The sequence below is a fragment of the Kribbella sp. C-35 genome (assembly GCF_046549195.1).
Taxonomy (GTDB): domain Bacteria; phylum Actinomycetota; class Actinomycetes; order Propionibacteriales; family Kribbellaceae; genus Kribbella.
Window position 1 is genome coordinate 1165459 of the sequence record NZ_JAJPWG010000001.1, and the last position, 225100, is coordinate 1390558.

Annotated in this window: 218 protein-coding genes, 4 tRNA genes and 1 pseudogene (2 of these 223 running past the window's edge); 86 read left to right on the forward strand and 137 right to left on the reverse strand. The window is 68.4% G+C overall.

The window, feature by feature from the left end; translation table 11 throughout:
* The 4 genes from rplK to ACLJOO_RS06015 all read right to left on the reverse strand — a co-directional run.
* Positions 1-52, reverse strand: the start of a protein-coding gene (gene rplK / locus ACLJOO_RS06000; protein WP_410785797.1) for a 50S ribosomal protein L11. 380 nt of this gene lie to the left of the window's left edge; only the first 52 of its 432 coding nucleotides appear in the window; the start codon lies at positions 50-52; its stop codon lies beyond the left edge, outside the window.
* Between the two features lie 12 nt (positions 53-64).
* Positions 65-922, reverse strand: coding sequence for a transcription termination/antitermination protein NusG (gene nusG, locus ACLJOO_RS06005; RefSeq protein WP_410787122.1), 858 nt, complete (start codon positions 920-922; stop codon positions 65-67).
* Positions 923-1319: 397 nt separating this feature from the next.
* A complete protein-coding gene (secE, locus tag ACLJOO_RS06010) occupies positions 1320-1562 on the reverse strand; it encodes a preprotein translocase subunit SecE (protein ID WP_130384685.1) in 243 nt (80 codons plus the stop codon).
* A gap of 55 nt (positions 1563-1617) precedes the next feature.
* Positions 1618-1690: transfer RNA gene (locus ACLJOO_RS06015), tRNA-Trp, on the reverse strand.
* A gap of 276 nt (positions 1691-1966) precedes the next feature.
* Between ACLJOO_RS06015 and ACLJOO_RS06020 the strand changes: the two genes are divergently transcribed.
* The 4 genes from ACLJOO_RS06020 to ACLJOO_RS06035 all read left to right on the forward strand — a co-directional run bounded on the left by ACLJOO_RS06020 (position 1967) and on the right by ACLJOO_RS06035 (position 6232).
* Complete coding sequence (locus ACLJOO_RS06020; protein ID WP_410785798.1) at positions 1967-3160, forward strand: pyridoxal phosphate-dependent aminotransferase; 1194 nt, start codon at positions 1967-1969, stop codon at positions 3158-3160.
* 37 nt (positions 3161-3197) lie between these two features.
* A complete protein-coding gene (locus ACLJOO_RS06025) occupies positions 3198-4232 on the forward strand; it encodes an adenosine deaminase (RefSeq protein WP_410785799.1) in 1035 nt (344 codons plus the stop codon).
* The gene (locus tag ACLJOO_RS06030) at positions 4199-4798 is read left to right on the forward strand and encodes a histidine phosphatase family protein (RefSeq protein WP_410785800.1); all 600 of its coding nucleotides are present in this window, start codon (positions 4199-4201) and stop codon (positions 4796-4798) included. Before ACLJOO_RS06025 ends, ACLJOO_RS06030 begins: the two co-directional genes overlap by 34 nt.
* A gap of 63 nt (positions 4799-4861) precedes the next feature.
* Positions 4862-6232, forward strand: a complete 1371-nt coding sequence (locus tag ACLJOO_RS06035) for a TrpB-like pyridoxal phosphate-dependent enzyme (RefSeq protein WP_410785801.1) — start codon at positions 4862-4864, stop codon at positions 6230-6232.
* Positions 6233-6236: 4 nt separating this feature from the next.
* Here the strand turns inward: ACLJOO_RS06035 and ACLJOO_RS06040 are convergent, their stop codons facing one another.
* On the reverse strand, positions 6237-6740 hold the full coding sequence (locus ACLJOO_RS06040) for a hypothetical protein (protein WP_410785802.1): 504 nt from the start codon (positions 6738-6740) through the stop codon (positions 6237-6239).
* Positions 6741-6991: 251 nt separating this feature from the next.
* Here ACLJOO_RS06040 and ACLJOO_RS06045 point away from each other — a divergent pair, with 251 nt between their 5' ends.
* The 3 genes from ACLJOO_RS06045 to ACLJOO_RS06055 are packed head-to-tail and all read left to right on the forward strand — an operon-like array spanning position 6992 to position 9611.
* Positions 6992-8338 (forward strand): hypothetical protein, encoded by a 1347-nt coding sequence (locus ACLJOO_RS06045; RefSeq protein ID WP_410785803.1) that lies wholly within the window; start codon positions 6992-6994, stop codon positions 8336-8338.
* On the forward strand, positions 8335-8973 hold the full coding sequence (locus ACLJOO_RS06050) for a 2'-5' RNA ligase family protein (RefSeq protein ID WP_410785804.1): 639 nt from the start codon (positions 8335-8337) through the stop codon (positions 8971-8973). The genes ACLJOO_RS06045 and ACLJOO_RS06050 overlap by 4 nt, the downstream gene beginning before the upstream one ends.
* Positions 8970-9611, forward strand: coding sequence for a MarR family transcriptional regulator (locus ACLJOO_RS06055; protein ID WP_410785805.1), 642 nt, complete (start codon positions 8970-8972; stop codon positions 9609-9611). The genes ACLJOO_RS06050 and ACLJOO_RS06055 overlap by 4 nt, the downstream gene beginning before the upstream one ends.
* Here ACLJOO_RS06055 and ACLJOO_RS06060 read toward each other — a convergent pair.
* From ACLJOO_RS06060 to ACLJOO_RS06105, 10 genes are all read right to left on the reverse strand, one after another.
* A complete protein-coding gene (locus tag ACLJOO_RS06060; RefSeq protein ID WP_410785806.1) occupies positions 9605-11827 on the reverse strand; it encodes an FAD-dependent oxidoreductase in 2223 nt (740 codons plus the stop codon). The genes ACLJOO_RS06055 and ACLJOO_RS06060 overlap by 7 nt on opposite strands.
* Positions 11828-11838: 11 nt before the next feature.
* Positions 11839-12723, reverse strand: a complete 885-nt coding sequence (locus tag ACLJOO_RS06065) for a MurR/RpiR family transcriptional regulator (RefSeq protein WP_410785807.1) — start codon at positions 12721-12723, stop codon at positions 11839-11841.
* Between the two features lie 10 nt (positions 12724-12733).
* Positions 12734-14107 carry a hypothetical protein gene (locus ACLJOO_RS06070; RefSeq protein WP_410785808.1) on the reverse strand — a complete coding sequence of 458 codons (1374 nt, stop codon included), beginning with the start codon at positions 14105-14107 and terminating at the stop codon, positions 12734-12736.
* Complete coding sequence (locus ACLJOO_RS06075; protein WP_410785809.1) at positions 14104-14928, reverse strand: carbohydrate ABC transporter permease; 825 nt, start codon at positions 14926-14928, stop codon at positions 14104-14106. The genes ACLJOO_RS06070 and ACLJOO_RS06075 overlap by 4 nt, the downstream gene beginning before the upstream one ends.
* Positions 14921-15850: a carbohydrate ABC transporter permease gene (locus ACLJOO_RS06080; RefSeq protein WP_410785810.1), complete on the reverse strand. Its 930-nt coding sequence runs from the start codon at positions 15848-15850 to the stop codon at positions 14921-14923. The genes ACLJOO_RS06075 and ACLJOO_RS06080 overlap by 8 nt, the downstream gene beginning before the upstream one ends.
* Positions 15850-17022, reverse strand: a complete 1173-nt coding sequence (locus ACLJOO_RS06085) for an ABC transporter substrate-binding protein (protein WP_410785811.1) — start codon at positions 17020-17022, stop codon at positions 15850-15852. The genes ACLJOO_RS06080 and ACLJOO_RS06085 overlap by 1 nt, the downstream gene beginning before the upstream one ends.
* A 301-nt stretch (positions 17023-17323) precedes the next feature.
* Positions 17324-18175, reverse strand: coding sequence for a type IV toxin-antitoxin system AbiEi family antitoxin domain-containing protein (locus tag ACLJOO_RS06090; protein ID WP_410785812.1), 852 nt, complete (start codon positions 18173-18175; stop codon positions 17324-17326).
* Positions 18176-18306: 131 nt separating this feature from the next.
* Positions 18307-19332 (reverse strand): UDP-N-acetylmuramate dehydrogenase, encoded by a 1026-nt coding sequence (locus ACLJOO_RS06095; protein ID WP_410785813.1) that lies wholly within the window; start codon positions 19330-19332, stop codon positions 18307-18309.
* Complete coding sequence (locus ACLJOO_RS06100; RefSeq protein WP_410785814.1) at positions 19329-19730, reverse strand: MaoC family dehydratase; 402 nt, start codon at positions 19728-19730, stop codon at positions 19329-19331. The genes ACLJOO_RS06095 and ACLJOO_RS06100 overlap by 4 nt, the downstream gene beginning before the upstream one ends.
* Entirely contained in the window at positions 19727-20149 is a 423-nt protein-coding gene (locus ACLJOO_RS06105) for a MaoC family dehydratase N-terminal domain-containing protein (RefSeq protein ID WP_410785815.1), read from the reverse strand. The genes ACLJOO_RS06100 and ACLJOO_RS06105 overlap by 4 nt, the downstream gene beginning before the upstream one ends.
* Positions 20150-20221: 72 nt before the next feature.
* Here ACLJOO_RS06105 and ACLJOO_RS06110 point away from each other — a divergent pair, with 72 nt between their 5' ends.
* The gene (locus ACLJOO_RS06110) at positions 20222-20968 is read left to right on the forward strand and encodes a hypothetical protein (protein ID WP_410785816.1); all 747 of its coding nucleotides are present in this window, start codon (positions 20222-20224) and stop codon (positions 20966-20968) included.
* Positions 20969-21025: 57 nt separating this feature from the next.
* On the opposite strand, the gene rpmG is transcribed toward ACLJOO_RS06110, so the two are convergent.
* The 3 genes from rpmG to ACLJOO_RS06125 all read right to left on the reverse strand — a co-directional run bounded on the left by rpmG (position 21026) and on the right by ACLJOO_RS06125 (position 21450).
* Positions 21026-21193, reverse strand: a complete 168-nt coding sequence (rpmG, locus tag ACLJOO_RS06115) for a 50S ribosomal protein L33 (protein WP_130384703.1) — start codon at positions 21191-21193, stop codon at positions 21026-21028.
* A 66-nt stretch (positions 21194-21259) separates the two neighbouring features.
* A tRNA-Met gene (locus ACLJOO_RS06120) sits at positions 21260-21333 on the reverse strand.
* Positions 21334-21377: 44 nt separating this feature from the next.
* Positions 21378-21450 (reverse strand) — tRNA-Thr (locus tag ACLJOO_RS06125).
* A gap of 185 nt (positions 21451-21635) precedes the next feature.
* On the opposite strand from ACLJOO_RS06125, the gene ACLJOO_RS06130 reads away from it, so the two are divergent.
* The gene (locus tag ACLJOO_RS06130) at positions 21636-22268 is read left to right on the forward strand and encodes a DUF899 family protein (RefSeq protein WP_410785817.1); all 633 of its coding nucleotides are present in this window, start codon (positions 21636-21638) and stop codon (positions 22266-22268) included.
* 56 nt (positions 22269-22324) lie between these two features.
* Here the strand turns inward: ACLJOO_RS06130 and ACLJOO_RS06135 are convergent, their stop codons facing one another.
* The 12 genes from ACLJOO_RS06135 to ACLJOO_RS06190 all read right to left on the reverse strand — a co-directional run bounded on the left by ACLJOO_RS06135 (position 22325) and on the right by ACLJOO_RS06190 (position 34326).
* Entirely contained in the window at positions 22325-23368 is a 1044-nt protein-coding gene (locus tag ACLJOO_RS06135; protein WP_410785818.1) for an LLM class flavin-dependent oxidoreductase, read from the reverse strand.
* 7 nt (positions 23369-23375) lie between these two features.
* Positions 23376-24152, reverse strand: a complete 777-nt coding sequence (locus ACLJOO_RS06140) for a DUF1684 domain-containing protein (RefSeq protein ID WP_410785819.1) — start codon at positions 24150-24152, stop codon at positions 23376-23378.
* Positions 24149-25249: an LLM class flavin-dependent oxidoreductase gene (locus tag ACLJOO_RS06145; protein WP_410785820.1), complete on the reverse strand. Its 1101-nt coding sequence runs from the start codon at positions 25247-25249 to the stop codon at positions 24149-24151. The genes ACLJOO_RS06140 and ACLJOO_RS06145 overlap by 4 nt, the downstream gene beginning before the upstream one ends.
* Positions 25239-27134: an FAD/NAD(P)-binding protein gene (locus ACLJOO_RS06150; protein WP_410785821.1), complete on the reverse strand. Its 1896-nt coding sequence runs from the start codon at positions 27132-27134 to the stop codon at positions 25239-25241. Before ACLJOO_RS06150 ends, ACLJOO_RS06145 begins: the two co-directional genes overlap by 11 nt.
* The gene (locus ACLJOO_RS06155) at positions 27131-28447 is read right to left on the reverse strand and encodes an NtaA/DmoA family FMN-dependent monooxygenase (protein WP_410785822.1); all 1317 of its coding nucleotides are present in this window, start codon (positions 28445-28447) and stop codon (positions 27131-27133) included. Before ACLJOO_RS06155 ends, ACLJOO_RS06150 begins: the two co-directional genes overlap by 4 nt.
* The gene (locus tag ACLJOO_RS06160; RefSeq protein WP_410785823.1) at positions 28444-29535 is read right to left on the reverse strand and encodes an LLM class flavin-dependent oxidoreductase; all 1092 of its coding nucleotides are present in this window, start codon (positions 29533-29535) and stop codon (positions 28444-28446) included. Before ACLJOO_RS06160 ends, ACLJOO_RS06155 begins: the two co-directional genes overlap by 4 nt.
* On the reverse strand, positions 29532-30587 hold the full coding sequence (gene ssuE / locus ACLJOO_RS06165; RefSeq protein ID WP_410785824.1) for an NADPH-dependent FMN reductase: 1056 nt from the start codon (positions 30585-30587) through the stop codon (positions 29532-29534). The genes ACLJOO_RS06160 and ssuE overlap by 4 nt, the downstream gene beginning before the upstream one ends.
* Before the next feature lie 9 nt (positions 30588-30596).
* A complete protein-coding gene (locus tag ACLJOO_RS06170) occupies positions 30597-31550 on the reverse strand; it encodes an ABC transporter substrate-binding protein (protein WP_410785825.1) in 954 nt (317 codons plus the stop codon).
* 9 nt (positions 31551-31559) lie between these two features.
* Entirely contained in the window at positions 31560-32492 is a 933-nt protein-coding gene (locus tag ACLJOO_RS06175; RefSeq protein WP_410785826.1) for an ABC transporter substrate-binding protein, read from the reverse strand.
* Positions 32493-32495: 3 nt separating this feature from the next.
* Positions 32496-33248, reverse strand: a complete 753-nt coding sequence (locus tag ACLJOO_RS06180) for an amino acid ABC transporter ATP-binding protein (RefSeq protein ID WP_410785827.1) — start codon at positions 33246-33248, stop codon at positions 32496-32498.
* On the reverse strand, positions 33245-34138 hold the full coding sequence (locus ACLJOO_RS06185; protein ID WP_410785828.1) for an amino acid ABC transporter permease: 894 nt from the start codon (positions 34136-34138) through the stop codon (positions 33245-33247). The genes ACLJOO_RS06180 and ACLJOO_RS06185 overlap by 4 nt, the downstream gene beginning before the upstream one ends.
* A gap of 113 nt (positions 34139-34251) precedes the next feature.
* Entirely contained in the window at positions 34252-34326 is a 75-nt protein-coding gene (locus tag ACLJOO_RS06190; protein ID WP_355483003.1) for a putative leader peptide, read from the reverse strand.
* A gap of 409 nt (positions 34327-34735) precedes the next feature.
* Here ACLJOO_RS06190 and ACLJOO_RS06195 point away from each other — a divergent pair, with 409 nt between their 5' ends.
* Together ACLJOO_RS06195 and ACLJOO_RS06200 are read left to right on the forward strand one after the other, a co-directional pair.
* Positions 34736-35587, forward strand: a complete 852-nt coding sequence (locus ACLJOO_RS06195) for a M23 family metallopeptidase (protein ID WP_410785829.1) — start codon at positions 34736-34738, stop codon at positions 35585-35587.
* Positions 35588-35629: 42 nt separating this feature from the next.
* Complete coding sequence (locus ACLJOO_RS06200; protein WP_410785830.1) at positions 35630-36322, forward strand: hypothetical protein; 693 nt, start codon at positions 35630-35632, stop codon at positions 36320-36322.
* Here ACLJOO_RS06200 and ACLJOO_RS06205 read toward each other — a convergent pair.
* Positions 36319-36828, reverse strand: a complete 510-nt coding sequence (locus tag ACLJOO_RS06205) for a GNAT family N-acetyltransferase (RefSeq protein WP_410785831.1) — start codon at positions 36826-36828, stop codon at positions 36319-36321. The two genes, ACLJOO_RS06200 and ACLJOO_RS06205, sit on opposite strands and share 4 nt — an antisense overlap.
* 121 nt (positions 36829-36949) lie before the next feature.
* Between ACLJOO_RS06205 and ACLJOO_RS06210 the strand changes: the two genes are divergently transcribed.
* Positions 36950-37591, forward strand: coding sequence for a M15 family metallopeptidase (locus tag ACLJOO_RS06210; protein WP_410785832.1), 642 nt, complete (start codon positions 36950-36952; stop codon positions 37589-37591).
* Here the strand turns inward: ACLJOO_RS06210 and ACLJOO_RS06215 are convergent.
* Positions 37588-38109, reverse strand: coding sequence for a GNAT family N-acetyltransferase (locus ACLJOO_RS06215; protein ID WP_410785833.1), 522 nt, complete (start codon positions 38107-38109; stop codon positions 37588-37590). The two genes, ACLJOO_RS06210 and ACLJOO_RS06215, sit on opposite strands and share 4 nt — an antisense overlap.
* A 42-nt stretch (positions 38110-38151) precedes the next feature.
* Here ACLJOO_RS06215 and ACLJOO_RS06220 point away from each other — a divergent pair, with 42 nt between their 5' ends.
* Positions 38152-38712, forward strand: coding sequence for a helix-turn-helix domain-containing protein (locus ACLJOO_RS06220; protein WP_410787123.1), 561 nt, complete (start codon positions 38152-38154; stop codon positions 38710-38712).
* Here the strand turns inward: ACLJOO_RS06220 and ACLJOO_RS06225 are convergent.
* Together ACLJOO_RS06225 and ACLJOO_RS06230 are read right to left on the reverse strand one after the other, a co-directional pair.
* Positions 38679-40190: an FAD-dependent monooxygenase gene (locus tag ACLJOO_RS06225; protein WP_410785834.1), complete on the reverse strand. Its 1512-nt coding sequence runs from the start codon at positions 40188-40190 to the stop codon at positions 38679-38681. The two genes, ACLJOO_RS06220 and ACLJOO_RS06225, sit on opposite strands and share 34 nt — an antisense overlap.
* Positions 40191-40270: 80 nt before the next feature.
* Positions 40271-40879: a TetR/AcrR family transcriptional regulator gene (locus tag ACLJOO_RS06230; RefSeq protein ID WP_410785835.1), complete on the reverse strand. Its 609-nt coding sequence runs from the start codon at positions 40877-40879 to the stop codon at positions 40271-40273.
* A 101-nt stretch (positions 40880-40980) separates the two neighbouring features.
* On the opposite strand from ACLJOO_RS06230, the gene ACLJOO_RS06235 reads away from it, so the two are divergent.
* Positions 40981-42189 carry a TerC family protein gene (locus ACLJOO_RS06235; protein WP_410785836.1) on the forward strand — a complete coding sequence of 403 codons (1209 nt, stop codon included), beginning with the start codon at positions 40981-40983 and terminating at the stop codon, positions 42187-42189.
* Here ACLJOO_RS06235 and ACLJOO_RS06240 read toward each other — a convergent pair.
* The 4 genes from ACLJOO_RS06240 to ACLJOO_RS06255 are packed head-to-tail and all read right to left on the reverse strand — an operon-like array spanning position 42179 to position 47059.
* Positions 42179-43009, reverse strand: coding sequence for a carbohydrate ABC transporter permease (locus tag ACLJOO_RS06240; RefSeq protein WP_410785837.1), 831 nt, complete (start codon positions 43007-43009; stop codon positions 42179-42181). The two genes, ACLJOO_RS06235 and ACLJOO_RS06240, sit on opposite strands and share 11 nt — an antisense overlap.
* A 2-nt stretch (positions 43010-43011) precedes the next feature.
* The gene (locus tag ACLJOO_RS06245; RefSeq protein WP_410785838.1) at positions 43012-43893 is read right to left on the reverse strand and encodes a carbohydrate ABC transporter permease; all 882 of its coding nucleotides are present in this window, start codon (positions 43891-43893) and stop codon (positions 43012-43014) included.
* A complete protein-coding gene (locus ACLJOO_RS06250; RefSeq protein ID WP_410785839.1) occupies positions 43890-45254 on the reverse strand; it encodes an extracellular solute-binding protein in 1365 nt (454 codons plus the stop codon). The genes ACLJOO_RS06245 and ACLJOO_RS06250 overlap by 4 nt, the downstream gene beginning before the upstream one ends.
* Positions 45203-47059 (reverse strand): glycoside hydrolase family 127 protein, encoded by a 1857-nt coding sequence (locus ACLJOO_RS06255; RefSeq protein WP_410785840.1) that lies wholly within the window; start codon positions 47057-47059, stop codon positions 45203-45205. The genes ACLJOO_RS06250 and ACLJOO_RS06255 overlap by 52 nt, the downstream gene beginning before the upstream one ends.
* 172 nt (positions 47060-47231) lie before the next feature.
* Here ACLJOO_RS06255 and ACLJOO_RS06260 point away from each other — a divergent pair, with 172 nt between their 5' ends.
* Positions 47232-48230 (forward strand): LacI family DNA-binding transcriptional regulator, encoded by a 999-nt coding sequence (locus tag ACLJOO_RS06260; RefSeq protein ID WP_410785841.1) that lies wholly within the window; start codon positions 47232-47234, stop codon positions 48228-48230.
* Between the two features lie 81 nt (positions 48231-48311).
* On the forward strand, positions 48312-49544 hold the full coding sequence (locus tag ACLJOO_RS06265) for a hypothetical protein (RefSeq protein ID WP_410785842.1): 1233 nt from the start codon (positions 48312-48314) through the stop codon (positions 49542-49544).
* On the opposite strand, the gene ACLJOO_RS06270 is transcribed toward ACLJOO_RS06265, so the two are convergent.
* From ACLJOO_RS06270 to ACLJOO_RS06320, 11 genes are all read right to left on the reverse strand, one after another.
* Positions 49507-50487 carry an acetylxylan esterase gene (locus ACLJOO_RS06270; protein WP_410785843.1) on the reverse strand — a complete coding sequence of 327 codons (981 nt, stop codon included), beginning with the start codon at positions 50485-50487 and terminating at the stop codon, positions 49507-49509. The genes ACLJOO_RS06265 and ACLJOO_RS06270 overlap by 38 nt on opposite strands.
* Positions 50488-50497: 10 nt before the next feature.
* A complete protein-coding gene (locus ACLJOO_RS06275) occupies positions 50498-52807 on the reverse strand; it encodes a polysaccharide lyase 8 family protein (RefSeq protein WP_410785844.1) in 2310 nt (769 codons plus the stop codon).
* 10 nt (positions 52808-52817) lie between these two features.
* Positions 52818-53654 (reverse strand): GDSL-type esterase/lipase family protein, encoded by an 837-nt coding sequence (locus tag ACLJOO_RS06280; RefSeq protein WP_410785845.1) that lies wholly within the window; start codon positions 53652-53654, stop codon positions 52818-52820.
* 302 nt (positions 53655-53956) lie between these two features.
* On the reverse strand, positions 53957-55009 hold the full coding sequence (locus ACLJOO_RS06285; protein ID WP_410785846.1) for a DUF1565 domain-containing protein: 1053 nt from the start codon (positions 55007-55009) through the stop codon (positions 53957-53959).
* Positions 55010-55039: 30 nt separating this feature from the next.
* Positions 55040-55627, reverse strand: a complete 588-nt coding sequence (locus ACLJOO_RS06290; protein ID WP_410785847.1) for a DUF624 domain-containing protein — start codon at positions 55625-55627, stop codon at positions 55040-55042.
* The gene (locus ACLJOO_RS06295) at positions 55624-57603 is read right to left on the reverse strand and encodes a hypothetical protein (RefSeq protein ID WP_410785848.1); all 1980 of its coding nucleotides are present in this window, start codon (positions 57601-57603) and stop codon (positions 55624-55626) included. Before ACLJOO_RS06295 ends, ACLJOO_RS06290 begins: the two co-directional genes overlap by 4 nt.
* The gene (locus tag ACLJOO_RS06300; RefSeq protein WP_410785849.1) at positions 57603-59309 is read right to left on the reverse strand and encodes a heparinase II/III family protein; all 1707 of its coding nucleotides are present in this window, start codon (positions 59307-59309) and stop codon (positions 57603-57605) included. Before ACLJOO_RS06300 ends, ACLJOO_RS06295 begins: the two co-directional genes overlap by 1 nt.
* Complete coding sequence (locus ACLJOO_RS06305; RefSeq protein ID WP_410785850.1) at positions 59306-60070, reverse strand: SDR family NAD(P)-dependent oxidoreductase; 765 nt, start codon at positions 60068-60070, stop codon at positions 59306-59308. Before ACLJOO_RS06305 ends, ACLJOO_RS06300 begins: the two co-directional genes overlap by 4 nt.
* A 23-nt stretch (positions 60071-60093) precedes the next feature.
* Positions 60094-60975 (reverse strand): carbohydrate ABC transporter permease, encoded by an 882-nt coding sequence (locus tag ACLJOO_RS06310; protein WP_410785851.1) that lies wholly within the window; start codon positions 60973-60975, stop codon positions 60094-60096.
* The gene (locus ACLJOO_RS06315; RefSeq protein ID WP_410785852.1) at positions 60962-61915 is read right to left on the reverse strand and encodes a carbohydrate ABC transporter permease; all 954 of its coding nucleotides are present in this window, start codon (positions 61913-61915) and stop codon (positions 60962-60964) included. The genes ACLJOO_RS06310 and ACLJOO_RS06315 overlap by 14 nt, the downstream gene beginning before the upstream one ends.
* Positions 61912-63198, reverse strand: a complete 1287-nt coding sequence (locus tag ACLJOO_RS06320) for an extracellular solute-binding protein (protein WP_410785853.1) — start codon at positions 63196-63198, stop codon at positions 61912-61914. The genes ACLJOO_RS06315 and ACLJOO_RS06320 overlap by 4 nt, the downstream gene beginning before the upstream one ends.
* A 250-nt stretch (positions 63199-63448) precedes the next feature.
* Here ACLJOO_RS06320 and ACLJOO_RS06325 point away from each other — a divergent pair, with 250 nt between their 5' ends.
* Both ACLJOO_RS06325 and ACLJOO_RS06330 read left to right on the forward strand, forming a co-directional pair.
* A complete protein-coding gene (locus ACLJOO_RS06325; protein WP_410785854.1) occupies positions 63449-64489 on the forward strand; it encodes a LacI family DNA-binding transcriptional regulator in 1041 nt (346 codons plus the stop codon).
* A 9-nt stretch (positions 64490-64498) separates the two neighbouring features.
* Positions 64499-65305, forward strand: a complete 807-nt coding sequence (locus ACLJOO_RS06330; protein ID WP_410785855.1) for a TrmH family RNA methyltransferase — start codon at positions 64499-64501, stop codon at positions 65303-65305.
* Here ACLJOO_RS06330 and ACLJOO_RS06335 read toward each other — a convergent pair.
* Complete coding sequence (locus ACLJOO_RS06335; RefSeq protein WP_410785856.1) at positions 65288-66082, reverse strand: methyltransferase domain-containing protein; 795 nt, start codon at positions 66080-66082, stop codon at positions 65288-65290. The two genes, ACLJOO_RS06330 and ACLJOO_RS06335, sit on opposite strands and share 18 nt — an antisense overlap.
* A 169-nt stretch (positions 66083-66251) precedes the next feature.
* On the opposite strand from ACLJOO_RS06335, the gene ACLJOO_RS06340 reads away from it, so the two are divergent.
* Entirely contained in the window at positions 66252-66548 is a 297-nt protein-coding gene (locus ACLJOO_RS06340) for a putative quinol monooxygenase (protein WP_410785857.1), read from the forward strand.
* Complete coding sequence (locus ACLJOO_RS06345) at positions 66545-67288, forward strand: isocitrate lyase/phosphoenolpyruvate mutase family protein (protein ID WP_410785858.1); 744 nt, start codon at positions 66545-66547, stop codon at positions 67286-67288. The genes ACLJOO_RS06340 and ACLJOO_RS06345 overlap by 4 nt, the downstream gene beginning before the upstream one ends.
* A 4-nt stretch (positions 67289-67292) precedes the next feature.
* Here ACLJOO_RS06345 and ACLJOO_RS06350 read toward each other — a convergent pair whose 3' ends face one another.
* Positions 67293-68552: an AlkA N-terminal domain-containing protein gene (locus ACLJOO_RS06350; RefSeq protein ID WP_410785859.1), complete on the reverse strand. Its 1260-nt coding sequence runs from the start codon at positions 68550-68552 to the stop codon at positions 67293-67295.
* 82 nt (positions 68553-68634) lie between these two features.
* Here ACLJOO_RS06350 and ACLJOO_RS06355 point away from each other — a divergent pair, with 82 nt between their 5' ends.
* The 3 genes from ACLJOO_RS06355 to ACLJOO_RS06365 all read left to right on the forward strand — a co-directional run bounded on the left by ACLJOO_RS06355 (position 68635) and on the right by ACLJOO_RS06365 (position 70760).
* Entirely contained in the window at positions 68635-69174 is a 540-nt protein-coding gene (locus tag ACLJOO_RS06355) for an AAA family ATPase (protein ID WP_410785860.1), read from the forward strand.
* A gap of 108 nt (positions 69175-69282) precedes the next feature.
* Positions 69283-69966 carry an RraA family protein gene (locus ACLJOO_RS06360; RefSeq protein ID WP_410785861.1) on the forward strand — a complete coding sequence of 228 codons (684 nt, stop codon included), beginning with the start codon at positions 69283-69285 and terminating at the stop codon, positions 69964-69966.
* Positions 69963-70760, forward strand: a complete 798-nt coding sequence (locus ACLJOO_RS06365) for an aldo/keto reductase (protein ID WP_410785862.1) — start codon at positions 69963-69965, stop codon at positions 70758-70760. Before ACLJOO_RS06360 ends, ACLJOO_RS06365 begins: the two co-directional genes overlap by 4 nt.
* On the opposite strand, the gene ACLJOO_RS06370 is transcribed toward ACLJOO_RS06365, so the two are convergent.
* Positions 70757-71641, reverse strand: a complete 885-nt coding sequence (locus tag ACLJOO_RS06370; RefSeq protein ID WP_410785863.1) for an LLM class flavin-dependent oxidoreductase — start codon at positions 71639-71641, stop codon at positions 70757-70759. The genes ACLJOO_RS06365 and ACLJOO_RS06370 overlap by 4 nt on opposite strands.
* A 91-nt stretch (positions 71642-71732) precedes the next feature.
* Between ACLJOO_RS06370 and ACLJOO_RS06375 the strand changes: the two genes are divergently transcribed.
* The gene (locus ACLJOO_RS06375; protein ID WP_410785864.1) at positions 71733-72158 is read left to right on the forward strand and encodes a MarR family winged helix-turn-helix transcriptional regulator; all 426 of its coding nucleotides are present in this window, start codon (positions 71733-71735) and stop codon (positions 72156-72158) included.
* Positions 72155-72850 carry an alpha/beta fold hydrolase gene (locus tag ACLJOO_RS06380; protein WP_410785865.1) on the forward strand — a complete coding sequence of 232 codons (696 nt, stop codon included), beginning with the start codon at positions 72155-72157 and terminating at the stop codon, positions 72848-72850. Before ACLJOO_RS06375 ends, ACLJOO_RS06380 begins: the two co-directional genes overlap by 4 nt.
* Here ACLJOO_RS06380 and ACLJOO_RS06385 read toward each other — a convergent pair.
* From ACLJOO_RS06385 to ACLJOO_RS06400, 4 genes are all read right to left on the reverse strand, one after another.
* Positions 72822-74414: a purple acid phosphatase family protein gene (locus tag ACLJOO_RS06385; RefSeq protein ID WP_410785866.1), complete on the reverse strand. Its 1593-nt coding sequence runs from the start codon at positions 74412-74414 to the stop codon at positions 72822-72824. The genes ACLJOO_RS06380 and ACLJOO_RS06385 overlap by 29 nt on opposite strands.
* A gap of 53 nt (positions 74415-74467) precedes the next feature.
* On the reverse strand, positions 74468-74986 hold the full coding sequence (locus ACLJOO_RS06390; RefSeq protein WP_410785867.1) for a YciI family protein: 519 nt from the start codon (positions 74984-74986) through the stop codon (positions 74468-74470).
* A 78-nt stretch (positions 74987-75064) separates the two neighbouring features.
* Complete coding sequence (locus tag ACLJOO_RS06395; protein ID WP_410785868.1) at positions 75065-76156, reverse strand: hypothetical protein; 1092 nt, start codon at positions 76154-76156, stop codon at positions 75065-75067.
* A 65-nt stretch (positions 76157-76221) separates the two neighbouring features.
* Positions 76222-78501: a PQQ-binding-like beta-propeller repeat protein gene (locus tag ACLJOO_RS06400; protein ID WP_410785869.1), complete on the reverse strand. Its 2280-nt coding sequence runs from the start codon at positions 78499-78501 to the stop codon at positions 76222-76224.
* Between the two features lie 66 nt (positions 78502-78567).
* On the opposite strand from ACLJOO_RS06400, the gene ACLJOO_RS06405 reads away from it, so the two are divergent.
* Positions 78568-80976, forward strand: coding sequence for a hypothetical protein (locus ACLJOO_RS06405; protein ID WP_410785870.1), 2409 nt, complete (start codon positions 78568-78570; stop codon positions 80974-80976).
* Positions 80977-81027: 51 nt separating this feature from the next.
* On the opposite strand, the gene ACLJOO_RS06410 is transcribed toward ACLJOO_RS06405, so the two are convergent.
* Both ACLJOO_RS06410 and ACLJOO_RS06415 read right to left on the reverse strand, forming a co-directional pair.
* Positions 81028-84813 (reverse strand): phosphodiester glycosidase family protein, encoded by a 3786-nt coding sequence (locus ACLJOO_RS06410; RefSeq protein WP_410785871.1) that lies wholly within the window; start codon positions 84811-84813, stop codon positions 81028-81030.
* A 171-nt stretch (positions 84814-84984) separates the two neighbouring features.
* Entirely contained in the window at positions 84985-86217 is a 1233-nt protein-coding gene (locus ACLJOO_RS06415; RefSeq protein WP_410785872.1) for an endonuclease/exonuclease/phosphatase family protein, read from the reverse strand.
* A gap of 540 nt (positions 86218-86757) precedes the next feature.
* Here ACLJOO_RS06415 and ACLJOO_RS06420 point away from each other — a divergent pair.
* Positions 86758-87063 (forward strand): hypothetical protein, encoded by a 306-nt coding sequence (locus tag ACLJOO_RS06420; protein ID WP_410785873.1) that lies wholly within the window; start codon positions 86758-86760, stop codon positions 87061-87063.
* Here the strand turns inward: ACLJOO_RS06420 and ACLJOO_RS06425 are convergent.
* The gene (locus ACLJOO_RS06425) at positions 87047-87964 is read right to left on the reverse strand and encodes an aminoglycoside phosphotransferase family protein (RefSeq protein ID WP_166679805.1); all 918 of its coding nucleotides are present in this window, start codon (positions 87962-87964) and stop codon (positions 87047-87049) included. The genes ACLJOO_RS06420 and ACLJOO_RS06425 overlap by 17 nt on opposite strands.
* Before the next feature lie 735 nt (positions 87965-88699).
* On the opposite strand from ACLJOO_RS06425, the gene ACLJOO_RS06430 reads away from it, so the two are divergent.
* Positions 88700-88987, forward strand: a complete 288-nt coding sequence (locus ACLJOO_RS06430) for a hypothetical protein (RefSeq protein WP_410785874.1) — start codon at positions 88700-88702, stop codon at positions 88985-88987.
* 127 nt (positions 88988-89114) lie between these two features.
* Here ACLJOO_RS06430 and ACLJOO_RS06435 read toward each other — a convergent pair.
* Positions 89115-89197 (reverse strand) — tRNA-Tyr (locus ACLJOO_RS06435).
* Positions 89198-89279: 82 nt separating this feature from the next.
* Between ACLJOO_RS06435 and ACLJOO_RS06440 the strand changes: the two genes are divergently transcribed.
* Positions 89280-89771 (forward strand): YajQ family cyclic di-GMP-binding protein, encoded by a 492-nt coding sequence (locus ACLJOO_RS06440; RefSeq protein WP_131286545.1) that lies wholly within the window; start codon positions 89280-89282, stop codon positions 89769-89771.
* On the opposite strand, the gene ACLJOO_RS06445 is transcribed toward ACLJOO_RS06440, so the two are convergent.
* A complete protein-coding gene (locus ACLJOO_RS06445) occupies positions 89762-90235 on the reverse strand; it encodes a DUF6882 domain-containing protein (RefSeq protein ID WP_410785875.1) in 474 nt (157 codons plus the stop codon). The two genes, ACLJOO_RS06440 and ACLJOO_RS06445, sit on opposite strands and share 10 nt — an antisense overlap.
* An 80-nt stretch (positions 90236-90315) precedes the next feature.
* Here ACLJOO_RS06445 and ACLJOO_RS06450 point away from each other — a divergent pair, with 80 nt between their 5' ends.
* Together ACLJOO_RS06450 and ACLJOO_RS06455 are read left to right on the forward strand one after the other, a co-directional pair.
* The gene (locus ACLJOO_RS06450; RefSeq protein WP_410785876.1) at positions 90316-91257 is read left to right on the forward strand and encodes a phosphotransferase enzyme family protein; all 942 of its coding nucleotides are present in this window, start codon (positions 90316-90318) and stop codon (positions 91255-91257) included.
* A 2-nt stretch (positions 91258-91259) separates the two neighbouring features.
* Positions 91260-91820, forward strand: coding sequence for a GNAT family N-acetyltransferase (locus ACLJOO_RS06455; protein ID WP_410785877.1), 561 nt, complete (start codon positions 91260-91262; stop codon positions 91818-91820).
* A gap of 4 nt (positions 91821-91824) precedes the next feature.
* Here ACLJOO_RS06455 and ACLJOO_RS06460 read toward each other — a convergent pair whose 3' ends face one another.
* Together ACLJOO_RS06460 and ACLJOO_RS06465 are read right to left on the reverse strand one after the other, a co-directional pair.
* Positions 91825-92556, reverse strand: a complete 732-nt coding sequence (locus ACLJOO_RS06460; RefSeq protein ID WP_410785878.1) for a hypothetical protein — start codon at positions 92554-92556, stop codon at positions 91825-91827.
* A gap of 10 nt (positions 92557-92566) precedes the next feature.
* Positions 92567-93382 (reverse strand): helix-turn-helix domain-containing protein, encoded by an 816-nt coding sequence (locus ACLJOO_RS06465; protein ID WP_410785879.1) that lies wholly within the window; start codon positions 93380-93382, stop codon positions 92567-92569.
* A gap of 101 nt (positions 93383-93483) precedes the next feature.
* On the opposite strand from ACLJOO_RS06465, the gene ACLJOO_RS06470 reads away from it, so the two are divergent.
* Both ACLJOO_RS06470 and ACLJOO_RS06475 read left to right on the forward strand, forming a co-directional pair.
* Positions 93484-94350, forward strand: a complete 867-nt coding sequence (locus tag ACLJOO_RS06470; protein ID WP_410785880.1) for a phytanoyl-CoA dioxygenase family protein — start codon at positions 93484-93486, stop codon at positions 94348-94350.
* Positions 94347-94643 (forward strand): hypothetical protein, encoded by a 297-nt coding sequence (locus ACLJOO_RS06475; RefSeq protein ID WP_410785881.1) that lies wholly within the window; start codon positions 94347-94349, stop codon positions 94641-94643. Before ACLJOO_RS06470 ends, ACLJOO_RS06475 begins: the two co-directional genes overlap by 4 nt.
* Before the next feature lie 9 nt (positions 94644-94652).
* Here ACLJOO_RS06475 and ACLJOO_RS06480 read toward each other — a convergent pair whose 3' ends face one another.
* Together ACLJOO_RS06480 and ACLJOO_RS06485 are read right to left on the reverse strand one after the other, a co-directional pair.
* Entirely contained in the window at positions 94653-95666 is a 1014-nt protein-coding gene (locus ACLJOO_RS06480) for a lactonase family protein (protein WP_410785882.1), read from the reverse strand.
* Between the two features lie 18 nt (positions 95667-95684).
* Positions 95685-96200 (reverse strand): GNAT family N-acetyltransferase, encoded by a 516-nt coding sequence (locus ACLJOO_RS06485; protein ID WP_410785883.1) that lies wholly within the window; start codon positions 96198-96200, stop codon positions 95685-95687.
* Between the two features lie 19 nt (positions 96201-96219).
* Here ACLJOO_RS06485 and ACLJOO_RS06490 point away from each other — a divergent pair, with 19 nt between their 5' ends.
* Positions 96220-97071 (forward strand): arylamine N-acetyltransferase family protein, encoded by an 852-nt coding sequence (locus ACLJOO_RS06490; RefSeq protein ID WP_410785884.1) that lies wholly within the window; start codon positions 96220-96222, stop codon positions 97069-97071.
* Here ACLJOO_RS06490 and ACLJOO_RS06495 read toward each other — a convergent pair.
* The 15 genes and pseudogenes from ACLJOO_RS06495 to ACLJOO_RS06565 all read right to left on the reverse strand — a co-directional run bounded on the left by ACLJOO_RS06495 (position 97058) and on the right by ACLJOO_RS06565 (position 113704).
* Entirely contained in the window at positions 97058-97498 is a 441-nt protein-coding gene (locus tag ACLJOO_RS06495) for a hypothetical protein (RefSeq protein ID WP_410785885.1), read from the reverse strand. The genes ACLJOO_RS06490 and ACLJOO_RS06495 overlap by 14 nt on opposite strands.
* Before the next feature lie 55 nt (positions 97499-97553).
* Positions 97554-99005, reverse strand: coding sequence for an NADH-quinone oxidoreductase subunit N (locus tag ACLJOO_RS06500; protein WP_410785886.1), 1452 nt, complete (start codon positions 99003-99005; stop codon positions 97554-97556).
* Positions 99002-100504: a complex I subunit 4 family protein gene (locus ACLJOO_RS06505; RefSeq protein WP_410785887.1), complete on the reverse strand. Its 1503-nt coding sequence runs from the start codon at positions 100502-100504 to the stop codon at positions 99002-99004. The genes ACLJOO_RS06500 and ACLJOO_RS06505 overlap by 4 nt, the downstream gene beginning before the upstream one ends.
* Positions 100501-102264, reverse strand: a complete 1764-nt coding sequence (locus ACLJOO_RS06510; protein ID WP_410785888.1) for an NADH-quinone oxidoreductase subunit L — start codon at positions 102262-102264, stop codon at positions 100501-100503. The genes ACLJOO_RS06505 and ACLJOO_RS06510 overlap by 4 nt, the downstream gene beginning before the upstream one ends.
* Complete coding sequence (nuoK, locus tag ACLJOO_RS06515) at positions 102261-102578, reverse strand: NADH-quinone oxidoreductase subunit NuoK (protein WP_410785889.1); 318 nt, start codon at positions 102576-102578, stop codon at positions 102261-102263. Before nuoK (ACLJOO_RS06515) ends, ACLJOO_RS06510 begins: the two co-directional genes overlap by 4 nt.
* Positions 102579-102581: 3 nt before the next feature.
* A complete protein-coding gene (locus tag ACLJOO_RS06520; RefSeq protein ID WP_410785890.1) occupies positions 102582-103094 on the reverse strand; it encodes an NADH-quinone oxidoreductase subunit J in 513 nt (170 codons plus the stop codon).
* A 161-nt stretch (positions 103095-103255) separates the two neighbouring features.
* Positions 103256-103471 (reverse strand): annotated as a pseudogene (locus ACLJOO_RS06525) (4Fe-4S binding protein); the annotation flags it as partial.
* A 180-nt stretch (positions 103472-103651) separates the two neighbouring features.
* Complete coding sequence (locus ACLJOO_RS06530; protein ID WP_410785891.1) at positions 103652-103810, reverse strand: hypothetical protein; 159 nt, start codon at positions 103808-103810, stop codon at positions 103652-103654.
* Between the two features lie 8 nt (positions 103811-103818).
* On the reverse strand, positions 103819-104418 hold the full coding sequence (locus ACLJOO_RS06535) for a methylenetetrahydrofolate reductase (protein WP_410785892.1): 600 nt from the start codon (positions 104416-104418) through the stop codon (positions 103819-103821).
* A 38-nt stretch (positions 104419-104456) separates the two neighbouring features.
* Positions 104457-105653 (reverse strand): RNA polymerase sigma factor, encoded by a 1197-nt coding sequence (locus tag ACLJOO_RS06540; protein WP_410785893.1) that lies wholly within the window; start codon positions 105651-105653, stop codon positions 104457-104459.
* Positions 105650-105991, reverse strand: coding sequence for a YciI family protein (locus tag ACLJOO_RS06545; RefSeq protein ID WP_410785894.1), 342 nt, complete (start codon positions 105989-105991; stop codon positions 105650-105652). Before ACLJOO_RS06545 ends, ACLJOO_RS06540 begins: the two co-directional genes overlap by 4 nt.
* A gap of 35 nt (positions 105992-106026) precedes the next feature.
* The gene (locus tag ACLJOO_RS06550; RefSeq protein ID WP_410785895.1) at positions 106027-106983 is read right to left on the reverse strand and encodes a hypothetical protein; all 957 of its coding nucleotides are present in this window, start codon (positions 106981-106983) and stop codon (positions 106027-106029) included.
* Positions 106980-111623 (reverse strand): hypothetical protein, encoded by a 4644-nt coding sequence (locus ACLJOO_RS06555; protein WP_410785896.1) that lies wholly within the window; start codon positions 111621-111623, stop codon positions 106980-106982. The genes ACLJOO_RS06550 and ACLJOO_RS06555 overlap by 4 nt, the downstream gene beginning before the upstream one ends.
* Positions 111624-111836: 213 nt before the next feature.
* Positions 111837-113051 carry a sensor histidine kinase gene (locus tag ACLJOO_RS06560; protein WP_410785897.1) on the reverse strand — a complete coding sequence of 405 codons (1215 nt, stop codon included), beginning with the start codon at positions 113049-113051 and terminating at the stop codon, positions 111837-111839.
* A complete protein-coding gene (locus ACLJOO_RS06565; protein ID WP_130384769.1) occupies positions 113048-113704 on the reverse strand; it encodes a response regulator transcription factor in 657 nt (218 codons plus the stop codon). Before ACLJOO_RS06565 ends, ACLJOO_RS06560 begins: the two co-directional genes overlap by 4 nt.
* 105 nt (positions 113705-113809) lie before the next feature.
* Here ACLJOO_RS06565 and ACLJOO_RS06570 point away from each other — a divergent pair, with 105 nt between their 5' ends.
* The 4 genes from ACLJOO_RS06570 (at position 113810) to ACLJOO_RS06585 (ending at position 117244) form a co-directional block, all read left to right on the forward strand.
* Positions 113810-114319: a hypothetical protein gene (locus ACLJOO_RS06570; protein WP_410785898.1), complete on the forward strand. Its 510-nt coding sequence runs from the start codon at positions 113810-113812 to the stop codon at positions 114317-114319.
* Complete coding sequence (locus ACLJOO_RS06575; RefSeq protein WP_410785899.1) at positions 114319-115371, forward strand: peptidoglycan-binding protein; 1053 nt, start codon at positions 114319-114321, stop codon at positions 115369-115371. Before ACLJOO_RS06570 ends, ACLJOO_RS06575 begins: the two co-directional genes overlap by 1 nt.
* Positions 115368-116033, forward strand: a complete 666-nt coding sequence (locus ACLJOO_RS06580; RefSeq protein ID WP_410785900.1) for an ABC transporter ATP-binding protein — start codon at positions 115368-115370, stop codon at positions 116031-116033. Before ACLJOO_RS06575 ends, ACLJOO_RS06580 begins: the two co-directional genes overlap by 4 nt.
* Before the next feature lie 92 nt (positions 116034-116125).
* A complete protein-coding gene (locus ACLJOO_RS06585) occupies positions 116126-117244 on the forward strand; it encodes an ABC transporter permease (protein ID WP_410785901.1) in 1119 nt (372 codons plus the stop codon).
* Here ACLJOO_RS06585 and ACLJOO_RS06590 read toward each other — a convergent pair.
* Positions 117241-118188 (reverse strand): complex I subunit 1/NuoH family protein, encoded by a 948-nt coding sequence (locus tag ACLJOO_RS06590; protein WP_410785902.1) that lies wholly within the window; start codon positions 118186-118188, stop codon positions 117241-117243. The two genes, ACLJOO_RS06585 and ACLJOO_RS06590, sit on opposite strands and share 4 nt — an antisense overlap.
* A 62-nt stretch (positions 118189-118250) precedes the next feature.
* Here ACLJOO_RS06590 and ACLJOO_RS06595 point away from each other — a divergent pair, with 62 nt between their 5' ends.
* The 4 genes from ACLJOO_RS06595 to ACLJOO_RS06610 all read left to right on the forward strand — a co-directional run bounded on the left by ACLJOO_RS06595 (position 118251) and on the right by ACLJOO_RS06610 (position 120379).
* Positions 118251-119435: an NAD(P)H-binding protein gene (locus tag ACLJOO_RS06595; protein ID WP_410785903.1), complete on the forward strand. Its 1185-nt coding sequence runs from the start codon at positions 118251-118253 to the stop codon at positions 119433-119435.
* 31 nt (positions 119436-119466) lie between these two features.
* Positions 119467-119688, forward strand: a complete 222-nt coding sequence (locus ACLJOO_RS06600; RefSeq protein ID WP_410785904.1) for an antitoxin — start codon at positions 119467-119469, stop codon at positions 119686-119688.
* Complete coding sequence (locus tag ACLJOO_RS06605; protein ID WP_410785905.1) at positions 119685-120041, forward strand: hypothetical protein; 357 nt, start codon at positions 119685-119687, stop codon at positions 120039-120041. The genes ACLJOO_RS06600 and ACLJOO_RS06605 overlap by 4 nt, the downstream gene beginning before the upstream one ends.
* A 68-nt stretch (positions 120042-120109) precedes the next feature.
* Positions 120110-120379 (forward strand): Imm1 family immunity protein, encoded by a 270-nt coding sequence (locus ACLJOO_RS06610; RefSeq protein ID WP_410787124.1) that lies wholly within the window; start codon positions 120110-120112, stop codon positions 120377-120379.
* A 110-nt stretch (positions 120380-120489) separates the two neighbouring features.
* Here ACLJOO_RS06610 and ACLJOO_RS06615 read toward each other — a convergent pair whose 3' ends face one another.
* Positions 120490-120690, reverse strand: a complete 201-nt coding sequence (locus ACLJOO_RS06615; RefSeq protein WP_410785906.1) for a DUF2188 domain-containing protein — start codon at positions 120688-120690, stop codon at positions 120490-120492.
* A gap of 65 nt (positions 120691-120755) precedes the next feature.
* A complete protein-coding gene (locus tag ACLJOO_RS06620; RefSeq protein WP_410785907.1) occupies positions 120756-120896 on the reverse strand; it encodes a hypothetical protein in 141 nt (46 codons plus the stop codon).
* 141 nt (positions 120897-121037) lie between these two features.
* Between ACLJOO_RS06620 and ACLJOO_RS06625 the strand changes: the two genes are divergently transcribed.
* Together ACLJOO_RS06625 and ACLJOO_RS06630 are read left to right on the forward strand one after the other, a co-directional pair.
* Entirely contained in the window at positions 121038-121415 is a 378-nt protein-coding gene (locus tag ACLJOO_RS06625; RefSeq protein WP_410785908.1) for a helix-turn-helix domain-containing protein, read from the forward strand.
* Positions 121416-121430: 15 nt separating this feature from the next.
* Complete coding sequence (locus tag ACLJOO_RS06630) at positions 121431-122003, forward strand: ImmA/IrrE family metallo-endopeptidase (RefSeq protein WP_410785909.1); 573 nt, start codon at positions 121431-121433, stop codon at positions 122001-122003.
* A gap of 368 nt (positions 122004-122371) precedes the next feature.
* On the opposite strand, the gene ACLJOO_RS06635 is transcribed toward ACLJOO_RS06630, so the two are convergent.
* From ACLJOO_RS06635 to ACLJOO_RS06650, 4 genes are read right to left on the reverse strand one after another with little or no spacing between them, the layout of a single operon-like run.
* The gene (locus tag ACLJOO_RS06635) at positions 122372-123304 is read right to left on the reverse strand and encodes a GNAT family N-acetyltransferase (RefSeq protein WP_410785910.1); all 933 of its coding nucleotides are present in this window, start codon (positions 123302-123304) and stop codon (positions 122372-122374) included.
* Entirely contained in the window at positions 123301-124053 is a 753-nt protein-coding gene (locus ACLJOO_RS06640; RefSeq protein ID WP_410785911.1) for an NADH-quinone oxidoreductase subunit C, read from the reverse strand. Before ACLJOO_RS06640 ends, ACLJOO_RS06635 begins: the two co-directional genes overlap by 4 nt.
* Positions 124050-124607, reverse strand: coding sequence for an NADH-quinone oxidoreductase subunit B (locus ACLJOO_RS06645; RefSeq protein ID WP_410785912.1), 558 nt, complete (start codon positions 124605-124607; stop codon positions 124050-124052). Before ACLJOO_RS06645 ends, ACLJOO_RS06640 begins: the two co-directional genes overlap by 4 nt.
* Positions 124608-124611: 4 nt before the next feature.
* Positions 124612-125460, reverse strand: coding sequence for an alpha/beta fold hydrolase (locus ACLJOO_RS06650; RefSeq protein WP_410785913.1), 849 nt, complete (start codon positions 125458-125460; stop codon positions 124612-124614).
* Between the two features lie 79 nt (positions 125461-125539).
* Here ACLJOO_RS06650 and ACLJOO_RS06655 point away from each other — a divergent pair, with 79 nt between their 5' ends.
* From ACLJOO_RS06655 to ACLJOO_RS06680, 6 genes are all read left to right on the forward strand, one after another.
* Positions 125540-126991, forward strand: coding sequence for a purine-cytosine permease family protein (locus ACLJOO_RS06655; protein WP_410785914.1), 1452 nt, complete (start codon positions 125540-125542; stop codon positions 126989-126991).
* On the forward strand, positions 126991-127506 hold the full coding sequence (locus ACLJOO_RS06660) for a cysteine hydrolase family protein (RefSeq protein ID WP_410785915.1): 516 nt from the start codon (positions 126991-126993) through the stop codon (positions 127504-127506). The genes ACLJOO_RS06655 and ACLJOO_RS06660 overlap by 1 nt, the downstream gene beginning before the upstream one ends.
* Entirely contained in the window at positions 127503-128213 is a 711-nt protein-coding gene (locus ACLJOO_RS06665) for a GntR family transcriptional regulator (protein WP_410785916.1), read from the forward strand. The genes ACLJOO_RS06660 and ACLJOO_RS06665 overlap by 4 nt, the downstream gene beginning before the upstream one ends.
* 481 nt (positions 128214-128694) lie before the next feature.
* Positions 128695-128823 (forward strand): hypothetical protein, encoded by a 129-nt coding sequence (locus ACLJOO_RS06670; RefSeq protein ID WP_410785917.1) that lies wholly within the window; start codon positions 128695-128697, stop codon positions 128821-128823.
* A 14-nt stretch (positions 128824-128837) separates the two neighbouring features.
* Positions 128838-129002, forward strand: coding sequence for a hypothetical protein (locus ACLJOO_RS06675; RefSeq protein ID WP_410785918.1), 165 nt, complete (start codon positions 128838-128840; stop codon positions 129000-129002).
* Positions 129003-129106: 104 nt separating this feature from the next.
* Complete coding sequence (locus ACLJOO_RS06680) at positions 129107-132046, forward strand: helix-turn-helix transcriptional regulator (protein WP_410785919.1); 2940 nt, start codon at positions 129107-129109, stop codon at positions 132044-132046.
* 4 nt (positions 132047-132050) lie between these two features.
* Here the strand turns inward: ACLJOO_RS06680 and ACLJOO_RS06685 are convergent, their stop codons facing one another.
* From ACLJOO_RS06685 to ACLJOO_RS06705, 5 genes are all read right to left on the reverse strand, one after another.
* Positions 132051-132278 (reverse strand): hypothetical protein, encoded by a 228-nt coding sequence (locus ACLJOO_RS06685; RefSeq protein ID WP_410785920.1) that lies wholly within the window; start codon positions 132276-132278, stop codon positions 132051-132053.
* Positions 132279-132459: 181 nt separating this feature from the next.
* On the reverse strand, positions 132460-133809 hold the full coding sequence (locus ACLJOO_RS06690) for a serine hydrolase domain-containing protein (RefSeq protein ID WP_410785921.1): 1350 nt from the start codon (positions 133807-133809) through the stop codon (positions 132460-132462).
* A 4-nt stretch (positions 133810-133813) separates the two neighbouring features.
* A complete protein-coding gene (locus ACLJOO_RS06695; RefSeq protein ID WP_410785922.1) occupies positions 133814-134830 on the reverse strand; it encodes a dipeptidase in 1017 nt (338 codons plus the stop codon).
* 23 nt (positions 134831-134853) lie between these two features.
* Positions 134854-135210, reverse strand: coding sequence for an NADH-quinone oxidoreductase subunit A (locus tag ACLJOO_RS06700; protein WP_131286606.1), 357 nt, complete (start codon positions 135208-135210; stop codon positions 134854-134856).
* 10 nt (positions 135211-135220) lie between these two features.
* The gene (locus tag ACLJOO_RS06705) at positions 135221-135976 is read right to left on the reverse strand and encodes a hypothetical protein (protein WP_410785923.1); all 756 of its coding nucleotides are present in this window, start codon (positions 135974-135976) and stop codon (positions 135221-135223) included.
* Positions 135977-136250: 274 nt separating this feature from the next.
* Here ACLJOO_RS06705 and ACLJOO_RS06710 point away from each other — a divergent pair, with 274 nt between their 5' ends.
* Genes ACLJOO_RS06710 through ACLJOO_RS06720 form a run of 3 tightly spaced genes read left to right on the forward strand, consistent with a single transcriptional unit; the run spans position 136251 to position 139856 of the window.
* Positions 136251-138227 carry a 2-oxoacid:acceptor oxidoreductase subunit alpha gene (locus ACLJOO_RS06710; protein ID WP_410785924.1) on the forward strand — a complete coding sequence of 659 codons (1977 nt, stop codon included), beginning with the start codon at positions 136251-136253 and terminating at the stop codon, positions 138225-138227.
* Positions 138224-139303 (forward strand): 2-oxoacid:ferredoxin oxidoreductase subunit beta, encoded by a 1080-nt coding sequence (locus tag ACLJOO_RS06715; protein ID WP_410785925.1) that lies wholly within the window; start codon positions 138224-138226, stop codon positions 139301-139303. Before ACLJOO_RS06710 ends, ACLJOO_RS06715 begins: the two co-directional genes overlap by 4 nt.
* A gap of 25 nt (positions 139304-139328) precedes the next feature.
* Complete coding sequence (locus tag ACLJOO_RS06720) at positions 139329-139856, forward strand: hypothetical protein (RefSeq protein ID WP_410785926.1); 528 nt, start codon at positions 139329-139331, stop codon at positions 139854-139856.
* Here ACLJOO_RS06720 and ACLJOO_RS06725 read toward each other — a convergent pair.
* Positions 139850-140506 (reverse strand): HAD family hydrolase, encoded by a 657-nt coding sequence (locus tag ACLJOO_RS06725; RefSeq protein ID WP_410785927.1) that lies wholly within the window; start codon positions 140504-140506, stop codon positions 139850-139852. The two genes, ACLJOO_RS06720 and ACLJOO_RS06725, sit on opposite strands and share 7 nt — an antisense overlap.
* A complete protein-coding gene (locus ACLJOO_RS06730) occupies positions 140503-141654 on the reverse strand; it encodes an alpha-hydroxy-acid oxidizing protein (protein WP_410785928.1) in 1152 nt (383 codons plus the stop codon). The genes ACLJOO_RS06725 and ACLJOO_RS06730 overlap by 4 nt, the downstream gene beginning before the upstream one ends.
* 125 nt (positions 141655-141779) lie before the next feature.
* Here ACLJOO_RS06730 and ACLJOO_RS06735 point away from each other — a divergent pair, with 125 nt between their 5' ends.
* The 3 genes from ACLJOO_RS06735 to ACLJOO_RS06745 are packed head-to-tail and all read left to right on the forward strand — an operon-like array spanning position 141780 to position 144825.
* Positions 141780-142988 (forward strand): MFS transporter, encoded by a 1209-nt coding sequence (locus tag ACLJOO_RS06735; protein ID WP_410785929.1) that lies wholly within the window; start codon positions 141780-141782, stop codon positions 142986-142988.
* A 35-nt stretch (positions 142989-143023) separates the two neighbouring features.
* Positions 143024-144271 carry a DUF445 domain-containing protein gene (locus ACLJOO_RS06740; protein WP_410785930.1) on the forward strand — a complete coding sequence of 416 codons (1248 nt, stop codon included), beginning with the start codon at positions 143024-143026 and terminating at the stop codon, positions 144269-144271.
* Positions 144268-144825, forward strand: coding sequence for a DUF402 domain-containing protein (locus tag ACLJOO_RS06745; RefSeq protein ID WP_410785931.1), 558 nt, complete (start codon positions 144268-144270; stop codon positions 144823-144825). The genes ACLJOO_RS06740 and ACLJOO_RS06745 overlap by 4 nt, the downstream gene beginning before the upstream one ends.
* Here the strand turns inward: ACLJOO_RS06745 and ACLJOO_RS06750 are convergent.
* The gene (locus ACLJOO_RS06750; protein ID WP_410785932.1) at positions 144822-145568 is read right to left on the reverse strand and encodes a D-Ala-D-Ala carboxypeptidase family metallohydrolase; all 747 of its coding nucleotides are present in this window, start codon (positions 145566-145568) and stop codon (positions 144822-144824) included. The genes ACLJOO_RS06745 and ACLJOO_RS06750 overlap by 4 nt on opposite strands.
* Positions 145569-145706: 138 nt before the next feature.
* Here ACLJOO_RS06750 and ACLJOO_RS06755 point away from each other — a divergent pair, with 138 nt between their 5' ends.
* From ACLJOO_RS06755 to ACLJOO_RS06770, 4 genes are all read left to right on the forward strand, one after another.
* A complete protein-coding gene (locus tag ACLJOO_RS06755) occupies positions 145707-146357 on the forward strand; it encodes a hypothetical protein (RefSeq protein ID WP_410785933.1) in 651 nt (216 codons plus the stop codon).
* Between the two features lie 4 nt (positions 146358-146361).
* On the forward strand, positions 146362-148212 hold the full coding sequence (locus ACLJOO_RS06760; RefSeq protein ID WP_410785934.1) for an HAD-IB family phosphatase: 1851 nt from the start codon (positions 146362-146364) through the stop codon (positions 148210-148212).
* 76 nt (positions 148213-148288) lie between these two features.
* Positions 148289-148825: a SigE family RNA polymerase sigma factor gene (locus ACLJOO_RS06765; RefSeq protein ID WP_410785935.1), complete on the forward strand. Its 537-nt coding sequence runs from the start codon at positions 148289-148291 to the stop codon at positions 148823-148825.
* Positions 148822-150246: a hypothetical protein gene (locus tag ACLJOO_RS06770; RefSeq protein ID WP_410785936.1), complete on the forward strand. Its 1425-nt coding sequence runs from the start codon at positions 148822-148824 to the stop codon at positions 150244-150246. The genes ACLJOO_RS06765 and ACLJOO_RS06770 overlap by 4 nt, the downstream gene beginning before the upstream one ends.
* A 42-nt stretch (positions 150247-150288) precedes the next feature.
* Here the strand turns inward: ACLJOO_RS06770 and ACLJOO_RS06775 are convergent, their stop codons facing one another.
* Complete coding sequence (locus ACLJOO_RS06775) at positions 150289-151041, reverse strand: sugar phosphate isomerase/epimerase family protein (protein ID WP_410785937.1); 753 nt, start codon at positions 151039-151041, stop codon at positions 150289-150291.
* 108 nt (positions 151042-151149) lie between these two features.
* Between ACLJOO_RS06775 and rarD the strand changes: the two genes are divergently transcribed.
* The 6 genes from rarD (at position 151150) to ACLJOO_RS06805 (ending at position 158448) form a co-directional block, all read left to right on the forward strand.
* Positions 151150-152067 (forward strand): EamA family transporter RarD, encoded by a 918-nt coding sequence (gene rarD / locus ACLJOO_RS06780; RefSeq protein ID WP_410785938.1) that lies wholly within the window; start codon positions 151150-151152, stop codon positions 152065-152067.
* 99 nt (positions 152068-152166) lie between these two features.
* Entirely contained in the window at positions 152167-154233 is a 2067-nt protein-coding gene (locus ACLJOO_RS06785) for a PhoX family protein (protein ID WP_410785939.1), read from the forward strand.
* Between the two features lie 122 nt (positions 154234-154355).
* On the forward strand, positions 154356-156458 hold the full coding sequence (locus ACLJOO_RS06790) for a hypothetical protein (RefSeq protein WP_410785940.1): 2103 nt from the start codon (positions 154356-154358) through the stop codon (positions 156456-156458).
* A gap of 61 nt (positions 156459-156519) precedes the next feature.
* Positions 156520-156669 (forward strand): hypothetical protein, encoded by a 150-nt coding sequence (locus tag ACLJOO_RS06795; protein ID WP_410785941.1) that lies wholly within the window; start codon positions 156520-156522, stop codon positions 156667-156669.
* Positions 156666-156983 carry a hypothetical protein gene (locus ACLJOO_RS06800; RefSeq protein ID WP_410785942.1) on the forward strand — a complete coding sequence of 106 codons (318 nt, stop codon included), beginning with the start codon at positions 156666-156668 and terminating at the stop codon, positions 156981-156983. The genes ACLJOO_RS06795 and ACLJOO_RS06800 overlap by 4 nt, the downstream gene beginning before the upstream one ends.
* A gap of 163 nt (positions 156984-157146) precedes the next feature.
* Positions 157147-158448 carry a cytochrome b gene (locus ACLJOO_RS06805; protein WP_410785943.1) on the forward strand — a complete coding sequence of 434 codons (1302 nt, stop codon included), beginning with the start codon at positions 157147-157149 and terminating at the stop codon, positions 158446-158448.
* Here the strand turns inward: ACLJOO_RS06805 and ACLJOO_RS06810 are convergent.
* From ACLJOO_RS06810 to ACLJOO_RS06825, 4 genes are all read right to left on the reverse strand, one after another.
* Positions 158422-159600, reverse strand: a complete 1179-nt coding sequence (locus ACLJOO_RS06810) for an XdhC family protein (protein ID WP_410785944.1) — start codon at positions 159598-159600, stop codon at positions 158422-158424. The two genes, ACLJOO_RS06805 and ACLJOO_RS06810, sit on opposite strands and share 27 nt — an antisense overlap.
* Positions 159593-160075, reverse strand: coding sequence for a (2Fe-2S)-binding protein (locus tag ACLJOO_RS06815; protein ID WP_410785945.1), 483 nt, complete (start codon positions 160073-160075; stop codon positions 159593-159595). Before ACLJOO_RS06815 ends, ACLJOO_RS06810 begins: the two co-directional genes overlap by 8 nt.
* A gap of 7 nt (positions 160076-160082) precedes the next feature.
* The gene (locus ACLJOO_RS06820; RefSeq protein ID WP_410785946.1) at positions 160083-162413 is read right to left on the reverse strand and encodes a molybdopterin cofactor-binding domain-containing protein; all 2331 of its coding nucleotides are present in this window, start codon (positions 162411-162413) and stop codon (positions 160083-160085) included.
* A gap of 148 nt (positions 162414-162561) precedes the next feature.
* On the reverse strand, positions 162562-163737 hold the full coding sequence (locus tag ACLJOO_RS06825) for a PucR family transcriptional regulator (protein WP_410785947.1): 1176 nt from the start codon (positions 163735-163737) through the stop codon (positions 162562-162564).
* A 168-nt stretch (positions 163738-163905) separates the two neighbouring features.
* Between ACLJOO_RS06825 and ACLJOO_RS06830 the strand changes: the two genes are divergently transcribed.
* The gene (locus ACLJOO_RS06830; RefSeq protein ID WP_410785948.1) at positions 163906-164454 is read left to right on the forward strand and encodes a peptidoglycan-binding domain-containing protein; all 549 of its coding nucleotides are present in this window, start codon (positions 163906-163908) and stop codon (positions 164452-164454) included.
* 3 nt (positions 164455-164457) lie between these two features.
* Complete coding sequence (locus ACLJOO_RS06835) at positions 164458-165222, forward strand: hypothetical protein (protein ID WP_410785949.1); 765 nt, start codon at positions 164458-164460, stop codon at positions 165220-165222.
* Positions 165223-165624: 402 nt separating this feature from the next.
* Here the strand turns inward: ACLJOO_RS06835 and ACLJOO_RS06840 are convergent, their stop codons facing one another.
* The 18 genes from ACLJOO_RS06840 to ACLJOO_RS06925 all read right to left on the reverse strand — a co-directional run bounded on the left by ACLJOO_RS06840 (position 165625) and on the right by ACLJOO_RS06925 (position 184573).
* Positions 165625-165915 (reverse strand): hypothetical protein, encoded by a 291-nt coding sequence (locus tag ACLJOO_RS06840; protein WP_410785950.1) that lies wholly within the window; start codon positions 165913-165915, stop codon positions 165625-165627.
* 52 nt (positions 165916-165967) lie between these two features.
* Entirely contained in the window at positions 165968-166990 is a 1023-nt protein-coding gene (locus tag ACLJOO_RS06845) for a polyprenyl synthetase family protein (RefSeq protein ID WP_410785951.1), read from the reverse strand.
* Positions 166987-168567: an NADH-quinone oxidoreductase subunit NuoN gene (nuoN, locus tag ACLJOO_RS06850; protein WP_410787126.1), complete on the reverse strand. Its 1581-nt coding sequence runs from the start codon at positions 168565-168567 to the stop codon at positions 166987-166989. The genes ACLJOO_RS06845 and nuoN overlap by 4 nt, the downstream gene beginning before the upstream one ends.
* A 5-nt stretch (positions 168568-168572) precedes the next feature.
* Positions 168573-170096, reverse strand: a complete 1524-nt coding sequence (locus tag ACLJOO_RS06855) for an NADH-quinone oxidoreductase subunit M (protein ID WP_410785952.1) — start codon at positions 170094-170096, stop codon at positions 168573-168575.
* Positions 170093-171961 (reverse strand): NADH-quinone oxidoreductase subunit L, encoded by a 1869-nt coding sequence (gene nuoL / locus ACLJOO_RS06860; protein ID WP_410785953.1) that lies wholly within the window; start codon positions 171959-171961, stop codon positions 170093-170095. The genes ACLJOO_RS06855 and nuoL overlap by 4 nt, the downstream gene beginning before the upstream one ends.
* 11 nt (positions 171962-171972) lie before the next feature.
* Positions 171973-172272 (reverse strand): NADH-quinone oxidoreductase subunit NuoK, encoded by a 300-nt coding sequence (nuoK, locus tag ACLJOO_RS06865; protein WP_130384807.1) that lies wholly within the window; start codon positions 172270-172272, stop codon positions 171973-171975.
* Complete coding sequence (locus ACLJOO_RS06870) at positions 172269-173072, reverse strand: NADH-quinone oxidoreductase subunit J (RefSeq protein ID WP_410785954.1); 804 nt, start codon at positions 173070-173072, stop codon at positions 172269-172271. The genes nuoK (ACLJOO_RS06865) and ACLJOO_RS06870 overlap by 4 nt, the downstream gene beginning before the upstream one ends.
* Complete coding sequence (nuoI, locus tag ACLJOO_RS06875; protein WP_410785955.1) at positions 173069-173617, reverse strand: NADH-quinone oxidoreductase subunit NuoI; 549 nt, start codon at positions 173615-173617, stop codon at positions 173069-173071. The genes ACLJOO_RS06870 and nuoI overlap by 4 nt, the downstream gene beginning before the upstream one ends.
* Positions 173610-174920: an NADH-quinone oxidoreductase subunit NuoH gene (gene nuoH / locus ACLJOO_RS06880; protein WP_410785956.1), complete on the reverse strand. Its 1311-nt coding sequence runs from the start codon at positions 174918-174920 to the stop codon at positions 173610-173612. The genes nuoI and nuoH overlap by 8 nt, the downstream gene beginning before the upstream one ends.
* Entirely contained in the window at positions 174917-177355 is a 2439-nt protein-coding gene (locus ACLJOO_RS06885) for an NADH-quinone oxidoreductase subunit G (protein WP_410785957.1), read from the reverse strand. Before ACLJOO_RS06885 ends, nuoH begins: the two co-directional genes overlap by 4 nt.
* A complete protein-coding gene (nuoF, locus tag ACLJOO_RS06890) occupies positions 177352-178662 on the reverse strand; it encodes an NADH-quinone oxidoreductase subunit NuoF (protein WP_410785958.1) in 1311 nt (436 codons plus the stop codon). The genes ACLJOO_RS06885 and nuoF overlap by 4 nt, the downstream gene beginning before the upstream one ends.
* Positions 178663-178664: 2 nt before the next feature.
* Positions 178665-179384 (reverse strand): NADH-quinone oxidoreductase subunit NuoE, encoded by a 720-nt coding sequence (nuoE, locus tag ACLJOO_RS06895; RefSeq protein ID WP_410785959.1) that lies wholly within the window; start codon positions 179382-179384, stop codon positions 178665-178667.
* Complete coding sequence (locus ACLJOO_RS06900) at positions 179385-180722, reverse strand: NADH-quinone oxidoreductase subunit D (RefSeq protein ID WP_410785960.1); 1338 nt, start codon at positions 180720-180722, stop codon at positions 179385-179387.
* Complete coding sequence (locus ACLJOO_RS06905) at positions 180722-181408, reverse strand: NADH-quinone oxidoreductase subunit C (RefSeq protein WP_410785961.1); 687 nt, start codon at positions 181406-181408, stop codon at positions 180722-180724. The genes ACLJOO_RS06900 and ACLJOO_RS06905 overlap by 1 nt, the downstream gene beginning before the upstream one ends.
* Positions 181405-181959: a NuoB/complex I 20 kDa subunit family protein gene (locus tag ACLJOO_RS06910; RefSeq protein WP_130384815.1), complete on the reverse strand. Its 555-nt coding sequence runs from the start codon at positions 181957-181959 to the stop codon at positions 181405-181407. Before ACLJOO_RS06910 ends, ACLJOO_RS06905 begins: the two co-directional genes overlap by 4 nt.
* Before the next feature lies 1 nt (position 181960).
* The gene (locus tag ACLJOO_RS06915) at positions 181961-182320 is read right to left on the reverse strand and encodes an NADH-quinone oxidoreductase subunit A (RefSeq protein ID WP_130384816.1); all 360 of its coding nucleotides are present in this window, start codon (positions 182318-182320) and stop codon (positions 181961-181963) included.
* Positions 182321-182406: 86 nt separating this feature from the next.
* Positions 182407-183720: a geranylgeranyl reductase family protein gene (locus ACLJOO_RS06920; RefSeq protein ID WP_410785962.1), complete on the reverse strand. Its 1314-nt coding sequence runs from the start codon at positions 183718-183720 to the stop codon at positions 182407-182409.
* A gap of 154 nt (positions 183721-183874) precedes the next feature.
* Positions 183875-184573, reverse strand: coding sequence for a demethylmenaquinone methyltransferase (locus tag ACLJOO_RS06925; RefSeq protein ID WP_410785963.1), 699 nt, complete (start codon positions 184571-184573; stop codon positions 183875-183877).
* Between the two features lie 59 nt (positions 184574-184632).
* Between ACLJOO_RS06925 and ACLJOO_RS06930 the strand changes: the two genes are divergently transcribed.
* The 6 genes from ACLJOO_RS06930 (at position 184633) to ACLJOO_RS06955 (ending at position 190105) form a co-directional block, all read left to right on the forward strand.
* The gene (locus tag ACLJOO_RS06930) at positions 184633-185913 is read left to right on the forward strand and encodes an isochorismate synthase MenF (RefSeq protein WP_410785964.1); all 1281 of its coding nucleotides are present in this window, start codon (positions 184633-184635) and stop codon (positions 185911-185913) included.
* Between the two features lies 1 nt (position 185914).
* Positions 185915-186529 carry an MBL fold metallo-hydrolase gene (locus tag ACLJOO_RS06935; protein ID WP_410785965.1) on the forward strand — a complete coding sequence of 205 codons (615 nt, stop codon included), beginning with the start codon at positions 185915-185917 and terminating at the stop codon, positions 186527-186529.
* 67 nt (positions 186530-186596) lie between these two features.
* Positions 186597-187517 carry an ABC transporter ATP-binding protein gene (locus ACLJOO_RS06940; protein ID WP_410785966.1) on the forward strand — a complete coding sequence of 307 codons (921 nt, stop codon included), beginning with the start codon at positions 186597-186599 and terminating at the stop codon, positions 187515-187517.
* Positions 187514-188281 carry an ABC transporter permease gene (locus ACLJOO_RS06945; protein ID WP_410785967.1) on the forward strand — a complete coding sequence of 256 codons (768 nt, stop codon included), beginning with the start codon at positions 187514-187516 and terminating at the stop codon, positions 188279-188281. Before ACLJOO_RS06940 ends, ACLJOO_RS06945 begins: the two co-directional genes overlap by 4 nt.
* A 22-nt stretch (positions 188282-188303) precedes the next feature.
* Positions 188304-189479: a sensor histidine kinase gene (locus ACLJOO_RS06950; RefSeq protein WP_410785968.1), complete on the forward strand. Its 1176-nt coding sequence runs from the start codon at positions 188304-188306 to the stop codon at positions 189477-189479.
* Positions 189458-190105 (forward strand): DNA-binding response regulator, encoded by a 648-nt coding sequence (locus ACLJOO_RS06955; RefSeq protein ID WP_410785969.1) that lies wholly within the window; start codon positions 189458-189460, stop codon positions 190103-190105. Before ACLJOO_RS06950 ends, ACLJOO_RS06955 begins: the two co-directional genes overlap by 22 nt.
* Here ACLJOO_RS06955 and ACLJOO_RS06960 read toward each other — a convergent pair.
* Entirely contained in the window at positions 190098-190223 is a 126-nt protein-coding gene (locus ACLJOO_RS06960) for a hypothetical protein (RefSeq protein WP_410785970.1), read from the reverse strand. The two genes, ACLJOO_RS06955 and ACLJOO_RS06960, sit on opposite strands and share 8 nt — an antisense overlap.
* On the reverse strand, positions 190220-191047 hold the full coding sequence (locus tag ACLJOO_RS06965; RefSeq protein WP_410785971.1) for a GNAT family N-acetyltransferase: 828 nt from the start codon (positions 191045-191047) through the stop codon (positions 190220-190222). Before ACLJOO_RS06965 ends, ACLJOO_RS06960 begins: the two co-directional genes overlap by 4 nt.
* Before the next feature lie 56 nt (positions 191048-191103).
* Between ACLJOO_RS06965 and ACLJOO_RS06970 the strand changes: the two genes are divergently transcribed.
* A complete protein-coding gene (locus ACLJOO_RS06970) occupies positions 191104-191733 on the forward strand; it encodes a PadR family transcriptional regulator (RefSeq protein ID WP_410785972.1) in 630 nt (209 codons plus the stop codon).
* A gap of 35 nt (positions 191734-191768) precedes the next feature.
* On the opposite strand, the gene ACLJOO_RS06975 is transcribed toward ACLJOO_RS06970, so the two are convergent.
* Positions 191769-196037, reverse strand: a complete 4269-nt coding sequence (locus ACLJOO_RS06975) for a BTAD domain-containing putative transcriptional regulator (protein WP_410785973.1) — start codon at positions 196035-196037, stop codon at positions 191769-191771.
* A 172-nt stretch (positions 196038-196209) separates the two neighbouring features.
* Between ACLJOO_RS06975 and ACLJOO_RS06980 the strand changes: the two genes are divergently transcribed.
* The 4 genes from ACLJOO_RS06980 (at position 196210) to mptB (ending at position 199811) form a co-directional block, all read left to right on the forward strand.
* The gene (locus tag ACLJOO_RS06980; RefSeq protein WP_410785974.1) at positions 196210-196554 is read left to right on the forward strand and encodes a hypothetical protein; all 345 of its coding nucleotides are present in this window, start codon (positions 196210-196212) and stop codon (positions 196552-196554) included.
* A 62-nt stretch (positions 196555-196616) separates the two neighbouring features.
* Positions 196617-197606, forward strand: coding sequence for an ATP-binding cassette domain-containing protein (locus tag ACLJOO_RS06985; RefSeq protein WP_410785975.1), 990 nt, complete (start codon positions 196617-196619; stop codon positions 197604-197606).
* Entirely contained in the window at positions 197603-198367 is a 765-nt protein-coding gene (locus ACLJOO_RS06990; protein WP_410785976.1) for an ABC transporter permease, read from the forward strand. Before ACLJOO_RS06985 ends, ACLJOO_RS06990 begins: the two co-directional genes overlap by 4 nt.
* Before the next feature lie 40 nt (positions 198368-198407).
* Complete coding sequence (gene mptB, locus ACLJOO_RS06995) at positions 198408-199811, forward strand: polyprenol phosphomannose-dependent alpha 1,6 mannosyltransferase MptB (protein ID WP_410785977.1); 1404 nt, start codon at positions 198408-198410, stop codon at positions 199809-199811.
* On the opposite strand, the gene menD is transcribed toward mptB, so the two are convergent.
* Genes menD through menE form a run of 3 tightly spaced genes read right to left on the reverse strand, consistent with a single transcriptional unit; the run spans position 199798 to position 203449 of the window.
* Positions 199798-201438 carry a 2-succinyl-5-enolpyruvyl-6-hydroxy-3-cyclohexene-1-carboxylic-acid synthase gene (gene menD / locus ACLJOO_RS07000; RefSeq protein ID WP_410785978.1) on the reverse strand — a complete coding sequence of 547 codons (1641 nt, stop codon included), beginning with the start codon at positions 201436-201438 and terminating at the stop codon, positions 199798-199800. The genes mptB and menD overlap by 14 nt on opposite strands.
* Positions 201435-202361 carry an o-succinylbenzoate synthase gene (locus tag ACLJOO_RS07005; RefSeq protein WP_410785979.1) on the reverse strand — a complete coding sequence of 309 codons (927 nt, stop codon included), beginning with the start codon at positions 202359-202361 and terminating at the stop codon, positions 201435-201437. Before ACLJOO_RS07005 ends, menD begins: the two co-directional genes overlap by 4 nt.
* On the reverse strand, positions 202358-203449 hold the full coding sequence (menE, locus tag ACLJOO_RS07010; RefSeq protein WP_410785980.1) for an o-succinylbenzoate--CoA ligase: 1092 nt from the start codon (positions 203447-203449) through the stop codon (positions 202358-202360). The genes ACLJOO_RS07005 and menE overlap by 4 nt, the downstream gene beginning before the upstream one ends.
* Positions 203450-203542: 93 nt before the next feature.
* Here menE and ACLJOO_RS07015 point away from each other — a divergent pair, with 93 nt between their 5' ends.
* Positions 203543-204415: a 1,4-dihydroxy-2-naphthoate polyprenyltransferase gene (locus ACLJOO_RS07015; RefSeq protein WP_410785981.1), complete on the forward strand. Its 873-nt coding sequence runs from the start codon at positions 203543-203545 to the stop codon at positions 204413-204415.
* 4 nt (positions 204416-204419) lie between these two features.
* Here the strand turns inward: ACLJOO_RS07015 and ACLJOO_RS07020 are convergent, their stop codons facing one another.
* Positions 204420-205529 (reverse strand): PLP-dependent cysteine synthase family protein, encoded by a 1110-nt coding sequence (locus tag ACLJOO_RS07020; protein WP_410785982.1) that lies wholly within the window; start codon positions 205527-205529, stop codon positions 204420-204422.
* 81 nt (positions 205530-205610) lie between these two features.
* Between ACLJOO_RS07020 and ACLJOO_RS07025 the strand changes: the two genes are divergently transcribed.
* The 4 genes from ACLJOO_RS07025 to ACLJOO_RS07040 are packed head-to-tail and all read left to right on the forward strand — an operon-like array spanning position 205611 to position 207831.
* Positions 205611-205952, forward strand: a complete 342-nt coding sequence (locus ACLJOO_RS07025; RefSeq protein WP_410785983.1) for a hypothetical protein — start codon at positions 205611-205613, stop codon at positions 205950-205952.
* On the forward strand, positions 205949-206257 hold the full coding sequence (locus ACLJOO_RS07030; protein WP_410785984.1) for a hypothetical protein: 309 nt from the start codon (positions 205949-205951) through the stop codon (positions 206255-206257). The genes ACLJOO_RS07025 and ACLJOO_RS07030 overlap by 4 nt, the downstream gene beginning before the upstream one ends.
* 34 nt (positions 206258-206291) lie before the next feature.
* Entirely contained in the window at positions 206292-207311 is a 1020-nt protein-coding gene (locus tag ACLJOO_RS07035) for a M48 family metallopeptidase (RefSeq protein ID WP_410785985.1), read from the forward strand.
* A gap of 37 nt (positions 207312-207348) precedes the next feature.
* Positions 207349-207831, forward strand: coding sequence for a GNAT family N-acetyltransferase (locus ACLJOO_RS07040; protein WP_410785986.1), 483 nt, complete (start codon positions 207349-207351; stop codon positions 207829-207831).
* A gap of 60 nt (positions 207832-207891) precedes the next feature.
* On the opposite strand, the gene ACLJOO_RS07045 is transcribed toward ACLJOO_RS07040, so the two are convergent.
* The 9 genes from ACLJOO_RS07045 to hemL form a co-directional block, all read right to left on the reverse strand.
* Entirely contained in the window at positions 207892-209451 is a 1560-nt protein-coding gene (locus ACLJOO_RS07045) for an MFS transporter (protein ID WP_410785987.1), read from the reverse strand.
* Positions 209452-209511: 60 nt separating this feature from the next.
* Positions 209512-210114 carry a TetR-like C-terminal domain-containing protein gene (locus tag ACLJOO_RS07050; RefSeq protein ID WP_410785988.1) on the reverse strand — a complete coding sequence of 201 codons (603 nt, stop codon included), beginning with the start codon at positions 210112-210114 and terminating at the stop codon, positions 209512-209514.
* 179 nt (positions 210115-210293) lie between these two features.
* Positions 210294-210545, reverse strand: coding sequence for a DUF4229 domain-containing protein (locus ACLJOO_RS07055; RefSeq protein ID WP_131286723.1), 252 nt, complete (start codon positions 210543-210545; stop codon positions 210294-210296).
* 1 nt (position 210546) lies between these two features.
* A complete protein-coding gene (gene ccsB / locus ACLJOO_RS07060; RefSeq protein WP_410785989.1) occupies positions 210547-211542 on the reverse strand; it encodes a c-type cytochrome biogenesis protein CcsB in 996 nt (331 codons plus the stop codon).
* Positions 211539-213125, reverse strand: a complete 1587-nt coding sequence (locus tag ACLJOO_RS07065; protein WP_410785990.1) for a cytochrome c biogenesis protein ResB — start codon at positions 213123-213125, stop codon at positions 211539-211541. The genes ccsB and ACLJOO_RS07065 overlap by 4 nt, the downstream gene beginning before the upstream one ends.
* 1 nt (position 213126) lies before the next feature.
* A complete protein-coding gene (locus tag ACLJOO_RS07070; protein WP_410785991.1) occupies positions 213127-213870 on the reverse strand; it encodes a cytochrome c biogenesis CcdA family protein in 744 nt (247 codons plus the stop codon).
* Entirely contained in the window at positions 213870-214433 is a 564-nt protein-coding gene (locus tag ACLJOO_RS07075; protein ID WP_410785992.1) for a TlpA family protein disulfide reductase, read from the reverse strand. The genes ACLJOO_RS07070 and ACLJOO_RS07075 overlap by 1 nt, the downstream gene beginning before the upstream one ends.
* Positions 214433-215056 (reverse strand): histidine phosphatase family protein, encoded by a 624-nt coding sequence (locus tag ACLJOO_RS07080; protein WP_410787127.1) that lies wholly within the window; start codon positions 215054-215056, stop codon positions 214433-214435. The genes ACLJOO_RS07075 and ACLJOO_RS07080 overlap by 1 nt, the downstream gene beginning before the upstream one ends.
* 37 nt (positions 215057-215093) lie before the next feature.
* Positions 215094-216419, reverse strand: coding sequence for a glutamate-1-semialdehyde 2,1-aminomutase (gene hemL, locus ACLJOO_RS07085; RefSeq protein WP_410785993.1), 1326 nt, complete (start codon positions 216417-216419; stop codon positions 215094-215096).
* Positions 216420-216687: 268 nt separating this feature from the next.
* On the opposite strand from hemL, the gene ACLJOO_RS07090 reads away from it, so the two are divergent.
* Positions 216688-218058: a lytic transglycosylase domain-containing protein gene (locus ACLJOO_RS07090; protein WP_410785994.1), complete on the forward strand. Its 1371-nt coding sequence runs from the start codon at positions 216688-216690 to the stop codon at positions 218056-218058.
* Between the two features lie 102 nt (positions 218059-218160).
* On the opposite strand, the gene ACLJOO_RS07095 is transcribed toward ACLJOO_RS07090, so the two are convergent.
* The 3 genes from ACLJOO_RS07095 to ACLJOO_RS07105 form a co-directional block, all read right to left on the reverse strand.
* The gene (locus ACLJOO_RS07095; protein WP_410785995.1) at positions 218161-221790 is read right to left on the reverse strand and encodes a S8 family peptidase; all 3630 of its coding nucleotides are present in this window, start codon (positions 221788-221790) and stop codon (positions 218161-218163) included.
* Positions 221791-221918: 128 nt separating this feature from the next.
* Positions 221919-222881, reverse strand: coding sequence for an LLM class F420-dependent oxidoreductase (locus tag ACLJOO_RS07100; protein ID WP_410785996.1), 963 nt, complete (start codon positions 222879-222881; stop codon positions 221919-221921).
* A gap of 87 nt (positions 222882-222968) precedes the next feature.
* Positions 222969-224816: a hypothetical protein gene (locus tag ACLJOO_RS07105; protein ID WP_410785997.1), complete on the reverse strand. Its 1848-nt coding sequence runs from the start codon at positions 224814-224816 to the stop codon at positions 222969-222971.
* 252 nt (positions 224817-225068) lie between these two features.
* On the opposite strand from ACLJOO_RS07105, the gene ACLJOO_RS07110 reads away from it, so the two are divergent.
* Positions 225069-225100, forward strand: the beginning of a protein-coding gene (locus ACLJOO_RS07110) for a hypothetical protein (RefSeq protein WP_410785999.1). The gene runs 493 nt beyond the window's last position; 32 of the gene's 525 nt are visible here — the first part of the coding sequence; its start codon is at positions 225069-225071; its stop codon lies beyond the right edge, outside the window.

The following is a 225100-nucleotide window of genomic DNA, read 5'->3' on the forward strand; positions in this document are numbered from 1 at the left end:
CGGCCTGGAGCTGCACCTTGACCAGGGCAGCGATCTTCTTCTTGGGAGGCATTCTGTCGGGTCCTTAGACTTTCTGGATCTGGTTGAAGCTGAGTTCCACCGGGGTCTCCCGGCCGAAGATCTCCACCAGGGCCTTGATCCGCTGGGCCTCGGCATTGATCTCCGTGACTGTGGCGTGCAGGGTCGCGAACGGCCCGTCGACCACCATGACCGAGTCGCCGACACCGAAGTCGGCGACCTCGACCTTCTTCTTGGCCGCGGTCTTGGCGGGTGCGGCGCCGGCTTCGGCGGCCGCCGCCTCGGCTGCCGCCACGACAGCCGGAGCGAGCATCTTCTCGACCTCTTCGAGGCTGAGCGGGACCGGCTTCTGGCTGTTCCCGACGAAGCCGGTCACCGACGGCGTGTGCCGCACGGTCGACCAGGACTCGTCGGTCAGGTCCATCCGGACCAGCACATAGCCGGGGAGGACGGTGCGCTTGACCATCCGGCGCTGACCGTTCTTGATCTCGGCGACCTCTTCGGTCGGCACGATGATCTCGAAGATGTAGTCCTCCATGTTCAGGGAGTTGATCCGGTTCTCCAGGTTGCCCTTGACCCGGTTCTCCATCCCTGAGTACGTGTGCACGACGTACCAGTCACCGATCTGCGAACGCAGCCGGCTGCGCAGCTCCTCGAGCGGGTCACCCGGCTCTTCGGGCTCCGCCTCCTCGGCCTCCGCGTCGTCGTCGTCCGTCGCGGCGGCGGCCACGGCCAGCGCTTCCACGTCGGCGTCGTCGTCGGACTCGTCGTCACCGGACTCGTCGCCGCTGGAGAAGACCACCTCGTCGGCCGCGGCAGGCGCCTCGGCGGTGGTCAGCGGAGCGGTCTCGGCGGTTTCCTCGGCCAGTTCCTCGGCAGCGTCCTCGACGTCGTCCTCGGTCACGACCTCGGCGTCCTCGGCCTCGTCGGCCGCCGGGACCACCACGACCGGCTCGTCGTCGGAGGTGTCGGCGTCCGCCCGCGGCGTCTCCGCCTCGTCGTCGGCGGAGTACTCGTCGTCGTCCACATCGTCCTCGTCCTCGCCGGCGTCGTCGTCGTCGAGTCCCGCGAACGGGTCGTCGTCGTCATCGTCGTCGTCAGCGAACAGATCGTCATCGGTGGCGTTCTCGTCGAAGTCGAGATCGAGGTCGGCGTCGGATACGTCGAACTCGTCCTCGTGGTCGAGGACCTCGTCGTCGCGCTCGGACACGTCGTACTCCGTCATCTGTGGATCGGGTCTTGTTCTGCTTCGGGTCGGGTCAGGAGCCCGGGACCTACGGCGGGGATCGTGGTGGGCGGCCTCAGCCGAAGATCTTGAACATCGCCCAGCCGAAGGCGAGGTCGAGGACCGAGACGATCGCGATGACGAACACCACGAAGGTCAGGACGACCACGAAGTAGGTGGAGAGCTGCTTGCGGGTCGGCCAGACGACCTTGCGGAGCTCGGCGACCACCTGGCGGTAGAAGCGCAGCAGGCCCCTGCCCTGCTTGCCTTCCGCAGGCTTGCCGGCGCCGGACGGTGCCGGGGTGCGCGTCTCCGTCACGACCTACCTCTTTCGCTAGCGGCGGCCTGACCGGCCCTGCGCCGGTCAGGATTTGCAGGGCACGAGGGACTTGAACCCCCAACCTTCGGTTTTGGAGACCGATGCTCTGCCAGTTGAGCTAGTGCCCTCTGCAATCCATCCGGACGCCGCGTAGGACCTGATCTCGGGCATGCCGGATCAGGGCCACCAACGCCCGGACCTAGAGAAGTGTACGGGGTCTGAGCCACGTGGTCGAACTCAGCCTCCCGCACGACCCCTGCACTGACTTTCGGCCGGGCGTCGCACCGCGGACAGAACCATACAGCCTCCAGATGGTCCCAACGGACAGTGCCCCCGGCGCGTTCCCCGCCCACCCCGTGAAACCCGCGAGCACCGCCGTACGGCGTGGTGCCAGGATGGGCCGTATGGGTTCCAGGATCTCGGCGCGGATCGGCGCCATCAGTGAATCGGCGACGCTGGCGGTCGACGCCAAGGCGAAGGCGCTCAAGGCGGCCGGGCGCCCGGTGATCGGGTTCGGCGCAGGTGAGCCGGACTTCCCGACGCCGGACTACATCGTCGAGGCCGCGGTCGCGGCCGCGCGGGATCCGAAGAACCACCGGTACAGCCCCGCGGGCGGCCTGCCGGAGCTCAAGCAGGCGATCGCGGACAAGACCAAGCGGGACTCCGGCTACGAGATCGAGGCGTCCCAGGTCCTGGTCACGAACGGCGGCAAGCACGCGGTCTACAACGCGTTCGCGACGCTGCTCGACCCAGGTGACGAGGTGCTCCTGCCGGCGCCGTACTGGACCACGTACCCCGAGACGATCCGGCTGGCCGGCGGCGTACCGGTCGAGGTGCTCGCCGACGAGTCGCAGAACTACTGCGTCACCGTCGAGCAACTCGAGGCGGCCCGGACCTCGAAGACCAAGGCTCTCCTGTTCTGTTCACCGTCGAACCCGACCGGCGCGGTCGACAGCCCGGAGGCGATCGAGGCGATCGGCCGGTGGGCGCTCGAGCACGACCTGTGGGTGATCACGGACGAGATCTACGAGCACCTGACGTACGGCGACGTACGGGCGACGTCGATCCCGGTCGCCGTACCGGAGCTGGCCGACAAGACCGTCGTACTGAACGGTGTCGCCAAGACGTACGCGATGACCGGCTGGCGGGTCGGCTGGATGATCGGGCCGAAGGACGTCATCAAGGCCGCGACGAACCTGCAGTCGCACCAGACCTCGAACGTCTGCAACATCGCCCAGCGGGCCGCGCTCGCCGCGGTGTCCGGCGACCTGAGCGCGGTCGACGAGATGAAGGTCGCGTTCGACCGGCGCCGGCGGACCATGGTCCGGATGCTGAACGAGATCCCCGGTGTCGAATGCCCGGAGCCGACCGGCGCGTTCTACGCGTACCCGTCGGTCAAGGGTGTGTTCGGCAACGAGATCAACGGGCGTACGCCGGCATCGTCGGCCGAGCTGGCCGATCTGATCCTGGACGAGGTCGAGGTGGCGGTGGTGCCGGGTGAGGCGTTCGGCGCGCCCGGGTACCTGCGGCTGTCCTACGCGCTCGGCGACGACGACCTGGCCGAGGGCCTCGGCCGGATTGCCAAGTTGCTGAGCTGATTTCGCGGGGCGGGTAGGGGATCGGTAACCTTCGGTAATGACGCAGCGGGATCTGCGGGTGCTGCCGAAAACACACCTGCATCTGCACTTCTCCGGGTCGATGCGGCACCTGACGCTGGTCGAGCTGGCGGACAAGCACGGCGTACGGCTGCCGGACGCGCTGCGGACCGATTGGCCGCCGGAGCTGTCGGCGGCGGACGAGCGCGGCTGGTTCCGGTTCCAGCGGCTGTACGACATCGCGCGCTCGGTGCTGCGGACGGAGGACGACGTACGGCGTCTGGTCCGCGAGGCGGCCGAGGACGACCGGGCGGACGGCTCGCGCTGGCTGGAGATCCAGGTGGACCCGTCCGGGTACGCGAACCGGTTCCACGGGATCACCGAGTTCACCGACCTGGTCCTCGACGCCGCCCGCGACGCGTCGGCCTCGACGGGCATCGCCGTCCAGGTCATCATCGCCGCGAACCGGACCCGGCATCCGCTCGACGCTCGCACCCTGGCACGGCTGGCATCGCAGTACGTCGGACGTGGGGTGGTCGGGTTCGGCCTGTCGAACGACGAGCGTCGCGGTACGACGTCCGAGTTCGAACCGGCCTTCCGGATCGCCCGCCACGCCGGGCTGCTCGCTGCGCCGCACGGCGGCGAACTGTGCGGACCGGCGACTGTGCGGACGTGCCTGGACGAGCTGGGCGCGGGCCGCATCGGCCATGGCGTCCGTTCCGTCGAGGACCCTGACCTCCTGAAGCGCATCGTCGACGCACAGATCGCGCTGGAGGTCTGCCCCGCGTCCAACGTCTCGCTAGGCGTCTACCGCCGCGCCGAAGACGTCCCCCTGCGCGAGCTCTACGAGGCAGGCGCCCGCATCGCCCTAGGCGCCGACGACCCGTTGTTGTTCGGCTCCCGCCTGGCCGAACAGTACGAAACCGCCCGCACAGTCCACGGCTTCACCGACCCCGAACTGGCCGACCTCGCCCGCAGCTCAGTCCTGGCCTCCACTGCCCCACCCGAGACCCAAAAAGCCCTCCTCACCGAAATCGACGAATGGCTCGGAACCCCCGCCAGAGTCTCGGCCTGACCTATCTGGCCCGCCACGGCCAAACCGAGTGGAACGTCGCAGGCCGCCGACAAGGCCGTCTCGACTCACCACTCACCCAACTCGGCCTCGAACAGGCCCGCCGGAACGCTCGCTTGCTGACTGGCGAAGGCATCGACGCGATCTTCGCCAGCCCACTCGGGCGAGCACGGCGTACGGCCTCGATCATCGCTGCGGAGCTCGGTCTGACCGTCCAGGTTGTCGACGACCTGGCTGAGATCGACCACGGGTCGTGGTCGGGGCTCGGGTCGATCGAGATCGATGCGCAGTGGCCGGGGCAGCGGGATGTGCGGGAGCGGGAGAAGTACACCTTTCGGTTTCCGGAGGGTGAGAGCTACGCGGACGGCGAGGTGCGCGCCGGGCGGGTGCTGGAGGAGATCGGGCGGAGCGGCGTACGGCGGCCGTTGCTCGTGTCCCACGAGATGATCGGACGGATGTTGTTGCGACGGCTCGGCGTACCGGATGCGCTCGGTACGCGGCAGCCGTCGTATGTGGTCTACCGCGTGCGCGCGGGTGGTGTTGTGGAGCGGCTGGCGAGTTCCGGATAAGTGCTGGTTGCGTTCCGGTTCAGGTCATTGTCCGGGGGTCGGTGCGGGCCTAACTTTGCGTGCATGACGCCGACGAAGATCCTGCTGCCAGAGGACGAGCTGCCGACCCGTTGGTACAACGTGCTGCACGACCTGCCGACGCCTCCGCCGCCGGTGCTGCATCCGGGGACAGGGCAACCGATCGGGCCGGACGATCTCACGCCGCTGTTCCCGATGGACCTGATCCTGCAGGAGGTCTCACAGGAGCAGTACGTCGACATTCCGGGCGAGGTGCTCGACGTCTACCGGCTGTGGCGACCCAGCCCGTTGTATCGCGCGCACCGGCTGGAGAAGGCGCTCGATACACCAGCCCGGATCTACTACAAGTACGAAGGCGTCTCACCGGCGGGATCGCACAAGCCGAACACCGCCGTCCCCCAGGCGTACTACAACGCGAAGTCCGGCGTCCGGAAGCTCACCACCGAGACCGGCGCCGGCCAGTGGGGTACGGCGCTCGCGTTCGCCTGCGCGCAGTACGGCCTGGAGTGCGAGGTCTGGCAGGTGCGGGCGTCGTACGACCAGAAACCGTACCGGCGGACGATGATGCAGGTGTTCGGCGCGACCGTGCACCCGAGCCCGTCCGACCTCACCGAGGCCGGACGGAAGATCCTCGCCGGCGACCCGGACTCCACCGGCTCGCTCGGGATCGCGATCAGCGAGGCGGTCGAGGCCGCCGTGCAGGATCCCGAGGTGCACTACGCGCTCGGGTCGGTGCTCAACCACGTGCTGCTGCACCAGACCATCATCGGCGAGGAGGCGCTGATGCAGCTCGCAATGGTGGGCGAGACGCCCGACCTGATCGTCGGCTGCACCGGCGGCGGGTCGAACTTCGGCGGCCTGGCGTTCCCGTTCCTGCGGGAGAAATGGGCCGGCCGGATGTCCCCGGTCGTGCGCGCGGTCGAGCCGGCCGCCTGTCCGTCACTCACCCAGGGCACGTACGCGTACGACTTCGGCGACACCCTCGGGATGACGCCGCTGATGAAGATGCACACGCTGGGCCACGACTTCATCCCCGACCCGATCCACGCGGGCGGCCTGCGGTACCACGGGATGAGCCCGCTGATCAGCCACCTCTACGAGACCGGCGAGATCGAAGCCGTCGCCAAACCGCAGTCCGAGTGCTTCGCCGCCGGAGTCCAGTTCGCGCGGACCGAAGGCATCGTCCCCGCGCCCGAGCCCACCCATGCTCTGGCGGCCACCGTCGAAGAAGCCCAACGCTGCAAGGAGTCCGGCGAGGAGAAGGTCATCCTCACCGCCCTCTGCGGCCACGGTCACCTCGACCTCGCCGCATACGACGCCTACCTGTCCAACGCCATCGTCGACCGCAGCTGGGAGGACGCCGACATCCAGTCAGCAGTAGCCGAAGCCCTGACCCACCTGCCCGCGATCGGCTGACAGGTCAGCGGCCACCGCGCCTCCACCAAGGCTTGGGCCGCTTCGCCACCGCGGTGAGCCAGTCCTCCGGGATGGCCCACCCGCGGGAGGCCAGCGCGTCGAAGTACTGCACCTTCAGGCTGTCCGGCAGCCAGTACGTCGCTTTGTGGCCGCCGGACGCCTCGAAGTACGTCGTGCGGTGGCGACGGCTCCATACTGTCGCCTGCTTCGAGCTGTAGGCGAGGCGCACGTAGTCCCAGCGCGCCTGCTCGTCGTCCATGTCGAAGGGGCGCTCGAGCACGCGCCCCTTTCCCTGCGGCTCCTGCTCGATCTCGTCGATCAGCTTCTGTACGACGACACGATCGTCGGTGAGCTCCGCCGGCAGCTGTAGTCCCACCGGATCCAGCACCACCGCACCCAACCGCGGCCGCGCCACCTCCAGGAACACCTCGAGCAGCGCGAACCCTTCCTCCACCCGCCCGAACCGCTCCAGTTCGGCAGGCAACGTCGTCACGGCTTCCTCGGGCATCCCACAACTCTAGGGGTCCAACCTCGAGGGGCTGCCCCTATCTGCCCCGGGATGCCCCGCCGTCCTCACGCTCAGCAACCGTCTCCCCGCACCGAAATCACCGTCGATTCAACCGCCGCACACCCTCGACGGCGGCCGAGAACCCCTTTTTCCACAGGGATTCGGGGCAGATCGGGGCAGCCTGGGGCAGATCGTCCACAAGGCCCGATTTACCCGTCGCAGAGGGTGTTCAGCGTCTTACAGTTACCGCCATGTCAGGGCCGAACGAGTTTCTCCGCGAGGCGCGAGAACGCACCCCATCACGGCGCGCGCCGGGTGAACACATGTCCCGGAGCGAGCTCGCCGACACCATCTGCGCGTGGCTCTGGGACACGACCGAGATCAAGTACGAGCTCGACGGCCACTACATCGCCAAGCTGGAACGCGGCGCGGTCCGCTGGCCGGGCGCGGCGTACCGCTCCGGTCTGCGGCACGTGCTCGGCGTTGCCTCCGACAACGACCTCGGATTCTTCCCGCCCTCCGGCCTCGCTCTGACCGAGCCGGACCTGACGCCGCCGGCGTCGATGGCCGGTCACGACGACGACCTGGTGACCGCGGGCGACGAGTCCATCGGGCTGCTGTCGTTCGCCGAAGAGTCGAACGTCGGCGAGCTCACCGTCGAACAGTCGCTCGCCGACATCGAGCGGATCGCGCAGTCGTACCTGCGGACGCCGATTCGGCCGCTGTTCGCGAAGAGCCGCGCGATCCGGGACCGCGCCTTCGGACTGCTGGCCGGCAATCAGTCGCCGCGCCAGTCACGCGACCTGTACGCGGCCGCCGGCTGGGCGATCACCCTGCTCGCCTGGATGTCGGTCGATCTCGGTCGCCCGGATATCGCCGAGGGTCATACCCGTACGGCGTGGGCCTGCGCCGAGGCCGCGGATCACGACGTACTGCGAGGCTGGATCCGCGCCACCCAGCACACCGCCGCGTTCTGGCAGGAGGACTTCGCCCGCGCGGCGGCGTACGCCGAGGACGGCCTGCGGTACAACGCCGGCACGGCAAGACTCTTCCTCGCCAGCGCGGCCTCCGTCGACCTCGCCCGCGCGGGACGTACGGACAGGGCCCGTGACCTCCTCGAGGTCGCCCGAACCCTCGCCGTCCACCCGGCCGATTCCGAACCAGGCGGAGTCCTGCTCTGTACGCCGGAACGCGCCGAAGGACTGTGGGCGGACACGCACCTGGCGTTCGGCGACGCACAACGCACCGCGGATCACGCCGACCACAGCATCGCGCTGTTCGAGGCCGTCCCGTACGCGCTCCGGAACGCCGGTTCCGAACGGATGGCCCGCCTGCAGCAGGCGAAGGCGCGGCTGCTCCTCGGACACCTAGACGGCGCGATCGAGGCGGTCGACCCGGTGCTGGAGCTCCAGCCGGAGTACCGCGTGCGCCCGTTGATCCACCGCCTCGCGGAGGTCGCGGCCCTGACAGCGCCGTACGCGCGGAGCCCGAAGGGCCGGATGCTGCGGGACCGGATCGCCGAGTTCACCCAGCAACCAGGACTACCCGCGCGCCTCACGACCCCGAACCGACGACGCGTGATCGAGGAGCACACATGATCAGGGAAGTCCGCGATCACTGGTACTGGCGCCCCAACTGGCGGCCCGGGCGATCGTTCTACACGTGGCACGTCATCTTCCCGAACGACGCCGTGCTGACCGACATGCACGCGGCGTACCAGCGGCTGGTCGGTTCGCTGCCCGGGATCACGCCGGTGCCGGTCCAGTGGCTGCATCTCACGCTGCAGGGGATCGGGTTCGCCGACAAGGTCCCGCAGGCGGACCTCGACCCGATCATCGACGCGGCGCAACGCCGGCTCGAGTACTTCCGGCCGTTCGAGATCAAGCTCGGCCCCGCGGTCGTCGACGTCGAGAGCCTGCAGCTCCCGGTCTCCCCCGTCGACCGCATGCGCCGTCTGCGCGCGCAGCTCCGCGCCGCGATCACCGACGTCTGGGGCAGCGACTCCGTGCCCGCGCTGCCCGAACTCGACCCGCACATCTCACTCGGCTACTGGAACCAGCCCGCGCCCGCTGAGCCGCTCCGCCAACGCGTGAACGCGCTGGCCGGCGGCGCCGCCAGAACCGAGATCAGCCGAGTCAGCCTCATCAACCTGAACCGCGATCACAACCAGTACGAGTGGACCACCTACGCCAGCCTCCGGCTCGGGGCCCGGCCGAGCGGAGCGAGTTCATGAGCGCCGTCAGCCCTCTGGCCGGTGACGCGGCGTCGCTGATCATTCGCGCGCTCCTGGACTTCCGCAGCCTCTGGACCACGCATGACCTTGTGACGACCACCGGTGTCCCCGCGCAGACCATCCGGCGGGTGGTCAACCGGCTCGAGCGCGAAGAACTCATAGAGCGTCAGGCGCCCGGAGTCGTCGCCGTACCGAGCTGGCTCACCCTGCTCCGCCGCTGGAACGAGGAGGTCCGCTTCAGCCGCGACGTCCGTCAGACGTACTGGCGCAGCAAACACGGCGCCCAGCCGCTCCTGGACCGTGTCGCGACCTCACCGGTCCGTCACGCAGTCAGCGGCACGTATGCAGCGCACGTGTGGGCACCAGAGACACCGGCCGGCCCGACCGTGATCTACACCCCGGACGCGCGGGCTGCGGCCGCGGTGTGGGAGCTCGTGCCGGCCAGGGGCAGGGCGCTCATCTTGGCCGAGCCTTCCGGGGATGTCGTCTACACCCGCTCCCGGAAGACCGACAGCGGTCTCCGGCTCGCTGCACCCGCACAGGTCCTCGCAGACCTTCTGACGGGTGCAGCGTCGGCCGACGCGGCTGAACCTCTGACGCACTGGATGCTGCAGCACGAACTCGAGTGGCGTTACTGAGCCGACCTGTAGGCGCGGACGGAGACCACGTGGGCTCGTGGGGCGCCATTGGTACGTCGGGTCGTGAGGCGGAGGTGGGTGGCTCGGGTGGGGTTGTCCAGGTGGTGGTGCTGGGTGCGGTGGTGGTTGTCGGTGACCCGAGCGACGGACTGCCACTGGCCGTCGCCGTCTCGGATCTCCACGTCGTAGTCAGCGACGAGAGTGGGGAGGGACTCGAATGGGGTGCGGTGGTGGTGGAGGTTGATGAGGTCCTCTTGGACGTCCGCGTCCAGGACGACGACGATCTCGGAGAGTTCCACCGGCTCGGACCAGGTGAGTTCGAGCCAAGGTTCGGAGTCCCAGGCCAGGTCTTCGGACGACCAGAGGTTCGGGCCGCCGTACGGGCGGGAGTAGCCACCGATCACCTTTTCCGGTGCGTACGCCGCGGTCTCGCCGAGGCGGATGCACAGGCCGCCGCGGGGCAGAATGTGTTTCCAGGCGCGGAACTGCTCGGTCCACTGCTCATCGGGCGCCGGGTCGCGATGGGCGAAATGAACCGTGCCGGGGAGACCCGTCGCAGCGGTGTGCACGGAGATGTCCGGCGTGCTTCGCAGTACGACGAACGCGTTGCACGGACCGGACGGACGCCAGGCCAACGGGACGTGGATCCAGCGCTTCTCGCCGGCCGGAACCTCGACGGTGCAGGAGTCGATGAGCTTGGCCGGGAGGTAGTTCTGCGCCTTGACCGGGTCGTGGAGCTCGACGGTCAGAGCACCGCCGGTCGAGTCGACGAGTAGCTCGAACCCATCGAGAGCAGGGTCGACCGGGATGACCATTCCGAGATCAGTGGTCAGCGGCAACGTTCCGGACGAGACCTCGAGCGCCGGCCGGGTCAGCGTGGAGGACGCCGTGACAGTCGCCGAAAGTGCAGCGTTTTCCGGGTCGTCGTCGAGGACGCCGAGGACCGACGAGTCGGCGCGGGTCAACGCGTGCTTCATCAGCCCGAACCGGTCATGCGCGAGCTCACGTGGCGTCAATCCGTTGCGCAGGGCAACAGCTGCGCCGACGCCGGCCGCTTCACCGAGCAGCGCACAGGTCGCCATCACGCGCGTCGTACCGAAGGCGACGTGGCTCGCGCTGATGTTCCGTCCGGCCATCCACAGATTCCGGACGTTCCGTGAGTACAGGGAACGCAGCGGAATGTGGTAATTGCCGTCCGGATGCCAGTGCTTCGATCCGCGTTCGGCCGCGTACACGCCGCCGGGCGGGTGCAGGTCGATCGACCAGCCGCCGAAGGCCACGCGGTCGTCGAAGTCCGTCTGGTCGAGCACGTCGTGCTGGGTCAGCACGTGATCGCCGAGGAAACGCCGGTACTCACGTTTTCCGGGGACCGACCCGATCCACTCCAGGGTCAGGTTGTCGGCGTCGAACCGCCCGGAGTTCTTGATGTGGTCCCAGATCCCGTACACCACGGCCTGCAGCTCGTCGCGGATCGCCTCGTTGTCGTCGACGACGTCCAGCTCACCGCCCCACTCGATCCACCAGAACGCGCACCCGTTCATGTCGGTCCGGATCACGCGGCGTTCCGGAATCGCGGTTTCCGTGACGTCCCGGGCGAAGGACGGCGGCACGAACCGCACCGGTTCCCCGGCGTCCTTGCTGTAGAAGAGGATCGTGCTGCCGAGCGTGTTCGAGTCCGGTACGTCAGGTGCCCACGACTCGTCGTACTCCGAGCGCGGCTCCCGCCCGGTCCGGTACTCCGCCCCCGCGAGGAGGCCGACCAGGCCGTCGCCCGAGCAGTCCACGAACACCGGGCTGACGAACCGGATCTCCTTCTCGGACCCCATCTGCCACCCGGTCACCGACCGGATCTCGCCGTCCGCGGCCTCTATGGACCGGACGTCGGTGTTCAAGTACAGCGTTATCCGCGGCTCGGCGCGGACCGCCTCCAGCAGCACGAGATCCCAGTAGTACGGGTTTCCGAGCGGATTCCGGAACTGGTTCTCGACGAACAGCTCACCCATGATGCCGGTCTCGCGGGCGAAGCTCTGGACGCCGTGCGCGGTCGCCCCGCACACCCACACCCGCACTTCACTGGACGAGTTGCCGCCGAGCACCGGCCGGTTCTGCACCAGCGCCACGGTGCTCCCCTGCCGCGCGGCGCCGATCGCCGCGCAGATCCCGGCGAGCCCGCCGCCGACGACGGTCAGATCGGACTGGACCTCGAACTGCTGCATGCACGAACCCTTCAGGTATCTCGCTGGACGACGGGCTGCCCGGGCCCGTTCGGATGATGTGCGGTCAGGTGATCGGGCACCCGCTGTGCGACCAGGACGAACAACAGGCCGGCCGTCAGTACGTCGCTCGCGCGGCCGGCGAAGAACTCGGTCCAGTTCGCGCCGTTCGGCGTACCGGTGTCGAGCGTGACGTCGGCGATCCGGCCGATCGGCGCGTCCGGCATCCCGGTGATCGCGACGGTGAGCGCGCCCTGCTCGCCGGCGCGCTTGATGAAGTCGAGCGTGGTCGGATCGGTGCCGGACCGCGTGACGGTCAGCGCCACATCACCCTCGCCCAGCAGGCCGGCGCCGATCTGCGAGGACTGCGGACCGTCGAAGAAGCCCACCGGGATGCCGATCCGCAGCAGCCGGATGTACAGCTCGCGGGCCGGGATCGCGTCGCCCCACTCGCCGTAGATGTGGGTTCGCCGGGCGCCGGCGATCGCGTCCGCGACCCGGGTGGCCGCGGTCAGGTCGATCGCGGCCAACGCGTTCCGCAACGCGTTCGCCTGCGTCGACGCGAGCACGTTCAGCACCTGCTCGGGCGGATCCGCCGGGCCGATCGCCATACCGATGTCGCTCGCCCAGCCGGCCTCCAGACCGCGGCCGACCTCCATCGCCAGCGCGGCCCGCAGCGCGGGATACCCGGCGTACCCGAGGTGGGTCGACAGCCGGGTGACCGTCGCGGCCGAGGTCTGCGCGGCCTCGGCGAGCTTGGTGATCGAACCGCGCGCGACCTCGTCCGGGTTCGCCAGGATGTGTTCGGCGACCCGCTGCATCGCACCGTTCAGCTCGGGCAAGGCCCGCTTGACCAGCTGCAACGGGCTCGGGCTGTCCGCTCTCTCCATCTCTGTCATCCCGTCATCGTCACGTATAGACGAACTGGGCACTCGCCACACCGTCGGTGTCACTGACCACACGCACCCAGTGCGCACTGAACCCGGGCGGGAAAACGTGTGACCGGATCTGCCCCGGGTCGACCGTCAACGTCTCCACCGCGCCGAACCGGCCGTGCCCGTGGAAGTCGATCTCGACCGTGATCGTCAGCGGAGTTTCGGAGAAGTTCTCCAGGTGCAGACACTTTCCGTCGAAGCCCGTCATCAGGTACGGATCGGACGGAACGCCGGCGGAAACCGCTGTCTCCCACCACGGCCCGCCCCACCCGGCCGGCTTTCCGAAGCTCCACAGGTCGTCGGTCTTCCCGAACCACAATCCGGACTGCGGCTCGGCCGTCGTCGGATTGAGCCCGTGACTCGGTGACGCGTTGTCCGCACCCGCCACGAGCATCCCGCGCCACGAGCAGAAGTCGCCCAGGACCCACAGGTGCGTCGAGATCGGGCGGACACCCCAGATCCGGCCGCCGTACGCCCACGGCGACACCTCGTAGAACATCCCGTGGTGGTCCATCAGCAGCCGCTCGTGCTCGACCTCGCGGATCCGCGGCCACTCGGTCTGCCACTTGTGGTCGAAACAGTGCGACGCCTTCGGCAGCCGGTACCGCGTCCACCGCTGATCGGCCTCGGTGAACACCTCGAGGATCGCCGACGCCCGGTCCCACCCGGTCGCGAAGATCGTCCCGCCGAACTCGTGCCGCCCGCCGATCGCGGTGAACGGATCGTCCCGCAGGATCTTCCACGACGTACCGTCGTACTCGGCCAGCCGGCCGCGAGACCGCTCGCCGGCCCACTCCGGCTCGGCGTACTCGTTGGAGCACACCACGAGCCGGCCGAAACTCGTGTAGCAGTCCTTGTAGTGGACCTTCATCTCGCCGTCGGTCCCGAGCTCGTCGTTCAGGTCGAAGAGCTGCGTGCACTCGTACGTCGTGACGTCGAGCTCGAACAGCTCGCCTTCCATCGCGAGCACGTAGACGTGCGTGTCCGGTTTCGTCAGGTGCCGCGACGTACCGCAGACCCGCAGCGGCTCGAGTTCGGGGACCGTCACGATCTTGTGGTCCGCGGAAATCACGTGCGGCCCGAGGACCAGCTTCGACGTCGGAAAATGCACGAAACGGTTGGTGTACGTTCCGTCCACGCCGAGAGTTTCCGGAACGATTTCCATCGACAGGTCGGCGTCGACCCGGCGCAGACTGACGCCCGCGCCGGACGGCGCCTTGTGGGAGTTGTAGTTCTGGACGTAGAGCTTCCCGTTCCACGGCATCAGCGAACCGATACCGAGCTCGCTGCGCGGCGGGCCGAAGTCACCGATCTGCGCGAGATGCGGAAAGATTCCGGAAACGTTCATTTGATTCCCGTATGAGTCATGGCGGCGATGAACCGGCGTTGCAGGACGACGAACACGATCAGCACCGGCACGATCGAGATCACCGAGGCGGCCATCGTCAGGCCGGGCGCGATCTGGCCCTGCTCGTCGACGAAGTTGGTCAGGCTGAGCGGCAGCGTGTAGCGGTCCGGGTTGCTGATCAGCACCAGCGGCGTCTCGTAGTCGTTCCAGGACCAGACGAACGCGAGGATGCCGAGCGCGCTCATCACCGGCGTTGCCAACGGCAAGTAGATCCGGGTGAACACCCGCCACTCGTTCGCGCCGTCCATCCGGGCCGCCTCGGCGAACTCGGCCGGCTGGCTGACGAAGAACTGCCGCATCAGGAACGTTCCGAGCACGGTGAACATCCCCGGCAGGATCAGCGCCCAGAGGGTGTCGTACAGCCCGAGTTTCTGGAAGTAGATGAACCGCGGAACAAGCAGCAGCTGCGCCGGAATGATCGCCGTCGCCAGGTACAGCAGGAACAGTTTGTCCCGGCCCTTGAACGACATCCGGGCGAACGCGTAGCCGGCCATCGTCGCGGTGATCAGCTCCCCCGCGACCCGCAGCAGCGCCACGAACACCGAGCGGCCGAACGCCGGAAGGACCGAGGTCGCCCCACTCAGGACCGTGCTGAAGTTGTCCCACTGGAACGGGTCCGGGATCCACTGCATCGGGATCTTGTAGGCGTCCACGTCCGGCTTCAGCGCGGTCGAGATCATCCACGCGAACGGCGCCAGGAAACCGATGGCGAGGATCCACAGCGGGACACCCCAGATCCACTTGCTGTATTTCTTAGTCATTGAGGGCCCTCCCTCGCTGCGCCCGCCAGGTGACCAGGGTCAGGACGAGTACGCCGACGAAGGTCACCAGGCCGATCGCCGACGCGTAACCGAACCGGTAGAACTGGAAGCCGGTCTGGTACATGTAGTACGAGATCGTGGTGGTTGCGTCGCCCGGACCGCCGGCGGTGATCAGCGCGATCAAGCCGAAGCCCTGCGACGCCCCGATGATCAGCGTGACCAGCAGGAAGATCGTTGTCGGCAGCAACGACGGCCAGGTGATCACGCGGAACTTCGACCACGCGGAGGCGCCGTCGATATCAGCCGCCTCGTACAGCTGTCGCGGCGCGTCCTGCAGTGCGGACAGGTAGATCAGCGAGCAGTACCCGACGCCGCCCCACACCGCCATCACGATCAGCGCCGGCAGCGCCCAGTGCGAGGAAGCGAACCACCCCGGCTGGATCCCGAACGCGTCGAGGACCTGGTTCACCAGACCGGCCTTCGGGTTCATCAACATCAACCAGGTCATGCCGATCGCGACCACGTTGACGATGTACGGCAGGAAGAAGATCGCCCGGAGTACGGCGCGACCCGGGAGCGGGCGGTTGAGCGCGATCCCGAGGGCGAGTCCGAGGACGACGGTGAGCGGGACCGACACCACCACGTACACCATCGTCAGGCCGATCGCGTGCCAGAACCCGGGGTCCCGGGCGATCGCGACGAAGTTGTCGATGCCGTTGAAGGTGATGCCGCCGAGGCCGGACACCAGGTTCCAGTCCGTGAAGGCGAGTACCACCACGCTGATCAGCGGGATCAGCGTGAACGCGACCACGCCGAGCAGGTTGGGCGCGATGAACAGGAACCCGATCCAGCCGCGCGGCTTGATTCCGGGCGCCTTCTCGGTCCGGACCTTCGAGGCGGTGGCGACTGCGGCGGTGGCCATCAGGGCCTCCTCTCGTTACGGGCGATCGCGGCGTCGGCGAGCCGCCGTACCTCACGAATCGCGACCCCCGGGTCCTTCTCGCCGAGCCAGCACAGGTCGCGCTGCTGCTTCACCGCGAGGGAAATCTCCGGAAATCCGGTCAGCCGGGTATCGGTCGCGAGCTTCGGATCGGACGCCAGGACGACGCGCCGGAACGAGTCGAGATCGAAGTACTTCTCCGGTTCTTTTCCGAGCATTCCGGAAACGATCTGCTCGTCGGTGACGTTGCCGAGCGCCGGCATCTTGCCACCCTTGAGCATCGGCGTCGCGCCCTCGGTGAGCCAGAACTTCACGAACGCCCAGGCCGCCTCGAACTTCGGCGACTTCGGGTTGACCATGATGAAGTTGCTGAACGAGCCGCCGTTCCAGTTCTGGCCGTCGACGGTCGGCGACGGAGCGAACGCGACCTTGAAGTCGTGCGGGTACTTCTTCGCGTCGTACAAGTAGCGCAGGTTGAACGGGGCCGTCGACCAGAGGTGGAACTCCTCGCCGAGGAACGAGTTCTGCTGGTACGCGTCGAGGTGCCGGGACAGCACCTCGGTCCACGGGAACGCCGTACCCTCGGCGATCATCTCGCGGCCGAGGCGGAAACCCTGCTCGAAGTGCGGATCGCCGAAGTTCGAGCGGTTTCCGTCGTACCAGTAGTTCGGCCCGAGGGCGATCCGGGCGACGTCGGGCAGCGTGTACGCGCCGACCGTCTTGTCCGTCGTCAGCTTCTTCGCCGTCGCGCGGAACTCGTCGATCGTCCACGCCTGCGGGAGCTCCACGCCGGCCTGCTGCCGGAGCTTCTCGTTGAACAGCACGAAGAACGGCTCCCGCGCGGTGGCGAGCGCCTTGACCTTGCCGTTGTCGATGTACGACCGCGGCTGCTCGGTGTCGAGGAACACCTGCAGCTCCGGATCCGCCTTGACCCGATCGGTCAGGTCCGCCGCCAGTCCGGACCCGGCCCGCAACGCCATCGCGCCCTGCGAGTACGTGAAGTACACGTCGATGTCGACGCCGCCCTGGAGGGCGGTGTCGAGCTTGAGGTTGCCGCGGTCGTCGTTCACGAACCGCGTGTAGTTCACCTTGTACTGCGGAAACTTCTCCTGGAACGCCTTCACCACATCAGCCGGCCCGGATGCCGCCGGCACCCCGCCCCACACCTGCAGAGCCCCCGACCGCCCACCGTCCCCACCGGAACACCCCGGGACCACAGCAGCAGCCAGCCCCGCCCCCACCCCGGCCAACACCTCCCGCCGAGAAAATCTTTTACGCCTCACAACCCACCTCCCACCAGATTGCGCAAAAGATTAGCGAAACCTATCCCTCCTGCCTACCCCCAACGCAAATCTTTTTCAGACCCGCTAACGACAGGAGGTGGTACCTCCCGCCGGCCGTCGACGCCTGATCGCCAGCGCATCTCGGGCGGGTCGACGGGCGTACCTCCTGTCGTTAGCGCACCGCGAGCGCGCTGCGAACGGTCTCAACCACCCAGGCCGGATCCCCGATCACCTGCTGATAGGTGAACCGCAGCACCAACCAGCCGGCAGCGACCAGGTCGTCGTACCGCCTGCAATCCGCAGCGAACGCACCAGGCGAGCCGTGGAACTCATAGCCCTCCGCCTCCAGCGCGATCCGCGCCGCCCGATGCCCGAGGTCGACCCGAACTCGGATGCCGCCGGCGTACACGACGACCTGCGGCTCGAAGTCATCGATCCCGGCGTCGATCAACAGGCTCCGCAACGTCGACTCCAGGAAGCTCTCCGACCGCGTGGTGGCCGCGGCGGCGACCCGGATCGCGTTCGGGCGACCCGGCCCACGCATCGCCTCGGCCGCAGCTTCCAACTCGTCCTTCGCCAGCCTGCCAGACCCCAACGCCGCATCGGCCACCGCGAGTGCCTCGCCGAACGGCAGGAGCCGCGAACAATCCAGGACTGTTCGCAGCAGGCCCGTCAGCCGAGCATCACGCTCCGCCCGCGAGACCGCTGCCCAGTGCAGCTCAACCGGGCGTCCCGGCCGGGGCCTGCGCTTCGCAGGGACCGTGACATGCGGCTTCTCCGGCTGTACAAGTAGCGGCAGCCCCCAGGCCTTTGCAGCGCTGGTGTAGGAAACGACACCGTCGTAGGCGACCGCAGCAAGTCGGTCCGGGCCGAGATTGGGCAGACCGTAGACACCCCGCGCGAGCCGCTCGACCTCGCCTCGCTGTACCGCCGCCTTCAAGGCTGCGGGCGAGACCAGTCCGACCAGCTGCGCGGCTGTGGCACAGCCACCGAGCCGGGCCAGGATCTCGGCGACAACGGTCACCCACCGATACTGCGGGATTGGCAGCAACCGGGGCGGAAGTTGTCCACAGGCCCGCTAACGACAGGAGGTAGTCGCCCCGGCGAAGACTCGGAACGCTCAGCCGGTTACTCAGGAACAGGTACGTCCTGTCCTTACAACGTGCAGTTCACCAGGACAGGTTCGTTGATCAGGGAGATGTTGAAGGATTGTTGGACCTGGGTGCGGACGTGGGTGGCCAGGGTCAGGAGTTCCTTGGCGGTGGCTTGGCCTCGGTTGGTCAGGGCGAGGGTGTGTTTGGTGGAGACGGCGGCGTTGCCGATGGTGAAGCCCTTGGAGACGCCGGCGTGTTCGATGAGCCAGGCGGCGCTGGTTTTGACGCGGCCGTCGGGTTGCGGCCACTGGGGAGCGCCGGCGGGGACCTCGGCGGGGGTGTCGAGGATGGGGTTGGTGAAGAAGGAGCCTGCGCTCCACGTGTCGTGGTCGGCGGGGTCGAGGACCATGCCTTTGCTGCGGCGCAGGGCGAGGACGGCGTCCCGGACCTCGGTCATCGGCGCGCGCGAACCCGGTTCGACGTCGAGCACCCGGGCCAGTTCGGCATACCCGACCGGCGCGGAAAGATCGCCCAGCGTCAACTGGAAGGCGACCTCGAGTACGACGTACCGCGACGGGTCGGCCTTGAATCGCGAGTTGCGGTAACTGAATCCGCAGTCGGCCGCGAAGATCGTCTCGACCTTGCCGGCGACCCGGTCCCAGACCCGCACGGACGCGACCGTCTCCGCGACCTCGTGACCGTACGCCCCGACGTTCTGCACCGGCGTCGACCCGGCGAGCCCGGGGATGCCGGACATCGACTCGAGCCCGCTCCACTCCTCCGCGATCGCGCGCTGTACGACGCCGTCCCAGTCCTCCCCGGCCGCGATGTGCACCATCGCCCCCGCGCACGCGGAAGCGTCGACGCGGATCCCGGAGGTCGCGATCTTCACCACGGTCCCGCGGAACCCGTCGTCCCCGATCACCACGTTGCTGCCGCCCGAGAGCAGAAGCACCGGCTCCCCGGCCGCGTCGGCGTCCCGGACCGCCGTGATCAGGTCCTCCTCGGTGCTGACCTCGACGAACTTGTCCGCCGAACCACCGATCCGCAGCGTGGTGTAGTCGGCCAGCGACACGTGCGTACTCACCGGACCCGCACGACCGCCCTGGCCCGGCCGAGCACCTTCTCCTCGCCTGCCACCGCCGTGATGTCGATCTCGGCCAGCCCCTCCACGACCTTGTCGACCTTCGCGGAGAACGTCACGCTCGCACCCTTGTCGTCATCCGGTACGACGACCGGCTTGGTGAACCGTACGCCGTACTCCACCAAGTCGGCCGGATCGTCGAGCCAGTCCGTGACGACGCGCACCGCGGACGCCATCGTGAGCATCCCGTGCGCGATCACGCCGGGCAGGCCGAGCGCCGCGGCCATCCGGTCGTTCCAGTGGATCGGGTTGAAGTCCCCGCTGGCCCCGGCGTACCGGACCAAGTCCTCGCGCTTGACGGTGACGGTCAGCGGCGGGAGCTCGGTACCTACCTCGATCATGCGTCCGCCCGGTTGTGCGAGAGGGTCGACGTCGCCGTGGCGATCGGTTCGCCGTCGACGGTGGTCAGAGTGGTCTCGTACATGATCACCTCGACGGGACCGGCCTTGCGCACAGTGGTGATGGTGGCGGTCGCGGCGATGTCGTCACCGGCCTTGATCGGGCGCGTGTAGTTGAACTTCTGCGCGCCGTGCACGATCCGGTCCAGCCGCAGGCCGAGCTCCTCGTCGTTCAGCAGCTCCTCGAGCGCGCGGCTGCCGACCATGAACGCGAACGTCGGCGGCGCGATCGCGTCATCGCCCCGGTACGCCGGGTTACGGTCGCCGATCGCTTCGGCGAACTCCCGGATCTTCTCCCGGCCGACCTGGTAGGACTCGGCGGCCGCGTAACTCCGGCCGACCATCGTGGCGTCGATCGTCATATCCGCTAACCCTACTGGCAGACTATCGCAGGGGTTTCCGCCGCCCATGATTCCGGACGGAGAAGGTTGAACGTGACGGCAGTGGCGGCGCTGGCGAAGTACGCGCCTCGGTACCGGCTGGAGATCGGCGAGCCGGAGGGCTCCGAGTGGCTGCGGGTGGACCGGATCCTGGAGCCCGGCAGTCCAGAGCTCACCGAGCTGCTCAAGCGGGACGACGAGGCCAGTTGTCACCGTACGGCGCACGCGAACGCGCTCAGCATGATGTCGTTCTACGCCGGCCGGGCGCCCGCGACCGCGCTCCTGCTCTGGGCGCTGGAGGGTCACGTCCTCGACATCCGCCCGCAGAACCTGTGGGTCCGGCCGCACGACGGGCACGGCATCGCGGCGGTCGCGGTACGTTCCGCGGATTTCCTGCCCGGCGGGCTGAAAACGCTGTACGACGTCGTACTGCGGAAACATCTGCTTCCACTTTCCGAGGAGCTGCACCGGCGGACGCGGGCCGGGCTGCGGCAGGTGTACGGCGGTGTTGCGGCGGGCGTCGCGATGGGATTCTGTGCCGCAACGCGCGAGGACATCACGGTAGAACCGGCGTACCTGCTCGAGCGGTGGCGGACGTTCACGGCGAAGGCGCCGGGCGGGCTCGCGCGGCTCGGCGAGGTGGAGGTGGCGGCTGGGAAGCTCGTCTACCTGCGGAACACCTGCTGTCTGTATTACACGAGCGAGGTCGGCAACGGGACCCTCTGCGGCTCGTGCTGTCTCACTCCCCGTGACGAGCGTCTCACGGCGTACGAGGGCGGCCGGCCGATTCTGACCGTCTGAGGGAACGCGCAAGGGCCGCTTCGGTAGTCCGAAGCGGCCCTTGCGAAAGACCTGAGGTCAGCGGGTCTCGCGGTGGTCCGTGTGGTCGTTGCACCGGTGGCAGTACTTCTTCAGCTCAAGACGATCCGGGTCGTTGCGCCGGTTCTTCTTGGTGATGTAGTTCCGCTCCTTGCACACCGTGCATGCCAGCGTGATCTTCGGGCGAATGTCGGTCGACTTGGCCACTGCTGCCTCTTCTGTCAGGAGTGCGCAACTGAGGTGATCGCACTCTCGAGATACTGCCTTGCCAGGTAGCGGGGGCGGGAGTCGAACCCGCGACACCACGATTATGAGCCGTGTGCTCTAACCACCTGAGCTACCCCGCCGGGTGAGTTCGTCATCCCACCCGGAGGTGGGATGCCGTTCTCAGAGCCCCTTTACGGAATCGAACCGTAGACCTTCTCCTTACCATGGAGACGCTCTGCCGACTGAGCTAAAGGGGCGGGCCGAGGAGAGAGATTACACGGTCCGCCGCCCCGATGTGAAATCGAGCCGACCGCACCTTGCAGGCCCCTCAGTCCGTCCGGGAAAGCATACCGTCTCCGCGGCGTGCTCCCGACCAGATTTTCGATGTCGAGAAGCGTCGATCGGCTCCGTCCTACGGACAGAACCTACGAGAGGAGCACGGATGTCCGAGACAGCAATGCCGCCGGTGGTGCCGGCCGAGGAATGGGCCGCTGCCCGCGCCGAACTGCTGGTCGCCGAGAAGGAGGCAACGCGCAGCCTGGACCGGATCGCGGCCCAGCGGCGGAGGCTACCGATGGTGCGATTCGGCGAGTACACGTTCACGTCGGCGGACGGGCCGGTCACGCTGCTGGAGCTCTTCGGTGAGCACCGCCAGCTCGCGCTGTACCAGTTCATGAACGTCGGGCCGGACGCGTTCTGCGGCGGCTGCACGTACTTCACCAAGAACGTCGTCAACCTTTCCGGTCTGGCCGGCAACGACGTCGCCTGGGCGACCGTTTCCGACATGCCGATCGAGCAGATGGCCGGGTATTGGAAGGAGATGGGCTGGGAGCAGATCCCGTTCGCGTCCTCGGCAGGTACGACGTTTTCCGCCGACTGCGGCGTCGGCGGCGGCTTCCTGCTGAGCATGTTCCTGCGCGACGGCGACAACGTTTTCCGCACTTACACAACCGGCCAGCGCGGCGTCGACCGGCTGCTGTTCAGCACCAACGTTTCCGACCTCGCCGTGTACGGCCGCCAAGAGGACTGGGAGGACTCCCCAGCCGGTTGGCCGCAGGCGCCGACGTACGGCTAGGTCCTGTCTGGTGATCCAGCACCTCCTCGCTACGGCGCTGGATTGCCAGACAGGACCTAGGTCCAGACGCGGCTGGGGTACGACGTACGCAGTACCGGCATGACCTCTGTGACGAAGGTCTCAACGGACTCCCGGTTCTCCTCCTCCGGGAGTCCCGCGACCTCCAGCGAGATGCCGGAAAGCTCGTGCCCGAACGCTTCCTGGTATCGGCCGAACTTGTCGATCACCTGTTCCGGCGACCCGACCAGCACCGATCCGCCGTCGAGGAACTCCTCCAGCGTCCGGAACGGCAGCTGGTTGTGCCGGGCGCCCGGTGAGTCCATGAACGCGTCGAAGATCGGCCGGTACCCCTCGACCGCCTCCTGCGACGTTTTCTTCACGTACAGCCCGTTGAACCCGGCGCCCACCACAGCCGCCGCCGGGTCCCGCCCGTACGCCTCCCAACGCTCCCGGTAGTGCCGGATCAGCCCGGCGTACTTCTCCAGCGGATGGAACCCGTTCGCCGAGAACAACGGGTCACCCCAGCGCGCCGCCAGCTCGGTGGACTCCGTCGACGACGCCGATCCGTGCCACAGCGGGATGCCCTCCGGTCGGTACGGCCGCGGCTGCGTGGTCGCGTCCGTCAACGCCGGCCGATAACGCCCCGACCAGGAAACTCCGGTTTCCGTCAGCAGTCGCCGGAGCAGCTCGTATTTCTCGCGGTTCCGATCCCACTGCCCGTCCAGCTCGTACCCGAACAGCCCGTTCTGGTCCGGGTCGTTTCCCTTCCCGATGATGATGTCGAGCCGTCCGCCCGACAGCTGGTCGAGCGTCGCGTAGTCCTCCGCCACCCGCACCGGGTCCAGCAGCGACAGCACGGTCACCGTGGTCAGCAGCCGGATCCGCGACGTCACCGCCGCGATGTAGGACAGTACGACCGGCGGCGACGACGAGATGAACCGCTGCGCGTGCCGCTCCCCCACGCCGTACGCGTCGAAGCCCAGCTCCTCCGCCCACTGGGCCTGCTGGACGACGCGCCGGAACCGCTCGGACGGCGTGAGCTGCACGCCGCTGATCGGGTCCGGCGAGTTGTCGATCAGCGTGTAGGTGCAGAACTTCACCTGAGTGTCACCGCACCTTCTTCTCGCCCGCGGTCACCGGCAGACCGAGCCGGTTGCCGGGCACCGGCGCCGGGCAGGTTCCGTACGCCGTGAACGCGAACGGCAGGTTGACGGTCCGGTTGAAGTCGATCCGCACCGACCCGTCCCGCTCCACCGGCCCGGTCGTCACCGTCCGCCAGGGCGCCGTCTCCTCACCGTTCGTCTTGTCATGGAACGAGAGGTTGAGCCGGCTGTCACTCGCAGCGGTCGCGACCAGCTCGTACGCCGTACTGCCCAACGCCACATGCACCGTGCCGACCGCGGTGATGTGCTGACGCAGGTCGTCGCGCGCGGTCGACACCTCCACCCGCTGCGCCTTCGGGTACGGGCTGAAGTACCCGGTGACCGCCCAGGCATCGTCGATCGGGTACGTCGGTACGCCTTTGAAGCCCTTCCGCGTCGCGGCGCCCGGGTCCCGTTGCCGGACGGCGTACCGGCCACCGCGGAGAACGAGTTCCGCCAACCGGTTTCCGTACAGCAGCCAGCTGAGCGAGCCGGCTTCCGGAACGCTGGCGGAAACCGTTCCGTGTACTGGTTCTCCGCCGGCCGTGAGTTCACCGGAGGCCGTGACGTGAGCCTGCTCGTCCGCCCACCACTTTCCGGCCAGACCGTCGATCGCGGTGGGCGTGGCCGTCAGCCAGTTGAAGGCGACGACGGACAGCCAGCCGTAGTCGGTGTCGAGGTCGCGCTCCCGCGCCGCGTGCCAGGTCTGCCAATCCTGCTCCAGGTCGGAAACAACAGTCATGACGCTTTCCTTTGTTCGCGCTGGGCTACCTCTGAGCGGACGAGCGGGATTACATACCGGCCGAAGTCGATCGCGTCGTCGTAGATGTCGTAGCCGCGGGCGGAAAAGATCCGGATCCCGAGGTCGTAGTAGTCGAGCAGCGCGGCGGCCACTGTTTCCGGCGTTCCGACCAGTGCCGTGGAGTTTCCGCCGCCGCCGGTCAGACCGGTCGGCGCGGTCCACAGCGCGCGATCGTGCCGCTCACCGGCCGCGACCGCCTTCAGCAACCGCTGCGATCCAGCGTTTTCCGGCGTCTTCGACCGCAGCCGGGTGCTCGCCGGAACGCCGCCGGCCTGCACGTCCTTGATCCGGCCGAGAATGCGTTCCGCCTTCTCCCAGGCGAGTTCCTCGGTGGGCGCGAGGATCGGCCGGAACGCGATCTGGATCGCCGGCCGGTCCGTGCGTCCCGCGCGCGCCGCCGCAGCGTCGATGGTCGCGAGCTGCTCCCGGGTCCCGGCCAGCGGCTCACCCCAGAGCGCGAAGATGTCCGCCTCGGCCGCACCGACCGCGTACGCCGCAGCGGACGATCCGCCGAAGGAGATCCGCGGCCGCGGCTGCTGGACCGGCTTGATGTCGGCGAGGAACTGCTCGAACCGGTAGTGCTTTCCGTCGAAGTCGAACCGGGTGTCCGACGTCCAGGCCTGCTTGAGGATCTGGATGAACTCGGCCGTCCGCCCGTACCGGTCGTCCTTCGCCAGGAAGTCGCCCTCCGCGGCCTGGTCCGCGGTCGACCCGCCGGTGATCACGTGCACCTCGAACCGGCCGCCGCTCAGGTGGTCCAGGGTCGCAAACGTTTTCGCGGCCAGTGTCGGGTAGGCGACGTTCGGCCGGTGGGCGACGACGAGGTTGATCCGCTCGGTGCGGCCGGCGACGTACGCCGCGACCTGGGCCGGGTCGGGAGAGCCGGAGTGGTAGGCGAACAGGATCCGGTCCCATCCGTTGTCCTCGTGGGCACGCGCGAGTTTGCTGGTGTATTCCAGGTCCAGCGGGCCGCCGGTTCGCGGCGTCACCTCGCTGGCCGGGTTGGTTCCGGCGATGCCGAGGAACTCAACTGGCATGGCGTTCTTCCTTCCGTACGGTGGGTGCGAGCTGCTTGAGCAGGTCCCGGGCGACGGCGTCGTTCTGCCGGAAGCCGGGACCGTTGAAGTGCGGCCGGGAGAAACCTGACGAGCCGGCCGATCCGGAAACGGACGGACCGAGCAGAAACAGCGTTTCCTGCGTGGAGCCGTCGGAACGGATCGCGCGGCACCGCGAGTCCGCCTTGAGCTGTCCGCCGCCGAGACTCGTTCCGTCGGCCGCGAACAACTCGTCCGCCGCCAGCGCGCCCGAGTCCAGCAGACCGCGCAGCAACGGATCGGCGGTCGCGAGTACGTCGGGACGCGGCAACCGGGCCTCGACGAAGGCCCGCGCCCGGATCTCACCCGCGACAGCAGGGCTCGTGGCAACGAACTGATCGTTGTCGATAGCAACCTCGAGATCCGGTCCGGCGAACCGGACGATGCCGGCCCGGTGCAGTGCGAGCAATTCCTCCAGCCGCCGCGGCGGCGGTCCGCTCGCCACGAACGAGAAGAACCCGTGCCACTCGCTCTCCACCCGCCGCACCCGGTCCTCGTCCGACAACTGCCCGTCGGTGATCGCCCGCGACAACACGCTGTAGATACTCAGCAGCGCGTTGAACACCGCCAGATCCGCCGAGTACGCCGGATCCGCGCGCCGGAGCAGATCGTTCTCGATCAACTCGGTGAGAAACCGCTCGAACCCCTCCCGATCCCCGAAGAACCGCCCGGCCAACGGCCGATCCACCTCACCCCGAACGAACCGGTCCGCCGCGTCGGGAACAGCGGCCGCAACCGCGGCCGCGAACTCCCGATCGGACGCGGCGCCGGGCGTCCAGTCGTCCAGGGCATTCGCAAAGCTCTCCCACGGGCATCGGACGCGTTCCGGGTGCGCGGTGAACAGCTGCTTGTAGTGGGCGTAGGCCAGCTCTTTCTCGATCAACGGCGCGACGTCACGATCGAAGTCGAGCAGACCCTCGCCCAACGCCTCCTTCGTCAGGTAGCGCGTCGGGACCGGCTTCGTTCCCGGAACGGTGTAGCCGAGCTTCGAGTGGTACGGGACGCCGCGGCGCGAACCGACGTACAGGATCGGCTCGTCGCCGGAGGGGTGGTAGCTGAGCAGGCCGTCGCACTCGTCGTACCAGCCGCCGCGGCCCTCGGTGAGCAGCACCATCAGGTCGACGAACGCCTGTCCGAAGCCGCGGACGATCACCGGCGCCTGCGGCCACAGCCCGTCCAGGTCGACGTCGGCGGTGTACCCCGGCGGGATGTAGGTCAGCCCGGCGTCCGCGGCCTGCGCCGCCCACGCCGATTCCGATGCCGTGGGCAACCGATCCAGGTAGCCGAGCGCGAGGACCACCGCGTCGGCCGCGATCTCCCGTCCGGACCCGAGGATCACCCGCTGGTCCGCAGTGAGCTCGACGGCCCGCTCCGGATGGGTGACGACGGTCGCGGGGAGATCGCGGACGACGCGCTCCCACACCCACGCGAGGTACTCCGCCTGCACCAGACGCGGTGGGAAGTCCATCGGGCCAGGCGGTTCGAGCCCGGCCTTCTCGAGGATCACGGCGCCCTCGCCGGCGACCCAGGTGGCGAGGTCCGGCCCCGGCACGATCGGCCCCTCGCACTCCACCGACTCGTCGGTGAAGATCGTGACGTCGGACGTCATCGAGTTCATCCACAGCAGCCGCGACTGCTCGCGCCGCCAGATCCGCCCGCCACCGGCCGGAAACGGATCCACCACGTGGATCTCGACCCGTCGGCCACCGAGCAATTCCTCGGCGTTGGCCGCGAACCGCTCCAGCAACCCGACGGTCCGCGGCCCACCGCCCACGAACACCACCGTCGCCGGCGGCTCCTTCCACGGACGCAGATCGGCCACGGTCATAGGGCCAGGCCGAGGTGGTCGCGAAGGGTCGTGCCGGCGTACTCCGTGCGGAAAACGCCGCGTTCGCGGAGCAGTGGGACAACTCGGTCGACGAAGTCGTCGAGGCCGGACGGGGTGAGGTGCGGAACGAGTACGAAACCGTCCGCGGCGTTTTCCTGGACGTGCCGGTTGACCGCCTCCGCGACCGTGGTGGGCGAACCGACGAACGTTTGCCGGTTCTGCTGGTTGATGACGGTCTGCCGCAGCGACCAGCCGTGCGCCTCCGCCTGCGCCCGCCATTCGGAAACGATCGGAAACGGATCGTTGTACCCGACCCGCCCCTGCGTGACCGACGACCCGACGACCGGGTCTTCGGCCGGCAGCGGACCGTCCGGGTCGTACGCCGAGAGGTCGCGTCCCCAGAGCAGTTCGGCGAGCACCAACGCGGTCGGACCGGAAACCTGCTGCTCCCGGATGTACGCCGCTTTCTCGATCGCGTCGGCGTCCGTGTCCGCGACCACGACCGTCACGGCGGGCATGATCTTCAGCGACTCGTCGGTCCGCCCGTACTTCGCCAGCCGGGCCTTCACGTCCTTGTAGAAGGTCTGCCCGGCCTCGAACGTCCCGTGCCGGCTGAAGATCACGTCCGCGCTCGCCGCCGCGAACTCGCGCCCCTCGTCGCTGTCGCCGGCCTGGATGATCACCGGCCGGCCCTGCGGCGACGGCGGCAGACCGAACCGCCCGCGGATGGTGAAATGCGCGCCGTCGTCCGCGAAGGCCCCAGCGCCCTCGCGGGCGAACGCACCCGCCGCCTGGTCAAGGACGAGTTCGTCACCGTTCCAGGAGTCCCAGAGTTTCCGCACGATCCGGAGCGATTCCTGCGCGCGGACGTACCGGTCGCCCTTGTCGAGGTACCCGCCGCGGCGGAAGTTCTCGCCGGTGAACGCGTCCCAGGACGTCACGACGTTCCAGGCCGCGCGGCCGTTGGAGACGTGGTCGAGGGTCGACAGCCGCTTCGCCAGTTCGTACGGCTCGTTGAAGGTCGAGTTGACGGTCGCGGCCAGGCCGAGGTGCGTCGTGACCGCGGCCAGGGCGCTGAGCACGGTCAGCGACTCGGGCCGGCCGACGACATCGAGGTCGTGGATCCGTCCCTTCACCTCGCGGAGCCGCAGACCCTCGGCCAGGAAGAAGAAGTCGAAGGTCCCGCGTTCCGCCGTTTCCGCAAGTTTCCGGAACGATCCGAAATCGATCTGCGACCCGGCCGCGGGATCCGACCAGACGGTCGTGTTGTTCACGCCCGGAAAGTGCGCGGCAAGGTGGATCTGCTTGGTCATCGCGCACTCCTCGCGTACCTGTTCACCGGCCGCCGCAGCCCGAGCCGCCCGCGCAAACTCCCGCCCCGCTTCCCGGAGCCGACCAAGCCGCGGTCCCGCAGCACCGGCAGCAACTGCTCCGCGATCACCGGCACGTCGAGCTCGAGCGACGCCGGCCGCAGCTGTACGCCGTCAACGCCCGCCGCCGCCCATCCCTCGATCAACGAGGCGAGCTGCTCGACACCGTCGGCGTGCGGTTGCACCACGGCCGACACGAGAACGAGCGGCCCGGCCGCCTGGTCCGCCGTCAAGGTCACACTCCGACCGGCGTCTCCACCCGTCAGCGTCACACTGCGACCAGCGTTTTCCCGCAGCTCCAGCACCTGAGCGGAAAGATCGCCGGACTCCGGCAGAAACACCAGTTCCGCATCAACAGCCGCCTCCAGCGCGTCCGGCGTGCTGACCCGGATCGCGGTGATCGGGTGCCCTTGCGGCGGCCGCGGGACGATCGACGGGCCTTTGACACTGAACGTCGGCGACTCGAAGTCGACGTAGTGCAGCTTCTCCCGGTCGACGAAGCGCCCGGTGACGGCGTCGCGGATGATCGCGTCGTCCTCCCACGAGTCCCACAGGCGACGCCCGGCGTCGACGACGTACCGAGCCTCGCGCCAGGTCTCGGCGGCCGGCGCCGGCTCGCGCCGCCCGATCACCGCAGCCGCCTCGGCCGAGGTCGAGACGTCCGCGATCCACCCAGCCCGGCCACCCGAGATGTGGTCGAGCGTCGCCACCGACGCCTGCACATGGAACGGTTCCGTGTGCGTGACGGTGATCGTCGGCAGCAACCCGATCCGATGCGTCACCGGAGCAACCCGCGCGGCCAGCCCGAGCGCATCCAGCCGCACGCTCACCCGATCAGGTACGTCGTCCGGCGCCTCGAGCGCATCCGCGAACGTCACGAGGTCGACACCCGCCGCCTCCGCCCGCTGCGCCGCGCGTACGGCGAGCTCACCGGTCAGAATCGCCCGCGGATCAGTTTCCGGACCACGCCACGCCCCGGGATCCCCACCCGCCCCGTCGATCTCGATCGCCGTGATCAGCGCCCGACTCATGACGCCACCTTCAACGCCACCGGGAGGTCCTTCCGGAACGGCAGCGGACCGATCGACTCGGGATCGGCCTCGGTGTCGAACTGCGGCTCGAACCCGACCGAGAGATACAACCCGGCCGCCTCCGGTTGCCGCGGACCCGTCGTCAGATACAGCCGCCGGTACCCGAGGTCGAGCGCCGCCGCCTCCAACTCCGCCAGCACGCGACGTCCGAGCCCCTGCCGGCGATGCAGATGCGACGTCCACATCCGCTTCACCTCGGCGGTCTCGTCGTCGTACCGACGGATCGCGCCACCGGCAACCGTCTGGCCGCCGTACCGCAGCAGGACGAACGCGCCGCCGCGCTCGGCGTGAAAGTCCGACGGCGGCACTTCGGTCAGTTGCGTGTTCTCGTTCGTACGCCCGTACCGCGTGCTGTACTCGACGACGAGATCCGCCAGCAGCGGCGCCGCCTCGGGATCCTCCGGACGTGCCCGGACCGCCTCCACCGCGGCGAGCTGCACCGGCGTACTCTCCACCGGCTGCTCGCCCTCGACGGTCGCGAGGAACGCTTCCGTCACCTGATACAGCGGGACGGAGGCCACCGGATCGAGCAGCAGCCCGCCGCCGTCGTACAGCTGGACGTGCGACGACAGGACGAACCATCCCTGCCCGATCGCGCCCGCGCCGAGGCTGGTGAGCACCGGCCGGAGCGCGTAGTCGATCACCAGCACATGCGCCGGCGTACCACCCGTTGCCAGTGGCAGCACTGTCTTGCCCTTCAACGCGTACTGTGGCAGCAGATCCAGGAACACCTTCAGCAAACCGGAGTACGCCGCCTTGTAGACCGGAGTCGTGACCACGACCGCGTCCGCGTTCTCGAGCACCGAGGCCGCTGCGGAAATCGCTGGATCGTCGGCCTGACCGCGCAGCAACGGCTCGGCCGGAAGGTCGCGCAACACGATCGGGGTGACGGTGTGGCCGTGGCTGATCAGGCGCTTGGTGACATAGTCGAGAACCGCGTCGGTCCGGGACGGGACCGACGGGCTGCTGGAGATCGTTGCAATGGTCGCCATCGAGCTCTCCTATTTCTTCGGCAGACCGGGTGGGTTGATCAAGGACTTCGGGACGGCTTCGCCCTGCAGGCCCCACTTGGCCAGCACCTTCGCGTAGCTGCCGTCGGCGATCGCCGCGTTCAGCGCGTCCGCGAGCGGCTTGACGAGACCGTTGTCCTTCTTGGTCGTGATCCCGACCAGGCCTTGCACGGGGTAGCTGGACGAGACGGTGCCGACGATCTCGGTCTTGTGCTGGGTCGCGACGTGGTACGACGCGTTCGGGTTCGGGCCGAGGTACAGGTCGATCCGGCCGGACTGCAGCGCGAGGTAGGTGTCCGCGGCCTGCTGGTAGTACTTGAGATTCGCGGGTTTCCGCCCGGCGGCGACGTTCTGCTTGTTCCAGTCGACCAGGATCGCTTCCTGCAGCGTTCCGGAACCGACCGCGACGTTCTTTCCGGAGATGTCCGCCGGACCGGTGATCTTCAACCCCGACCCCAGCTTGGCCTCGAACGCGTGCAGCCCGAGCCGGTAGGTCGCAAAGTCGTACTTCTCCTTGCGCAGCTCGGAAACCCCGATGTTCGAGATTCCGACCTGGTATTTCCCGGAGTCGAGCCCAAGGAACAGGTTCTCCCAACTCGTCGTGTCGATCTCGGCCTTCAGCCCGAGGACGCTCGCGACCAGGTAGGCGACATCGATCTCGACCCCGATCGGCGTCTTGTTGTCGTCCGCGGTGAACCCGAGCGGCGGCAGACCGCCGCCGGCCGAGCCGTTCCCGACCACCAGCTTCCCGGACTCCCGCACCGACGCCGGCAACTCGGCCGCGATGCTGTCCACCTTCGCCGAGGTGATGTGCTGCTGGTTGGCCGAGGTGTCGAAGGACACCACCGACGGGTCGCTGCTCTTGGCCGCCTCGGTCTGCGGATCCGCGCACGCGGCCGCCGCCAGCAGAACCACCCCGAACGCCGCAATCCAACGTTTTCTCATCAGTAGTCCTCAGTTCGTCAGGGGGAGGCCGGGCGGGTTGATCTCGGACTTGGCGACCGCCTCGTTCGACACGTTCCAGCGGTCCAGGACCTTGGCGTAGCTGCCGTCCGCGATCACGCCGTCGATGGCCGCCTGGTAGGCCTTCACCAGGCCGCTGTCCTTCTTCGTGGTGGCCGCGATCAGGCCCTGCAGCGTCGGCCCGGCGCCGGAGAACTTGCCGATCGTCTCGGTCTCGCCGGACGTCTTCACGTGGTACGCGATCGACGGGTTCGGGCCGAGGTACCCGTCGATCCGTCCGGAGCTCAGCGCCAGATACGTGTCGGTGTTCTTCTGGAAGTACCTGATCGTTGCCGCCGGCAACCCGGCCTTGACGTTGGCCTCGTTCCAGTCGACCAGGATCTTCTCCTGGTTCGTCCCCGAGCCGACCGCAATCGTTTTCCCGGCGATGTCCTTGCCACCGGTGACCCGCCAGGTCCCGCCCTTCTTCGCCTCGAACGCGATGTCGTCCTTGCGGTACGTCGCGAAGTCGTACTTCTGCTTGCGCTTCTCCGTCACGGTGATATTCGAGAAACCCACGTCGTACTTGGCCGAGTCGAGGCCGACGAACAGGTTCTCCCAGCTGGTGACCTCGATCTCCGGTTTCAACCCGAGTGCCTCCGCGACCAGGTACGCGATGTCGACCTCGAGCCCGATCGGGGTCTTGTTGTCGTCGGCGTAGAACCCGAGCGGCACGCTGCCGGAACCGAACCCGGCGCCGACGATCAACGTTCCGCGGTCGCGAACCTTGGCCGGCAGCAACGCGGCAGCGGCGTCGTTGCGCGTGGTGGTGACCCGGTTCTGCTCGGCCGAGGTGTTGACCCCGGTGTCCGAGGCGGCGGTGGCCTGGGCTCCACACCCGGCGAGGGTGAGCAGCGCAAGGGAAAGGACTAGAAGCCGTTTCATCAGTCAGAGGACCTTCGAGATAAAGGCGCGAGTGCGCTCGTGGACGGGGTTGTCGAGCACCTCGCGCGGAGGACCCGATTCGACGATCCGGCCGCCGTCGATGAAGACGACCGTGTCGGCGATCTCCCGGGCGAAGCCGATCTCGTGGGTGACGACGACCATCGTGGAGCCGTCGCGAGCGAGTTCCTTGATCACGTCGAGGACCTCGCCGACGAGCTCCGGATCCAGCGCGCTGGTCGGCTCGTCGAACAGCAGGACCTTCGGTTTCAGCGCCAGCGCACGAGCGATCGCGACCCGTTGCTGCTGACCACCGGACAGCTGCCGCGGGTACGCGTCGGCCTTCTCACCGACGCCGACCCGCTCCAGCAGCTCCCGCGCGAACGGCTCGACCTCGCTGCGCTTGCGGCGCTGCGCCGACACCGGCGCCTCGACGACGTTCTGCAGCGCGGTGAGATGCCCGAACAGGTTGAAGTTCTGGAACACGAACCCGACCTGCGACCGCTGCCGCAGGATGTCGCGCTCCCGCAGTTCGTGCAGCTTGTCGCCGCGGCGTTTGTACCCGATCAGCTCGCCGTCGATCCGGATCAGCCCGCGATCCACCTTCTCCAGATGGTTGATCGACCGCAGCAGCGTCGACTTCCCCGATCCCGACGGGCCGAGGATCACGGTGACCGCGCCGGCCTGGACCTCGAGGTCGATCCCCTTCAGTACCTCGAGATCGCCGAAGCTCTTGTGCACACCCTTCACGTCGATCATCGCGTCGTACCTCGCGCGAAGCGGCGTTCCACGTAGTACTGCACGATCGACAGCAGCGTGGTCAGGACGATGTACCAGACCGTCGCGACCATCAGCAGCGGTACGACGCGGCTGTTCCGCCCGTAGATCACCTGCACCTGGTAGAAGAGCTCCGGGATCGCCATCACCGAGACGATCGAGGTGCCCTTGAACAGGCTGATCACCTCGTTCGCGCCGTTCGGCAGGATCGAGCGCATCGCCTGCGGCAGCACGATCCGGAAGAACTGCCGCCGTTTCGGAATGCCCAGTGCGGCGGCAGCCTCGGTCTGGCCCGCGTCGACGGAAATGATTCCACCGCGGATGATTTCCGCGGCGTACGCCGCCTGATGCAGCGCCAGTCCCAGGACGGCGGCGCCGAGCGGACCGAACAGGTTGTTCGTACTGAAGTGCACGAACTCCGGGCCGAACGGGATGCCGAGGCTGAGCTCCTGGTACAGGTACGCGATGTTGAACCAGAACAGCAGCTGCACGATCAACGGGATCGAGCGGAACGCCCAGATGTAGCCCCAGGCAACTACCTGGAGGAACGGGCTGCCGGACAACCGCATCGACGCGAGGACGGCGCCGAGCACGAACCCGAGCACCGTCCCGTACACCGTCAGCTGCACGGTCACCCAGAGCGCCGAGAAGACGGTCCGGGTGGCGAAGAACTGGAAGAACGTCGGCCAGTCCCAGCCCGGGTTGGTGGCCAGTCCGTGCACGAACATCGCGAGCAGGACGAGGACGACGCCGACGCCGACCCAGCGCCACGGGTGCCGCCGGGCGACGACGGTCAGATCGGCATCGAGCGGTACGGCGGTTGCCGGCGGTCCGGTCGTACCGGACTCGGACGTGACTGAAGTGGTGGACACGATGACACTCCCTGGCGGTGGGCAGGCTTCGCGGGCCCTGCGACGGCGGAGGGCGGCAGCGGGCAGCAGGCGTCCGGAAACGGACGCCCTGACAGGACGTGAGGAGACTCAGGTCAGCGCAGACAGAGGGCGCTGGAGACCCGGAGGAGGTCGATGTGGAGGCGGTAGTACGGCGGCTTGCGCGTCATTCCCGTCCCCTCTCGTCGGTCGTGTCATTTCAGTATGGGACGCGGTTGAAAGATTAGTAAGTCGGTCGACAAAGCTCTCAATATATGGACGCCTTATACCGGCCCGCGGGGGCTGCTCGGCGCCAATCACCGGGTGATCCGCGTCACGGCCGCGCCGACTTTCTTGCCCGGCCGGTTCACGCCTGAGCATGCACCGGACGGCAGGACGCCCTCACCGAGCGTGTTCGATTTCGTTGAACTTTCCGCAATCCGTGTTTGAGGCGTCCGTGACCTTCTCGTTATGGTCATTCAGTCCGCCGTACCCCTCAACGGCGGATTCCCCTCCCCTGGAAGGCTTCTCGTGCCCACTCACCAAGACGCGCCGCAATCAGATCGGCAGGCGTCCGGCCGCCCGGCTGCTTCGCGCCGGGTGGCAAAGCACCGCTCCTCCCGCCGCAACGCGACCCGCCGTACCCAGCTGATCGGCCTGACCGCCGCACTGGCCGCCGCGGCCGGCACCACGACCGTCGGACTCAGCTCGTCCGCGACCGGTCCGGCCAACGCGTCCGGGAGCACCGGCCTGAACCCCTCACAGGCCGACGCTCTGACCGCCGCCCGGATCGACCGGCGCGACCTCGGGTCCCGGGACGCGTCCCGGATCGACCTGTCGCTCGCGGCGACCCGGAAGGCGGCGGCCGACACCGCCGCGAAGCAGCGGGCCGCGCGACTGGCCGCGAACGCGACGCTGACGCAGCGCCGGTCGCTGGCTCTCGCCGCCGCGAAGGCAGCCGCAGCGAAGAAGGCCGAGGCGAACGCCAAGGCCCTCGCCGCCGCGAAGAAGGAAGCCCTCGCGAAGGCCGCGGCGCTCAAGGCGGCCGCGGCCCCGAAGATCGTGCTGCCGACGACCGGCTACCACCTGACCGCCCGCTTCAACCAGGCCGGCGGCCGCTGGGCGCACAACCACACCGGTCTCGACTTCGCGGCCCCGATGGGTACGCCGGTCCGCTCGGTCATGGCCGGTGAGGTCATCCAGGCCGACTTCGAAGGCGCCTACGGCCGCCAGGTGAAGGTACGGCACGCCGACGGCACCGTCACGTCGTACAGCCACATGTCCGAGTTCGACGTCTCCGTCGGCGACTCGGTCGAGGCCGGCACCATGGTCGGCCGCATCGGCATGACCGGCAACACCACCGGCCCCCACGTCCACTTCGAGGTCCTCCCCGGCGGCGGCGACCCGATCGACCCGGAGCCCTGGCTCCGCGAACACCGCCTCAACCCGTAGATCCGCTAGCGTTCCCCCACACACTTCCAAGAGGGGGAACTCTTGAAGCTCTACAAGTTCATGCCGGCCGTCGCCCTCCTGGCGGCCGGCCTGGTCGCCACCGAGCCCGCACAAGCGGTCCCGCAGCAAACGACGGCGGTCTGCACTCTCGCAGTCCCGTCACGCATCAGTGTCAACGGGTCGTATTACGGCGAATGGGCGCGCCTGGGCAGCGGCTGTCCTGACAGCGTCTACACGGCGGTGTGGAAGAGCTCGCCCGCCGCCACCCCGAACCCGCAGGGCCGGCTCGAGTTCACCAAGGGCAGTCGCATAGCCCAGTTCGGCTTCTCTGGCTCGTTTCCGCCGATCGGGACGATCACGTGGAGCCCCGCCGGTGGCGCGACCAACATCAACGGTGTCAAGGTCGCCGATCTGGCCTCCGCGACCTCGGTCTCGAAGTGCGCTTCTGCGGTGGCGCTCACCGGAGGCCGCAAGGGCAGCCGTACGGCGCTGCTCACGACGGTCTCGTACTGGCGCCCGAGCAGCGACCGCTACGTCCGCTGGGCCGGCAAGCGGGTGCTGATCCAGTACCAGGACATCGGTACGTCGACGTGGAAGGGGCTGGCGTACGTCACCACGAACAGCGTGGGACAGGTGACGTACAACTACTACCCGAACAGGACCCGCAGGTACCGTGTGTACGTGCAGGGGACGAGCAGTATCTGGAACATCTTCTCCCCCGTCATCAGCCGTTAGAGCATCTTCGCCATGTCGAGGGCGGCTATGTAGTTGCCCTCGATGAGGAATTCGTTGGGGTGGGTGCCTTCGATCACGTAGCCGTGGCGTTCGTAGAGGCGGCGGGCCGGGGCGTTCGTGCTGTGGACGTGCAGGCTGATCTTGCGTGCGCGGCGGAGGCGGCCCTCGGCGGTGGCGGCGTCCAGGAGGGCCGAGGCGACGCCCAGGCGGCGTGCGTCGTGGGCGACCGCGAGGCCGTTGATCGTCAGTACGCCGGAGCCCTCGGGGAACGGGTACTTGTCCTGCAGCCGCAGGTACCCGACCACCGCACCCTCGTGCTCCGCCACCAGATGCGCCTCCGGCCCGCTCCGGCTGAAGAACGTGTCCTGCAGGGTGTCCTGGTACGACGGGAATCCCGACGTCGCGTCCCACGCGCTCCGCTCGATCGCGAGCAGCGCCGCGTCGTCCTCCTCGACGGCACGTCGTACCGTCACCTGCTGGTCGCCTGATCGGCGGTCGTCACTCACCGCACCATCCTCGCCCGCCGTACGGGCCAACTGTCTGCGGGGTCAGCTTCCGGGGCAGGTATCGAAAACGTATCGGAAATCGCAGACGCTGCGGCAACATCGCCTTGGATGAACTGTCGGCATGCTGACACACCACCTGAGGCGCGATCGTCGGCTCGCCGTACCCGGCCGCCTGGTGATCGTTGCCGCCGTCATCAGTCTCGCGCTGACCTCGTGTACAGCGGTTTCCGCGCAGGACTCGGCACCGTCGAGCACCGGGTCGAGCACCGGATCGACCACCGGCTCGGCCACCGGCCGGTCCTCGAAGTCCGGACCGACCCAGGGCGGACCGCCCGGTGCGGCGGACGGCGTACTGCCCGACCACACCTCGGCGTACAACACCAGCCTGCCCGGCGTCACCAAGCTCGATCCCGCCCTCCGCGAGGCCGTCCAGAAGGCCGAGACCGCGATGAAGGCCGACGGGATCACGATGCAGGTCACGACGGGCTGGCGCAGCAAGAAGTACCAGGAAGAGCTGATGGAGAAGGCGATCCGCAAGTACGGCAGCAAGAAGAAGGCCAAGGAGTACGTCGCCGACCCGGACGAATCGCACCACGTCACCGGCCACGCCGTCGACATCGGCCCCACCGACGCCGACTACTGGCTGATCCGCCACGGCAACCGCTACGGCCTCTGCCAAACCCTCTCCAACGAGATCTGGCACTTCGAACTGGTCACCACCCCCGGCGGAACCTGCCCGCCCATGACCGACCCGAAGGGCTAGTGGGGTTCTTCGGGGGGATCGGGGAGTTTGGCGAGCGGGCGTTGGGACCAGGCGACATCGTGCCAGGAATCGAGTTTCCAGCCGATGTTCCGGTAGGTGCCGATCGGGTCGAAGCCCAGGGATTTGTGCAGGGCTTCGCTGGCGGGGTTCGGCAGCGTGACGCCGGCGATGGCGGTGCGGAAACCGCGTTCTGACAGCCGGTCGAACAGGGCGTTGTAGAGCGTTCGGCCGGCGCCGGTGCGATGGCGGCTGGGGGCAACATAGACGCTGACCTCGCAGGACCAGCGGTACGCCGGGCGCGGCTTCATCGGACCGCCGTACGCGTATCCGACGACCTGACCGTCGTCTTCGAGCACCAGCCACGCGTGGGTGGACTGGGCCTTGGTGATCCGCTCGGCCATCTCCTCAACCGTCGGCGGATCGAGCTCGAACGTGATCGACGTACCGGTGACATAGGGCGCGTAGATGGCCGCGCAGGCCACGGCGTCCGCGGCCGAAGCGTCTCTGACCTGAACCATGACACGATAGTAGTCACAACTGCCGCTATAGTGGCAAGCGTGATGGATGATCTGTCTCGATCCTTGGCCGCGACCGTGCAGCAGGCGCGGGTTGCGCAGGACCTGTCCGTGAACGCGCTGGCCGAGCGGTCGGGGGTTTCGCGCGCGATGATCGGGAAGATCGAGCGGGGCGAGGCGCAGCCCACCGCCGTACTGCTGGGGAAGCTTTCCGGTGCGCTCGGCATGACGTTGTCCGAGTTGGTCGCCCGCGCGGAGAACACGGGTGAGTTGCTCCGGCGGGCGGAGGATCAGCCGGTCTGGACCGACCCAGTCACCGGGTACCGCCGGCGCGCGGTGTCCCCGGTGACCGACGGGCCACTGGAATTGGTGGAGGTGGAACTGCCTCCGGGGGCGTCGGTCTCGTACCCGGCCGACGCCTACATCTTCAAGTACCAGCAGTTGTGGATCCTCGACGGACGGCTGCGCTTTCACGAAGGATCACAGGTCCACGAACTGCACGCCGGCGACTGCCTGCAACTCGGCCCACCGCTACCGACGACCTTCCACAATCCGGGTACGTCGGTGTGCCGCTACCTGGTCGCGCTGGTCAAGGGGCGTGGCTGAAACCACTGCGCTACGGCGTCACGCAGACCTTCCCGTTCCGCGATCCCATCCTGCTCCGCAGCCCACGCGACGTAGCCGTCCGGCCTGATCAGCAAGGCGATCGGGGTCTCTCCCTGGCCGGTGACTACTTCGATGGGCTCCGATACGAGGTCGGCGAACGCGGCGTCGGGGGTGAGGTCGACGAGGAGCGGGCGGGCGGACCTCGTCAGCTCGGCCAACCGCTGTGAGCCGACCGTCAGATCCGGCGCCCAGCGGCCTACCAGGGGATGCGAACCTTCGTGGTACTTGATGTCCGCGCCGGAAATCAGTTCCGCAACTCGCTGCACGTTCCGCGGATCGGTCAGAAACTCGCCGAACAGTTTCCGCAACGCCGTCACGTCGTCGCCCGGCGCGATCAACGCGGACTGCGCCTGGGTCTGCATCACGACCCGCTCGCCCACCGGCCGGCGCTCGGACTCGTACGTGTCGAGCAGTCCCGGCGGCGCCCAGCCCTGCACCTCGGCCGCCAGTTTCCACCCGAGGTTGACCGCATCCTGCAGCCCGAGGTTCAGCCCCGGCCCGCCGATCGCGGAATGTACATGTGCGGCGTCGCCGACCAGCAAGACCCGTCCGGAACGGAAACTCGACGCCAGCCGGCTGTTCCCGCCGACCACCCGCCGGAGCTGTCGGACCCCCTCACCCGTTGGCTCGACCAACGGCAGATGGACGCCGAGCACCCGGTCGGCGCTCTCCTGCAGTTCCTGGAAGGACACGTCGGCATCCGGCGGCGTGTCCCACTCCCCTGTGCTGATCGCGGGCAGCCGATTCGGAAACGGTGCCCAGACGAACAGTCCGCGTTCCGTCCGCTGGTGCAGGAACGGCGGCACAACGCCGTACCCCGGGATCTTCAGCAGCCCGTCCTCGATGTACTCGGGCGGCACCGCGGCGCTTCCTGTCCGGGACACCATCGAGTCGTTCGTGACACCGGGAAAGTCGATTCCGGCCAGTTTCCGCGTCCGGCTGTGCCCGCCGTCGGCACCGACCAGATAACCGGTCCGCAGCTGGTACTCCCCGTCCGGCCCGGACAGCGACACCGTGACGCCGTCCGCGTCCTGCGTGAACCCGGTCAACTCGTGACCACGCCGGATCTCGACGCCGAGTTCGAGCGCCCGCTCCTGCAGGACCTCCTCGATGCGTACCTGCGGAACCTGCAGCAGGTAGACCGGGTTCTCCTCGAGTACGTCGAGCGGCAACGGCATCGCGCCGAACACGAATCCAGGAGCCGGCTGCGGCGGACCCGGCGTACCGCTCAAGCGCTCGTACAGTCCGCGGCGGTCAAGCATTCTGACCACCTGGCCGACCAGGCCGTTGGCGCGCGGCACCGTGCTGCGTTCCGGGAGTTTCTCCAGCACGATCGGCCGGACTCCGGCCAACCGGAGTTCACTGGCGAGCATGAGGCCGTTCGGTCCGGCCCCGGCGATGACAACTTCTGCGTCCATGAGGTCCCTCCACTTAGGCGTGACTGACCGCCCCGGCGACATACCGGGGTCTGGTCGCTCTGTTGGTTATTCGGGGTTGGTTATTCGGGGACGGGCAGGCCGGCTTCGATCTGGTCGAGCGCCGACGACAGCAGGTCGGCGATCGAGCGCGGCGGATCGGCCCGTAGCCACTCCGCCATCACGACCGCGCGGGTCGCGCCGACCACCTCGGCGACCAGCCGCGGATACAGCCCCGAGGTCCCGGTCCGGTCGGCGACCGCAGCCGCCAGCTCCTCGGCGACGCGGGCGTAGGCGCGCGCGACCGCGCCCTGCAGTGCCGGCTCGCTCATCATCAACCGGACTCCGGTGAGCCATTGCTCGTCCGGCGGCCGCCGGCTGCCATGGCCTTCCTCGCCGAGGGCGAAGTGCTTCTCGATCGCCGCCCGGACCGCGACCCACAACGGCTCGTCGGCCGGCCGCGCCCGGAGCTCCTCGGCGATCCGCAGGCTGCGATCCACCTCGCGCGCGGCGATCGCGTCGGCCTTGCTGTCGAAGTAGTTGCGGAACGTCCGCAGCGAGACGCCGGCCTCGTCGGCGATGTCCTCGATCCGCACGTTGCCGTACCCGCGCTCGACGGCGAGCCGGACGGCCGCCCAGCTCAACGCGATCCGCGTCTCCTGCTTCTTCCGCTCCCGCAACCCGTCGGCCATGTCTCGACCGTAGCAGAAGTTGCCTAAAGAGCAAAGATGCCTTTTAGGCAATTTCTTCCGACCGGGCAGAACTGGGAGTCGGACCGTGGTTGGGTTAGCCCATGACGGTGTCCCCGCTGGTCTGGATGCTGACGCTGCTGGCGATCGTCGGCCTGTTGCTGTTCGACTACTTCTTCCATGTGCGATCCGCACACGTCCCGACCCTGCGCGAGGCCGCCGTCTGGTCCGCGCTGTACGTCGGGCTCGCGGTGCTGTTCGGACTCGGCACCCTCGTCTTCGGCGGCGGCGACATGGGCTCGGAGTACTTCGCCGGGTACATCACGGAGAAAGCGCTGTCGGTCGACAACCTGTTCGTGTTCCTGATCATCATGACCGGCTTCCGGGTGCCCCGGGAGAACCAGCAGAAGGTCCTGCTGGTCGGGATCGTGGTCAGCCTGATCGCCCGGGCCGGGTTCATCTTCATCGGCTCGGCGTTGCTGAACACGTTTTCCTGGGTGTTCTACCTGTTCGGGATCGCTCTCCTGCTGACCGCCGGAAACATGCTCAAACCGGAGACCGAGGAGTCGCACCAGGCACAGAACCTCGTGGTCCGGTTGAGCCGCCGGCTGTTCCGGACCTCGGAGGAGTACGACTCGGACCGGCTGACGACGGTCGTCGACGGACGCCGGATGCTCACGCCGATGCTGCTGGTGATGGTCGCGATCGGCGCCACCGACCTGATGTTCGCGCTCGACTCGATCCCGGCGATCTTCGGCCTGACACAGAACGTGTACGTCGTGTTCACCGCGACCGCGTTCAGCCTGCTCGGTCTGCGGCAGCTGTTCTTCCTGCTCGACGGCCTCCTGGACCGGCTGATCTATCTGTCCTTCGGGCTCGCCGCGATCCTCGCGTTCATCGGCGCCAAGCTGATCCTGCACGCGCTGCACGAGAACAACCTGCCGTTCGTGAACGGCGGCGAGCACGTCGAGGTCGCGGAGATCAGCACCGGTCTCTCGCTGGTCGTGATCCTGGCCGTGCTCGTGATCACGATCTTCGCGTCCCTGTTCAGTACCCGCGGGCGGACGCAGACCGCGATGGCCCACATCCGCCGGGACGCGACGGCGTACCTCGATCCGGAGTACACCGACGACCCAGGGGAGCGGGAGCGGGTGTTCCAGCGGTTGCTGCGGGCCCGCGACCACATCACCGAGCTCGGCCCCAAGGCCAAGCAGCAGGTGTGGAACGAGGAGGACCTGATGGCCCTGTGCCGCGAGGTCGGCGAGGCGCACGCCGCCGCCCACGCCGACCACGAGATCCGCCCTAGCCTTTGACAGCCCCCGAGGCGAGGCCGCTCACGTAGAACCGCTGCAGACCCACGTACAGCACCACACACGGGATCATCGCGATCACCGATCCCGCGACCAGCGAGCCGAAGTTGATCTCGCCGTACGCGCCGGCCTGGACGTTCACGAGTGCGACCGGCAGCGTGTAGAGCTCGTCCTTGGTCAGGAAGGTGAGCGCGCCGAGAAACTCCGTCCAGGCCGCCAGGAACGCGTAGAGCGCGACGGTCGCGGCGCCCGGTGTGATCAGCGGACGCAGGACGGAACCGAGCATCCGGAACGTTCCGCAACCGTCGACATGCGCCGAGTCCTCCAGCTCGACCGGCACCGAGGCGAACGAGTTCCGCATCACGAACACCCCGAACGGTAGGTTGACCGTGGTGTAGAACAGCACCAGCCCGAGCAGGCTGTCCGTCAGCCGCAGGACGTTCATCTCCAGGTACAGCGGCGTCAGGATCGCCTGGAACGGAATCATCATCGACACCACCACGAGCGCGAACAGCACCGGCCCGCCGCGGAACCGGAAGCGCGCGAACCCGTACCCGGCGAACGTGGCGAGCAACGCCGTCAGTACTGCGGTGCTGACGGCGACGATCAGACTGTTTCCGACCGCCCGGATCAGGTTTCCGGGTCCCTCGATCAACGTCCGGAAGTTGTCCCAGGTCAGGTCGAAGAACGTTTTCCCGTCCGGGGCCGCGACGATCACGTCGTTCGGCTGCACCGACCGGAAGAGGGCCCACAGCAACGGTACGGCGAAGACCAGGAACGCGCCGCCACCGCCGATCACGTAAAACGTGTTCTTGAGTCGCATCGTCAGTCCTTCTCCCGGAGCAGGCGGAACTGGGCCGCGGTGACGAGACCGACCACGATCACCAGCACGATCGACAGCGCGGTCGCGGCGCCGAGCTGCAGCTGGACGAAGGCCCGGTTGTAGATGTACTGGACCACCGTCGTGGTGTCGGTTCCCGGACCGCCGCGGGTGAGGATGTAGAACTGCGAGAACGCGAGCAGCGAGCCGATCACCGAGATGATCACCGCCATCGCGATCGTCCGCCGCAGGATCGGGATCGTGATCTCCCACTCCTGCTTCCACCAGCCCGCGCCGTCCAGCTCGGCCGACTCGTAGTACTCCCGCGGGATCGCCTGCATGCCGGCCATCAACAGCATCATCGTCAGCCCGCTGACGGCCCAGATCACCAGCACGCAGATCAGTCCGGTGGCGAGCGGCCCGTCCACCAGCCAGGCCGTCGTACCGTCGGTGATGCCGAGCTCGCGGAGCACGATGTTGATCACGCCGCTCTCCGGCTGCGCCTCCAGGACGGTGACGAAGCTGAGCGTGGACAGTCCGACGACGAACGGCAGGAAGAAGACCGTTCGCAGCAACGTGGAACCGCGGCGTTTCCGGCGTACCAGGACCGCGAGCGCGTAGCCGAGCACCAGGATCGGCCCGGTCACGATGACCGTGTAGAGCAGGGTGTAGAGGACGGACTTGGCGAACGCGGCGTCGGAAACGATCGCGGTGTAGTTCTTCAGCCCGCTGAACTTCACCGTGCCGATCAACGGCCAGTTGGTCAGCGAGATCACCAGCGCGAACCCGAGCGGGACCAGGACGAAGACCCCGACGAACAGTACGGCGGGACTCACCAGGAGCAGCCCCGTGCGGCCGGGATGCGTGAGCGAACGTGGCGTGCTCATGCCTGCCCCTGTTTCAGAATGCGGTCGTAGTTCTGTTGGGCTTCCTTCATGGCGGCCTCCAGCTCGCCGTCGAACACGGCGCGGCGGAACATCTGCAGCCACGGCCCGTCCGGCTGGTTGTAGAGGAGGTTGTAGGAAAGCGTTGTCGGCGCGTACCCCTGCTGGATCCGCTCCAGCGGCAGCGTCGCCAACGGATACTTCTTCGCGAACTCCGCGGTCCGCGCATCGGACCGCACCGGCGTGTATCCGCCGGCCGGCAGATCGATCTGCTGCGGGAGGTCCAGCGCGAACCGCACGAACTCCCACGCCCCCGATGCATTGCGCGCCCCGCGTGGGATACACATGTTGTCGCCGCCGTCGAAGAACGCCGCACCGCCGTCGGGCCCGGACAGCAACCGCGGCGCCACCTTCTGGTGGAACGCCTCGTCGGACGCGGACACGACCACGCTGTAGTTGGACGGGAAGATGCCGATCTTGCCGGCCCGGAAATCGCTCCCCCAGCGCGACGCGTCGTCGGAGAAGTTCGCCCTCGGCACCAGGCCGTCGACCCACAGCTGCCGGTGCAGCTCGAGCATCTGCCGGACGACGTCGTTCCCGGTGATGTGGCCGGACTGGCTGCCGATCGGGCCCTGGATCAGATCCGTGTCCGCGGCCCACACCATCGGCTGGACGACGAAGCCGAGCGCTCCCGGACTGTTCGCCGGGAAACTCCACGCGTAGATGTCGTCGCCGAGTTTCCGGAACTTCCGGGCTGCGTCGAGCAGATTTCCGAACGACTTCACCGCCTCGTCCGGGTCGACGTCGGCCCGGTCGCACAGCTCGGTGTTGAACCAGAACATCGAGTTGTCCGCGAGGTACGGAACGCCGTACACCCGCTCGTCTTTAGTCGCCAGCCGGAGATGACCGGGGCTGAGTTTGTCCCGGAAGTCCAGGGCGGCGAGCGGTTCGGTCAGGTCGGTGAACGCGTCGCGGTAGATGAACAGCATCGAGTTGATGTCGTCGATGTCGACCAGGTCCGGCACCGTCCGGCCGCGGATCGCGGTCGCCAGCTTGGTCACGTACTGGGCGTCCAAGACCGGTGTCAGCTCGACGGTGAGCCGGTTCTGGGACGCGTTGAACTTCTTCACCAGGTCGGTCAGACCGGTCTGCGTCGCCGCCCGGCACCACACCTGCACGGTGCCGGTGGCGTCCTGCCCGAAACCCGCCGCCTGGACGTCGGGTTCGGGCAGGACCGAGCTACAGCCCGGGAACAGACCTGCCGTGGTCGCCGCGGCACCTACGCCGAGGAGCTTCCGCCGGGTGAGCATCGTCAGGCCCTGGGCAGCCAGACGCGCATGGCACCGATCTCCCGGTTCGCCCATGCGTAGTACGGGATCGCCGTCACCTCGACCTCGTCACCGGTGGAGTCCTCCGCATCGACGGTGAACGGCCAGCCCTCGCGATGTCCGGTACCGGTACGCCCTCGGGCCGACAGGACTGTGACCCCGTCCAACAGTTCCGAGCCCTGCGCGACAGGTGCCTCGGGCAACAGATGGAGGTCGTCGACGTTCGCGGTGTTGTCCGCCTGCTCGACGGCGTACACCAGCGGTCCGCGTTCGATGGCGACACAACCGCGGACGGCGTCGATCCGCGGATCTGCACCGACCACGCGCGGCGTGAGCGGCAGCTGCAGGTCGATTTCGGCAGCCTCGACCCTGGCGTACCCACCTGCCTCGACGGGTTGCCCGTTCACCGTCGCACCATCCGCCCACCCCGGAATGCGCAGCTCGACCGCCACCGGTGTCGCGCTGGTGATCCGCACCGAGCCGTCCCACGGGTAGTTGGTGTCGACGGTCAGCTCGACGTCACCGGACTTGATGACGCCGGCGGCGTACTGATGGATCTGGATGGCGTCGTCGGCGGTCGTCGCGAGGTAGCCGTCGAGGCTCGACAGGGTGCGCATGATGTTCGGCGGACAGCACGCGCAGTCGAACCAGCCGCGCCGTCCGTGCGCCGGACTCCGGCCGGTGTCCGGGTACGCCGCTCCGCGCAGCTGCAACGGGTTGACGTAGAAGTACTCCGTCCCGGAGAGTGACACACCAGCAAGGAAACCGTTGTACAGCATCCGCTCGATCGCATCGCCGTACGACGCTTCACCCGTCGCGAGCAGCATCCGCCAGGCCCACTGGATTCCGCCGATCGCGGCACACGTTTCCGCGTACGCACGATCCGCCGGCAGCTCGTACTCGTCGCCGAACGCCTCGCCCTCCCAGCGCGCACCGAGGCCGCCGGTGAGGTACGTCTTCGTGGACCACATGTGGTCGAACTGCCGCTTCAGGGAATCCAGCAACTCGGAGTCGCCCGTCTCCAACGCAACGTCGGCCGCGCCCGCGGCGAGGTACACCGCGCGGACCGAGTGCCCCTCGACCGAGGTTGCCTCGCGGACCGGGACCCGGTCGGAGAAGTACGCCGGCGAGTGCCCGTGCCGCTCGATGATCCCGTGCCCACGAGCCTCCACGAACCATTTCGCCAGATCCAGGTACGCCGTCGTACCGGTTTCTCGATAAAGCTCGACGAGGGCCATCTCGATGACCGGGTGGCCGTCGACGTCGACCGTCTTGCCGTCGCCGAACGTGGCGACCAGGTGGTCGGCCAGCTTGGTGGCGACATCCAGCAGCGCCCGGTCGCCGGTGCAGCGGACCTGGGCGACCGCGGCCTGGATCAGGTGGCCGGCGCAGTAGTGCTCGTGGCTCCAGACGAGTTGCTGGTAGCGGCCCTCGTCGCCGTACCGGAGCTGGACGACCGAGTCGAGGTACCCGTCCTCGCGTTGGGCGGCCGCGACGACCGCGGTCAGGTCGCGGATGCGCCGCAGCAGGTCGTCGTCGGGGTTGCGCCCGTACTCCCACGCCGCGGCCTCGAGCCACTTGTAGACGTCGGAGTCGGCGAACACCGGGCCGATCGCCTCGCCCTCGCCGAGGCCGGCCGCGAGGCGGAGGTTCTGCAGGTTGCCGGCCTTCTCGAGCTGGTCCTGGCCGCTCGGGATCGCGTCAGCGCCGTTGCGGGCCTGCCGCGGCGCCCAGAAGCCGCCGGTGATCGTGACCTCGCCGAGTCCGAGAGGGTGCCGGCGGCCCTTCGTGGTGGCCGCCGGACTGCGGGAAGTAGTGACAGTTTCCGGGGAAGCGCTCATCTGCCGTGACTCCTGAAGTGAGGACCCTGCATTTAGGAAAATTCGGAACACGTTTTCCTGGACGAAGGTAGAGAGCCTGCCGCGCCAGGTCAACCCCTGCCTGTGGATAAACTCCGGGCCGCTGGCGATCCGTGGGGTACTGTGCCGGAAACCTCAGGAAAGGAGTTGCCGCATGGCGTCACGGAGTACCCGCACGCCCGGAATCAAGGATGTGGCCGCGCTGGCCGGCGTCTCGGCGAGTACGGCGTCGAAGGCGCTGAACGACACCGGGCAGCTCCGCGCGGCGACCCGCGAGCGCGTCCGGCAGGCCGCTGAACAGCTCGGTTTCATCCCGGACGACCGCGGCCGCGCGCTCGCGTCCGGACGCAGTTTCACGGTCGGCCTGATCACCACGGACAGCTCCGGCCGGTTCAGCATCCCGATCATGCTCGGCGCCGAGGACGCGCTCAGCGCGGGCGAGATGGCGCTCGTCCTCTGCGACACCCGCGACGACCCGCTCCGCGAGCAGCACTACCTGAAGTCGCTGGTGTCGCGCCGGGTGGACGGCATCATCGTGACCGGGCGCCGGACCGAGGCGCGGGAGCCGATCGACGTGCCGATCCCGGTCGTCTACGCGTTCAGTCCGTCGACCGATCCGGACGACACGTCGGTGATCGTCGACGACCACGGCGGCGCCGCATCGGCCGTGCGGCACCTGCTGTCCCTCGGCCGCACGCAGATCGCGCACGTCACCGGGCCGGAGTCACACCTCAGCGCACAGATCCGCGCCGCCGCGAGCATGAATTCCGCGCGGGAGGCGTTCGTCGGCCAGCCGCTGTACGGCGAATGGAGCGAACGCTGGGGCCGGCACGCGGTCGACGTACTGCTCCGGGCGCAGCCGACCGTGGACGCGATCACCTGCGGCAGCGACCAGATCGCCCGTGGCGTCTGCGACCGGCTGCGTGAGCTCGGCCGTTCGGTCCCCGACGACATCGCGGTGACCGGCTACGACAACTGGTCCGTGATGGCGCTGGCCAGCCGCCCACCGCTCACCACCGTCGACATGGAGCTCGAAGAACTCGGCCGCCGGACCGCCAACCTGCTCCTCGACGTCATCGCCGGCTCGCCCCGCCGCGGCCAACTGATTCTCCCCACCCGCCTGATCACCCGCGAGTCGACGCTCGGCACCTGAGCGGGTCCCCGGACGTCCAATCTTCGGATGGTCACCCGGACGACCGCCGTTGGTTGCCGAAAACCGTCTAGATTGATGCAGGTGCTGCGCAAGGTAGTGATCGGCGTGGCGGTCATCGCCACGGTGGTGGCGGGGGTGGGGACCGCGCGCCTGGTTCTTCCCTGGACCGATCCCGCCCGTGGCGTCGTGAAACAGCTGGCGTTCCTGCGTGCCGAGCTCGAGGGCGGCGCGGATCTGGCCGCGCAGAAACAGTTTCCGGAGGGCTACTTCTTTCTGAACGTGCTGTACGGACTGAACTGGGTCCAGGTCGGCATCGACGATCCCGCGCGATCCGCGGACGCGAGCGCCGAGGTGCGGTGGGCGCTCGCCCGGATCGCGTCGACGGACGGGACCGCTCCGTTCGACGAGTCGCTGCAACCGCAGTACGGCGTCTTCTACGCCGGCTGGACGAACTGGCTGCGCGGCGGGCTGATCGCGCTCGGCCAGTCGAATGCCGCCGACCGCGACGCCTTCACCAGCGAATCGGTAGAGATCGCCACCGCTTTCCGGACCGCGAAGACCCCGTTCCTGGCGGCGTACCCGGGGCAGGCCTGGCCGGTCGACTCGGTCGTCGCGATCGCCTCGCTGCGGCTGTACGACGCGTTGGTCGCACCTCGCTTCGGGCAGATCGCGCGGAACTGGGTGACGACGGCGAAGGCGAAACTGGATCCGGCGACCGGGCTGCTCCCGCACCAGGTCGTTCCGCAGGTTTCCGGCGCGCGCGGTTCGTCGCAGGCGATGCTCCAGCGGTTTCTGATCGACGTCGATCCGGCGTTCGCGCGAACGCAGTACGCGATCTTCAAGGACAAGTTCGTCACCGGGCTCGGTGTTCGGGAGTACCCGAAGGGCACGACCGGAGCGGGCGATGTCGATTCCGGGCCGTTGGTGTTCGGGAGGAGTCTGTCGGCGACCGTTGTCACGGTCGGCGCGGCGCGGGTGCATCGCGATCCGCTCGCGGACCGGCTGGCGCGCGAGGGTGAGCTGGTCGGCCTGCCGTTCAGCGGGCTGAAGACGAAGCGGTACCTGTTCGGCGCGGTGCCGATCGGCGACGCGTTCCTCGCCTGGTCGACGTCCGCCCGGCCGATGGTCGCCACCGACGCCGGAAGTGGCGGCCGGGACAGTGGCAGCCAGGGAGGGCGCGACCAGGTGGAGTTCGACGGCGAGTCCGGCTGGTGGCGGCTTCCCTGGCTGGTGCTGCTGTGGCTACCGGCGTTGATCCTCTGGGGCGCGCTCCGCCTCAGGCACCGCGGCCGAAGGCGGAAGCGAGCGCACTGAGCTTGCGCGGCAGGTCGTACTCCGCGCCGCCCTCGTGCCCGTTGTAGGTGAACACCTCGATGTCCGCGGGACCGGCGTACCGGTGATAGGCCGCGAACACCGTCGACGGCGGGCAGATGTTGTCCATCAGCGCGACCGAGAACCACGCCGGGCAGGTCGCCCGGGCGGCGAAGTTCACCGCGTCGAAGTAGGACAGCGTGCCGATCGCGGTCTCGGTCTCGAACCGGTGCCCCTTGAGCCAGCGCGCGATCTCGGCGTACGGACCGTTGTCCGTGATCTGCGACGCCCGCCGGTAGTGCGACAGGAACGGTACGTCGGCGATCGCGGCGGACAGGTCGGCGCGCAGACCGGCGACCGCGATCGCCAGCCCACCACCTTGGCTGCCGCCGACCACGGCGACGCGATCACTGTCGACGTCCGGGCTGCACTTCACCGCGTCGACCGCACGGACCGCGTCGGTGATCAGCCGGCGGTAGTAATGCTTGGCCGGATCCTCGATTCCGCGGGTCAGGAAACCCGGTGCCGACGATCCGTGACCTTCCGGCGCGATGTCCGGAGTTTCCGAAACGGTTTTTCCGCCACCGCCCTGGCCGCGGTTGTCCATGACCAGGTGCGCGTACCCGGCCGCGCTCCAGGTCAGCCACTCGTACGGAATCCCGCGGCCGCCGTTGTAGCCGATGTACTGCACGACTGCGGGGAGCGCTCCGGTGCGATGGCGCGGCAGGAGCAGCCACGCCTTCACCGGTTGACCACCCCATCCGCTGAACGTGACGTCCTGGACTTCGACGGTCGCAAGACGTGCGTCGTACGGCGTGAACCGGGCGTCGATCGGGTGGCCGGACGCGTCGTCGAGCGTCTGTTTCCAGAACGCGTCGAAGTCCGCGGGCTCCTCCGGCTCCGGTCGGTACTCACGCAACCGGTCCAGGGGCATGTCGACCAGCATTTGTTTCCTTTCAGTGGAAGCAGGCTGTTGCCGCGTTGCCGTGGCGGTCGGTCGTGTCGACCACGATGCGCCAGCCGTGGCCACGCCGGCTGACCGTGATGCCGGCGTCGGCCTTCGTGAGCAGCAGGTCGGGCTTGTCCAGGTCGACGGTGACCGACGTACGGGTCTGCGTCGGATCCGAGATCGCGACAGTTCCGCCAGCGACCACGACCGAGGCCGGGCCGTCGGCAGTGAGTTCGGCGACGGTGCCGGCCGTCCAGAAGTTGGCCGAGAGGACGCCGCGCAGCCGGACCGCGTGCGCCGTACTGTCTGCCCGCAGTTTCTGGACCGGGAGCTTGCCGGCGAACGACTTCGTCTCCGCGAGTGTTGCGGTCGGCAACTGCACGTAGAAGTAGCCCTGCCCGGCCGGAGCCGTACCGTGCGCGAACCACACGGTTTGGTAAGGCCGGGTGACTGGGGTGTCGGTGCCGTACTTGAGGTTGATCTCCCGCCAGGTCGCGGTCCGGTTCTCGCGCAGGGTCTGGACCGGGGTGCGATCGGGGAACACGTAGCCGCCGGTGCCCTCGAGATGACACCAGCCCGGCGCGGCGGTGAAGGTCTCGTCGCCGGTGCGCAACTTGCGGTTCTCGACGACCGTCTCGACCGTGCCGTCGCCGGTGATGTCCGAGCCGAGGCACACCATCACGTCGTCGATCAGGAACCAGCTCTTCAACGCCCGCAGGTTCGTTCCGTATCCGCGCAGATCCATGCCATAGGCACCGATCGTGCGCCGCGGAACCGACGCGCCACCCACCCAATCAGCCTCGCTCGTGCTGCGGAAACCGTAGGAGTCGGCCAAGCGCCGGGTGTCGATCGTTGTCCCCGGCAATCGGTACGGGTCGACCGTCGGCCAGTAGTCGCCCGAGTAGTGACCGAGGTCGTCGTCGTACAGCAGCACCATCCCGTCGGACAGGTGCCAGCCGTGCAGGTTCTCGGTCTGGATCGACTCGTAGTTGTAGATCCGCGACGAGTACGCGCTCAGTCCGATCGTGAATGATGGACGGTGGTGCGCGACCTTGTCCATCCGCGGGTACTGCTTGTGCAGGACGAGCGGACCGCGGGCCGTTGCCGACGACGCGAGGATGTTCCGGGCCGCCACCAGCGAGGCCGGATCGGTCACGGTCAGGAAATCCCGGAAAGTATCTTCGGTGATCCACTGCTTGACCAGCGCGGAAAGTTCCGCAGCCCGTTCCGTCGGCGCGGCCGGGATCAGGCGCAGCGTGCCCTCGATGATCGTCTGCGTCGGCGCGTGGTTCTGCTTGCTGGGACGGGCGATCTCACGACCGCAGACCGAACCCATCAGGTCGCCGCGCACCATCAGCGGGTCGAAGGCGTCGTTGATCCAGCCGTAGATGTTGTCGAGCTCCGGATCGGTGACGGTCCACTCGGTACCGCCGAGCAGGTAGAGCAGGGAGGAAAGCGTTCCGAGCAGTTCCTTGCCGTACCCGCCGTTGTACGGATGCTTGTAGTGCTGCAGGAACGATCCGTCGCTGTAGAACCCCTCGCCGGTTCCGTCGACCCGGCCGGGCGCGTCGTTGAACGCGAGCACGCTGTTCGCACCGTCTCCCTCGACGTCACTGATCGCGTCGCGGACGCGGACGAGTGCGGCGGTGTCGCCGTCGAGGACCGCGCGGACCGCCACCACGGTGGCGATCCACACCCGGTTCGCCTCGGTCGCGATCTGCCGGTCGGCGCGCCACAGGTTCGGGTCGGGTGTGTAGTAGTCGATGGCCTGCGTGTACGTCGTCCGCACGTCCGCCGGGATCACGTCGTACAGCAGGACCAGCGTGTCGGCGAAGGCGGAGGCGCCGCCGATCTCCCAGTCGTAGTCGTTGTCGTACCGCGGGAGCGTGGGGCTGTAGCGGTTCGTGTGCATCCATCCGAGGGCGCCGCGGATGTCGGCGGCAACCGATGCGTTTCCTTGGTAGGCCGAGCCGTTCGTGGCCCAGGCGACCGCGACCTGCTTGATCCGGCGGAAGTTCGAGGCGACGTGGTTGGAAAGCGTTGTACTCGCGAGGTCCGGCCAGAGGGTCGTGCGGTTCGCCGAACGGTCGAGAGTGGCGAGGGCGGACTGCGCCAGGCGGTCGACGCGGGCGATCGCGACGGCGAGGTCCGGGTCGGCGGGGTCGACGGTCGGGCCGCCGGTGAGCAGCGTCTGCCAGCGGAGGCGGAGTTCGTCGGTGGACGCGTCGGCCCAGGTAGGTGTTGGGAGGGCGAGGAGTGCGGTCCCGCCGATCATTCCGCCGAGGACAGTCCGGCGGCGGAGAGTGAGGTCAGGCATGTAGGTCCTCTCAGAGAGCTAGGGCGATCGCCTTCGCGCCGGCGGAGTTGGGGTGCAGGCCGTCGCCGCTGTTGAAGTCGGAGCGGAGTCGGGCGGGATCGGCCGGGTCGCGGAGCGCGGCGTCGACGTCGAGGAGGCGATCGAAGAGCCTTCCTTGCCGGAGTACGGCGTTGACGTCGTTGCGGACCTGGTCGAGTGCGTCGGTGTAGCGGATCCAGCCCTTGAACGGGCCGATGGTCGCGCCGATCACCTCGAGGTCGTGGTCGTGCGCGCGACGTACCAATTGCTCGTAGGCCTGCAGGATCCGGGCCGGGTCGGTCTGGCTGGGTGGTTGCTGGATGTCGTTGATGCCCAGGAAGATCAGCAGCGTCCCTAGGTTCGGCAGACCGAGTACGTCACGGTCGAACCTGGATTGCCCGCTGGGTCCGAAGCGGGCGTCGTCCAGCAGAACACGGTTTCCGCTGATCCCGAGGTTGGCGACCGCGGGGCGGCGGCGGAACCGCGCGGCGTACTGGTCGGGCCAGCGGAGGTTGGCGTTGTCCGGCGTACCGACGCCTTCGGTGATCGAGTCGCCGAGGACCGCGATCACCTGACGTCCGGTTGCCGGTACGTCGACGCCGGTGAGCAGGAACACCGAGTTCGTGGGTCGGTCCCCGACGTAGCCGGTCGCATGCACGTTCCGGTGGAAACTCAGCGGGCCGGTGGGACCTGGCAGGTACATGCTCACCACCAGATCCCCGCCGTCCGGCAGGACGAGCCCGACCGGATCACTCACCGCGGTCGCTCCCGCGGCGAGCACCACGTCGTTCGCACCACCGAACAACACCGGCTTCGCATTCGCAGTCACCGATCCCACGACGACAGGCGCAGCACCGAACGGATTCGCAAACCGCAACCGAACCACAGGCTGGCTGGTGCCGGCGGAGAGGTGGAGTTTGTAGCGGAGGGTGGTGTTTGTGAAGCCGCTTGTTGCGTCAGTGTCTGCAGCGGTGGGAGCGGTCTGCGCAGTTGCCCAACTCGCAGCCCATCGGAGTTCGCGCGAGTTCGCGGGCACCGAGGTGTCGGCAACGGCTGGTGTTGCGCCCACAGCAGTGCCGAGAATCCCACCCGCTGCACCACCGAGGAGGGACCGGCGCGACACCCCACCCATCAGCAGGCCGCCGTGGGGTTGTATTCGGCGGCGTAGGTGCCGACGGAATCTCCGCCGGTGTTTCCGGACATGGTGTTTCCGCAGACCTGACCCTGCGGCGTGCGCATGAACTTCACGCCGCCCGACGCGTTGTTCGTGATCGTGTTTCCGTAGACATGGTTGTCGACGCCATCGGTTTCCGTGTCGCCGCCGAGGCGGACGCCGGCGCCGGTGTTGTCGTGGATCGTGTTGTAGCGGAAGGTGTTTCCGTTGCCACGGGCGTCCAGCCCGCCCGAGCTCGGGTCCTTCTGCTGACTGCAGTCGTTGTGCTCGATCACGTTCGCGGTGGAGTTCTCCTTCACGTCGACACACTCGTTGCCGTACGTCGCGATCGTGTTGTCGTGGATGTGGTTGTTCCGGCTCCGGTCCGCCTGCGCGTCCGGCGCGCCGTTCTCACCCTGCTGCTCCGGCGCGGTCCCGACGTAAATCCCCTCGCCGTTCTTCCCGCCGTCGTTGAACTTGAAGTCGTACACCCCGCACGGACCGACGGTGTTGTCGTGGACGTCCGCGTTCGTGATCAGGTACCGCAGCCGCAGGCACTCGCCGCCCGCGTTCTTCAGCCGCATGTTCCGGATCGTCAACGTGCCCACGCCGTCACCAGGCGACGTGCTCATCACGTACACGAGCTTGTCCCGGTACCCGTCCTTGCTGGCCGACGACCCGAACAGCCCGTCGATCGTGAACCCGTCCAGCGTGACGCTGTCGTGCTGGATCTGGAGAATGCGCGAGTTTCCGGCGCCTTTCACAACCGCGGTCGACGGGCCGGTGATCGTGACACCGGACCTGATCGTCACCGCGTCCTGGAGATAGGTGCCGGAGGCAAGATGTACGGTCGCTCCGCGCGGTGCGGTATCAAGCGCTTTCTGGATGGTCGCGAACGGCGTACCGGTCGACGTACCGGAGTTCGCGTCGCTGCCGGTGGTGGCGACGTAGTAGTCGGTCGCGGCATGCGCCGGGACCGCGGGCAGCGCCAGCGCGGCGCCGAGAAGCAGGATCGGGACAGCTCGGGACATGGTGGTCCTCCTGGTTGGGCGGTTTGCTGCCTATGAGTGGTCGGCGACGAGCAGGCCGACCAGAACCGGAACTGTGGTGCCGAGGAGCATGGGACCTGCTGGTACGACGAGCGAGAAGACAGGTGCGGCGACAGCGGCGCCGAGGAGTGCGGTGCCGCGCGGGACGGACGTGAAGGCGAGACGGAACGCCGTACGACGCCAGTCGGCGGCTGATCCGGATGAGTTGCGGCCCGCGACGACCGCGAGCGCGAGGTGGTAGGTGACCGCGGCGGCGATCAGGCCGACGTGGATCATGAACAGAGTCAGGACGAGCGGTCCGGAACGGCCGGACAGGAACGACAGGTTGCTGGCGGCAATTACCGCGGCGATCGTCATCAGCACCGAGTGCGGGAGCAGCTGACGCCAGTACTTGCGCCAGCCGACGAACACCCCGGTGAAACACCGCGTGTCACCGTCGGTCCGCCACCGGTTGAGCGCGAACCCAACCGCAGCCAACGCCGGCAACCAAGTCACGATCCCCAAACACAAAACCGTAAACGCCGCCCCGGCCGCAGCCGGATTCGCAACCCACCCCAACCAATCCAACGCCCGCCGACTTACCCCCGCCGGGCGGGTCATAGGGTGATCGTCCTGTCTGGGGTGTGGATGATGGCGCGGACCGCCAGGCCATCACAATCGGCTTGTTGCGGGTGTTCTCCCGCTCCGAAGGCCGGATCGCCGGCAGTTGTGATGGCCTGGGCGTCGAGTGCTCCTCGGTCGTCGGCGAGCAGGACGGTCTCGTCGTCGAATGCGATGCCGAAGCCGTGGGTGAGGTCGAGCCGACGAGCCGTCGGCGGGGTCGGGTGGAGGGCGGAGGTTGGCTCGATCGTGGTGAGGAGGGTGGCGGTCGTCGACTGGTGAGCGGTGGCTCGGAGCGTGTGCATCGTGCGGGTGAGGCGGAGGCTCGGCGTGCTGGACGTCGGGTTGGCCTCGACCTCCGTCACCGCGGACTCAACGGTCAGCGGGGTGTGAAACCGGACCCACGCCTGCGCAGACCCCGACCGCAACGCGATCTCGTCGCCGTACTCGATCGGCCAGTCGGCGTGCAGTAGGAGAGTCCAGTCGCGCGGAGAGTCGGCCGCGCAGCGATCCAGCAGGACGAGCCGTCCACCCGGGGTGAAGACCAGCGTCCGATCGAGCCGCGTGATCCTCAGCTCAGGCGGGTACATCGCCGCGATCTGCGCGGTGGCGTGCGCCATCCCGTCGACCGCGTGGACGTCGACCATCCGCGCCTGGCGCTCGTACGGAATCCCTTTGTAGACGTGGTACCTGTCCTCGTCGGCGTACCCGAAGCCGTCGACCAGGATCAGGTTGTGGTCCCCCGCCCGCTTGCGGTTGCTGTACCCCTCGTCCACGGCCAGGAAAGCGCCCTGCGACGTCAGCACGAACGAACCCGAGTCGGGGTGATGGTGCCCGGCGCTCAACGTGTCCCACCCGCGCTCGCGGTCCAGCCGGTGCGACGTCTCCCACGCCTGGTGCCCGCCGCCCGGCGCTGCTTTGAAGGACACCATCGTTGCCTCGTCGTCCCATCCGGTCCGCGCCGTGACGAGGCCGAGGTCCGGAAAGTACGCGGAAAGCGGTGTGGTCTTCGCGGGATCGACCGGCGGCAGCGAGTCGTCGTACCAGAGCAGCTCGAGGTACGCCTCCGGCATCACGCCCGGCTTCACGCCGCTCGCGTACGCCTCCCGCCAGAAGAAGCGTTCGGAAACGAGATCCGCCAGCCACTGCGCTTCACCGATCCGGTACGCGGACGCGAGTTTCCGGTACAGCGCGACACTGTGTCCGCTCCGCCGGTCGTGGCAGTCGCCGTGATCGATGTTTTCCTCGAACCCCGGCGCGCACTGCTGCAGCCGGTAGGAAAACGTGTTCGCCAGGAATCGGCAGCGCTCCCACCAGTCGAGCCCTTCCTGGTCCTGCAGCAGATCCAGGTACGTCGCCAGCCACGGAACGCCGTACCGCCAGTAGACGACACCCTCCATGTCCGACCCGTCCGCCGGCAGCAACTCGATGACTGTCTCGAAGTTCCGCCGAGCGCGGTCGGTCCACTCGGTGCGACCCAGCGCGTACCCGGCCGCGGCGAGCCCGGTGTAGCAGATCCAGTTGTGGTTCTGCCAGTACGACGAACTCCACCACGAGCCTTCGGACTCGACGGCGAACTCGTACAACCGCGATCCCTGCAACTCGAGCTTGGCGCGTAACTCGTCGGCCAACTCGAAGTCGTCGCCGAGCCAGGTCGACGCGAGGGACAAGCCGTGGAGCAGCCAGCCGGCGTCGAGATCGTGGTCCGGTAGGTGCGCCTTGCCCCAGTGGGGGAAACCGATTGCGGCCGAGATCCAGCGTGCTGCCTCGGCGCGGTAGCCCTCGTTGCCGGTCAGGGCGTAGGCGAGCGCGAGGTTGGCGGCGGCCGGGCCGAAGTACGTGATGCTTGCGGACGGGTGCTCGGTGGGCGGGGTCTGCGTCCGGTACCAGTCGCACTGCTCCCGCAGCCGCCGCCACTGCGCGGCATACCGCCCGTCGAGCCCGTCACGCACCTCCGCCAGTCGGTCGTCGAACATCACAGCCCTCCGATCAGATGCGCATGCCCGTCGACGGTGATCACGTCTCCCGTCACTTGCACGTCGACAGCCGCAGTCGAGTAGACCGAGCAGTACGTCGCAGCCGCACCAACGACCGTCCAGTCAAGCCAGGTCCGCACCCGCTGAGGATCATCAACCGGCCCAGGACCGGGCCGAGTCACCGGCACAGCACTACCAGAGACGTGGTGGCCGTGCAGCGTCTCGTCACCTGTCCAGGTCGTCCGGATCGCATCTGGTCCGACCTCAACCGCCAGCTCGACGTCCGGCCGGAACTGCAGCACGATCTCCCGCGCGCGATCCGCCGTGACCTGGACGACATCCACCAGGTAGTTGTTTCCGGCAATCAGTTTCCGGGTCGCGCGTACGCCGTCGTACCAGCCGTCGATCGTGGCCGTCACCGAGTCCTCGTCGTGCGTCAGCTCGCCCGTTGCCTCGGCGGGTTCGAGGTTGTCGATGCGGATCGTCGGGTGCGCGGCGACGGACTTGTAGTGAGCGCGCCACTGGGCGTGGCCGTACGGGACCTGACCCGGATCGGGTTGCCACGGCGTGGTTGCGCCGTACAGGTAGAGCGCGAGTTTGTCGTGGTGTCCGTGGGAGCCACCGTGCGGCCCGTGGTCGAGGATCGCGTGAATGCCAGAGGTACGAATCACCGCATAGGAAGAACTGAGATAGAACGAAACCGCGGGGAGCGCGGACATGGTCCGGGGCGGCCCGGCGAACCATCCGGCGAGTTTGTCTTCCAGGCCGTCGTACCCCGAGCCGACCTCGGCCAGTGCCCGAGCAGCGACGGTGTCCAGGCCGTGCGAGGTCGTGAACTGGCGGGCCAGTGCCGCGATCTCCAACCACTCCAGGGCCAGCGGCACCCTGAGGTACGGGCCGTCGTGCAGCGCAGGGAGGATGCCGCCCTCGGTGGCGATCGAGGCGAGAGCCGCGATCATCTTCTCCAGGCGATCAGGCACCAAAGACGGGTCGAAGCCGCGCAGGCTCAGCAGATAAGCCCGCAGAACGAAGCCGTGGTAGTACGTGCTGGCCTCCCACTCCCAGCCGTCCTCGCCGGTCGCCGCCTCCAAGTGCGCGAACTGCCCGTGCTCGCCGGTCAGCCACTCCTTCTCCCCGGACCACACCTCGCCCCGAACGGCCGCAGCCGCCTGGCTCGCCGTCGTACCGAGCGCGTTGAACCACGCTGTGTAGTTCGACGAGAACTTGTCCTGGGCAACCATCGCGTCGCGCGCCCGCTGCGCCCCGGCAACCATGTCATCGAGCATCGGCAACGTCGCACTCAGCTCGGCCCGCCCAGCCAGGTTCAGGATCGAGTGCGCGATCGGCACCCCCCAAACCGCATCCGTGAGCGCCTGGTGAAAGAGCCGCCCGCGCTGCATCCATCCCTGCGCCTGCTCGTGCTCCCCCGTCTTCGTGAGGTCCGAATACAACCGCGCGTACGACGTGAGCAGTTCAGCCCCACCGCCGTCGTACGAGAGCAACCGGATCCGTCTCGCCCAGAAGTGATGTGCCAGCACGGTCCACGCGCCGCGCACCGCAGGCGTGTCGACCCGGCAACCGTGGGAACACGGAACCCCGCCGGTCGGAAAGTTTCCGGAATCGAATCCGACGTGCGCCAGTTCGACACCGTGCGCCGGGCACACGTACTCGTGCCACCAGCCGCCGCGCTCAGTCGGGGGATTCATCGGGGCCACGTGCCACCGTCGATGTCGATGGTGATCCCGGTCAGGTACCCGGAAGCCGGCAGCGCCAGGAACCGGACCGCGTTCGCCACGTCCTCGACCTGCCCGGCGCGGCCGATCGGCGTGCCCGCGACCATGTTCTCCTGCGCCGCGGCGGTGGAAAACGTTTGATGGAATGCGGTCTCGGCGATGTACCCGGGCGCGACCGAGTTGACCGTGATCCCCTGTGGCCCGAGTTCCTTCGCCAGGCCCTTGGTGAATCCGCGGATCCCGGCCTTCGCTGCCGCGTAGATCACCGACCCGGGCCCACCGCCGTTGTGCGCGGCGAGCGAGGCCATCGTGATGATCCGCGGGTTCGCCGACTGCGCAAGGTGCGGAATCGCGGCCCGGGTCGTCCGGAACGTCGCCCCCAGGTTCACGTCCACAACCTGCTGGAAATGCTCGTCGGACATTTCCGAGACGTTGACCCGCCCGATCAGGTGACCGGCGTTGCAGACCAGGACGTCGAGACCGCCGAGGAAACCGGTCGTTTCGTCGAGCAGCCGGTCGACGTCCGCCGTACTCGTCACGTCCGCGCCGACCGCGATCGCCTTCCGGCCGAGGTCCTCGATGTCGGAAACGGTCTGCGCGGCCGCGGCGGCGGACTTTCCGTAGTGCACGACCACGTCCGCCCCGGCCGCCGCCAGGCCGAGCGCGATCCCGCGGCCGATGCCGTGCCCGGCACCGGTCACCAGCGCGCGCGTCCCCTGCAGTTCCCCGGTCATAGAAACAGTCCTTCCGTCGATTGTCATTTGATGCCCGCGGTCGCGAAACCTTGGACGAAGTACCGCTGCCCGATCAGGAACAGCACCACCATCGGCACGGTGGCCAGCGTGGTCCCGGCCATCAGGAACGCCCACTGGGTGTCGTTCTCGGTGCGGAAAACGGACAGTCCGACCTGGATCACCCGCAGGCTGTCGCTCTTGGTCACCAGCAACGGCCAGAGGAAGTTGTTCCACGACCCCTCGAACGTGAGCAGCGCGACGGTGATGAACGCCGGCTTCACCAGCGGTGTCATGATCCGCGCGTAGATGCCTAGCTCACTGAGGCCGTCCAGCCGGGCCGCCTCCTCCAGTTCGACCGGAAGATCCAGATAGAACTGCCGGAACAGGAACACCGAGAACGGACTGACCGCGCCCGGGATGATCAGCGCCCACCAGGTGTCCAGCCACCCGGTGCCGCCCTGCCCGGTGATGTCGTTCCCGCCGAACAGCGGCATGAACCGCACGATCAGGAACTCCGGCAGGATCTTCGTGTACGTCGGGATCATCAGCGCCCCGACGAACGCGAGGAAGATCAGCGAACTGCCCCGGAACCGCAGCCGCGCGAGCGCGTACCCGGCCATCGAGGCGATCAGCACGTTGAGCACGGTGTGACTCGCGGCGATCACGAAGCTGTTCCGCGCGTAGGTCGCGAACGGCGCGGCGTGCAACGCGTCCGCATAGTTGCCGAAGGCCCACTTCGTCGGGAACAACCGCGGCGGCACCGCGGCGATGTCGCCCGGGGTCTTCACCGAGGTGAGCAGCATCCAGACGAACGGCACGATCATCACCAGCGAGATCGCGGTCAGCGTCAGGTAGAGCGCGATCCGGCCGGTCCGGACCCGGCGGGAGGTCTCAACGGGTGGCACGGTCACCTCCGGTGATCCGCCGGTTCAGCAGCGTCAGGAACAGCAGCAGTGCGAACAACACCAGGCTCTGCGCGCACGCGTATCCCATCCGGAACTCCCGGAAAGCGGATTTGTAGATCTCGTAGGTCATCATCGTCGTGCTGTTGGCCGGCCCGCCGTCGGTCAGGATGTACACCTGGTCGAACGACTGGAACGCGCCGATCACCGACGTGACGAAGACGAAGAACGTCGCCGGCCGCAGCAGCGGCAGCGTCAGGCTGAAGAACTGCCGGAACTTCGACGCGCCGTCCACCGACGCCGCCTCGTAGAGATCGGTCGGCAGACTCTGCAGCGCGGCCAAGTAGATCAGCATCTTCAGGCCGATCCCCTGCCAGATCCCGACCACGATCACCGCCGGCATCGCCCAGTCTGTCGACGACAGCCAGGCCGGGCCGTCCAGTCCGAGGAACGACAGGACGGCGTTGGCCAGACCGCTCCGCGGGTCGTAGATCCACAGCCACACCAGCGCCACCGCGATCGTCGCGGTCACCTGCGGAATGAAGATCGCGGTCCGGAAGATCGCCCGTCCGGCCAGCTGCGTGTTCAGCATCAGCGCGATCAGCAGCGCGATACCCATCGCCACCGGCACGGTGAAGAACGTGTAGATGCTGGTGTTCAGCACGGCACGCCGGAAAACGTTGTCGGAAAGCAGATCACGGAAATTTTCCAGCCCGATGAACCGCGGCGGCGTGAGCACGTCGTACGACGTGAAACTCAGCACGATCGCGGCGACGAGCGGAATACCGATCCAGATCAGGGCGTGCAGCACGGCGGGCGCGACCATCAGCAGACCGGCCCGGCGGCGGGCACGCAGCAACCCCCGGCGTCGGGGCGGAGCGGCGGAGGGCCCAGATGCGGCTGCGCGCACCCGGTCCCGCGTCGACACCATGGTTCCGCTCACAGTCGCGAAATCGCTTCCTTGCTCAGGTTCGCGAGCTCGTCGATCGCGTCCTTGGCGGTCCGCTTGCCGACCACGGCGGTCTCGAGGGTGGTCTTGATCTTCTCCCGGATCTCCATCCAGGCCGCCGTACCGCCCTCGGACCGCGCCTTGCTCATGTTGTCCAGGGCAAGCTTCACGAAACCGTTTTCCTTGACATAGTCAGAGGTCCGCAGGTTCTGGACGCCCGGCACGGATCCGCGTTGTTGCGCGGTCGGCAGGATGGATTCCGGCGTACCCATGAACTCCACCAGTGCCTGGGCCGCGGCGGCGTGCTTGGAGGAGGCCGACCGGGCCACCATGGTGCCGCCCTGCAGCATCGCGGGCACCTTGTTGGCCAGGATGAACGCGCCGACCTTGTCCTCTTTGAGCAACTCCGGGTTCTCTTTCTTGAGCTGCACCCAGAGCGAATTGTTCGACATCATCATCGCGGAACGACCCTGCTGCAGCGTCGTCGGCTGACCGGCGGACGACTTGAACGAGTAATCGGCGGACTTGTCCTTGATGACGTCCAGGAACAGCTGCAACGCCTCGACGCCGCGGTCGTCGTCGAACTTCACCTGCTGCCCGCTCTCGTCGAACAGGTTGCCGTCGTTGGCGAACAGGAACGTCTCCCAGCACTGCCGGAGATCGATCGAGAACGGGTCGAAGCCGACCCGGGTGAGCTTGCCGGAGCCGTCACTGCGCGCGAGCTCCTTGGACATCTCCCGCAGCTCGGCCCAGTCCTTCGGCGGCGCCTTGATCCCGGCCTCGGCGAACAGGTCCTTGCGGTAGGTGACGATGCGGGTGTCGAGGACCATCGGCAACGCGTACAGCTTGCCGTCGTACCGGGACGGCTCGAGGACGCGGTCCTCGTACTCGTACCGCTTGGCCAGCTCGTCGGGCAGCGGCGCGAGCACCTTCTTGTGCGCGAACGGCGGGATCCACCCGACGCCGAGCATCACCACGTCCGGCATCAGGCCCCCGGCCAGGCTGGTGGTGATCTTCTCGTTCAGGGCGGCGTACGTCGTGTAGTCGACCTTGACCGTGACGTTCGGGTTCTTCTGCTTGAACGCCGGCAGCAGCTTGCCCTCCAGCAAGTCCTTGCCGGTGCTGCCCTCGAACAGCGGGGTGAGCAGGCTGATCTCGCCTTCGACGGGTCCGTCGGCGGTCGCCGGGCTGGTGCCGGACGACGCGGAGCACCCGGTGGCGGCGGCGACCGCGCCGAGCCCCAGGGCTGTCAGGACTGATCTGCGGGTGTACTCCATGGCGCGCCTTTCGTGGTACTGCGGAAGGGAGTGGTGCAACGATCTACCAGCCGGAGCGGCGCAGCTATGCGAGGCTGGTGCAACGATGCACCGCATGCTAGGAACGGATTTCACGACACGTCAAGGGGTCGGCGTCCACCAACTTGAAGCTGGACTTTCACCACCAAGTGATGCATCGTTGCACTGCGACACAGCAGTACCAACGGGGTGACAGAATGCGCGGGTGGGCGGTGAATTGAGAACTGGCGAGGTGACGATCCAGCAGGTCGCGACCGAGGCGGGCGTCTCGCCGAGCACGGTGTCGAACCTGCTCAACGGGCGCAACCACCGGATGCTGCCGGAGACCCGGCAGCGCATCGAGCGCGCCATCGACAAACTCGGCTACCGGCCGAACCGGGCCGCCCGGCAACTGCGCACCGGCCGGAACACCACGATCGGGCTCGTCGTCCCGTCGGTGGGCAACCCGTTCTGGGGCGCGCTCGCGCGACACCTGGAGTCCGCGGCGCTGGCCGAGGGATACCACGTGCTGCTCTGCAACTCCGAGCGCGATCCCCGGCGCGAGCGCGACTACGTCGACGAGTTGTGGGCCGACGGCGTGCACGGCGTCGTACTGTGCTCATCGTTGCCGTCGCTCGAGCATGTGATGCCGCTGGTCGAGCGCGGGCTGCAACTGGTCGCGTTCGACCGTACGTCGCAAGCCGGCGACCCGGCGTCGCTCGTCAGCATCAGCGTCGACAACGCGATCGGCAGTCAGCTCGCAACACAACACCTCACGGACCTCGGGCATCGCCGGCTGGCATTCGTGTCCGGCGCGTTGGCGAGCGTCAACCGCAAGGAGCGGTACCGCGGGTTCACGACCGGTCTCGAACAGGCGGGCATCGATCCGGCGACTTCGGTGCGGGCGCCGGTGAAGGGCGACGCGGACGACTTCGGCGATGTCGAGGCGTCCGAGCTGGGGCGCGCGGCCGCGGCCGAGTTGCTCGCGCTGGAGGAGCCGCCGACCGGGATCGTCGCGATCAACGACATGTGCGCGCTCGGGGTCTGCCGCGGGCTGCGGGACGGCGGTCTCGAGGTGGGCAAGGACGTGTCGGTGGTCGGGTTCGACGACATCGTGCTCGCGGACCTGTACGCGCCGACGCTGACCACGGTCCGTCAGCCGATGAAGGAGATGGCGGCGGCCGCGTTCACCCAGCTCCGGTCCCGGCTGGACGACTCCGGTCCGACCCAGGGCCAGTCGCTGCTGTTCCGCCCCGAACTCATCGTCCGCGAGTCGACCGCGCCGCCGTCGTAGGGTGGGTCAGTGCAACGGATCTCCTCGCGGAACGCCCGGTTCCAGGTGTGGCAGGCGTCGCTGACCAATCGCACCAAGCGGCAGCGGTCCGGCGAGTTCCTGGTCCAGGGCGTGCGGCCGATTTCGGTTGCCGTGGACAACGGTTGGCCGGTGCGCACCGTCATCACCGACGCGTCCCGGCCGTTGTCCCGCTGGGCTTCCGACCTGCTGCAGCGGCTGCCGTCCGTCGAGCGGGTCGCGATGGCGCCGGAGTTGCTGGGCGAGCTCGGCGAGAAGGAGGAGCCGGAGCTGATCGCCGTACTGGAGCTGCCGGCCGACGATCTCGATCGGATCCCGGTCGGCCCGGAGTTCCTGGGCGTCGTCTTCGACCGGCCGACCGGGCCGGGGAACATCGGGTCGATCATCCGGTCCGCCGACGCGTTCGGCGCCGACGGCGTGATCGTCACCGGGCACGCCGCCGACATCTACGACCCGAAGGCGGTCCGCGCGACAACGGGTTCGCTGTTCGCGGTTCCCGCCGTACGCGCGCCCTCTCATCGCGAAGTCCTCGATTGGGTACGCCGCTCCGAACAGCCGGTCGCCGTGGTCGGCACCGACGAGCACGGATCGACCGATGTCTACGACTTCGACTTCACCCAGCCGGTCCTGCTGCTGATCGGCAACGAGACCGCCGGCCTGAGTACGGCGTGGAAGGAAGCCGCCGACCACCTGGTCCGGATCCCGATCGCCGGATCGGCCAGCTCCCTCAACGCCGCCAACGCAGCGACCGCGGTGCTCTATGAGATCTCCCGCCAGCGCTCACGCCGTGCACAGTAGTTCGCCGTGCAGGATGGAGATGGTGGCGTCGGGGGTGTTGGCCCAGGTCCGCCACGCCTGTGAGATCGCTTCGAGCTGCTGTTCCGGTACGCCGGATGCGCGCGCCTGATCCGCCAGCGCCGACTTGAGAATGCGGTCGGCCCACATGCCGCCCCAGAACGCACGATCCTCCGGGTTCGCGAACGACCAGGTCGACGTGGTCGCCTCCGCCTGCTCGAAGCCGGCCGCGAGCGCCCACGACAGCAGGCGCCGGCCCGCGTCCGGTTCGCCGCTGTTGGCGCGCGCCATCCGCTGGTAGAGCGCCATCCACTCATCCAGCTCGGGAAGCTCTGGGTACCAGACGAAGCCGTGATAGTCCGAGTCGCGGACCGCGACGGTTCCTCCGGGTTTGCAGACGCGTCGCATCTCGCGCAGCGCCTGCACGGGATCCGCGACGTGCTGCAGGACCTGGTGCGCATGTACGACGTCGTACGTATCATCCGGCAGATCCAGTGCATGTACGTCGTCGACGACGAACTCCACGTCGAGGTCCAGGTTCTCGAACGCCGACTTGGTGATGTCGAGTGCGGCGGCGTTCGCCTCCAGCGCGGTCGTCCGGCCGGGCTCGACCAGCCGGGCCAGGTCGGCGGTGATGGTGCCGGGACCGGCGCCGACATCGAGCAACGACATCCCGGGGCGCAGGTGCGGAAGCAGATATCCGGCGGAGTTCTCGGCGGTCCGCCAGCTGTGCGACCGCAGTACGGACTCGTGATGGCCGTGCGTGTACACGTTGTTCATCCCAGGCTCCTTTGCCTTCTCGACGATCCTCACGCTAATCCAGAATCTTGCTGAATGAGACATATCATCTTGCTATACGAGACAGCGTTCATGACCGAATATGGCCAGACCAGGCCCACGTCCGCGGGCGAACCTTGAGGTACTTCGAACAGAACCCAGGAGGATTCCGATGCTGGCAAAGGTGTTTCCGATCAAACTGAAGGACGGCAACCAGGCCGCCGCCGAGGCGATCGTGCAGGAGTTCGCGCCGAAGGGACCGGGCGCCGAGGAGGGCACGTTGTCGTTCCGCGTGTACCGCGATCCGTCGAACCCGGACTACCTGTTGTTCGTCGAGCACTTCGCGGACCAGGCGGCGTACGACGCGCATACCGGGTCGGCGGCGTACCAGGAACTGATCGCGGGCCGGTTCGCCGACCTGATCGTCGAGTTCGTCGAGGTCGATCACGAACTGCTGGTCAGCCTGTGAACGACCTGGCGCGGCGGCTGCGCGAACTGCACGGGCAGCCGCCGCTCGTGCTGCCGAACGCGTGGGACGCCGGCTCGGCGCGGGCGATCGAGGCCGCGGGGGCGACGGCGATCGCGACCACGAGCGCGGGTGTCGCCTGGGCCGCCGGTGTCGACGACGCCGGCGGACTGAACCAGGAGTCCGCGATCGCCGCGCTGCGCGCGATCTGTACAGCGGTTTCCGTTCCCGTCACGGCGGACATCGAGGCCGGGTACGGCGATGTCGCGGGGACGGTGACCGCTGTCGTCGAGGCGGGTGCCGTCGGCATCAACCTCGAGGACAGCACGGCACGTGTCCTCGACGATCCGTTGGTGCATGCCGAGCGGATCAAGGCGGCACGCGCCGCAGCGGTTGCCGTCGGCATCGATCTCGTGATCAACGCGCGGACCGACACGTACCTGTTCGGCGACCGGACCGGCACGATCGAACGCGCGAAGATCTACGCCGATGCAGGTGCGGACGTGCTGTTCGTTCCGGGCGTGGTCGACGCGCCGACCATCGCGGAGCTGGTGAAGGATTCGCCCTTGCCGCTCAACGTGATGGTCGGTCCGGGTGCACCGACGGTCGCCGAACTCGCGGACCTCGGGGTCGTGCGGATCAGCGTCGGGCCGGCGATCACGAGCGCGGCGTACGCGCTGACGACGGCGGCGGCGAAGGAACTGCTGACCGGCGGCACGTACGAGACGCTCGCCTCTCGGTAGGGCGCTAAGCAGCGGTGGCGAGTGTGCGGTAGACGGCGGCGAGCGAGCGCCACGGGCGGAGGTGCTCGGCCTCGCCGCCGAACGGCCAGGCGTCGCGAGCTCCGAGGCGCAACGCGATCTCCTGCGCGGCGCGCGGGCTCGTGACGGTCTCAAGTGCCCGGATCTCAGCGCCGAGCACGAGGTTGCCGTTAGCAACTTCTCGCGCGAGGTCGCCGACGAGCTCTGCTCCGGTCAACGCCTCCGGTCCCGGGAACGCGTGCGTCAGGCCGTGCCCGAGTCCCGGGACCGGTACGCCGTACACCTCGACGAGTTTGCGCAACGCCTCGGTCGCGTCGTCCGGAGCGAGCCGGTCCCGGACGACGGCCTGGACCGCGACCTCGAACGGACCCCACGCGCCAGGAACCCGTATTCCGGGGCGGGCGGCCACGAGCGGCCCGAGGTCGGCGTCCGCGGCCAGGTGCGCGCGAGCCCGGATCGGCTCGTGGTCGAGCCCGACAAGCTGGGTGGCTCGGTCGACGACATGGATGACGCCCTCCCAGAACGGGAGATGCGCGCGCAGAATCAGGTGATCCTCCCCGCCGGCGCTGATCTCCAGCAGGCCAGGCTCGCCGTCGAGCGAGATCGTCCGCCGATACACACCGTCCTTGACCGACTCGACGCCCGGGACGGCATGCGCCCCGAGGTACGTGCTCATCGCTTCCCAGTCGTACGGCGGGGCGAACGGCAACCGCAGCACCAGACCACCGTCCGCGGCGAGGCGATCGCCACGACGCCGGCGATCGCGCAGCGCACGCGGTGACGCCCGGAAGATCTCGCGCATCGCTCGGTTGAACTGGCGCAAGCTGCCGAACCCGGACGCGAAAGCGATGTCCGCGACGCCGAGATCGGTGTCGTCCAGCAGGCGCCGCGCGAAGTGTGCTCGTCGTGAGCGAGCGAACTGGTCGGGCGTGACGCCGAGGTGCTCGTGGAACATCCGCCGCAAGTGCCGCGCCGACACCCCGAGCCGCGCACCCAACGCCTCCTCACCGGACTCGTCGAGCACGCCGGCGATGATCAGCTGCACGGCCCGGCAGACCAGCTCGGGCGCCTCGTCGGCCACCGTCCCGGCCACGCGGTACGGCCGGCAGCGCAGACAGGCACGATACCCGGCCGCCTCCGCGGCGGCGGGCAGCTCGAACGTGCTCACGTTTTCTGCGAGCGGCTTGGCCCCGCACCCGGGCCGGCAGTAGATCCCCGTCGTACGGACCGCGGAATAGGTGGTCACGAGAACAGGCTAGGCGGCGCCGCCGACAGTTCTGACACGCGTTTTACACCGAGTGCCCACCGTGACGGATAAGGTACGGCGGGTGCAGTCGAAACCGATGCTGGTCGTGGTGAGTGGTCCGCCCGGGACCGGGAAGACGACGCTGGCGCACCGGATCGCGGCCGCGATCGGCTGCCCGGCGATCTGCCGGGACGAGATCAAGGAAGGCATGGCGCACGCGACGCCGGACTTCGTGCCAGGCCCCGGCGACCCGCTGACGATGCGGACGCTGTCGACGTTCTTCGACGTGCTCGGCCTGCTGATCGGCCGCGGTACGACGGTGGTCGCGGAAGCGGCGTTCCAAGACCGGCTGTGGAACCCGGGCCTGAGCCCGCTGCTCGGTCGCGCCGACGTTCGGATCGTGCACTGCACGGTCCCGGCCGAGGTCGCGCTGGAGCGGATCACCACGCGGACGTCCAACGACCCGCGCCGTGCCGCTCACGAGGACGCGCAGATCAGCGCCGACGCCCGCCTCCGCACCCACAACGCCTTCCAGCCCATCGACCTCCCGGTTCCTTCGATCACTGTCGACACCACTGCCGAGCCACCGATGGAGAAGATCCTCGCGTTCCTGTCCCGCTAACGACAGGAGGTAGTCGCCTCGGGCCGGCCGAGTTCGGGGCGCGCACGCGGGGAGTCGCCGGGCGTGGTGGACTACCTCCTGTCGTTAGCGCTTCGCGGAGGGATCCACATGCTTGAACGGTTTGCGGGGTTGACCACTGCCCATATTGCGGATGCTTGTGTGCGGGCAGGGGTGCCGGTGCGGACGGTGTCGTTGACGGCTGTGGCCGGGGGCCGGGTCGCGGGGCGGGTGTTGCCGGCGCAGCATGTCGGCAGTGTCGACGTTTTCCTGGAGGCGTTCGAGTCGGCCGCCGAGGGCGACGTACTGGTCGTGGACAACGGTGGCCGGCGGGACGAGGCGTGTGTCGGCGATCTGGCCGCGCTGGAGGCTGCTGCTGCCGGTGTCGCCGGGATCGTGATCTGGGGACTGCATCGGGACACGGCCGACATCGCTGCGATCGGGTTGCCGGTGTTCAGCCTCGGCGCGTTGCCGACCGGGCCGCTGCGGCTCGACCCGCAGCCGGCCGATGCGTTGTCCAGGGCAACGATCGGCGAGTGGACGGTGACCCGGGACGACGTCGTACTCGCGGACGAGGACGGGGCAGTCTTCGTACCGGCGGATCGTGTCGAGGAACTGTTCGGGCTGGCGGAGTCGATCCGGGACACCGAGCACCGGCAGGCGGCCGAGATCCGGGCCGGGCGATCGTTGCGTGAGCAGGTGAGCTTCAAGCAGTACCTCGAGCGCCGGGCCGCCGATCCGTCGCTGACGTTCCGCCAGCATCTGCGCGCAGTGCGGGGAGCGATCGAGGAATGACCACCTGGCAGTTGGGTGAGGTCACCGTCGACCGGATGGGGTTCGGCGCGATGCGGATCACGGCGAACCCGGATCAAGCGATCGCCGTACTGCGGCGCGCGATGGAGCTCGGTGTGAACCACATCGACACGGCCGCGTTCTACGCGTCCGGAAAACGTTTCGCCAGTGAGCTGATCCGCGAAGCGCTGGCGCCGTACCCGGCCGACCTGATCATCGCGACGAAGGTCGGGCCGGGGAGTGATGCGGAACGCGGTTTCTACAACGCGACGACGGCCGCCGAACTGCGGGAGCAGGTCGAGACGAACCTGCTCCAGCTCGGCGTCGACTGCCTCGACGTCGTGAACCTGCGGATCACCGGGGACGGCTCCCTCGCGGAACGTTTCGGCTGGCTCGTGGAGCTCCGGGACGAGGGGCTGATCAAGCAGCTCGGCGTCTCGAACGTCCGGCTCGCGCACGTCCAGGAAGCGCTCACGATCGCGCCGATCGTCTGCGTCCAGAACAGCTACGCGGTCGATCGCCGCGGCGACGAGGACGCGATCATCCGCTTCTGCGCCGAGCGCGGCATCGCGTATGTTCCGTTCGGCACGATCACCGGTGCCGACGACTCAACCGCCGTGGACGCGATCGCCGCAGCCCACCACGCGACGCCCCAGCAGGTCCGCCTGGCCTGGACGCTCCACCACTCCCCCAACATCCTCGCCATCCCCGGCACCGGCAGCGTCGAGCATCTCGAGGAGAACATCGCCGCCGCGTCGCTGCACCTGAGCCCCGAGGAACTCGCCACGCTCGACTAACCGACCGCCGCCCGGACCGCAGGCACGACCTCCTGGGACCAGCGGGAGAGCTGGACCTCGAACGGGTCAGAGCCGCGCGGAAAGAGTGTGAAACCGGCAGCATCGTGGTTGAGGATCGCATCGGTGAGTTCCTCGATCCATTGCGCCGGGGAGCCGCCGACCCAGCGGCCTTCCTCGTCGCGGGTACGGCGCAGCGGGGTCGCGGTGATCGCCCCGGGGAAGTTGTAGATCGTCGCGACGTCCGACGGTTTCCGGCCGACCGAGAGCGCTGCCTCGTCGATGATCGGGCGGGACCAGCGGAAGCGGTCGCTCAGCCAGTCGGCGGCGTGGCCGGGGATCCAGCCGTCGGCGTTCCGGCCGGTCGCGGAAAGCGATTTCGGTCCGTTCGAGCCGGTCCAGATCAGCGGCGCGGGGACGGCGGCCGGGCGGAGCCGACCGATCGGGTAGTGCTTGGTCGGTGCCGGCGCACCGCCGTCGGACATCGAGTGGACGAGCTGCATCGCCTCCTCGAACGCCTCGACCGCCTCGACCGGACGCAGCTCCGGCACTCCCATCATCGTGATCCGGTCCCATGCCCCGCCGGCGCCGAGGCCGAGGACGAAGCGGCCGTCGGACAGTGCCGACAACGAGGACGCCGTACGGGCGAGGACCGGCGCGGGCCGCAGCGGCAGGTTGGTCACGTTGACGAACGCCGACAGTCGCTCCGTTCGCCCCAGGATGAAGGCGATCGCGGCGTACCCGTCGAGCATGTCCGGGACGTACGGGTGGTCGGCGAGGCTGACGTGATCGAGACCGTCCCGGTCGGCCTGCTGTGCGAGCCGGACGATCCCGGCGGCCTCCCGCACTGCGTCCGGCGACCCGTATCCGAACCGCACGTGCATAGCGACTCCTCAGATAGTTCGTTGTTCTAACTAGTTGTAGCACGAATGGTTAGAACTGCAAACTATTCGGCCAACGGACTATCATGGGGACATGGTGACGACGACGGCTGCCCGGGACACCGATCTCGCGAGCGCGCTGGTGCAGACGATGCACCGGCTGCAGGACCTGCACGCCGAGACCAGCCGCCCGCTCGGCCTGACCCCGCAGCAGGCGCATCTCCTCTGCGTGCTCCTCGCCGGCCCGCTGGGCATGACCGAGCTCAGCCGCATCCTGAGCATCGAGCGCTCCAGCCTGACCAGCATGGTCGACCGCCTCGAACGCCGGACCTTGGTCGCCCGCACCCCCAACCCGACCGACCGCCGAGCCAGCCAGATCGAACTGACCCCCGACGGCCTGGCCCTGGCGCACGAGGCCCACGACGCGGTGGTCGACCGCATCAACGCCATGACTGCCGACCTGCCCCGCGCTACGCGCGCGACCATCACCACAGCGCTGCAGTCGATCCTGACCCGATGAGCTATCAGTACGTCGCTGTGGCCGGCGCCCGCATCGCCTACCGGGCAAGCGGTTCCGGGCCGGCGCTCGTCCTGATGAAGAACAATCGCCGCCCGCTGGAATACCCGGTCGCGGACGCGCTCTCCCAGCGATTCCGGGTTCTGCAGATCCATCCCGTGGGCTTCGGCGCCAGTGACCGGCCCGCGGAATACGATTTCGGCAGCATCGGCCAGCAGGTGCTCGCCGTACTCGATCACGAACGCATCGATCGGTTCGCCATCTGGGGCTTCTCGCAGCCGGCTTGTATGTCGGCCGTCGTCGCGCGGTCGACGGATCGGGCGGCCGCGCTGGTGATGGGCGGCGTACCGCCGATCGGTTTTCCGACCGACGGCACGATGCGGCGGATGGAGCGGGAGCCGCGGCTGCCCAAGGCTGCGCTGGAGTTCTGGCGGAGCTATCGCTCGTACGACTGGCACCATGAACTCAGGTGCTATGCGGGACGCAAGGTGGCATACATGGGTACTGCCGACCCGGCGATCCGTCCGTTCCGGAAACTCCGGCCGGTACTCCAAGGCATCGGCTTCACCTATCTGGAGTTCGACGGATTGAGCCACGCCTCGTGTGGGCTGGGCGACGAGTCGGCCGACGGCCGGCGCGTCGCCCAGACGGTGGCGGATCTGCTGCTCAGTCGCGGCGCGGCCGTCGCAGAGTGAACGCCTCGAACTCACGGAGATCGCTGCCCAGTACGTCGTAATACGTGACCTGCATCGTTGTCGCGCCGCCGGGGTGACCGGGGTCGACGGTGAAGGCCGCGAAGCCGTACGGGTGGGCGGCGTTCCGGGCGGCCGACCAGGGAGCCGGTTCCGTGACGTAGACCGGCGGGCGTTTTCCGGTGGTCGGGTCAGGTGCGCCGACGGACGTGATCACGCGGCAGGCCGGCGGGTCGAACAGGACACCGTTCGAGCCAACCGACGTCCCGCCACCGCCGATCACCATGTGCACAGTGCCCTTCGACGTGTCCACGACGTCGGTGCGGGTCGCGGCCGGGATCGGTGTCAGCGTCTGGTTGGGCTGCTGGCCACGGATCGGATGCGAGCGCTCGTAGTGGTGCTCGTGACCGCAGACCACCAGGTCGACGCCGTACTTGTCGAACAGCGGCACCCACTCCTGCCGGATGCCGAGGTCCGCGCCGTTGGCCTGGTCCGCGCTGCTGACCACGACCTGGTGCATGCAGACCACGATCCAGTCGATGTCGCGGTTCGCGCGGGTCGCCTGGAGTTCCTTCTCCAGCCAGGCCTTCTGCGCGCCGTCCGAGTACCCGCGGACATAGCTGTTTCCGCCGTCCTGGTAGCAGACGTCGTCGTTGGCCAGGCTGATCACCCGCACCGAACCGACCGTGAACGCGTACCAGAGTCCGCGCGTCACGTCCGTCTGACCGTCCTGGCGGGGCAGGGCGAAGTACGTCTGGTACGCCTCGTACCCGATCGGCCCGTTTCCGAGTTCGTTCTCGTGGTTTCCGGCCGACGGCATCCACGGGCGGTTGCGGGCACTCCGCGAGTTGTTCTCCCAGAAGTCGTTCCAGGTCCGCACGCGGTCCTCGGCGAGGTTCGCGTAGCAGAGGTCCCCGTTGAACAGGTGGAACAACGGACGCACCCGCTCGAGGCCGGCCGTCACGTCACCGGCAGCGGGCGAGCCGAGATTGTCGTTGACGTACGGCGGGTTGGGAATCGTCACGCCCGCCGGCGGCACGTACCGCTTGCCGAGCGTCGGCGTGCCCTGGTCGCCGAAACTGGTGAAGGTGAACTTCGAGCGGCCTTTCGGCGCGGTGCGGAAAGTGCCGAACACGGCTTCCGCTCCGTCGTGTACGGCGGCGTACACGTACTCGCCCGCGGGACGCAGCCGACTGATCCGCGCATGCTGGACGTAGACGATCTGCCCGGACTTGGCGTCGGTGTAGTTCGCGCTGACCGCGGTCACGGTCCGCTCGAACTCCCCGTCCGGAGCGCCGAGCAGGACCCGCGGCCGGCGTACCGGCTGACGGGTGTGCCAGGACACGACGATCTCCGTCGACGCATCGGCACCGAACTGCAGATGCAGTCCGCCTACCCTCGGGGTGGTGACCGGATCCGCGACCGGTCGCACAACCGGCTGCATGACCGGAGCAGCCTGCGCCGGCGCGGCGGTAGTCAGCAGGGATCCGCCGGTGACAACCGTTGCAGACGCGAGAAATCCACGCCGTGAGAAATGCGATTCGAACAGCTCTTCGTCATCGATCACACCTCCACGCTCGGCGCCGGAGGTGAATCCTCGCCGTCAACATCACGAACTCACTAACGCCTGCCGCCGAACTCCCAGGGGCGTACTTCGGCGTTGTCGGCTTGGATAAGGGTTGCGGCGGCCTCTGGGGTTGGTGCTTCCAGCAGGGCGGCTCGTCCTACGTGAATGTTGTTGGCGAGCAGGTCGCCGTACATGATCAGGTGGTCCGACGTGAGCGGGCGCGGGGCGTCCTTGGTGAGGACGAGGTAGCGGTTGTAGCCCTCGACGGCCGTGGCGAAGTCCCACATCGTGCGGCCCGGGTTGTGGTTGTGAAAACGCTGGATTTCTACGGTCTCGAAGGCGCCGGCGCGGTAGTACGGCTCGTCGTACGCGAACTCGTTGGCCGCAACGTCGTCCGGTAGCTCGACGATGTGCAGGCTGCCCGTGGTTCGCTCGCCGTCGTCGGTCAGCGTCGGTCCGCGGGCGATCAGGCGGTCGGTGTACCCGTCCATGAAGGTCCAGTGTTCCTCGTTCAGCGCGACCTTGATCTCGAACCCGTCCGGCTTGTCACGCCCGAAAACGAAGTACTCCATGCTCAGCTCCTCCGGCCGGTGAAAGCGCAGACCGTAGTGCGTACGGCAGGTCGCCGTACGCACTACGCGTGGCGGGGGTCAGGCCGTGGCGGCCAGGTGGATGCGCAGGATCGTGTCGTAGTCCAGGACCTCCACGCCCGCCGCGGGGGCAACGGTTTCCTGGGAGGCGACGATCACCAGCTGGCGCAGGTCGCTGACGTCGACGTCGTACTTCGACTTCACCTGGGAACGGTTCTCCGGGTTGGCGAGGTACTCCGCGTACTGCGCGAGCTCGGTCGCGCTCTCCTGCACCGGCGTACGGAAAACGCGGCGGCGCTTCTTTCCGTTGACCGTGTCGACGACCGGGAGCTCGAGCCGGCCGACGACGTGGCTGCCGTCCGCGCGCTCGAGGATGAAGTCCGGGTGCAGGTCGCCGAGCGCCGGCGAGCGGACCAGCTTGGTCGCGTCGAACGCCGACAGCAGGATGCTCTCGTGCTTGTCCAGGAACTCGTCGACAGTCGAATCCTGCAGACCGTGCGCGAGGTATGTGCTCTCGAACGCGTCCGCCTTCAGCACGGCCGGGTCGACCGGCAGGCTGACCGTGCCGATCGGGTCGAGGTGCGGCTGGGAGTTGGAGTAGTTCCGCAGGAAATCGAGGTACTTGTCGGCCGGCTCCGAGCGGTGGATCGCGAGCGCGAAGAACACCCAGTGCGCGCGGAGCGAGTCGCCCGCGGTGTGCACGAGCAGCGCGCGGTCGAAGGTCGAGTAGTTGCCGGGCGCGAACCGCAGCAGCTCGTCCGCCGGGCCGACCACCTCGTTCCCGAGCATGCTCCCGGCGCCCGGAAAACGTTTTTCGAGGGCGCTCTTACCGGCGTCGGTCGTGATCGTCGCGTCCTTGAACCAGTTCTGTCCCTTGAGGTTCGCAACCACGGTGCGGCCGTCGCCGAGCCCGAAGTACTCCTCGACACCGGCAGCCTTCTGCCGGCGGACTTCGAGCGTCCGGTACTCACGGCTCAGCCCGACGAGCTCGAGGATGTTCCAGTCCGGTGTCTCGGTCAGCACCATCATCCGCGGGAACAGCATCGGCCCGGGCAGCTCGGTCCGGTGACTCACCGGCAGATGCCCGGCGGCCTCCTTCAGGTGCTCCCCCCAGAACTGGCTGTTCACCTTCACGAACTCGGTGGGTTTCATCGTTCTCCTCGCTCAGACACTCGGACTCAACCTTCAACTCCCGCCCGAGCAGACCCTATTCCCTGTTACCGGAGGGCGGTCAGTCCGTCCCGGCCGCTGACCAGGATCAGGTTGCCGGCCGCGGTGATGTCGCCGCCACAGGACCTCCGCAGCGGCAGCAACCGGTAGTTCGTCCGGCCGGCACCGACCTCGGCGAGCCGGCAGCTGCCCTGTGAGTAGAGGAACACCACGCGCCCGTCGTCCGTCACGGCGTACCGCTGCTGCGGGGAAACCGCGGCGGTCGCGGTCCAGACCTGGCGGCCGCTGGAACCGTCGATCGCCGTGACGATGCTGCTGGAGTTGTCCCCTTGAGGGCAGCTGATCAGCAGAACGAGGCTGCCTGCCGTGTCGTGGCGGGGTGTGCAGCCCCATTGCTTCGGCATCGGCCAGCGCCATTTCACCTCGCCCGACCGTGGCTCGAGGCCGACCAGGGTGGTGACTCCCTCGTTCTGGGCCCCTTTCTCCGCGCCGACGATCAGACCGCCGACCGGTGTCTCCCAGTTCAGCAACGGGCCGGAGTGGCTCCAGAGTTTCTTGCCGTCCTTCAAGTTCAGGCCGACGGTCTCGTCGGTCTCGCGGCCGCAGCTGTGGCTGAGGTCCACGAGGACCGTGTCCGCGGTCGCGGTTGCGCTGATGCCGGTGCAGCGGCCTGGCTCGTAGGTCCAGCGGTTCGATCCGTCGGTGTTCGTGCCGTACAGCTTGTCCGAGCCTTTGCTCACCGGCCGGCCGGTGACGAGCGGATCGGCGTTCTGGATCTGGTAGTCCCGCGTGCGGCCCGGCCAGGCCTTCAGGCGCTTGCCGGTGTTGGCGTCCAGGACGAAGTACCCGAGCTCGTCGTACTTCACGAGAAGCTGTTGCCCACCGTTGAGGACGGTGACTCCCGGCTGGCGCGAGGAATCGGTGCGGATGTAGCGCCACCGGGTGCGGCCGGTCGCCGGGTCGAGCATCTCGACCGTGCCTTCTCTGCTGGTGGTGACGGCGATCCCGTGGCTGGTGGCGACCACGTCGTCCAGGTAGCCGCGGGCCGCGCTGGTCCACAGGACGTCGCCGGTCAACTGCGAGCGTCCAGTGGGTCCGGCGGGCTCGGACTGGGTTTCCAGGTGCTCGTTGGCGCTGTGGAGGTAGGCGTTCTGCAGGGGGTCGATGACGAAGACGGTGACCAGGACGATCGCGGCCGCGGCGGCGATGCCGGCCAGGACCTGACCGCGGTTCCTGGGGCGCGTTGTGAACCGGCTCGCTGCGAGCGCGGCGGCCGCGGCCAGGACGAGGAGGATCGACGCCACAACCACCAAGGGCACGGCCTGGCCGACGCCGGAAACCGCGTTCGTGTCCGGGGCCTTGATCCAGACCACCACCAGGCCGATCAGCCCGATCGCGATCGCCGTACCGGCGACGATCCGAGGCGCGCGACCGGTCTGGCGGGACGCCCAGTAGAGGGCCGGGATCGCGGCCAGGACCAGCAGGGTCAGGACGATCTCGGGCCATGAAGAGTCCCCGCTGTACGCCGGTGTACGCCAGTCGGCTCGAGCCGCGCCGAACGCCGCCACGAAGGCCACGACAGCGGTCAGGACAGCGGTCGTTGCGAGAGCACCCCGCTGCCATCCCCGCCACGGCGCCGGCAACAGCCCGTCCAGTAGAGCGAGCTCGGCCGCGAGATTCGCGCGGGCGTCCACGTCGTACAGATCCCGCGCCAACTGGGTCCGATAGATCCCGGAATCGAGCAGCTCGCGCACCTCGGCGTGCCTCTGCCTGATCCGCCCGAACTCGTCTTGGTGATCCGGTTGCTCGCGGGGTTCGGCGCGTCTGTCCGCGTCGCGGCGTAGCTCGCTCGCGTGAGACGCGTAGTTCCGGCCGGCGATGACTGCGTTGACGGCGTCGTGCAGTACGTCGCCGTTCGCGTCGGGCGCCTGCTCCGCTCCGGTCCCGACGGTCAGTTCTCGCATCCCGCCGGTCAGCTCTCCGAGCCCGCCGGTCAGTCGGACGAGTCTGGCGACTTCGGCGGTCCTGGCCGGGCTGACGCCGTACCTGGGCAGCTCCTCCTCGGCCAGCCGAGCCGACGCCTCCGCGTCCTCCGCCGCCGAGGCGCCTTGGTCGTGAACGGCCCGGTGATACCAGGCCGCCAGCCGCACCGCGACGGGATCCGTGGCCAATTGATCCAGCGCATCCACAGCCGTCAGCACCACCGCGACGTACCGCTCCCGGTACGCGTACCGCCGCTTCTCGCCGTACCGCGCGATCAGCTCGTCACGCAGCGCCTCAGGCACCGCCTGGTCCCAGAACTCCCGCAGCCCGATCACGCTCCGCATCCTGACAGACACCGGTCTCATGGCCGACCAGTTAGGTTAGGCTGCACTAACTTCCTGAGGAGGGGTATGGCGGCGCGGTTCCTTCCCGGCTGGGTGATGGTGAGGGCCGAGTCGGGGCGCCTGTTGGAGAACCCGGACCAGCTGGCCGTCGATCTCGCCGACGTGCGGCACGACGGCAACGGCGTGTACACGATCACCACAGGTGCCGGCGCGACGATCCGGCTGATCAAGCGCGTCGGCCCGCTCCGTCCGGGCGTGCGGCTCGAGTACGGCGTCGACTTCGAGGACGAGGTACCGACAGTTGTGCTCACGCTTTCCGAGCGGCTCGCCGTCGACGAGGTCGCACCGGTGCTCGCCAGGGTCCTGGCCGAGTCGACGGCACCCGCTGGTGCGGGTGATCGGGTCTTCTCGCCGAGCAGTACGCCTGATCTGGATGCTGTGCAGCGGCCCGCGGACGCCGGTCTCCGTGCCGAGTTGCGGCAACGCGGTCGGCTGCTCGCCGGAAAACGCCACATTTCTGCGGTCCGGCAGCTTGCCCTCACGATGGGCGTCGCCGACGGGCAGCCGAACGCCGCACTGCTCCGCACCCTCCTCACCGAGGAGGAGCGCACGATCCTCGACCGCGCCGCGGACCCGGCGGCCCGCCCCTTGGAGGACCGTGTCGATCGGGCCGGGTACCTCGCGAAGGCGCTCGGCGGATCCGGAGTTTCCGCGGCGGTGATCGGTACGGCGGCGGCCGTGTTCACCGGCAATCCGCTCGTCGGGTTCGGTATCGCGGTGCCGACGATCGTCAACGCGGCTGTCGGTTCGTTCGCCGAGCGACGTCTCGACGAGCAGAAGATGTCCGGGCGGAAACCGGCGTACACGGCCGATCGGAAACAGCGCGAGTACGAGTTTCCGGGCTTGCGCTCGCTGCTCGACGGGGCGGAACCGGTCCGGCCGGCGGCGGTAAAGATGCCGCGGGCAACGGCTTGGCGCAACTACCTGCGCCGGTACGCGATGCCGACCCTGGCCACCGCCGCGGTCGCGGGCATCCTCACGCCACTCGGCGTACCGGCGTTGTCGACGGCCATGGTGATCGCGTCGTCCGCACTCGCCAAGTCCCTCGCCGAACGCCTGGTCGACACCAAGAAACTAGATTTCCGCCTCCGCCGCATCGACACCACCGAACGGCTGCGGCTCTCCGACCCCACCCTGTACGTCAACCAATTGGCCACCGAGATCGATGAGCTGCGGACGCGGTTCGACCGGGCGCTCGGCGCGCTGCGGACCGGGGCGGTCGCGCCGGGCGACTCGACGTCCGCTGCGGATGTTCCAGGTGCGCCGCCGTTCACAGTCAGTCTTGCGGCGCAACTGATCGAGAACGTGTCCGGTACGGCGCGTCGAGCATTCGTCGGAGGCCGCCGTACGCCCGGTGCCGAGCCGACCCCTCTCGCCCGGCACGTCAGTCCGGAACTGCAGGGTTTGCTAGCCGCGGCTGGTCCGGGCCTGCTCGGTGCGCTGACCGGAGCAATGGGCGACAAGTACTTCCTGAACCGCGACGAACCCGCCCGGGACGCCTCGAAGCAGTGGTCACGCAAGCATCAGGAGGCCGTCCAGTCGTCGGCGCTCGCCGGAAGCGTCGAGCCGCGATTGCGCGCGTTCCGGGAGCTCGCCGATCGGTTGGAGGAAGCGGCCGGCCTGCCTGCTGACCTGTCCGCGCGAGCTGCTGAGCGAGGGCTGCCGGCGGTCACGGCCCCGCCGGCCGGTCCGCGTCCGCCGGCCCGGGCACCGCTGTCGGCGTACGCCGTTCAAGCAGCCGCGGGCTCACTCGGCGCAACGGCCGGAGCTGTCGGACTCGACCAGCTCCTCGACCTCCCCGATCTCGCAGTCGTGCTCACCGCTGCCGGCGCGGCTGGCTCAATGACAGCGACGCCGGCTGCGCGCTACCTGTTCCGCCGCCGCGAACTCGGGGTTCACGAGGCGCTGGAAACGGACAAGGCCGTACGAGCGGTCAACCAGAACGAACTGCTCGAGCAGCGGGCGATCACCCGCTACCTGATGACCCAACTCGCCATGCGGGCCGAGGCAATCACCAACCAGCCCGCTCCCCCCAGCACCGGTGTGGACCAGGCGGTACGCCGACTGGCCGCGGAACCGAGCGGCAAACCGCTCCTCGCCGAACGCCTGATCGCCCTCGAACAATTAGCCCAAGCCGCAACCGCCGTAGACCACCACGCAACCCACGGCACACCCGACTCACGCGCCCACGTCCGCCAACACTTCGACCAAACCCTCGAGCAAGCCATCCACCTCTGGCAACGGGCCGGCGTGCCGAGCCCTCTCAGCGTGACGCCGCCCGCCGGCGAACTGGAGCAACTACGCCACCTACTCGCCAACCCCACGGCCCCCGCACAACGCACGGAAGCCCCCACTGACGCTCCCACCGGTGGCCCGACCCCCCACCGCCGAAGCCACGAGTCCCGCGACCGCTAGACAGACCGCCCCTGACCCGCGCTTCCGCAGGTCAGGGACGGTCGGCAGTCCTTACTCAGCCGGTTGCAGGACCGTCTTGTCCCAGTTCAGGCTGGTACTGCGACCGGTCAGGCCGACGGTGCCGACGGTTCGGCCGGTGTCGTCGGTGAGCAGCAGCTGAGCGTACGACGTGACGCCGGCCGCTGTCGGTGCGAACCGAACGTCGACCGTGCAGCTTCCGCCGGCAGTGACCGGCTTGGTCCCGCAGTTGTCGCGTTCGATGCGGAACGCGACCTGCCGGCCGGCCATCCGCGCCGCCCCGATCCGCAGCGGCTCGGTCCCGACGTTCTTGACCGAGACCGTCCGCACCTGGCCCGAGACCTCGACGGGCTGGTTGGTGAAGACCGGTGTCTCGGCGCTCAACACCGCCCCGGCGGCCGCGCGACCGACCTCGATGGTGGCCGAGGCCGTCACCGGGGCCAACGAGGCGTCGCCGGTGTACGGGCGCATCGAGTCGTTCGTCACCGAGACGGTGATCCGGCCGGGACGGAGTGCTGTCAGGGTCCGGGTCGCCGGGTCCAGCACCGCGACCTTGCCGGCCCGGCGGCCCTCGTCGGCCGTTGAACCGATCGCGAGGTTGGACGAGCCGGTCCAGTGCACCGACATCGGGTAGCGCAGCGGTACCACGCGGGTGCCGTTGCCGACGCCTTCCGGCTGCACGATGCTGCCGCTGAGTTGGGTCGATGTACCGGCGGGCAGTGCGGTCGGCGCGTTGAGCGTGACCGACTGCGCAAACGCCCGTACGTCGGCCTCCAGCCACTGCTGGTCCGCCGTACGGCGGGCGTCGACCGACCAGTCGACCCATCCCGTGAAGCCGCCGCGTTCCGGCGTACCGTACGGGTTCTTGCCGGACGACGGGAGCACCGTGTACGGCACGCCCTCGACGCGGTGGACGTTCACCACCTGCGCGTGCGAGCCGACCATCGCCGCACCCTTCTTCGTGGTGTTCCGGAAGTTCGTCAGCAGCTTCTCGATCAGCGCGACCTCGTCACGGTCGCCGAGCTGACTGGACTTCGTCTCCTCCGGGTCGTCGACCGGGTGGTGGGCGAAGACCATCACGTTGCGGATCGACCGGTCGGACGCCGCGCCGGCGAGCGCCTGCTTCAGCATCGGCAACTGGTCCCAGGCCGAGGTACGCAGCGTGCCGAGCGAGCTGGCGAGCAGGACGAACCGCGTGCCCTTGTGGTCGAAGGTGCGGTACGGCTGACCGAACTCGTTGGTGAAATTGGTCAGATCCAACTGGGTGTTGTTGAGGCCGTACGACTCGTGGTTGCCCGGCACGTAGTAGCACGGGACGGTGCTGCCCTTCGGCGTACTGTTCGGGGCCGGCTCCTGCCCGACCGGGATCAGGTCACAGCCCGCGTCGGTCAGCACCTGCCGTGCGAGCGACAGGTCCTGCGGCAGACCGCGGTCGGTGATGTCGCCGTTCAGCACCACCAGGTCCGGGTGCGTCTTCCGGATCCGCGCGAGCGCCGCCGTTGCGACCTGCGAGAGCGCCGGGTTGTCGGCGGTGAACTGGACATCGGACAGCGTCGCGAACTTCCACGTACCGTGACCGCTCGCCAGTTTGCCGTCGGTCGACACGAGCGGGTCGGCGACCAGATCCGGCTGGGCCGGCAGCTCGATCGACGTCGGTACGTCGGCCTCGAACCGGTCGAGCACGAACGTGCCGGCCTTCTGCTGCGCGGTCGCGGTGTTGATCCCCTGGAACGACGCGATCGAGATCGGGTACACCGTGTTCGCCGGCAGCGTCCAGGTGACGTTCTGGTAGTCCGGGCCTGCCTTCAGCCCGGTGCCGTACACGCCGAGGGCCTTGCCGTTCCCGTCCAACAGGCCGACGTAGTCGAGCCCGTTCGGTACGTCGATACTCGACTTGATCCGCAGCCGGAGCCGCAACGGCTGCCCCGGCACCTGGATCCGATTGGCCGCGCCGTTCGCCGAGATCCCGACGTTCCGCATCGCAGGGAAGTCGACGCGCAGTCCGTCAGGGTCGACCGAACGCGTGGTGGCCGCCGTGCTGTTGTTGTTCCAGCGCTGCAGTACGTCGTCGTCGAATTCGTACACGATCTTCGTCTGGACGCCGACCGTGATCGGCAACTTCACCGACCGGCCCGCGGCCGAGATCGTGAGGACCGTGCCGGCGCTGGTGAGCGGAGTGATCCTGAGCTTGCCGTCGACCGCTTGGACGTCGACGACGCTGTGGTCGTAGTCCAGCCGGAGGTCCCGCGGGTCGACCGGAGCGGTGTAGCCCTGATCGTCGCGACCGGTGACCGCCACGCTCACGGCGTTGGCAGCCGTCGCCTCCGTGATCGACAACCGGTTGGTCGAGAGCTCCAGACTCTTCAGCGGCCGGAGTACGTCGACCCGCTCGGTGCTCTGGACCCGGCCGATCGACGCACTGACCGCGATCGGGCCGCTGTGCGACGCGATCAGCACACCGTCCTTGATGTTGCCCCCCTTCGCCTTCCACGCCAGCCGTCGCGGGTCGACCGCGACCGGAGTCAGGTGGTCGTCAATCGCTTTCACGGCAAGTCGGCGGTGCAGGCCTGGGAAGACCTTCAGGCCGCCGTCCCCGGCCGCCTGACCTGCACCCGGCCTCAGCAGCAGTTGGTGGACCTTCCCGTCACCGGGGCTGACGAAGACGCCGACCCCGTTCGGGTCGTTGCGTTCCTGACCGTCCGAGGGGTTGTTGCGGACCGTCGTACCGTCCTCGCCGAGGGACCGCGCGACCATCGTGGTCGAGCCGCCGCCGTCCAGGTTGACGGCGGTCTGGATCCCTCGGTCGGCCAGGTCCTGGGCCTCGCGGTCGATGCCGACACCGCCCTTGCCCGTGCCGCCCGGGCCGTCCCAGGTGGCGAGCACGAGCGTCCGGCCACCGTCCTTGAAGCCGAGTGCCGTCCGCGGTGCGACGGACCGGTCGAGACCAGGCACGACCTTGCCGTCGCGGACGATCGTGCCGCCCTGGCCGAGCGCGAACTTCATCGACTTGGCCAGCTCGTTCGCGAGCTCGTAGTGCAGGCTGAGCGCGTCGCCCGGCTGCAACGCCCGGAGCGCCGTCGCGGCGGCATCCCGCCCGACCAGAGAGAACCCGTCGGTCGGGATCGGGCCGGAACCCGCCGGCCCCGCCGGGCTCACCGAGACAACCTTGTCGTTCTGAACGAGTACTTCGGCGATGTTGCTGTTAGCAACGGTCGTGAAGCCGCGGTTGCGGCTGTACTCGCCCCAGATCGGGGTGTACGCGACCAGACCGTCGACCGGAACGCCACCACCGTTCGCGGCGTTGACGGTCAGCACCTTGTGATCAGCTCCGGAGAACGTAGCGGTCGAATCGACCGCCAGGTCGACCAGTTGAGCAATTCCGTCCTTGCTGACACCGACGTGCTGCCGCCCGCTCGCGTCAGCCGACTTGAGCAAATGCCCGTTCTGCACCTCACCACCCAGCGCAGCATTGCTGTTACCGATGTCGAAGAACTCGCCATTCACACCGGCTACCGCACCGGCCTTGTTGGCGGCCGCACTCAGCGGCCCACCCGACGCGACCGGCCCCGACGTCAGCAGATCGGTACTGACCGCCTTGCCGGACAGATCGATCGTCAGGTACTGCGCATCGACCCATCCCCGCTGATCAACACTCTTCACGTGGTTGAGCGAAATCCCCGGCCCGACCTTCTCGGTCGTATCAACCAGCGCCAGACCGGCGACTGGATGATCGTCCGCGAACCCCACACCAGGCACTGACCACAGCAGCCCCGCGGCCACAACAGCCGCGACCCCACCCGTCAAGCGATGAATCTTCATCGTCGACCCGTACTTTCTCACGAACCGGACCAGGCACCAGCCCCCCAGCCACACCGCACCCAAGGCGGCACAACCACTCACCGTTCTCGGCCTCGACGACATCCCGGTAAACCACTGACGACATACCTACGTCAACACGTAGACGTCTTACATCGACCTGAGCGGCGGGGCTCAGTGCCGGCCGGGCACGCGGACGTCGAGCCAGACCGAGCGGTGGTCGCTGGTCGGGAACGGGAAGACCCCGGTCAGCCGGAACAGCGGATCCGCCTGGACCGGCCAGAAGACCCCCGTGCGCACCGGCTTCAACTGGGTCGACGGCAGCACGTAGTCGGCCCGCAGGTTGCCCGGCGCCGAGTCGGCGAAGTCCGCGGTGTCGTACTTCGGATCGCCCTTGTGCGCGGTGTTCGCCCCACCCTGGAGTACGGCGGCCTCGGCACCGCCGGCCGACGACGGCTGCGGGTCGATGATCCGCGGGTTGTCGATCAGCTGCTGGATCGCACCCGGTACCGAATCCCCGTCCACCGGGTCACTGTTCTGGTCACCCGCGATGACGAACGGGCTGCCCGGCCGCAGACCGCCGTACCGGCCCTTGTCGTCGTAGATGTACGACGAGCGGCTCGGCTGGATGTAGTCGGCCCAGAACCGGATCTCGTCGTGGTTCCGGGTGCCGTTGCGGTCCTCGGCCCCGTCGAAGGTGGGCGGCGTCGGGTGCGAGACGAGGAAGTGCACGGTGCGGTGCCCGATCTCGATCGGCAGGTCCCAGTGCGACTTGCTCGACAGCCGGAAGACGTTCAGTTCCGCCGGCGTGTACCAATCGGCCGGCGCGGGCGTGGCGGGGTTGTCCGGCAGCATCGCGCCGGGCATGTCCCTCCACTTGAACAGCTGGAAGGTCCGCACGTGCTTGGTGTCGATCGGGTAGCGCGAGTACACGACCATCCCGTACTGCCCCTCGAACACTCCGAAGCCGAACGCGTCGTCGCCCCCGCTGACCTGGCCGTCGTTGTTGAGGTCGAACCCGCTCGGTACGCCGGTGTTCGACGGCGCGACGTACACGTACGGATAGTGGATGGGCGCGGCACCGTTGTGGCCGACCTCGAGGTAGTTCGACCGGAACAGATCGGCCGCCCGCTGCCCCGGCACGTAGTCGAACTCGTTGATCAGCAGGACGTCAGGCCGCTCCCGCTGAATGACTTCGGCAACCGCGCCGGCCTGCGCGTTCGCCGGGGTGCTGAGATCTGCGACGAGCTGCCCCGCCGCCCCCCGGTTCAGACTCGCGTTGTACGTCGCGAACCGGACTGTGCCGCCCTCACCCGAGGTACCGACCGCAGTACCCGGCGCCACCAACGCCGTACCAAAACCAAGGCCAGCGACCAAACCAATCGCCAGAACACGCGTCCTACGCATACTGCCCCTCCCTAAACCGGAATGGCGCACACGCTAACGGGCACAGCACCACCCCAGCCTGAATACCGAGTGAACTCTCCCCCGCTGCCCAATCCAACCCCGCACCCGAGCGTCCTGCCCAGGCCAGCCACCGAAGCCGAGCGAAGCGAAGGCGCAAGGGGGTGTGGGTGGCGAAGCCCCCGCCCGCGGCGAGCGCAGCGAAGCCGCACAAATGACGAAGGCGAGGCGGTCAGCGCAAGAATTGCGCGACACACCTCGCCCATCGCCTTCGTGGCGGGTGCAGGGTTCGAACCTGCGTAGGCATACGCCGACAGATTTACAGAGGGGTGATGCCCTCGCTCTGACCTGGGCACGAAGGTCCCGATCACAACTCATCCGCACAGATTCCGCACAACCGCCATGTACGGCCCCCCCCAGCCGCTCAAGCGGCCAGAAGCGACAGCGAGGCGTAACAATCCCTCGGTACCCGTCGATGTGCTCGGTATGACAACGAGGCCGAAACTAGACGAGGCCGAGGCGACCCGGGACCTTGTCAGGATCTTGGACGATGTCGTTGAGGTTCAGAAAATATTCGACGACATGGAATCGAGCCAATTCGATGTGCAGCATCGCAGCTCTCTCGCTGGGGACGATGCCAAGGCCGATCCGTACCAGGTATCGCATGCAGTGACCCAACAGATCGGCGTGGCAGTCGACCACATGCATGCCATTCATGCCCTGGTGCGCGATGCGGGCGCTCTCCACAACGGTGCGCCGTTTTCCCTCGCCCGCCCGGCCTTTACAGGCCCCCAAGTGGAGAGCAGCGTCGATTTCGGCACGCGCGACCACTTTATGACCACTGACTGAGAGCGGTGCGAAGGAAAGCGTCGCGCCTTTCGGTGACGGCAGCGGCGCCCAGGAGGCTACCGTCGTCGGCGAATCCCGCCCAACCGTCCATCACTGTCGGCGTGTTCAACGCGGCCACGGCATCCCAGTAGGGCACGCCGACTGCCTCCCGGCCCGCCTGCCGCTCCCAGCCCTCCAACACATGGGACGGCGCGTCCTGGCCGTACTGAAGGGTCATCTGCATCCGCAGGCTGCCGAGATCGACGCCCGGATTACCAGCCCCGGCTGTATTCCAGTCGATCAGCGCAACGCAACGGTCACCCTCCCACAGCATGTTGCCGCCCCAGGCGTCACCATGCACGAACACCGACGCGACTGCCGGCATCCCGTGCGACCTGACCCGCTCGTCGGCCTGCTGCAGCAAAGGTGTGGTCGGCATCAGGCCTCGCCAGCGTTCATCGGCGCGGTCGTCGACGGCGCACGGCCGGGGCCGGTATGGCAGGTGGGCCTGCGGAACCAGCCTGAAGGCGTGGACCCTGGCAAGGGCCGCTCCCGCTTCGCGGAGCCGGGCGACCGAAACCGTCGGCGAGAGACCGGCGCTGCCGGGCAGGAAGGTCTCCAGGGTGGCGACGGTTCCGCTCGCCTTCCCGTCGAGATCCGCAGCGATCAGCCGCGGCGCGGCCAGGCCATGAGTCTCGGCCAGCTGAAGCGCGCGTGCGTTCGTGATCACCCACGCGGCGGCGATCCATCCCCGGACAGGGACCTTCAAGATCACGTCCCTGGTCCGGGCCGCCGGTCCTTCGATTCCCAGGCGGAACGTGCCCGAAGGGCGGTGCTCGCCGCGGGTCAGGCCCTCGGACGAAACGACGCTCGTCCCGCCAACCGCGTCGGCCGCCCAGCGCAGAACCTGGTCATTCGGCATCTTGCCTGTGTGTGCTCTTGCCATTTCATTACTTTATTACGCAGCAGTGGCTTTCCCAACACACAGTTAGAGGCAACGGCAACCGCGATTTGGATGCTCGCACCGGCATCACGGTCAACCAGAGTCACGCGCAGGCTCTCGCTGGCCGCCAAGGACGCACGAGATGGCGACACCATGGCAAGCGAGCTAGGCGCACATGCTGCGACTCCACTGGCAGATCGACTCGCGAAGATGCAGCGGATTTCAGTCGCGGCAGGAGGTCCGCCGACGCTTCCTCCTTTCATCGTCACCGACGTCGTCAAAGAGGCTTCCAAGGTCGCCGACAATAGGTTCCTGCCCCTAGCCGCGTGGCGTAGCTGCGCGGGCTTCGCGCATGGTCGCTCATGGGCAGCGCTCGCTTTCTTGGAGAAGGAAGAATTCCCGATCCACGACCCCGAAGTGGTGCGTCTTCGGCTAACGAACACTCTTATGAAAGTGTGGTGGGTTACTAAGGCGAGCCATGTTCTTTTGACCAAGGCGGTGGAGCTTTACAAGCAACGCTGTACTAACCGATTGGATTACTGATTCGGCAGGACGCCTACGAGCACGACTCGGCCTCAATTACAGCCCGCGATGAGGGGTGGACGGCGACGGAATGCTTCCCACCCCTCAGTCGACAGTTGGAACAGATAGATTGTGTTCGTCAGCCGCACTGGCCGGGCGGGCATCCCCCTACCTCCGCCGTACAGCAATCCGGTGTCCTCGAACACCTATGCCCGGGTCTGGGCAAAGGCCAGAGCGAAGGCTCTCGGAGAGACCCAAGCCGCGACGCCGCTCGCCCAGCGGCCGTACGACCTCCGACATGCGGCAGTGTCGCTGTGGCTGAACGCTGGCGTCCCCGCGACACAGGTAGCCGAGTGGGCAGGGCACAGCGTGAACGTCCTGCTGAAGGTCTACGCGAAGTGCGTCGATGGACAAGACGAGATCGCCCGGCGGCGAGTCGAGGCGGCACTGAGGGACGCGCCGGACGAGCGGGCCGCCTAGCGTTCAAACTTCCTCACGTATTCCGCACGGACAGCCGTGGTGGCCCGGATTTGGCCGGACGTGGCCGGACAGACGAAGACAGCCCCTGACCTGCGTTTCCGCAGGTCAGGGGCTGTTTTAGCGCTTGTGGCGGGTGCAGGGTTCGAACCTGCGTAGGCATACGCCGACAGATTTACAGTCTGCTCCCTTTGGCCGCTCGGGCAACCCGCCAGGGTGCTGCCGGTTCGTGAACCGGCGTGGGAGACGATACAACAGGTAGTGGCCCTGACAGCAAATCGGAAAGGATGTGCCCATGGCTTCGGAGTCCTCCTTCGACATCGTGAACAAGGTGGACCGTCAGGAGGTGGACAACGCCGTGAACCAGGCGGCGAAGGAGATCAGCCAGCGGTTCGACTTCAAGAACGTGGATGCCGGGATCAAGTGGTCCGGTGAGGCGATCGACCTGCAGGCGAGCACCGAGGAGCGGGTGAACGCCGTACTCGACGTGTTCAAGGACAAGCTGGTCAAGCGGCAGATCTCGCTCAAGGGTCTGCAGGCGGACGACCCGAAGCTGTCCGGGAAGATCTACAAGATCAACGCCACGATCGACGCCGGCATCACCCAGGAGAACGCGAAGAAGCTGTCCAAGCTGATCCGCGACGAGGGCCCGAAGGGTGTCAAGGCCCAGATCCAGGGTGAGGAGCTGCGTGTCTCCAGCAAGAGCCGCGACGACCTGCAGGCGGTCCAGGCGCTGATCAAGGGCCAGGACCTCGACTTCGCGGTCCAGTTCGTCAACTACCGCTGATCCGCTCCAGGTGAGCTGAGGTCGTGGAGCAGGAAGTGCAGCTGGATGTCGCCGGTCTGGTCGGTCCACAGACCGACGGCGTCCAGTACGGCGGCTGACACCAGCCTGGCCTCCCTGACCAGCGCCGGATGATGGTCGAACGACTCCCACGGCAAGACCGGGAACCCGTGCAGTTCGCCGTACTGGCGCACCGTGTCCATGTCGCCGACCGCGCTGCGTGGTAGCGAGTCGTTGGCCCACGACCAGAGCCAGGTCGATTCGGTCAGGCTGACCGAGCCGATCAGGGTGAGCCGCGCGCTGCAGATCTCGGCACCTGCCCGTGACCAGGTGATGGCGGCCTGCTCGAGGTCCCAGGAGTACTGCACATCCTCGCCGAGCCGCCCGATCAGGCGCTCCTGAAGGTCCGCGGCTCGGTGATGAGCCGCCTGTACGACGGCCTCCCAGTCAGCATGTTCGTGTTCCATCCGAGCGATCGTTCCAGCCCACGAGGGCACTGCCCGGTAATCGGTCGCGGGTGGGCTGGTTGGCGGGCATGCTGGCGAGTGTGGGTGAGACGTTGATGCGGAAGTGGTTGCTGGCGGACTTCGGGCTTGAGGTGGTGGAGCTCACACCCGTGGTGCACGGCGCGGACATTGCCGCGCAGGTGTGGCGGGCGGCTACGGCGACCAACACGTACGCCGTGAAGTGGAGTGGCGCGGGTACGAACACGGGGCATCAGGTCGCGGCGTTTCTGGCCGACAGCGGGCTGCTCGGCGTACCAGAGTTGATCCGGACGTCCGAGGGCGGGCTGTGGAGTGTGCACGCGAAGAAGCGGTTGACGATCACGCCGTGGATCGACGGTCCGCGGGCGGCTGAGTCCGGGCTGACGGACGAGCAGTGGTCGGAGTACGGCGTACTGCTGCGGCGTGTGCACGACGCCGAGCCGCCAATGAAGCTGCGGGACGCGTTGCCGAAGCACAGTCACATCGATGCGCGTACGCCGGCGCTCGCGGAGGAGGTCCGTACGCGGCTCGAGAACCCAGCGGGGGAGGTCGAGGAGGAGCTCGCGGCGGTGTGGAAGCAGTACGAGCACGTGATCGAGGACCTGCTCACCAACCGGCCGCCCGCGCCGGACGGCCTGCGGGTCGTGTGCCACGGCGACCCGCATCTCGGCAACGTCCTGGTCAACGACGGGCTGCACCTGATCGACTGGGACGACGTCATCTACGCGCCCCGTGAACAAGATCTGATGTTCATGCTCGGCGGCATGGGTGAGGTCGGCCCCACGACCTCCGCGCAGCAGGACGCCTTCCTGGCCGGCTACGGCCCACACACGCTCGATCAGGATGCTGTCCACTACTACCGCCACGTCCGGGCGTACGAGGACGTGGTCGGCTGGTCCCACCAGGCCATCACCGGGCCCGACGAGGCTTACGCCCTCCAGGTCACCAGGGGCATCCTCGCTGAGGGCCTAGCAGCGCTAGCGGTTTCTCGAGAAATGCGCTGACGATGCTCCGGCCCGACTATCCGCTCCGCACCGCTCGTTTGCTGTTGCGGCCCTTCACGCTGTCGGACTTCGACGATCTGTACGCGATCCGCTCCCGCGACGACGTGACCCGCTACCTGTACGCCGAGCCGGAAAGCCCCGAGCAGGTGCGGGAGGTACTCGAGCGCAAGATCAGCGAATCCAGGCTCGACGTCGTCGGGCAGACCATCTCGCTCGCCGTGGTCTGGTCGCAGCTGGACCGGGTGATCGGCGAGGTTCACCTGCAGTGGCTGAGCGACGAACATCAGCAGGGCGAGATCGGCTTCGTGATCAATCCGGACCAGCACGGCAGCGGGTTCGCGACCGAGGCGGCCGAAGCGGTGCTGTCCCTTGGTTTCGCCGGGCTCGGCCTGCATCGGATCATCGGCCGCCTGGACTCCCGGAACGTCGGCTCGGCCCGGGTGCTGGAGAAGCTCGGGCTGCGACGCGAGGCTCATTTCCGGCATGACGAGATCTTCAAGGGCGAATGGAGCGACCAGTTCGTCTACGCGATCCTGGCCGACGAGTGGCAGGCACGCCGGTGAGGCGTCAGGCGTGGCGGAGCCAGATGTTGGGTTCGACGTAGACGCCGGTGTCGGCGTCGCGGTCGATGGCGAGGGTGGTCAGGCCTTCCGGGATCGTGTACGTGCCGGTGGACGGGAAGGGCATCTTGGTCCACTTCTCCCAGTCCTCGACGGTGCCGGTCATGGTCTGGGAAGCGGGGGCGGGCGCGAGGAGGGTCGCTCCCAGGCGGACGTGCGTGCGGAGCCACGGGTCGAGCGGGAGGCCATCCGCACGCGTCCAGGTCATGAACGTCTCGATGGGGGTCAGCGGGTAGCGCGACTTCAGCGTCGGGCGGACGGGTGCGATGACCTGGCCCAGACCGTTGGCGACGGCGCGGTCGCGGACCGCGGTGATCACCCGGCCGGCGTGGCCGCGGCCCTGTTCGTCGGACCGTACGGCGGCCGCCATCAGCACGAACGTGTTCGGTACGACGTTTTCCTCGTACGACGTCACCGAGCGCCCCAGCGAATCGGTGAACCCGCCGGGAAGATCCGCCACCGTGCCGTCCCACGCGATCGGCACACCCCAGCACCCGGCGATCAGCCGGTCCTCGGCGACGAGGTAGAACTCCCAGTCGCGGAAGTACTCGACCCGTCGCTCTCGGTACGGCTTCACGCCCTCGTCGTGGAAGATGAACTCCGGCCACTCCTCGGCGAACCGCTGCTCGGCCTCGTCGTCGTACTGCGGGCCTTGGGCGACCGGAATCAGCTCGTACATGCGCGGAACGCTAGCGGTCGTGCAACGTTTTCCGCAGCTGCATTTTCCGTGTTCCTGAAACAGTTTCTCCCGCGGTCTGCCGCACCGACCGGGGTGATGCGCCCAGCTCCCGGCGGCAGGTCTTGTTGAACGCCTGCAGGTCGGAAATCCCGACCGAAGCGGCGATTGCCGGAATCGACAGCGTCGACGAGACCAGCAGGTGCCGCGCCCGCGCCATCCGGCGCCGGCGCAGGTACGCGATGACGGTTGTCCCGGTCTCCTCCTGGAACAGGCGGGTCAGGTGGTTGTGGGAGACGCCGGCGAGGCGGGCCAGGTCGGGTACGGCGAGCGGCTGGGCGAGGTTGGCCTCGATGTACGAGACCGCGGCGGCAACCGCTGGATGACCGGCCTCGGTGGTCGGCGGCGTCAGCTCGGCGATCCGCCACAGTGCCGTCCATACCTCCGCGGCCGTGCGGGCCGAACCGGACGGAGACGACTCGATCGCGGACCTGAGCAGAGCGGACAGCAGCGGTGCGGCCGCACCGGCATCCTGTACGACGGGAACGTCCGACGGATCGCCCGCGACGACCGGGCGGAAATGCACGTAAAGGTGCTCGGAACGCCCGCGGTAGTCGAACTGCACCTGGGTCCCCGCCGGCGTCAGCGAGACGTAGCCGGGCGCCACGGAATACGTCGTACCGAGCAGCGTCAGCTCGGCCGAGTAGTTGAACAGGTGCAGCTGCCAGAGGTCCGGCAACCGGAACCGGTCCCGCAGCCCGCGGACGCCGTGGATGCCCGCGCCGGAGTTCGCCACTTCCGGCGGTTGCGCGAGATGCAACTCGACCATGGTGAAAAATTACCAGTAGTGGTGAACACAGCCAACGCGGGGAAACGCTATCTCCACCTAGCCTGGTGGAGTAGCAACCACTACCCACCATGGGAGTCTCCATGCCCCATCCGCATCGCAAGAACCTGCTCACCTCGGTACAGATGGCCCAGTTCGTGGCCACCGGCGCGCTCCGGATGGACGCCGTCGTACCGGACGACATGAACCAGCAGGCGATCGAGGTCCTGAAAGCCGGCATTCCGGGCGTTCCGTACGGCACCCCGCTGTCGGAGGCGTTCACGGACAGCGAGTTCGTCGAGCGGCTGGTGCAGCTGCCCGAGGTGGCCGGCGCGATCCACAGCCTGGTCGGCCCGGAGCCGACCGTCGACCACCACGCGGTCCATATCCGCAAGGCCCACGAGGGCGAGGCGCAGAACCTGCACGGCGACGCGATCATCGACGTCCGCACGGACGCCTTCGACGTACAGCTCATGTACTACCCGCAGGACGTGACGCTCGAGATGGGCGGCACGCTCAGCGTCCCCGGCAGCCACCTGCGCCGGACCAACGAGTCCGACACCGGCCGCTACCAGAACCTGCGCGGTCAGACCCGCCTGGTCTGCCCGGCCGGCACCGTCCAATTCCTGCACCACGGCATCTGGCACGGCGGCCGCAAGAACGACAGCGACCTCGACCGCTACATGTTCAAGATCCGGTTCAACCCGACCGTCCGCCAGGTCCGGCTCTGGAACACCGACGACCTGTACGACGAGGAGGTCGCGCGCGAGCTGGACCAGTCGTTCCCCTGGTACGAGAACGCCACCGGCCGGCTGGAGAAGTACAACCGCATCATCATGTGGCGCGCGATCAGCGGCGACGACACCTACGACCCGAACTACTGGGTCACCCGCGTCTCGAACCGGCCGCAGCGTGTCGTGACCGACCGCGCCAACAACCCGCACGCCAAGGGCAAGAAGGAGATGGTATGACCGCCACCGCAGAGAACCCCATCCAGACCGGACTGCGTCAGCAGGTGCTGGTCCTCTACCTGGCCTCCTCCGCGCTGGACGCGCGCGTGATCGGCTGGTCGACGTACGACGGCACGGGCGAGACGCACCCCACGACGGGTGACAGCGACGTACCGCCGTACGAGACCGGGCTGGACGCACTCAAGGACGGGTGGCGCCTCTTCCAGGCGTCCCAGCTGAACCCGCCGTACCCGGGTCACGAGTACGACGTGTCCTTCCTCAAGCACGAGTTCTTCTTCGAGAAGCTCGTCTAGCAGCGAGACCTAGACGGGCACTACGCACACCGGCTTCGGCCAGCTGACCGGCTCACCTTGAGCGGTCAGCTGGCCGTTGTCGATGCTGAACGTCGCGATCTGGTCGGAGCGTTCGTTCGCGGCGTACAGCGTTTCCCCGTCGTTGCCGAAGGCAAGGTGCCGGGGCCAGTCCCCGCCGGAGGAGATGGTCTGCACCAGCTCGACCGACTGCCCGTCGGCGGCGGTCTCGAACACCGCGATGGTGTTGTCGCCGCGGTTCGACCCGTACAGGAACCGGCCGTCGGCGGAGATCAGCAGCTCGGCCGGGAAGTTCTCGCCCGGCGAGTCGGCCGGCCGGGTCGAGGCGGTCTGCACGACCTGCAGCTTCCCGTCGGAGTAGCTGCAGACGGTCAGCGTCGAGTCGAGCTCGTTGATCACGTACGCCGCGTCCACCGCCGGGTGGAACACCATGTGCCGCGGGCCGGCGCCGGGGTGGATGCGCAGCTGGTCGACCTCGTGCAACACACCGTCCTCGCCCAGTGTCGACGAGTAGACCGTGTCGGAGCCGAGGTCGATGTCGAACACGTACGCTCCGGCCGGGTCGAACGCGATCTGGTGCGCGTGCGGCCCTTCCTGGCGCTCCGCGTTCGGCCCGGTGCCGGAGCGCTGCACGAAGTACGCGCGTTCGCCCAGCGAACCGTCCTCGTTCAGCGGGTGGACGGCAACGGACCCGGACGTGTAGTTCGCCGACAGCAGGAACCGGCCGGACGGGTCGATGTCCAGGTGGCACGGGTGCACGCCGCCGGTCGGCTGCTCGTTGAGCAGTTCGAGACCGCCGTCCGGCTGGATCGCGAACGCCGCCACCCGGCCGTTGTCCTCCTCGTCGGTGGAGTAGAGGAACCGCCCGTCCGCGGAAATGACCAGAAACGACGGGTCGGCGATCGTTGCCACTGTGACGATCCCGTCCAGCGGACCGAATGCGATCCCGTCCCCACCGCCGGCCTGACTGGTATAGCTCCCGACATAGATCCGCTCAGAAGTCATGGGCCATACCCTGCCAGGTCAGGAGCCGACGGGCACGCCCCTGTCCAGACCATAGAGCGCCGAGCCCCAGCCGAGGTCCGGGACGAGGAGCCGCCATCCCAACCGTCGGTACAGGCGCGGTGCCGGACGGTCGTCGGCGTACGTCGTGAGCAGAGCCCGCGGGTTCGACAGATCGCGCATCAGCTCCTGCATCAGCGCGGTCCCGATGCCCTGCCGCTGAGCGTCCGGGAGTACGGCGAGCTCGACGACCTCGAAGTGCCCGCCGATCCATTCCGCCGCGAGTTCCGGGCCGGCCGCGTCGGCGACCCGGTCCGCCCACCATTGCCCGCGGTGTCCGGTGAACCCGTACGCGAGCCCGACGACACGGCCGTCCCGATCAGCCGCCACCAACTTGAAGTCGTCGCGGGCCGAGTGCTTCGGGAGCATCTCGGTCGCGAAGTTCTCGGCGTCACCGTCATCGAACGCGGCGGCGTACACCTCGCCGAGTTCGTACGCGATCGCGAGCGCTGAATCTCGGTCGAGGACGCTGATCACCTCGCCTAGCCTAAGGCGCATGGATACCAAGGCGCTGCTGCAGCGCATCGGAATCGACGGGTACGACGGTCCGCCGCGACTGGAGGCGCTGACGCAGTTGCACGCCGCGTACGTGGACCAGGTGCCGTACGAGACCGTGCAGTATCAGCTCACGCCGGGCGGTCCACTGGAGCCGGAGGATGTGGCGAAGCGGATCATCGCGCGGGAGACCGGCGGGTACTGCTTCCAGCTGAACGGCACCTTCGCAGTGCTGCTGACCGAACTCGGGTACCACGTCCAGATGCACCGCGGCGGCGTACAGACCGTCAACCGTCCCGGCGACATCGACGGCAGCCACCTGGTGCTGACGGTCAGCGGGCTGATCGAGGATCCTGAACGCCAGTGGCTCGTCGACGCCGGCCTCGGTGATGGTCTGCGCTTCCCGATGCCGCTGGAGACCGGCGAGATGGAGCAGTATCCGTTCACCTTGCGGCTCCGCCCGTCCGAGAAGACCGACGGCTGGCGGCTCGACCACGATCCGCGCGCGAGCCTGATCGGCATGGACTTCGAGTCGGCCCCGGTCGCCCTCGACGCGTTCGCAGCCCAGCATGCAGCGCTTTCCGCCGACCCCACGTCCCCCTTCGTACGGTTGGCGTCCGCGTTCCGCCGTACGCCGGAAAGCGTTGTCGTACTGCGTTCCGTCGGCCTGAGCGAAACGTTTTCCGACCACGTCGACAGCACGCTGCTCGAGAACCCCACGGACTACTTCACCGCGCTCGCGGACGTTTTCCGGCTACCCCTCCCGCACTACTCCGCTGCCGACCGCGACACCCTGTGGCGCCGGGTCTGGGCGCAGTACGAGGAGTTCCAGGCGCGGGCTACTTCGTCGTGAAGTTGACGATGACGGTGTCGCCTTCGGCGTACGCCAGGGTGGCGATGTGCAGCGGGCCGCCCTGGTCGCTCCAACTGACCCCGGCGATGCCACCGGCCGCTCCCCCGGTGCTACCGCCGCCAGTGCGGCTGGCGCCGCTCCCGTTCCTGCTCAAGGAGATGTATCCCTTGGAGTCGGTCAGCTTGAGCGTGCCGCCCACGACCGTCGCCGTGAACTTGTCCCCTTTGAGGTTGAGAGCCGCTTTCGTGCGGATCAGCACCTCACAGACCCCGTCATCACAAGCCTTGTAGTTCTGTCCGTCCTTGGCCGCCGGCATCTGCGCGCTGGTCGGTGTGTTGGACGGAGTGCTCGCAGGGGTCTCGTCCGGTCCGCTGCAGGCGACGAGCGTCAGCAGCAGTGCCAGTCCGGCAACTCCTCGTGTGATCACGCGGAACACGCTATCTACGAGCACGCACGCCTGAGCCGGTGATGGCCGGAAACTGTCAGGTGGCGAGCGCGAACATGATGCTCGGGAGGACCGAGAGTACGGCGGCCACCGCAGTGCAGAGGGAGATCATCGTGACGGCCGGGGTCTCGATGTCCACCGAGAAGGGGTCGTCGGCGGGGAGGCGGAACAGTTCCGCGACCCAGCGCAGGTAGACGGCGAGGCCGATCATCACGTTGAGGGCCATGACGATCGCGAGCCAGCCGAGGTGTGCGTCGATGACGGCCTGGAACGCTGCAAACTTGGTGAACAGGCCCGCGAGACCCGGCGGCAGGCCGGCCAGGACCACCAGGAAGAAGATGAGTGCCGCGGCCAGTCCGGGCTCGGACCGGACCATGCCGCGGTAATCGGTCAGCAGACCACCCGGACGATGACGCTGCACGACAGCGACCGCCCCGAACGCGCCGAGCGTGACCACGACGTACGCCGCCAAGTACCCGACGACCGCCTGCGCGTCCGCGGCGGCCAACGGTGCGAGCAGGAACCCGACCTGCCCGATCGACGACCAGGCGAGCAGCCGAACCGCCTCGACCTGACGCAGCGCGGCCAGGTTTCCGACCGTCATCGTCACGGCCGCCAGAATCGCGACCGCCGTACGCAGCTGTGAACCGGTCGGCGCGATCCCCGACGTCACCAGCACGAGCAGCCCGGCGACGCCGGCGGACTTCGACACGACTGCGAGGAACGTGGTCACCTCGACCGGCGCGCCGACGTACGTGTCCGGCAGCCACGCGTGGAACGGCACCGCCGCGATCTTGAACGCGAAGCCGACGATCACGAAGAGGGCGGCCGCGAACGCCACCCGCGCGAGATCCGGATCCAGCCCGGTCAGCCGGTTCGCGATCGTGGACAGGTACAGCGACCCGGTCACGCCGTACAGGTAGGAAACCCCGAACAGCATTACGGCCGTGGACAGCACCGACACCAGGAACGCCTTCATCGCGCCCTCGGACCCGCGCCGGTCCCGCCGCAGCGCGACCATCGCGAAGCTCGGCAGCGACACCACCTCGAGTGCGATCACCAGCGTCGCCAGATCCCGCGCACCCGCGAGCACCGTCGCACCGGTCAGCGCGCTCAGCAGCAGGAAGTGGTACTCCCCGATCGGTATGTCCGCGGCCAGCAAGCGGTACGCCGACAGTCCGACGACGCCGAGCCCGCCGATCAGCAGCACCGCCCACAGCCCGGCCGTCAGCGGTTCGAAGACCAGGCTGCACTGCGCCGGCCCTTCGACCGCGGGCCGGCAGAACGCGGGCTTGAAGTCGTCCCGATGCGCCCACACGAACACGAGCCCGAACAAGATCACCACGCTGGTCAGCAGCGTGACCACAGTGTGCCGGAGCTCGGCCGAGGCACTCTTCCAGAAGCTGTCGACGAGCAGTACGGCGACCGCGCCGATCGCCAGCACCAGCGGTACCGCGATCGCCTGCCAATCGGTCCACGTCAGCGTCACAGGGCACCCCATTGCTGCAGGAGGAGCCCGGGCCAGACGCCGAGCAGCACGGTCAACGTGATCAGCGGCGCCCAGGTGACCAGCTCGATGCGGCTGAGATCGACCGCGAACGCGGCCGGCGGGTTCTCGGCCGGGTCGCCCTGGCACAGGTTGCGGACCAGCCGCAGGAAATACGCGGCAGTGAGCACAGTTCCGAGTCCGGCGATCACCATGAACACCAGGAACGTTGTCCGGGGCAACCAAGGCGCCGGGTGGTACGCGCCGAGCAGGACCAGCATCTCGCCCCAGAACCCGGCCAGTCCCGGCAGCCCGAGCGACGCGAGACAGGCGAACGTCAGCAGCGCGGCGATCCGCGGCAACCGTGCGTACAGCGCCCGCCCGATCGCGCGCAGGTCGCTGGTGTCGTGACGGTCCTTGATCGCACCGGCCAGGAAGAACAGCAGCCCGGTGATCAGCCCGTGCGCGATGTTCGCGAACAGCGCGCCGCGCAGACCGGCCGGCGACAGCGTCGAGATCCCGAGCCCGATGAACCCCATGTGCCCGACGCTCGAGTACGCGATCAGCCGCTTCACGTCGGTCTGCGCCAGGCAGGCGAGCGAGCCCGCGACGATCGCCACGGTCGAGAACGCCCCGAGGTACGGCGCGATCGTCGCCGTCGCGTCCGGCAGCACCGGCACCAGGATCCGGATCATGCCGTACGTCCCCAGCTTCAGCAGTACGCCGGCCAGCAGCACCGAGCCGACCGTCGGCGCCTTCGCGTGCGCGTCCGGCAGCCAGATGTGCAGCGGCCAGAGCGGCACCTTCACCGCCAGCCCGATCGCGATCAGCAGCGCCGCGACCAACGGGATCCCGTGACCGCCGGCGACCGGCGAACTGGTCAGCTCGACGATGTCGAGGGTGCCCGCCACCCGCTGCACCAGCAGAAATCCGAGCAGCATCAGCGCGGAACCGAACACGGTCATCAGTACGAAAGTGTTCGCGGCGCGTTTCCGTCCGGCCGGGTCGTGGTGGTCGCCCCAGATGTCGATGACCAGCCACATCGGGATCAGCACGATCTCGAAGCAGACGAAGAACAGCACCAGGTCCAGCGCGGAAAACGTTCCGATCACGCCGGTCTCGATGACCAGCAGCAGCGCGATCAGGGACCGGGTCCGGCCGATCCGCGGCGTGATCTTCAGCGAGTACAGGCAGCAGAGGAAGGTCAGCAGCGCGGTGAGCACGATCAGCGGCACCGAGATCGAGTCGACCCCTAGATGGAACCGGACCCCGAGCGACGGGATCCATGCGACGTCGATCTCGGTCGCGGGTGCGTCCTGCGGCCCGTACGCGAACCAGCCGCCGTTCTGCGGCCAGAGCAGCACCGACCCGACCAGCACGAGCCCGGAGATCACCGATCCGTACGCCGCCGCCAACCGGTCCCCGATCACCGCCGGGACCGACCACAGCGCGCCCGCGGCCAGGAGCGGCAACACGAGGATCGCCAGCAGGATCGCGTTCACGAGCCGATCACCCCCGCCAGCACGGCCAGCGCGACGACGCCGATGACGGCCGCGGTGAGATAGGTCTGCACGTTCCCGGTCTGCAGCCGCCGGAACCCCTGCGAAGCCAGCATCCCCGTCCGGCCGACCGCGCGGACGTAAGCCCCGACGACATCGCGATCCCCCGCCACGGTCAGCTTCGCCAGCCACCGCACGGGCACGACGACCAGACCGTGGTACGCCGGATCAACGCCGAACTCACGCTCCAGCAGGAGCGGCCGCGGATCTGCCCCACGCCGCCACAGCGAGTACGCCGGGAGCGCGCCGAGGAGCACGAGCGCGGTCGAGATCAGCCCGATCACCCAGTTGAGATGCACGCCGTCGGCGTACCCGAGCGCGATCGCGGCGACTGCGAGGAGAACGAGCGGCGCGAGCATCACCCAGGGCGCGTCGCGGAGCTTGGAGCTGTCGGGCTCGTCGAGATCGGCCGCCGCGTCGCCGTCCTCGAACGCACCGATGCCGCCGGCGAGCGCCGGCGTACGGAAGAAGGTCCAGAGCCACAACCGCACGCAGTAGAACGCGGTCAACGCCGCGGTCAAGCAGACCGAGATCAGCACCACCCAGCCGACGACCGACCCGTCGTGCGCCTTCTCCCAGGCCGCCTCGATCACCGTGTCCTTGGAGAAGAAGCCGGCGAACCCGGGTACGCCGGCCAACGCCGCGAGACCGACCGTCATCGTCAGGAACGTGACCTGCAGCGCTTTCCGCAACTTTCCGCGGCGCGTGTACCGACGCAGCACGACGAGGGCCGCGCTGCCGACCTGGTGCAGCAGTACGCCGGCGCAGAGGAACAGCAGGCCCTTGAACGCGGCGTGCGTGACGAGATGGAAGAGCGCCGCGTGCCGGCCGTCCGCCGTACCGAGGGACAACGCGGAGAACATGATCGCGAGCTGGCTCACCGTCGACCAGGCGAGGACCCGCTTCACCTCGACCGCCGCGGACGCGCAGAGAGCGGCGAACAGCATCGTCACGCAGGCGACGATCGCCAGCACCGTCAGCGTCGTCGTCGAGGCCGAGAAAACGTTGTACATACGGGCGATCAGGAACACGCCCGCGGCAACCATCGTGGCGGCGTGGATCAGGGCGCTGACCGGGCTCGGGCCCGGCATCGCATCCGGGAGCCAGGTCTGCAACGGGACCTGTGCCGACTTCCCGACGACCCCGACCAGGAGCAGCAGCGTCCCGGTCGTGAGCACGCCGGGGGAAATCCGAGCCGGATCGATTTCGGAAATCCGGAAAGTGTGTGCCCCGAGACCGAGCACGAAGATTCCGAACAGGAACCCGACGTCGGCGAACCGCGTCATCAGGAACGCCTTCACCGCGCCCGAGCGAGCGTCGCGGCGTTCCCAGTAGTGGCCGATCAGCAGATACGAGCAGGCGCCCATCACTTCCCAGCCGATGAGCAGGAAGAACAGGCTGTCCGAGATCACCACGGTCACCATCGCCGCGGTGAACAGAGTGACCAGAGCGTGGTACGACGCCGCGCGCTGATGCAGGTATCCGAGTGAGTAGACCTGGACGCACGTCGCGATCACGCCGACGACCGCGAGCAGCAGGACGGTCAGGTCGTCGGTGCGGACCGCGAAGCCGATGGTGAGGTCGCCGACCGGGGAGTTCAGGAACGCGTACTGGTCCGGAGTGGCGCCGTACAGGAGCGCGGCGAACAGGAGGATCAGCAGCGAGAAGCCGACGCCGGCCACCCGCCAGACGGTGGCGATCACGACGCCTCCTCGCGCTCGAGAAGGTCGCGGGCCGCATCGGCGTCGACGTGGCCGTGACCGCGGAACAGCAGCAGGACGATCGCCAGGCCGAGTCCGATCTCCGCCGCGGCCAAAGTGATCACGAAGATCGCGAGCGTCTGCCCGGTGGCTTCGTCCACCCGCCACGCGTCGAAGGCGACCAGGTTCAGGTTCACGGCGTTCAGCATCAGCTCGAACGCCATCAGCATCGTGATCGCGTTCCGGCGCGCGAGAACGCCGTACACGCCGATGCAGAACAGGACGACGGCCAGCAGCAGCGGGAGAACCAACGGCATCCGTCAGTCCTCCTTTTCCCGCTGTGCCGAGTCGCTCCGCTGGGACAGGGAGATCGCGCCGATCAGCGCCGCCAGCAGGAGGACCGAGAGGACCTCGAACGGGAGCACCCAGTTCTTGAACACCTGGGTCCCGACGGCCTGCGCCGATCCGTCCGTCACCGGCTTGATCTTCTCGTTGCCGAAAGCAAGCACCACGCCGGCGCCGAGGATCAGCGCGAGCACCGCGGCGACGGCGGCCGCGAACGGGCTGCGGCGGGTGGTGAGCTCGGGCAGCGGATTCGTCGGCGCCTTGGTGAGCATGAGCGCGAACAGGACGAGGACGACGATCGCGCCGACGTACACCAGGATCTGGACGAGCGCGACGAACTCGGCCTGCAGCGCGCCGAAGCAGCCGGCGACCGCGCCGAGCGCGAGCACCAGCCAGAGCGCGGCGTGCACGATCCGGCGGGACACCACGACGACCACGGCGGCAACCACCGCCACCGCGCCGGCGACGGAGAAGAGAGCAGTGGTCACGCTTCGTCCTCGGAGGCCTCGGATGCCGCCGGACCAGGATCGGATGCCGCCGGGCCGGGGTCGATGGGCTGCGGCGCCGGGACCGTCCACATCCAGTCGCGGAGCCGGTCCTTCTCGTGGGTCAGGTTGCGGATGTCGGTCTCGGCGTACTCGAACTCGGGCGACCAGAACAGCGCGTCGAACGGGCAGGCCTCGATGCAGATCCCGCAGTACATGCAGAGGCTGAAGTCGATCGCGAACCGGTCCAGCACGTTCCGGCTGCGCTCCCGGGCCTGCTCACCGACCGACGGCGCGGTCTCGGTGTGCGAGTCGATGTAGATGCACCAGCTCGGGCACTCGCGGGCGCACAGCATGCAGGAGGTGCAGTTCTCCTCCATCAGCGCGATCACGCCGCGGCTGCGCGGCGGCAACTCCGGCTGGACGTCCGGATACTGCTCGGTGACGGAACGACGGGCCAGGGTCCTCGCGGTGACCTTCAACCCCTCGACCAGGCCCTTGCCAGGCAGTCCCACGCTCCACCTCCCGTCTCTTAGCAGGACATTAGCCGATCTGGTGCCTCACGAGCCGCGTTCGAGCAAGTCGCGTTCGAGGCGGGCCGCGACCTGGCGGTACCGGCTGACCGGTATCAGGTGAACGCCCTCGAAGGCCCCGGAGTCACGGATCTTCAGGATCTGCTCGCAGGCGTGGTCCACGCCGGCGTCCCGGTCCCGCTCCACGGCCTCGATCAGCTCGGCCGGGATCTTGAGCTGGGGCAGCTTGGCGAGGTTGTGGCCATCTGCGCGGAGGCGAGCACCATCACCCCGGCGTACACCGGGATGTCGAGCTCGACCGACTCGCGCCAGCGGAGCAGTTCGTCGAGGTCGTAGCTGACCTGGACATACAGGAAGTCGGCCTCGGCCTTCCACGTCGGCACCTTCGACAGCCGGGTGGCCGCGCCGACCTGGAACGGGTCACAACCCGGGTACGTCGTTTCGCGGGTCTGCTCGATCATCCGCCGTACCGTCAACTGACTCGTGCGGGCGCCCTCCGCCGGGTCGTCCCCGTGCACGAACAGAAAACGTTCTACGCCGTACGCCGCCGCGGTCAGCAGGTCGCGCCGGAAACCGAGCAGATTCCGGTCCCGCGAATTGAGGCACGCGATTCCGCGCGCACCCATCAACTGCACTTCGTTGGCCACCGCAACACTCGAAACGGTCGCCCGCCCGATGTGGTTGTCCGGGATCAGGAACCCGTCCGCGATCGGACTCATCACCCCGATCTGATGCCGCACCTTCTTCAGATCCGGCCGCGTCGGCGGCTCCACCTCACAGATCAGCTCGAACACCCTCCGGACCCTACAGAAGACCGGCAGTCCGGACCGGGCTATCTCATCCGCGTTCGGAGGAAGTCCTGCTCGGCCTGGTTCGGGGTTCGGTCCAGTGCGGACTGGTAGGCGGCCTGGGCTTCGGAGGTGCGGTTCAGGCGCGTCAGCAGGTCGGCTCGGATGGCGTGGAAGAGGTAGTAGGTGTCGAGCGGCAGGGCGTCGACGAGGGCGAGAGCGGCGGCGGGGCCTTCGACTTCGGCTACGGCGACGGCTCGGTTGAGGGCAACTACCGGCGTGGGATCCAGCGTGAGGAGGTGGTTGTAGAGCTGGAGGATCTGGCGCCAGTCGGTGGCATCGGGGGTTGCGGCGTCGGCGTGGACGGCGTTGATGGCGGCCTGGAGCTGGTACGGGCCGGGACGGTTGCGGCGCAGGCAGCGGCGGACGAGCGCTTGGCCTTCGTCGATGAGCTCGCGGTCCCACAGGGCACGGTTCTGGTCGCTGAGGCGGACGAGCGTGCCGTCGGGCGCGACACGGGCCGGGCGACGGGAGTGCTGGAGGAGCATCAGCGCGAGCAGGCCGACGGCTTCGGGTTCGTCAGGCATCAACTCGACCAACAACCGGCCTAGCCGGAGAGCCTCGGCGGCGAGTTCGTCGCGGACCAGGGTTTCGCCGGACGAGGCGGCGTACCCCTCGTTGAAGATCAGGTAGACGACGGCGAGTACGCCGCGGACGCGCTCGGGGAGATCCGCCTCGTACGGAACGCGGTACGGAATGCCTGCGGTGCGGATCTTGGCCTTGGCGCGGACCAGGCGTTGCGCCATCGTCGGCTCCGGAACCAGGAAAGCGTGTGCGATCTCGGCCGTGGTGAGGCCGCCGAGCATGCGCAGCGTCAGCGCGACGCGGACGTTCAGCGCGAGCGCCGGGTGGCAGCAGGTGAAGATCAGCCGCAAACGATCGTCGTGCACGGCCCCCACCTCCTCTGGCTCGGCCTCCGCCTGCAGCAGTGCCGCCTGCGCGTGCTTGTCCGCCCGCGCGGCCTCGCGGCGCAGACGGTCGATCGCGCGGTTCCGTGCGGTCGTGATGATCCATCCGGCCGGGCTCGGCGGTACACCGTTTTCCGGCCATTTCTGCACCGCCGCGGCGAACGCGTCCTGGACGGCGTCCTCGGCGATCTCCAGGTCGCCGAAGACACGCGTCAGCACAGCGACCGCCCGCCCGTGCTCGGCCCGGAAGATCGCGGTGAGGTCAGGTGTCACGACTGCGAGGGCCTGACCTCGATGGGCAGGCGGAGGATCTTGGTGAGCCGGCGAGCCCAGTGCAGTGCGGCGTCGAGATCGTCGACTCTGATGATGGTGAACCCGCCGAGGTGCTCCTTGCCTTCGGTGAACGGACCGTCCGTCACCAGGACGTCGTCGCCCTGCGCCTTCAGCACGGTGGCTGTCTCCGGCGGGTGCATGCCGGCGGAGAACACCCAGACGCCCGCCTCCTGCATCTCGGCGTTCAGGGCCTCGAGTTCTCGCATCATCGGATCCAGGATCTCCGGCTCGGGAGCCGGACCATCGGGCTGGTAGATGCTGAGCATGTATTGGTTCATGGTTTGCCTCCTTGTCGCCCTCTACACGAACAGCCTCAGCCCGGATCGACAGGCAGCGACACCCCGTTCATTCGACGGAGGGTGGATTCGAGGTCGAAAGTCAGCCAGCGGGAGAGTTGGGGGTGGGCGGGGTGTTGCCAGAGGCCGTAGGGGCCTCGGCGGGATTCGAGCCAGGTGACCAGGGCGCCGACTCGGCGGTCATCGGTGGAGACGCCGCAGCGGGAGGCGAGGTCGAGGAGGAAGGCGGGGTCGACGGTGACATAGAAGGTGAGCTGTCCCATCGCGCGTTCGAGGCCGACGAGGCGGGAGACTTCCCAGCCGAGGGTCGACTCGTCGCGGATCTCGCGCTCGAGGAGGTGGCCGACACCGATGCGGGCGGCGTCGGATCGATTGCGCTGGGGGTGCAGGGCGAGGCAGGCGACCGCGCCCGTTGTCGCCGAACGGCAACCGTCGCCTCGGGTGAGTCGCCGGTACTCCTTCTCCGGCGGCTGAGGCCGGCCCGGACCACCGAGGTCGGCCTTGGGTCCGGAGGGCCAGGAGCCGTCGTGGAGTCGTTCGCTCAAAAGCCATTCGTACGCGCGTTCAGCGCGAGGATCAGTGGCGAACCCGGCCGCGGCGATGCCCCGCAGCGGTACGACGGTCTGCATGGTGACGAACCGCGGTCCATCCGATGGCTTACCTGCGGACCTGTTGTCGTCGACCCGCAGCGGCCACGAGCCGTCCGGCTGCTGCTGGGAGAAGATCGCGTCGACGGCAGCGGCAAGCTCGGGGCCGCGGTAGCCGAGGTACGCGAGCTGGCAGAGCAGGTACCCGGCGTCTTGAGGCCGATCAGCCGCCGCGAGCCGCCCGAGGAGCGATTGGACGGCGGGGCTCGCTGCGATCTCACCCTGCCAGGCCTTGACGTCGTCATCGTCGCTGGTGGCGCCCTCGAGCTCGACAGCCGCGCGCCACCGCAGCGACGCCGACGGGTCTCCGAGCAGGAGCGTGTTCATGACAATGCCGCCAGTACGAACGGCGCTGTGGCCGTATCGGCCACTTCTTCGGGTACGCCCTCGAAGACGATCTTTCCGCCGTGCGGTCCGCCACCCGGACCGAGTTCGATGAGCCAGTCACAGGTCGCGAGCACAGTCGGGTCGTGCTCGACCACCAAGACGGTGTTGCCCGCATCGACGATCGCGTCGAGCGCGCGCAGCAGCACGACGACGTCGGTGGCCTGCAGGCCGACGGTCGGCTCATCGAGTACGTAGAGGCTGCCTTCCTTGGTCGGTCGGGCGAGCTCCTTGGCGAGTTTGAGTCGCTGCGCTTCACCGCCGGAGAGGCTCCAACCAGGTTGGCGGACGACGAGGTAGCCGAGGCCGAGCGCGAGGGCTGCGTCGCCGGCGCGACGTACGGCGCCGATGTCGCCCCACTCGTCGACGAGCTCACCAATGGTCAGGGCTTCGATGTCGGCGAGCGTTCGGTCCCGCTCGCGGAGGGCGGCGACCTCGCGACGGTAGCCGGACCCGCCGCAGGCGTCGCAGGTCTGGGTCACCGACGGCAGGAACGACATGCCCTGTTGCCACGTTCCTTTCCCGCCGCAGGCGTCGCAGCCGTAGGTGAGGTCCTTCATCGTGATCCCCTGCTCGCGGGCCACTTCACTCGCGGCGAACGACTTGCGGACCGCGGTGATGAGCCCGAGGAAATTGCCAGGTGAGGTGATCTCCGCGCGGCTCTGGTCGGCGACGATCGTACGAGCGGGAGCACCCGAAATGACCTGGTGAACCCCAGGTTCGACGCGGACGATGCCGCCGCCGGAGACGTTGGTCGCCGGTCGCGCCAGCCCGGGCGCGATCGTGTCGACGACGAGCGAGGACTTCCCCGACCCGGACACACCACACACGCCGACTCGCACGCCGAGCGGGATGCGTACGTCGAGGCCGCACAGGTTGTTCTCCCGCGCTCCCGTGACCTGCATCCACTCGGTCGGCACGCGGCGGTCGCGATGCGGGATCGCGATCCCTCCGTCGCGCACCGCCCTGGTGACCGATTCGGCGCTGTCGAGGTCGACGAGCCGGCCGCCCGCCCGTCCGGGACCAGGGCCGATCTCGATGACGTCGTCGGCGGTACGAATGAGGGTGGCGTCATGTTCGACGGCGATGACGGTGTTGCCGGCGTCGCGCAGCTCGCGCAGGGTGCCGGCGAGCGCGTCCACCTCGGACGGATGCAGACCTCGGGACGGTTCGTCGAGCAGGACGGTCATTCCGACGAGGCCGCCGCCGAGTACCGACGCCAGCTTGATCCGTTGCGCCTCGCCCGCGGACAGCGTCCAGGTCGCCCGGTTCATCGTGAGATAGCCGAGCCCGACACGGCCCAGGAATCCGAGCCGGTACGACGCAACGGTACGGGGGTGGGCCGCGTGGTGATCGTCCGGCTCGTCTATCGACGCCAGTACGTCGTCGAGCTCGGCGAACGAGGCCGAGAACAGGTCGCTGCGGTCGCGACCTGCGATGCGAATCGCCAAGTACGGAGCACGCAGTCGCTTGCCGCCGCACTCCCGGCACGGGAACGCCCTGGTCTCCAGGCCGCCCAGGTCCTGCCGGGCCCAGTCGTTCAGCCCCACCCAGGTCGAATCGCCGTACAGGATCCCTTGCTGGACCTCCTCGCTCAGCTCCGACCACGGCGTAGTACTCGGGTCGAACTGGTACCGCTCCGCGAAGGTCCGCATCACATCGTTGCTGCCGACCACTTCAGGACGGAACCACGAGAGGCTTCCACCGAAGCAGCGGGCGAGTGGCGCGTCGGGCTGCACCATCGCGGCGAAGTCGAACTCCCGCTCAACGCCGACTCCCAGGCACTGCGGACAGACGGACGCGGGCGACCCCATCAGGTGACGCGGCTCGATCGGCACCGCGGTCGTCGTACAGTCGCCGCAGACCCACACTGCTTCCGGCGTCGGCGCGGACCGGCGAACGTTCTCGCCACCGCATGCGAGGCACGACCGCACACCGGCGCGCGCCAGGACGAGGGAGATGAGGCGGTCGAGGTCGCTGGACCGGCCAACCGTCGTACGGGCGGCATCCCAGCGCCCGGGCCCACCCGCTGGGAAGGTCGTGCCAGAGGCGTCGATGCTGATCGTCGGGCCCAACCCGGTGATCGAGTCGACCGGGGCTTCCGGCCCTTCCCGCACCGACTGTCTCTCGTAGACCGACAGGCACTCGAGCAGCCGCCGGTCGGCCTCCGCCGCGAGTACGTCGCCGACCAACGACGACTTGCCCGAACCCGAGACGCCGGTCACAACCGTGAATCGGTCCTTGGCGAACTGGACGTCGATCCCTTGCAAGTTGTGGGCCCGGGCGCCGCGAACCCGGATGACGTCGCTCGAACGCCGGTCGGCACGCGGCTTGGCTCGGGGCGTCACCCTCGGCCGCCGCTCGGCGACGGCGGGGCCGCAGTGTTGCAGGCGCCCGCCGTCGGGGCCACCGCCCGGGCCGAGCTCGACGCGCCAGTCGGCGGCGGCGATCACGTCTGCCTGGTGTTCGACGACGACCACCGTGCAACCGTCGGCAGCCAGTTTGTCGAGCACAGTGAGGAGCCGGTCCAGGTCGCCAGGGTGAAGCCCGGTGGTGGGCTCGTCGAGCAGCACGAGATTGCCGGCCTTCGCTTTCGTCACCTCACGGGCGAGCCGGACTCGTTGCGCTTCACCACCGGAGAGACTGGGCGACGGTTGCCCGAGCGTGACGTATCCGAGCCCGACCTCCTGCAGGGTCGTGAGGATGCGAGTCACCGCAGGGTGCTCGGCGAACAACGCGTCGGCCTCGTCGACGCTCAACTCCAGCACGTCAGCGATCGACCGGCCTTCCCAGGTCGCCTCAAGGACTTCGGGCCGGTACCGGCTGCCTTCGCAGATCTCGCACGGCACCCAGATCGGCGCCAACTCCCGGAGGCTGATGGCGACCGCGCCCATCCCCTCGCACTCCGGGCACGCCCCTTCGCCACGGTTGAACGTGAACTCCGACGCGGACCGTCCGGTCTGCTGCGCGAACACGTCCCGAATCCGATCGAACACCTTCGTGTACGTCGCCGGATTCGACCGCGGGTTGTTGCCCAGCGGTTTCTGATCGACGGCGATCGCACGCAGCGCGGGCGCGTCGATCGTCGAGCAACCAACCGGCGCGTTGGCACGGATCGACGCCAGCAACACATCGCGGGCGAGAGTGGTTTTGCCCGCTCCCGACGGGCCGGTGATGACGGTCAGCGCCCCGAGAGGGATGTCGCAGTCGACGTCACGCAGGTTGCGCAGGCCGGCGCCGGTAATGTCGATCCGCCGGTCACCGATCTCACGGGTCGCGCGCCGGACCCGGGTCGGCGCCGAGAAGCCGCGACCCGAGGCGGTGTCGGCGCGCCACAGGTCGGCGGGCGTTCCTTGGAAGACGAGTTCGCCACCGCCGCGGCCGCCGGCCGGGCCGATCTCGACGACGTCGTCCGCCAGCGCGATCGCCGTACGGTCGTGCTCCACCATCAGCACCGGGCCCGGCAACGATGCCATTGCCTCGAGCAACGGTTTGAGATCGGTGTGATGCAGCCCGATGGTCGGCTCGTCGAGGACGTGCAGCAGATCCTCGAGCCGGCCGCCGAGGACGACCGCGAGCCGGGTCCGCTGCGCCTCACCCCGCGACAGCGTCGGCATCGGTCGGTCGAGGGTGAGATGACCGAGCCCTAGCGTGACCAGCGGCCGCAGCCGCCGCAGCAGCTCGTCCTGAACGCGTACGGCACGCGGGCCGATCGCCAGCTGGTCGACGAACTCGAGGACCTCGCGCACCGAGCGGGCGAGCAACTCGGTCAGGGCGACCTCGGCGATGCGATGCGACGAAGTGTCGACCGCGGCGTCGCGGAACGCCGACGGCTCCAACGGCCGGACCCAGTCTGAGCAGCTCGGACAGATCGGCGCCCGAAGCACCGGCGTACCACCGAGACGAACCTCGTGCGATCCCAACGCGTCGGCGCGCTCGAGGATGCCTCGAACCTCCGCCGCGGACGCGCCCGCCCGCAGAGTGGCCACGCGTACGACGACATCGTGCGGGATCGTCGGGTCGAGTCGAGGCACGCTGCTCTTCGCGGCCCACGGTCGTCCGTCGATCGTGACCGCATCGAACTGGCCGCGCAGGCCGGCGAGGAGTCGCGCGTGACTTCCGTTGAGGTTGCGGACGACCGCCACTTCCACCGGGAGGCGGCCCTCGGCGGCGAGCAGGTCCAGAGCAGTCGCGAGTCGCTCTTCGCGCGACACCGCGCGTACCGGTACGTCGCACCTCGGGCAGGTGACGTCCGCGAATCGCGCGTACAGGATGCGGAGGAACGGGTGCAGGCCGACCGACGTCGCGACGGTCGAGGCGGGGTTGACGTTCAGTACGTTCTGAGCGATCGCGACCGCCGGGCCTAAGCCGTCGATGCTCTTCACCTGCGCGGCCGGTACGCGTGTCCCCGGACGTCCCAGTCCCAGCGACTCGACGAACCGGCGCCGCGCCTCGGTGTAGACCACGTCGAACGCGAGCGACGACTTCCCCGAGCCGGAGACACCGACGACTGCGGTCAGGCCGGGTCCGAACGTGACATCGACGTCCCGCAGGTTGTGCTCCGCCGCACCACGAACTCTCATAGCCCGTGCTGCCGATCGGCGGAATTGGTCATGACAAGCCTCCTCCGACACCCTCGTCCCCAGCGACGCGGTGTTGAGAGATGGCCTGCAGACATCGACGACCGAGAGGGCACAATCCCCTTCGCCACTGGAACTCCGGCTGGGACGGATGTTCCACAGCTCGGCGACCGGTCGACGCCGTCCCGCCAATCTCCCCGACCGGCGTCACCGTTGTCAAGCAAGGTCGAGGGGGAGGGTGACGGTTACCTGGAGGCCGCCGCCTTCGCGGGGGACGGCGGTTACGGTGCCGGCGTGGGCCTCCGTGACCGAGCGGACGATAGAGAGGCCCAAGCCGGCGCCCTTAGTGCTGACCAGGCGTTCGGCGCCCAGGCGGTAGAAGGGTTTGAAGAGGGATTCGACTTCGTACGGCGGGATCTCCGGGCCGGTGTTCGTGACGACGATCTCCACGCAATCGTCGGCTGTTCTGCTGATCACCCGGACCCACCGCTCACCCTCGCCTGAAGGCAGGTTGTGGCGGATGCCGTTCTCGACCAGGTTGTGAACCAGGCGTTCCAGCAACAACGCGTCGCCGCGGGTGGGTGCCTCGCCGGGGCCGCGGATCAGCTCGACGCCAACCGCAGCGGCTTCCGTGGTGAGCTGGGCAGTCACGTGGGTCACCACGTCGGCGAGGTTCACCGGGTAGACCGCGGTCAGCTGTTTCTCCGAGTCGGCCAGGATCAACAGGCCCTCGATCAGCTGCTCATGCCGCGTGTTGATCGTGAGCAGGCTCTCGCCCAGTTCTTTCACGTCCGCGGACGCCGTACGTCGATGCATCGCGACTTCGACCAACGCGCGGCCGAGGGTCAACGGCGTACGCAGTTCGTGGGAGGCGTTGGCGACGAAGCGGCGTTGGCCGTCGAAGGAATGGTCCAGGCGTTCGACCATCGTGTCGAACGCGTCCGCCAGGTTCTTCACCTCGTCGTCGGGGCCCTTCAGGGCGATCCGCTCGTGCAGAGCTGACGGCGTCAACGCGATCCGGCGCGCGGTGTCGGTGACTCGATGCAGGGGCGCCAGAACTCGTCCGGCCACCAACCACCCGAACCCCGCGGCCAGCCCACCCACCAGGACCAGCGCGACGCTGCCTTGCGTGAGCAGCGACTTGATCGCGGCCTGCCGCACCTGCTCGCGCTGCTCGTTCATCACCCGTTCCGCATCTGAGCCCGTCAGCAGAGCGCCGTCCTTGTTCATCACGTACACATCGTTGGTCGGCAGCGGCCTGTTCGGCCCGGCACTCGGACTCAGGTACGTCCCCTTCACGATCACCTGGTACTTCTGGCCCAGGTTCGCGGTGAACAAGGCATACGTCACCCCGAGCAGCACCACGCCGGCGACCATGAACAGCCCGCCGTACAGCAGCGTCAACCGCCCTCGTAGCGTCAGCCGTCTCACGGGATGCGGTAGCCGACGCCGGTGACGGTCTCGACCAGTCCCGGCTCGCCCAGTTTCCGGCGCAGCTTCAGGATCGTCAGCCGGACCGCTCCGGTGAACGGGTCCACGTGCTCGTCCCATGCCTTCTCCAGCAGTTGTTCGGCCGACACGGTCGCGCCGTCGGCTCGCAGCAGCTCCACGAGTACGGCGAATTCCTTCTTCGACAACGGCACGTACCGGCCGTCCCGGAAAACCTCGTGCCGCGCCGGATCCAGCGTGACGCCGGCGCGTCGCAGTACGGGCGGATCGGCCGGGCGACTCCGGCGGCCCAACGCGAGTACCCGCGCGGCCAGCTCGGCGAACGCGAACGGCTTGGTCAGGTAGTCGTCCGCGCCTAGTCCGAGGCCTTCGACGCGGTCGGTCACGGCGGCTGCCGCAGTCAGCATCAGGACCCGCGTGGCCGAACCGGAGGCCACCAGCTGACGGCACACCTCGTCCCCATGGACGACCGGTATGTCGCGATCGAGCACGAGTACGTCGTACGCGTTCACCGACAACCGTTCCAGCGCCGCGCCGCCGTCACCGGCCACGTCGACGGCATGTGAGTCGTCGCGCAGCCATTCCGCGATCGCTGCCGCCAGCAACGGCTCGTCCTCGACCACCAGTACCCGCACGCACCCCATGATCCCCGACATCGGTGTTTCCGCCGCGTTTCCGCACTCGGAAACGGTCCGGAAACGGCCGACCGAGAAAGGTTTCCGGAAACGAGAGGAGCACCGATGCGCAACACCATCCTGGCCGTTTCCGTTCTGGTCGCCGGCCTGATCCTGACCGGCTGCGGAGCCGACGAGCCCGATGCCCAGGTCGCCTCCGGGAGCGGAGGACAGCAGTCCACGGCGCCGAGCAGTGCGCCGGCCAGCCTCAGCCAGGACGAGATGGCGGTCAAGTTCACCCAGTGCCTGCGGGAGAACGGCCTGAACGTCCCGGACCCGGAACCGGGCAAGGGGCCGATGCTGAAGTTCGACAAGAGCTCCGGCGTCACGCAGGAGCAGGTCCAGAAGGCCATGGAGGCGTGCCAGCAGTACAACCCGCAGGCCCAGGGCAGCGCCAACCCGCAGCAGGCGGAAAACGGCAGAAAGTATGCCGAGTGCATGCGGAAAAACGGGGTCGAGAAGTTTCCGGACCCGAAGCCGGACCAGCGCGGCATCATGATCGGGCCGGGCGTCGCGGACGATCCCGACTTCCAGAAAGCGCAGGACGCCTGCCAGAGCATTCTGGCGGCACGCTGATGCGTAAGGCACTGACGGCTGTCGTCGTCCTGGCCGCCGGGGGCGCCGCTAGCGCGTTCCTGGTGAGCCGGGGCGACACCAGCCAGGCTACGAACCAGGCCGCGCAGGCCGTACCGATCAACACGACCAAGGTCACGCAGCAGACCTTGAAGGACACCGAGACCCAGGACGGCACACTCGGTTTCGGTACGTCCTCCTCCGCGGTCAACCGGGTCGCCGGCACGGTCACCGCCGTACCGGACAGCGGGCAGGAGCTGCGGCGCGGAAACAGCGTGTACAGCATCGACAACAAGCCGACCACGTTGCTGTACGGCGCGCTCCCGGCGTACCGCAGGCTCGCGATCGGGACCGAGGGCACCGACGTCCTGCAGCTCGAGCAGAACCTGAAGGCGATGGGCTACAGCGGGTTCACCGTGGACGACGAGTACACCGATGCCACTGCCGCTGCGGTCGAGGAATGGCAGGAGGATCTCGGCCTGGACGAGACGGGCGTCGTCGAGCTCGGCAGCGTCCTGTTCGCGCCCGGTCATCTGCGGGTGGACAGCGTGCAGGCCGAGGAAGGTTCGCCGCTCGGCCCGAACCAGCCTGTACTCAGCTACACCGGCACCACCCGGGCCGTCACCGTCCAGCTCGACGCGGCGGACCAGCGGCTGGCCACGCTCAACGCGGCGGTCACGCTCGCGCTCCCGGACGGAAAGTCCGTGCCCGGAAAGATCCAGAAAGTCTCCACGGTGATCATTCCGGCGGAAAGCCCGGACAAGGATCCGGAAACGAAGGTCGAGGTGATCGTTGCCATCGCCAACCAGCAGGCGGTGGCGGCATGGTCGTCCGCGGCGGTCGACGTCACCTTCACGGCCTCGGAACGCAAGAACGTGCTGACCGTTCCGGTCGCGGCCCTGGTCGCGCTCCGGGAGGGCGGCTTCGGCGTCGAGGTCACGGACGGTACGACGTCGCGGTACGTGCCGGTGAAGACCGGGCTGTTCGCGAGCGGCCAGGTCGAGATCAGCGGCACCGGCATCACGGCCGGCACCACGGTGGGGATCCCCAAGTGATCGAGTTGACCGAGGTGACCAAGGTGTACCCGGGCGGGGTGAACGCGCTCGGCGGTGTCAGCCTGCGGATCGACCCAGGCGAACTGGTCGCGATCGTCGGGCCGTCGGGCTCCGGCAAGTCCACGATGCTGAACGTCCTCGGCACCCTCGACCGCCCGACCTCTGGCACGGTCCGCATCGACCGGTACGACGTGGCTCGGCTGTCCGACGCCGGGCTGTCGGCGTTGCGCGCTACCCGGATCGGGTTCGTGTTCCAGCAGTTCCATCTCGCGGCCGGCGTACGTGCGGTCGACAACGTTGCGGACGGGCTGCTCTACTCGGGCCTTCGCTTGTCGGTACGCCGGAAGCGCGCGGCGGCTGCTCTGGAACGGGTCGGGCTCGCGCACCGCCTCGATCACGAGCCGCACGAGTTGTCCGGCGGCGAGCGGCAACGGGTAGCCGTTGCGCGGGCAGTTGCCGGCGAACCCGCCGTACTGCTGGCCGACGAGCCGACCGGGGCGCTGGATTCCGCGTCCGGCGCAGGCGTGATGCAGCTCCTCCGAGACCTGCACGCCGCCGGCACCACAGTCGTAGTCATCACCCACGACCGCGACATCGCATCCTCCCTCCCCCGCCAGATCCGAATGCGAGACGGCGTCATCGTCGAGGAGGTGCACACATGAACGGAACGCGGCGGAGCGGCGAACTAAAACCCGCGTCCTTGAAGCTCAGGGATGTCGTGCGCGTAGGTGCTGTCGGGCTGCGGACAAGGCCGATGCGGGCATTTCTGTCTGCGCTGGGGATTGCGATCGGGATCGCCGCGATGGTCGCGGTGGTCGGTATCTCGTCGTCCTCGCGGGCCGAGCTCGACGGCCAGCTCGATGCCCTGGGCACCAACCTGCTGACCGTCACCCCCGGCACCCGGCTGACCGGCGAACAGGCCCAACTCCCGCTCGCCGCCGAATCCATGGTCCGCCGCATCCCACCGGTACGCGCCGAGTCCGCGATCGGCAAGGTCGACGACGCATCGGTCTACCGGACCCACAAGATCCCGGACGTCCAGACCAACGGGATCATCGCGTACGCCGCCCGCACCAACCTGCTCGACACCATCGGCGCGACCATCCGCAGCGGAAAGTGGATCGACGCGGCGACCGGCAGCTACCCCGCAACTGTCCTCGGCGCGAGCGCAGCCGAAAGACTGGGGATCACCAAGGCCGGTCCGGACACCCAGGTGCTGATCGGCAACCAGTGGTTCACCGTGCTCGGCATCCTCGAACCGGCCGCACTCGCCCCCGAGCTGGACAGCGCCGCACTCATGGGCTGGCCGGCTGCGAGCGATCTCTCCTTCGACGGGCACCCGACCACGATCTACACCCGCTCGGACGACACCCAGGTACCGGCGGTCCGATCGGTGCTCGGCGCAACGGCCAACCCGGAAGCGCCGAACGAGGTCGAGGTCTCCCGGCCGTCCGACGCACTCGCCGCGAAGCAGGCCGCCGGCCAGGCCTTCACCGGACTGCTGCTCGGCCTCGGCGCGGTCGCGCTACTGGTTGGCGGCGTCGGCGTCGCGAACATCATGGTGATCTCCGTTCTCGAACGCCGCGCCGAGATCGGTCTGCGCCGATCGCTCGGGGCGACCCGCGGTCAGATCCGCACCCAGTTCCTCACCGAGTCGCTCCTGCTGTCCGCACTAGGAGGCCTGGGCGGCGCACTCCTCGGATCGGCCGTGACGGCCGCGTATGCGTCGTACCAGAACTGGCTGACGGTGATCCCGGTCTGGGCACTGGCAGGCGGGGTCGCGGCGACTCTGGTGATCGGCGGCCTGGCCGGCCTGTACCCAGCCGTCCGAGCCTCCCGCCTCTCCCCAACCGAGGCACTCGCAACGCCTTAGAACACGACGACGCCGATGCCGGTGAGCGCGAGCTGGATCAGCGCCACCGGCACCAGGCCCTGCCACGCCAGCTTCTGTAGTTGGTCGGCGCGCATCCGGGGGAACGAGACGCGCACCCAGATCACCACGACCGAGACGAACGCGACCTTCACCAGCGTCCAGATCCACCCGATCGATTCCGGCCCCGGGCCGCTCCAGCCGCCGAGGAACAGGACCGTGGTGAGGCCCGCGAGTACGACGATCCCGGCGTACTCGGCGAGCAGGAACATCGCGAACCGGAGTCCGGTGTACTCCGTGTACGGCCCGAAGATCACCTCGGAGTCCGCGACCGGCATGTCGAACGGCGGCCGCTGCAGCTCGGCGAGGCCGGCGATGAAGAACACGACCAGGCCGGGGAGCTGCCAGAGCAACCACCAAGGGTTCCAGGCGTGGGCAATAGAAGTCAGGCTCAGCGACCCAGCGGCGACCGCGACGCTCGCCGCCGACAGCACGAACGGCAGCTCGTAGCTCATCAGCTGCGCCGCGACCCGGAGTCCGCCGAGCAGGCTGTACTTGTTCCCGCTGCCCCAACCGGCCATCAGCGCCCCGAGCACACCGATGCTCATCACCGCGAGCACGAAGAACAGACCCGAGTCCAGGTCGGCGCCGACGATCCCCGGCGCCAGCGGGATCGCGGCCAGCGCCGCCATGTACGGGAGGATCGCGACGATCGGCGCCCATTCGAACACCCGCTTGTCCGCGGCAGCCGGGACCACGCTCTCCTTCTGGACGAACTTCACCCCGTCCGCGACCAGCTGCGCCCAGCCGTGGAACCCGCCGGCGTACATCGGGCCGAGCCGTGACTGCATGTGCGCCATCACCTTGTGCTCGGCCTGACCGACCAGCAAGGGCGCCACCAGGAAGGCGACCAGAACGCCCACCACCCGCACCACGAACTCCAGCATGCGTGTCAGCCTAGTGTGTATGACTTGACCTCAACCAACGTTCAGGTCGAAGAGTGGGGCACATGACCACGATTCTTGTCACCGGAGCCACCGGCCGCGTCGGCCGCCATGTTGTCGACGGGCTGCGCGCCGCGGGCGTGACCGTCCGGGCCCTCGTCCGTACGCCGGACCTCGCCGGCTTCCCACCCGACGTCGAACTGATCAAGGGCGACCTCTACGACCCCACCGCCGTACGCCGGGCCGCGGCCGACGTCGACGCCGCGTTCCTGCTGTGGCCGTCGTTCAGCGCCGACGGAGCCGCCGACGTGGTGGCCGAACTGCCGCGGCGGGTCGTCTACCTGTCCTCGTTGAGCGCGCCGTCCGGCGGAGTCTGGGCCGATGTGGAGGAGCTCCTGCGGGACAAGGATTGGACCTTCGTGCGGCCGGGCGGGTTCGCGGTCAACGCGCAGGGCTGGGCCGGCGAGTTCCGGACCGGCGACGTCGTTCGGGTCGCGTCCCCCGAGGCCGGTAGGTCGCTGATCCACGAACGGGACATCGCCGCGGTCGCCGTACTCGCGCTTCTGAACGACCAGCACATCGGCCAGATCTACGACCTGACCGGGCCCGAGGTGCTGACCCAGGCCGAGCAGATCCGGACCATCGGGCGGGCGATCGGCAAGGAGATGCGCGTCGAGGCGCTGTCCGACGCGGAGGCGCGGCAGGCGATGCTCGACCTCGGCGCCGACCCGATCCTCGCCGAGAGCTCGGTCGCCTACTGGGCTTCGCTCGTCGACAACCCCGAGCCGGTCACCACCACCGTCACCGAACTCACCGGCCGCCCCGCGCTGACCTTCGCCGAGTGGGCGGCCGAGCACGCCGACGAGTTCCGCGTACTGTCCGCGGCGGAGGTCGCCCACCGGTACGTCGACGCGCTGTCCACCGGCCGCCTCGACCAGGCACTCGCTCTCTCCGCACCTGAGGTCGTCCGCGTCGCGCCCCTCGAGACCGGCGGCGAGGAGATCGAGGTCAAAGGCGCCGACGCGATCCTCGAAAACGCCCGCCGCCTGAACGCCGACATCGAGTACCTCGGCGTCGACATCGTCGGCCCCCTCCTCCTCGACAACCACTTCGCCGCCCGCTTCACCTTCGCCCAACTGGACGTCCGCACCGGCACCCGCTCCCACACCACCAAACTCTCCCTCTGCACAGTAAAGTCCGGCCAAATAACCCGCGAAGAGGTCTTCTACTACACCCCGCCGCGGACCTGAAATCATCAGGTATCGACTAGGAGGTGGCGGCATGGCCGACGTTCTCATTCGCGATGTCCCGGACGAGGTACTGGCTGTGATCGACCGTCGAGCCGCCCGCCTTGGTTTGTCCAGGAGCGAATATCTGCTCCGGCAGCTCAGCCAAGAGGCCGGGCGTTCGGAGGTTGCCGTAACCGTTGCCGATCTCCAACGACTCTCGGAGCTTGCCCGCGATCTGGAGGACCCTGAGGTCATGGACCAAGCCTGGTCATGACGCCAACCGCCGACTCCCGGCGCTGGCTGATCGACAAACGTAACTCTGCAGCCGAGCGTCGTGCGAGCGTCGTGCGGTCGTCGTGCGGTCGTCGTGCAGTCCTCGTTGATCTCCAGATCAACCCCGACCATACGGTTACGGAGTCTTCCGATCGTGGCGTCAAAACCCGTGATGCCGACCGACGGCGACGCGTCACACAACCCCTGCGTGATGAGGTCATCCGGCGCTACGCATCCGAGAACGAAACGGCACTCGAGGTCGCAGAGGAGTGCAACATGAGCGAATCAACCGCACTTAGGATTCTGAAGACCGCCAGCGTTCCGATGCGCCGGCAGGGCGAGAAGAGACTGTGATCGCTAACCTGCTCGCACTTGGGCGTTCGAGAACTCGGTCGCAGCGATGTATGTCGACGGTCGCATCAATGACAAGGGGCATACGGATCACGAGCTCCTGGTCGGGGGTCAACGAGCGGGATCAAGTTGGCGGTGTCCGTTACATGGGCAACGACGGCAGTTTCTACGCAATCGGAGAACGAAGTCGCTTCGACGAAGTCACCTACTACTACATGGGGAGTGATCGAGAGTTTCCCCGAGAGTCCGAGCTGCCGCTCGACGCCCTCCGGGACGCGGTCAAGGAGTTCCCGGCAACCAACGGCGAACAACCGGCATCAGTAACTTGGGCTTCTGCCTAGCATGAAACGAACATCAGCCCGGCTCACGGTGAGCCGGGCTGATGTTCGACTAGGAGCTGTGAGCTTGCGGTAGGCCGAGAGTCCCCCCGATGACCGTCGGCCTCCGTGACTCAGCCCTTCGGCGGGAAGGGATCGTCCTCATAGGTACGCTCCTCCTCGATCGTGCCATCCTTCAGGCAGATGTAGAGCGAGCTCGGGGCGTTGGCCTTGGCGACCTTCACACCGGCGTCAACTGCGACCGCCTTTGTGAAGTGCTTGCTGAGCGTCTCGCTGTTGTGACGCACGTGCCACATCTCACTGATGTACTTCACCCAGTACTTTTCCGAACTGCCATGTTTCTAACTCCAGGGGATCGGTTACTACGTGGAAGCGAGGACTACTTCTTGCCCTTGCCCTTCTTGCTGGTGGACTCGTTGACCGTGGTCTTGGGGCTCTTCTTGACGGTCGACTGCTTGACGAATCGGCCGGAGATCGCGCTCCGACCACGCTGTCCGCCGCTCGACGACTTGCTTGCCATGTGCTGCTCCTAACGTGCTGAACCGTTTTCCATAACCCTCTAGACGGCTACAGTGAAACTAACCGTCTAGAGCGAAACTGAGTCTAGACCGGCCAGTTCGCTTCGCGCAACTAGCCGTCGAATGTGCAACTGGAGGTACGGATGAGCGATCGCGGCTACTTCGATGCGGTCTCGTTCTACGAGGCGCTGGATCACGCCCGCGCCGATCGAAATCTCATGTGGAAGGACGTGGCCAAACGCGCCAAGGTGAGCCCATCGACGCTCACCAGGCTCGCCCAAGGTCGACGTCCCGACGTCGATAGCCTGGCCGCGCTAGTGGACTGGGCTGGTCTACGCGCAGATGACTTTGTCGTACGCGTGCAAAGTGAGCAGCCGGATCCAGATACGGGCGAGCCACTCGCGCTCATCTCGACCTACTTACGCGCTGACAAGAACCTCAGTGAGGTTCAAGCCGACGCGATCTCAAAGGTCATACGCGCGACCTACGATGCGGTCGTTGAGCAGGATCGCTCGGAGTAGCGAGAGGCCACGAGCATGGGATTCGCCCGCGGCTTCAAGGCAGAAGCCGAGCGCACAGCCGAGGACACTCGAAGCGAGCTCGGCCTCACGAACCTCCAACCGATCAACGCCCACGAGTTAGCCGAACACCTCAGCATCCCGGTGTGGAGGCTGTCAGACTTGCATCGTCGCGTCGACACAGCGGAGCACGACGGACTGGAAGATGCGATCGCCTCACTATCGACGCCGCGGGGATCACCGCTCTCGGCGATGACCGTGTTCAGAGGCAGAAAGCGCGTCATCGTTCACAACGATGCTGCCGAGCCCGGTCGCCAACTAAGCAACCTGACGCATGAGCTCGCTCACGGAATCCTGATGCACGACCCCGTGCCGGCCATCGACGAGCGTGGTTGCCGGAACTGGAAATCGGACATCGAAGACGAGGCGGCATACCTCGGCGGGGCGCTCATCATCACTGGCAAGGGCGCTCGGTGGATCGCAAAGGCAGGCCTTACGCACGAGGATGCCGCTCGCAAGTTCGGCTGCAGCGAAGAGATGGTCAGATGGCGGGTCAACATGAGTGGCGGCCGCAAGATGTTCAAGCGATGATCCATCCGCGCATACCTAGCGGGGCGCGCCCGGCTGGGTAGCGCTGGTTATCCCCCCGAACGCCTCACACGCGCCTTGGCGTCATGTCGTAGGAAGTCGCACTTGGCCCCCTACGCTCATTGACCCCAAATTCACCTCTGAGCAGGCTGCCTCCAATAGGACAACGACTACAACTCGAGCGGCCGCACGTAGCAAAAATCGAATACCCGACCTGCGGCGGCAAAGGATTTCTCGTCGATGAACGACGTATTGGCGCCACGGGACGAGGGCACGGTGACGTGCCAACTGTGTACGGGCGATGGTTGGATCGACGATGCCTAGGCGCAACTCATCGCCAACCTGACCGGTCAGCCGACTGAGCGACTCGCTCAGGCCTGACTGAGGGGGAGTTGAAGCCAGCCGCCGATGTCTTGGCGGCCGGATTTCAGGGCTGCGGTTCGGGCGCCGTGGTTGGCTTCGTGGATGGTGCCGATGAGGATTCGGGTGGGGTCGGGGAGGGACTGGGCGAGGAGGGCGCTGAGGTGGGGGCCGTAGCCGTGGCCTCGGTGTTGTGGGGCCAGGACCAGTTCGCGGACGACGTACGCGGGGAGGCCTAGGGCGTCGTACGGCTTGATGATGGCCGCGGCGTAGCCGGCCCATTCGTCGTTCACCGTGACGTCGAAGAGCAGGCCTTCGTCCGCTGCCTCCTGGAGGTCGTCGCGGTCCTGGATGGTTGCTTCCTCGGGGTGATGCGGGTGGTCGGCGTCTACTGCGGCGTACGCATGGCGGGCTTCGTCGTAGTGGTCGACGGTTTTCGCCTGGCGGAGGGCTAGGCCGGGCGGTACGTCGTACGCGCGGAGCTCACGGATGGGGGCGGCGAGGAAGCGGCGGTCCGGGGCGGTGCCGGGGATGGCTGCATCGGCGGTCCATAGGCGGACGTAGAGCGGGTGGTGGATTCCGTAGTGTTCTTGGGCGGCCGCGGCTAGTGCGGGTAGGTCGGAGGGTTTCGGTGACCGGCTCATTGGGGTTGCGTCGACGAACGGCCTTGTGGGGTTGAGGTTTTCGAAGCGCATGCTGAGCATGGCGTGCAGGTCGTTGCCTATGGCAACCCAGCGGTTGAGCATGGCCTCGGGCGGTTTCCCGGGGGCCAGTCGGTCGGTGCGTTGGACGGCGATCTCCAGGTCCTCGGCCAGCAGGATGTCCAGCGCCGCATGTTCCTCGGCGAGCGTCGCCAGGCGTTGCGCGTCATCCACCCAGGCCCGCGTGATCGGATGCTGCCGCTCGAGGGTGTACCGCGCCAACTCCTCCGCCGCCGGAATCACGACGACCCATCCGACGGCGCATCCCCCGCCGACGGATCAGCAGGCGGCTCGCTCGGCGGTGCGGCGGACGTTGACTGGCGGCGGGTTCGGCGTTCTCCGGCGGCGCCTGCGCGGCGGGGGCGGGCTGGGGTTGCCGCGGCCTCAGCCGGGGCCAGGGGGTCTGGGGCGGGGGAGCCGGGTGGGCGGGGGCCCCAGGTTTCTGGGTCGGGGACGCCGGGTGGGAGGGTGCGGCGGCGGCTGGGGGCGCCTGACGGGGCGTGGTCCGACTCGCCGGGCTCCTTCGCGCCTGGCCACGGCTTCGCGACGCGCGACGCGAGCACGAACTCCTTCCGCAGCGGGTGTCCCTCGAACTCGTCCGGCAGCAGCAGCGTCGTCAGGTTCGGATGCCCCTCGAAGGCGATCCCGAACATCTCGTGCGTCTCCCGCTCGTGCCAGTTCGCCCCGGCGTACAACTCGGACAGCGTCGGAAGTACAGCGTTTTCCCGCGGCACCAACGTCCGCACGAGCACGTGGTCGACATGCGACCCGCCCCAGAAGTCCGCGAGATGCGACACCACCCGGAACCCGTCCTTGAGCTCGTCGGACGCGCTCAGGAAGTCGAAGAACGTGAGACCGACCGCGTCCCGCAGTACCTCGTGCGCCGCGACCCACGACTCGGGCGGTACGTCGAGCGCGGTCGGGCCGAAGCTGTCCGCCGACGTCGCGGCGATCCCGGCGCTCGTCAGCGCCTCGAGTGCGTCGGTGCTCAAGGCTGCACCAGCCCCCGGGTGAGGGCGGCCGCGGACGGCTCGTCGTACCGGCTTGCCAGGGTCTCGCCGGCGATCTTTTCCTGCAGCTTGAGGATGCCCTGCAGCAACGCCTCCGGCCGCGGCGGGCAACCGGGCACGTAGACATCGACCGGGATGATCTGGTCGACGCCCTTCGTCACGCAGTACGAGTCCCAGTACGGGCCGCCCGAGTTCGAGCAGGAACCGAACGAGATCACGTACTTCGGCTCCGGCATCTGGTCGTACAGCCGCTTGATCGCCGGCGCCATCTTGTCGGTCACGGTGCCCGACACCACCATCAGGTCGGCCTGCCGCGGTCCGGGCGCGAACGGGATCACGCCGAGCCGGATGAAGTCGTGCCGGCCCATCGACGCCGCGATGAACTCGATCGCGCAGCACGCCAGGCCGAAGTTGAACACCCAGAGCGAGTACTTCCGGCCCCAGTTCAGCAGGTACCGAACCGGCTGCGGCGCAAGCTTCGCCAACGCACCCACCGCCGGCCGCACGGTCGGCATCCCCAGCTCGATCTCGGCCATGTGGTCAGCCTAGTCCGACAATCTCCTCCGCGAGGATCTCCGGGTACTCGAGTGGCGCGTAGTGACCGACGCCGTCCACATGCCGCAACCGGACGTCGCTGAAGAAGTCGTCCACCCGGTCGGACCAGGCCCGCGGGAACAGCGGGTCGAACTCCGGCCACAGCACCACAGTCGGTACGGCGATCCGGTCGTACGACGGTGGCGCCGTCTCGGCTGCCGACACCGCGACCGCGCCCGCTCCCGCCCGGTACCACTGGATCGACGCCGTGAACGCGCCCGGCGCCGAGTACGCCTCGACCAGGTGATCCAGCTCCGGCTCGAACCCCGGCCCGGACCAGTGCGTCCAGAAATGATTCAGGTAGGAACGGACCGCATCCGGTTTTCCGTCGATCATTTCCTCGATCACCGGCAACCGGTGGAACGCCTGGTACCAGAACTCCGCCTGCGCCTGCTCGGAGAACACCCGCTTCCCGATCCCCGGCAGCGGCGGCGCGATCACCAGCCCTTCGATCAGCTCCGGCTGCGTACGCGCGATCCCCTGCGCGATCCGGCTCCCGATGTCGTACCCCGCGAGAACGGGACGCTCCAGCCCGAGCTCCTCCACCAGCGCCGCGACGCTGCGAGCCTGCGCGTCCACGCCGTACTGCTTCGGATCCGTGGACAGACTGTCCGACTCACCGAAACCTCGCAGGTCCGGCACCACCACCTCGCACCCGCGCTCCACCAGCAACGGCGCGAGCAGCCGGTAATCGGTGCGATCCCCCGGCCATCCGTGCAGGAGCACGACCGCCGGGCCCTCCCCTTTCCGGTCGTACGCCAGCCTGAACCCGTCGACCTCCGCGCTGAGCTCCATGGCATTCATTGTTGACCACCCGATCGGCCAGGCTTACCGTGATTGAACAGGACTGAACAGGTCCACAGAAGGAGCCGAGATGACCGACCAGGTCGAGGTGCAGCAGACCCGCGCGCTCGCGGTGGAGAGCAACGGGCTGAACGTGATCGCGGACGCGGACCGGAAAGGCCGTCCGAACCAGTTGTTCTGGCCCTGGTTCGGCGCCAACGTGTCCGTGCTCGGACTGAGCTACGGCGCGTTCGCGCTCGGGTTCGGGATCTCGTTCTGGCAGGCGGTGATCGCCGGGCTGATCGGGGTGGTGTTCTCGTTCCTGCTCTGCGGGCTGATCGCGCTCGCCGGAAAACGTGGTTCGGCGCCGACCATGGTGCTCAGCCGGGCCGCGTTCGGAATCCGCGGAAACAAGTTGCCGTCACTCGTTTCCTGGTTGCTGACCGTCGGCTGGGAGACCGTGCTGACGATCCTCGCGACTCTCGCCACGGCAACCGTTTTCGAGCGGCTCGGCTGGGGCGGCGGAACCTTGACCAAGGTGATCGCACTGCTCGTGGTCGGTCTGCTGACGGTTGCCTGCGGCGTACTCGGGTTCGACCTGATCATGCGGGCGCAGACAGTCATCACGATCGTCACCGGCGTACTCACGGTCGTCTACATCATCCTGGTCGCGGACCAGATCCACTGGAGCACCGTCTCCGCGCTGCCGAGCGGGTCCGCGCAGGCCGTGATCGGCGCGCTGGTCTTCCTGATGACGGGCTTCGGGCTCGGCTGGGTGAACGCGGCCGCGGACTACTCGCGGTACCTCCCGCGCCGGGCGTCGAGCCGCGGCGTGGTCGGCTGGACCACGTTCGGCGGTTCGCTGGCTCCCGTCGTACTGCTGGTGTTCGGTCTGCTGCTGGCGGGGTCTTCGGAGGATCTTTCGAAGGCGATCGGCGCGGACCCGATCGGGGCGCTCGCCGAGGCCTTGCCGACGTGGTTCCTGGTGCCGTTCGTGATCGTGGCGGTGCTCGGGCTGGTGGGTGGCGCCGTACTGGACATCTACTCGTCCGGGCTCGCGCTGCTGTCGCTCGGGTTGCCGGTGAAGCGGTACGTCGCGGCGTTCATCGACGGTGTGGTGATGATCGCGGGGACCGTGTACGTGGTGTTCTACGGCGGCGAGTTCCTCGGGCAGTTCCAAGGGTTCCTGATCACGCTCGGCGTACCGATCGCGGCGTGGTGCGGGATCATGCTCGCCGACATCGCGTCCCGGCGGCGCGACTACTCCGACGACGACCTCTACCGGCCGGCGGGGCGGTACGGCGATGTGCAGTGGCTGCCCGTCGCGACGATGGTCGTTGCCACCGGCATCGGGTGGGGACTCGTCACGAACACGCTGGCGTCGTGGCTGACCTGGCAGGGGTACCTGCTCGGGGCGTTCGGTCTCGGCGGCAAGGAAGGCGCGTGGGCGTACGCGAACCTCGGCGTACTGGTCGCGCTGGTGCTCGGTTTCGTCGTGCAGTGGTTCGGCGGGCGGTCCGCCGTACGGCGTCAGGAGGCCTGATGGTGCTGGCCCTCATCGACCTGCAGCGGATCTTCGCGGACCCGGCGTCGGGTTGGGCGACGCCGGATTTCCAGCGGGTCGTCGAGCCGACTCGGGAGCTGATCAGGCTGTTCGCGCCGGATGTGGTGTTCACGCGGTTCGTGGCGCCGGAGCAGCCGGAGGGTGCGTGGGTCGGGTACTACGAGCAGTTCCCGTTCGCGTTGCAGCCGGCGGACTCCGAGGATTATCAGCTGGTCGACGAGTTCAAGGGTGCTCCAACTCTCGACAAGACCACGTTCGGGGCCTGGGGCCCTGAGTTGGCGGCGCGGGCCGACGGGCGGCTGGTGCTGGCCGGTGTGGCGACCGACTGCTGCGTGATCAGTACAGCGCTTTCCGCGGTGGATGCCGGCGTACAGGTTCAGGTCGTCGAGGAGGCGTGCGCCGGGTCGACCGCGGAGAACCATCGGAAGGCGATCGACCTGATGCGGTTGTACGCGCCGATGCTGGAGATCGTGAGCGTGGAGCAGTTGCGATGATGCGCCGGATCTCCCTGAAACACGAGCGGATCGCGCGGGTGCTCGCGCGGGAGATCAAGTCCGGCGTCGTACGGCGGGGCACGCAGCTGCCCGGTGAGGTCGAGCTGGCGAAACGGTTCTCGGTCAGTCGCAACACGGTCCGCGCCGCGCTCGCTGTACTCGCCGAGGACGAGCTGATCGCGACGCACACCGGCAAGGGGTCGTACGTGCTGTTCGACGGGCGACCGTTGGACGGGCGATTGGGGTGGACGCACGCGTTGTCCGAGCAGGGCGTAGAGACTCGGATGCGGACGGTGCGGATCGAGCTGGAGGAGGATCCCGCGCTGGCTGCTCGGCTCGGTCTGCCGTCGCCGGAGGTGGTGGTGATCGAGCGGGTCCGGCAGCTCACGGACGGTACGGCGATCTCGCTCGAACGCAGCCGGGTTCCGGCTATCGAGTCGCTGCGGGACCTGCCAGAACGCGGCCTGGACAACGGGTCGATCAGCGTCACGCTGAACCGCGCCGGGCTGTACCTCGACCACTGCGAGCAACGCCTCCGCGGCCGCCCACTCACCCCCGTCGAGGCCGGCCACCTGGCCCGCCCCCACGGCACCTGGTTCCTGCACACCACCCGAACCAGCTGGACCGCCACCGACACCTTCGCCGAACACGCCGACGAACTCCTCGACCCCACCCACTACGAACTCAGCCTGACCTACCGCAGCTAAGGGGGTTGTTGCCTCGGGCATAGGGAGTTGTGCTGATGTGGGGGGCTTCCTCAGGGGCGCACTGTCTTCTCATCGACAGGAGCTCGGAGGACATCATGTTTGTTTACTCGACTGACGCGGTGCGGGCAGAGATGAAGTACCGGCAGGAGAAGATTCGGCGGGACTTCCAGCGTCCGTTGTGGTTCCTGCCCAAGCGAGCGCCGCGGCCGCCCCAGCCCTGCGCGCCGGAGCTTCGGACCCGTCCCGCGATGTGACCGCTCGATCACCGCCCCAGCCCCCTCCCCCACGGCGCGGCCGGCTCTTCGGAGCCGGCCGCGCCACCGTCTTTTCAGGACCCCCCAAGGACCCCTAGGACCCCCTCAGAACACCTAGGGAGCCCCGGTCCCCGGGGATAGGGAGGACTTCCGATGTGCCGCCCCTCCTCAGACGGGCAGATTTACACCTGTCGGCAAGCAGCCGGCACCGAAAAACGGAGGAACACATGTTCAGCAACGCATCGGTCAAGGCAGAGGTCAACTACCGCAGGGAGCGCCTCAGCCGTGACTTCCGGCAGACCCGGAACACCCGGAGCCGCCGGACCATCAGCCACCTGTTCGGCCGGAAAGCCTGAAGGGAGGGAAAACCATGATGATCAACATGCCACTGACCCCCGACGCCGTGAAGGCGGAGACGGCCTACCGGCTGGAGCGCGCCAAGCGTGACTTCCGGGCCGCGAACCGCCGGCAGCGCAAGGAGCGGACCACGCAGTCCGAGCCGCGCCACGCCCTCCGACCCCGCCCGGCGGCATGACCGCCGAAACCGTCGTCCCTGATCGAGAACTCGCGATCAGGGACGACGTTTCTGCGTCTGGGAGAAAGACCGGGAGCAGTCAACGGACGGGATACCGTCGATTTGTGTCGGCGCCAGGGGCGAAGATGGACGACGTGCCCTGGAATTCGACACCTCTCGTCGGCCGCTCATCCGAGATGGCCACTCTGCTCAGCGCCGTGGACGACGCCAAGACGCGTCGGGCCGGCGCCGTGCTGCTGTCCGGTGACGCCGGCGTCGGCAAGACCCGGTTACTGGACGAGGTGGCGACCGGCGCGCACGAGCGCGGGTTCGGCGTCCTGGTCGGGCACTGCACCGATTTCGGCGACGCCGGCCTGCCGTACCAGCCGTTCTCGGAGATCTTCGGCCGGCTGGCCGGCGACCGCCCCGACCTCGTCGAGGGCGTGCTGACGAACTTCCCGGCGATCGGCCGGCTGCTCCCGGCGCACCGCCTGCTGAGCGCCCAACCGGTGCCGCAGGAGGGTCAGCTCGACCGGGCCGCCCTGTTCGACGCCGTCCTCGGCGCGTTCACCGCGCTCGCCACCAGCGAGCCGCAGCTGGTGATCATCGAGGACGCCCACTGGGCCGACGACTCGACCCGGGACCTGATCGGTTTCCTGATCACCCGGCTGACCTCGCAACGCCTGACGCTCGTGGTGTCGTACCGCAGCGACGACCTGCACCGCCGGCACCCGTTGCGTCGCCCGCTGGTCGAGTGGTCCCGAAACCCCCGGGTACGCCGAGTGAACCTGCTGCCCCTCGACGCCGACGAGTCCCGCACGCTGCTGCACTCGCTGCTCAGCACGCCGCTGCCCGCGGTCGAGGAGCGCCGCATCCTCGAGCGGGCCGGCGGCAACGCGTTCTTCACCGAGGAGCTGGCCGCCGCGGCCTCGATGGGCGACGGCGAGACCGTGCCGCCCGATCTCGCCGATCTGCTGCTGGTCCGCCTCGATCCGCTGTCCGACGAGGCCCGCCAGGTCGCCCGGGTGATCGCGGTCGCCGGCCGCCGCGTTCCACACGACCTGCTCACCGCCGTCGCCAAGCTCCCGGATCGCGAGCTCGACGACGCCCTGCGCGAGCTGATCGACGCCCACATCATCGACGTACCGACCAGCGATCGGTACTACTTCCGCCACGCCCTCCTCGCCGAGGCCGTGTACGACGATCTGCTGCCGGGCGAGCGGGTTCGCCAGCACGCGGCGTACGTGCAGGAGCTGGAGAGCCAGACCGTTGCGGGCACCGCGGCCGAGCTGGCCGGGCACGCCACCCGGTCGCACGACCTGGCCACCGCGTTCGAGGCCCGGGTCCGGGCCGGTCAGGAAGCGCTGTCGGTCGCCGCGCCGCAGGAGGCGCTCAAGCACTACGAGATGGCCCTCGAACTGTTCCCGAACGCGGCGCCGACGAGCACGGTCGACAAGACCTGGCTGATCGTCGACACGGCGACGGCGGCCACCTTGTCGTCGCAGCACCTGCGGGGGCTCAAGCTGCTCCGGAAGGCGCTGGTCGATCTGCCGGCCGATGCGCCGAAGCTGCAGCGCGCGGAGCTGCTCCTGCCGCTGGCCGACATCGCGTTGATCATCGACAACGACCAGGAGGCCAACGAGGCCGTCTCGCAGGCTCTCAAGCTGGTCCAGGACGAGCCGTCGAGTGTGTTCAAGGCGCAGGTCGCGTCGCTGTACGCCCGTGTGTCCGACGCGCTCGGCCGCCCGATGGAGGCGGAACGCTGGGCGCACAAGGCGCTCGAGATCGCCCGCGAGGCCGGCCAGGAGTCTGCGGCCAGCGACGCCGGGATCACGCTGGCGCAGCTCCGTCGCCGGGCGGGCGATCCGGAGACCGCCGCGAAGCAGCTCGAGGAGGCCGCCGTACGGGCGCAGCTCCTCGGCGACTCCGCCGCCGAGGTACGCAGCCGGTTCCTCCTCGGGTCGACGCACTACGAGCAGGGCGACCTGCTGAACGCGAAGACCTCGTTGTCGTTCGCGACGAAGCGGGCCGGTGAGCTCGGGCGGCAATGGGCGGCGTACGGGTTCGACGCGCGCCGGATGCTGGCGCTGACCCAGTTCATGCTCGGCGAGTGGGACGACGCGGCGGCGACTGCCCGGACGGACGCGATGACGCCGGCGGCGGCCGCGGCGGCGTTGCGGGCGGTGGAGTTCTCGGTCCGCGGCGGGCGGGGCGACACCGCGGTCGCGGAGGAGTTCGAGCAGTCCCGGAAGTGGTGGGATCTCGACATCATGCTGCCGATCATCGGGCTGCAGCCGGCCGTCGACGCGTACCGCGTGCTCGACAAGCCGGCCGAGGCGGAGAAGCTCATCGCGGACGTGTCCGCGCTGTGCGCCGACGTGTTCCAGACCGAATGGTTCTACGCGCGGATCCGGTTCTCGGCCCTCGGATTGCAGCTGCTGTGCCACCGCGCCGTCGGCGAGCCGTCGGCCGCGGCCGAGCTGGTCGCGCGCGGTGCGGAGCTGCTCAACCTCGGGCAGGCGACCGCGGAGAAGGGCCTGCCGCCGGGGCGGCTGATGGGCGTCGAAGGTCTCGCCTGGATCGCGCGGCTGGAGTCCGAGTGGGATCGGCTGCGTTGGCTGGCCGGGATCGACGCGCCGACGCCGGAGGAGCACGTTGCCGCCTGGCAGCGGACGACGGATGCGTTCGGCTACGGGTACGTCTTCGAGCAGGCCTGGTCGCGGATCCGCCTGTCGGCCGCACTACGCGCCGCGGGCCGGGTCGCCGAGGCGAACGAGCAGACGGCGCTGGCGGCCGAGGTCGGTCGCGAGCTGAACGCGCGCCCGCTCCTGGAGGAGGCCGGCGGCGTCGACACCGGTGGCGCCAGTGCCTTGACGTCGCGGGAGACCGAAGTACTGCGGTTGCTGGCGGAGGGACGGACCAACCGGCAGCTGGCGCGGGAGCTGTACATCAGCGAGAAGACCGTCAGCGTGCACGTGTCGAACATCCTCGCGAAGCTCGGCGTCCGCTCCCGCACGGAAGCCGCCGCGGTAGCCCGCCGCGACGGCCTCCTCGACGGGGACTGAGCCGCTACCCGTGTTTGCGGTGCTGGTCGTCGGCTGCGGTCTGCAGATGGCGGGCCCTGGCGCGGGCCAGGTCGTCACCCACAGGCGCCGATTCGGCGGGGCGCTCGGCCGTGGGGCGATCGAGCTCGGTGATGTCGTCGAAGACCTTGCGGGCGCGCCGCATCCGCACTGCGGCCAGCAGCACGAGCCCGGCCGCAGTAAGGGCTATCAATACCCACAGTTGCCACGACATAGCCTCACCGCCACGTGTTCGCCCCGTTCCCCCGAGTAATCACCATAACCCCGATGGCGTCGCTTGGCGACTAGCTGTACGCATACCGTCATCCCAGCGCTTGAAACTCACGTTTTGTTGCCCCTTGCAAACACATACGGTGATCGGGCAACAAGTCCGGAACGGCGGGACGTGACTACTTTCAGTGACTGCGCGGCGTGAGCCGGCCGCTCCGGAACAGGTACGCCGCACGCCCGTCGGCCGACCCGCGGAAGGCGAGCACCTCGTGCGTGCCGTTCTCCGCCTCGGCCGCGATCAACCGGGTGTCGTCGAGCGCGACGAGCCTGGTCCGGCGCGGCTCCGGGTACACCAGCCGCGCCTCGTCGCTGACCGCCTCGTCGAGCACCCAGAACTCCCCGTCCTGGACGCTGATCGTGGCCTGCACCAGTACGCCGGTGTAGCGGCCGCTGACCAGTTCCGCGGAAATCTCCACCGGTCGCTCAGGCGGCACCGGCCGGGTCGGCAGCTCGACCCCAGCCGTCTCGCGGAGGATGTGGCCGACCAGTTCGTCGTACAAGGGTCCCGTGCTGCCGCCGTTGGTGAGGAGCACGACCGCGACGCCCTTCTCCGGCACCAGCCGGAAGAACGCGGACTGGCCGACGGTCCCGCCGTCGTGGCCGTACAGCCGCCCGCCCTCGACGTCGAAGATCATCCAGCCGACTCCCCAGTGCTGCGCGAACCCGCCGATCGCCGGTACGTCGATCTGCGGCTCCCACAACCGATCGATCGTCGCCCGGTCGAACAGCGTCGCGTCCAGGTAGGCGCGGCCGAACGTGAGCAGGTCCTGAGCGCTCATCGCCAGCAACGACCCGGCCGGGGCCATCGCATGCACCAGGCTCCACACCGGCGCGGTCTGCAACGGAGCACCCGGCTTCGGCGCCACATGCCCGAGCGCCGCGCGGTACAACAGAGCCTCGTCCGCGATCGTCGCAACGTGCTCCAGCCCGAGCGGTACGGCGATACGCTCCCGGACGAGCTCGTGGAACGGCTTCCCGAACAGGACCTCGGCGATCCGCCCGAGCACCACGAAGCCGGAGTTGTTGTACGAGAATCCGGCGCCCGGCGGCACCTCCTGCGCCAGCCCGGGCAGCACGTCCCGGACAAACAGCTCGACCGCGTCGTCACCACGCGAGGTCGGGGTAAAGGCGTCCCCGGAGAACCCGCTGGAGTGGGTGAGCAGCTGGCGCGGCGTGATCACCGCGGCGGCCTCCTCGTCAGCGAGCTTGAACTCGGGCAGGTAGTCCCGCACCGGCCGGTCGAGATCGACCTTGCCCTCGGCAACCAGCTGCAGGATCAGGGTGGTCGTCCAGAGCTTGGTGATCGACCCGACCTGGAACACCGAGTCGACAGTCGCCTCGACGCCGGTGTCCAGGTTGAGGATGCCCGCGGCCGCCGTACTCACCTCGCCGTCGGCCAGGACGGCGACCGAGGCCGCCGGTACGCCGTGCTTCGTGATCAGGTCCGCGAGGTTGTCGTCCAGCCAGCTCTGCACGTCGTCACTCCTTGGATGAGAGAACCCGGACCAGGTTCTGGCCGAGGACCTTCCGGATGGTTGCTTCGGGCAGTCCCCGGGCCAGCAGGGCGTCGGTGACCAGGGGCATCCCGGCCGGGCCTTCGAGGCCGGGGACGTACAGCTCGGCGTCGAGGCCCTGGATGACCACCGGCCGGTCGCAGGCCGGGATCTTCTCGCCGAAGACCTCCGCGACGAAGTCACTGCCGAATCCGACATGGTCTTCGCCGGCGACGTCGAGGATGTGCAGAACGTGGTCGGCCAGGTGATCGACGGTCGGCTTCTCGGCGGTGGTCAGGAAGCCGGCGAAGAAGTTCACGCAGATCACGCCGCCGGTCGCGGCGATCGCGCGGAGCTGCTCGTCGGTCAGGTTGCGGTGGTGCTCTCGTAGCGCGAACGCGCTGGAGTGCGAGGCGACGACCGGCCGGGTGGCGAGTTCGAGGATGTGCTCGGTGCCGGCGCGGCCGACGTGCGAGACGTCGATCAGTACGCCGAGCTCTTCGAGGAGCCGTACCGCCTCGACACCGGCGTGCGTCAGCCGGCTTCCGGTCGCGTCCTCACCGGATCCGTCGCCGAGCGCGCTGCGCCCGAAGTGCGTGAACGAGACCATCCGGATGCCGAGTCGCTGGAGGGTCTGCAGGAGCTCGAGGTCGGTGTCGATCTGCGGGCAGCCTTCGAGCGCCAGGACCAGCGCGATCTTGCCCGCCGCGGTCGCGGCCTCGATCTCGCCGGGCGCCGTGCACAGCGCGACCTCGTCGGCGTTCGCCTCGGCGATCCGGTGCGCTGCCTCGATCATCCGGAGCGTCTCGCGCAGCGCCCCCTCGGGCAGGAACTCCGAGTCGATGAACACCGGCAGGACCTGGACGTCGACGCCGCCGTCCCGCAACTGCGGGATCCACCGCTCCCGGAAGTACGCGGACCAGACCTCCTTCGGCCGCCGCGCCACCAGCATCAGCAGATCGTTGTGCGCATCCGCCACCACCGCGTCGCGGTGCAGGTCCATCGTTCCCCCTCGAAGTCGGCCGGTCAGGTCCAGCGCAGGACGCCCTTGCGGTACGCGTACAGCAGGCCGACGGCGACGAAGGCCAGGAAGACGAACATCTCGATCAGGGTCGCGACGCCGAGGGTCGCGAAGATCGTCGCCCACGGGAACAGGTAGATCGCGTCCACGGCGAAGATCACGTAGAGGTACGCGAACAGGTAGTACCTGATGTGGACCTGGGCCCAGCCCTCGCCGACCGGGTCGACGCCCGACTCGTACGTCTTCAGCTTGCCCTCGGTCGGATACGTGACCGTCAGCGCCTTGTTCAGCGCGAACGCGCCGAGCAGCCCAACAAGGCCGAGCGCGACCACCGCGGCGATGACGCCATAGCTGTCCGACACAGGCAGGAGTCTAGTTCGTGCAGAGCAGGAGGGAGTCGATGGAGACGTACGGGCCGTAGCCGGAGCGGACGTCGGCGACCTGGAGGCGCAGGCGGGTCACGCCGGTGATGTCGTAGTTCAGCCAGGTCTCGGTCTCCTGCTGCATCCGGACCGACGTCATCGCCTTCGTTCCGTTGTGCAGCGACACCCGGGCCAGCCCGTCGGTGAGGTTGCCGAGCCAATTCCGCGAGTACCGGCACCCGGTCGAGTCGACGTCACCCCAGACGTACCCGCCCTGGTCCGCCAGCAGGTCGGCCTCGGACCGCCGCGGCCCCTCCTTCGGCGGTACGACGGTGAACTGCGGCTGGCCCGCTCCGCCCGCGGCCAGCAGCCCCTTCTTGAACATCCCGCGCCACACGTAGTGCTTGAAGCTGATCATCGGCGAGATCGCCGCGGCGTACGGCGCCTGCGGGCCGACCGCGATCCGGTACGTCCGGACCGACCCGGGCTGGACGGTGGTGATCGTCACGCTGCTGCCCGACGAGTACCCGTGCGCGACCTCCTGCCAGCGCTTCACCGACGGGATCCACTGGTGCAACGGGATCCTGGTGCCCGTGGCGGGCGCCGGCGACAACGTCCCGACGACCGTGATCACGCCCTTGGTCGCGTCCGTCGTACGGATGCTGTAGATCTTCGCGGTCCGCGCCGGTGACGGGACCGCGGACGCGATCGGGGCTGCGCAGCCCAGCATCAGCAAAGCCAGCAGTCCGATCAGCACACGGCGCATGAAGCAACTCCCTGAATCCACAGCTAGATGGGGCCACCCTGCCGGTTCTCACTCCGGATCGCAAGCGAGCGCTTGCGCACGGTGACACCAGCACAGACCGGTTTCGCCCCTACCCGACCGGATCACCTTGTAACACCGCGTCCCAGGCTGTGGACCACCGGGGCTTCCGCATGATTCCGTACTAAGGGCGAACTAATATTGGGGTTATCGCCCTGACGGGGGGATCGACGTGTCGCTCACAAGGCGGCCGGCCGACCCAAGCTCTGACTTGGAGATGAACAGAACAGTGACCATCGAGGTCAAGCAGCTCGACCGCGTGGTGATCCGCTTCGCCGGCGACTCCGGCGACGGGATGCAACTCACGGGGGACAGGTTCACAGCGGAAACGGCATCGTTCGGCAACGATCTGTCGACCTTGCCCAACTTCCCCGCCGAGATCCGGGCACCAGCCGGAACCCTGCCGGGAGTGTCGTCGTTCCAGCTCCACTTCGCCGACCACGACATCCTCACGCCGGGTGATGCGCCCGACGTGCTGATCGCCATGAACCCGGCGGCGCTGAAGGCGAATCTCAAGGACGTGCCGCGGGGCCGGACCCTGATCGTCGACACCGCGGACTTCACCGCGCGCAACCTGAAGCGGATCGGGTACGACGAGAACCCGCTGGAGACCGGCGAGCTCGACGGCTACCACGTCGTACCGCTGAACCTGACCGGCATGACGGTGGAGTCGGTCAAGGAGTTCGGTCTTTCCCGCAAGGACGCGTCCCGGGCGAAGAACATGTACGCGCTCGGCCTGGTGTCCTGGCTGTTCCAGCGGCCGGTCGAGTCGACGATCACCTTCCTGCAGACCAAGTTCGCGTCGAAACCGGACATCCGGGACGCGAACATCGCGGCCTTCCGCGCGGGCTACAACTTCGGTGAGACCGCTGAGGAGTTCTCGGTCCGGTACGAGGTGAAGCCGGCCAGGATGGCCGCCGGCACCTACCGGAACATCTCCGGCAACCTCGCGCTGGCGTACGGCCTGGTGACGGGCGCCCAGCGGGCCGGCCTGCCGCTCGTGCTCGGCGCGTATCCGATCACCCCGGCGTCCGACGTCCTGCACGAGCTGTCCAAGCTCAAGCGGTTCAACGTCACCACGATCCAGGCCGAGGACGAGATCGCCGGTGTCGGCGCCGCCCTGGGCGCGTCGTTCGGCGGCGCCCTCGGCGTCACCACGTCGTCCGGTCCCGGGATCAGCCTGAAGTCCGAGACGATCGGCCTCGGCATCATGCTCGAGCTGCCGCTGGTCGTCTGCGACATCCAGCGCGCCGGACCGTCGACCGGTATGCCGACCAAGACCGAGCAGGCCGACCTGCTGCAGGTGATGTTCGGCCGCAACGGCGAGGCGCCGCTGCCGGTGCTCGCCGCCCAGTCCCCCGCGGACTGCTTCGCGATCGCGGTCGAGGCGGCCCGGATCGCGATCACCTACCGCACGCCGGTGATGGTGCTGTCCGACGGCTACCTGGCGAACGGTTCCGAGCCGTGGCAGATCCCGGTCGTCGAGGACCTGCCGACGATCGACCCGGACTTCACCGTCGAGCCGAACGCGACCGACGACAAGGGCGCCCCGAAGTACCTCCCCTACCTGCGCGACCCGGAGACCCTCGCCCGTGCCTGGGCCGTTCCCGGTACGGCGGGCCTGGACCACCGGATCGGCGGTCTGGAGAAGGAGGACAAGACCGGGAACATCTCCTACGACCCGGCCAACCACGACCTGATGATCCGCACCCGGCAGGCGAAGGTCGACGGCATCACCGTTCCGCCGCTGGAGGTCGACGACCCGGACGGTACGGCGAAGGTCCTGGTGCTCGGGTGGGGTTCGACGTACGGCCCGATCGGCGCCGCTGTCCGCCGGGTCCGCAAGGTCGGCGGCAAGATCGCGCAGGCGCACCTGCGACACCTGAACCCGTTCCCGTCCAACCTCGGCGACGTACTGAAGTCGTACGACAAGGTCCTGGTGCCGGAGATGAACCTCGGCCAGCTGGCGATGCTGCTGCGCGCCAAGTACCTGGTCGACGTCGTCTCGTACGCGCAGGTCCGCGGGATGCCGCTCGGCGCCGCGGAGCTGGCCGAGGTGATCGGCAACCTGGTCGAGGAGACCGAAGGTATCGACGACGACGCCCGCCACCTGGGGGCGGCCGCGGCCGCCGTCAAGCACGGCGAGGCACTGGCCGACCAGAACGGTCATCTCAAGACGGAAGGTGCACGATGAGCGCCGTAGAGCTCGGTATGCCGAGCCTGCCCGGAGGACTGCAAGGCGTCCCGGCCGCGACCGAGCCGCAGAACCGCAAGGAGTACGTGTCGGACCAGGAGGTCCGCTGGTGCCCCGGGTGCGGTGACTACGCCGTACTCGCGGCCTTCCAGGGCTTCCTGCCCGAGCTCGGGATCAAGCGCGAGAACGTCGCGATGGTCTCCGGGATCGGCTGCTCGTCCCGGTTCCCGTACTACCTGTCGACGTACGGCATGCACTCGATCCACGGCCGCGCGCCGGCGATCGCGACCGGGCTCGCGACGGCCCGGCCGGACCTCAGCGTCTGGGTGGTGACCGGTGACGGCGACGCGCTGTCGATCGGCGGCAACCACCTGATCCACACGCTGCGGCGGAACGTGAACCTGAAGATCCTGCTGTTCAACAACCGGATCTACGGCCTCACCAAGGGGCAGTACTCGCCGACGTCGGAGCCGGGCAAGGTGACGAAGTCGACGCCGATGGGCTCGGTGGACAACCCGTTCAACCCGGTCTCGCTGGCGCTCGGCGCGGAGGCGACGTTCGTGGCGCGCACCGTCGACTCGGACCGCAAGCACCTCACCTCGGTCCTGCGGGCCGCAGCCGAGCACCGCGGTACGGCGTTCGTGGAGATCTACCAGAACTGCCCGATCTTCAACGACAACGCGTTCGAGGCGTTCAAGGACCCGGAGACCCGGGACGACGCGATCATCCCGCTCGTGCACGGCGAGCCGATCCGCTTCGGCACCGACGGGCACCTCGGCGTGGTGCGGGACGGCTTCGCTTCACTGGCCGTCCGCGAGGTCGCCGACCTGCCCGGCGGCGAGTCGGACCTGGTCGTCCACGACGCCCACACCGAGGACCCGGCGTACGCGTTCGCCCTGTCCCGGCTGACCGACGCCGGCGTCCTGCACCAGGCCCCGATCGGCGTCTTCCGGTCTGTCGAGCGCCCGGCGTACGACGACCTGGTCCGCCAGCAGATCACCACCGCCCAGGAAACCCAGGGCACCGGCGACCTGCAGTCCCTGGTCACCGGCGCGGACACCTGGACGGTGAACTGACCCGTTTGCGTGGCAGGTTGGCCGCATGGCGGAGAGCGGCGAACCGATCCAGCAGACGGTGCACTTCGGTCGGTCGATCAGTGGAAGTGAAGTCGTCCGGGCAGTGCGGGACGCTTGTAACGCGCGGGATCAGGACAAGCCCGTGCGCGGCGGCCAGGACTTCTACTCCGACCGGCCGGTACGCCTGGGTGATCCCGGCCGGATCGGTCAGACGTCGCTGGATCCGGCGCGGAACCTGCTGGTGAAGCCGGTTGGCCCGGATGAGCTCTTCCGCCCGGAGTCCTCCTACGATTCGGCCGTGGTCGTTCAGCACCGCCTCCCCGGCACTCAGTGGGCGGTCCATGTCTCCCAGGACCAGGAGATCGCCGCGGTGGCAGACTTCGCGGAGCGGCTGTCACGCCACCTTCCGGCCGAACAGCAGGCGGACGCCGGGCCGGCGTACGACCCCGCTTATCCCTCGCCGACCGGCGCGGTCGCCAGCCGGCCGGACGCGCGACCGGCGGCATCCGCGTGGCGCAAGGATTCACCCGGCGCCGAGTCTCGCGGCTACTGACGGGCTTCGAGCAACTGGGCGAGAGTGTCGCCCGCAGCACGGTCCAGATGCCGCGCAGCCAGCCCGGCTCGTCGCGCGGCCAGCACGTCCAGCTCCAGGTTGTCGCCGATCATCAGCGTCTCGCCCGGCTCGACGCCCAGCGCTTCACAGACACGCTGGTAGGCCAACGGATCGGGCTTGCTGACACCGAGTGCTTCTGACGTGCAAACCACGTCGATCAAGTCGGCCAGTCCGATCGCCTGCAGTTTCGCGTTCTGCTGCTTGGTACTTCCGTTCGTGAGCACGCCGATCCGCCACCCGTTGCCCCGAGCAACTTCCAGCGCAGGCCGGGCGTCCGGGTACGCGATCCAGTTGTTCACGTACTGCGTGAGGTACCCCTCGAACACCTCGTCCAACTCGGCGTCCGTCGCCGGAACCGGGAGACCGAGCACCGGAAGGAACGCCCGCAGCCGCCCCCGCCGCTGCCCCTGATGCGTGAGCTCCCCCGCCAGAAACCGGCCGAACTGATCCTCCTCGATCACGAACCACTCAGCGATCAGCTCCTCCGTAGGCGCGATCCCAAGCCCCGTAACCCAGCCACGAAGCCCCGCCACCGCACACCCCGTGTGATCGAACAACGTGTTGTCCAAATCAAACACAACCGCCTTCATGCGCGGACTACCGAGTCGCGGTTGAGTTCTCGGTGGTTGGCGTGGCCGGAGAGGGCGAGGGTTAGGTCTAGTTCGGCGAGGAAGCAGCGGAGGACGTGTTCTACGCCGGCTTGGCCGGCTAGAGCCAGGCCGTAGAGCAATGGGCGGCCTAGGAGGATCGCCTTCGCGCCGAGGGCCAGTGCTTTGGCCGCGTCGGCGCCGGTGCGTACGCCGGAGTCGAAGAGGATCGTGAGCTGCTCGCCGACCGCTTCCGCGATCGCCGGGAGTGCGTCCAGTGAGGCGATCGCGCCGTCGACCTGGCGGCCGCCGTGGTTCGAGACCACGAGGCCGTCGACGCCGTGCTCGGCCGCGAGTTTGGCGTCCTCGACGTGGGTGATGCCCTTGAGGACGATCGGGCCGTCCCAGTTGTCGCGCAGGAACGAGAGGTCGTCCCACGACAGGCCGACGTTCGGGAACATCTGCGCCCAGTGCATCACCGCCGCGCCGGGGTCCTCCTCGATCGGCTTGGCCAGCTTCGCCCGGAAGGCGGGGTCGCTGAAGTAGTTCGCCAGCCCCTCTCCCTTCAGGAACGGCAGGAACCCGCGGTCCAGATCGGCCGGCCGCCAGCCGATCGTCCCGGTGTCCAGGGTGACGACGAGTACGGCGTACCCCGCGGCCTTCGCGCGTTGCAGGAAGCTCAGACAGACGTCGCGGTCGGTCGGGTAGTACAGCTGGAACCACTTGCTGGTCGCCTCGATCTGTTCGATCGCGTGGCTCGCCTGGGTCGAGTGCGTGTAGGTCAGGCCCAGGGTGTCCGCGGCGCGTGCGGTCGCCAGCTCGCCGTCCGGGTGCGCGAGGGTCTGTACGCCGATCGGCGCGACCAGGACCGGCGCCGGCATCGCCGTACCGAGGATCGTGCAGGAGAGATCGCGTTCGGTGCTGCCGCGGAGCATCCGCGGCACCAGGCGCCAGCGGTCGAACGCGGCCCGGTTCGCCCGCGCGGTCGAGCCTTCGCCGGCGCTCGGCACGACGTACCCCATCGCCTCGGCCGGCAGTTTCCCGGCCGCCTGCGACTCCAGCCGCGCCAGGTCGGTCGTGATCTCCGGCGTCACTCCCTGCAGCATCCCCTGCAGGTAGATCTGCAACTGGTAATCACCGAAGTTGGCCATGCCGGATCCTTGCATGACGGGGACCGCCAGGCCATCACAACGAGGGTGGTTCCGGGGTCAATGCGCTCAGCGGCCGCGGGCGGCGCCGATTGTGATGGCCTGGCGGTCCAGTGCGAGAATCACGTGTGACAAGTTCAGTCGCCCCTGACGCTGGCACTGCTGGGCGACACCTCAACCTCGCGCTGTTCGCGCTGGCGACGGGCGGTTTCGCGATCGGGACCACCGAGTTCGTCACGATGGGGCTGCTGCCGCAGATCGCGGACGGCGTGCACATCTCGATCCCGACGGCCGGCCACGTGATCTCGGCGTACGCGCTGGGCGTCGTGGTCGGCGCTCCCGTGATCGCGGCGCTCGGCGCGCGGACCGGGCGGAAACGGTTGCTGCTCGGGCTGGTGGCGGTGTTCGTGGTCGGCAACGTGCTGTCGGCGGTTGCCTCGAGCTACGAGTTCCTGCTGGCCGCGCGGTTCCTGTCCGGCCTGCCGCACGGTGCCTTCTTCGGGATCGGCGCGGTGGTCGGCGCATCGATGGTGGCGCCGGATCGGCGGGCGCGCGCGGTGTCGATGACGATGGTCGGGCTCCCGGTCGCGAACATCATCGGCGTACCTCTGACGACCCTGCTCGGGCAGCAGCTCGGCTGGCAGGTGCCGTTCCTCGCGGTCGGTGTCCTGGGGTTGCTGACGCTGGTCGCGGTCTGGTTCTGGGTGCCGCCGCAGCCGGTCGGGAGCGACGTCAACGTCCGCAGCGAGCTCAGCGCGCTGGCCCGGCCGCAGGTGTGGATGGCGCTGCTGGTCGGGATGGTCGGGTTCGGCGGGATGTTCGCGACGTACTCGTACATCACGCCGACGATGACGGACCTGGCCGGTTTCACCGAGTCCGCCGTGACGATCGTGCTGGGCGTGTACGGCGTGGGCATGACCGTCGGCACCGTCCTCGGCGGACGCCTCGCCGACCGCTGGCTGATGGGCAGCGTGTACGGCGGGCTGGTCGCGGTCGCCGTCGTACTGGGAACGTTCGGCTGGCTCGCGCAGACCCGGCCGGGCGCGCTGATCGGTGTGTTCGCGATGGGCTGCTCCGCGAGCATCCTGGTGCCGGCGCTGCAGACCCGCCTGATGGATGTGGCGCACGAAGGCCAGTCGCTGGCCGCGTCGCTGAACCACTCCACGCTCAACATCGCCAACGCACTCGGCGCCTGGCTCGGCGGCGTCGTGCTGGCGGCCGGCTACGGCTACGAATGGCCCAGCCGCCTCGGCGCCGCGCTCGCCGTCGCGGGGCTGATCCTGGCCGCGATCTCCGGTCTCATGGAACGACGCGGGTCCACTCAGGTACTTGCCTGAGGGGTTCGTCACCGTGGACTTGGTTAGATCGGGGTATGGCGACCTTGACCTTGGGCGCGGCCGATCTGGTACGGCGGCGTGGGCTGCGGCAGATGCGGTCGGTGGCGTTGGCGCTGCTGGTGCTGGCCGCGGTGATCTACGTGGTGACCCTGCACCGCAGCGGCGGCTGGGCGTACGTGAACGCGGCGGCCGAAGCGGCGATGGTGGGCGCGTTGGCGGACTGGTTCGCGGTGACGGCGCTGTTCCGGCGTCCGCTCGGGCTGCCGATCCCGCACACCGCGATCGTGCCGACCCGGAAGGACAGCCTGGCGGAAAGTCTCGAGCAGTTCGTGACGGAAAATTTCCTGTCCGAAGACGTCGTTTCGGAAAAGATGCGGACGGCGGAGGTCAGCCGGCGGGCCGGTGAGTGGCTGGCCGCGGGCAACCACGCCGAGCGGATCGTGGCCGAAGGCGCGCGCACGGTCGGGGCGGCGCTGCCGAAACTCGGCGACGACGACGTGACCGCGTTCGTGAGCGGGTCGCTGCTGCCGCGGTTCGTGAAGGAGCCGTTGAGCCCGATCGCCGGGCACTTCGTGGAGTCCGTGGTGGACGACGGCGCCCATCACGCGCTGCTCGACCTCTTGCTGGTGGAGGCGCACGACTGGCTGGCCGACAACCGGGACCTGCTGGCGGATGTCGTCGGGCCGCGGGCGCCGCGGTGGTCACCGCATTGGGTGGACCGGATGGTGATCGACCGGATCCACCGCGAGGCGCTGGCGTGGCTGGCCGACGTACGGGACAACCAGTCGCATCCGGCGCGGCGGGCGATCGACCGGCTGCTCGGGCAGCTGGCCCACGACCTGCAGCACGACCCGGACACGATGGCGCGGTTCGAGGCGTGGAAGGCGCGGATGCTGACCCACCCGGACATGGGCTCGAGCCTGACCGCGGTCTGGGACGCGATGCGCACCGCCCTGATCGACTCGATCAACGACCCGGACAGCACGCTCCGGGCGCGGGCGGTCCGGGCGCTGCAGGACCTGGGGCAACGACTCCAGGACGACGATGCGCTGCGCGCGAAGGTCGACAGCCGGGCGGCCGAGGCCGTCGGGTACGTCGTCCGCACGTACGGCCGCGAGATCGTCTCGGTCATCTCCGACACCATCGAACGCTGGGACGGCCGCGAAGCCGCCGCCCGCATCGAACTCCACGTCGGCCGCGACCTCCAGTTCATCCGCATCAACGGCACCGTCGTCGGAGCCCTCGTCGGCCTCACCATCCACACCTTGAGCCAGCTGCTGTGAACACGACGTACATCCGCAAGCGGAAACGGCCGGAGGGGTCTGGGTTGTGGTCGGCGTACCCGATGGGCTCTGATGCTTTCGGGAGCTGGTTCTACACGCCTGCGCGGTCGTGGTATCGCGCGAACAACGGTGAGTTCTGCGAGATGGCTCAGCTCGGGCCGGGCGGGCCGGGTGAGCATTGTGTGCAGCTCGTTCCGCGCGACGGGTGGTGGTTCGCGTACTTCCGGGCGAGCGGGCTCATCCACGTCGATGTGAGTACGCCGCCGGTGCTGGCCGGGGCAGAGTGGACGTTCGAGGATCTGGAGCTGGATCCCTTTCGGCGGCCGGACGGGACGGTCGGCACCGAGGACTGGGACGAGCTGGAGGAAGCGCACGCGGTCGGGCTGGTCAGCGACGTGGAGCGTGACGCGGCTGAGCAAGCCGCTCGTGGTTTGGAGCACGACTTTACGGCCCGCGTGGAGCCGTTCGGCCGCGTCGGCTGGGACCGGCTGGCAGCGGCGGTAGCGCTTGGGCTACCGCCGCTGACCGGCTTTGGAGATCGCCCCCTCGATTAGATGCCGCAGTTCGGGGCGCTCCAGTAGTTGCTGGTGCGGATGTCCGCGTGGGTGTGGTCGTTGTGGCCGGGGTAGCCGGGGCCGAGGATGCCGCCGAAGCCGTGGTAGCGAGCTTGCTTGGCAAGGGTGCAGAGCGAGTGGACACCGACCAGGTCCGCGGATCGGCCGTAGAGGTGTTGGCTGTTGCTGGCGCCGCCGACCTGGCTGTTGCAGGAGTAGCTGCGGAAACCGCTGGTGATGTTGAGGGGCTGGTCACCGAGCGCGTGCCGCAACGCCTCCAGGTGCCACATCGTCTCGAGCGCGTTGGCCTTGGTCGCTGCCTCGGACAGCGGACCGCCGTCGTACCCCGATCCGCCGCAGCCGTCGTCGAGCTCGGCGTACGTGAAGTGGATCGGCGTGCAGTCGTCGTCCTGCAGCGCGTAGATCTTGGTGAACGTGGCCGAGCCAGCGACTCCGTCCTGCGCCAGCCCGTAGGCGGCCTGGAATCGCTGGACCGCGGCTTTCGTCGCCGGGCCGAACTCGCCGTCGATCGCCAGGTGCGCGCCGTACCCGGGATATCCGGAGACCCGGATCTGCAACTGCCGCACGTCCGCACCGGACATGCCTTGACTGAGCTGACGGCCCCACGTGTAACAGCCGTCCGCGTGAGCCACCGTTGTGGCCACGACCTGTGAAGCGGTGAGAGTCGCCACGAACAGCAGCAGTACTGCGAACATCCGCGGCATGGATCTGATCAGGGACATCGGACACCTCCGGGGCGGTGAAGGAACCTGTCCCGGACCAGCATTCCGTCATTTTCCGCCTCTTGGCCAGTACTTGATGAAACTTTCCGTCACCGCCCGTTCATCTTTCTGAACCTCGCGCCCTGAATGATGAGGTCCATGAAGGGCTTCGCACGCCCGCGCGTGCTCGACGCGTTCGCGCGGATCTGCACACTGGCCGAGGGCCAGCACGGTCTGGTGGCGATCGCGCAATTGCGTGGCGAGGTGACCGACCAGGTCCTCGCACAACTCCAGGACGCCGAGATCGTCGAGCCGGTCGTCGACGGTGTGCTTCGGGTCCGTGCCGGCGCGAGTCATCCGCATCCGACCCTGTACGCGACCTGGCTGCTGGCCGAAGCCACCCCCGCGTGGGAGCGGTCGTTGACCACCTTGGTCGTGTCGCACCGATCCGCTGCTCAGCTGTACGGCGCTGGAACCGTCGGCGGCGACGAGATCGAGTTCTCCGGCCGGGCCCGCAACGCACTGCCCGACGGCGTCACGGTCCACCCGCGCTCGGTCAAGGAAGACCAGTGCGGCGTGATCGAGGGCCTCCCGGTCACCGGGCCGGCCCGCACGCTGGCCGACCTCGCCGACGGCCAGGGCCTCGACCTGTCCGACCTCGGCCGACTGGCCCGGTCCTTCATCAGCCAGGGCTGGACGACGACCGACGAGCTCGGTGCCGAGCTGACGGAACAGTTCGCCCATCGCGAGCCGGCGTACGACGGTCCCACCTGGCTCCGCTCCGCGCTCGACGCCGCCGCGAAGGGGTAACGGCATGCCCGGGTACGACGGTCACCTCGACCGCAAGCAGTTCCGCGGCGCCTTCCCGCGCTGGAGCCGGCTGATCGGGCGTCTCCGCCAGGTCGGCAGCCCGAAGTTCCCGGTCGACCGCGCCAAGCGGCAGCTGGTCGTCGGTGACTTCCTCTGCCAGCTGAACCGGGACGGTGACGCCTGGAAGAACACCGGCTCCAACCCGCTTCCGGCGTACGCCGAGACCTGGTCCGGGACTGCCGACGCCGAGTCCGAGGTCGACCCGGTCTACGCGATGGCGCGCACCGCCAACGACCTCGACGTCTACAACGACGCGGTCGGGCACCTGCCGGACGACGAGTACCTGGCCCGGGTCCGTGAGTCCGTCCTCGCGGTCGCGCCGATGCGGCAGAACCCGCTCGACGGCGGCGAGGGCCTCGGCGGGCTGGTCCGCTACACGACCCGCAACGTAGAGGTCGCCGGCCACGGGCACGCCGTCTTCACCATCGACGTACAGCCGGTCGACGACAGCCGCGGACCGCTCGGCCTGCGCCGCGACGGGGACGCTTTCACGATCGAGGTCGACGTGAAGATGCCGACCATGATCCAGCGGTCCAGCGAGCCCGAACGGGCCCGGCGGTCGATCGTCGGCGTACAGCTTCCCGGTCTGAAGCCCATCACGCCGCTGCTGCGACCGGTGGCGGACCTGGCGGCGGACAAGATGGCGGCCCTCGCGCTGCAGCCGGGCGTCGGCGACGGCATCGCCGCGCCCCGGTTCAAGGACATCGCCGATCTGTACTACATCGCGCGGACCTGTCCGGTGGACGGCGACAAACTCCGGAAAGCGCTCGCGGAGAACTGGCACTGGCGCGAGGCCGGCCGCAGCGGCCCGCCGCAGCCGTACCGCTTCTACGGGCAGCCGCCGGCCCGCGACGACGAGACGGAAATCCTTTGGGACCAGGGTTTCCGGCAACTGCGGGCGCGGATCCCGCAGTTGCAGGACTATCCGGAATTCAAGGAAATGACGGAAACCATCAGCACTTTCCTGGACGGTGCCTCCGAGCCGTCGAACGGCGTGTGGGACCCGGCGCGCGGGCAGTGGCTGCCGTCGCTGCGGAACGAGGTCGCCTCGACGATGGACCGGGCGCTGACTCCGGAGAGCCGGACGACGGATCCGCGGCAGCCGATGGTCCCGATGCAGAGGCACCTGTTCGTGTTCGACGTCGACAAGACCCTGAGCAAGAACGACACCCTGGACACGCTGGCCGAGTTGGCCGGGCGGCTGCCCGAGGTCCAGGCAGCACAGGCCGGGGACTACGAGACGTCGATCCGCGCCAAGGTCGCCGTACTGCGTGGTGTCGACGCGTCACTGGTCCGCCAGGTGGCAGACACCATCGAGCTGAGCGAAGGCGCCGAACAGCTGATCCGCGACCTGAAGGCCGCGGGCCACGAGGTCGCGATCGCGAGTGGCGGGTTCGACGCCGTCGTCGGGCCGCTCGCCGAGCGGCTCGGCGTCGAGCGGTACGCGGCCGGGAAGCTCGGGATCGAGGACGGCGTGCTGACCGGAGAGGTCAGCGGTCTGATCGACGGTCCCGGAAAGGCCACCGCTATCCGCGGGTGGAACGAGGAACTCGGGATCCCCCGCGAACGCACGATCGCGATCGGGGACGGCAGCAACGACGTGGACATGTTCGAGGCGGTCGGCTTCGCCGCCGGCTACCAGCCCGGCACGGCAGCAGCCGCGGCGTCCCACACGATCCTCCGCGACATGGGCCAACTGAACCGCGTCGTCCACCTCTCACCCCCCGACCGCCTCACCACCCCGGCCGGTTCCGCGGCCACCGCGCGCCGCGGGACCTCAGAGCGCACCACCTGACATCCTCCGCCGCAGGTTGCAGATATTCCGACACAGGCAGGCAACCATCTGGAACGGCCAGCCGGTCCAGCAGGATGTGAGCATCGATGACGGCGTCTTGGTGACGGGGGTGACCGCGGTGCACGACGGCACGGATACCTTCGACGGGTTCGTCGCCGCGCGCTCGCGGGCCCTGCTGCGGACCGCCTACCTGCTGACCCGCGACCATGCGCTGGCCGAGGACCTGGTCCAGACCGCGCTGGCGAAGGCGTGGTTCCACTGGTCCCGGATCCGGGAGGACAACCCGGAGCCGTACGTCCGGCGGATCCTGGTCACGACGTACTCCTCCTGGTGGCGCCGCCGCTGGAACGGGGAGATCCCGACCGAGGAACTGCCCGACGCCCCGACCGCGGACGGCGAGGACGGACTCGACCTCTGGGACGCCATCGGCCGCCTCCCCCGCCGGCAACGCGCGGTCGTCGTACTGCGCTTCTACGAAGACCTCAGCGAGGCCGAGACCGCCCGCCTGATGGGCAGCTCCGTCGGCACCGTCAAGAGCCAGACCGCCAAGGCTCTCGCCAAGCTCCGTCTCGACCCTTCCCTTGCCTCCCCGGCAGATCTGGAGACCCCGTGATGAACCTCCAGGACCTGCGCGACGAGCTCGCCACCCGCGCCGCCGACGCCGACCACCAATCAGGCGACCTCCTGCCCGGTGTGCAGCAGAAGATCCGCCGCACCAAGCAGCGTCGCGCCTTCACCGCGCTGGGCGTGGTCGCCGTACTCGCGGCGGTCGCAGCCAGTCTCGTCCCCACCATGCGCCCGACGCCACCGGCCGACAACCCGCCCGAGGACTACACCCGGGACGGCCTCACGGTCCCCGGGACGGTCGGCAGCGACAAGTTGCTCAAGGCATGGATCGGCGACCGCGGCCAGAGCGGTCTGTCGTTCGCGTGGACCCCGACCACGGACTCGATCACCGTCCACGCCAACTGCGAGGGCGTCGCCGGCATGTCCGCGATCCGCATCCGCATCAACGGCTGGTACGTCGGCAACGCGACCTGCGACACCAGCCTGGACTCGTGGACGATGGACAGCGGCGTCACCCTCGCGCCGGACTCGGCCTTCTGGCTGGCCTCCCCGGTCGGCAAGCCGGCGCAGGTCTCCGCCGAGCTGATCGACCTGGAGTCCGGCAAGCCGGCCGGTAAGAACGGCCGGATCTGGTTCGGCATCTACTCCACACCGCCCAACCCGCCGAGCAGCAACGGCGCACCGGCGCGGCTCGCCCCGGTCGACGCGGGCGCGTACCAGAAGGACGGTGTGGTCTACCGGAAGACGATCGGTGGCGACACCCTGGCCGCCGCGGGGGTCGCTGACCCGGGACAGCTCGAGGTGCGGTTCAGCTTCACTGCGACCAGCGCCAAGCTGGGCCTGCGCCCGTTCTGCACGGCGAACGCGGGCACCGACGGCGAAAACCCGCCGTACACCGTGGAGATGCGGATCGGCCCCAGGCAGCCGATCAAGGCCACCTGCGACGCGTACTCGACCGACGCCGGGAAAGGCGGCGGTCTCACGATCGCCTCGCCCGTACCGGCTGGGCAACGCGTCGACGTGATCGCGAAGGTCTTGCCGACAAGCCCGCACCTCATCGGGATGCCGCCGGACGTCCGGCTGGGTCTGGGCGTCTACTTCCAGGGGCCGCAGCGCGTCATCGACGGGATGGAGCTCCCGGAGCAGACCGAGGTGTCCGGGTACCGGTACCGGCTCGCCGAGGTGAAGACCGCGCCCGGCCCGGCTCGAACCATCACAACCGGCACTCCGGCGGATCAGCCGTACATCGTCGCCTACGGAGGCTCGCCGCTCGGCACGGGCCAGCTCCAGGCCAGCCTGACGGTCGGCAAGACCGAATCCGGCGTCAGCGTCACTCCGGACGTCGGCGACATGGGCATCGGCTGGGACCCCTACGGCGCCGGCCCGTCCGAGCGAGCCACCCTGACGATCACCGAAGGCAAACCCACCAAGGGAACGCTGATCCTGGCGATCTACCTGCCCGACTAGGACCTGGCGATCTACATGGCGAACCAGGACTTGGCTGGCTTACTAGACCCAGCTGTGCAGGTCGGCGGCGTCCTTGGCGAGCTGCTCGGGTGAGTCGTCCGCGACGAACTCCAGCAGTGCGTTGATCTCGCGCGGCTCGGCGGCGAGGCGGTCCAGAACCGGCCGCCACAGCGACTCCCGGGCCGCGAGCGGCAGCCGGTTGTTGGACGGCCACCACGAGAAGACGTGCACCGTGCTGAGCCACGGGATCAGCGCCTCGAGCTGCTGCAGGCACTGCGCGTCGTCGAGATCGACGGGCGGCTGCCAGTACGTCGTGAGGTTCGGTGCGCCGACGTCCAGCAGCAGGGTGATCGTCGAGTCGACCTCGTCGGTGAGCGTGTTGCGATGGAACTCCATCGCGATCTCGATCCCCGCACCGGCCGCCATGTCGGCGAGCTCGCCCAGTCCACGGGTCACGGCCATCCGGTCGCCGACGCCCGCATCCGCCGTACCGACATTGCCCGCCCAGACCCGGATCCTTGGCGCGCCGAGCGCCTCGGCGGTGGCGATCGCGGAGCGCATCTCCTCGCGGTCCACGCTGCCGGCCCGCAGATACGAGCCGTACGCCGCGACCTGCAGGCCGTGCACCTCGGTCAGGTTCCGCACCCGCTTGGCGTTGACCAGGTTGCCGAGCGGGACGTGCACGTCACCGCCCCATTCGATCGCCGCGAGCCCGGACTTCGCCGCCACCTCCGCCACCTGGTCGACCGGCAACTGGCGAAACGTCACCGAGACCAGACCGGTCCTCACACCCACGCGCGCCTCCTCGTCTGCACCCCTCTATCCAACCGCATCGCACCAGGGCGTCTCACGTCATGAGCAAAGCGATTGGATGCGACTGTCGGTAGGCATAGGGTGAGCACCGTGCCAGATCAGCGAAAAGGATTCACCTACGGGTTCGCCGCGTACCTGATCTGGGGTCTGTTCCCGTTGTACTGGAAGCTTCTCGACCAGTCCGGGGCTCTCGAACTGCTGGCCCACCGGGTGCTCTGGTCGCTGGTCACGATCGTGATCCTGGTCCTCGTACTGCGGAAGTTCGCGGCCGTGAAGGCCCTCCTGGCGGAACCGCGACGGCGGTGGCCGTTGATCGCGGCGGCGTTCCTGATCTCGGCGAACTGGGGAACCTACATCTGGGCCGTCAACAACGGTCACGTCGTGGAGACCTCGCTCGGGTACTTCATCACGCCGCTGTTCACGGTCCTGCTCGGCGTCTTCGTCCTCAAGGAACGTCTCCGGCCGGTGCAGTGGACCGCGCTGGGGATCGCGTTCGTCGCCGTCGCCGGGCTGACCGTCGAGAACGGCCGGCCGCCGTGGGTGGCGATCATCCTGACGTTCTCGTTCGGGTTCTACGGGCTGGCGAAGAAGCAGGCAGGCGCCGGTGCGATCGAGGGGATGGCGATCGAGTCCGGCACCGTCGCACCGTTCGCGGTCGCGGGCATCATCGCTCTCGGACTGCACGGCGACGCGTCGGTCACCCACCACGGGACGGCGTACCTCGTGCTCGTGTTGCTGACCGGGCCGATCACCGCCGTACCGCTGCTGCTCTTCGGGGCCGCCGCGACCAGGGTCTCGATGACGACGCTCGGGCTGCTGAACTACATCGCGCCGATCATGCAGTTCGTCTGCGGCCTGGTGATCTTCCACGAGCAGATGACGCCGATGCGCTGGGCCGGCTTCGGCCTGGTGTGGGTCGCGCTGGCGCTGTTCACCTTCGACAGCATGCACACGCGGCGCCGCAACCTTGCCCTCGAACGCACAGCGGTCACTGCTTCCGCAGTGTGATTGTTCGACCGCGCTTCGCTTTCTTAGGTCAACCTAAGCCGCGTGACGTTCACCTGACCTTCACTGAGAAGGCTCTCAGCTTCCCTAGGGTCGCTGATCGTGACCAAGTTCCTGCCGCTGATCAGTCAGATCGGCACCCGCCACGGGTCCCGCTCCCTGCGCACCTGCGAGTACAAGTGCGCGAACCAGTGCGACCACCCCGAGCCGAACACGTCCGGCAACGAGCACATCCAGACCGTGATGCGCTCCGCCTTCAGCCGCCGCAAGGTGCTCGCGATCGGCGCGGCCGGCGTCGGCGCCGCCGGTGTCGCCACGCTCGCGGTGAACGCGCCGGCGATCGCCGACCAGGTCGGCCACGGATCCGGCAGCGGATCCGGTAACGGCGCCTTCCCCGGCTTCGGCCACCGCGGTGAGCTGACGCACAGCGTCGTACCGCCGAACCGTCAGGACGACATCGTCGTGCCGCAGGGGTACGACCAGGCCGTGATCATCGGCTGGGGCGACCCGGTGCTGCCGGGCGCGCCGAAGTTCGACCCGTACAAGCAGTCCGCCGAGGCGCAGGCGCGGCAGTTCGGGTACAACAACGACTACACGATGATCGTGCCGCTGCGCGACGACCGGGTGGCGTTGCTGGTCTGCAACCACGAGTACACCGACGAGAACCTGATGTTCCCGACCGGCAAGTACTCGACCGCCGAGATCGCGAAGATCGGGATGGCCGCGCACGGCATGGCCGTCGTCCAGATCGAGCGCGTCGGCCGCAAGGGCCAGTGGCGCCGCGACCAGCAGCTGTCCCGCTACAACCGCCGGATCACCGCATCCACCAAGTTCGAGGTGACCGGGCCGGCGGCCGCGGACGCCCGCGTCGGGAAGGTTGCCTACGGCACCTTCGGGAACTGCTCCGGCGGCGTCACGCCGTGGGGCACGATCCTGTCCGGCGAGGAGAACTTCAACGGGTACTACGACGTGAGCGGCACCATCCCCGCCGAGCACGTGGATTCCTACAAGCGGTACGGCGTACCGACGACCGCGACCAAGTCCGCGCGGCAGTGGAGCGTCGTCGACCCGCGGTTCGACCTGACCAAGACGCCGACCGAGGTCTACAAGTCCGGCTGGGTGGTCGAGGTCGACCCGTACGACCCGCGGTCGACGCCGAAGAAGCGGTCCATGCTCGGCCGCCTGAAGCACGAGGGCGCGACCGTCACGATCACCGCCGACGGGCGGATCGCGGTCTACACCGGCGACGACGAGAAGGGCGAGTACCTCTACAAGTTCGTCTCGGCCGGCAAGTACGACCCGAAGAACCGCAAGAACAACTTCGGCCTGCTCGACGAGGGCACGCTGTACGTCGCCAAGTTCACCGGCGACGGCACCACGGACGGCGTGTACGACGGGATCGGCCAGTGGATCCCGCTGACCTCGGACACGAAGTCGTTCGTCGACGGCCTGTCCGTGCAGGAGGTGCTGATCAACACCCGGGTCGCCGGTGACAAGGTCGGCGCCACCCGGATGGACCGCCCCGAGGACGTCGAGCGGAACCCGGTCAACGGCCGGATCTACGCGGCGCTGACGAACAACGACAAGCGCGGCGGCAGCTTCCCGGTCGACGAGGCGAACCCGCGCGCCGTGTCGCACGTGCGGGAGACGCTCGGCGGACCGCTGGTGGAGAAGGCCGGCAACCGCAACGGGTACATCCTCGAGATCAGCGAGGAGGGCGACGACGCGGCCAAGACCGGCTTCTTCTGGACCCTGTTCCTGGTCTGCGGCGACCCGGCCGCGCAGGAGACGTACTTCGGCGGCTTCGACAAGTCGAAGGTCAGCCCGATCTCCTGCCCGGACAACGTCGCGTTCGACGGCTCCGGCAACCTGTGGATCTCCACCGACGGCAACGTGCTCGGGTCGAACGACGGCATCTTCACCGTCCCGGTCGCGGGCCCGAACCGCGGCCAGGTCAAGCAGTTCCTGTCCGTGCCGTTCGCCTCCGAGGCGTGCGGGCCGCTGGTCTCCGACGACGACAAGACCGCGTTCGTCGCCGTACAGCACCCGGGCGAGACCGACACCGCGACCTTCGAGAAGCCCAGCTCGACCTGGCCGCACACCGACAAGTTCCCGCGCCCCGCGATCGCCTGCGTCTGGCGCCGCGACGGCGGCCGCGTCGGCAGCTGAGCCACCTCTTTGTTACGGCGGTTGCAGGTTGATGCAACCGCCGTAACAAAGACTCGAGCACCTCGATATACGGGCGAACGAGAACCCGTCGGGTTCTCGCCGTCCCCGATTCGAGGAACCCTGTGCGCACGACCTTCCGAGTGCTCGCGCCGATCGTGCTGGCCGCCGTCGGCCTGACCGCGACCCTGCCGGCCTCCGCGATTCCCGCCCCCACCAAGGTGACTCGAGCGGCGAAGTTGCCGTCCGTCCCGCTGGACGTCAAGCTGGCCGGCACCCTGACCGGCGTCGACCTGCGCTGGACGGCGGCGCCCGACGCCAACGACGACGCCGTCACCGGCTACACCATCCACCGGGTCGTCGGCGGCACCGACACCGTCCTGCCCTGGCAGCCCGCATGGAACGACGTCGGGTACCAATGGCACGAGTCGGAGCACATTCCGGGCGCGACCTACTCGGTCGCCGCGACGAACGCCGAGGGCGAGGGTCCGGCCAGTACGCCGATCACGCTGCCGCCGGCGCATCGGGCGATCACCGTCGGCCACACGATCTGGCTCGAGAACGGCAACACCCGCACGTACGCGGGTCAGATCGCCGTACCCGGCGGCCAGCAGGTCGTCCCGCTCGCGCCGGACGGCCCGACCCAGGTCATCGGCGATGTCGTCGCCGCCTCCCCCGACGGCCGGGAGATCGCCTTCGCGAAGGGGCAGCTCGCCATCTGGCGCGTACGGGCCGACATCCCGCACGCGACGCCGGTGCAGATTCTCGACGGCTCCTCCGGGATCATCCGCCTGGCCTGGTCGCCGGACGGGTCGAGGATCGCCTTCGAGCGGCTGCAGCCGAACGCCGGCTCCTGCGTGGAGATCGTCGCCGCGACCGGCGGGACGCCGGTCCGGGTGGGCTGCAACCTGCAGATGCCGACCTGGGTGAGCAACTCGAACCTGATCGTGAAGGACCAGATCAGCGGCCGGCTGGCCGTCGTCCAGGCCAAGGCCGCCGGAGTCGTGCTCGGTACCATCGCGGGCACCGAGCAGAGCACCATGCCGTCGGTGTCGCCGGACAACCGCTGGATCGCGTACATCGACGGCAACGCCCCCGCGATCGTCCCGGTCATCGGCGGTACGCCGAAGCTCGGCACCGCGACCGAGCAGCGGCCGGCGGCCATCACGTGGTCACCCGACGGCTCCGAGGTGCTGATGACGCAGCCGATCGCCTTCGGCGGCAGCGCCCTCGTGACCTTCCCGGTCGGGGCCGACGGAACGCTCGGAACGGGCGAGACCATCTACCGCACGCAGGGCACGGACCGCATCGGGTCGGCGGTGTGGCAGGGCGCCCGCGTGAGCCTCGGGTCGACCTCCACGCCGCAGGGCAGCACCGTGAGCATCCCCTTCGACACCAACGGGATGGCAGGTCCGGTGACCACGACGTGCCAGCTGGACGACACGGCGGCAGTCCCGTGCACATCGCCGTACCAGAAGAGCGGACTGTCGGCCGGCTCGCACAAGTTCCTGGTGAAGGCGGTCGACGCCGACGGGCACGCAAGCGTTGCGTTCCGCTACGTGCTGGTCGACGTGACCGCGCCCACGGTGCAGATCACCGGGCCGGTCTTCGACGTGACGAAGGCGGCGACCGCCATCGTCACCTACTCCGGCGTCGACGACAGCGCCACCCCGATCGGCTCGTACGACACCCGCTGGCGGATCGCGCCGACGGCCGGGAACTTCGGCGCGTACGCCCCGGTGAAGTCCGGTACGACGGCCACCTCGGTCACGATCGGCCTCGCAGCGGGTTACGAGTACTGCGTCTCGGTCCGGGCCCGGGACGCCGTCGGAAACCTGTCCGCCTGGACCGCCGACCGCTGCTTCTCCCGGCCGTCGGACGATCGCGCGATGAGCGCCTCGACCGGATGGACCCGGGCGACCAACTCGGCGTACTACCTGGGCACCGCAACGGTCACCACCAAGACCGGGATCTCCGTTGCGCGCAGCAGCGTCCAGGCCAAGCGCCTCTGGCTGGTGGCGACGAAATGCTCGACCTGCGGCAGCCTGACGGTCTACTACAACGGGAAGTCGGTCGGCATCGTCGACCTCGGCAACCCGTCACTCGTGTATCAGGCAGTCGTCCCGCTGCCGGTCCCGTCGACCTTCCTGACCGGATCGGTGCTGCTGACCACCAGAACAGCCGGCAAGACCTACCAGATCGACGGCCTGGCGGTCCGCCGTACCTGACAACCTCCCGAGGCCCGGCGCTCCGGCGCCGGGCCTCTTGACGGTCGGTACCAAGGTCTGCGTGATCTCGCAAGCGATGCGCGGCGCTGAGCTGACCTACCGCCGCGAGCTGGCCAACCGCTCGGTCGCGGACATCGCCGCCGAGGTCGTCCGCCTGAACCCGAGCGCCCCCCACAACACCCGCAACCGCTTCGCCAACCTCAAGTCGTGATAGCGGATCCCCACGCAGGCAGAACCTCCGAAATCCGCCGTTCGCGGCGCGAAAACGGCACTTCTGCCTGCGCGGCCGCACCTCGCCAAGGCGACTTCCTCCATGTCCCACCCAACACCGCCCACGCCTTCGAGGCCGCCGACACCGAACCGGCCGAGGTCCTGTTCGTCCTCACCAACACCAGGCCCCGCTTCGGCTACTACCGCCTCCTGGAAGCTGCCTACCGCGGCGAAACCAACTGGTCCGAGGTAGCCATAACCAGCGACCTCTACGACAACTACTACGTCGAAAGCCCCACCTGGCAGAACCGCTGACCCGCTATCCGCAGGAGATCGTCCCCGTCAGCGGCGGGGTTGGTGGGATTCGAGTTGGCGGGCGAGACAGCTACCGGCCACGTTCGCGGTACGTGATGTGTGACACGGGACGTCACACTCTCGCCGGCTGCGGTGTCGTATGGGTGACCGAGGGAGGTCGAGCATGCAGCGTCCTAGCCTGCGAGCGAGAGTATTTCCCAACCACTGGTCGTTGTTGTTCGGCCAGATCGCCTTCTACAGCTTCGTGGTGATCCTGTTCAGCGGCGTGGTGCTGATGCTGGATTACAAACCGTCGGTAGAGCAGGTCGTGTACGACGGGCCGTACGGTCCGCTGCGTGGGACGGAGATGTCGCGGGCGCTGGACTCGACGCTGGCGATCACCTTCGAGACCCGTGGCGGGTTGCTGATCCGTCAGCTCCATCACTGGGCCACGCTGATCATGGTCGCGGCGATCACGCTGCACCTGCTGCAACTGTTCTTCACTGGAGCATTCCGTCGGCCGCGACGCCTGAAGTGGCTGGTGGTTTTCGGCCTGCTGGTCATCACATTGGGCGCAGCCCTCACCGGCACCTCACTCCCGGACGACATGGCGTCGGGCACGAGTCTCGCCGTACTCGACGGTGTCCTGCAGGCGACGCCGTTCGTCGGCACCAGCCTGTCGTCGTTGCTGTTCGGAGGCGACTTCCCCGGCGATGTGATCTCGCGGTTCTACCCCCTGCACATCGCCGTCCTGCCCGCCGCGATCGTCGTACTCTTCGTCGCCCTCAGGCGGAAATCTGAACGAACCGTCGTGGGGCGCCCGGCGACCATAGCCGTGATCAAGCGGGCCGGCCTGTTCTGCTTCGTCGTCGGAGTCTCACTAGTCATGGCCGCGACGGCGACCATCAACCCGGTCTGGCTGTACGGCCCGGCCGACCCGGCGGACACCTCGGCCGGTGTCGGCCCGGCCTGGTACCTCGCCTTCCTGGACGGCTCGCTCCGGCTCGCACCGGGCTGGGAGGTCGTCTGGTGGGGCAGGACGATCACCTTCGCCGTCCTGTTGCCGGTCGCGATCTGCACGCTGTTCCTCGCGCTCGTCGCGGTCTACCCGTTCATCGAGGAACGGCTGACGGGCGACAAGAAGGAGCATGACCTGCTCGAGCGGCCGCGCGCCAACCCGATCCGGACCGGCATCGGCGTCGCGGGCATCGTCTTCTACGGCGTCCTGTGGGCGGCCGCCGGCGCCGACACGATCGCCGTACAGTTCCATCTCTCGTTCAACACGTTGCTGCGGGTGTTCCAGATCCTGCTGATCCTGGGCCCGCCAGCCGCGTTCGCGATCACTCGCCGCGTCTGCCTGGGCCTGCAGCAACAAGACACGGAGATCGCGGCGCACGGCATCGAGACCGGCCGGATCGTCCGGCGTCCCGACGGCGGGTACGTCGAGGACCACCGCCCGTCAGTGCGTGAGCTCATGTCGCACTGACGAGCCGGCCAGCACCTCGCCGTGGATCCGCCCGCTGGTCGTGGACAGCGGGCGGGCACTCGCCGCGCTGCGGGTCGCGATGATCTCGGCCGCGATCGAGATCGCCGTCTCCTCCGGCGTCCGGGCGCCGAGATCCAGACCGGTCGGTGAGGTCAGCCGGGCCAGCTCGTCCTCGGTCACCCCCGCGGCCCGCAACCGCGACAGCCGGTCGAAGTGCGTACGCCGTGAGCCCATCGCGCCGATGTAGCCGGCGTCCGTCCGCAAGGCCAGCTCCAGCAGCGGTACGTCGAACTTCGGATCGTGGGTCAGCACGCACAGCGCCGTACGGCGATCGATCTGGTCGAGTGCACCGGCCAGAAAGCGATGCGGCCAGTCGACCACGACCTCGTCCGCCTCGGGGAACCGTGCCCGGGTGGCGAACACGGCGCGGGCGTCGCACACGGTCACGTGATAGCCGAGGAACTTGCCGACCCGCGCCACGGCCGCGGCGAAGTCGATCGCCCCGAACACGAACATCCGCGGCGGCGGGGTGAACGCCTGCACGAACACCGATACCTCGGTACGCCGGCATTCCCCGTGCGCGCCGTACTGCTTGATCGCGGTGGAGCCGTTGCCGAGCATCGCCACCGCGTCCTCGACCACGGCCGCATCCAGCCCCGGATCGCCCAGGCTGCCGGTGACCTGGTCGAGCTCGACGACGAGGCGCCGGCCAAGGCCGCCTGCCTGCGTGGGTTGACCAACCTCGCGGGACAGCGTGTCCTCCCCCGCTGTCACCACGGTTGCGACCGCGATCGGCCGACCCGAGTCGATCGCGGCGGCCACGGTCTCGAACTCCGCGAACGATGCCCGATCGACCGGTTCCACCAGCACCTCGATCACACCGCCGCACGTCAGGCCGATCGCGAACACGTCATCGTCGGACACGCCGTACCGGCGGACCGTGGGCACGCCCGTCCGGATGACCTCTTCAGCCACCGCGTAGACATCCGCCTCGACGCAACCGCCCGAGACGCTGCCCACCACCACACCGGACCCGGACACCGCCATCGACGCGCCCGGCTGCCGAGGGGCCGAGCGGAACGTGTCGATCACCGTGGCGAGCGCGAACCGCTCTCCGTACCAAGGGCGGACGTGCGCGAGGACGTCACGCACCCATGTCCTCCGCGCCCGCCTTGACCGCTTCGCGAATCCGCGTGTACGTGCCGCACCGGCAGATGTTGCGCAGCTCGTCGAGGTCCGCGTCGGTGATGTCGCGGCCCTCCGCCCGGGCCTGCTTGACCTTCGCGACGGCCGCCATGATCTGGCCGGGCTGGCAGTACCCGCACTGCGCGACGTCGTACTTCAGCCACGCCTCCTGCATCGGGTGCAGGTCCTTGCCGACCGTCGCCGGCAGCCCTTCGATGGTGGTGACCTCGTCCCCGGCGTCGATGTCCTTCACCTGCACCGAGCACGGGTTGAACGCCTTGCCGTTGATGTGCGAGGTGCACGACTTGCACACCTCCAGTGCGCACCCGTACTTCGGACCGGTGACGCCGAGCAGGTCCCGGAGAACCCACAGCAGCCGGACACTGTCCTCGGCCTCGACGCTGATCTGCTTGCCGTTGAGCTTGAAAGTGTGCGTAGGCATGGATTCCTCAGAACGTGTGGTCGAGGCCGTCGGTCGGCGACTGCGGGGTGGACGGCTGCAACGGCAACGGCTCGAAGCTGAGTTTGCCGTGGTTGATCGGGAAGTACGTCGGCATCGTGCCGGTCGCCCGCGCATAGGCGCACGCGATCGCGGCGAAGGCCGGAGCCACCGACAGCTCACCGGCGCCGCTCGGGCTCTCGCTCGTGTTCGGCATGATGACCACCTGCACGTCGACCGGCGAGTTCCATTGCCGGGTGTAGAAGTAGTTGTCCCAGCTGCCTTCGAGCGGGATGCCGTTCTTGATGTGCAGGCTCGAGGTCAGCGCCAGCGCGATCGCGTCCTGCAGACCGCCGAACATCTGGGCTTCCAGACCCCGCGGGTTGATGCAGAACCCGGGGTCGACGACGATCACTGCCTTGGTCACCCGCGGACCGGTCACGCCTTCGCCCTCGACCGGCCGGGTGACCGTCTCCGGCCGGCAATCGATCTCGACCAGCGTCGCGACCGCCGCCCGGTACTCCGAGTGGATACCCACGCCCTGCGCCGTGCCCTTCGGCATCGCCTTGCCCCAGTTGCCGACCTCAGCCGCCTTGTTCAGGACCGCGAGCAACCGCTGGTCCTTGAGGAAGTTCCGGCGGAACCGGACCGGGTCCTGGCCCATCTTCGCGGCGAGCTGGTCGACCACCAGCTCCTCGGCGCAGACGACGTTCGGCGAGTAGATGTTGCGCATGCTGCCGGTGTTGAACTTCAACGGGATCTCGTTGAGCAGCTGCGTCGTGACGCCGAAGTTGTACGGCGACGACTGGGTGAGCGCGAAGATCGTCTCGGCGAACGACAGGTTGCCGCCGACCGGGAGGTCCGCGGCGAACGCGGTGATCATCTCGCCGAGACCGTGGCCGAAGTCGGTCTCCACACTCGTATGGCGCTGCTCGTAGGTGAGCACGTTGCCGGCCAGGTAGTTCACCCGCACCCGCGACGTACACATCGGGTGCGTGCGGCCCTGGCGGAAGTTGTCGGTGCGGGACCAGGACAGCTTGACCGGCTTGCCCATCTTCTGCGAGATCTCCGCCGCCTCGGCCGCCACGTCGTGGAACAGGTGCCGGCCGAACGATCCACCGCCCTGGATGACGTGCACCTTGACCGCGTCGATCGGCAGCCCGAGCTGCTTGGCGATGTCCTCCTGGGCCACGATCGGCACCTTCAGGCAGGACCAGATCTCGGCGCTGTCCGGGCCGACGTCCGCGATCGCGCAGTCCGGTTCGAGCGGGCTGTTGCTGGCGAACGCGAAGACGAACTCGGCGTCGATCGTCTTCGTCAGCAACGGCAGTGCCGGAGCGGCCATCGGCAGCTGGGCCGCGCGCAGCTTCTTCAGCACGGTGGCGTCGGACTCGCTGTCCACCGTGCCTGGGCCCCAGGTCGCGTCGACCTTCTGGATCGCGTCGATGCACTGACCGAACGTCTCGCCGCGGATCGCAACACCGTGGGTGATGCCAACGACATCGGTGATCCCCGGCAGCGCCCGCAGCGCCGCGAGGTTGTTGATCGACTTCAGCGTCCCGTTGATCGTCGGCGGCCGCGCCACCATCGTCGGCTTCGCACCCGGGACGTCCAGGTCCATCGCGAACTGCTTGCGGCCGGTGACGATGTCGTGGGCGTCGACGCGGTTCCGCGGCTTCCCGAGGACACTGAACTCGGACGGTGATTTGAGCTCTGCGGACACCGTGATCGTCTTGGCAGTGGCGGCGAGCTTCGCCAGCGAGCCGTACGTCGCCGTACGGCCGCTCGGACCGCTCAGCACACCCTTGCGCGTGGTGACCTTGCCGACCTCGACGCCCCAGTGCGTCGCGGCCGTCTCCACCAGGCGCTGCCGGGCGATCGCGGCGGCGGTGCGCACCGGGAGGTACATGCTGCGCATCGAGTTCGAGCCGCCGGTGAGCTGATTCATCAGCAACTCCGGGCGCGCGTCGGCAAGCGCGATCTCGACCTTGTCCATCGGGAGATCCAGCTCTTCGGCAACCATCATCGCGAACGCGGTGGTGATGCCTTGGCCGACCTCGGCCCGCGGGACGGCGAAGTACGCGGTGCCGTCGGACTTCAGTTGAACCGTGATCAGTCCGGACGTCGGCGCCGCCGCGAGGTTCTGCAGGTCGCCGAGGTCGAAGATGTCCGCCGGCTGCGGCAGCGAGGGAACCGCCGCATCGGCCGCGCGCGGGTCGGACTCGTTCGTCATCCAGCTCACGCCGACCGCGAGGGTCGGCGCGGCGATCAGGTACCCGAGAACCTTGCGCCGGCCCAGCAGACCGCGTCTGTCGGCCGGTTGGTCGCTTGGTCGATCCAACGAACGACGATGTTCGGCCATGAAGGTTCCTCCGTGCTCGAGCAATGCTGGGAACGCAGTCTGGCACCGTCATCGGCGCGGCGGCATGGCCACGATGCCCACGTTTTGCGCGGTCTTACTGTGCACAACGCACAGCCCGGCACTTCGGTCACGCAGAGGGTGGGAACAGTCTGAAAGCACGCAGCGCAAGGCCGAGCTCCACCTGGAAGCCTTCGTCGCTGAGGTTACGGCCGGTGATCTGATGGACCCGGTGCAGGCGGTTGATGACCGTGTTGCGGTGACAGTGCGCAAGGTCCGCGGTACGTCGTACGGAGCCCGCCGCGAGCACCCACTTGTCCAGAGTGTCGAGCAATAGTTCGCGTTCGGGCGCCGGTACTGTCATCAACGGCGCGAGCCAGTGCTGCACAAGCTGCTCGGCCAACTCCGGTGCGCTCAGCAACAACGCCTCGGGAAGGCGCTCGATCAGAGCCGCCACGTCGATCTGACCGGCCGGGAGCGTACGCCGGGCCAGCATCGCCTGCCTGTAAGCGATATTCACCTCGGCCAGCCCGGAGACAACGCCGGACAACCCTGCCGGCGCGTGGACGACGTCACGCAGCGTGCGCACCACCGTGACCGGGGATTCCGTGCCCACGGCAAGCAATCCGACGACGGTCTGCGGACGTACCTGCCACGCGGAAGCGATCCGCAAGGCGGCAAAGCGCCGTACGAACAAGGATGTCGTGCACTCGTCGTCGATCAGGTTGTCGATCGCCACCACCACGTAACCGCCGTGCACGGGCACGTCGAGGACGGTCGCTGCCTCTTGGATGAAGGCGCGATCCTTCCCTGGGCCGTGCAGCAGCCCTTCCCAGAGGGTCGATCTGCGGCGCTCGTCGGCGCGGACGAGTTGCCGTTCGGCGGCGTGATAAGCAGCCGCGACCTGCGAGGACGTTCGGTCGACGACCTCCCAGACCTTGCTCGCAACATCCAGCAGGGCCTTGGATTCGACCGCGCCCTGGGCGCGCGCTTCGTCGATCAACGCCTCCCACACCAACCGCCCGCCGAGGCGGAAGGACTTGAGTACGTCGTCCAGCGGCATCCGCTGCTCCGCCCGCCGCCGCCCGGTCGCCTGCGCCGCGTCGAAGTGATCGTCGTTGTCGGCAATCATCTGCACAACGCGGGCAACGTTGTCATGACACGACCGCCACAGATCCTGCCGCGGCACCGCATCCATCTCGCGATACGCCGGGTTCTGCTCGTAGATCGTCTCGACCAACGCATCGGTCAACGCCGGCAGATGCAGCAACACACTCTCGGCCAACGCCTCAACCGTCAGCTCCACCACCGGTAACGCAACATCCCGCTCACCCATAGTCGGCACAGCATCGCACACAGTCGCAGTACCGCACAGACCTCGCAGCAGTCGGGTACGGGCGGAGTACGGGCAGCGACCTGTTCCAACAGGTTCTTACTGTTCGCAGCAACAGCCGCCGACAACAGTAGGGAATCCATGTCTTCGCAGAGCATCCGCCGACGCGTCCTCCGCAGCGCCGCCGCCCCGGCCGCCGCCGTGGCCCTGGCACTTGGCCTCACTACCGCCCTGACCACCGCCCCCGCCGCCGCCAGCGGCTCCTACACCGGTCGCGCCTACGTCTACGGAGAAGGCTCCCTGGCCGGCGACTGGAGCGACGAGGGCGTCGTCAACGTAGCCACGCATCGCTCCTCGAACGTCACCTGCCTGTGGCAGACCATCCTCTGGGCGGACGGCTACCTGCCGAGGTCCGACATCGACGGCATCTTCGGCGACCAGACGCACGCCGCCACGGTGAGATGGCAGCGGAACCACGGGCTCACCGCGGACGGCTCGGTCGGCAAGGCGACCTTCGCGAAAGCGCAGCAGAACATCGTCCTTCAGGACACCTCGGACGGCTACCAGTACGGGATGTACGACGGAAACAGCCTCTTCGCCGTCCGGCGCCCGATCAATGCCGGGAACTGGATGTTCGCTTCGCCCAGTGGCGTCTTCATTTCGGCCGCCTACAACTGGAAGACCTGCTGAACTGTGCGCAAAGTCATCGTCGCCCTGGCCGCCCTTGCCGTTGCCGGCGCTACGCTCGTGGCCGTCTCCGGCGGCGCTGAAGCCGCCACCACTTGGCAGGCTCACGACAAGAACTGCAAGACCATGAAGACGCCGGAGGGCGCGGAGATCGGCTCGGTCTGCTCCGAGGTGCAGAAGCGGGTCACCGACTCCGGGTCGATCACCGGCTACCGCGGGCGGGTGTCCGTCGCACCCGTCGCCGGCCAGTCGATCACACCGGACCACTACGTCTGGAACAGCCACATCACGGAGTACTGTTCCGGCGGCGAATGCGCTCCGAAGACGACGGCGTGGACGTCCTCCTGGTCCCCGGTCCTGACGTCCGAGAGCACGTATGTCGCTTGGGGCGACTGGGGGGACCTCGGCGCCTCCTGGAGCCAGTGGTTCAAGCTCGCAGGCCGGTGCGTGACGTACGTCGCGGGCGAGGTCTGCGTCAACCGGTACGAGCGCGGCTACCGCACCTACCACGAGGAGCGCGGACAGCTCATCGTCAAGCCCGCCTCGGGCCAGTGGATCGAGCCGCGGTGGGTCCGGGTCGGCCACGTCATCAACGGCACGAGCACCTCGAAGACCACCGACCTGTGCAGCCCGTCCTGCACGCGGGCCACGACGAACACGTCGCGCTCGGTCGTACGCTCCTTCGACTCCGGCTACGAGGAAGGCTTCGCCTCCGCCAGCTGGGCCCTACCCTCCGGAGCAGTCAAGAGCATGCGCGTCGCCTACCCCTGACGGTCGGCACGTAGAAGGGCCCCGTGGCGGTCAACACCACGGGGCTTTGCTCATCCGGCGCCTGAACTCGGCCGCCAGCAGGAACGGTCGAGACCGCTTGCCGCCGGCAACCACGAGGTCGTGGTGTGCAAGTTCGACAGGTGGTGTCGGGCCGCGGGTAGTGCACCTGAGCGTCGCGGTAGTGGATGTGTACGGTGTCTCAGGGTGCTCTACCTGTCGAGAGTGCACATCCCCCCGACAGCTACCTCTGCAACTCCGCTCGGACCTTACGCAGAACGCCTTTCAGCTTCATCTGAATCTCTTCATGGCGGCGCTCGAGCTCGCCTTGATCCTGCGCCTGATTGAAGGCGTGCACTGCTGTGTGCACCGACTCGAAGTCGTCATCCAGACCGTCGCTGCCACTCAGGTATCCCGATCGCCGATCGCCGATCGAGCCCGGGCTTCGCAGCGGTAGACCTCCTGCCGAAGCTCTTCCCGGATCGTCTCAGGCTGCCCTTGAATGCGAGCTCTCGCTCGACCGAAGTTGGCCCGCGCGTACTCGTACAACGCCTCGGTGCACTCGCCGAAGACCCGCACCTTGGCTTCGAGGATCTGGGCATCGCGGGAGCCCCTACGCTGCAGGACTTGCGAGATCACGATGCCGATGACGGACCCCACGAGCGCTATCGCACCACCGACCAGTGTGCCGATCATTCGCCAACCCTACTGACTCATCGGGCAATCGGCCGCGCTCGTCACTCGGCTGCTAAACGCTGCGGGTGGCTACCAGGTCGCAGAGGGCGTCGAGGGCTTCTCGGCCGGGGCCCTCGGGGAGGGTGGCCAGGAGTTTGCGGGCGTCGGCTGCGCGGCGGCGTACGTCGTCCTCGGCTTGGCGGAAGGTGGCGTGGGAGCGGAGCAGGTCGAGGGTTTCCGCCAGGCGGGCGTCGTCGGAGAGGTCGGAGTCCAGGAGGTCCAGGAGGCGGGCGTCCGTGGGATCCGTGGGGTCTGCCTGCGCGCGGAAGATCAGGACCGGGAGGGTCGGGACACCCTCGCGGAGGTCGGTGCCGGGGGTCTTACCGGACTGGTCGGACTCGGACGCGATGTCCAGGAGGTCGTCGGCAAGCTGGAAGGCCACACCGATCTCCTCGCCGAACGCCCGCAACGACTCCTGGATGTCCTCGGAGGCACCGGCGTACCGAGCGCCGAAGAGGGCGGACGTTGCGATCAGCGAGCCGGTCTTGTCGGCGACCACCGACAGGTAGTGCTTGAGCGGGTCCTGGCCTTCGCCGACACCCATCGTTTCGCGGATCTGGCCCTCGACCAGGCGGCTGAAGGTGCGGGCCTGGATCCGGACCGCTTCCGGCCCGAGATCCGCGACCAGGTCCGACGCCCGGGCGAACAGCCAGTCACCGGACAGGATCGCGACCGAGTTGTCCCAGCGCGCGTTCGCCGTCGACGAGCCGCGCCGCAGCGCGGCCTCGTCCATCACGTCGTCGTGGTGCAGCGTCGCGACATGCGTGAGCTCGACGACGACCGCAGACTTCACGACGTCGTCGGACGAGACGTCAGCACCGAACTCCGCCGCCAGCAGCACCAGCAGCGGCCGGAACCGCTTGCCGCCGGCAAGCATGACGTGCTGGGCGGCCGCTGTGACGAACGGCGCCTCCGACTGGGTCGCGTCGAGCAGCGCCTGCTCCACACGCTCCAGCCCAGCACGAACCCGGGACTCGAGCGCCGCGTCGGCGAACTCGAATCCCAGGCTCTCGGCCGGCAGCGGGGTCGGACTCAACGGATGAACTCACCAGCTCGGGCCGCCAGGTCGAGCACCGGTCCGGGAACCAGACCGAGAACCACCGTGGCGGCAAGACCCAGAGCGACCGCCGACGTGGTCTGCCAGCCCGGCAGCGCCACGTCCGGCGCGTCGGCCGGCAGGTCGGAGAAGAACATCAGCACGATCACGCGGACGTAGAAGAACGCGGCGACCAGGCTGGACAGGACAGCGACGACGACCAGCGGCCACGCGCCACCGGTCCACGCCGCGCTGAAGACCGCCCACTTGCCGGTGAAGCCCGCGGTCAGCGGGATGCCGGCGAAGGACAGCAGGAAGAACGCGAAGATCCCGGCCAGCAGCGGCGACTTCTTGCCGAGGCCCGCCCAGCGGGACAGGTGCGTCGCCTCGCCGCCCGCGTCGCGCACCAGCGTGACGACCGCGAAGGCACCGATGGTCGGGAAGCCGTACGAGACCAGGTAGAACAGCACTGCCTGCGTCGAGGTGATGCCGTTGTGGACACCGCTCCCGGCCTGCGCGAGGCCGACGAACGCGGTCAGCAGGAAGCCCGCGTGCGCGATCGACGAGTACGCCAGCATCCGCTTCACGTCGGTCTGGGTGATCGCGACGATCGAACCGACCACCATGGTGAGGATCGCGATGATCCACATCATCGGCGCCCAGTCCCAGCGCGAACCGCCGAGCGCGACGTAGAAGACCCGCATCAGGCCGACGAACGCGGCGATCTTGGTGCAGGCCGCCATGAACCCGGTGACCGGCGTCGGAGCGCCCTGGTACACGTCCGGCGTCCAGGAGTGGAACGGTACGCCGCCGACCTTGAACAGCAGGCCGACGCCCAGCAGGCCGGTGCCGGCGAGCAGGATGGTGTCGCTCCCGGTGTCCGAGCTGAGCGCGTCCGCGATCCCGCCGAGCGACATCGTGCCCGCGTACCCGTAGAGCAGCGCGATCCCGAACAGCAGGAACGCGGACGAGAACGCACCGAGCAGGAAGTACTTCATCGCGGCTTCCTGCGAGATCAGCCGGCGACGACGCGCCAGACCGCACAGCAGGTAGAGCGGCAGCGAGAAGACCTCGAGCGCGACGAACAGGATCAGCAGGTCGTTCGACGCCGCGAACAGCATCATGCCGCCGACCGCGAACAGCGTCAGCGGGAAGATCTCGGTGTGCTCGACGCGCGCCGCCGTACCCTCGCGCTCGGCCTCGGACCCCGGTACGGCGGCCGCTTGGCCGGCGAACGCGGACAGGCCGCCGTCGATCGAGCGCTCCGCGAACAGCAGCACGCTGATCAGGGACAGCGCCAGCAGGATCAGCCAGGTGAACAGCGCCGGGCCGTCGACCGAGATCGCACCCTGGGCGGCGAGCAGTTCCTTCTTGCCGTTCATCAGGATGCCGGTCAGCACACCGGAAACGACCACGGCGACCACCGTGATCGCCAGCTGCACCAGGTGCCGCAACGGCCGCGGCAGGAACGCCTCGACCAGGACGCCGACGCACGCCGCGCCGAATACGACGAGCAGCGGAGCCAGCTCGTTGTACTCGATCTTGGGCGCCGTGAAGTCCGCCAGCGGCAGCAACATCGCGCTCACTTCTGTCCCTCCGTCACGGGGATCTGCGGTGCCTTGTCGGTCACGCCGACCCGCTGCATGGTCTCGTCGACCGCGGGCTTGATGATGTCGACCACCGGCTTCGGGAAGATCCCCAGGCCGATGATCAGGACCACGAGCGGCGCGATCGCCAGCACCTCACGCGCGTTCAGGTCCTTCAGCTTCTCGATCCCGTCGCGGACCGGACCGGTCATCGTGCGTTGGTACATCAGCAGGATGTACAGCGCGGCCAGCACGATACCGAGAACGGCGATCACCGCGATCACCTTGTGCCGGCTGAACGTCCCGGCCAGCACCATGAACTCGGAGATGAACGGCGACAGACCCGGCAGCGCCAGGCTGGACAGTCCCGCGAACAGGAACGTTCCGGCCAGCACCGGGGCGACCTTCTCCACCCCGCCGTAGTCGGCGATCCGCGCGGACCCGCGCCGGGAGATCAGGTACCCGGCGACCAGGAACAGTGCCGCGGTGGAGAGACCGTGGTTGAACATGTACAGCGTCGACCCGGTCAGGCCCTGCGACGTCAGCGCGAAGATGCCCATCACGATGAAGCCGAAGTGCGAGATCGAGGTGTACGCGATCAGGCGCTTGATGTCGGTCTGGCCGATCGCCAGGAGCGCGCCGTACAACACCGAGATCAGCGCCAGCACCAGCACGACCGGGGTGGCCCACTCGGACGCGTTCGGGAACAGGCCCAGGCAGAACCGGATCATCCCGAAGGTGCCGATCTTGTCCAGGATGCCGACCAGCAGCACCGACGTCCCCGGCGTCGCCTCACCGGCCGCGTCCGGCAGCCAGGTGTGGAACGGCACCATCGGCGCCTTCACCGCGAACGCGAAGAAGAAGCCGAGGAACAGCCACCGCTCGGTGTTCTGGCTGATGTCCAGTTTCATCAGGTCGCTCAGCAGGTACGACGGCTCACCAGCCTTCGCCGAGACGACGTACAGGCCGACGACCGACGCCAGCATCAGCAGACCGCCGAGCAGCGAGTAGAGCAGGAACTTCACCGCGGCGTACGAACGCTGCGGGCCGCCGAAACCGCCGATCAGGAAGTACATCGGGATCAGCGTGGCCTCGAACAGCACGTAGAAGAGGAACACGTCGGTCGCGGAGAACACGCCGATCGACAGCGCCTCGAGGCCCAGGATCCAGGCGAAGAAGGACTTCTCCGACCAGCGGCCGTGCGACGCGTCGTTCCAGGACGCGATCATCACGATCGGCGTCAGCAGCGCGGTCAGCACCACCAGCACGATGCCGACACCGTCGAGGCCGAGCGCGTAGTGCGCGCCGAAGGCCTTGATCCAGGTGTGCGTCTCGGCGTAGTCCTCGCCGCCGTTGCGGTGGTAGCCGATCGCGACGACCGCGGTCAGCACCAGCGTCACGAGCGAGAACCCGAGCGCGACCTGCTTGGCCGTCAGCGCTTTCGCCTTCGGCACCAGCATCGTCGCGATGGCCCCGACGAACGGCAGGAGCAGTAACAGGGTCAGCCAACCGATGTTCACGACAACCTCACCGCGAGGAGGGCGACGACCACGAATGCGGCGCCGAAGACCATGCTGAGTGCGTACGAACGGACGAAGCCCGTCTGGAACCGGCGGAGCCGGCCGGACAGACCGCCGAAGAGTGCGGCCAGGCCGTTGACCAGGCCGTCGACGCCCCGGTTGTCGAGCCAGACCAGCGTCCGGGTCAGGTACTGCCCGGGCCGCATCAGGACCGCCTCGTTCAGCGCGTCGCCGTACAGGTCCCGGCGGGCGAAGACGGTGACCGGCGAACCGGCGGGCGCCTCCCGCGGGATGTCCCGGCGGTACTTGAGCACCGCGATGACGATGCCGACGGCAACCACCGCGAGGGTGATCAGCGTCATCACCAGGGCACTCACCGGCGGGTGCTCCTCCTCGTGACCGACGATCGGCTCCAGCCAGTCGACGATCCAGTGACCCGCGAAGTACAGCGCGCCGCCGCCCAGCGACAGCGCCGCCAGGATGATCAGCGGCCAGGTCATCACGGCCGGCGACTCGTGCGGGTGCACGTCCTCGGCCCAGCGCTTCTTACCGAAGAACGTCATCAGCATCACCCGCGTCATGTAGAACGCGGTGATCCCGGCGCCGAGCAGCGCGCACAGACCGATCACCGTGTTGTCCGCGAACGCGGCCTCGATGATCTTGTCCTTGCTGAAGAAGCCGGCGAACGGCGGGATGCCGAGGATCGCCAGGTAGCCGAAGGCGAAGGTCGCGAAGGTGATCTTCATCGGCGTCCGAAGGGCGCCGTAGTGGCGCATGTTCACGTCGTCGTTCATGCCGTGCATGACCGAGCCGGCGCCGAGGAACATGTTGGCCTTGAAGAAGCCGTGGGTGAGCAGGTGGAAGATCGCGAACACGTACCCGGCCGGGCCGAGACCCGCGGCGAGCATCATGTAGCCGATCTGGCTCATCGTCGAACCGGCCAGCGCCTTCTTGATGTCGTCCTTGGCGCAACCGATGATCGCACCGGCGAGCGCGGTGACCGTACCGACGATCACCACCGCGGTGGACGCGGCGTCGGTGACCTCGTAGATCGCGTGCGACCGGACCACCAGGTAGACGCCGGCCGTGACCATGGTCGCCGCGTGGATCAGCGCCGACACCGGGGTCGGGCCCTCCATCGCGTCCAGCAGCCAGGACTGCAGCGGCACCTGCGCGGACTTACCGCAGGCGGCCAGCAGCAGCATCAGGCCGAGCAGCGTGGCCCAGGTGCTCGAGAGGTGCTCGGCGCCGGCGTTCACGGTGCCGAAGGCCGAGGAGCCGAACAGCGCCCACATGCTCATCACCGCGAGCGAGAGGCCGATGTCACCGACCCGGTTCACCACGAACGCCTTCTTCGCGGCGACCGCGGCCGAGTTCTTGTGCTGCCAGAACCCGATCAGCAGGTACGACGCCAGACCGACGCCCTCCCAGCCGACGAAGACCAGCAGGTAGTCGGCGGCGAGGACCAGCAGCAGCATCGACGCGATGAACAGGTTCAGGTAGCCGAAGAACCGCCGCCGGCGCGGGTCGTGCTCCATGTAGCCGATCGAGTAGATGTGGATCAGCGAACCCACACCGGTGATCAGCAGCACGAACAGGATCGACAGCGGGTCGATCAGCAGCGTGAAGTCGACCTTGATCTGGCCGACCGAGAACCACTCGAACAGCCGGACCGTCTCGGACCGCTCCTCGCTCGCCTGGCCGCGCATCTGGAAGAACAGCACGACGCCGAAGGCGAAGGAGATCACCGGCGCCAGCGTGCCCAGCAGGTGACCCCATGCGTTGGTGGCCTTGCCACCGAGCAGCAGGATCGCCGCGGACAGTGCCGGTACCGCGACCAGCAGCCACGTCAGCTCATGACTCATCGGTGCTTACCTCAGTACTTGAGCAGGTTGGCGTCGTCGACCGAGGCCGAGCGACGGGTGCGGAAGATGGCCATGATGATCGCCAGCCCGATCACGACCTCGGCCGCGGCCACCACCATCACGAAGAAGGCGGCGATCTGGCCGTCGAGGTTGCCGTGCTGGCGGGCGAAGCTCACGAACGCGAGGTTGGTCGCGTTCAGCATCAGCTCGACGCACATGAAGACGACGATCGCGTTCCGGCGTACCAGCACGCCCAGCGCGCCGATACTGAACAGGATCGCCGCAAGAACGATGTACGGCTCGGTCGTCACTTGCCGTCCTCCTCTACCGGGTACTCGCCCTCGTTGGTGAGTTCGCGGACCTCGTCGACGTCCGCGCGCTCCGCAGCTTCGGGGAACACGGTGCCACGTGCCTGGAGCACCCGCGAAACCGAGGTCGGTGCGATCGACCCGTCCGGCAGCAGCGCCGGGGTGTCGACGGCGTTGTGCCGGGCCAGGACACCCGGCGTCGGCAGCGGGCCTGGGTGGATGCCCTGTTCGGCGTACTTGCGGATCCGCTCTTCGGCGTGGTCGCGCTGCGTCCGCTTCTTGGTCAGCCGCTCGCGGTGGGCCAGCATCATGGCGCCCATCGCCGCGGTGATCAGCAGCGCCGACGTGACCTCGAAGGCGAACACATACTTGCCGAACAGCAACTGTGCGAGGCCCTTCACGTTTCCGTCCGGCTGCGCGTCGGCCAGTCCGGTCGGGTGCCCGTAGATCGCGTTCCCGACCGCGGCGATCAGCAAGACACCGAAGGCGAGGAAGGCGATTCCGGCGAGCAGCCGCTGACCGCGGATCGTCTCGACCAGCGAGTCGGACGCGTCGACGCCGACCACCATCAGCACGAACAGGAACAGCATCAGGATCGCGCCGGTGTAGACGATGATCTGGACGGCGAACAGGAACGGCGCGTCCTGCGCGGCGTACTGCACCGCGAGGCAGATCATCACGGTCGCCAGCAGCAGCGCCGAGTGCACCGCCTTACGGACCAGCACCATGCCGATCGCGGCCAGGATCATGACCGGGGCGAGCAGCCAGAACGCGACCTGCGGCCCGGTGACCAACCCGATCATTTGGCGTCACTCCCGTCGGCGTGCGATGCCGCGCCGGTCAGACCGAGGTAGTAGTCCTTGTCGGTCGCACCGAGCTGCATCTCGTGCGGCGGCTCCTGCATGCCCGGAAGCAGCGGCGCCAGCAGGTCCTTCTTCTCGTAGATGAGGGACTCGCGGCTGGTGTCGGCCAGCTCGTACTCGTTGGTCATGGTGAGCGCCCGGGTCGGGCAGGCCTCGATGCACAGACCGCAGAGGATGCAGCGCAGGTAGTTGATCTGGTAGACGCGCCCGTACCGCTCACCCGGCGACATCCGGCCGCCCTCGGTGTTGTCGGCGCCCTCGACGTAGATCGCGTCCGCGGGGCAGGCCCACGCGCACAGCTCGCAGCCGATGCACTTCTCCAGGCCGTCCGGCCAGCGGTTCAGCTGGTGCCGGCCGTGGAACCGCGGCGCGGTCGGCTTCTTGTAGAACGGGTACTCCTCGGTGAACACCTTCCGGAACATGGTCCGGAAGGTGACCCCGAACCCGGCTACCGGATCCCAGAGGGACTCTTTGACACTAGCCACGGCTGCCTGCCTTCGATTTCGGCTCGGTCTGCTGACTGGGGATCGGTGGTGGCACCGGGAACCCGCCGGCGAAGGCGTCGAACTCCTCGCCGTCGGCCACCTCAGCCGGCTCTTCCTTGGGCTTCTGCGGGACGAACATGCTGATCACCGCGATCACCAGCACGATCGCGGCCGCGACGAGCAGCGTCGTACGGCTGAAGTTGGTCTCGCGGCCGACCGCACGGACGGTGGCGACCAGCAGGATCCAGGCCAGCGAGACCGGGATCAGGATCTTCCAGCCGAACTTCATGAACTGGTCGTAGCGCAGTCGCGGCAGCGTTCCGCGCAGCCAGATGTAGAAGAAGATGAAGCCCATCAGCTTGCCCATGAACCACAGCACCGGCCAGAAGCCGGAGTTCGCGCCGTCCCAGATCGAGATCGGCCACGGCGCCCGCCAGCCGCCCAGGAACAGCGTGGTGGCCAGCGCGGACACGGTCGCCATGTTGATGTACTCGGCCAGGAAGAACATCGCGTACTTGATCGAGGAGTACTCGGTCAGGAAGCCCGCGACCAGCTCGCCCTCGGCCTCGGGAAGGTCGAACGGCGCCCGGTTCGTCTCGCCGACCATCGAGATCACGTAGATCACGAACGACGGGAAGAGCAGGAACGCGTACCACCCGGGCAGCGGGATGTCGGCCCCGAACCAGTGCACGGTCTGGTGCGACTGCGCCGCCACGATCTCCGAGGTGGACAGCGACCCGGCGAACAGGAAGACCGTCACCAGGGCCAGCCCCATCGCGACCTCGTACGAGATCATCTGCGCGCTGGACCGCAGACCGCCGAGCAGCGAGTACGTCGAGTTCGACGACCAGCCGCCGAGCACGATGCCGTAGATGCCGATCGAGGCGATCGCCATCACGTACAGCACCGAGACCGGCAGGTCGGTGAGCTGCAGCCGGGTGTAGGTGTCGGTGAACGGGATCTTCACCGTCGGGCCGAACGGGATCACCGCGAAGGTGAGGAAGGCCGGTACGGCGACGATCGCCGGCGCCAGCACGAAGACCAGCCGGTCGACGCCCTTCGGCATCAGGTCTTCCTTGAGCATCAGCTTCACACCGTCGGCCAGCGACTGCAGCAGACCCTGCGGGCCGTGCACGTTCGGGCCGATCCGGTGCTGCATCCGCGCCACCACCCGGCGTTCCCACCAGATGTTGAAGAGCGTCAGCACCACCAGGAAGACGAAGATGAACAGCACCTTGATGAGGATGACCCACCAAGGGTCGTGCCCGACCCCAGCGTCCGGCACCGCGAGTGGGATGGTCATGCGTTCCCTCCGGCGATCGTCACGATCGAGCCATGGTCTGCGTGCAACGACCGGCGGACGTGGGAGTCGGCCGAGTTGGTCGGCAGCCAGACCACGTTGTCGGCCATCGGGGTGATGACGACCGGCAGCCGGATGCTCCCGGCGTCGGTGCTCACCACCAGCTCATCGGAGTCGGCGACACCGATCCGGCGCGCGGTGGTGAGCGAGACCCGGGCGACCGACGTCCGCGCGGTCGCGGTCAGGTGCGGCTCACCGTCGCAGGCGCGGCTGTCGTCGATCAGCATCCGCCAGGTCGCGAGCCGGGTGGAGTCGAACGCGCCGAGGGCCGGACCGGCCTGGTACGTCGGCTCCTGGGCCCGGTCGCCGTCCCAGCGGCCGAGCTCGTCGTACTCGCGCTTGGCGCCGTCGGTCGTGCTGAAGCCGAGCGGGTTGCCCATCTCCTGCGCCAGCGCGGCCAGCGCGCGGACATCCGGCATCGCGGTCGGCACCGTGAGCACGACCGGGAACGGCCGCTCGCGGCCCTCCCAGTTCACGAAGGTGCCGGACTTCTCCGCCGGCGGCACGACGGGGAAGACCACGTCGGCGTACTCGGTCACCTGCGAGTTGCGAACCTCGAAGCTGACCACGAACGGCGCGGCGTCCAGCGCGGCGAGCGCCGCGGCCGGGTCGGGCAGGTCGTCGATCTCGACACCCGCGACGACCAGCGCCTGCAGCGATCCGGCGTTGGCGATGATCTCGGTGAGGTCCTTGCCGGGCGCACCCGGCAGGTTGTCGACGCCCCAGGCGGCCTGCAGGTCGACCCGCGCCTGCGGGTCGCTGACCAGCCGGCCACCGGGCAGCAGGCCCGGAAGGCAACCGGCCTCGAGCGCGGCCCGGTCACCCGCACGCCGCGGGATCCAGGCCAGCTGCGCACCCGTGTCGAGTGCGAGCCGCAGCGCCGCCGAGTACCCGCCCGGCACCGCGGCCAGCCGCTCGCCGACCACGATGATCGAGTCCGCACCGAGCGCGGCCCGGGCAGCTGCCCCGGCCTCGCCGGCGTTACCGAGATCCGCGAGTACGGCGGCCTCAGTACCCGGCGAAGCCTGGACGACGACGCCGTCCAGCTTCTCCACGCCCCGGGACGCGTACGCCGCGATCGTGAACACCTTGGTGCCGTGCTTCTTCACGCCCTTGCGGACGCGGAGGAACACCGACGGCGCTTCTTCCTCGGGCTCGAACCCGACGAACAGCACCGAGCCGGCCTTCTCCAGGTCCGCGAACGTCGTACCCAGACCGGTGCCGGCCACCGCGGCGGCGAGGAAGTCCGCCTCCTCCGCGGAGTGCGGGCGGGCCCGGAAGTCGATGTCGTTGCTGCCCAGTGCGACCCGGGCGAACTTCGAGTACGCGTAGGCGTCCTCGACCGTCAGCCGGCCGCCGGTCAGCACCGCCGCGTTGCCACGGGCCGCCGTCAGCTGCTCGGCGGCGAAAGCGATCGCCTCCGGCCAGGACGCCGGCCGCAGCTCGCCGTCCTCGCGGATCAGCGGGTGGGTCAGCCGGTCACCGGTGGTCGCGTACTGGAACGCGAACCGGTCCTTGTCGGAGATCCACTCCTCGTTGACCTGCGGGTCGTCGCCGGCCAGCCGGCGCATCACCTTGCCGCGCCGGTAGTCGACCCGGATCGCCGCACCGGACGCGTCGTGCTCGGCCACCGACGGCACCGACACCAGGTCGAACGGCCGCGAGCGGAAGCGGTACGCCGCACTCGTCAGCGCACCCACCGGGCAGATCTGGATCGTGTTGCCGGAGAAGTAGCTCTCGAAGGGCTCCTTCTCGTAGATGCCGACCTGCTGCAGCGCGCCGCGCTCGATCAGCGCGATGAACGGGTCACCGGCGATCTGCTCGGAGAAGCGGGTGCAGCGCGCGCAGAGGATGCAGCGCTCGCGGTCCAGCAGCACCTCGGCCGAGATGTTGATCGGCTTCGGGTAGGTCCGCTTGATCCCGTGCGACTCGTGGAACCGGGACTCGCCGGCGCCGTTGCTCATCGCCTGGTTCTGCAGCGGGCACTCGCCGCCCTTGTCGCAGACCGGGCAGTCGAGCGGGTGGTTGATCAGCAGGAATTCCATCTGGCCGTGCTGGGCCTTGTCGGCCACCGGCGAGGACACCTGGGTCCGGACCACCATGCCGTCGGCGACGGTGATCGTGCAGGAGGCCTGCGGCTTCGGCATGCCGCGGCCGTTGCCGGCGTCGGTGATCTCGACCAGGCACTGCCGGCAGGCACCGACCGGGTCGAGCAGCGGGTGGTCGCAGAACCGCGGGATCTGGACCCCGATCTGCTCCGCGGCCCGGATCAGCAGAGTGTTCTTCGGAACCTTCACCTCGATGTCGTCGATGGTGACCGTCACCAGATCGGTGCGCTCCACCTCCGACCCGGCCGGCGGGTTCGCTTGGATCGTCATGCGCTAGCTCCAGCAGTCGCGAAGACAGTGCTTGCCATCGGGTCGAACGGGCAGCCGCCGTTCTCGAAGTGCGCCAGGTACTCGTCCTTGAAGTGCGCGATCGAGCTCGTGATCGGCGCGGTCGCACCGTCGCCGAGCGCGCAGAACGACCGGCCGAGGATGTTCTCGGACAGGTCGAGCAGGACGTCCAGGTCCTCGTCGGACCCCTGGCCCTTCTCCAGCCGCTCGAGAATCTGCACCAGCCACCACGTGCCCTCGCGGCACGGCGTGCACTTGCCGCAGGACTCGTGCTTGTAGAACTCGGTCCAGCGCAGTACGGCGCGCACGACGCAGACCGAGTCGTCGAAGATCTGCAGCGCCTTCGTACCGAGCATCGAGCCGACCGCGCCGACGCCCTCGTAGTCCAGCGGTACGTCGAGGTGCTCCGACGTCAGCAGCGGCGTCGACGAACCGCCCGGCGTCCAGAACTTCAGCTCGTGGCCCTCACGGACCCCGCCGGCCAGATCGAGCAGCTCCCGCAGCGTGATGCCCAGCGGCGCCTCGTACTGACCCGGGCGGGTGACGTGCCCGGACAGCGAGTACAGCGTCATGCCCTTGGACTTCTCGGTGCCCATCGAGGAGAACCAGTCCGGCCCGTTCTTGATGATGGCGGGAACGGAAGCGATCGACTCGACGTTGTTGATAACAGTGGGGCACCCGTACAGACCGGCCACGGCCGGGAAGGGAGGACGCAGCCGAGGTTGACCGCGACGTCCTTCCAGCGAGTCGAGCAGCGCCGTCTCCTCGCCGCAGATGTAGGCACCGGCGCCGGCGTGCACGACCACGTCGAGGTCGTAGCCGCTGCCGAGGATGTTCGTGCCGATGTAGCCGGCGTCCTTGGCTTCCTGGACCGCCTGCTGCAGCCGGCGGATCACGTGCAGGACCTCACCGCGGACGTAGATGAACGCGACCGACGCGCGGATCGCGTAGGACGCGATGACGACGCCCTCGACCAGCGTGTGCGGCGAGGCCATCATCAGCGGGATGTCCTTGCAGGTGCCCGGCTCCGATTCGTCGGCGTTCACCACGAGGTACTTCGGGTTCGGGTTGTCCTGCGGGATGAACTGCCACTTCATGCCAGTCGGGAAGCCCGCGCCGCCACGACCGCGCAGCCCGGAGTCCTTGACCGTGGCAACGACATCGGCCGGCTGCATCCCGAGCGCCTTGCGCAGCCCGTCGTACCCGCCGGTGCGCTGGTACGACGCCAGCTGCCAGGCGTTGATCTGGTCCCAGTTGTCGGAAAGCACCGGGGTCAGCGTGTCCACCATGGTCAGCCCTCCTTCGGGGTGTCGGAGCCGTTCGGGGCCGACCAGTTGCGCTCGCGGGCCAGGCGGAGGCCGGCCAGCGTGGCCTTGCCGCCGGTCGGGCCCTCGTCGGCGCGGCCGTCGGAGTACCCGGCCAGCACCCGCTCGGCCTCACGCCAGGTGCAGATCGTCGCACCGCGCGGCGACTTCACCTCGGTGCCGTCCCGCAGGTCGTCGACCAGCTGGGTGGCGGACTCCGGCGTCATGTCGTCGAAGAACTCCCAGTTGACCATCATCACCGGCGCGTAGTCGCAGGCGGCGTTGCACTCGAGGTGCTCGAGGGTGATCTTGCCGTCCTCGGTGGTCTCGTCGTTGCCGACGTCGAGGTGCTGCTTCAGCCGGTCGAAGATCAAGTCGCCGCCCATCACCGCGCACAGCGTGTTGGTGCAGACGCCGACGTGGTAGTCGCCGACCGGGCGGCGCTTGTACATCGTGTAGAAGGTGGCCACCGCCGACACCTCGGCGCCGGTGAGCCCGAGCACGTCGGCGCAGGCCTCGATGCCCTCCGGGGTGACCCGGCCCTCGACCGACTGCACCAGGTGCAGCATCGGCAGCAGCGCGGACCGGGCGACCGGGTACCGCGCCGCGATCTCGCGCATCTCCGCGATCGTGGCGTCGGTGATCTTCGAGTCGCCGGTGCTGTACGGCACCGTCTTGTCGGTAGCAGTCGTGTGGTTCTCGGCCATTTAGCGGTCCACTCCACCCATCACCGGGTCAAGGCTGGCGACGGCGACGATCACGTCGGCGACCTGGCCGCCCTCGCACATGATCGGCATCGCCTGCAGGTTTGCGAAGGACGGGTCACGGAAGTGCACCCGGTACGGCTTGGTGCCGCCGTCGGAGACGACGTGCGCACCGAGCTCGCCACGCGGCGACTCGATCGCCACGTAGGCCTGGCCGGCCGGGACCCGGAAGCCCTCGGTGACCAGCTTGAAGTGATGGATCAGTGCTTCCATCGACTCGCCCATGATGTGCTTGATGTGGTCGAGCGAGTTGCCCATCCCGTCGGCGCCGACGGCCAGCTGGCTCGGCCAGCCGATCTTCTTGTCGGCGACCATCACCGGCTGGCCTTCCATCTTCTCCAGCCGGTCGGCGCACTGCTCGACGATCTTCAGCGACTCGTGCATCTCCTGCAGCCGCACCCGGAACCGCCCGTAGGAGTCCGAGGAGTCCCAGGTCGGTACGTCGAAGTCGTACGTCTCGTACCCGCAGTACGGCTGGCTCTTGCGCAGGTCCAGCGCGTAGCCGGTGGAGCGCACCGTCGGGCCCGAGATGCCGAGCGCCATGCAGCCGGCCAGGTCCAGGTAGCCGACGTTCTGCAGCCGCGCCTTGAAGATCGGGTTGGCGTTGCAGAGTTCGGCGTACTCCTTGAGGTGCCGGTTCATCCACGTGATGTATTCGCGGATCTTGTCCAGCGCACCCGGCGGGAGGTCCTGCGCGACACCGCCCGGCCGGATGAACGCGTGGTTCATCCGCAGCCCGGTGATCAGCTCGAACAGGTCCAGGGTCTTCTCACGCTCGCGGAAACCGATCGTCATCACGGTCAGCGCGCCGATCTCCATACCGCCGGTGGCGATGCAGACCAGGTGGCTGCTGATCCGGTTGAGCTCCATCAGGAGCACCCGCATCACGTTCGCCTTGTCCGGGATCTCGTCCTCGATCCCGAGCAGCCGCTCGACCGCCAGGCAGTACGCCGCCTCGTTGTAGAACGGCGACAGGTAGTCCATCCGGGTGACGAACGTGACGCCCTGCACCCAGGAGCGGAACTCCATGTTCTTCTCGATACCGGTGTGCAGGTAGCCGATGCCGCAGCGGGCCTCGGTCACGTTCTCACCGTCGAGCTCGAGGATCAGCCGGAGCACGCCGTGCGTGGACGGGTGCTGCGGGCCCATGTTGACGACGACGCGCTCTTCCGGCTCCTCGCCGAGGCCGGACACGACCGAGTCCCAGTCCTGACCGGTGACGGTGAAGACCTTGCCCTCGGTGGTGTCGCGGGTGGTCGCGTAGGGATCTGTAGTGGTCATCAGTTGTACGACCTCCGCGTGTCGGGCGGTGGGATGACAGCGCCCTTGTACTCGACGTCGATACCGCCGAGCGGGTAGTCCTTGCGCTGCGGGTGACCCGGCCAGTCGTCGGGCATCTGGATCCGGGTCAGTGCCGGGTGCCCGTCGAAGATGATGCCGAAGAAGTCCCAGGTCTCCCGCTCGTGCCAGTCGTTGGCCGGGTAGACCGAGACGATCGACGGGATGTGCGGGTCGGCGTCGGGTGCCGACACCTCCAGCCGGATCCGTCGGTTGTGGGTGATCGACAGGAAGTGGTAGACGGCGTGCAGCTCGCGGCCGGTCTCTTCCGGGTAGTGCACACCGCTGACACCGGAGCAGAACTCGAACCGCAGCGCCTCGTCGTCACGCAGGTGCTGGCACACCTCGACCAGGTTCTCGCGCTTGATGTGCAGGGTCAGCTCACCGCGGTCGACGACGACCTTCTCGATCGCCCCGTCGGCAGCCAGGCCTTCCAGCCGGTCCACCGCACCGTCGAACCAGGAGCCGTACGGCCGCGGGGTGGCCCCGGGGAGTATGACGTTGCGCTTCAGGCCGCCGAAACCGGAGGTGTCACCGGTGCCCTGGACACCGAACATGCCCTCGCGCTGCTCGATGACCTCCGGGGCCGAAGCCTCCGGAGTCGCCGGCAGGTTCTCGGACTCGCTCACCGGAGCAGACCCTTCATCTCGATCGTCGGCGCGGCGGTCAGGGCCGCGGCCTCCAGCTCGGTCTCCAGCGCCTTCTTGTGCGCGCCGAGCTTCATGTGCTGGATCTGGTCGTGGATCTTCAGGAACGCGTCCAGCAACATCTCCGGCCGCGGCGGGCAGCCGGGCAGGTACATGTCGACCGGTACGACGTGGTCCACGCCCTGCACGATCGCGTAGTTGTTGAACATGCCGCCCGACGACGCGCACACGCCCATCGCCAGCACCCACTTCGGGCCGGGCATCTGGTCGTAGATCTGGCGCAGGACCGGAGCCATCTTCTGGCTCACCCGGCCGGCCACGATCATCAGGTCGGCCTGTCGCGGCGAGGCCCGGAAGACCTCCATGCCGAACCGCGCGGCGTCGTACCGCGGGGCGCCGGTGGTCATCATCTCGATGGCGCAGCAGGCCAGCCCGAAGGTTGCCGGCCACAACGAGGCCTTGCGCATGTAGCCGAGCAGTCCTTCGACGGTGCTCAGCAGGACGCCGGCCGGAAGCTGTTCCTCAAGACCCATGTCAGTCCCACTCCAGTCCGCCGCGGCGCCACACGTAGGCGTACGCGACGAAGACGGTGACGATGAAGATGACCATCTCGACCAACCCGAACAGCGCCATCTGGTCGAAGGCCACCGCCCACGGGTAGAGGAAGATGATCTCGATGTCGAACACGATGAACAGCATCGCGGTGATGTAGTACTTCACCGGGAAGCGCCCACCGCCGACCGGCTGCGGAGTGGGCTCGATGCCGCACTCGTAGGAGTCCAGCCGGGCCCGGTTGTAGCGCTTCGGGCCGACCAGCGCGCTAACGGTGATGCTGCCTGCGACGAAGAGCGCCGCGAGCACACCGAGAGCGAGAATCGGTGTATAGGGGTGCATCGCTGCGTGCTCCCTCCTTCAGCCGGTGGTCTGTACTTGTCTTTGGATATCAGTAGCGCTGTGGCTCAGCTCACTCGCCCCGCCGCTCAGGCGGCCGGGGCGAGCTTGGTGAGGCCGTTGATGATCTTGTCCATCACGTCCCCGTCGCGCGGGTCGGTGAGGTTGGCGAGCAACTTCAGGGTGAACTTCATCAAGGTGGTGCGCGGCAGACCGTACTTCGTGCAGAGCCGCATCACCTCCGGATTTCCGATCAGCTTCACGAAGATCCGGCCGAGCGTGTAGTAACCGCCGTACTCCTGCTTCAGCGCCTTCGGGTACGCCGACAGCGCGCGTTCCCGCTGGTTCGGCTGCCGGTGCAGCGCCTGGGCGGCGACCTCGGCGGCGAACGCCCCGGACTCCATCGCGTACGGGATGCCCTCGCCGTTGAACGGGTTGACCATGCCGCCGGCGTCGCCGAGCAGCATCAGGCCGCGGGTGTAGTGCGGCTGCCGGTTGAAGCCCATCGGCAGCGCGGCGCCCCGGATCGGGATGGTCTGGAACTCGTCCCGGAACTGCCACTCCTCGGGCGTGACCTTGAGCCACTGCTTCAGCAGGTCGGCGTAGTCGACCTTGCCGAACGCCTCCGAGGTGTTCAGGATGCCGAGGCCGACGTTGACCGTGCCGTCGCCCATCCCGAAGATCCAGCCGTAGCCGGGAAGCAGCACGCGGCCACCGGGCTGCTTCGGGTCGTCGGCCCACAGCTCCAGCCAGGACTCGAGGTAGTCGTCGTTCGTCCGCGGGCTGGTGAAGTACGTCCGTACGGCGACACCCATCGGGCGGTCGTCGCGCTTGTGCAGGCCCATCGCGATGCTCAGCCGGGACGAGTTGCCGTCGGCCGCCATCACCAGTGGCGCCCGGTACTCGACGTCGGCCCCGGATCTCCGGCCGTTGTCGTCGACCGGCTTCGCGGTGACGCCGACGATGTCGCCCTTGGCGTCCAGGATCGGGCCGGTCACGTTGGTCCGCTCCCGCAGCCGCGCCCCGGCCTTCTCGGCCTGCCGGGCGAGCATCTCGTCGAAGTCCATCCGGTTCCGGGTCAGGCCGTAGTTCGGGTGGCTGGCCAGGTCCGGCCAGTCGAGCTGCAGGACGTGCCCGGCGCCCTGGATGCGGAGTCCGTAGTTCCGGATCCAGCCGGCCTCTTCGGAGATGTCGATGCCCATGTTGATGAGCTGCTTGGTGCCGCGCGGGGTGAGCCCGTCGCCGCACACCTTCTCCCGCGGGAACGCGGTCTTCTCCAGCAGCAGGACGTCCAGCCCGGCGTTCGCCAGGTGGTACGCCGCCGCCGATCCGGCGGGTCCGGCACCGACGACGATCACATCGGCGGTCTCCGCCTGCTGCCCGCTCGGCACGCTCTCGCTCATCTCTCCGGCCTGGATGTTCTTAGGGGGCGTGTGCGCTCGTGAAGTCGTTCACGAGCCCTCTTCACTCGACAGTCTAGGACTGCCTGACATGGACACGAAACTGACCCCAACCTCCTTGCAGACAAGCCAATTACGCATAAGTTCCGTTGCGTAATTAACCGGCCTTCACTGCCCTGTGGATGGCGACCAGGCCGCCGGTCAGGTTGCGCCACTGGACGCGGGTCCACCCGGCGTCCTCGATCGCCCGGGCCAGCGGCTCCTGGGGCAGCCAGGCGCGCGTCGACTCCGCCAGGTACTCGTACGCCTCGGGGTTGGTCGACACCACCTTCGCCACCGCCGGCACCGCGCGCATCATGTACTCCAGGTACACGACCCGGAACGGCTTCCAGGTCGGGTGCGACTGCTCCAGTACGACGAGCCGCCCGCCGGGGCGGGTCACCCGCAGCATCTCCTGCAGCGCGGCCGCGACGTCGTTCACGTTCCGGAGCGCCCAGGAGATCGTCACCACGTCGAACGTGTCGCCGGCGAACGGCAGCCGCAGCGCGTCGCCCGCGACCAGGTCCAGTTCGGGGTGCCGGCGCTTGCCGACCCGGAGCATGCCGACCGAGAAGTCGCAGGACACCACCTCGGCGCCGGCCTCGCGCAGGTTGATGCTGGACGCGCCGGTCCCGGCCGCCAGGTCGAGGATCTTCATCCCCTTCCGCGGCGCGATCGCGGCCAGTGTGGCGGGCCGCCAGTACAGCTTCTCCAGCCCCATCGTCGCGACCGCGTTGGTCCGGTCGTACCCCTCGGCCACGTTGTCGAACATGGCCGCCACGGCCTGCGGGTCCTTGCTCAGATCTGCGCGCGTCACCTGTCTAGTTCATCACGCGGCACCGTGTCTGCCGGACGGGAGGCATACGCTTGCATCTCGTGAGTGCATCTCCAGGTAGCCGTGCGGCCCTCGCGACCCGAGGCCCCGCACCGCAGTTGGTGGTTCGCAGTCAGGCGGTGGACGGGGTCTCGGCACAACTGCTGGACCATCTGCCGGACGAGGGCGGACTCGCGTGGGTACGGCGGGGCGACGGCCACGTCGGCTGGGGCGTCGCCGGCCGGCTGGACGTTGCCGGTAGCAACCGCTTCCAGGAGGCCATGACCTGGTGGCAGGAGCTGACCGCGGCCGCGGTGGTCCGCGACGAGGTCGGCGTACCGGGCTCCGGGCTGGTCTGCTTCGGCTCCTTCGGCTTCACCGATCAGGACCCGGGTGAGCTGGTGGTCCCCGACGTGATCGTCGGCCGCCGCGGCGACACCGCCTGGGTGACCACGGTCTCGCCGGCCAGCTCGCTGGGCGCGCCGCCCGAGCTGGTCGTCCACGAGCCGTCGCCGGTGTACGACGTGACGTTCGCGGACGGCGCCCGGACCGGGACGGACTGGTCGAGCATCGTCGCCGACGCGGTCCGCCGGATCACCGCCGGCGAGCTCGACAAGGTGGTGCTGGCCCGCGACCTGATCGCGATCGCCGCGCAGCCGATCGATCTGCGCTGGCCGCTGCACCGGCTCGCGACGGCGTACCCGAACTGCTGGACGTTCTCCGTCGACGGCCTGATCGGCGCCACCCCGGAGCTGCTCGTACGCCGGGAGAAGGGCCTGATCACGTCCCGCGTGCTGGCCGGGACCATCCGCCGTACCGGCGACGACGAGCACGACCTGGCGCTGGCGGCGTCGCTGGCCCGGTCGTCGAAGGACCTCGAGGAGCACGAGTTCGCGGTCCGCTCGGTGGCCGAGGCGCTGGAGCCGCACTGTACGTCGATGAACGTGCCGGAGACCCCGTTCGTGCTGCACCTGCCGAACGTGATGCACCTGGCCACCGACGTGGCCGGCGTTGCGAACAACGGCGCGTCCGCGCTGGGCCTCGCCGCCGCGCTGCACCCGTCCGCGGCCGTCTGCGGTACGCCGACGCCGGTCGCGCGGGACCTGATCGGTGAGATCGAGGGCATGCAGCGCGGCCGGTTCAGCGGACCGGTCGGGTGGATGGACGCGGCCGGCGACGGCGAGTGGTGCATCGCGCTGCGCTGTGGCCAGGCCGACCCGGAGGAGCCGCGCCGGATGCGGCTGTTCGCCGGCGCCGGCATCGTGGCGGGTTCCGACCCGGACGCCGAACTGGCCGAGACGAACGCCAAGCTGGTGCCGATGAGAGACGCGTTGGGAGACTGAGTTGAGGCTTACCAAGTTCGCACACGCCTGTGTCCGCCTGGAGAAGGACGGGAAGGTGCTGCTGATCGACCCGGGCACGTTCTCCGAGGACGCGGCCTTCGAGAAGGCGGACGCGGTGCTGGTCACGCACGAGCACCCCGACCACGTCGACGTCGAGCGGCTGCGCGGGTTGCAGGTGCCGGTGTTCACCACCGCCGGTGTCGCGGCCGATCTGAACGACGAGCGGGTCACGGTGGTATCGGACGGTCAGTCGTTCGACGCGGCCGGTTTCGCGGTCCGTGCCTACGGCAAGGATCACGCGGTGATCCTGCCCGAGCTCGGCGTACCGTGCGAGAACATCGGCTACCTGGTCGACGACGCGGTCTACCACCCGGGCGACTCGTTCACCCAGCCGGACCGCGAGGTGCACACCAACCTGGTGCCGATCTCCGGCCCGTGGTTCTCGGTCGCGCCCGCCGTCGAGTACGCGCGCTCGATCAAGGCGGAGCAGACCGTCGGCATCCACAACGCCCTGCTCAGCGACATCGGCCTCGGCATGATGCAGCGCTGGATCGGCGAGGCAGGCGGCCGCCCGTACCACGGCCTGACTCCCGGTCAGTCCCTCGAGATCAACTGACAGATGTCACCGGTTTCGGTGACAACTCCACGCCGCGAGTAGCCGCGACGGCCCGATCCTGGTTCGTATGGACGAATCAGCGGTCATCCGGGTCGAGCGGCTCACCCGGCGGTACGGCGGCCGGCCCGGGTACGAGGCGGTGCGCGGCATCGACTTCTCGGTCCGCCGCGGTGAGCTCTTCGCGTTGCTCGGCACCAACGGCGCCGGGAAGACCTCCACGCTGGAGGTGCTCGAAGGGCTCGCGCAGCCGACTTCCGGAACGGTGCGGGTGCTCGGCCACGATCCGTACCGCGACCGGCGGAAGGTGCGGCCGCGGACCGGGATCATGCTGCAGGACAGCGGTTTCGCCGCCGACCTGACCGTCGCCGAGACCGCCAGGATGTGGGCCGGAACGCTCAGCACGCCACGTCCGGTCCGCGAGGTGCTCGAGCTCGTCGAGCTGACCGGCCGGGCGAACGTCCGGATCCGGCAGCTCTCCGGCGGCGAACGGCAACGACTGAACCTGGCCCTGGCGATCTCCGGTCAGCCGGACCTGCTGTTCCTCGACGAGCCGACGGCCGGTCTCGATCCGGAGAACCGGAAGCGCACCTGGCAGCTGATCGCTCACCTGCTGGATTCAGGTACGACGGTGTTGCTGACCACCCACTACCTCGCCGAGGCGGCCGAGCCGGCGGACCGGCTGGCGATCCTGCACCACGGCCGGATCGTCGGCCTCGGCACCCCGGCCCAACTCGCGGCGACCCGGCCGGCCCGGATCTCGTTCCGGCTCCCGGCGGGCGTCGGCGTACCGGACCTCCCCGGAGTAGTTGCCTCGGTCAACGGACAGTACGCCGTACTCGCAGCGGACGACCTGCAGGCGACCCTCGGTCTCGTCCTCGGCTGGGCCGGCCGGAACGACCTCCGTCTCGACGATCTCACCGCCCGCCCGGCGTCCTTGGAGGAAGCGTTCCTCGCTATCGCCGAGTCCGACAAGGGAGTTGCGGCATGACCGCCCTGGTCTGGTCGGAAGCCTTGCTGCTCCGGCGGAATCCAGTGGCTGTGCTCATCGCCTTCGGCCTGCCCATCGGCACCGTGCTCGGTCTGCGTTCGACACCCGAGTTGAGCGGGATCATCGGCGCGGACGCGGGTGCTGCGATCGTCACCGCGGTAGCGGCCGTGAGCCTCAATCTCTTTGTGTACTACCACTTGGTGACCGCGCTGGTCGCTCGGCGTGAGGACCTGGTCCTGAAGCGCTTGCGCACGGGCGAGACGAGAGACGTGCAGATCCTGGCCGGCACGGCGGCGCCTTCCGTTGCGATCGCCTGGATCCAGATCATCGGAGTCGGCGTGGTCTGCGCCGTCGCCTTCGATCTGCCGCTGCCGGTCAATCCGCTGCTCGTCGTCGCGGCCGTTGTTCTCGGAACGCTGGCCTTCGTATTTCTGGCGGCCGCCACCACGCCGTTGACTCGCAGCGTGGAGCTGGCTCAGGTGACGACGACTCCGATGCTGTTCATCCCGCTGACCCTCAGCGGTCTCTACCTGCCGCTCTCGGACCTGCCCGAACCCTTGGCGCAGGTCGGCCGGCTTCTGCCACTTACTCCGGTCGTGGATCTGCTGCGGCTCGGGTTGTCGGGGACTGCCCCGGATGGGAGCACCGTCGGCATCGGTGGCTCGTTCGAGGCCGCCGTACCCGCAGTGCTCCTCCTGCTCGCTTGGGTGACGGTTGCCGCGTTGGCGACGTACCGCTGGTTCCGCTGGGAGCCAAGGCGATGACGGACGTGACAGTCTGACTCCCATGGTGTCTGTCCGGCGTTGGTGGGGTGAGCGGAGCCGAGCCGAGCGCTTCGACGTCAGCCTCCGCTGGCCGCTGTACGGGCTCGCGGGCGCTGAGCCGCTCGTCGCCGTGCTGTTCGTCATCGGCGAGCAGCAAGTCCGGGCCGTAGGAGCAGCGGTCTTCATCCTCGTGTGCCTCGCGCACACCGCGGCCGCGGTCAGCGTGCTCCGGGCCGGCATCGGCGCCTATCTCGGCGGGCCGCGTCCGAGTATTCGTCTCCTGGCGGTCGCGGTGGGGCTCACGGTCATCGGCGTACTGGCCGGGGACCTGGCATTCCCGAGGTTCGCCTGGTTCTCCGGCGACTCGGACACCGCTCAGGCCGTGTTCATGCTGCTGAGCGGATTTCTCACGCTGGCTGTTGCGCCGCTGTTCCGTATCGGCGCGCTGCTCGGTGTCGTGCTGGCCGGCGGGATTGTGGTGGCCGGCCTGACCGGTGCGGTGCAGGCGGGGGGCTTGTATGTCTACTTGGTCGGTCTCATCGCCGTCACCTACCGCGTGTCAGTCTGGACGCTCGGTCTCGGCTGGGAGATCGACCGCTCCCGAGCAGTCGCCGCGCAACTCGCGATCGCCGAGGAACGTCTGCGCTTCGCGCGCGATCTCCACGACACCCTCGGCCGGAACCTGTCGCTGGTAGCGGTGCAGAGCGAACTGGCCGCGGCCCTCGCGACGCGTGGCGACGAGCATGCCGCCGAACAGATGCTCGAGGTACGGCGGATCGCGCACGAATCGCTCCGCGAGCTGCGGGCTGTGGTCGGCGGGTACCGCAGTACCGGCCTCGACTCGGAGCTGGCGGGCGCACAGTCGGTCCTGCGGTCGGCGGGGATCAGTTGCCGGGTGGTCGGCGACGGCTCAGGGCTGCCGCCCGCGACCCAGGTAGCGCTCGGCTGGGTGGTCCGCGAAGCCACCACCAACGTCATCCGCCACAGCAACGCCACCACCTGCAAGATCGAGCTGGAGGTCACGCCGGACGCGTCGATCCTGCGCGTGCAGAATGACGGCGTGAACTCGTCACGCGCGTCCGGTGGGGCTGGGCTGACTGGTCTGCGTGAGCGGCTCGCGGAGGTGGGCGGGACGCTGACTGCCGAGGAGCCGCCGGGGCAGTTCGTCCTGGCGGCGTGGCTGCCGGCGGCCCGATGATCCGGCTCCTGCTCGCCGACGACGAGAACCTCATCCGTACGGCGCTCGCCGCGCTGCTCTCGCTCGAAGACGACCTCGACGTCGTCGCCCAGGCCGCCTCCGCGGACGAAGCGCTCGCGATGGCTCGACGACATCGGCCCGACGTCGCGGTCCTCGACCTTCAGATGCCCGGACTCCCACCACCTGCGACCGGCGTCGGCGGGATCGGCGTGGTCGAGGCGCTCCGGAAGGACCTGCCCGACTGCGCCTGCCTGATCGTCACCGGCCACGGCCGGCCCGGGCATCTGAAACAGGCGTTGGCCGCCGGCGTCCGCGGTTTCGTCCCGAAGACGGTCTCGGCCGGGGTCCTCGCCGACGTCATCCGCACGATCCACAACGGCGGCCGGTACGTCGACCCGGAACTCGCCGCCGAGGCGATCAGCGCGGGCGACAACCCGCTCACCGCGCGCGAGGTCGAGGTCCTCGAACACGCCGCCGACGGCGCCCCCGTCGAACAGGTCGCCCGCCGCGCCTCCCTGTCCCCGGGCACCGTCCGCAACTACCTGTCCTCGGCCGCCGCCAAACTCGGCACCGCAAACCGTCACGAATCAGTCCAACTCGCCCGCACTCACGGCTGGATCAACTGAAACCGCCGCAGGTCGGCGACGGTCTCGAAGCCCGCGCGAACCGTTCGGCGACCTCCCCCTCCCCGGCGTCCAGCTCCTCGAGCAGCACGACGTGCCGGACCGGATCAAGCGAAGTCATCCCGCGGTGAACTCCGCCTCGACGAAGTCGGCCACCGGGCGGTAGCCCGCCTCGTAGTAGATCTTGTTGGACGTCGGGTTCGCCAGGTTGGTGAACAGGCAGGCCTGGTTGCCGTCGGCAATGATCATCGCCGTCACGTGACTCGTCAGCGCGCCGGCGTACCCATGTCTGCGCCGCTCCGGAGGTGTATAGACCGGACCGACCCGGCTGACGCCGAAGACCGGCTGGTGGAAGCCGACCATGCTGACCGGCTCGCCGTCGACCTCCCAGATCAGCATGCTCTCGTGCTCCAGGTGCCGCTCGGCCCACTCGCGGTGTCCGATGGTCAGCTCTTCCGCAAACCCGTCCTTGCCCCAGGCGGCGACCAGGTCGACCTCGTCCGCAGTCATCCGCCGCGGACCGCCGGCGTCGGCTTCGAGCGACGTGAGCTCGATCAGCTTGTGCAACCGGGTGCCGCGTACCACCGTCGCCCGGCCGCCACGGTGCTCACACCACCGCTCGCCGAACCTGGTCACCACAGGTCGATCTCCCGCGACGCCGGGGACCTCCGGCAGTACGTCGGCCAACGCGTCGGCGACCGGCTCCGCGAGGTCCTCGCGCAGCGCGCCGAGGTAGACGTACCGCCCCGCGGTGCGCATCGCGACTCCGACCACGTCCGGGTCGTGCACGGAGACGTAGTACGACGGCTCGGTGTCGGTCATCCGGCCGGTCGCCCGCTCGTGGACGACGGTCATGACCAGGTTGTTCAGCACCGGATCCTGTTGCAGGAAAGGAAACACGGTCTGCTCGAAGGCCTGTGGATCGCTCGTCACACGGACATCCATGCCCCGGAGCGTACGCCTGCGGCACCGGACAGGTCGCCCGGATTTACACTGCGAGCATGTCCACCACGCGGTTGTTGCTGCTCGGGGTCGTGCGGATCTTCCAGCCGGCGTACGGGTACCAGCTGCGGCGTGAGTTGCTGACGTGGAACGTGGAGGCCTGGGCGAACGTCAACCCCGGCTCGATCTACACGGGGCTGCGCACACTGGCCAAGCACGGGTACCTGCAGGAACTCGAGCAGGACGGCGCGCATCGGCCCGGGCGTACGTCGTACAAGCTGACCGCGGACGGCGAGACGGAGTACTTCTCGCTGCTGCGCGGCATGCTGTGGACCGTCGACGGGTTCCACCCCGACAAGATGCAGGCCACGATCAGCTTCATGTGGTCGCTGCGCCGCGACGAGGTGATCGCCGCGCTGGAGGCCCGGATCAGCCAGCTGGAGTCCTGGCTGAAGGCCGGGCCGTACTCCGAACGGCACATCCTCGAGGACCCGGCCACCCCGAACCACGTGGTCGAGATGTTCCGGATCACCAACGCCCGCGACAGCGGCGAGCTCCGGTGGACCCGCGAGTTCCTCGACCGGATCCGCGCCGGCGCGTACGCGTTCGCCGGCGAAACCGCCGACTGGGAGCCCTACCCCGGCATGGTCACCCACTGGGGCGAAATCCCCGACCCGCCAACTGAGTAACACTCACGGCGTGTTTCCCACGCTCCCGGCGTGCGCTACGGGAACTGCGGGCAGACCTTCCGGAACGGCTGAGTGGGTAGGAACTGCGACCACTCCTCGGTGGTCAGGTTTCGGCCGGCCATCTGGCAGGCAAGCCCGATCGCACGGTTCTGGTTGGTGTCCCATCGGAAGATCTGGCCGTCGTGTGAGGCGACCATGACGTCGTTGGTGCCCTCGACGAAGTCCACCGCCGCGGCGACCGGTTCGCCGTCATGGATCGCATGCACCGTACCGAGCAGTTGGAGGGTCCTGGCGTCCCACAGGCTGACTCCGCCGTCGAGCGCACCGGTGACCAGCCGGGAGCCGTCGTCGGAATAGCGCACGTGACGGCCTTCGGCACCTAACCCGGTCGAGCTCGACCTCAGTTTCCCGGTCGTCAGGTCGATCGTGACGAGCTCGCCGCTCTGCCCGGTGGCCGCGACCGTGCCGCCGTCGGGCGAGAAGTCCGCGTCGTACGCGCGGAAATCCAGGTCTCCCTCGGTCCGGACCTGTCCTGTGGACACATCGGCGACCCGCCAGTGTTCTGACGCTCCATTCGCGGTCTGTTGGACGAGCAGCGCTGTCCGACCGTCCTGGGACGCGGCAAGGCAGCAGCCTGCCGTCAGGTCGTAAGGCTCTCCTCTGGGGCGCAGGGTCCCGGCGTCGATCAGAGTGAGCTTGCCGTCGGAATCACCGGCGAGGAGGCTTGCGTCCCTGTCGACGTAGGCCAGAGCAAAGATCTCGCCGGCGACGATGCCTTGCTCTCTGAGGATCCTGCCGGTGGCGGTGTCGAGCTCGCTGACCGCACCGCCGGTACACTCGCCATTGCAACCCGCAAAGCTCGCGTAACGCCGGCCGTCGGAACTCCATGCGCCAGGCGACTCCTCGCCTTCGCGGACCGGCAGGCGCTGCGGGCGGGTCGATGCGCCAGTGATTGTGTCTACGAATCGGATCCATCCTTCCTCTCCGACGAGCCACCGATACGCCACCCGTCTGCCATCGGGCGACACGTCGGCATGCGCGAAAACCCCACCCGCTCCCGCTGTGCCGGTTCTCCGAAGCAGAGTGTCCTGGGCGGACAGGTCCCAGGCGCGCAGCATCCCGTCATCGCCGCCGGTGTAGAGGAGGTGGCCGTCCGGGCTGAAGGTCGCGCTCCATGACTGTTCGAGGGTCTTCCAGCGCTCCCTGGGCTTCCAGGTCGCGGTGTCCCACACGATCGCCTCGCCGTCGTGCGACACCGACGCGAACAGCCTTCCGTCACTGGAGAAGCGACCTGCCCGCGGCTGCTCTCTGTGCCCCCGAAGCCGGGTAACTTCCCGCCCGGTCCGCGCGTCGACGACGGACATGGTGTTGTTCTGGCCGAAGTCGTGGAACTCCCCCACGAGCAGCTTCCCGTCCGGGCGCAGGTCGAAAACCGAGTAACTCCAGACGTTCGATAGCCGCCAGCGTATCTCGCCCGTCGCCGCGTCATAGGCCGTCACCGGCCAGCCCGTGTACAGAATGCGCCCCTCTGGGCTCAACTCCAGGTTCTGAAAGCCCTTGCCGAGTGAGAAGGCGACCGGTGGGGTGGTCGGCGACCGGAAGTCCCACACCAGCGCGAAGCCGGGAACCTCGATCAGCGGCTGATCGTTCGGATGATCCTCCTGGACAGTTGCTGCGAGGTGGCTGCCGTCCGCACTGAAGCGCACCGAGATGACCTTGAATCGCGTCGCCTTCGATCCCGGGAACGCGCGCGCAGGGCCCAGTTCGAGGTCGGCCGTCTTCATCGTCCGAGGATCGAGCAGCCGAACCGGATCACTCGTTGCGGAGTACGGCCCGACGGCCAGGTACGTGCCGTCGGGACTGAAATCTGCAGCGACGAACGAGTCATAGCCTCGGGCGGGGGCAGGGCCAGCCGAGTAGCTGCGCAGCAGCCGGCCGGTACTCGCTTCGAAGAGATGCAGCTGGGTCCTGTTGTCGGACACAGCGATCCAGCGACCATCGGGACTGACGGTGGCCCCCTCGGTCTCGCCGTGAGCGCCGGGCGCGGACCGCACCAGCCGCGGGTGGGCGTCGAGAATGGCCTCCAGGCTCGCCCGGGTGTCCGGCGAATCGTCCAGGCGGACGCCTGCGATGGCCAGCAGAAGCGACAAGCTGATCTCGTCGGACAGCTGTGCCCCGGCACCGACGCGTCTGGCATCCGCCGCCTCGGCCACCTGCCGGGCGGTGTCAGCCTGCCTGTCCGCGTGTTCGGCCTGTTGCACCGCTACCAAGCCCGCGATAATTGCGCCGACGAGGAGCACGGCCGCTGTGCTCAGGGCGGTTCGGAGGCGGCGGTTGACGCGCAGCTGAAGCCGGGCCTGGTCCTCGGCGCTGCGGAGCTCGGCCTCGGACAACCGCTTGCCCTCGGCAAGGAAATCGTCCTCGGTCGCAGTCAGCATAGGCGTCGCACGCTCCTGCCAGTCGAGAGCCTCGGCGAGGCGTACGCCGCGGTACAGCTCGCTGTCCGGCCGGTCGAGGCTGTCCCAGGAGTCGGCGGCGAGCGTCAGGTGATGCAGGATCCGCTGCCCTTCGAGGTCGTCGTCGAGCCAGGCACGCAGCCGGGGCCAGGCCCGGGCCAGCGACTCGTGGGCGAGCTCGACCATGCCGTCGTCGCTGGTCACCAGGCGGGAGGCAACCAGCAGGTCGACCATCGCGTCGTTGTCCCGACCGGTGACGACCAGACGGCGCGGGAGGCGGCTGCGGACCGGTTCGCCGTCCGGGCCAGGTGTCACCAGGCGGAGCAGCAGGTCCCGCAGGACCGTGCGCTGGTCCGCGGTGACTCGCTCGTAGACCTGCTCCGCAGATTGCGCGACCGCGCCGCGGATCCCGCCCGTGGCGCGGTAGCCGGCCACCGTGAGGGTGCGGCCCTCGCGGCGCTGCCAGCACTCGGCCAGGGAATGCGACATCAGCGGCAGCGCGCCGGGCTGGTCGGCCACGTCGCTGACGAGCAGGTCGACGAGTCCCGGCTCCACCGTCAGCGACGCCAGCCGGGCCGGTTCCTCGATCGCGGCCCGCAGGCCCGCCTCGGTCATGGCCGCCAGCACGTACATCCCGTCGGCCACGACGCGCGCGAAGCTCGGGTGGGACGAGACGTCGGCCATCAGGTCCGCGCGGAAGGACACGATGAGCGGCGCGAGGCCCACGTGCGCGCTCAGCGCCGCCAGGAACGCCTGACGCTCGGAAGCGTCCTGGCACAGAGAGAATGCCTCCTCGCACTGATCCACCACCAGCACCGGCGCCGTCCCAGTGCCGGGCACCACCTCGGCGAGCGCCGCGACTGGGTGCGCCCCCGGTGTCATCACTACTACCTGCTTGCCGTCCCGACGCAGCGTGGCCGCGATGCCGGCCCGGATCACCGACGACTTGCCGCACCCAGATGGGCCTACCACCACCAGCACCGACGCGTCGGCGAGCTTCCGCAGACAGGCCGCGACGTCGGTGTCCCGACCGAAGAACCCGTCCGCGTCGTCCACGTCGTACGACCTCAGACCTAAATACGGACACTCCGGGTTTGGCTCCGGCAACGCGCTGTCGACGACCAGCGACGGATCCTGACGCAGGATCGCCTGCTCCAGCGCGTCGATGTCCGAGTTGGAGTCCACGCCAAGCTCACGGTCCAGGACCGTGCGGAGCCGGCGCAGGGTCTGCAGCGCCTCACCCTGCCGACCGGACTGGTACTGCGCCGTGGCGAGCAGCGCCCATCGGCGCTCCCGCAACGGCGCTTCGACCACCAGCGCCTGTGCCTTGGCCAGCACCCTGTCATGCTGTCCTGCCCGCAGGGCGGACTCGACGTACAGCTCCTCGGCGGCGTGCCGCATTTCGGTTAGCCGCGCCGCTTCGCTTCGCGCCCGATCCCAGGCGTCGAGCTCCGCCAGCGGTCGACCCCGCCACAGCGTCAATGCGTCGGCCAGCACGAGGGCCGCCCGCTCGGCGTCGTCAGCCGTCAGCAGCTCACGAGCACGGCCGACGGCGCGCTCGAAACGCTGAGCGTCGATCTCTTCGAGGGGCACGGCCAACCGGTAACCCAGCGCCGAGGTCTCGATCGCGTTGCTGCCGAGGAGCTTGCGGAGCCTGACTACGCAGCCCTGCACGATCTTGGCTGACGACGGCGGCACCTGCTCGCCCCACAAGACGTCGGCCAGTGCCTCGGCGTCGACCACGTCTCCTGGGTGCACGGCCAGAGCTGCGAGCACGACGCGGTCACGTCGTCCGAGGATCTTCTGTTCCCCCTCGATCGTGAGCGGGCCGAGAACGGCAATACCCACATCTCGACTGTCGACCCGACCGTACCGCCCGTCAATGGCCGCGATACCACCGCGATACCGGTCCTTGCCGCCGTGATACCGCGCGGTGCGACAACCAGATCACCGACCGTCAGGCGCACCCGGATCCACCGACAGAGGCGAGTCCCGCCGGACGCGAACCAAGGGACAAATAATGTCCACCCACGCCACCACTTCACCGTCCGGCAGCTGGAAGCATCGGAGCACCGTCACGAAGGCACTGTCTGGCCTGACGATCTGCACCGGCGTCGCCTGCCTGACCCTGTTCACGGCGGCCACGCCGGCCAACGCCGATGTGCCGCCGGAACCCACCTGGTCGGTCCCGGAGCAGCTTCCCGGGCCACCGGAGCCGGGCATCACAGAACCAGCGTCAGGCGCACTCAACACCAGCTCGGTAGCGCTCGGCGCACTCGGCGGCATCGCCCTCGGAGGTGCCGGACTCGGCATCACGCTCGGCGTACAACGCCGCCGCGACCGTTCGGCAGTGCACTCGACCTGAACAAACTTTCCCCGCGTTAATCAAGATTGACTAGTCAAAGTTGATTAGTCACACTGGCCCGCATGATGATCGAAGCTCGCGGGCTGGTGCGGACGTTCAAGACGAAGCGGGGACCTGTACAGGCGGTACAGGGAGTAGACCTTGATGTGGCCGACGGGGAGATCGTCGGCTTTCTGGGGCCGAACGGGGCCGGTAAGACCACGACGATGCGGATGCTGGCGACGCTGATCCAGCCGACGTCGGGGACCGCGACGGTCGCCGGATGCGATCTCGCGAAGGACCCGGTGGGAGTCCGCCGCCGCATCGGGTACGTCCCGCAGAGCGGATCCACCCTGCCCGAGGCGATCGCGGGCGACGAGGTCGTCGATCACGCCCGGCTGTACGGCGTACCGAAGGCAAAGGCGATCGCGGAAGGGCAGCGGCTGTTCGAGGAGCTCGACCTCCCGGGCCTCTGGCGCCGCCAGTGCAAGACGCTCTCCGGCGGGCAGCGCCGGCGCCTCGACATCGTGATGGGCCTGATCCACGACCCGAAGCTGATCTTCCTGGACGAGCCGACCACGGGCCTCGACCCGCAGGCGCGCGCCAACCTCTGGGAGCACATCCGCGGCCTCCGCGACCGCGGCGCGACGATCTTCCTGACCACGCACTACCTGGACGAGGCGGACGCGCTCTGCGACCGGATCCTGGTCATCGACCACGGCAAGATCGTCGCCTCCGGTACGCCGGAGAACCTGAAGCAGCAGGTCTCCGGGGACGCCGTCCGGCTGAGTATCGCGGACACCTCGCAGGCGCCGGCGGTGATGAAGATCGTCCGCGAGCTCGAGGGTGCGGTCGACGTCGAGACCGAGGACGCCGTGGTCGGTTTCCGGATCCCCCGCGGGGGTTCGGTGCTGCCCGCGCTGCTCCGCTCGATCGATGCCCAGGGCATCGAGCTGCACGGCGTCGAGGTCCACCGGCCGACGCTCGACGACGTGTTCCTGACCATGACCGGCCGCTCCCTCCGCGACGAGGACACCACCGGAACCGAAGAGAAGAAGGAGAGCGCGGCGTGACCGTGTTGCGTGAAACCTGGATCGTTTTCCATCGCCAGATGCGGCTGTCGCTGCGGAACCCGATGTGGTCGATCCTGATGCTCAGCCAGCCGCTGATGTACCTGTTCCTGTTCGGCCCGTTGCTGAAGCCGATCACTGCCCAGATCAGCCAGGGCGCCACCACGAACGCCTACCAGGTCTTCATTCCCGGCCTGATCGTGCAGCTCGGCATGTTCGGCGCGATGTTCGTCGGCTTCGGCCTGATCGCCGAGTACCGGGCCGGCGTGATCGAGGCCGACCGCGTCACCCCGGCCTCCCGCATCGCGCTGATGGCAGGGCGAGTACTGCGGGATGTCGTCGTACTCGTGGTGCAGTCGGTCCTCCTGCTCCTCGCGGCACTGCCACTCGGCCTGCGTGCCCCGTGGGCCGGCGTACTGCTCTCGCTGGTGATCGTCGCGTTGCTCGGCGCCACGTTCGCCTCCCTGTCGTACTCCGTCGCGCTCATCACCAAGAGCGAGGACGCACTGGCACCGCTGCTGAACGGCATCGCCATGCCGCTCCTGCTGCTCTCCGGCATCCTGCTGCCGATGCAGATCGGTCCGACGTGGCTGCAGCGGCTGTCCGACATCAGCCCGCTCAAGCACGTGGTGAACGGCGTCCGCGCCCTGTTCCGCGGCGACATCAGCAGCTCGTCGTCGCTCTGGGGCCTGTTCTGGGTGGTCCTGCTGACCGTCATCGGACTGGCTGTCGGCGCAAGAACCTTCCGCAAGGAATCCGCTTGATGTTCATCGATCAGTTGCATGGCCGGGCTACGGTCCGGCCATGCGCTCGCCGATGGTCCGTGGGGTCGTCGGCTCTGTCGTAGTCGCGCTGGCGAGCCTGGTGACGTCGGTAGTACCTGCGTCCTCTTGGGTCGCCTCCATCCCGCTGCGGCACTCCTTGACCGGCCGGATGGTCGGGTTGACGTTCATGGTCGCCGGGCTCGGGCTGATGGCCTGGGCCTGGCTGACCGTGGGCAGACGCGTCATGGCGGGCGAGCGCCTCCCACTGCTTCGTATGACGGCATGCTGGAGCGCACCGCTCCTCCTGGTCCCGCCTCTGTTCAGCCGCGACGCCTGGAGCTATGCGGCCCAGGGCGCACTGGTCGCCGAGGGCTACAACCCGTACGACGTGGGTCCCGGCGTACTGTCCGGCCACATCATCGAGGCCGTCGACCCGATGTGGATGCAGACACCTGCGCCGTACGGTCCCCTGCCGCTCGCGTACGGCGGTCTGGTCGCCCACCTCACCATGGACCCGTACGTGCTGATGCTGGCGCACCGCCTCCTCGCCGTGCTCGGCATCGTCCTCATCGCCTGGGCCGTACCGCGCTTGGCGACCGCATGTCGCGTCGACCCGGCTTTCGCCACCTGGCTCGTCGTACTGAACCCCATGCTGATCACCCACGGCATCGGCGCGGCCCACAACGACGTACTGATGCTCGGGCTGGCCTGCAGCGCGTTCGCTCTGGCACTGACTGGTCGCTGGGGTACGGCGGCAGTCGTGGCCGGTGTCGCGGCCGCAGTGAAGCTCCCGGGTGGACTGGTGGTGATCGCCATCGCTGCTGTGATGAGCCCACTGGCTGGGCGGGTGCTGCGGTTCGCGAGTCTGGTGATTGCGGGCGCGGTGTCGGTGCTCACACTCGTCACCATCGGTGCGCTGACCGGTGTGGGTTCCGGGTGGCTCGGTGCGCTCGACGTACCCGGCCTGGTCCGCTCCCCCTTCTCCATCGCCAACCTGATCGGTATGGCGGCGTCTGGCGTACTGGGCTGGCTAGGAGAGGACACTGCGGCCGCACAGGCGCTGCAGATCGTCCGTCTGGTCGGCATGGTCGCCGCACTCGCTCTGATCGCGTGGCTGAGTCTCCGGTCGTCGATCCACTACGCGGCAAGGGCTGTCGGTGTCGCACTGCTCGCGGTCGTCGTACTCGGGCCGAGCGCGCACGACTGGTACTTCCTCTGGTGCCTGCCGTTCCTGGCCGTCGCACGCCCCGGACGGCGGCTGACCACGATCATCACCGCGGTCAGCCTGATCTTCACGATCGCCGCGCCCCTCAACTCGTCGTTGCGCGGCGCGACGATTCCGATTCTCACGACGACCGCGCTGGTCATCGCGATGGCAGTGCCGCTGCTCAGCCATCTCCGGACGTTGCAACCCGCGCGAAAGGTCCCAGTTACAGCTGCTTGAGCGCGGCGACCAGCGCCGCGCCGATCGGCCGGTGAGCGTCCCGGGAGATCCGCACCTCGATCACGTCCAGGCCGGCGACCGTGGGCGTCAGCGCGGCCCGCAACTCGTCGACGGTCTGCACCAGCGTGTACGCCGTACCGCTGGCCGCACACAGTGCGCCGAGGTCCACGTTGTGCGGCGTACCGAAGACGCGCTCGAAGTGCGTCGCATGGGTCGGGTCGCCTTGCTCCAGTGTGGAGAAGATCCCACCGCCGTTGTCGTTCACGACCACGATCCGCAGGTCGGGGCGGGCCTCGTCCGGCCCGACGACGAGCCCGTTGCTGTCGTGCAGGAAGGCGAGATCGCCGATCAGCGCGTGCGTCGGGCCGGCGTTCGCGAGGGCGGCGCCGATCGCGGTCGAGATCGTGCCGTCGATACCGGCCAGGCCGCGGTTCGCGATCGTGCGGATCGGGACGATCGGGGCGAGGTCGAGGTCGCGGATCGGGTTCGAGGAGGCGACCACCAGCATGCCGTCGGCGCCGACCGCCTCGCCGACGAGGGCTGCGACGCGCGGTCCGCTGAGGCCGTCCGCGAGGACCTTGTCGATCTCGGGACGGGCCAGCTGGTCGGCGTCCTGCCAGCGCGCCAGCCAGTCGGTGGAGTCCGGCGCGGTGACCTCGAGCGCCGTCACCACGGACTTGGCGCGGCGCGCCGGGTCCGGCCACAGCCCGGTCGGTGCGACCACGATCACCTCGACGTCGGGCCGCGCCAACAGCTTCGAGATCGGCCGCGACAACGTCGGGTGGCCGTAGACCAGCACGCGCTCGATCTCGTCCGCCAACGTGCTTGCCTGCAGCAACAACCGGTACGCCGAGATCACCGACGGACCGGTCCGCGCCCGGCTCGACGGCTCCGCGAACAACGGCCACTGCCCGGCCTCCGCCGCCAACCGCGCGGACTGCGAAGCACCATCGCCCGCGACGACCACCGTCTTCGGTCCGGGCGACACAGCGGCCGGACGGCCCGCTGCTGCGTGAATGGAGGTCCATGGGCCAGTGCTGCGTCCGCTCAGCGGCTCAGGCCACTCTGGTCCGTCTGTTGGGATCAGCGGCTCCGAGAACGGACAGTTGAGCTGCACTGGCCCCGGGTCGGCGGTGCGGGCACCTACTGCCGTAGCCACCGCTCTCGCGACCTGTGAGCGCCAGTACGCGACCTGACCGATCTCACGGACCGGCGTACCCATCTCGTGGAACAGGCGGACCGCAGAGCCGAACACCTTGATCTGGTCGGTCGTCTGGTTCGCACCGCTGCCTCTCAGAGCAGGTGGCCGGTCTGCGCTCAGCACGATCAGCGGGAGCCCGCTGTGCGACGCCTCGAGGACAGCGGGGTGCAGGTTCGCTACCGCAGTACCTGACGTGGTCACCACGGGTACTGGTAGGCCACTGCCTCGCATCAGGCCGATGGCCAGGAATCCCGCCGTACGCTCGTCGATCCGCACATGCAGTCTCAGCCGACCCTCGCGGTCGGCGGCTGCGAGTGCCAGGGCCAGTGGGGCGCTGCGGGAGCCGGGCGACACCACGGCCTCGCGCACACCGCAGCGGATCAGTTCGTCGACCACCACAGTCGCAAAGGCCGTGGACGGGTTCATCCGGCACTCCTTACTCGGGACAGGCGTTCTTCCCACACCTTGGTCCGGTCCGCGTCCGCACGTGCGGCCTCCAGCAGCTGGGGATCCGGTACGACGCGTCGTACCGGCAGGAACCCGTTGGTGGGCAGCAGCGGGTCGGCGACCACCTCTTGGGTGAACATCGAGACTGTGGCCAGACCGCAGGCGTAGGGCAGTTCCGGAAGCGCAGCGGCGAGTGCGACGCCGGCAGCAATGCCTACTGAGGTCTCCAGTGCAGACGAGACCACTACGGGCAGTCCGATCTGCTCAGCGATCTCCAGGCACGCACGGACGCCTCCGATCGGCTGCACCTTCAGTACGGCGATGTCCGCGGCGTCGAGCTTCCTGACCCGCAGCGGGTCCTCGGCCCGGCGGATCGACTCGTCAGCGGCAACAGGTACGTCGGTACGCCGCCTGAGGTCCGCCAACTCCTCCACGGTGGCGCAGGGCTGCTCGACGTACTCCAGCTCGAACCGTCTTAGTTCCTTCAGGTTCTGCACGGCCTGGTCTACCGACCACAGCCCGTTGGCGTCGATGCGCACCTGCCCGCTACCGATCGCGTCCCGTACCGCTTCGACGCGCTCCAGGTCGTCAGCGAGCGTCTGACCCGGCTCAGCCACCTTCACCTTCGCCGTACTGCAGCCGGACGCTCTGACGATCTCCGCAGCTCGCTCGGGTCCAATGGCGGGCACTGTGCAGTTGACCGGCACGCGGTCGCGGACCGGTGCCGGCCAGCCGTCCTCGGCCGCCTCCCGCGCCGCCCGCAGCCAGGACACACAGGCCGCGTCGTCGTAGTCCAGGAACGGGCTCCACTCCGCCCAGCCCGCAGGGCCTTCGTACAGCATCCCCTCGCGCACTGTGATGCCACGGAACTTGTTCTTGAGGCCGATCGAGTAGGCGATCACCGCACGCCCTCCAGCAACCGCTGCCGGTCCACCTTGCCCGAAGCAAGCATCGGCAACGCCTGCAGCTGTACGACGTCCTTCGGGGCCCATGTCCGCGGCAACGTTTGGCTGACCCAGTCCCGCAACTCGTCCCGCCCCGGCTCACCTACCACGAACGCGACCACACGTGTCCCCCACTCGGCGTCCGGACTCCCGAGCACCACAGCATCCTTCACCTGCGGATGCTCGAGCAGCCGCGCCTGCACCGTCGTCAGCGTGACGTTCACTCCGCCGGAGATCACCACATCGTCCACGCGACCGATCACGCGCAGCCGCCCGTCCACCAGCTCGCCGCGATCCTGCGTACGGAACCACCCGTCCTGCAGCACCTCGGCGGTGAGCTCCGGCCGCAACCGGTACCCATCGAAGAGCGTGCTCCCCTTGATGAGGATGCGACCGTCGTCCAGGTCGATCGACGTACCGTCCAGCGGCACCCCGGCGTACACACAGCCGCTGCCGGTCTCGGTCATTCCGTACGCCGGGATCGCGTCGACGCCGGCCTCCGCGGCCTTGACCTTCAACGGCTCGGGTGTGGACGCCCCGCCGATGATGATCGCGTCGAACGACCGCAGCGCCTCCAGATCCGTCTCCAGATAGCGGGCCAGCTGCGTCGGCACCATCGCTGTGTACCGCCGTACACCGGTCAATTGGCGCGCCGCCGCCGTGAAGCTGTCGCCGAGCAGCACAGGCGTCGTGCCTGCGACCAGCGAACGGGTGAGGATCTGCAGGCCGCCCACGAAGTACGGCTTCATCGGGAGCAACCACTGCCCGGGCCCGCCGAGCCGGTCGTGGGTGGCGGTCGCGGACGCGATCAGCGCCTCCCGCGACAGGAGTACGCCCTTCGGCTCGCCGGATGACCCGGAGGTGGTCAGCACCACCGCACAGCCGTCCTCGACCGGCTCGTCCGGCTTGGCCGCGTCGTGAACCCGTGCGGCTGCGGCCGGGTCGCTCGGCACCGGCGCAAACGGCGTACCGCTGCCGTCGAGTACGCCGCTCAACGCGGACAGCACCGCATCCGGCGTACCGGGAACCAGGCGCAAGGTAGACATGACACTGACGAGCGTACGGCTCGAGCTCCGGACCCGGCGCGGACCCCGGCCCGCCTGCACCGGTCGGCCGCCTGGCTGACAGAATCGACGCTCATGGCTACCCCTGCCCAGTGGATCGAAGGCGCCCGCCCCCGGACCCTGCCTGCCGCGATCTCGCCCGTTCTCGTCGGAACCGGCGCGGCCGCGTACCTGGACGGCTTCGTCTGGTGGAAGGCGCTGCTCGCCCTCGGCGTCGCGCTGGCCCTGCAGATCGGCGTCAACTACGCCAACGACTACAGCGACGGCATCCGCGGCACCGACGAGAACCGCGTCGGCCCGCTCCGCCTGGTCGGCTCCAAGGTCGCCACGCCGCGGGCAGTCAAGACCGCCGCCTTCACCTGCTTCGGCATCGGCGCCGCGCTGGGCATCGTGCTGTGCGCAACGACCACGTGGTGGCTCCTCGTCGCCGGGGCCGCGTCGCTGCTCGGCGCCTGGTTCTACACCGGCGGCAAGAAGCCGTACGGCTACCGGGCGCTCGGTGAGGTCAGCGTGTTCCTCTTCTTCGGCCTGGTCGCCGTCCTCGGTACGACGTACGCCCAAGCGGAAACGCTGCACTGGTCGGCCATCGCCGGCGCTGTCTCGGTCGGCGCGATCGCCTGCGCTCTCCTGGTCGCCAACAACCTCCGCGACATCCCCACCGACTCGGTCACCGGCAAGCGCACCCTCGCCGTAGTCCTCGGCGCCGCGCGCTCCCGCCGGCTCTACGCCGCTCTGATCGCGCTGGCCTTCATCCTCGCGGCCGTCTCGGTCATCGCCACCCCGTGGACCCTCCTGGCCTTCATCGCCCTCCCGCTGGCCGTAAAGTCCACCCGAATCATCCTCAGCGACGCAGTCGGCCCCGCCCTCATCCCAGTGCTGAAGTTCACCGGCCTCACCGAACTCCTCTGCGCCATCGGCCTCGGCGTGGGGCTAGCGCTGGGCCGCTGAGCGGCTACTCGGGTTCGGTCCAGTGGCCGGTGGTGGCGAAGGACTCGAGGGTGGTGGTGTAGGGGGTGATGTCGATGCCGCTGGTGCGCAGCCAGGCGTCGTCGTAGTAGGTGTTGCCGTAGCGTTCGCCGCTGTCGCAGAGGAGGGTGACGATGCTGCCGCGGGCGCCCGTACGGCGCATTTCGGCGGCCAGGCGTAGTGAGCCCCAGAGGTTGGTGCCGGTGGAGCCGCCGACGAGGCGGCCGGTGACGCGGGAGCAGAAGCGCATCGCGGCGATCGAGGCGGCGTCGGGGACCGAGATCATCCGGTCGACGACGCCGAGCACGAACGACGGCTCGACGCGCGGGCGGCCGATGCCTTCGATGCGGGACGGGCGGCCGGTGGAGAACTCGTGGTCGCCCGCTTCGAAGGCCGGGAAGAACGCCGAGTTCTCCGGGTCCACCACGGCGACCGACGTGTCGTACCGCTGGTAGCGGACATAGCGCCCGATCGTGGCCGACGTACCGCCGGTCCCGGCACCGACCACGACCCAGGTCGGGATCGGATGCTGCTCCAGCGAGAGTTGACCGAAGATCGACTCGGCGATGTTGTTGTTGCCACGCCAGTCCGTCGCGCGTTCGGCGTACGTGAACTGGTCCATGTAGTGGCCGCCGGTCTCGTCGGCCAGGCGCTTGGCCTCGCCGTAGATCTGGCCGGAGCGTTCGACGAAGTGGCAGCTGCCGCCGTAGAACTCGATCAGCTCGACCTTCTCGGGGCTCGTCGAGGCCGGCATGACCGCGACGAACGGGAGGCCGAGCAGGCGGGCGAAGTACGCCTCGCTGACCGCGGTGGAGCCACTGGACGCCTCGATGACCGTGGTGCCTTCGTGGATCCAGCCGTTGCACAGGGCGTACAGGAACAGGGACCGGGCGAGCCGGTGCTTGAGCGAGCCGGTGGGGTGCACGGACTCGTCCTTGAGGTACAGGTCCACACCGGAACCCTCCGGCATCGGGAACACGTGCAGATGCGTGTCCGCGCTCCGGTTCGCGTCGGCGTCCACGATCCGGATCGCCTCGGACACCCAGGCACGCGCCTTCTCGTCCCGGCGATCGACCTCACGACAAACCTCACTCATGCGGGCCAGGCTAGGACGTCGAGCCCGATTTGAGTATTCCTACGCTCAGCAACCACCCGCCCCGGCAGCGAGGATCGGTCCATGATCGATTTCCCTGACTGGTTCGTCGCGCTCATGTTCGCGGCCGTGGCGTTGGGCGCCGCGGTCCCGGTGAGTGGCCCGCTCGCGGTGGTCGGCTACCTACGGGGCAGCCGCCACCGCTACTGGAACGGGCTCTGGTACTGGGCGTGGAGCACCCTGCTGTCGACCGCGATCATCACTGCCTGCATGCTCCTGGACATCTTCTGGTGCGCGGCCGTCCTCGACTGGGGGCTGCTCTGGCTGCTCACCTGGTTCCTCATGCCCCACGCCCAGCGGGACCGGATCCGGCGGCCCGCACCCGCCCAGCCCCAGCCGATGCCGTACGCCGGGTGGCCCCGATGATCCCGCTCGGCGCCGTCGAGTTCACGCCCGCCGACATCGCGCTGCTCCTCGCGATCCTCACGTTCGGGTCGATCATCCTTGCCCTGCCGGCCACCCTCACGCTCGCCTGGGTCGGCTACCGTCGCGGCACCCTGAGAAAGGCCGCGAACGCCCTCGGCTACTGGCTCGGCGGTACGGCGCTCTCCGTCGCAACGACCGCAGTGGCCGGAGCCCACGTCGGCTGGTTCGCCGTACCGATCGGCTGGATCCCCACGTTGTTGCTCGCTGTAGCGCTCAACCCGCGCCCGACCCCGAATGCGAGCTAGGTTGGGAACCCATGACGACCGGGCAGGGGGAACGATGACCGAGAACAGTGATCGGCCGACGCGGCAGCGGGTGACGTTGACCGATATCAGCTCGCGAGCGTGGGAACACCCCGCGGACCGCGGTGCGCTGGTGGCGCTGCGGCAGCTGAAGGGGTTCGACTACGTCCTGCGGAAGATGTCGGGACTGATCAACGAGCGCGCGTTCCGGCTGCAGTACCTCGGCTCGGCGATCCGGGTCGACGAGCGGCAGTTCCCGACCGTGCACCGGCTCTACACCGAGGCGGCCTCGACGCTCGACGTCCGCCAGCTTCCCGAGCTGTACGTCACCAACAGCCCGATCTGGAACGCGGTCACGATCGGCATGGACAAGCCGTTCATCGTGGTGAACAGCGCCCTGCTCCAGGGCCTGGACGAGGAGGAGCTGCGGTTCGTCCTCGGGCACGAGCTCGGTCACGCGCAGAGCGGTCACGCGCTGTACCAGTCGCTCCTGCTGTGGCTGATGCGCCTCACCGGCGCCATCGGCTGGCTGCCGATCGGCGCACTCGGGCTGCGGGCGATCATCGCCGCCCTGCACGAGTGGTCCCGCAAGGCGGAGCTGTCTGGTGACCGGGCCGGTCTGCTCGCGGTCCAGGACCCGGCGGTCGCGCTGCGCGTCCAGATGAAGCTCGCCAGCGGCGGTCAGCTCAACGAACTCGACACGACCGCGTTCCTTGCGCAAGGCACGGAGTACGAGAGCGCCGGCGACCTGCGCGACAGCGTGCTCAAGCTGCTGCTGCTCGAGGCGCAGTCGCACCCGCTGGCCGTGATCCGGGCGCACGAGCTGCGCCGCTGGGTCGACGAGGGCGAGTACACGACGATCGTCTCCGGTGAGTACCCGAAGCGTCAGGACGACGGCGACGCGTCGATCTCGCAGGAGGCGAAGAACGCCGCCAAGTCGTACACCGACGCGTTCAACCGCTCGCAGGACCCGCTGGCCAAGTTCCTCCGCGACCTCGGCGACGGCCTCGGCGGCGTCCGCGACTGGGTCTCCTCGAAGTTCCCGCCCCGAAACTGACTGGTCGGGAGTCCGGGCCGACTGCGATCCTGTGCGCGTGACCGACGTACAAGCAATCGGCCCGGACGACTGGAAAGCCTGGAGCGAGCTGCGTCTCGCCGCACTCGCGGAAGCGCCGTTCGCGTTCGGTTCGCAGCTCGCGGACTGGATCGACGCTCCCGAGGAACGCTGGCGCGAGCGCCTCTCCGTAACCGGCGCCTACCAGGTGATCGCCTCGATCGCCGGTACGCCGGCCGGTATGGCGGGAGGCTTCCCCGGCGAAGAACCGGAGACGGCCGAGCTCGTCTCGATGTGGGTCGCGCCGGCCGGCCGCGGCAAGGGCGTCGGCAACGCGCTGATGACCGCGATCGAAGACTGGGCCCGCGGCATCGGCGCCCGCTCTGTGAAGCTGTCAGTTGTCCCAGGCAACGATCCGGCGCACAACCTCTACCTGCGCCACGGGTACGTCGACATCGACGAGCTCGGCGACCTGATGCCGGACGGCGTACGTCGCGAACTCGTGATGCGCAAACCCCTGTAGACAAAACGAAAGGCCCGCTTCCCCCCTCCCGGGAAGCGGGCCCTTCGCGTACCGGTGTGATCAGCCCATGTGGACGGGCTGGCCGTCGTTGGCCAGGTCCTTGTGCTTGATCGACAGGCCGACCAGCGTGATCAGGGCCGCACCGAGCGCCAGGAACGCCGACCAGATGAACGCCCGGGTGAACCCGTGCGTCGTGGCGAGCGCCGTGAACTGCCCCTGCAACTGCTTGACCTGCTCCGGTGACTGCCCGGACGCGGCCGCCTGCTGCAGGCCCGGGGCCAGCTCGGCGAACTTGTCCTTGATCGCGCTGGTGGAGATCGTGCCCAGCAGCGCCAGGCCGATCGCACCACCGATCTGCTGCACTGTGTTCAGTACGGCGGAACCGACGCCGGAGTCCTCGTTCGCGACCCCGCTGACCGCTGTCAGCGTGAGCGGGACGAAGATCAGGCCCATACCGAACGACAGCACCAGGATGTACGGCAGCAGGTCGGTCAGGTACGACGAGTCGACCTGGAGGCGGCTGAACCCGAACATGCCGGCCGCGACGAAGACGCCACCGGCGCCGGAGATCCAGCGCGGGTCGACCCGCGCCACCAGCGTCGACGCGACCTGCGCGGCGACCACGATGCCGAAGCTGAACGGCAGGAACGACAGACCGGTCTTGATCGCGCTGTAGCCCATGATGCTCTGCACGAAGATGCCCAGGAAGTAGAACATCGAGAACATCGCCGCGCCGACGATGAGCATCACGAAGAAGCTCACGCCGCGGGTCCGGTTCGCGAGGATCCGGAACGGCATCAGCGCGTGCCGCGAGCGGGCCTCGATCGTCAGGAACAGCCCGATCAGCGCCAGGCCGCCGAGGATGAAGATCAGCGTCCAGGTGTCGCCCCAGCCGTCGGTGGCGGCGTGCGTCAGACCGTAGACCAGCGAGGTCAGACCGAGGGTTCCGGTGATCGCACCCGGCAGGTCGAACTTGCCGGTCTGCCGCTCCGACTCACCCAGGAACCGGAACGCGAGAACGGCCACCAGCAGACCGATCGGCGTGTTGATGAAGAACGTCCAGCGCCAGTCGGCCTCGGTCAGCGCGCCACCGAGGATCAGGCCGATCGCGGCACCGGCGCCCGACATCGCGGCGTACACGCCCATCGCGCGGTTGCGCTCCTTGCCGGCCGGGAAGGTCGTGGTGATCAGTGCCAGTGCGTTCGGCGAGGCGGCCGCGGCCGCGATGCCCTGCAGGATCCGGCTGGCCAGCAGCACGCCCTCGCTCTGCGCGATACCGCCGACGAACGACGCCAGACCGAACAGGATGACGCCGAACACGAACACCTTGCGGCGGCCGACGATGTCGCCGATCCGGCCGCCGAGCAGCAGCAGACCGCCGAACGCCAGCGCGTAGGCGTTGACCACCCACGGCAGCGACGCGTCGCTGAAGCCCAGCTCGTTCTTGATGTGCGGCAGCGCGATGTTCACGATGGTGCCGTCCAGCACCACCATCAGCTGCGCCATGCAGATCAGCGCGAGCGCGATCCCGAGGTTGCGATGGCCGTGTGCGCCGGCCGCGGTCTCAGCGTCGACCGGCCGTCCCTCCGGCGGATCGGCGTTGATGACTTCTTCGGACATGGAATGTTTCCCCTCTTGGGCAGACTTGCCTGGTTGAATCGCGGACCGGCCCCTCACCGGTCAGCTCACCTGCGACCCCCGCGCCGCAGGCAGGATCACGTTGTCGATCACTCGAAGAATCAGGTCGTCCGTCGGCCCGATGCCGAGGACGTACGCGTGGTGCACGATGACCGCGGGCAGCGTCGTCGAGAGCAGCTCGACGTCCACGTCCGGCGCGATCTCACCGCGCTCGACGGCCCGTGCGAACACCTGGTGGGTCAGCTGCAGCCGCGGCGCCAGGAACCGCTCGCGGAACGCCTTCTGCAGGTCGGCGTCGCGGTGCAGGGCGGTGATCAGGCCGGCGATCACCGACATCGGCATCTCGTCGGTGAAACCGCCGTCGCCGCAGGACATCGAGATCAGGTCGCCGCGGAGGCTGCCGGTGTCGACGTCCTCCGGCATCGGGCAGCCCTTCGCCCGGCTGATCGCGTCCACGACCAACTCGGCCTTGGTGGACCAGCGCCGGTACAGCGTGGCCTTGCTGGCCTTCGCCGCCGTCGCCACCGCGTCCATGGTCAGCCGGTCGTAGCCGAGCTCGGCCACCACCGCCACGGTCGCGTCGAGGATCTCCTCCTCACGCCCGCCTTCGACCCGCGGCCGCTGCCGCACGCCTGCTGCCTCCACGATCATCACCCTGAGTAGCTAAGAGAACACCGATAGAACGAAACGGTTTCGTTTCATCCACCACGGTACGACTCATGTGAAGGAGTGCACAAATGGTTTTGCCCGAAATTCGCTCGTGGCATAGATCACTCTCCGTACCAGTGGATCACTGGTACGGCGTTGACAGGCGGGGCTCGCCTTTAGTCGTCGTCCTCGGCGGAGCGGGCCTGCTCGAGGCGGGTGGAGATCTTCGTGGCGCGGGTCTCGATCTTGCCGGCCAGGCGGTCGCGGGCGGCGCGGAGGACGAAGATCGACAGGATCGACGAGACGATCAGGGCCAGCAGCGCGATCGGCCAGATCGACAGCCAGGTGCGCAGCGCGAACCACAGCACCGCCAGGCAGACGGCGAACAGCGCCGCCCGCAGGCCGGTGTAGATCCCGAACTCCTTCATGTCAGACCCCGGCGTAGGAGTGCAGGCCGGAGACCAACAGGTTCACCCCGACGAAGTTGAAGATGAAGACGAACCAGCCGACGATCGCGATCGTCGCGGCCCGGCGGCCTCGCCAGCCCGCGGTCGCGCGGGCGTGCAGGTAGGCGGCGTACACCACCCAGGTCACCAGCGACCAGACCTCCTTGGGGTCCCAGCCCCAGTACCGGCCCCAGGCGTGCTCGGCCCAGATCGGCCCGGCCACCAGGACGCCGAACGTCCACAGCGGGAACGCGAACGCCAGCACCTTGTACGCCGTACCGTCCATCGCCTCGGCGCTCGGAAGGCGGCGCAGCGATGCGGACATCGTGCCGCCGGCCAGCACGCGGCGCTCAGCGCGGGCCTTGACCAGGTACAGCACCGAGACCAGGCCGCCGACGGTGAACGCACCACCGGAGATCGCGGCCGCGGACACGTGGATCACCAGCCAGTACGAGTGCAGCGCCGGAACCAGCGGACCGGCCGGCGTGTACAGCGCCAGCGCCGCCAGACCGAGGACGGCGGCGATCACGAACGTCACGCCGAGCCCGAGGTACTGCAGCTTGTAGCGCCGCACGAAGATCAGGTACACGATCGCGACCGCGAGCGACGCCGTGATGGAGAACTCGTACATGTTCCCCCACGGCACCCGCTCGGCCGCGAGCCCACGCGTGACCACACCGCCCACGTGGAGCACGAAGCCCAACCAGGTCAGCAGCAGCCCGATCCGGCTGGCCGCATCAAGCCGCTCACTCGACGCCGGCTCCTCAACAGCAGGAGCGTCAGGTACGTCGCCAACGCCGCCGGAGACCGCTGCGCCGTCAGAGGCGACCAGCACCTCCTCCTTCACCGCGACCGTCTTCGCGACCGCCGCCCGGCCGAGGGCCCACTCCATCGCGTGGGAAACCATCGCGAGGGCGTAGATCACCGTGGCAGTCGGGATCAGCAGGTTGGAGACTTGTGCGTAGGTCTCCGGGCTCATGGCTGCTCCTGGGTGCTCGAGCTGGCGGGTTTCAAACTCTTGGTAATCGCCTGGATCTCGTCGCCGAGGCCGCGCTCGGGGCCGCGGTCCAGACCGGCGACCTCGACAACGGTACGCCCGTCCTCTTCGCGGACCCGCACCCAGGTACGGCGCGGATGCACGAACAGTGAACCCATCAGGCCGAGGATCGCCAGCGAGATGCCCGCCAGCGCAAGGCCGGTCCCCGGAGTGTGGCTGATCTGCAGCTTCACCCACCGGCTGTAGCCGTCGAACGTGATCGACCCGGCCTTGTCCGGCAGCTGGGCGCTCTGCCCCGGCGCGAGCTGGAGCCGCCACTTGTCGTCGTTCTGCTGGAACTGCGTCAGCTTCGACTTGTCCAGCTGGTACACCGACTCCGGCTTCCCGGTCTCCGGCTGCGGCCGGCCGTAGTACCCGGTCATCACCAGCTCCGGGTTCAGGTCGTCGGGGAACACCGACACGGGCCCGTTCGGACCGATGTACGAGGTCGGCAGGAAGAAGCCCTCGAACCCGAGCGTCATCGGTCGCGCGTCCGGCGCCTTGATCACGCCGAACGATGCGAAGTTGCTGTCCTGCGGCAGGAAGGGGGCCGGCCCGGAAAACGCTACATTTCCTTGGCCGTCGCGAACGGTGACCCGTGGCGCGTACCCATGCCCCAGCAGGTAGACCGAACTCCCGTCGAGCTTCAGCGGGTGGTTGACCTCGAGCTGGTACGACTTCTCCGGCGCGTCCGGCGTCTCCTGGTAATCCAGCTGGGCCTTGAACTCGCGCGCCGCGCCCTTCTGCGGACCGTCCTCCTGGAACTTCACCTCGAAGTCCTTGACGGTCAGCGAGAACGGCGGCAGGTCGTCGTCACCGCTGAACGCGCGGCCCGGCGTGAAGTCGTCGTACTGCGCGACGGAGTTGGAGAAACCGTTGCCCACGACAACCAGCACGCTGCCGCGGTAGCCGAACAGCGAACCCCAGGCGACCCCGACCAGCGCCAGGATCAGCGAGAAGTGGAAGAGCAGGTTGCCCGCCTCGCGCAGGTATCCACGCTCCGCGCCGACCGCGCCGTCGTACGGCTGCACCCGGAAGCGGCGTTTCCGCAGCTCGCGGGTCGCGACCTCGAGGACGTCGCCGGCCTCGTCGATCTCGAAGCGCTGGTACCCGGGCAGCCGGTTCAGGTTCCGCGGCGGCTTCGGCGGCCTGGCCCGCAAACCCTTCACATAGACAGAGAGCCGCGGTACGACGCAGCCGATCAGCGAGATGAACAGCAACAGGTAGATCGCCGAGAACCACGCGGACTTGTAGACGTCGAACAGCCCGAGCTTGTCGTACAGCGGGCCGAGCGTCTTGTGCGCCTCGAGGAAGTCCGAGACCTTGATCGGGTCGATCGGCGTCTGCGGGACGAGCGATCCCGGCACCGCGCCGAGCGCCAGCAGGAACAGCAGCACCAGCGCGGTCTTCATCGACGTCAACTGCCGCCAGGTCCAGCGCAGCCAGCCGACCAGGCCGAGCGCCGGCGGTCCGGACGGCTCTTCCGGGCCCGACGCCGCGGCGATCCGGTCCTTGATCTCAGTCATCTCAGACCGCCGATCCGAAGTTGGCGACCCACTGCCGCAGGTCCGCGGTCATCGCATCCCACACTCCCGTCAGCAGCAGCAGTCCCACCGCGATCATCAGTACGCCGCCGATCCTGATCACCAGCAGCTGGTGCTTGCGGACCCATGCCACCGCGGACAGCATCCGCCGGAACGCCAGCGCCGCCACGATGAACGGAATCCCCAGCCCGAGGCTGAACACCAGCGCCAGCGTCGCCCCGCGCCCGGTGCTGCCCTCGGTGGTGGCCAGCGTCATCACGGTCCCGAGCGTCGGCCCGATACACGGAGTCCACCCGAATCCGAACAGTACGCCGAGCAACGGCGCCGCCGCGATCCCTACCGCCGGGACCCGGTGCACCCGCAGATCCTTCTGCAGGAAACCGAACCCGCCGAGGAAGACGAGGCCCAGGACGATGGTCAGCGCGCCGAGGACCCGCGTGATCGTGGTCTGGTGGTCGATCAGCAGGTCGCCCGCCTTGCCGAACACCACGCCGGTGAGGATGAACACCGCCGAGAACCCGGCGACGAACAACGCCGTACCGGCGAGCATCCGGCCGCGTTTCTCCGAGCCGAGCTCGGCCGCGGACAGGCCGGTGACGTAGGACAGATAGCCGGGCAGCAGCGGTACGACGCACGGCGAGAAGAACGAGATCGCACCGGCCAGCACCGCGATCGGCAGTGCCACCAGCATCGACCCGGTCATCGAGTCGGCGAACCACTGTCCCATTAGCCCGCGTCTTTCACCATGCCGAGCAAGGTCTGCTTGGTGACCTCACCGACGACGCGGCCGGCGACCTTGCCGTTCTTGTCGATCACCAGCGTGGTCGGGATGGCCTTCGGCGAGATCTGGCCGCGGAACCGCAGCAACGCCTTGCCGTTCGGGTCGTAGATGCTCGGGAACGGGACGCCGAACTCCTGCACGAACTTCTTCGCCGGCGCCGGGTCGAGGTCGCGGGTGTTCAGTCCGATGAACTGCACCGCCGACCCGAGCTCCTTCGACGCCGCGACCAGCTCGGGCGCTTCCTTGCGGCACGGCGGGCACCACGAACCCCACACGTTCAGTACGACGACCTTGCCGGTCTGCTCGGACAGCGTCCAGGTCTTCCCGTCGAGCGTCTTGCCGGTGAGCTCAGGCGCCGGCTTCCGATCGGCCGCGGCGAACGTCGACACGTTGCCGTTGCCGCTGACGAAACCCGACTGGCCCTGCCGGTTCTGCGCTGCCTGCTGACCCGAACTGCAGCCCGCGACGAGCAGCAGCCCGGCGACCAGCAACGCCGTACGACGCACCATCACGCGCCGCCGACGAATTTCTTCGCATTCTTGACCGGCAACAGATCCTTCGCCGGCTCGGAGTAACCCACCGAGACGATGTCGTCGCCGTGGAAGGTGAAGGACGTCAGGCTGGCCAGGCTGCACTGGCGCTTGCGCGGGTCGTGGAACATCCGGCGGCCCTCGATCGCGGACCGGACGATCCAGATCGGCAGCTGGTGCGAGACGATCAGCGCCTCGTGACCGGCGGCCTTCTGCCGGGCGGTCTCGATCGCGTCCCGCATCCGCCGGACGAGCTGCTGGTACGGCTCACCCCAGGACGGCTTCCACGGGTTCCGCAGCAACCACCAGGCGCTCGGGTTGCGCAGCGCGCCGTCGCCGACGCCGAACTTCTTGCCCTCGAACAGGTTCGCGGCCTCGATCACCCGCTCGTCGATGTCCGGCGTGAGGCCGAACACCTTGGCGATCGGCTCCATCGTCTCCTGGGCCCGCTCCAGCGGCGAGCTGACCAGGTGCACGATGTCGCGGCCCTTGACGTGCTCGGCCACCCGGTCGGCCATCGCGCGGCCGAGCTCGGACAGGTGGAAGTCGGGGATCCGGCCGTAGAGCACGCCGGTCGGGTTGTGCACCTCGCCGTGACGCATCAGGTGCACGACCGTCGTTTCGGTCACCGCTGTCCCTTCAGTTCTGTACGGCGGCTGCCGCGCGGGCCGCCGGAGCCAGGGCGGACTCGAGCTCGGCCAGCGCGTCATCGCCGATGGCGGCGCTGACGAACCAGGCCTCGAACGCGCTCGGTGGCAGGTAGACACCGGCGTCCAGCATGGCATGGAAGAACGCCGTGAACCGTGGCAGCACCTGGGCGTTCGCCCCGGCGAAGTCCCGGATCTCGGCAGGTCCCTCCGAGGACTCCACGAAGAAGACGCTGAAGAGGTTCCCGGCCGCCGAGATGACGTGCGGCACACCTTCCTTGTCCAGCGCGGTCGACACCAGGCGCTGGATAGTGAGCGACGTCTCGTCGAGCTTCGCGTAGACCTCGTCGGTGGCCAGCCGCAGCGTGGTCAGGCCGGCGGTGGTGGCGATCGGGTTTCCGGACAGCGTGCCGGCCTGGTAGACCGAGCCCTCCGGCGCGAGGTGGGACATCACGTCGGCGCGGCCGCCGAACGCCGCGGCCGGAAAACCGCCGCCCATCACCTTTCCGAACGTCATCAGATCCGGCCGGACGCCGTCGACGCCGTACCAGCCGGAGCGGGTGATCCGGAAGCCGGTCATGACCTCGTCGGAAATGAAAAGTGCGCCGTTTTCCGTGCAGATCCGGGCGAGGAACGCATTGAAGTCGTCCCGCGGCGGAACGACGCCCATGTTGCCGGGCGACGCCTCGGTGATCACGGCCGCGATCTGGTCGCCGTACTCGGAAAACGCCGCAGTTACGGCCGCCTGGTCGTTGTACGGCAGCACGATCGTGTCCGCCGTGGTCGCCTCGGTGACGCCCGGCGTACCGGGAATGCCCAGCGTCAGTACGCCGGAACCGGCCTGGGCCAGCAGTGCGTCGACATGGCCGTGGTAGCAGCCGGCGAACTTGATGATCTTGGCGCGCCCGGTGAACCCGCGGGCCAGCCGGAGCGCGGACATGGTCGCCTCGGTCCCGGACGACACCAGCCGGACCTTGTCGACCGGTGTCCGCGCGACGATCTCCTCGCCGAGCAGGACCTCGGTCTCGGTCGGCGTCCCGTACGACGTACCGCGGCCGACGGCGGCCTGAACGGCGGCGATCACCTCGGGATGGGCGTGGCCGAGCAGCAGCGGGCCCCAGGAGCTGACCAGGTCGAGATAGCGGTTGCCGTCGACGTCGGTCATGTGACATCCGTCACCGGAGGCCATGAAACGCGGTACGCCGCCGACGGCGCGGAACGCGCGGACCGGAGAGTTGACCCCGCCCGGGGTCACCGTGGAGGCTCTGGCGAAGAGTTCGGCGGAGTGTTCAGTGTGTGCGGGCCCAAGGTCAGTCACGGCGGCCATTCTCCCCTGCCGGTCCCGCACCCCGACGGGCAGGGGCCGGGCGCTTTTCCGGACCCGATCGTCCGCAAGGGGTTCACAGGCTCTTTGTTACGCGCCAGTATGGGTACCCGGTGACCGCACGTACACGGTCTGGGTCCGACGCGTAACCCACGCAACGGGGCGGACGTTAGACCTATTACGACGGCAACCGAGAAAGACACAGAAGACTGTCCGCGGCGTGGGGCCGGGCTGGTCGATGAGTCACGGAGGGGAATCATCGATGGCGAAGGGCAAGCGCCGCGCCACGGGTAGCGGGTGGCGTCAGGTGGCGCCGCTGATCCCACTGGCGCTGTTCGCGAGCGCGTTCACCGTCAGTGCCACGGACGACCCCGCGATCGCCACGGCGTCGCTGGAGAACGGTCTGTCCGGGGGCAACCCGGTCGTCGTACCGAAGCAGCCGATCGCCTTCCCGGCCAACGTGCCGGTGCCGGGTGTGGTCGGCCCCGGCGTCGATCCTGGCGAGCAACCGACGCAAGTGGTCTCGGGCCTGTCCCGCAACGGCATCCCGAACGCCGCGCTCAAGGCGTACTCCCGGGCCCAGCAGGTGCTGGCCCAGGCGGACCCGGCGTGTCACCTGCCCTGGACGCTGGTGGCGGCGATCGGCCGGGTCGAGTCCAACCACGGCCGCTTCGGCGGCAACGCGCTGAACTCTTTGGGCGTAGCGGTGCCGGGCATCTTCGGCCCGCGGCTGGACGGTTCGTCCGGGACGGCGCGGATCTCCGACTCGGACGCGGGTTCGTTCGACGGTGACGGCGCGTTCGACCGCGCGGTCGGCCCGATGCAGTTCATCCCCGGCACCTGGCGAGCCATGGGAGTCGACGGCGACGGCGACGGCGTGCGGAACCCACAGGACATCGACGACGCGGCGATGTCGACCGGGGTCTACCTCTGCTCGGGCAAGACCGACCTGTCCAAGGCCAGCGACCTGAACGCGGCGGTGCTGCGCTACAACCACTCCCAGCAGTACGTCGACCTCGTGGTCAGTATCGCGAAGGCGTACGCCGGCGGCAGCTGGATCGCGGTCGGCAACGGCACCGCGGGTGACGACGTGGACGAGGCCGGCGACCAGATCGACGACCCGGGCATCGACGCCCCGTCGGACAAGGACCTGCCGGAGGCGATCGACATCCCGACGCCGACGGCAACGGCCACACCGACCCCGACGTTGACCGACGAGCGGGACGACGACCGGCCGACGGACCGGCCGACCGGGACGCCGACGGCGACTCCGAGCAGCCGGCCGACGGCAACGCCGACGACCGTGAAGCCGACCACCTCGAAGCCGACCACGGCCAAGCCCACGGTTCCGACCACGACCACGCAGAAGCCGGGCCTCACCAGCCTGACAACGGCCGTCGGGGTCATCGTCGGCACGGTCGGCAGCACAGTGGCCGAGCTGCAGAAGGCCACGACGTACTGCCAGTCCGAGCTGGCGAAGGTGACGATCACCAAGCCGACCCAGGCCCAGCTGCAGAAGTGCGTGACCGCCTACCAGACCGGTGGCACCAAGGCGGTCGACCAGGTCATCCGCGGTCTGCTGTCCGCCCTCGGACTGCTGGGCATCCTCGGTGGAGGCATCCTCGGGAGCTGATCCCCACAAGACCGGCGCGCCTGCCCCCACCCCTCCCTAGGCGCGCCCCTGGCGACGCCACGGAGCACTCCCCCCCGCTTCGTGGCGTCGCCTTTTTAACGTTCAGCTGGCCCAGGCGCGGTCGATCGTCTGGGTGATGCTGTTGCCGATCAGGTCCGTCGCGGTCACCCGGATGCTCGGGTACGCACCGGCCGGGACCTGGGCGCGGACAGTGCCGATCCCGCGCAGCGACAGCTTCTTCCAGGTCTTCCCGTCGTACGAGATCTCCGCCGTGGTCCGGAAGATCCCGACGCCGCGCACACCCGGTTGGTAGCGCGGGGTGAGCTCGAGCCAGCCCTGGGTGTGCTTGTAATCGACCTGCACGAGCGGCAGCACGGCCCGGCTCTTGGACGGCACCGAAAGGAAGTGCCACTGGGTGTGCGTCGACGTCGAGGTCTTCGCCCAGCTGTTCGGACCACGCTGCTGGTCCAGCGTCAGGTCGTACCACGCGGCGCGTTCCGGGACCGTGAACTGTGCGACCGACCAGTTCTTGCTGCCCAGTTCGACGCCGTTGCTGCTCAGCTTCATGCTCGTCACGTCGCCGCGGTCGCCCCAGCCGAACGTGGTCCGGTCGCCACTCACGTACTGCGGAATCGCGATCCGCAACGCGTTCTCGAACCGCGCCGGCGGCCAGCCCTGCGCCTCGTCACCCGGCGCAGCCGACAACCCCGGTACGGCGGGACGCGTCAGCGACTCCCACCACCCGCGCGTGACCTGCTCACCCGGCCGGTAGGACCGCGTGATCGTGGACTCGAAGCCGGTCTCGTTCCACTCCCCCGCGGAGGTCTTCTCGTCCCAGGTGACGCCCTTCTGGTCAGTGACGAGGTAGTCGGTCCGCTTCACCGCACCGGCCACCAACCGCGACGCCGACAATCCGGTCGAGATCCCCGGCAGGTGCGCGATCCGCTGGTCGCGGTGCAGCCAGAACGCGTCGTTCTGCTGGAAGTCCGTCGTCACCACGGCCGGGCGCATCTTCGCGACGTCGTAGGTCAGCCCGCCCTTCACGACCGACGGGCCGAGCGCGACGTCGTACCGGTAGGTGCTGTCGAGCAGGCCGTTCAGCTGTACGGACTGCGGACCCTTCGCCAGCGCGCCGAGCAACTGGTTGCCCTGGTCGGATCGCAACAGGTAGAGCGGAACGCCCTGCTCGGTGCCGGTCGACCAGAAGCCGGGCGCTTCGTTGTAGAGGAACACCACCTTGGCGCCGGCGGCCTTCGCGGCCTTGACCTGTGCGGTCGTCTTGCTGAAGCCGCCCCACCGGATCAATACGGCGGTGTCCTTGGCGCCGGTCAGCTCGGCCGCGGTACCGTCGCCGCCGTTGTAGAGCGGGAGTTTCGCGTTCCCGACGTACACGGTCCGCTGCGATCCCTCGCGGAACGTGGACAGCCGAGCACCATCGACGTCGACGGTCAGTTTCGGCTGCGCGAGGTCCCAGCGCTGCACGACCTGGAAGGTGCCGTTGGCAACCTTTCCGAAGTCCTGCACGTAGACGCCGTCGGCGACCGTGCCGTTGTACGCCCAGCCGGACACGGCGTCGCGGTCGCCGACCTTGCGGTGCCAGGCGATCCCGATGCTCTGCGCGTCGGCCGGTCGCGGCGTCTTGATCGTCACCTTGTGCGCGGTCCGGGCGTCGAACGTGAAGGTCCGGTCGCTGCCGATCCACTCATCCGGATCGCCGAGCAGCGTGATCGAGTTCGCCCAGTTCGCCTCGTCGCCGCCGACCGCGTACGCCATCACGCTGTAGCGGCCGGTCGGTACGTCGAGCGTGCGGCTGCCGGTCTGGTCGAACGCGATCGCGCTGACGTCGCCGGTGTCCTGGTTCCACAGCTGGACGCCGCTCGCCCCGGCCTTGGTGGTGGCGGGCTGACCGTCGCGGCCGATCGCCTTCACGGTCACCTGGTTCAGCCGTCCACCGGCCGCGAACCCGAGGCCGGTCCGGTACGACGTGGCGCCGGCGCGGGCCGTCAGCACACCGGCGTACTTGGCGGGCTGGGTCTTGGCGAGGTCGAGGGTGACAGTCGCGGACCCCGTACCACCGGCGGGGATGGTCAGCCGGGCTGGGCTCACCGTCAGCCCGGCCTCCACCCCCGCCGGAGACTGTGCGTCGACCGACAGGGTGAGCGTCACCGATCGGTTCGAGTTGTTGCGGTAGGCAACCGTACGGGTGACCGGCGCGGGGGCGGTCGGGCCGGTCCAGGACAGGTCGCCGAAGAACAGGTTGGCGGTGTCAGGAAGGACCTTCGGGTCGAGGGCGTTCGGGATGTCGACCCGGCCGAGGCCCTGCTGGTCGGTGCGGGCGCCGGCCGACGGGACAGCCGTCGAGGCCAGTGCGGCCTTCAGTTGCGGGCCGGTCCAGTCGGGGTGCCGCTGCGCGAGGATCGCGGCCGCGCCGGCGACGTGCGGCGTCGCCATCGACGTACCGCTCATCGCTGTGTAGTACTGGCCGAGGATGTGGCCCTGCTCGGTGCCGGCAGCGCGCGCGGCAGCGATCTCCACGCCGGGAGCAGTCACCTCGGGCTTCAGGGCGCCGTCGCCGATCCGCGGGCCGCGGCTGGAGAAGTTCGCCAGGCTGTTGTCCCGGTCGACCGCGCCGACGGTCAGCGCCTCGGACGCGGCGCCGGGAGATCCGACGGTTTCCTCGGCGCCGGAGTTGCCGGCCGCGATCACGAACAGCGCGCCGCTCGACTTCGACAGCCGGTCGACGGCCTCGCTCATCGGGTCGGTGCCGTCCGACGGCCAGCCGCCGAGGCTCATGCTGACGACCTTCGCGCCCTGCTGGACGGCCCACTCCATTCCGGCGATCGCCTCGGAGTCGTACCCGCCGCCGCTGTTGTCGAGCACCTTGCCGATCAGCAGGTCCGAGCCCGGCGCCACACCCTTCCGCTTGCCGTCGGACGCCGTACCGAGGCCGGCGACGATCGAGGCGGTGTGCGTGCCGTGGCCGTGCAGGTCCTGGACCGCCTGGTCGGGGACGAAGCTCTCCGACGCGACGACCTGCTTGGCGAGGTCGGGGTGGCCGGCGTCGTACCCGGTGTCGAGGACGGCGACCTTCACGCCGTGGCCGTCGTACCCCTGCTTCCAGGCGGTCGGGGCGCCGATCTGCTTCGTGGACTGGTCGAGCGTGGCGTGGGTGCGGCCGTCGAGCCAGATCTTGGTCACCTGGCTGGACTTGAACGTGGTCGGGCCGCTGATGCCGTCCCAGAACGTCTTCGCGTCGGACTTCTGCACACTCACCGCGGTGCTTCCGACGCTGGCGAGGGTACGGCGGTACGTCGCAGCGGCCGGTGTACTCGGGGCGATGCTTGTCGGCGCGGTGATGAGAAGCGGAAGGCTGGCGTTGCTGGCGTCGTCGTACCCCTGCGCCGCCAGATCGGTCAGGTTGAAGAGGCGCTTGTCGAGCCGGCCCGCGGAGAGCAGCGGGTAGGCGTCGGCCGGGACCAGGGTGAGGTCTCCGTCGAACGTGCCGAAGTAGTACGGCTCGTCGTCGAGGAGGCGGGCCGAGACCTGGCCGTTGGAGCTCGTGGTCAGCTCGGCGACATCGCCGGTGACCAGCGTGATCCGCTTGCTGCTCGCGCCGGGCGTCGGGTTGGTCGCCGAAGCGGTCGCCGTGGGGCCGGCATTCGCCGTGGTGGTCGTCAGCAGCAGGGAACCGGCGACCACCGCGGCGAGCAGGCCGACCGCGGACCGGGACATTCGAGACATCACAGGGGGAAACCTCCCGACGCCCCGACCCACGCGAGGCCGTCGTAGCGACCCTCGCAGTTGCCGTCAGCCCCGGTCCACCATTACCCCTGACCTACATCCGCCATGACCGGTTCTGGTCAGGCGAAGCGCTTCGTGACGTTCTCGACTCGCTCCAGGAGATCGAGGTCGTAGGCCACGCCGGGGACGTAGAAGATGACGTAGTCGGCGCCGGCTTCGAGGACCGCCTCGACCTTGTCCGCGATCTCGTCCTCGGTGGCGACGAAGTTGTCCCGGTCGAACTTCTCCCGGTTCATCGGGCCGAGCGCCTTCTCGGTCGCCTTCTGCGGGTCGTCGCCCTTGTCGATCGGGAACACGTTGAAGTTCGTCGACTTGATGATGTCGTCGTAGTTCCGGCCGAGCTTCTCGCAGTGGCCGCGGAGGATGTCCGCCTTCTCCTTGAACAGCTGCGGGTTGCCGCCGCCGATGTTCGCGGCGTCGGCGTACTGCGCGACCAGCTTCAGCGTGACCTTCGGGCCGCCGCCGCCGATCCAGAAGCTCGGGTGCGGCTTGCGGGCGCCCTTCGGCTCGTTGATCGGGGCATCGATCGAGTAGTACTTGCCGTTGTAGACCGGCTTGTCCTCGGTCCACATCTTGTAGATGATCTCGGTCGCCTCACGGAACGCCGCCATCCGCTGCGGTACGTCGGTCCACTCGTAGCCGTACGCCTTCCACTCGTGCTCGTACCAGCCCGCGCCGATCCCGGCGTACAGGCGGCCGTGGCTGGCGACGTCGACGGTGGACGCGATCTTCGCGTACAGCGACGGGTTGCGGTAGCCGTTGCAGCCGACCATCTGGCCGATGTTCACCCGCTTGGTGTCGCGGGCCAGCGCCGCGGTCGCGCTCCAGCACTCGAAGGTGGTGTTGTCACTCGGCTCCGGCACCGTGTGGAAGTGGTCGAACAGCCAGATCGAGTCCCACGACTGCTCGTCGGCGCGCTTGGCGACGTCGGTCATCGCCTCCCACTGCTCGATCGGATCGGCGATGCCGGCCAGGTCCATCTTCCAGCCCTGCGGTACGAAGACCCCGAAACGTGTAGTCATGCTGCCATCCTTTCCGGGGATGGCAGCATCGGTCCATGAATATGAGTACTGAATTTGCACTCAATCGGACCACTACAGCTTCTTAATTCATCGGGCGCTCAGCACTCCCGCTCCGGTGCCGGGGCCGCTGCGCGGGATCGCCCGGCCGGAGAGGAGCGCGTTCAGGACGAGCGGGGACACGCGGCCACCGAACTCCTGGCGGGTCAGGGCTGCCACGCCGGCAGCGGTCGGCGCCGAGGCCGACGTACCGAAGAAGCGGCAGCCGCCCTGGGTCGTGGTCGGGCAGGTCCCCGAGCCGAAGCCGCCGACACCGCTGACCGACTCGCCGTCGGCCGCGAGCCAGTTGGGCGCCGGGAAATTCAACGCACCCGCGCCGGAGATGCCGCGGCACGGACCGGGCCTACCGCCGGGGCAGCGGGTGGTGCTGACGAGCTGCGTCGGACCGGCCGCACTGAACGGCTCGAGCGGTGCGGTCTTCGGGTCCGTGGACACGCTCGCGTTCACGGCACCCGCGCTGGTGGCGAAGACGGTGTAGTTCGAGTCCGGGTTCATCGAGCCGGCCGGGTCCGGCGGGTCGATCGTCTGGACGCCGGCCGACAGCGCCCGCCAGCGCAGGTCGAGAATCGGGGCCTTGCGCGCGGTCGAGGTGCCTTCGACGTCGACGACGAGCTTCACGGGCTGCGCCGCCTTCGTCGTGTTGAAGTACTCGAACTGCTCGATGGTGTCGCCGACGCCGTTCGCCTGGACCCCGGTGCTGGACGCGAGACACTTCGTCCCCGTGCTGTCCATCAGGTACAGGTTCAGGTCGGTGAACCCGCCCTGACCCGCGGTCGGGTAGATCGCCCGCGGCTCGCTCCACTGCAGCGTCGGCAGGATCCCGGCGCCGGGCAGCAGATTGAGGTCGTACGTCGTGTCGCTGCCGCGCAACTGCACCACGTTGTCGGGCGACTTCGGGCACCCCGTGTACGGCCCGGTCGCACCGTCCGCGCCCTGGCCCGTTCCGGTGGCCGTCACCCGCGGTGCATGCCGGTTGCCGAGGTTCCCGGCGGACGAGCTGACCCAGATGCCGTGCTTGGCGAGTGCCTCGGCCGTTGCGGCGCCGAGGCCCTGCTGGAACGCGGGCTCGTCGTCGAGCGCGATGTCTTCGGCAATCATCGTGACGCCGGCCTTCGCCAGCACATGGAACGCTTCGAAGTAGTCCGCATTGGTCTCCAGCGTGCTCGCGTAGGCGAGCTTCGCGTCCGGCGCGAGGTCGTGGATGATCTCCATCATCGCGGTGCCCTCGTCGTTGACGTACGTCGGCGCCTGCCGCAGCACCTGGACGTCGGACGGCAGCTCACCCGCGGCGACCGCGTCGGCCAGGTGGTCGACGTCGCCGGAGATCACGCCGATCTTCTGACCGCGGCCGGTCAGGCCCTTGGCCTGCGCCTTGTCCGCCTGGTGCAGCGGCACGCCCTCCGCGGTGATCGGGCCGACGTCGACGGCGGGCCGCAGGGACGGACGCAGCGCCGTCACCCAGCCGAGTGCCGCGACCGCGTCCAGCTTGTCGTACGGGACCGTGGCGGAGACCAGGCCCGTGGTCGGCAGGTCGACGCCGGCCGGGCTCGTGAAGTCCGCGGAGTTCTTGAGGACCGAGACGCCGAGCGCGGTGAGGTCGGCTTGCTGCTGCGCGGTGACCGGCGCGGCGGCGTACACCTGGACGCCGAGGTTGTTGCCTTCGACGCTCAGTGAGCGGGCCTGCGCGCTCGATTGCTTGCTCGCGGCCAGTGTCGCGGCGTCGCGCAACATCGACGGGATCTTCGCCGCGGCCGGGCCTTGTGCGGTCGGTGCTGCTGCCAGGTCCGGTGGTGCCGCCGCGGTCGCCGGGGAGACGACGGCAACCACAGCCATCGGAACGATCAGCATGACACTGCCCAGCACATATCGGAGCTTCATAGGTGTCCTCTCCCCCTACAGCGGCGGTCGCGACCCACAGTCATCTACCCACCAACCGGCTGTCCAGTCCTTGCGTCGTAACAATGCGAAGGAGGATTCATCATCGAGACCACGAAGTTCGACCACCTGTTCACCGCCGCGGTACCGCGGATCACAGCCGGCAACCACCAGCGCGACGAGCTCCCGCGCGAAGGCGGGCGCTGGCCGCTCAGCGTCGTACTGCGGCCTGTACCGGAAAGCCAGCTCGCGCACGTGCTGGACGCCGTCACGCGGGAGGCGGCGGA

Coding starts and splice junctions, on each gene's coding strand:
- nuoN (WP_410787126.1), bottom strand. CDS start 168,567: ATGTTGCTGCCGCTGGCGGACTTCACGGCGCCCAAGATCGAGTACAAC.
- ACLJOO_RS06160 (WP_410785823.1), bottom strand. CDS start 29,535: ATGAGTCGGGCGCTGATCACGGCGATCGAGATCGACGGGGCGGGTGGG.
- ACLJOO_RS06140 (WP_410785819.1), bottom strand. CDS start 24,152: ATGACTGTTGTTTCCGACCTGGAGCAGGATTGGCAGACCTGGCACGCG.
- ACLJOO_RS06625 (WP_410785908.1), top strand. CDS start 121,038: ATGAGCGATCGCGGCTACTTCGATGCGGTCTCGTTCTACGAGGCGCTG.
- ACLJOO_RS06105 (WP_410785815.1), bottom strand. CDS start 20,149: ATGACGATCGACGCCACGATGGTCGGCCGGAGTTACGCGGCCGCCGAG.
- ACLJOO_RS06470 (WP_410785880.1), top strand. CDS start 93,484: ATGCCCCATCCGCATCGCAAGAACCTGCTCACCTCGGTACAGATGGCC.
- ACLJOO_RS06645 (WP_410785912.1), bottom strand. CDS start 124,607: ATGGCCGAGATCGAGCTGGGGATGCCGACCGTGCGGCCGGCGGTGGGT.
- ACLJOO_RS06950 (WP_410785968.1), top strand. CDS start 188,304: ATGGTGTCTGTCCGGCGTTGGTGGGGTGAGCGGAGCCGAGCCGAGCGC.
- ACLJOO_RS06295 (WP_410785848.1), bottom strand. CDS start 57,603: ATGTTCGACGACCGACTGGCGGAGGTGCGTGACGGGCTCGACGGGCGG.
- ACLJOO_RS06180 (WP_410785827.1), bottom strand. CDS start 33,248: ATGATCGACGTGAAGGGTGTGCACAAGAGCTTCGGCGATCTCGAGGTA.
- ACLJOO_RS06395 (WP_410785868.1), bottom strand. CDS start 76,156: ATGAAACCCACCGAGTTCGTGAAGGTGAACAGCCAGTTCTGGGGGGAG.
- ACLJOO_RS06960 (WP_410785970.1), bottom strand. CDS start 190,223: ATGACTTCGCTTGATCCGGTCCGGCACGTCGTGCTGCTCGAGGAGCTG.
- ACLJOO_RS06870 (WP_410785954.1), bottom strand. CDS start 173,072: ATGATCGGGTTGGTCACCGGGCCGCAGGTCGCGTTCTGGCTGCTCGCC.
- ACLJOO_RS06970 (WP_410785972.1), top strand. CDS start 191,104: ATGTCCACCACGCGGTTGTTGCTGCTCGGGGTCGTGCGGATCTTCCAG.
- nuoK (WP_410785889.1), bottom strand. CDS start 102,578: ATGCCGTTGGTTCTCCCGCTGCTGCTGGCCGTCGTCCTGTTCTGCATC.
- ACLJOO_RS06945 (WP_410785967.1), top strand. CDS start 187,514: ATGACCGCCCTGGTCTGGTCGGAAGCCTTGCTGCTCCGGCGGAATCCA.
- ACLJOO_RS07065 (WP_410785990.1), bottom strand. CDS start 213,125: ATGACTGAGATCAAGGACCGGATCGCCGCGGCGTCGGGCCCGGAAGAG.
- ACLJOO_RS06275 (WP_410785844.1), bottom strand. CDS start 52,807: ATGCCTGACCTCACTCTCCGCCGCCGGACTGTCCTCGGCGGAATGATC.
- ACLJOO_RS06670 (WP_410785917.1), top strand. CDS start 128,695: ATGTTCAGCAACGCATCGGTCAAGGCAGAGGTCAACTACCGCAGGGAG.
- ACLJOO_RS06070 (WP_410785808.1), bottom strand. CDS start 14,107: ATGAACGTTTCCGGAATCTTTCCGCATCTCGCGCAGATCGGTGACTTC.
- ACLJOO_RS06600 (WP_410785904.1), top strand. CDS start 119,467: ATGGCCGACGTTCTCATTCGCGATGTCCCGGACGAGGTACTGGCTGTG.
- ACLJOO_RS07105 (WP_410785997.1), bottom strand. CDS start 224,816: ATGAAGCTCCGATATGTGCTGGGCAGTGTCATGCTGATCGTTCCGATG.
- ACLJOO_RS06575 (WP_410785899.1), top strand. CDS start 114,319: ATGCGTAAGGCACTGACGGCTGTCGTCGTCCTGGCCGCCGGGGGCGCC.
- ACLJOO_RS06025 (WP_410785799.1), top strand. CDS start 3,198: ATGACGCAGCGGGATCTGCGGGTGCTGCCGAAAACACACCTGCATCTG.
- ACLJOO_RS06150 (WP_410785821.1), bottom strand. CDS start 27,134: ATGACCGTGGCCGATCTGCGTCCGTGGAAGGAGCCGCCGGCGACGGTG.
- ACLJOO_RS06380 (WP_410785865.1), top strand. CDS start 72,155: ATGAGCTATCAGTACGTCGCTGTGGCCGGCGCCCGCATCGCCTACCGG.
- ACLJOO_RS06040 (WP_410785802.1), bottom strand. CDS start 6,740: ATGCCCGAGGAAGCCGTGACGACGTTGCCTGCCGAACTGGAGCGGTTC.
- ACLJOO_RS06375 (WP_410785864.1), top strand. CDS start 71,733: ATGGTGACGACGACGGCTGCCCGGGACACCGATCTCGCGAGCGCGCTG.
- ACLJOO_RS06650 (WP_410785913.1), bottom strand. CDS start 125,460: ATGGAGCTCAGCGCGGAGGTCGACGGGTTCAGGCTGGCGTACGACCGG.
- nuoF (WP_410785958.1), bottom strand. CDS start 178,662: ATGGTGGACACGCTGACCCCGGTGCTTTCCGACAACTGGGACCAGATC.
- ACLJOO_RS06225 (WP_410785834.1), bottom strand. CDS start 40,190: ATGGACGCAGAAGTTGTCATCGCCGGGGCCGGACCGAACGGCCTCATG.
- ACLJOO_RS07090 (WP_410785994.1), top strand. CDS start 216,688: ATGGCGAAGGGCAAGCGCCGCGCCACGGGTAGCGGGTGGCGTCAGGTG.
- ACLJOO_RS06920 (WP_410785962.1), bottom strand. CDS start 183,720: ATGAGCGAGAGCGTGCCGAGCGGGCAGCAGGCGGAGACCGCCGATGTG.
- ACLJOO_RS06605 (WP_410785905.1), top strand. CDS start 119,685: ATGACGCCAACCGCCGACTCCCGGCGCTGGCTGATCGACAAACGTAAC.
- ACLJOO_RS06715 (WP_410785925.1), top strand. CDS start 138,224: ATGAGCGCCGTAGAGCTCGGTATGCCGAGCCTGCCCGGAGGACTGCAA.
- ACLJOO_RS06440 (WP_131286545.1), top strand. CDS start 89,280: ATGGCTTCGGAGTCCTCCTTCGACATCGTGAACAAGGTGGACCGTCAG.
- ACLJOO_RS07045 (WP_410785987.1), bottom strand. CDS start 209,451: ATGTCCGAAGAAGTCATCAACGCCGATCCGCCGGAGGGACGGCCGGTC.
- ACLJOO_RS06220 (WP_410787123.1), top strand. CDS start 38,152: ATGGATGATCTGTCTCGATCCTTGGCCGCGACCGTGCAGCAGGCGCGG.
- ACLJOO_RS06830 (WP_410785948.1), top strand. CDS start 163,906: ATGTCTTCGCAGAGCATCCGCCGACGCGTCCTCCGCAGCGCCGCCGCC.
- ACLJOO_RS07015 (WP_410785981.1), top strand. CDS start 203,543: ATGGCTACCCCTGCCCAGTGGATCGAAGGCGCCCGCCCCCGGACCCTG.
- ACLJOO_RS06170 (WP_410785825.1), bottom strand. CDS start 31,550: ATGAGAAAACGTTGGATTGCGGCGTTCGGGGTGGTTCTGCTGGCGGCG.
- ACLJOO_RS06665 (WP_410785916.1), top strand. CDS start 127,503: ATGATGCGCCGGATCTCCCTGAAACACGAGCGGATCGCGCGGGTGCTC.
- ACLJOO_RS06415 (WP_410785872.1), bottom strand. CDS start 86,217: ATGCGTAGGACGCGTGTTCTGGCGATTGGTTTGGTCGCTGGCCTTGGT.
- ACLJOO_RS06020 (WP_410785798.1), top strand. CDS start 1,967: ATGGGTTCCAGGATCTCGGCGCGGATCGGCGCCATCAGTGAATCGGCG.
- nuoH (WP_410785956.1), bottom strand. CDS start 174,920: ATGACCATCCCACTCGCGGTGCCGGACGCTGGGGTCGGGCACGACCCT.
- ACLJOO_RS06750 (WP_410785932.1), bottom strand. CDS start 145,568: ATGTCCCTGATCAGATCCATGCCGCGGATGTTCGCAGTACTGCTGCTG.
- ACLJOO_RS06590 (WP_410785902.1), bottom strand. CDS start 118,188: ATGCTGGAGTTCGTGGTGCGGGTGGTGGGCGTTCTGGTCGCCTTCCTG.
- ccsB (WP_410785989.1), bottom strand. CDS start 211,542: ATGAGCCCGGAGACCTACGCACAAGTCTCCAACCTGCTGATCCCGACT.
- ACLJOO_RS06045 (WP_410785803.1), top strand. CDS start 6,992: ATGTCAGGGCCGAACGAGTTTCTCCGCGAGGCGCGAGAACGCACCCCA.
- ACLJOO_RS06720 (WP_410785926.1), top strand. CDS start 139,329: ATGGCGGAGAGCGGCGAACCGATCCAGCAGACGGTGCACTTCGGTCGG.
- ACLJOO_RS06410 (WP_410785871.1), bottom strand. CDS start 84,813: ATGAAGATTCATCGCTTGACGGGTGGGGTCGCGGCTGTTGTGGCCGCG.
- ACLJOO_RS06075 (WP_410785809.1), bottom strand. CDS start 14,928: ATGACTAAGAAATACAGCAAGTGGATCTGGGGTGTCCCGCTGTGGATC.
- ACLJOO_RS06290 (WP_410785847.1), bottom strand. CDS start 55,627: ATGACCCGCCCGGCGGGGGTAAGTCGGCGGGCGTTGGATTGGTTGGGG.
- ACLJOO_RS06985 (WP_410785975.1), top strand. CDS start 196,617: ATGATGATCGAAGCTCGCGGGCTGGTGCGGACGTTCAAGACGAAGCGG.
- ACLJOO_RS06405 (WP_410785870.1), top strand. CDS start 78,568: ATGGCGGCGCGGTTCCTTCCCGGCTGGGTGATGGTGAGGGCCGAGTCG.
- ssuE (WP_410785824.1), bottom strand. CDS start 30,587: ATGGCGACCATTGCAACGATCTCCAGCAGCCCGTCGGTCCCGTCCCGG.
- ACLJOO_RS06550 (WP_410785895.1), bottom strand. CDS start 106,983: ATGAACACGCTCCTGCTCGGAGACCCGTCGGCGTCGCTGCGGTGGCGC.
- ACLJOO_RS06705 (WP_410785923.1), bottom strand. CDS start 135,976: ATGCGCCGTGTGCTGATCGGACTGCTGGCTTTGCTGATGCTGGGCTGC.
- ACLJOO_RS06805 (WP_410785943.1), top strand. CDS start 157,147: ATGCAGCGTCCTAGCCTGCGAGCGAGAGTATTTCCCAACCACTGGTCG.
- ACLJOO_RS06900 (WP_410785960.1), bottom strand. CDS start 180,722: ATGACCACTACAGATCCCTACGCGACCACCCGCGACACCACCGAGGGC.
- ACLJOO_RS06285 (WP_410785846.1), bottom strand. CDS start 55,009: ATGTCCCGAGCTGTCCCGATCCTGCTTCTCGGCGCCGCGCTGGCGCTG.
- ACLJOO_RS06610 (WP_410787124.1), top strand. CDS start 120,110: ATGACAAGGGGCATACGGATCACGAGCTCCTGGTCGGGGGTCAACGAG.
- ACLJOO_RS07095 (WP_410785995.1), bottom strand. CDS start 221,790: ATGTCCCGGTCCGCGGTCGGCCTGCTCGCCGCGGTGGTCGCCGGTTCC.
- ACLJOO_RS06320 (WP_410785853.1), bottom strand. CDS start 63,198: ATGGAGTACACCCGCAGATCAGTCCTGACAGCCCTGGGGCTCGGCGCG.
- ACLJOO_RS06260 (WP_410785841.1), top strand. CDS start 47,232: ATGGCGTCACGGAGTACCCGCACGCCCGGAATCAAGGATGTGGCCGCG.
- ACLJOO_RS06940 (WP_410785966.1), top strand. CDS start 186,597: ATGGACGAATCAGCGGTCATCCGGGTCGAGCGGCTCACCCGGCGGTAC.
- ACLJOO_RS06255 (WP_410785840.1), bottom strand. CDS start 47,059: ATGAGCGCTTCCCCGGAAACTGTCACTACTTCCCGCAGTCCGGCGGCC.
- ACLJOO_RS07055 (WP_131286723.1), bottom strand. CDS start 210,545: ATGAAGGAGTTCGGGATCTACACCGGCCTGCGGGCGGCGCTGTTCGCC.
- ACLJOO_RS06100 (WP_410785814.1), bottom strand. CDS start 19,730: ATGATCGAGGTAGGTACCGAGCTCCCGCCGCTGACCGTCACCGTCAAG.
- ACLJOO_RS06360 (WP_410785861.1), top strand. CDS start 69,283: ATGCTTGAACGGTTTGCGGGGTTGACCACTGCCCATATTGCGGATGCT.
- ACLJOO_RS06050 (WP_410785804.1), top strand. CDS start 8,335: ATGATCAGGGAAGTCCGCGATCACTGGTACTGGCGCCCCAACTGGCGG.
- ACLJOO_RS06370 (WP_410785863.1), bottom strand. CDS start 71,641: ATGCACGTGCGGTTCGGATACGGGTCGCCGGACGCAGTGCGGGAGGCC.
- ACLJOO_RS06030 (WP_410785800.1), top strand. CDS start 4,199: ATGGCTCGGAACCCCCGCCAGAGTCTCGGCCTGACCTATCTGGCCCGC.
- ACLJOO_RS06490 (WP_410785884.1), top strand. CDS start 96,220: ATGGATACCAAGGCGCTGCTGCAGCGCATCGGAATCGACGGGTACGAC.
- ACLJOO_RS06210 (WP_410785832.1), top strand. CDS start 36,950: ATGCTGACACACCACCTGAGGCGCGATCGTCGGCTCGCCGTACCCGGC.
- ACLJOO_RS06300 (WP_410785849.1), bottom strand. CDS start 59,309: ATGAATCCCCCGACTGAGCGCGGCGGCTGGTGGCACGAGTACGTGTGC.
- ACLJOO_RS06480 (WP_410785882.1), bottom strand. CDS start 95,666: ATGACTTCTGAGCGGATCTATGTCGGGAGCTATACCAGTCAGGCCGGC.
- ACLJOO_RS06755 (WP_410785933.1), top strand. CDS start 145,707: ATGAAGGGCTTCGCACGCCCGCGCGTGCTCGACGCGTTCGCGCGGATC.
- ACLJOO_RS07025 (WP_410785983.1), top strand. CDS start 205,611: ATGATCGATTTCCCTGACTGGTTCGTCGCGCTCATGTTCGCGGCCGTG.
- ACLJOO_RS06910 (WP_130384815.1), bottom strand. CDS start 181,959: ATGGGTCTTGAGGAACAGCTTCCGGCCGGCGTCCTGCTGAGCACCGTC.
- ACLJOO_RS07030 (WP_410785984.1), top strand. CDS start 205,949: ATGATCCCGCTCGGCGCCGTCGAGTTCACGCCCGCCGACATCGCGCTG.
- ACLJOO_RS06475 (WP_410785881.1), top strand. CDS start 94,347: ATGACCGCCACCGCAGAGAACCCCATCCAGACCGGACTGCGTCAGCAG.
- ACLJOO_RS06725 (WP_410785927.1), bottom strand. CDS start 140,506: ATGAAGGCGGTTGTGTTTGATTTGGACAACACGTTGTTCGATCACACG.
- ACLJOO_RS07100 (WP_410785996.1), bottom strand. CDS start 222,881: ATGACTACACGTTTCGGGGTCTTCGTACCGCAGGGCTGGAAGATGGAC.
- ACLJOO_RS06080 (WP_410785810.1), bottom strand. CDS start 15,850: ATGGCCACCGCCGCAGTCGCCACCGCCTCGAAGGTCCGGACCGAGAAG.
- ACLJOO_RS06710 (WP_410785924.1), top strand. CDS start 136,251: ATGAACAGAACAGTGACCATCGAGGTCAAGCAGCTCGACCGCGTGGTG.
- ACLJOO_RS06035 (WP_410785801.1), top strand. CDS start 4,862: ATGACGCCGACGAAGATCCTGCTGCCAGAGGACGAGCTGCCGACCCGT.
- ACLJOO_RS06980 (WP_410785974.1), top strand. CDS start 196,210: ATGTCCACCCACGCCACCACTTCACCGTCCGGCAGCTGGAAGCATCGG.
- ACLJOO_RS06425 (WP_166679805.1), bottom strand. CDS start 87,964: ATGCCGAATGACCAGGTTCTGCGCTGGGCGGCCGACGCGGTTGGCGGG.
- ACLJOO_RS06815 (WP_410785945.1), bottom strand. CDS start 160,075: ATGCCTACGCACACTTTCAAGCTCAACGGCAAGCAGATCAGCGTCGAG.
- ACLJOO_RS07075 (WP_410785992.1), bottom strand. CDS start 214,433: ATGGTGCGTCGTACGGCGTTGCTGGTCGCCGGGCTGCTGCTCGTCGCG.
- ACLJOO_RS06240 (WP_410785837.1), bottom strand. CDS start 43,009: ATGCGACTCAAGAACACGTTTTACGTGATCGGCGGTGGCGGCGCGTTC.
- ACLJOO_RS06340 (WP_410785857.1), top strand. CDS start 66,252: ATGCTGGCAAAGGTGTTTCCGATCAAACTGAAGGACGGCAACCAGGCC.
- ACLJOO_RS06620 (WP_410785907.1), bottom strand. CDS start 120,896: ATGGCAAGCAAGTCGTCGAGCGGCGGACAGCGTGGTCGGAGCGCGATC.
- ACLJOO_RS06245 (WP_410785838.1), bottom strand. CDS start 43,893: ATGAGCACGCCACGTTCGCTCACGCATCCCGGCCGCACGGGGCTGCTC.
- ACLJOO_RS06465 (WP_410785879.1), bottom strand. CDS start 93,382: ATGGTCGAGTTGCATCTCGCGCAACCGCCGGAAGTGGCGAACTCCGGC.
- ACLJOO_RS06455 (WP_410785877.1), top strand. CDS start 91,260: ATGCTCCGGCCCGACTATCCGCTCCGCACCGCTCGTTTGCTGTTGCGG.
- ACLJOO_RS06445 (WP_410785875.1), bottom strand. CDS start 90,235: ATGGAACACGAACATGCTGACTGGGAGGCCGTCGTACAGGCGGCTCAT.
- ACLJOO_RS06175 (WP_410785826.1), bottom strand. CDS start 32,492: ATGAAACGGCTTCTAGTCCTTTCCCTTGCGCTGCTCACCCTCGCCGGG.
- ACLJOO_RS06305 (WP_410785850.1), bottom strand. CDS start 60,070: ATGACCGGGGAACTGCAGGGGACGCGCGCGCTGGTGACCGGTGCCGGG.
- ACLJOO_RS06270 (WP_410785843.1), bottom strand. CDS start 50,487: ATGCTGGTCGACATGCCCCTGGACCGGTTGCGTGAGTACCGACCGGAG.
- ACLJOO_RS06730 (WP_410785928.1), bottom strand. CDS start 141,654: ATGGCCAACTTCGGTGATTACCAGTTGCAGATCTACCTGCAGGGGATG.
- ACLJOO_RS07080 (WP_410787127.1), bottom strand. CDS start 215,056: ATGCGTCACGGCGAGGTGCACAACCCGACCGGCGTGCTCTACGGCCGG.
- ACLJOO_RS06060 (WP_410785806.1), bottom strand. CDS start 11,827: ATGCAGCAGTTCGAGGTCCAGTCCGATCTGACCGTCGTCGGCGGCGGG.
- ACLJOO_RS06365 (WP_410785862.1), top strand. CDS start 69,963: ATGACCACCTGGCAGTTGGGTGAGGTCACCGTCGACCGGATGGGGTTC.
- ACLJOO_RS06675 (WP_410785918.1), top strand. CDS start 128,838: ATGATGATCAACATGCCACTGACCCCCGACGCCGTGAAGGCGGAGACG.
- ACLJOO_RS06235 (WP_410785836.1), top strand. CDS start 40,981: ATGACGGTGTCCCCGCTGGTCTGGATGCTGACGCTGCTGGCGATCGTC.
- ACLJOO_RS06630 (WP_410785909.1), top strand. CDS start 121,431: ATGGGATTCGCCCGCGGCTTCAAGGCAGAAGCCGAGCGCACAGCCGAG.
- ACLJOO_RS07070 (WP_410785991.1), bottom strand. CDS start 213,870: ATGGGACAGTGGTTCGCCGACTCGATGACCGGGTCGATGCTGGTGGCA.
- ACLJOO_RS06695 (WP_410785922.1), bottom strand. CDS start 134,830: ATGGACCTGCACCGCGACGCGGTGGTGGCGGATGCGCACAACGATCTG.
- nuoE (WP_410785959.1), bottom strand. CDS start 179,384: ATGGCCGAGAACCACACGACTGCTACCGACAAGACGGTGCCGTACAGC.
- ACLJOO_RS06760 (WP_410785934.1), top strand. CDS start 146,362: ATGCCCGGGTACGACGGTCACCTCGACCGCAAGCAGTTCCGCGGCGCC.
- ACLJOO_RS06460 (WP_410785878.1), bottom strand. CDS start 92,556: ATGTACGAGCTGATTCCGGTCGCCCAAGGCCCGCAGTACGACGACGAG.
- ACLJOO_RS06145 (WP_410785820.1), bottom strand. CDS start 25,249: ATGCCAGTTGAGTTCCTCGGCATCGCCGGAACCAACCCGGCCAGCGAG.
- ACLJOO_RS06335 (WP_410785856.1), bottom strand. CDS start 66,082: ATGAACAACGTGTACACGCACGGCCATCACGAGTCCGTACTGCGGTCG.
- ACLJOO_RS06230 (WP_410785835.1), bottom strand. CDS start 40,879: ATGGCCGACGGGTTGCGGGAGCGGAAGAAGCAGGAGACGCGGATCGCG.
- ACLJOO_RS06915 (WP_130384816.1), bottom strand. CDS start 182,320: ATGCACCCCTATACACCGATTCTCGCTCTCGGTGTGCTCGCGGCGCTC.
- ACLJOO_RS06885 (WP_410785957.1), bottom strand. CDS start 177,355: ATGACGATCCAAGCGAACCCGCCGGCCGGGTCGGAGGTGGAGCGCACC.
- ACLJOO_RS07020 (WP_410785982.1), bottom strand. CDS start 205,529: ATGAGTGAGGTTTGTCGTGAGGTCGATCGCCGGGACGAGAAGGCGCGT.
- ACLJOO_RS06570 (WP_410785898.1), top strand. CDS start 113,810: ATGCGCAACACCATCCTGGCCGTTTCCGTTCTGGTCGCCGGCCTGATC.
- ACLJOO_RS06585 (WP_410785901.1), top strand. CDS start 116,126: ATGCGGGCATTTCTGTCTGCGCTGGGGATTGCGATCGGGATCGCCGCG.
- ACLJOO_RS06655 (WP_410785914.1), top strand. CDS start 125,540: ATGACCGACCAGGTCGAGGTGCAGCAGACCCGCGCGCTCGCGGTGGAG.
- ACLJOO_RS06545 (WP_410785894.1), bottom strand. CDS start 105,991: ATGAACCAATACATGCTCAGCATCTACCAGCCCGATGGTCCGGCTCCC.
- ACLJOO_RS06130 (WP_410785817.1), top strand. CDS start 21,636: ATGTCCGAGACAGCAATGCCGCCGGTGGTGCCGGCCGAGGAATGGGCC.
- ACLJOO_RS06055 (WP_410785805.1), top strand. CDS start 8,970: ATGAGCGCCGTCAGCCCTCTGGCCGGTGACGCGGCGTCGCTGATCATT.
- ACLJOO_RS06595 (WP_410785903.1), top strand. CDS start 118,251: ATGACCACGATTCTTGTCACCGGAGCCACCGGCCGCGTCGGCCGCCAT.
- ACLJOO_RS06155 (WP_410785822.1), bottom strand. CDS start 28,447: ATGACCAAGCAGATCCACCTTGCCGCGCACTTTCCGGGCGTGAACAAC.
- ACLJOO_RS06250 (WP_410785839.1), bottom strand. CDS start 45,254: ATGGGCGAACCGGGAGATCGGTGCCATGCGCGTCTGGCTGCCCAGGGC.
- ACLJOO_RS06215 (WP_410785833.1), bottom strand. CDS start 38,109: ATGGTTCAGGTCAGAGACGCTTCGGCCGCGGACGCCGTGGCCTGCGCG.
- mptB (WP_410785977.1), top strand. CDS start 198,408: ATGCGCTCGCCGATGGTCCGTGGGGTCGTCGGCTCTGTCGTAGTCGCG.
- ACLJOO_RS07035 (WP_410785985.1), top strand. CDS start 206,292: ATGACCGAGAACAGTGATCGGCCGACGCGGCAGCGGGTGACGTTGACC.
- ACLJOO_RS06400 (WP_410785869.1), bottom strand. CDS start 78,501: ATGCGGAGCGTGATCGGGCTGCGGGAGTTCTGGGACCAGGCGGTGCCT.
- ACLJOO_RS06660 (WP_410785915.1), top strand. CDS start 126,991: ATGGTGCTGGCCCTCATCGACCTGCAGCGGATCTTCGCGGACCCGGCG.
- ACLJOO_RS06390 (WP_410785867.1), bottom strand. CDS start 74,986: ATGGAGTACTTCGTTTTCGGGCGTGACAAGCCGGACGGGTTCGAGATC.
- ACLJOO_RS06065 (WP_410785807.1), bottom strand. CDS start 12,723: ATGACAGAGATGGAGAGAGCGGACAGCCCGAGCCCGTTGCAGCTGGTC.
- ACLJOO_RS06555 (WP_410785896.1), bottom strand. CDS start 111,623: ATGAGAGTTCGTGGTGCGGCGGAGCACAACCTGCGGGACGTCGATGTC.
- nuoL (WP_410785953.1), bottom strand. CDS start 171,961: ATGAGTCATGAGCTGACGTGGCTGCTGGTCGCGGTACCGGCACTGTCC.
- menD (WP_410785978.1), bottom strand. CDS start 201,438: ATGAACCCGTCCACGGCCTTTGCGACTGTGGTGGTCGACGAACTGATC.
- menE (WP_410785980.1), bottom strand. CDS start 203,449: ATGTCTACCTTGCGCCTGGTTCCCGGTACGCCGGATGCGGTGCTGTCC.
- ACLJOO_RS06685 (WP_410785920.1), bottom strand. CDS start 132,278: ATGTCGTGGCAACTGTGGGTATTGATAGCCCTTACTGCGGCCGGGCTC.
- ACLJOO_RS06740 (WP_410785930.1), top strand. CDS start 143,024: ATGGCGACCTTGACCTTGGGCGCGGCCGATCTGGTACGGCGGCGTGGG.
- ACLJOO_RS06965 (WP_410785971.1), bottom strand. CDS start 191,047: ATGGATGTCCGTGTGACGAGCGATCCACAGGCCTTCGAGCAGACCGTG.
- ACLJOO_RS06840 (WP_410785950.1), bottom strand. CDS start 165,915: ATGATCGGCACACTGGTCGGTGGTGCGATAGCGCTCGTGGGGTCCGTC.